The sequence below is a fragment of the Massilia sp. Root133 genome (genome assembly GCF_001426525.1).
Lineage (GTDB): Bacteria > Pseudomonadota > Gammaproteobacteria > Burkholderiales > Burkholderiaceae_D > Telluria > Telluria orientalis.
In genome coordinates this window covers 1-230,686 of the sequence record NZ_LMEW01000005.1, presented here as the reverse complement: position 1 = coordinate 230,686, position 230,686 = coordinate 1, and the positions used below count along the sequence as shown (strand labels likewise).

At 67.6% G+C, this 230,686-nt stretch carries 192 protein-coding genes and 2 pseudogenes (1 of these 194 cut by a window edge); 77 read left to right on the top strand and 117 right to left on the bottom strand.

Annotated elements, in window-relative coordinates; translation table 11 throughout:
* The 4 genes in view from ASD28_RS06495 to ASD28_RS06480 are tightly spaced (each overlapping or abutting the next) and all read left to right on the top strand, a layout consistent with a single transcriptional unit that may run on beyond the window.
* Nucleotides 1-54, top strand: partial view of a sugar ABC transporter ATP-binding protein gene (locus tag ASD28_RS06495; protein ID WP_056125518.1) — the 3' portion only. Its footprint begins 1,458 nt before the window's first position; only the last 54 of its 1,512 coding nucleotides appear in the window; the start codon falls outside the window, past its left edge; the stop codon is at nt 52-54.
* The gene (locus ASD28_RS06490) at nt 51-1,049 is read left to right on the top strand and encodes an ABC transporter permease (protein WP_056125516.1); all 999 of its coding nucleotides are present in this window, start codon (nt 51-53) and stop codon (nt 1,047-1,049) included. The genes ASD28_RS06495 and ASD28_RS06490 overlap by 4 nt, the downstream gene beginning before the upstream one ends.
* Complete coding sequence (locus ASD28_RS06485; protein WP_229412226.1) at nt 1,046-2,071, top strand: ABC transporter permease; 1,026 nt, start codon at nt 1,046-1,048, stop codon at nt 2,069-2,071. The genes ASD28_RS06490 and ASD28_RS06485 overlap by 4 nt, the downstream gene beginning before the upstream one ends.
* Entirely contained in the window at nt 2,068-3,408 is a 1,341-nt protein-coding gene (locus ASD28_RS06480) for an FGGY-family carbohydrate kinase (RefSeq protein WP_229412225.1), read from the top strand. Before ASD28_RS06485 ends, ASD28_RS06480 begins: the two co-directional genes overlap by 4 nt.
* 30 nt (nt 3,409-3,438) lie before the next feature.
* On the opposite strand, the gene ASD28_RS06475 is transcribed toward ASD28_RS06480, so the two are convergent.
* The 3 genes from ASD28_RS06475 to ASD28_RS06465 all read right to left on the bottom strand — a co-directional run bounded on the left by ASD28_RS06475 (nt 3,439) and on the right by ASD28_RS06465 (nt 11,070).
* Nucleotides 3,439-5,724, bottom strand: coding sequence for a bifunctional diguanylate cyclase/phosphodiesterase (locus ASD28_RS06475; protein WP_056125512.1), 2,286 nt, complete (start codon nt 5,722-5,724; stop codon nt 3,439-3,441).
* A gap of 139 nt (nt 5,725-5,863) precedes the next feature.
* On the bottom strand, nt 5,864-9,649 hold the full coding sequence (locus ASD28_RS06470) for a beta-galactosidase (RefSeq protein ID WP_082577506.1): 3,786 nt from the start codon (nt 9,647-9,649) through the stop codon (nt 5,864-5,866).
* On the bottom strand, nt 9,646-11,070 hold the full coding sequence (locus ASD28_RS06465) for a glycoside hydrolase family 28 protein (protein ID WP_229412224.1): 1,425 nt from the start codon (nt 11,068-11,070) through the stop codon (nt 9,646-9,648). The genes ASD28_RS06470 and ASD28_RS06465 overlap by 4 nt, the downstream gene beginning before the upstream one ends.
* Before the next feature lie 289 nt (nt 11,071-11,359).
* Between ASD28_RS06465 and ASD28_RS06460 the strand changes: the two genes are divergently transcribed.
* The 3 genes from ASD28_RS06460 (at nt 11,360) to ASD28_RS06450 (ending at nt 15,000) form a co-directional block, all read left to right on the top strand.
* Nucleotides 11,360-14,302: a TonB-dependent receptor gene (locus tag ASD28_RS06460; protein WP_056125510.1), complete on the top strand. Its 2,943-nt coding sequence runs from the start codon at nt 11,360-11,362 to the stop codon at nt 14,300-14,302.
* An 80-nt stretch (nt 14,303-14,382) separates the two neighbouring features.
* Nucleotides 14,383-14,595, top strand: coding sequence for a hypothetical protein (locus tag ASD28_RS06455; protein WP_056125508.1), 213 nt, complete (start codon nt 14,383-14,385; stop codon nt 14,593-14,595).
* A gap of 18 nt (nt 14,596-14,613) precedes the next feature.
* Nucleotides 14,614-15,000 (top strand): glyoxalase superfamily protein, encoded by a 387-nt coding sequence (locus ASD28_RS06450; RefSeq protein ID WP_056125505.1) that lies wholly within the window; start codon nt 14,614-14,616, stop codon nt 14,998-15,000.
* Nucleotides 15,001-15,065: 65 nt separating this feature from the next.
* On the opposite strand, the gene ASD28_RS06445 is transcribed toward ASD28_RS06450, so the two are convergent.
* The 6 genes from ASD28_RS06445 to ASD28_RS06420 form a co-directional block, all read right to left on the bottom strand.
* The gene (locus ASD28_RS06445; RefSeq protein WP_229412223.1) at nt 15,066-15,653 is read right to left on the bottom strand and encodes a response regulator transcription factor; all 588 of its coding nucleotides are present in this window, start codon (nt 15,651-15,653) and stop codon (nt 15,066-15,068) included.
* A 5-nt stretch (nt 15,654-15,658) separates the two neighbouring features.
* On the bottom strand, nt 15,659-16,378 hold the full coding sequence (locus tag ASD28_RS06440) for a hypothetical protein (RefSeq protein ID WP_056125503.1): 720 nt from the start codon (nt 16,376-16,378) through the stop codon (nt 15,659-15,661).
* Between the two features lie 23 nt (nt 16,379-16,401).
* Nucleotides 16,402-16,926, bottom strand: a complete 525-nt coding sequence (locus ASD28_RS06435; protein WP_056125502.1) for a hypothetical protein — start codon at nt 16,924-16,926, stop codon at nt 16,402-16,404.
* Complete coding sequence (locus ASD28_RS06430) at nt 16,919-17,374, bottom strand: (2Fe-2S)-binding protein (protein WP_056125500.1); 456 nt, start codon at nt 17,372-17,374, stop codon at nt 16,919-16,921. The genes ASD28_RS06435 and ASD28_RS06430 overlap by 8 nt, the downstream gene beginning before the upstream one ends.
* A 14-nt stretch (nt 17,375-17,388) precedes the next feature.
* Nucleotides 17,389-19,542: a xanthine dehydrogenase family protein molybdopterin-binding subunit gene (locus ASD28_RS06425; RefSeq protein ID WP_229412222.1), complete on the bottom strand. Its 2,154-nt coding sequence runs from the start codon at nt 19,540-19,542 to the stop codon at nt 17,389-17,391.
* Nucleotides 19,543-19,650: 108 nt separating this feature from the next.
* Nucleotides 19,651-20,589: a GlxA family transcriptional regulator gene (locus ASD28_RS06420; protein ID WP_056125495.1), complete on the bottom strand. Its 939-nt coding sequence runs from the start codon at nt 20,587-20,589 to the stop codon at nt 19,651-19,653.
* 253 nt (nt 20,590-20,842) lie between these two features.
* Here ASD28_RS06420 and ASD28_RS06415 point away from each other — a divergent pair, with 253 nt between their 5' ends.
* The 3 genes from ASD28_RS06415 to ASD28_RS06405 all read left to right on the top strand — a co-directional run bounded on the left by ASD28_RS06415 (nt 20,843) and on the right by ASD28_RS06405 (nt 22,813).
* Complete coding sequence (locus ASD28_RS06415; RefSeq protein ID WP_056125494.1) at nt 20,843-21,721, top strand: PhzF family phenazine biosynthesis protein; 879 nt, start codon at nt 20,843-20,845, stop codon at nt 21,719-21,721.
* Between the two features lie 64 nt (nt 21,722-21,785).
* Entirely contained in the window at nt 21,786-22,136 is a 351-nt protein-coding gene (locus tag ASD28_RS06410; protein WP_056125489.1) for a TfoX/Sxy family protein, read from the top strand.
* 116 nt (nt 22,137-22,252) lie between these two features.
* Nucleotides 22,253-22,813, top strand: a complete 561-nt coding sequence (locus tag ASD28_RS06405) for a hypothetical protein (RefSeq protein WP_056125487.1) — start codon at nt 22,253-22,255, stop codon at nt 22,811-22,813.
* On the opposite strand, the gene ASD28_RS06400 is transcribed toward ASD28_RS06405, so the two are convergent.
* Nucleotides 22,810-23,094, bottom strand: coding sequence for a hypothetical protein (locus tag ASD28_RS06400; protein WP_056125486.1), 285 nt, complete (start codon nt 23,092-23,094; stop codon nt 22,810-22,812). The two genes, ASD28_RS06405 and ASD28_RS06400, sit on opposite strands and share 4 nt — an antisense overlap.
* A gap of 102 nt (nt 23,095-23,196) precedes the next feature.
* Nucleotides 23,197-23,391 (bottom strand): DUF3079 domain-containing protein, encoded by a 195-nt coding sequence (locus ASD28_RS30885; RefSeq protein WP_082577503.1) that lies wholly within the window; start codon nt 23,389-23,391, stop codon nt 23,197-23,199.
* Between the two features lie 167 nt (nt 23,392-23,558).
* On the opposite strand from ASD28_RS30885, the gene ASD28_RS31675 reads away from it, so the two are divergent.
* Entirely contained in the window at nt 23,559-23,933 is a 375-nt protein-coding gene (locus ASD28_RS31675) for a hypothetical protein (protein WP_156403908.1), read from the top strand.
* Between the two features lie 108 nt (nt 23,934-24,041).
* Nucleotides 24,042-24,734 carry a hypothetical protein gene (locus ASD28_RS06395; RefSeq protein ID WP_156403907.1) on the top strand — a complete coding sequence of 231 codons (693 nt, stop codon included), beginning with the start codon at nt 24,042-24,044 and terminating at the stop codon, nt 24,732-24,734.
* Nucleotides 24,735-24,756: 22 nt separating this feature from the next.
* Here ASD28_RS06395 and ASD28_RS32410 read toward each other — a convergent pair whose 3' ends face one another.
* Nucleotides 24,757-26,367 (bottom strand): hypothetical protein, encoded by a 1,611-nt coding sequence (locus tag ASD28_RS32410; RefSeq protein WP_200948948.1) that lies wholly within the window; start codon nt 26,365-26,367, stop codon nt 24,757-24,759.
* A 109-nt stretch (nt 26,368-26,476) separates the two neighbouring features.
* On the opposite strand from ASD28_RS32410, the gene ASD28_RS06385 reads away from it, so the two are divergent.
* The 4 genes from ASD28_RS06385 to ASD28_RS06370 all read left to right on the top strand — a co-directional run bounded on the left by ASD28_RS06385 (nt 26,477) and on the right by ASD28_RS06370 (nt 29,722).
* Nucleotides 26,477-27,484: a S41 family peptidase gene (locus ASD28_RS06385; RefSeq protein ID WP_056125481.1), complete on the top strand. Its 1,008-nt coding sequence runs from the start codon at nt 26,477-26,479 to the stop codon at nt 27,482-27,484.
* Nucleotides 27,481-28,059 (top strand): hypothetical protein, encoded by a 579-nt coding sequence (locus ASD28_RS06380; protein WP_056125479.1) that lies wholly within the window; start codon nt 27,481-27,483, stop codon nt 28,057-28,059. The genes ASD28_RS06385 and ASD28_RS06380 overlap by 4 nt, the downstream gene beginning before the upstream one ends.
* Before the next feature lie 135 nt (nt 28,060-28,194).
* Nucleotides 28,195-28,680 carry a signal peptidase II gene (gene lspA / locus ASD28_RS06375; protein ID WP_056125478.1) on the top strand — a complete coding sequence of 162 codons (486 nt, stop codon included), beginning with the start codon at nt 28,195-28,197 and terminating at the stop codon, nt 28,678-28,680.
* Between the two features lie 70 nt (nt 28,681-28,750).
* Nucleotides 28,751-29,722: a family 43 glycosylhydrolase gene (locus ASD28_RS06370; RefSeq protein ID WP_056125475.1), complete on the top strand. Its 972-nt coding sequence runs from the start codon at nt 28,751-28,753 to the stop codon at nt 29,720-29,722.
* A 15-nt stretch (nt 29,723-29,737) separates the two neighbouring features.
* On the opposite strand, the gene ASD28_RS06365 is transcribed toward ASD28_RS06370, so the two are convergent.
* Genes ASD28_RS06365 through ASD28_RS06355 form a run of 3 tightly spaced genes read right to left on the bottom strand, consistent with a single transcriptional unit; the run spans nt 29,738 to nt 32,109 of the window.
* Nucleotides 29,738-30,502 (bottom strand): hypothetical protein, encoded by a 765-nt coding sequence (locus tag ASD28_RS06365; RefSeq protein WP_056125473.1) that lies wholly within the window; start codon nt 30,500-30,502, stop codon nt 29,738-29,740.
* A gap of 39 nt (nt 30,503-30,541) precedes the next feature.
* Nucleotides 30,542-31,342 (bottom strand): DUF2491 family protein, encoded by an 801-nt coding sequence (locus tag ASD28_RS06360; RefSeq protein ID WP_056125472.1) that lies wholly within the window; start codon nt 31,340-31,342, stop codon nt 30,542-30,544.
* A gap of 5 nt (nt 31,343-31,347) precedes the next feature.
* Entirely contained in the window at nt 31,348-32,109 is a 762-nt protein-coding gene (locus ASD28_RS06355) for a hypothetical protein (RefSeq protein WP_056125470.1), read from the bottom strand.
* A gap of 76 nt (nt 32,110-32,185) precedes the next feature.
* Here ASD28_RS06355 and ASD28_RS06350 point away from each other — a divergent pair, with 76 nt between their 5' ends.
* A complete protein-coding gene (locus ASD28_RS06350) occupies nt 32,186-32,677 on the top strand; it encodes a phage regulatory CII family protein (protein ID WP_056125469.1) in 492 nt (163 codons plus the stop codon).
* On the opposite strand, the gene ASD28_RS06345 is transcribed toward ASD28_RS06350, so the two are convergent.
* The 5 genes from ASD28_RS06345 to ASD28_RS31670 form a co-directional block, all read right to left on the bottom strand.
* Nucleotides 32,678-33,109, bottom strand: a complete 432-nt coding sequence (locus ASD28_RS06345) for a hypothetical protein (protein ID WP_056125466.1) — start codon at nt 33,107-33,109, stop codon at nt 32,678-32,680. It lies immediately after the preceding gene.
* 96 nt (nt 33,110-33,205) lie between these two features.
* Nucleotides 33,206-34,234 carry a family 43 glycosylhydrolase gene (locus tag ASD28_RS06340; protein WP_056125464.1) on the bottom strand — a complete coding sequence of 343 codons (1,029 nt, stop codon included), beginning with the start codon at nt 34,232-34,234 and terminating at the stop codon, nt 33,206-33,208.
* 98 nt (nt 34,235-34,332) lie between these two features.
* Nucleotides 34,333-37,614 carry a discoidin domain-containing protein gene (locus ASD28_RS06335; protein ID WP_056125462.1) on the bottom strand — a complete coding sequence of 1,094 codons (3,282 nt, stop codon included), beginning with the start codon at nt 37,612-37,614 and terminating at the stop codon, nt 34,333-34,335.
* 3 nt (nt 37,615-37,617) lie between these two features.
* A complete protein-coding gene (locus ASD28_RS06330) occupies nt 37,618-41,331 on the bottom strand; it encodes a TonB-dependent receptor (protein ID WP_056125460.1) in 3,714 nt (1,237 codons plus the stop codon).
* A 151-nt stretch (nt 41,332-41,482) separates the two neighbouring features.
* Nucleotides 41,483-41,665 (bottom strand): hypothetical protein, encoded by a 183-nt coding sequence (locus ASD28_RS31670; protein ID WP_156403906.1) that lies wholly within the window; start codon nt 41,663-41,665, stop codon nt 41,483-41,485.
* Here ASD28_RS31670 and ASD28_RS06325 point away from each other — a divergent pair.
* The gene (locus ASD28_RS06325; RefSeq protein ID WP_056125458.1) at nt 41,649-42,920 is read left to right on the top strand and encodes a tetratricopeptide repeat protein; all 1,272 of its coding nucleotides are present in this window, start codon (nt 41,649-41,651) and stop codon (nt 42,918-42,920) included. The genes ASD28_RS31670 and ASD28_RS06325 overlap by 17 nt on opposite strands.
* Here the strand turns inward: ASD28_RS06325 and ASD28_RS06320 are convergent.
* A complete protein-coding gene (locus ASD28_RS06320) occupies nt 42,905-43,615 on the bottom strand; it encodes a GntR family transcriptional regulator (protein WP_056125456.1) in 711 nt (236 codons plus the stop codon). The genes ASD28_RS06325 and ASD28_RS06320 overlap by 16 nt on opposite strands.
* Before the next feature lie 3 nt (nt 43,616-43,618).
* Nucleotides 43,619-46,543, bottom strand: a complete 2,925-nt coding sequence (locus ASD28_RS06315; RefSeq protein ID WP_056125453.1) for a DUF4982 domain-containing protein — start codon at nt 46,541-46,543, stop codon at nt 43,619-43,621.
* Nucleotides 46,544-46,733: 190 nt separating this feature from the next.
* Here ASD28_RS06315 and ASD28_RS06310 point away from each other — a divergent pair, with 190 nt between their 5' ends.
* Both ASD28_RS06310 and ASD28_RS06305 read left to right on the top strand, forming a co-directional pair.
* Nucleotides 46,734-47,543 carry an NAD(P)-dependent oxidoreductase gene (locus ASD28_RS06310; RefSeq protein ID WP_056125451.1) on the top strand — a complete coding sequence of 270 codons (810 nt, stop codon included), beginning with the start codon at nt 46,734-46,736 and terminating at the stop codon, nt 47,541-47,543.
* Nucleotides 47,544-47,759: 216 nt separating this feature from the next.
* A complete protein-coding gene (locus ASD28_RS06305) occupies nt 47,760-48,509 on the top strand; it encodes a FadR/GntR family transcriptional regulator (RefSeq protein ID WP_056125448.1) in 750 nt (249 codons plus the stop codon).
* Here the strand turns inward: ASD28_RS06305 and ASD28_RS06300 are convergent, their stop codons facing one another.
* Nucleotides 48,510-50,255, bottom strand: coding sequence for a methyl-accepting chemotaxis protein (locus ASD28_RS06300; protein ID WP_056125446.1), 1,746 nt, complete (start codon nt 50,253-50,255; stop codon nt 48,510-48,512). It abuts the gene before it with no gap.
* 203 nt (nt 50,256-50,458) lie between these two features.
* Nucleotides 50,459-53,401, bottom strand: a complete 2,943-nt coding sequence (locus ASD28_RS06295) for a TonB-dependent siderophore receptor (RefSeq protein WP_056125444.1) — start codon at nt 53,399-53,401, stop codon at nt 50,459-50,461.
* A 326-nt stretch (nt 53,402-53,727) separates the two neighbouring features.
* Between ASD28_RS06295 and ASD28_RS32670 the strand changes: the two are divergent.
* The 9 genes and pseudogenes from ASD28_RS32670 to ASD28_RS06255 all read left to right on the top strand — a co-directional run.
* Nucleotides 53,728-54,320 (top strand): annotated as a pseudogene (locus ASD28_RS32670) (5-dehydro-4-deoxyglucarate dehydratase); the annotation flags it as partial.
* A 1-nt stretch (nt 54,321) separates the two neighbouring features.
* Nucleotides 54,322-54,739: dihydrodipicolinate synthase family protein (locus tag ASD28_RS32665; RefSeq protein ID WP_229412381.1), on the top strand; the 418-nt coding region annotated here is incomplete at its 5' end.
* A 157-nt stretch (nt 54,740-54,896) separates the two neighbouring features.
* Complete coding sequence (locus ASD28_RS06285) at nt 54,897-56,477, top strand: aldehyde dehydrogenase (NADP(+)) (RefSeq protein ID WP_056125442.1); 1,581 nt, start codon at nt 54,897-54,899, stop codon at nt 56,475-56,477.
* 117 nt (nt 56,478-56,594) lie between these two features.
* Nucleotides 56,595-58,004, top strand: coding sequence for an MFS transporter (locus ASD28_RS06280; protein WP_056125440.1), 1,410 nt, complete (start codon nt 56,595-56,597; stop codon nt 58,002-58,004).
* Nucleotides 57,997-58,884: an SMP-30/gluconolactonase/LRE family protein gene (locus ASD28_RS06275; protein WP_200948947.1), complete on the top strand. Its 888-nt coding sequence runs from the start codon at nt 57,997-57,999 to the stop codon at nt 58,882-58,884. The genes ASD28_RS06280 and ASD28_RS06275 overlap by 8 nt, the downstream gene beginning before the upstream one ends.
* A gap of 70 nt (nt 58,885-58,954) precedes the next feature.
* Nucleotides 58,955-59,572, top strand: coding sequence for a flavin reductase family protein (locus tag ASD28_RS06270; protein ID WP_056125438.1), 618 nt, complete (start codon nt 58,955-58,957; stop codon nt 59,570-59,572).
* 272 nt (nt 59,573-59,844) lie between these two features.
* Complete coding sequence (locus ASD28_RS06265) at nt 59,845-62,043, top strand: NADP-dependent malic enzyme (protein ID WP_056125437.1); 2,199 nt, start codon at nt 59,845-59,847, stop codon at nt 62,041-62,043.
* A 4-nt stretch (nt 62,044-62,047) separates the two neighbouring features.
* Nucleotides 62,048-62,755 carry an ABC transporter substrate-binding protein gene (locus ASD28_RS06260; RefSeq protein ID WP_056125435.1) on the top strand — a complete coding sequence of 236 codons (708 nt, stop codon included), beginning with the start codon at nt 62,048-62,050 and terminating at the stop codon, nt 62,753-62,755.
* 53 nt (nt 62,756-62,808) lie between these two features.
* A complete protein-coding gene (locus tag ASD28_RS06255; RefSeq protein WP_056125433.1) occupies nt 62,809-63,849 on the top strand; it encodes a DUF4380 domain-containing protein in 1,041 nt (346 codons plus the stop codon).
* A gap of 118 nt (nt 63,850-63,967) precedes the next feature.
* On the opposite strand, the gene ASD28_RS06250 is transcribed toward ASD28_RS06255, so the two are convergent.
* Together ASD28_RS06250 and ASD28_RS31665 are read right to left on the bottom strand one after the other, a co-directional pair.
* Complete coding sequence (locus tag ASD28_RS06250; protein WP_056125431.1) at nt 63,968-66,928, bottom strand: TonB-dependent receptor; 2,961 nt, start codon at nt 66,926-66,928, stop codon at nt 63,968-63,970.
* Nucleotides 66,929-67,255: 327 nt separating this feature from the next.
* On the bottom strand, nt 67,256-67,570 hold the full coding sequence (locus ASD28_RS31665; RefSeq protein WP_156403905.1) for a hypothetical protein: 315 nt from the start codon (nt 67,568-67,570) through the stop codon (nt 67,256-67,258).
* A gap of 303 nt (nt 67,571-67,873) precedes the next feature.
* Here ASD28_RS31665 and ASD28_RS06245 point away from each other — a divergent pair, with 303 nt between their 5' ends.
* The 4 genes from ASD28_RS06245 to ASD28_RS06235 all read left to right on the top strand — a co-directional run bounded on the left by ASD28_RS06245 (nt 67,874) and on the right by ASD28_RS06235 (nt 72,416).
* Nucleotides 67,874-68,917: a LacI family DNA-binding transcriptional regulator gene (locus ASD28_RS06245; RefSeq protein WP_056125430.1), complete on the top strand. Its 1,044-nt coding sequence runs from the start codon at nt 67,874-67,876 to the stop codon at nt 68,915-68,917.
* 424 nt (nt 68,918-69,341) lie between these two features.
* Entirely contained in the window at nt 69,342-69,596 is a 255-nt protein-coding gene (locus ASD28_RS30880; protein WP_156403904.1) for a hypothetical protein, read from the top strand.
* 50 nt (nt 69,597-69,646) lie between these two features.
* The gene (gene zwf / locus ASD28_RS06240; protein WP_056125640.1) at nt 69,647-71,116 is read left to right on the top strand and encodes a glucose-6-phosphate dehydrogenase; all 1,470 of its coding nucleotides are present in this window, start codon (nt 69,647-69,649) and stop codon (nt 71,114-71,116) included.
* Between the two features lie 190 nt (nt 71,117-71,306).
* Nucleotides 71,307-72,416 (top strand): alpha/beta fold hydrolase, encoded by a 1,110-nt coding sequence (locus ASD28_RS06235; protein ID WP_056125428.1) that lies wholly within the window; start codon nt 71,307-71,309, stop codon nt 72,414-72,416.
* Between the two features lie 6 nt (nt 72,417-72,422).
* On the opposite strand, the gene ASD28_RS06230 is transcribed toward ASD28_RS06235, so the two are convergent.
* The 8 genes from ASD28_RS06230 to ASD28_RS06195 form a co-directional block, all read right to left on the bottom strand.
* Nucleotides 72,423-75,104, bottom strand: a complete 2,682-nt coding sequence (locus tag ASD28_RS06230; protein WP_056125426.1) for a TonB-dependent siderophore receptor — start codon at nt 75,102-75,104, stop codon at nt 72,423-72,425.
* Between the two features lie 183 nt (nt 75,105-75,287).
* The gene (locus tag ASD28_RS06225; protein ID WP_156403903.1) at nt 75,288-76,667 is read right to left on the bottom strand and encodes a hypothetical protein; all 1,380 of its coding nucleotides are present in this window, start codon (nt 76,665-76,667) and stop codon (nt 75,288-75,290) included.
* The gene (locus tag ASD28_RS06220; RefSeq protein WP_056125421.1) at nt 76,664-77,911 is read right to left on the bottom strand and encodes a nitrate/nitrite transporter; all 1,248 of its coding nucleotides are present in this window, start codon (nt 77,909-77,911) and stop codon (nt 76,664-76,666) included. Before ASD28_RS06220 ends, ASD28_RS06225 begins: the two co-directional genes overlap by 4 nt.
* Nucleotides 77,912-77,936: 25 nt before the next feature.
* Complete coding sequence (locus tag ASD28_RS06215; RefSeq protein WP_056125418.1) at nt 77,937-79,187, bottom strand: CaiB/BaiF CoA-transferase family protein; 1,251 nt, start codon at nt 79,185-79,187, stop codon at nt 77,937-77,939.
* Entirely contained in the window at nt 79,184-80,494 is a 1,311-nt protein-coding gene (locus ASD28_RS06210) for a 2-hydroxyacyl-CoA dehydratase family protein (RefSeq protein WP_056125416.1), read from the bottom strand. Before ASD28_RS06210 ends, ASD28_RS06215 begins: the two co-directional genes overlap by 4 nt.
* Nucleotides 80,491-81,582, bottom strand: coding sequence for a 2-hydroxyacyl-CoA dehydratase family protein (locus ASD28_RS32260; protein ID WP_056125414.1), 1,092 nt, complete (start codon nt 81,580-81,582; stop codon nt 80,491-80,493). Before ASD28_RS32260 ends, ASD28_RS06210 begins: the two co-directional genes overlap by 4 nt.
* The gene (locus ASD28_RS06200; RefSeq protein WP_056125412.1) at nt 81,579-82,733 is read right to left on the bottom strand and encodes a CapA family protein; all 1,155 of its coding nucleotides are present in this window, start codon (nt 82,731-82,733) and stop codon (nt 81,579-81,581) included. The genes ASD28_RS32260 and ASD28_RS06200 overlap by 4 nt, the downstream gene beginning before the upstream one ends.
* A complete protein-coding gene (locus ASD28_RS06195) occupies nt 82,730-84,445 on the bottom strand; it encodes a CocE/NonD family hydrolase (protein WP_056125410.1) in 1,716 nt (571 codons plus the stop codon). Before ASD28_RS06195 ends, ASD28_RS06200 begins: the two co-directional genes overlap by 4 nt.
* 143 nt (nt 84,446-84,588) lie before the next feature.
* Here ASD28_RS06195 and ASD28_RS06190 point away from each other — a divergent pair, with 143 nt between their 5' ends.
* Complete coding sequence (locus ASD28_RS06190; protein ID WP_056125409.1) at nt 84,589-85,551, top strand: LysR family transcriptional regulator; 963 nt, start codon at nt 84,589-84,591, stop codon at nt 85,549-85,551.
* Here ASD28_RS06190 and ASD28_RS06185 read toward each other — a convergent pair.
* From ASD28_RS06185 to ASD28_RS06170, 4 genes are read right to left on the bottom strand one after another with little or no spacing between them, the layout of a single operon-like run.
* On the bottom strand, nt 85,499-86,263 hold the full coding sequence (locus ASD28_RS06185) for an SDR family NAD(P)-dependent oxidoreductase (protein ID WP_056125402.1): 765 nt from the start codon (nt 86,261-86,263) through the stop codon (nt 85,499-85,501). The genes ASD28_RS06190 and ASD28_RS06185 overlap by 53 nt on opposite strands.
* A gap of 10 nt (nt 86,264-86,273) precedes the next feature.
* Nucleotides 86,274-87,518, bottom strand: coding sequence for a thiolase family protein (locus tag ASD28_RS06180; protein ID WP_056125400.1), 1,245 nt, complete (start codon nt 87,516-87,518; stop codon nt 86,274-86,276).
* A complete protein-coding gene (locus tag ASD28_RS06175; protein WP_056125398.1) occupies nt 87,515-89,371 on the bottom strand; it encodes a feruloyl-CoA synthase in 1,857 nt (618 codons plus the stop codon). Before ASD28_RS06175 ends, ASD28_RS06180 begins: the two co-directional genes overlap by 4 nt.
* Nucleotides 89,372-89,399: 28 nt before the next feature.
* Nucleotides 89,400-90,188, bottom strand: coding sequence for a crotonase/enoyl-CoA hydratase family protein (locus ASD28_RS06170; protein ID WP_056125397.1), 789 nt, complete (start codon nt 90,186-90,188; stop codon nt 89,400-89,402).
* Nucleotides 90,189-90,315: 127 nt separating this feature from the next.
* Between ASD28_RS06170 and ASD28_RS06165 the strand changes: the two genes are divergently transcribed.
* Entirely contained in the window at nt 90,316-91,875 is a 1,560-nt protein-coding gene (locus tag ASD28_RS06165; RefSeq protein WP_056125394.1) for an acyl CoA:acetate/3-ketoacid CoA transferase, read from the top strand.
* A 21-nt stretch (nt 91,876-91,896) separates the two neighbouring features.
* Here the strand turns inward: ASD28_RS06165 and ASD28_RS06160 are convergent, their stop codons facing one another.
* The 3 genes from ASD28_RS06160 to ASD28_RS06150 all read right to left on the bottom strand — a co-directional run bounded on the left by ASD28_RS06160 (nt 91,897) and on the right by ASD28_RS06150 (nt 94,462).
* Nucleotides 91,897-92,400: a MarR family winged helix-turn-helix transcriptional regulator gene (locus ASD28_RS06160; RefSeq protein ID WP_056125393.1), complete on the bottom strand. Its 504-nt coding sequence runs from the start codon at nt 92,398-92,400 to the stop codon at nt 91,897-91,899.
* Nucleotides 92,401-92,474: 74 nt separating this feature from the next.
* On the bottom strand, nt 92,475-93,422 hold the full coding sequence (locus ASD28_RS06155; protein ID WP_056125391.1) for a PDR/VanB family oxidoreductase: 948 nt from the start codon (nt 93,420-93,422) through the stop codon (nt 92,475-92,477).
* Complete coding sequence (locus tag ASD28_RS06150) at nt 93,419-94,462, bottom strand: aromatic ring-hydroxylating dioxygenase subunit alpha (protein WP_056125389.1); 1,044 nt, start codon at nt 94,460-94,462, stop codon at nt 93,419-93,421. Before ASD28_RS06150 ends, ASD28_RS06155 begins: the two co-directional genes overlap by 4 nt.
* A gap of 138 nt (nt 94,463-94,600) precedes the next feature.
* Between ASD28_RS06150 and ASD28_RS06145 the strand changes: the two genes are divergently transcribed.
* The 3 genes from ASD28_RS06145 (at nt 94,601) to ASD28_RS06135 (ending at nt 99,089) form a co-directional block, all read left to right on the top strand.
* Nucleotides 94,601-95,104 (top strand): MarR family winged helix-turn-helix transcriptional regulator, encoded by a 504-nt coding sequence (locus ASD28_RS06145; RefSeq protein WP_056125387.1) that lies wholly within the window; start codon nt 94,601-94,603, stop codon nt 95,102-95,104.
* Between the two features lie 132 nt (nt 95,105-95,236).
* Nucleotides 95,237-97,945: a TonB-dependent siderophore receptor gene (locus ASD28_RS06140; protein ID WP_056125386.1), complete on the top strand. Its 2,709-nt coding sequence runs from the start codon at nt 95,237-95,239 to the stop codon at nt 97,943-97,945.
* Between the two features lie 16 nt (nt 97,946-97,961).
* A complete protein-coding gene (locus ASD28_RS06135; RefSeq protein ID WP_082579113.1) occupies nt 97,962-99,089 on the top strand; it encodes an alpha/beta hydrolase-fold protein in 1,128 nt (375 codons plus the stop codon).
* A 2-nt stretch (nt 99,090-99,091) separates the two neighbouring features.
* Here ASD28_RS06135 and pcaF read toward each other — a convergent pair whose 3' ends face one another.
* From pcaF to ASD28_RS06120, 3 genes are read right to left on the bottom strand one after another with little or no spacing between them, the layout of a single operon-like run.
* Complete coding sequence (gene pcaF, locus ASD28_RS06130) at nt 99,092-100,294, bottom strand: 3-oxoadipyl-CoA thiolase (RefSeq protein ID WP_056125638.1); 1,203 nt, start codon at nt 100,292-100,294, stop codon at nt 99,092-99,094.
* Nucleotides 100,295-100,307: 13 nt separating this feature from the next.
* The gene (locus ASD28_RS06125) at nt 100,308-100,955 is read right to left on the bottom strand and encodes a CoA transferase subunit B (RefSeq protein ID WP_056125381.1); all 648 of its coding nucleotides are present in this window, start codon (nt 100,953-100,955) and stop codon (nt 100,308-100,310) included.
* Entirely contained in the window at nt 100,952-101,617 is a 666-nt protein-coding gene (locus ASD28_RS06120; RefSeq protein ID WP_056125379.1) for a 3-oxoacid CoA-transferase subunit A, read from the bottom strand. Before ASD28_RS06120 ends, ASD28_RS06125 begins: the two co-directional genes overlap by 4 nt.
* Before the next feature lie 131 nt (nt 101,618-101,748).
* On the opposite strand from ASD28_RS06120, the gene ASD28_RS06115 reads away from it, so the two are divergent.
* Nucleotides 101,749-102,564 (top strand): IclR family transcriptional regulator C-terminal domain-containing protein, encoded by an 816-nt coding sequence (locus ASD28_RS06115; protein WP_056125377.1) that lies wholly within the window; start codon nt 101,749-101,751, stop codon nt 102,562-102,564.
* Between the two features lie 6 nt (nt 102,565-102,570).
* Here ASD28_RS06115 and ASD28_RS06110 read toward each other — a convergent pair whose 3' ends face one another.
* From ASD28_RS06110 to ASD28_RS06060, 11 genes are all read right to left on the bottom strand, one after another.
* On the bottom strand, nt 102,571-102,870 hold the full coding sequence (locus tag ASD28_RS06110; RefSeq protein WP_056125375.1) for an antibiotic biosynthesis monooxygenase: 300 nt from the start codon (nt 102,868-102,870) through the stop codon (nt 102,571-102,573).
* A gap of 33 nt (nt 102,871-102,903) precedes the next feature.
* Nucleotides 102,904-103,878, bottom strand: a complete 975-nt coding sequence (locus tag ASD28_RS06105) for a LysR family transcriptional regulator (protein ID WP_082579112.1) — start codon at nt 103,876-103,878, stop codon at nt 102,904-102,906.
* Between the two features lie 51 nt (nt 103,879-103,929).
* Nucleotides 103,930-104,835: an alpha/beta hydrolase gene (locus ASD28_RS06100; protein ID WP_056125373.1), complete on the bottom strand. Its 906-nt coding sequence runs from the start codon at nt 104,833-104,835 to the stop codon at nt 103,930-103,932.
* A gap of 9 nt (nt 104,836-104,844) precedes the next feature.
* Nucleotides 104,845-106,086: an amidohydrolase family protein gene (locus tag ASD28_RS06095; protein ID WP_200948945.1), complete on the bottom strand. Its 1,242-nt coding sequence runs from the start codon at nt 106,084-106,086 to the stop codon at nt 104,845-104,847.
* Nucleotides 106,087-106,180: 94 nt separating this feature from the next.
* Nucleotides 106,181-107,518 (bottom strand): glycoside hydrolase family 1 protein, encoded by a 1,338-nt coding sequence (locus tag ASD28_RS06090; protein ID WP_082579111.1) that lies wholly within the window; start codon nt 107,516-107,518, stop codon nt 106,181-106,183.
* A gap of 20 nt (nt 107,519-107,538) precedes the next feature.
* Entirely contained in the window at nt 107,539-109,089 is a 1,551-nt protein-coding gene (locus ASD28_RS06085; RefSeq protein ID WP_056125371.1) for a bifunctional 3-(3-hydroxy-phenyl)propionate/3-hydroxycinnamic acid hydroxylase, read from the bottom strand.
* Complete coding sequence (locus ASD28_RS06080) at nt 109,086-109,949, bottom strand: fumarylacetoacetate hydrolase family protein (RefSeq protein ID WP_056125370.1); 864 nt, start codon at nt 109,947-109,949, stop codon at nt 109,086-109,088. The genes ASD28_RS06085 and ASD28_RS06080 overlap by 4 nt, the downstream gene beginning before the upstream one ends.
* 9 nt (nt 109,950-109,958) lie before the next feature.
* On the bottom strand, nt 109,959-110,852 hold the full coding sequence (locus tag ASD28_RS06075; protein WP_056125368.1) for a VOC family protein: 894 nt from the start codon (nt 110,850-110,852) through the stop codon (nt 109,959-109,961).
* 9 nt (nt 110,853-110,861) lie between these two features.
* Complete coding sequence (locus ASD28_RS06070; RefSeq protein ID WP_056125367.1) at nt 110,862-111,890, bottom strand: amidohydrolase family protein; 1,029 nt, start codon at nt 111,888-111,890, stop codon at nt 110,862-110,864.
* Complete coding sequence (locus tag ASD28_RS06065) at nt 111,887-112,321, bottom strand: heme-binding protein (protein ID WP_056125365.1); 435 nt, start codon at nt 112,319-112,321, stop codon at nt 111,887-111,889. Before ASD28_RS06065 ends, ASD28_RS06070 begins: the two co-directional genes overlap by 4 nt.
* Nucleotides 112,318-113,463 carry an MFS transporter gene (locus tag ASD28_RS06060; RefSeq protein WP_056125364.1) on the bottom strand — a complete coding sequence of 382 codons (1,146 nt, stop codon included), beginning with the start codon at nt 113,461-113,463 and terminating at the stop codon, nt 112,318-112,320. Before ASD28_RS06060 ends, ASD28_RS06065 begins: the two co-directional genes overlap by 4 nt.
* Before the next feature lie 238 nt (nt 113,464-113,701).
* Here ASD28_RS06060 and ASD28_RS06055 point away from each other — a divergent pair, with 238 nt between their 5' ends.
* From ASD28_RS06055 to ASD28_RS06035, 5 genes are all read left to right on the top strand, one after another.
* On the top strand, nt 113,702-116,011 hold the full coding sequence (locus ASD28_RS06055) for a TonB-dependent receptor (protein WP_056125363.1): 2,310 nt from the start codon (nt 113,702-113,704) through the stop codon (nt 116,009-116,011).
* An 80-nt stretch (nt 116,012-116,091) separates the two neighbouring features.
* Nucleotides 116,092-119,439 (top strand): glycosyl hydrolase, encoded by a 3,348-nt coding sequence (locus ASD28_RS06050; protein WP_056125361.1) that lies wholly within the window; start codon nt 116,092-116,094, stop codon nt 119,437-119,439.
* The gene (locus ASD28_RS06045) at nt 119,436-120,317 is read left to right on the top strand and encodes a nucleoside hydrolase (protein ID WP_056125360.1); all 882 of its coding nucleotides are present in this window, start codon (nt 119,436-119,438) and stop codon (nt 120,315-120,317) included. Before ASD28_RS06050 ends, ASD28_RS06045 begins: the two co-directional genes overlap by 4 nt.
* 21 nt (nt 120,318-120,338) lie before the next feature.
* Complete coding sequence (locus tag ASD28_RS06040) at nt 120,339-121,295, top strand: alpha/beta hydrolase (protein WP_056125358.1); 957 nt, start codon at nt 120,339-120,341, stop codon at nt 121,293-121,295.
* Between the two features lie 8 nt (nt 121,296-121,303).
* Nucleotides 121,304-124,009 carry a glycoside hydrolase family 2 TIM barrel-domain containing protein gene (locus tag ASD28_RS06035; RefSeq protein ID WP_056125631.1) on the top strand — a complete coding sequence of 902 codons (2,706 nt, stop codon included), beginning with the start codon at nt 121,304-121,306 and terminating at the stop codon, nt 124,007-124,009.
* A 13-nt stretch (nt 124,010-124,022) separates the two neighbouring features.
* Here the strand turns inward: ASD28_RS06035 and ASD28_RS06030 are convergent, their stop codons facing one another.
* A complete protein-coding gene (locus tag ASD28_RS06030) occupies nt 124,023-125,189 on the bottom strand; it encodes a 4-hydroxybenzoate 3-monooxygenase (RefSeq protein WP_056125356.1) in 1,167 nt (388 codons plus the stop codon).
* 99 nt (nt 125,190-125,288) lie between these two features.
* Here ASD28_RS06030 and ASD28_RS06025 point away from each other — a divergent pair, with 99 nt between their 5' ends.
* Nucleotides 125,289-126,149: a helix-turn-helix domain-containing protein gene (locus ASD28_RS06025; RefSeq protein WP_056125354.1), complete on the top strand. Its 861-nt coding sequence runs from the start codon at nt 125,289-125,291 to the stop codon at nt 126,147-126,149.
* Here ASD28_RS06025 and ASD28_RS06020 read toward each other — a convergent pair.
* Nucleotides 126,146-126,910: an IclR family transcriptional regulator C-terminal domain-containing protein gene (locus tag ASD28_RS06020; RefSeq protein WP_056125353.1), complete on the bottom strand. Its 765-nt coding sequence runs from the start codon at nt 126,908-126,910 to the stop codon at nt 126,146-126,148. The genes ASD28_RS06025 and ASD28_RS06020 overlap by 4 nt on opposite strands.
* Nucleotides 126,911-127,052: 142 nt before the next feature.
* Here ASD28_RS06020 and pcaH point away from each other — a divergent pair, with 142 nt between their 5' ends.
* From pcaH to ASD28_RS05990, 6 genes are all read left to right on the top strand, one after another.
* Nucleotides 127,053-127,745, top strand: coding sequence for a protocatechuate 3,4-dioxygenase subunit beta (gene pcaH, locus ASD28_RS06015; RefSeq protein WP_056125351.1), 693 nt, complete (start codon nt 127,053-127,055; stop codon nt 127,743-127,745).
* Nucleotides 127,746-127,756: 11 nt separating this feature from the next.
* A complete protein-coding gene (locus ASD28_RS06010; protein ID WP_056125349.1) occupies nt 127,757-128,275 on the top strand; it encodes a hypothetical protein in 519 nt (172 codons plus the stop codon).
* A gap of 323 nt (nt 128,276-128,598) precedes the next feature.
* The gene (gene pcaB, locus ASD28_RS06005) at nt 128,599-129,960 is read left to right on the top strand and encodes a 3-carboxy-cis,cis-muconate cycloisomerase (protein ID WP_056125347.1); all 1,362 of its coding nucleotides are present in this window, start codon (nt 128,599-128,601) and stop codon (nt 129,958-129,960) included.
* A complete protein-coding gene (pcaD, locus tag ASD28_RS06000) occupies nt 129,957-131,219 on the top strand; it encodes a 3-oxoadipate enol-lactonase (RefSeq protein ID WP_056125345.1) in 1,263 nt (420 codons plus the stop codon). The genes pcaB and pcaD overlap by 4 nt, the downstream gene beginning before the upstream one ends.
* Nucleotides 131,220-131,298: 79 nt before the next feature.
* Nucleotides 131,299-133,587: an ATP-binding protein gene (locus ASD28_RS05995; RefSeq protein ID WP_056125343.1), complete on the top strand. Its 2,289-nt coding sequence runs from the start codon at nt 131,299-131,301 to the stop codon at nt 133,585-133,587.
* Nucleotides 133,584-135,860 carry an ATP-binding protein gene (locus ASD28_RS05990; protein ID WP_056125341.1) on the top strand — a complete coding sequence of 759 codons (2,277 nt, stop codon included), beginning with the start codon at nt 133,584-133,586 and terminating at the stop codon, nt 135,858-135,860. Before ASD28_RS05995 ends, ASD28_RS05990 begins: the two co-directional genes overlap by 4 nt.
* Nucleotides 135,861-135,959: 99 nt before the next feature.
* Here the strand turns inward: ASD28_RS05990 and ASD28_RS05985 are convergent, their stop codons facing one another.
* The 25 genes from ASD28_RS05985 to ASD28_RS05865 all read right to left on the bottom strand — a co-directional run bounded on the left by ASD28_RS05985 (nt 135,960) and on the right by ASD28_RS05865 (nt 163,439).
* Nucleotides 135,960-136,901 (bottom strand): TIM barrel protein, encoded by a 942-nt coding sequence (locus ASD28_RS05985; protein ID WP_056125340.1) that lies wholly within the window; start codon nt 136,899-136,901, stop codon nt 135,960-135,962.
* Nucleotides 136,894-137,898, bottom strand: a complete 1,005-nt coding sequence (locus ASD28_RS05980) for a fumarylacetoacetate hydrolase family protein (protein WP_056125339.1) — start codon at nt 137,896-137,898, stop codon at nt 136,894-136,896. Before ASD28_RS05980 ends, ASD28_RS05985 begins: the two co-directional genes overlap by 8 nt.
* 10 nt (nt 137,899-137,908) lie before the next feature.
* The gene (locus tag ASD28_RS05975; RefSeq protein WP_056125338.1) at nt 137,909-138,721 is read right to left on the bottom strand and encodes a cyclase family protein; all 813 of its coding nucleotides are present in this window, start codon (nt 138,719-138,721) and stop codon (nt 137,909-137,911) included.
* A gap of 9 nt (nt 138,722-138,730) precedes the next feature.
* The gene (locus tag ASD28_RS05970; RefSeq protein WP_056125336.1) at nt 138,731-139,861 is read right to left on the bottom strand and encodes an FAD-dependent oxidoreductase; all 1,131 of its coding nucleotides are present in this window, start codon (nt 139,859-139,861) and stop codon (nt 138,731-138,733) included.
* Nucleotide 139,862: 1 nt separating this feature from the next.
* Entirely contained in the window at nt 139,863-140,207 is a 345-nt protein-coding gene (locus ASD28_RS05965) for a Rieske (2Fe-2S) protein (protein ID WP_056125334.1), read from the bottom strand.
* The gene (locus ASD28_RS05960; RefSeq protein ID WP_056125331.1) at nt 140,194-141,171 is read right to left on the bottom strand and encodes a VOC family protein; all 978 of its coding nucleotides are present in this window, start codon (nt 141,169-141,171) and stop codon (nt 140,194-140,196) included. Before ASD28_RS05960 ends, ASD28_RS05965 begins: the two co-directional genes overlap by 14 nt.
* Nucleotides 141,172-141,196: 25 nt before the next feature.
* Nucleotides 141,197-142,357 carry a S9 family peptidase gene (locus ASD28_RS05955; protein ID WP_056125329.1) on the bottom strand — a complete coding sequence of 387 codons (1,161 nt, stop codon included), beginning with the start codon at nt 142,355-142,357 and terminating at the stop codon, nt 141,197-141,199.
* Between the two features lie 17 nt (nt 142,358-142,374).
* Entirely contained in the window at nt 142,375-144,609 is a 2,235-nt protein-coding gene (locus ASD28_RS05950; RefSeq protein WP_056125328.1) for a TonB-dependent receptor, read from the bottom strand.
* A 239-nt stretch (nt 144,610-144,848) separates the two neighbouring features.
* Nucleotides 144,849-145,985: a Gfo/Idh/MocA family protein gene (locus tag ASD28_RS05945; protein WP_056125325.1), complete on the bottom strand. Its 1,137-nt coding sequence runs from the start codon at nt 145,983-145,985 to the stop codon at nt 144,849-144,851.
* On the bottom strand, nt 145,982-147,052 hold the full coding sequence (locus ASD28_RS05940) for a sugar phosphate isomerase/epimerase (RefSeq protein WP_056125323.1): 1,071 nt from the start codon (nt 147,050-147,052) through the stop codon (nt 145,982-145,984). Before ASD28_RS05940 ends, ASD28_RS05945 begins: the two co-directional genes overlap by 4 nt.
* A gap of 9 nt (nt 147,053-147,061) precedes the next feature.
* On the bottom strand, nt 147,062-147,436 hold the full coding sequence (locus ASD28_RS05935; protein ID WP_056125321.1) for a DUF6379 domain-containing protein: 375 nt from the start codon (nt 147,434-147,436) through the stop codon (nt 147,062-147,064).
* A gap of 10 nt (nt 147,437-147,446) precedes the next feature.
* Entirely contained in the window at nt 147,447-148,436 is a 990-nt protein-coding gene (locus ASD28_RS05930) for a sugar phosphate isomerase/epimerase (protein WP_056125319.1), read from the bottom strand.
* Between the two features lie 37 nt (nt 148,437-148,473).
* Nucleotides 148,474-149,682, bottom strand: coding sequence for an MFS transporter (locus ASD28_RS05925; protein WP_056125316.1), 1,209 nt, complete (start codon nt 149,680-149,682; stop codon nt 148,474-148,476).
* 168 nt (nt 149,683-149,850) lie between these two features.
* The gene (locus ASD28_RS05920) at nt 149,851-151,296 is read right to left on the bottom strand and encodes an MFS transporter (RefSeq protein WP_056125315.1); all 1,446 of its coding nucleotides are present in this window, start codon (nt 151,294-151,296) and stop codon (nt 149,851-149,853) included.
* A 19-nt stretch (nt 151,297-151,315) separates the two neighbouring features.
* Nucleotides 151,316-152,227, bottom strand: coding sequence for a LysR family transcriptional regulator (locus ASD28_RS05915; RefSeq protein WP_056125313.1), 912 nt, complete (start codon nt 152,225-152,227; stop codon nt 151,316-151,318).
* Between the two features lie 19 nt (nt 152,228-152,246).
* Complete coding sequence (locus ASD28_RS05910) at nt 152,247-153,017, bottom strand: TIM barrel protein (protein WP_082577492.1); 771 nt, start codon at nt 153,015-153,017, stop codon at nt 152,247-152,249.
* A 19-nt stretch (nt 153,018-153,036) separates the two neighbouring features.
* Nucleotides 153,037-154,257 (bottom strand): MFS transporter, encoded by a 1,221-nt coding sequence (locus ASD28_RS05905; protein ID WP_082577491.1) that lies wholly within the window; start codon nt 154,255-154,257, stop codon nt 153,037-153,039.
* A 21-nt stretch (nt 154,258-154,278) separates the two neighbouring features.
* Nucleotides 154,279-155,247 (bottom strand): sugar phosphate isomerase/epimerase, encoded by a 969-nt coding sequence (locus ASD28_RS05900; RefSeq protein WP_056125307.1) that lies wholly within the window; start codon nt 155,245-155,247, stop codon nt 154,279-154,281.
* A gap of 13 nt (nt 155,248-155,260) precedes the next feature.
* On the bottom strand, nt 155,261-156,205 hold the full coding sequence (locus tag ASD28_RS05895; protein WP_229412219.1) for a sugar phosphate isomerase/epimerase: 945 nt from the start codon (nt 156,203-156,205) through the stop codon (nt 155,261-155,263).
* Nucleotides 156,206-156,269: 64 nt separating this feature from the next.
* Complete coding sequence (locus tag ASD28_RS05890; protein ID WP_056125304.1) at nt 156,270-156,917, bottom strand: TetR/AcrR family transcriptional regulator; 648 nt, start codon at nt 156,915-156,917, stop codon at nt 156,270-156,272.
* Nucleotides 156,918-156,966: 49 nt separating this feature from the next.
* Nucleotides 156,967-158,661 carry a GMC oxidoreductase gene (locus tag ASD28_RS05885; RefSeq protein ID WP_056125302.1) on the bottom strand — a complete coding sequence of 565 codons (1,695 nt, stop codon included), beginning with the start codon at nt 158,659-158,661 and terminating at the stop codon, nt 156,967-156,969.
* Nucleotides 158,662-158,680: 19 nt separating this feature from the next.
* Nucleotides 158,681-159,283 carry a gluconate 2-dehydrogenase subunit 3 family protein gene (locus tag ASD28_RS05880; RefSeq protein WP_160408038.1) on the bottom strand — a complete coding sequence of 201 codons (603 nt, stop codon included), beginning with the start codon at nt 159,281-159,283 and terminating at the stop codon, nt 158,681-158,683.
* 46 nt (nt 159,284-159,329) lie between these two features.
* A complete protein-coding gene (locus ASD28_RS05875; protein ID WP_082577489.1) occupies nt 159,330-159,950 on the bottom strand; it encodes an NAD(P)H-dependent oxidoreductase in 621 nt (206 codons plus the stop codon).
* A gap of 13 nt (nt 159,951-159,963) precedes the next feature.
* A complete protein-coding gene (locus tag ASD28_RS05870; RefSeq protein ID WP_056125299.1) occupies nt 159,964-162,348 on the bottom strand; it encodes a glycoside hydrolase family 3 C-terminal domain-containing protein in 2,385 nt (794 codons plus the stop codon).
* Nucleotides 162,345-163,439: an LLM class flavin-dependent oxidoreductase gene (locus ASD28_RS05865; protein ID WP_056125297.1), complete on the bottom strand. Its 1,095-nt coding sequence runs from the start codon at nt 163,437-163,439 to the stop codon at nt 162,345-162,347. Before ASD28_RS05865 ends, ASD28_RS05870 begins: the two co-directional genes overlap by 4 nt.
* 242 nt (nt 163,440-163,681) lie before the next feature.
* Here ASD28_RS05865 and ASD28_RS05860 point away from each other — a divergent pair, with 242 nt between their 5' ends.
* The 3 genes from ASD28_RS05860 to ASD28_RS05850 all read left to right on the top strand — a co-directional run bounded on the left by ASD28_RS05860 (nt 163,682) and on the right by ASD28_RS05850 (nt 169,007).
* On the top strand, nt 163,682-165,109 hold the full coding sequence (locus tag ASD28_RS05860) for an arylsulfotransferase family protein (protein ID WP_082577488.1): 1,428 nt from the start codon (nt 163,682-163,684) through the stop codon (nt 165,107-165,109).
* Between the two features lie 93 nt (nt 165,110-165,202).
* Nucleotides 165,203-167,584 carry a TonB-dependent receptor gene (locus ASD28_RS05855; RefSeq protein WP_229412218.1) on the top strand — a complete coding sequence of 794 codons (2,382 nt, stop codon included), beginning with the start codon at nt 165,203-165,205 and terminating at the stop codon, nt 167,582-167,584.
* 13 nt (nt 167,585-167,597) lie between these two features.
* The gene (locus ASD28_RS05850) at nt 167,598-169,007 is read left to right on the top strand and encodes a sulfatase-like hydrolase/transferase (protein ID WP_082577487.1); all 1,410 of its coding nucleotides are present in this window, start codon (nt 167,598-167,600) and stop codon (nt 169,005-169,007) included.
* 4 nt (nt 169,008-169,011) lie between these two features.
* Here the strand turns inward: ASD28_RS05850 and ASD28_RS05845 are convergent, their stop codons facing one another.
* The 5 genes from ASD28_RS05845 to ASD28_RS05825 form a co-directional block, all read right to left on the bottom strand.
* A complete protein-coding gene (locus tag ASD28_RS05845; protein WP_056125294.1) occupies nt 169,012-169,191 on the bottom strand; it encodes a hypothetical protein in 180 nt (59 codons plus the stop codon).
* A gap of 87 nt (nt 169,192-169,278) precedes the next feature.
* On the bottom strand, nt 169,279-170,019 hold the full coding sequence (locus ASD28_RS05840) for a sulfite exporter TauE/SafE family protein (RefSeq protein ID WP_056125621.1): 741 nt from the start codon (nt 170,017-170,019) through the stop codon (nt 169,279-169,281).
* A gap of 107 nt (nt 170,020-170,126) precedes the next feature.
* A complete protein-coding gene (locus ASD28_RS05835) occupies nt 170,127-172,385 on the bottom strand; it encodes a DUF6600 domain-containing protein (protein ID WP_056125292.1) in 2,259 nt (752 codons plus the stop codon).
* Between the two features lie 98 nt (nt 172,386-172,483).
* Nucleotides 172,484-173,365 carry a CPBP family intramembrane glutamic endopeptidase gene (locus ASD28_RS05830; RefSeq protein ID WP_082577486.1) on the bottom strand — a complete coding sequence of 294 codons (882 nt, stop codon included), beginning with the start codon at nt 173,363-173,365 and terminating at the stop codon, nt 172,484-172,486.
* Nucleotides 173,366-173,368: 3 nt separating this feature from the next.
* Entirely contained in the window at nt 173,369-174,685 is a 1,317-nt protein-coding gene (locus ASD28_RS05825; protein ID WP_056125287.1) for a DUF3422 family protein, read from the bottom strand.
* Between the two features lie 231 nt (nt 174,686-174,916).
* Here ASD28_RS05825 and ASD28_RS05820 point away from each other — a divergent pair, with 231 nt between their 5' ends.
* Entirely contained in the window at nt 174,917-175,606 is a 690-nt protein-coding gene (locus ASD28_RS05820; RefSeq protein ID WP_229412217.1) for a FadR/GntR family transcriptional regulator, read from the top strand.
* Between the two features lie 2 nt (nt 175,607-175,608).
* Nucleotides 175,609-176,064, top strand: a complete 456-nt coding sequence (locus ASD28_RS05815; RefSeq protein WP_056125283.1) for a YaiI/YqxD family protein — start codon at nt 175,609-175,611, stop codon at nt 176,062-176,064.
* Nucleotides 176,065-176,169: 105 nt separating this feature from the next.
* Here ASD28_RS05815 and ASD28_RS05810 read toward each other — a convergent pair whose 3' ends face one another.
* Both ASD28_RS05810 and ASD28_RS05805 read right to left on the bottom strand, forming a co-directional pair.
* The gene (locus ASD28_RS05810) at nt 176,170-176,901 is read right to left on the bottom strand and encodes a suppressor of fused domain protein (RefSeq protein ID WP_056125282.1); all 732 of its coding nucleotides are present in this window, start codon (nt 176,899-176,901) and stop codon (nt 176,170-176,172) included.
* Between the two features lie 70 nt (nt 176,902-176,971).
* Nucleotides 176,972-178,321, bottom strand: a complete 1,350-nt coding sequence (locus ASD28_RS05805) for a methyl-accepting chemotaxis protein (RefSeq protein ID WP_056125280.1) — start codon at nt 178,319-178,321, stop codon at nt 176,972-176,974.
* A 208-nt stretch (nt 178,322-178,529) separates the two neighbouring features.
* On the opposite strand from ASD28_RS05805, the gene ASD28_RS05800 reads away from it, so the two are divergent.
* A complete protein-coding gene (locus ASD28_RS05800) occupies nt 178,530-179,462 on the top strand; it encodes a 4-hydroxyproline epimerase (RefSeq protein WP_056125278.1) in 933 nt (310 codons plus the stop codon).
* Here the strand turns inward: ASD28_RS05800 and ASD28_RS05795 are convergent.
* A complete protein-coding gene (locus ASD28_RS05795) occupies nt 179,459-180,202 on the bottom strand; it encodes an AraC family transcriptional regulator (protein ID WP_056125619.1) in 744 nt (247 codons plus the stop codon). The genes ASD28_RS05800 and ASD28_RS05795 overlap by 4 nt on opposite strands.
* A gap of 158 nt (nt 180,203-180,360) precedes the next feature.
* On the opposite strand from ASD28_RS05795, the gene ASD28_RS05790 reads away from it, so the two are divergent.
* Genes ASD28_RS05790 through ASD28_RS05770 form a run of 5 tightly spaced genes read left to right on the top strand, consistent with a single transcriptional unit; the run spans nt 180,361 to nt 185,100 of the window.
* The gene (locus ASD28_RS05790) at nt 180,361-181,257 is read left to right on the top strand and encodes a dihydrodipicolinate synthase family protein (protein ID WP_056125276.1); all 897 of its coding nucleotides are present in this window, start codon (nt 180,361-180,363) and stop codon (nt 181,255-181,257) included.
* On the top strand, nt 181,254-182,384 hold the full coding sequence (locus tag ASD28_RS05785) for an FAD-binding oxidoreductase (RefSeq protein ID WP_056125275.1): 1,131 nt from the start codon (nt 181,254-181,256) through the stop codon (nt 182,382-182,384). Before ASD28_RS05790 ends, ASD28_RS05785 begins: the two co-directional genes overlap by 4 nt.
* Entirely contained in the window at nt 182,371-182,634 is a 264-nt protein-coding gene (locus tag ASD28_RS05780; protein ID WP_056125274.1) for a 2Fe-2S iron-sulfur cluster-binding protein, read from the top strand. The genes ASD28_RS05785 and ASD28_RS05780 overlap by 14 nt, the downstream gene beginning before the upstream one ends.
* Entirely contained in the window at nt 182,631-183,878 is a 1,248-nt protein-coding gene (locus ASD28_RS05775; RefSeq protein ID WP_229412380.1) for an FAD-dependent oxidoreductase, read from the top strand. Before ASD28_RS05780 ends, ASD28_RS05775 begins: the two co-directional genes overlap by 4 nt.
* 13 nt (nt 183,879-183,891) lie before the next feature.
* Entirely contained in the window at nt 183,892-185,100 is a 1,209-nt protein-coding gene (locus ASD28_RS05770; RefSeq protein ID WP_056125272.1) for a Xaa-Pro peptidase family protein, read from the top strand.
* Here ASD28_RS05770 and ASD28_RS05765 read toward each other — a convergent pair.
* On the bottom strand, nt 185,054-186,049 hold the full coding sequence (locus ASD28_RS05765; protein ID WP_229412215.1) for an alpha/beta hydrolase: 996 nt from the start codon (nt 186,047-186,049) through the stop codon (nt 185,054-185,056). The genes ASD28_RS05770 and ASD28_RS05765 overlap by 47 nt on opposite strands.
* 177 nt (nt 186,050-186,226) lie before the next feature.
* On the opposite strand from ASD28_RS05765, the gene ASD28_RS05760 reads away from it, so the two are divergent.
* The 10 genes from ASD28_RS05760 to ASD28_RS05715 all read left to right on the top strand — a co-directional run bounded on the left by ASD28_RS05760 (nt 186,227) and on the right by ASD28_RS05715 (nt 201,712).
* Entirely contained in the window at nt 186,227-187,630 is a 1,404-nt protein-coding gene (locus ASD28_RS05760; RefSeq protein WP_229412214.1) for a glycoside hydrolase family 88 protein, read from the top strand.
* A 25-nt stretch (nt 187,631-187,655) separates the two neighbouring features.
* A complete protein-coding gene (locus ASD28_RS05755) occupies nt 187,656-188,873 on the top strand; it encodes a DUF4861 family protein (RefSeq protein ID WP_056125269.1) in 1,218 nt (405 codons plus the stop codon).
* 219 nt (nt 188,874-189,092) lie between these two features.
* Nucleotides 189,093-191,807, top strand: a complete 2,715-nt coding sequence (locus ASD28_RS05750) for a TonB-dependent siderophore receptor (RefSeq protein ID WP_156403901.1) — start codon at nt 189,093-189,095, stop codon at nt 191,805-191,807.
* A gap of 5 nt (nt 191,808-191,812) precedes the next feature.
* Nucleotides 191,813-192,598, top strand: coding sequence for a rhamnogalacturonan acetylesterase (locus ASD28_RS05745; RefSeq protein ID WP_056125614.1), 786 nt, complete (start codon nt 191,813-191,815; stop codon nt 192,596-192,598).
* Entirely contained in the window at nt 192,595-195,195 is a 2,601-nt protein-coding gene (locus ASD28_RS05740) for a pectinesterase family protein (protein ID WP_056125267.1), read from the top strand. Before ASD28_RS05745 ends, ASD28_RS05740 begins: the two co-directional genes overlap by 4 nt.
* 10 nt (nt 195,196-195,205) lie before the next feature.
* Nucleotides 195,206-197,056, top strand: a complete 1,851-nt coding sequence (locus ASD28_RS05735) for a glycoside hydrolase family 28 protein (protein WP_056125265.1) — start codon at nt 195,206-195,208, stop codon at nt 197,054-197,056.
* Nucleotides 197,057-197,244: 188 nt separating this feature from the next.
* Nucleotides 197,245-198,255 carry a transporter gene (locus ASD28_RS05730; RefSeq protein WP_082577484.1) on the top strand — a complete coding sequence of 337 codons (1,011 nt, stop codon included), beginning with the start codon at nt 197,245-197,247 and terminating at the stop codon, nt 198,253-198,255.
* 238 nt (nt 198,256-198,493) lie between these two features.
* Nucleotides 198,494-199,552, top strand: coding sequence for a UDP-glucose--hexose-1-phosphate uridylyltransferase (locus ASD28_RS05725; protein WP_056125612.1), 1,059 nt, complete (start codon nt 198,494-198,496; stop codon nt 199,550-199,552).
* Nucleotide 199,553: 1 nt separating this feature from the next.
* The gene (gene galK / locus ASD28_RS05720; protein WP_056125263.1) at nt 199,554-200,717 is read left to right on the top strand and encodes a galactokinase; all 1,164 of its coding nucleotides are present in this window, start codon (nt 199,554-199,556) and stop codon (nt 200,715-200,717) included.
* Nucleotides 200,714-201,712, top strand: a complete 999-nt coding sequence (locus ASD28_RS05715) for an aldo/keto reductase (protein ID WP_056125260.1) — start codon at nt 200,714-200,716, stop codon at nt 201,710-201,712. Before galK ends, ASD28_RS05715 begins: the two co-directional genes overlap by 4 nt.
* A gap of 95 nt (nt 201,713-201,807) precedes the next feature.
* Here the strand turns inward: ASD28_RS05715 and ASD28_RS05710 are convergent, their stop codons facing one another.
* The 3 genes from ASD28_RS05710 to ASD28_RS05700 form a co-directional block, all read right to left on the bottom strand.
* Nucleotides 201,808-202,590, bottom strand: coding sequence for an SDR family NAD(P)-dependent oxidoreductase (locus ASD28_RS05710; protein WP_056125258.1), 783 nt, complete (start codon nt 202,588-202,590; stop codon nt 201,808-201,810).
* Nucleotides 202,591-202,797: 207 nt separating this feature from the next.
* Entirely contained in the window at nt 202,798-204,045 is a 1,248-nt protein-coding gene (locus ASD28_RS05705) for a b-glycosidase (RefSeq protein WP_229412211.1), read from the bottom strand.
* 78 nt (nt 204,046-204,123) lie between these two features.
* Nucleotides 204,124-205,053, bottom strand: a complete 930-nt coding sequence (locus ASD28_RS05700; protein ID WP_056125257.1) for a bile acid:sodium symporter family protein — start codon at nt 205,051-205,053, stop codon at nt 204,124-204,126.
* 100 nt (nt 205,054-205,153) lie between these two features.
* Here ASD28_RS05700 and ASD28_RS05695 point away from each other — a divergent pair, with 100 nt between their 5' ends.
* Nucleotides 205,154-205,771, top strand: coding sequence for a M17 family peptidase N-terminal domain-containing protein (locus ASD28_RS05695; protein ID WP_056125255.1), 618 nt, complete (start codon nt 205,154-205,156; stop codon nt 205,769-205,771).
* On the opposite strand, the gene ASD28_RS05690 is transcribed toward ASD28_RS05695, so the two are convergent.
* From ASD28_RS05690 to uraH, 20 genes are all read right to left on the bottom strand, one after another.
* Nucleotides 205,768-207,501 (bottom strand): bifunctional protein-serine/threonine kinase/phosphatase, encoded by a 1,734-nt coding sequence (locus ASD28_RS05690; protein WP_056125254.1) that lies wholly within the window; start codon nt 207,499-207,501, stop codon nt 205,768-205,770. The two genes, ASD28_RS05695 and ASD28_RS05690, sit on opposite strands and share 4 nt — an antisense overlap.
* A 33-nt stretch (nt 207,502-207,534) precedes the next feature.
* Nucleotides 207,535-208,353, bottom strand: coding sequence for a formate/nitrite transporter family protein (locus ASD28_RS05685; protein WP_056125252.1), 819 nt, complete (start codon nt 208,351-208,353; stop codon nt 207,535-207,537).
* 206 nt (nt 208,354-208,559) lie between these two features.
* On the bottom strand, nt 208,560-210,005 hold the full coding sequence (locus ASD28_RS05680; RefSeq protein WP_056125250.1) for an FAD-dependent oxidoreductase: 1,446 nt from the start codon (nt 210,003-210,005) through the stop codon (nt 208,560-208,562).
* A 48-nt stretch (nt 210,006-210,053) separates the two neighbouring features.
* Nucleotides 210,054-210,419 (bottom strand): hypothetical protein, encoded by a 366-nt coding sequence (locus tag ASD28_RS31660; protein WP_156403899.1) that lies wholly within the window; start codon nt 210,417-210,419, stop codon nt 210,054-210,056.
* A gap of 24 nt (nt 210,420-210,443) precedes the next feature.
* Nucleotides 210,444-211,268: a hypothetical protein gene (locus tag ASD28_RS05670; RefSeq protein ID WP_056125246.1), complete on the bottom strand. Its 825-nt coding sequence runs from the start codon at nt 211,266-211,268 to the stop codon at nt 210,444-210,446.
* Between the two features lie 102 nt (nt 211,269-211,370).
* Nucleotides 211,371-211,775 (bottom strand): hypothetical protein, encoded by a 405-nt coding sequence (locus ASD28_RS05665; RefSeq protein ID WP_056125244.1) that lies wholly within the window; start codon nt 211,773-211,775, stop codon nt 211,371-211,373.
* 126 nt (nt 211,776-211,901) lie between these two features.
* Nucleotides 211,902-212,591 carry a hypothetical protein gene (locus ASD28_RS05660; protein ID WP_056125241.1) on the bottom strand — a complete coding sequence of 230 codons (690 nt, stop codon included), beginning with the start codon at nt 212,589-212,591 and terminating at the stop codon, nt 211,902-211,904.
* 358 nt (nt 212,592-212,949) lie between these two features.
* The gene (locus tag ASD28_RS05650; protein ID WP_056125238.1) at nt 212,950-213,552 is read right to left on the bottom strand and encodes a YkgJ family cysteine cluster protein; all 603 of its coding nucleotides are present in this window, start codon (nt 213,550-213,552) and stop codon (nt 212,950-212,952) included.
* Between the two features lie 334 nt (nt 213,553-213,886).
* Entirely contained in the window at nt 213,887-214,120 is a 234-nt protein-coding gene (locus ASD28_RS05640; protein WP_056125235.1) for a hypothetical protein, read from the bottom strand.
* Between the two features lie 539 nt (nt 214,121-214,659).
* A complete protein-coding gene (locus ASD28_RS31655) occupies nt 214,660-215,013 on the bottom strand; it encodes a hypothetical protein (protein WP_156403898.1) in 354 nt (117 codons plus the stop codon).
* A 91-nt stretch (nt 215,014-215,104) separates the two neighbouring features.
* Nucleotides 215,105-215,455, bottom strand: a complete 351-nt coding sequence (locus ASD28_RS30875) for a helix-turn-helix transcriptional regulator (protein WP_162252920.1) — start codon at nt 215,453-215,455, stop codon at nt 215,105-215,107.
* Between the two features lie 200 nt (nt 215,456-215,655).
* Complete coding sequence (locus ASD28_RS05635; protein ID WP_056125233.1) at nt 215,656-216,822, bottom strand: helix-turn-helix domain-containing protein; 1,167 nt, start codon at nt 216,820-216,822, stop codon at nt 215,656-215,658.
* A 276-nt stretch (nt 216,823-217,098) separates the two neighbouring features.
* Entirely contained in the window at nt 217,099-217,461 is a 363-nt protein-coding gene (locus ASD28_RS05630) for a hypothetical protein (RefSeq protein WP_056125230.1), read from the bottom strand.
* Between the two features lie 99 nt (nt 217,462-217,560).
* Entirely contained in the window at nt 217,561-218,034 is a 474-nt protein-coding gene (locus tag ASD28_RS05625; protein WP_056125228.1) for a hypothetical protein, read from the bottom strand.
* 350 nt (nt 218,035-218,384) lie between these two features.
* Nucleotides 218,385-218,774, bottom strand: a complete 390-nt coding sequence (locus tag ASD28_RS31650) for a hypothetical protein (RefSeq protein ID WP_156403897.1) — start codon at nt 218,772-218,774, stop codon at nt 218,385-218,387.
* Nucleotides 218,775-218,966: 192 nt separating this feature from the next.
* Nucleotides 218,967-219,638 carry a site-specific integrase gene (locus ASD28_RS05620; protein WP_082577482.1) on the bottom strand — a complete coding sequence of 224 codons (672 nt, stop codon included), beginning with the start codon at nt 219,636-219,638 and terminating at the stop codon, nt 218,967-218,969.
* A gap of 223 nt (nt 219,639-219,861) precedes the next feature.
* Nucleotides 219,862-220,704, bottom strand: a complete 843-nt coding sequence (locus tag ASD28_RS05615) for a hypothetical protein (protein WP_056125225.1) — start codon at nt 220,702-220,704, stop codon at nt 219,862-219,864.
* Complete coding sequence (locus ASD28_RS05610) at nt 220,701-222,230, bottom strand: nucleobase:cation symporter-2 family protein (RefSeq protein ID WP_082577481.1); 1,530 nt, start codon at nt 222,228-222,230, stop codon at nt 220,701-220,703. The genes ASD28_RS05615 and ASD28_RS05610 overlap by 4 nt, the downstream gene beginning before the upstream one ends.
* Nucleotides 222,231-222,445: 215 nt before the next feature.
* Nucleotides 222,446-223,690, bottom strand: a complete 1,245-nt coding sequence (locus ASD28_RS05605; RefSeq protein WP_056125222.1) for a urate hydroxylase PuuD — start codon at nt 223,688-223,690, stop codon at nt 222,446-222,448.
* Nucleotides 223,691-223,894: 204 nt separating this feature from the next.
* On the bottom strand, nt 223,895-224,254 hold the full coding sequence (gene uraH / locus ASD28_RS05600) for a hydroxyisourate hydrolase (protein ID WP_056125219.1): 360 nt from the start codon (nt 224,252-224,254) through the stop codon (nt 223,895-223,897).
* A 116-nt stretch (nt 224,255-224,370) separates the two neighbouring features.
* Here uraH and ASD28_RS05595 point away from each other — a divergent pair, with 116 nt between their 5' ends.
* Genes ASD28_RS05595 through ASD28_RS05580 form a run of 4 tightly spaced genes read left to right on the top strand, consistent with a single transcriptional unit; the run spans nt 224,371 to nt 229,092 of the window.
* The gene (locus tag ASD28_RS05595; protein WP_082577480.1) at nt 224,371-225,102 is read left to right on the top strand and encodes a GntR family transcriptional regulator; all 732 of its coding nucleotides are present in this window, start codon (nt 224,371-224,373) and stop codon (nt 225,100-225,102) included.
* A 15-nt stretch (nt 225,103-225,117) separates the two neighbouring features.
* Nucleotides 225,118-226,062, top strand: a complete 945-nt coding sequence (gene puuE, locus ASD28_RS05590) for an allantoinase PuuE (protein WP_056125215.1) — start codon at nt 225,118-225,120, stop codon at nt 226,060-226,062.
* 5 nt (nt 226,063-226,067) lie between these two features.
* Nucleotides 226,068-227,840: a 2-oxo-4-hydroxy-4-carboxy-5-ureidoimidazoline decarboxylase gene (gene uraD, locus ASD28_RS05585; RefSeq protein WP_056125212.1), complete on the top strand. Its 1,773-nt coding sequence runs from the start codon at nt 226,068-226,070 to the stop codon at nt 227,838-227,840.
* A 1-nt stretch (nt 227,841) separates the two neighbouring features.
* A complete protein-coding gene (locus tag ASD28_RS05580) occupies nt 227,842-229,092 on the top strand; it encodes an ArgE/DapE family deacylase (RefSeq protein ID WP_056125211.1) in 1,251 nt (416 codons plus the stop codon).
* A gap of 71 nt (nt 229,093-229,163) precedes the next feature.
* Here the strand turns inward: ASD28_RS05580 and ASD28_RS30870 are convergent, their stop codons facing one another.
* The 3 genes and pseudogenes from ASD28_RS30870 to ASD28_RS31645 all read right to left on the bottom strand — a co-directional run.
* Nucleotides 229,164-229,427 (bottom strand): PAAR domain-containing protein, encoded by a 264-nt coding sequence (locus tag ASD28_RS30870; RefSeq protein WP_082577479.1) that lies wholly within the window; start codon nt 229,425-229,427, stop codon nt 229,164-229,166.
* 32 nt (nt 229,428-229,459) lie between these two features.
* Nucleotides 229,460-230,440 carry a hypothetical protein gene (locus tag ASD28_RS05575; RefSeq protein WP_056125209.1) on the bottom strand — a complete coding sequence of 327 codons (981 nt, stop codon included), beginning with the start codon at nt 230,438-230,440 and terminating at the stop codon, nt 229,460-229,462.
* 143 nt (nt 230,441-230,583) lie between these two features.
* Nucleotides 230,584-230,686 (bottom strand): annotated as a pseudogene (locus ASD28_RS31645) (IS481 family transposase); the annotation flags it as partial.

The window sequence follows — 230,686 nt, the reverse complement described above, 5'->3', positions numbered from 1 at the left end:
ACGCCTGAATCGGTCGTCGCCGCGGCATCCGGCCTGACCATGGAGGCCGCATGAACATCCTGAAACAACGCGAACCGCTGCTGGCGGCGATGGTCGTGCTGCTCGTCGTGGCCGTCGGCCTGCGCGCGCCGGTCTTCCTGTCGGCCGACTCGCTCGCCAACCTCGTCACGGACAGCACGCTGCTCGTGATGCTGGCGCTCACGCAGATGCTCGTCATCGTCACGCGCGGCGTCGACCTGTCCGTCGCCTCGAACCTGGCGCTGTCCGGCATGGTCGCCGCGATGCTGGGTGCCCATTATCCCGGCTTGCCGCTGGCGCTGATCATGCTGGCGGCCGTCGCCGTCGGCCTGGCGCTCGGTCTCGTCAACGGCTGGCTGATCGGCTTCCTGGAACTGCCGCCCATCGTCGTCACGCTGGGCACGATGAGCGTCTACCGCGGCGCCGTGTTCGTGCTGTCCGGCGGCGCGTGGGTGTCGGCGCACCAGATGCCGCCTCACTTCATCGCGTTCCCGCTCGACCGCCTGCTGGGCCTCCCGAACCTCGTGTGGATCGCGGCCGCCACGCTCGCGCTCATGGCCTGGATCGCACGCAGCACCCGCTTTGGCCGCGACCTGTACGCCATCGGCAACGCGCCGCAATGCGCGGGCTACATCGGCATCCCGAGCCACCAGCGCCTGCTCGGGACGTATGCGCTGTCCGGTGCCGTCGCCGGCCTGTGCGGCTACCTGTGGGTGGCGCGCTATGCCGTCGCCTACACGGAAATCGCCTACGGCTTCGAATTCACCGTGATCGCCGCGTGCGTGATCGGCGGCGTCTCCATCGGCGGCGGCGTCGGCACGGTGCTCGGCGCGACGCTCGGCGCCTTGTTCCTCACCGTGATCAGCAACGCGCTGCCCGTGCTGCAGGTGTCGCCGTTCTGGCAAAGCGCCCTCACCGGCCTCGTGATCCTCGTCGCCGTCCTGATCAACGCCCGCGGCGCCGGCCGCCGCAGCCGCCAGATCCTGCCGCTGCACGGCACGGACGCCCAACCCAAACGGAGTGCCGCGTGAACCCGACCACCACCATGCCCCCCGAACCCAAATCGTCCTCGCGCTACACGATCCTCGACCGCGAAACGCCGCGCCTGAAAACGATCCTCGGACGCTGGGAAAGCCTGCTGGCCATGCTGTTCGTCGTGGTCTTCGTCGCGAACAGCATCGCGCTGCCGCACTTCCTGGACCTGTACAACCTGCTGGACGGCACGCAGAATTTCAGCGAGAAGGCCTTGATCGCACTGCCGATGGCCTTGTTGATCATCTGCCGCGAGATCGACATCTCCGTCGCCGGCACCCTCGCGCTGTCGTCCGTCGCGATGGGCCTGGCGAAAGGCGCCGGCTTTCCGGCCGAAAGCCTGCCGCTCGTCGCGCTGGCCACGGGCACCGCGTGCGGCTTCCTGAACGGCGTGCTCGTGACGCGCTTCGCACTGCCGTCGATCGTCGTCACGATCGGCACCGTGTCGCTGTACCGCGGCCTGGCCAGCGTCGTCCTGGGCGACAAGGCGTTCACCGGCTATCCGCAGCTGATGGCCGACTGGGGCCAGGGCTACTTCTTCGGCATCGTACCGCGCGAGTTCGTCGTGCTGCTCGTGTGCGCCGCGCTGTTCGCCGTGCTGTTGCACACGACGAGCTGGGGCCGCCGCATCTACGCCATCGGCAACAACCCGGAAGCGGCGCGCTTTTCCGGCATCGCCGTGGACCGCTACCGCCTCGCGCTGTTCATGCTGACGGGCGCGATGGCCGGCCTGGCCGCCTTCCTGCTCACGGGCCGCATCGGCAGCACGCGCCCGAACATCGCCACCGGCTGGGAGCTGGAAGTGATCACGATGGTGATCCTGGGCGGCGTCAGCATCGCGGGCGGCGCCGGCACCATTGCCGGCGTGATGCTGGCCGTGCTCACGATGGGCACCGTCACGTACGGGCTGTCGCTCGCCAACATCCCCGGCATCTACATGACGATCGTCGTGGGCGTGTTGCTGCTCGTGACCATCGCGCTGCCGAAGCTCCTGCGCATGCGGCGCGCGCGGAGCGCATGATGACGGACGCCCTGATCGTCCTCGACATCGGCAAGACGAACGCCAAGCTGGCGCTGATCGACGCCGGCGGCAAGGTCATCTCGGAGCAGCGTCGCCCGAACGCGGTGCTTGCGGATGGGCCCTATGCGCACCTCGACACGGACGGCCTGTGGGACTGGCTGCTCGCCACGTGCCGCGGGTTTGCCGCGCGGGCGCGCGTGTCGGCCATCGTGCCCGTCACGCACGGCGCGACCGCCGCGCTGGTCGACGACGCGGGGCTCGTGCTGCCCGTGCTCGACTACGAGGCGGAGCTGCCGGGCGCCGAGTACGACGGTCCGTCCTACGACGAGACGCTGTCCCCGCGCCTGCCGGCGGGCCTGAACCTGGGCCGCCAGCTCGCGTGGCTGCAGGCGCGCTTCCCGCGCGAGTTCGGGCGCACGAAGCACATCCTCACGTATCCGCAGTACTGGGCCTGGCGCCTGTGCGGCGTGGCGGCGTCGGAAGCGACGTCGCTGGGCTGTCACACGGACCTGTGGAACCCGCGCACGCAGGCGTATTCGAGCCTCGTCGGCCGCATGGGCTGGACGGACCTGATGCCGCCGCTCGCGCCTGCGCACGCGGCGCTGGGCACGCTGCGGCCCGGGATCGCGGCCGCCACGTGGCTGCCCGCGGACTGCCAGGTCCTGTGCGGCATCCACGACAGCAATGCGTCGCTGCTGCGCTACCTCGGCCGCAGCGAAGGCACGGTGCTGTCGACGGGCACGTGGATGATCGCCGCGGCCTTCGGCACCGCGCTGGACGGGTTGCGCGAACGGGCCGACATGCTCGCGAACACGAATGCGCTGGGCCAGCCCGTCGCGTGCATGCGCTTCATGGGCGGGCGCGAATTCGGCGAGCTGGCGGGCGCCACGCCCACGCCCTGCGGCGTCGATACGATCGAACGCCTCGTCGCGCAAGGCACGCTGGCGCTGCCCTGCTTCGCCGCGACGGGCGGGCCGTTCGCGGGTCGCAGCGGCCGCATCGAGGGCCCGCCGCCCGCGGACGCGCAGGAACGCTATGCGCTCGCGACGCTGTACTGCGTGCTCATGACGGATTACTGCCTCGACGCGCTGGGCGCCGCGGGCCCGCTCGCCGTCGAAGGCAGTTTTACGTCGAACCCGTGGTTCGGCCCCCTGCTCGGGGCGCTGCGCCCGCAGCAGCCGGTGTCGTATTCGGACGATGCGAGCGGCACCACGTGCGGCGGGTGGATGCTGCGTTATCGCGATGCGGCGCCACCCGGGACCAGCACCGCGATCGCGCCCTGCGCGCCCGCCGGACTGGCGGCCTACCGGGCCCGCTGGCGTGCTGCGCTCGGGTGACGGCCGTCACGGGCGCCGGGTGGGCCGGCGTCATGCGAAGCCGCACTCCAGGCGCGCGACCAGGTCGGGCAGCGGCAACGGCCGGCAATACAGGTAGCCCTGCATGCACGGGCGCCCGTTCTCGCCGAGGAAGCGCGCCTGTGCCTCCGTCTCGATGCCTTCCGCGACGACGCGCAGGCCCAGGTGGTCGGCCATCGCGAGGATGGTCTGCACGATCGCCGTGCCGTTGGCGTCGTGCGGCGTGTCGCGCATGAAGCTCTTGTCGATCTTCAGTTCGTACAGCGGCATCTTCTTCAGGTAGCCCAGGCTCGAATAGCCGGTGCCGAAATCGTCGATCGAGAAGCGGATGCCCAGCGCGGCCAGTTCGCGCATCTTGGCCGTGATGACGTCGAAGTCTTCGACGAGCAGCCCTTCCGTCACCTCGAACACGAATGCGTGCGGCGTCACGCCCGAGTCCTCGAACGCGGCGCGCACCTGGGCGACGAATTCGGGCTGGCGGAACTGGCGCGGGCTGACGTTGATCGACAACTGCAGCGGATGCCCGGCCGCCTCCAGCGCCAGGCGCGCCTCGCAGGCCTGGCGCAGCACCCACAGGCCGAGGGGGACGATCATCCCGGTCGTTTCCGCCACGGGGATGAACACGTCGGGCGGGACGAACTTGCCGTCGGCGCGGCGCCAGCGCATCAGCATCTCGGCGCCCACCGGCTGGCCCGCATGGTCGACCTGCAGCTGCAGGTGCATGGACAGTTCGCCCTTGTCGAGCGCCGCGGAGAGGTCACGGCCCAGCGTCAGCTGGCGTTCGGCCGCGGCCAGCATCGGCGTCTCGAACACGGCCACGCCGTTGCGGCCGGCCGCCTTGGCGTGGTACATGGCGAGGTCCGCATCGCGCAGCAGGTCGGCCACGGACTGGCCGGGGCGCGTCGGCAGCGCGACGCCGATGCTGGCCGTCGAATGGTAATTCTGGTCGTCGATGACGACGTCGTCGGCCAGCGCGACGCGGATCTTGTCAGACACCGACAGCGCCGCGGCCGTGGCGCCGGCGGGATCGGTGCCGAGGCCGTCGAGCAGCACGACGAACTCGTCGCCGCCCAGGCGCGCCACCGTGTCGCCCTTGCGCACGACCTGGCCCAGGCTCTTCGCCGTGTGCTTGAGCAGCGCGTCGCCGGTCGCATGGCCGCGCGCGTCGTTCACGTGCTTGAAGTTGTCCAGGTCGATGTACAGCACGGCGCCGAGCCCGCGGCCCGCGTTGGCCGTTGCCACCATGGCGTCCAGCCGCTCCGTCATCAGGCGTCGGTTGGGCAGGCCCGTGAGGACGTCGTAGTACGCGAGGCGGTGGATCGCGTCGGCCGAATGGCGACGCTCCGTGATGTCGCGGCCGACAACGACCCAGTGGCTGATCCGGCCCGCGTCGTCCGTGAACGGCATGAGTTCCATCTCGACCCAATAGGGGTCGCCGGACTTGGTGTAGTTGACCAGTTCCGCCGTCGCGGGCTGGCCGGTGCGCATGGACTCCACGATGCGTTCGACGACGGCCGGATCCGTGCCCGGCCCGTGCAGCACGCGCATGCTGCGGCCGACGATGTCGGCGTCGCTGTAGCCGGTGCGGCGCTGGAACGCTTCGTTGCTGAAGATGATGGGCTGGTCGCGGTCCGGCGTGTCGACGGCGCGCGCGATCAGCACCATGTCGTTCAGGCGCGCCAGCGCGGCCGACGTCAGGCGCAGTTCGGCGTTCACCGCCTGCAGCGCATCCTTCCCGCTCTCCAGCGATTTGGCGAAGCCGCGCACCTCGTCCAGCGAACGCGATAACCCCTTGAGCAAGGTGCTGCACGTGAGCGTCAGCAGCGCGCCCACGCACGTGAAGTTCAGCGCAACGAGGAGCGACACGACCAATGGGTCATGCCCCATGTCGACGACCGAGGCCTGGAAGTGCCCGATACCGATGACGAGGATGACGGCGCTGGCCGCGAGTGCCGCCAGCGCGGGTGCGGTACCGAGCAGGATCGCCGCCATCACGGGCGGCGCCATCAGGTAGTTCTGGCTGACCGGTCCCACCTTCAGCATCAGGCAGATGGCCACCATGTAGATGATGGCGAGGAAGTTCAGCACCCGGAAAGTGTACGGCAGGCGCTTCAGGCGCCACAGGACGAACAACCAGCCCAGCGCGGCGCCGTCCATCGCGGCCACGGTCCATACGCCCTGGCGCAGCACGACGAACGCGCTGGGGATGGCCGCGATGGTGCCCAGGACGAGCACTATCGACAACAGGCGCGAGAAGATCCGCGCGCGCCATTGTGCGATATCGTCAAACCCTAGCATCAAATTGTATCCTCGCGGCGCGGCCGGAAAGGTCCGGCCCGGTCAATGTTCTCGTGAGGCAACATTGTAAGGCCCGGACCGCTAACTGTCACGCGGGACACTATCAGGTGTTGCTGACTTGTGACTGACAGTTCAGCAACTACGGCCCGGCCTGACCCTTTACCGCGTCGCCGGACACCCCGCCGTGGACGGCACGCAACACCTCGAGCCGCACCGGTTCCAGCGCATTGGCGGAATCGCCGTCGGTCGTGACGGCGAGCGCGATCGTATTGTCGCCCTGCGGGTGGAGGATACCCGGCGGGATCACGAACACCCGTTGCGGCCCGACGTGCGCGATGAACTGCCCGACATTCCAGCCGTTGACGAAGACGAGCGCGCGGTTCTCGCGTCCGGAGCGCGGGTGCCTGGTGTCGCCGAACGCGAGGCCCAGCTGGACGTCGTGCCCGCGCGGCAGGTCCAGCTTCACCTGCGTGCGCAGCCAGTACGTGCCCGGGGCCGGCGGCGCGTCGCCCGGCCGCGCGGGCGTCCACCCCTGCCCCGGCGCGCCCGGCAGGTGCCAGCCCGCCCGTTCGCCGTAAAGGCCACCGTCGTTGTACGGACCGCGCACGCGGTCGGCGATGTCCTCGCCGCCCTGGTTGCCCTGGATGCGCCAGCGGATCGGCACAGCGAACCGGCGTCCGCCTCTGGACGTCAGCGACGCCGCGATCAGGCCGCGCGCCTCGCGATGGGCGTCGTCCGCCATCAGGTCCCAGTTGTGCGAATCGTTGCGGACCATGACCGCGACGACGTGCGGCCCCGGCGCGAGCTTGCCGAGGTCGAAGCGCACGGTGTCCGTCGTCTCCGGGAACGAGCGGCCCGTGTCGAGCTCGTGCTGGCCCAGGAAGCGGCCGTCGACCCACGCCTGCAGCATGCCGGCGCCACCGCCGCCATAGAAGAGTTCCAGCCGGTTCGCGGCGGGATCGCTCGTGTCGAAGCGGCCGCGGTACCACACGTCGCCATGATGGAAACCGTAGTCGCTCATCGCGAGCGTGGGCTGGCCGCGCTCCGGCAACGTCCACGTCTGCGCGGCCGACGGCCGGTTGTCGGCCTGCACCCAGGTGCCATCGTCGAAGCCGGGCTGCGCCTCCGGACTGTCCATGCGCCGGGTCCAGGCCGCGGTGCGGAGGTCCGGGACGGAAACGGGCGCCGGGCCGGCGAGCGGCTCCATGCTGCGCAGGCTGCCGTCCGGCTGGCGTGCCGTCGCGAGGGCGGCGCCGTTGAACGAGACATGGGCGATGTCCGGTCCCCAGATCTCGAGCGGGCTGGCGGCCGCCGTATCGCCCGTCAGGTGCAGCCGGCCGCCCTCGATGCGCGCGGTGCGCACGAGCGCCGGCGTCAGTTCGAGGACGCGACCCGCGGGCGTCTCCTGCATCCAGAAGCGCTGCGACGTGCCCTCGTCCGCGATCAGCAGCAGCAGCGGCGCGCGTCCGCCGCCCGTGATGCGTACCCGCGCCAGGCCGGTGTGCGCATACGCGAGCTTCAGGTCGCCGCGCGCGGCGTCGAACGCCGTGCGCACGTCGCCCGCCAATACTTCGACCTTCGGTGCGGATGCATAACGGAGCACGGTCTCGCCGTTCTCGCCATCGCGGCCGTGCAGCAGCACGACGTCGCGCGCCCCGTCGCGCAACTGCGCCTGCAGTTCCGACGTGGCATACACGAGGTGCTGGCGCTCCAGCGCGTAATCGGCCAGCAGCATCTTCGCGTCCTGGCCGTTCAGGCGCGAGGCGATCGTGTACGTGCCGTCGCTCGTGGCGACGTCGAACGAGAACGCATCGTCCGTCAGCAGGTCGGACGGACCGTGCACGGCGAACAGCACGTGCGTGCCGAGCTCCGTGTTGACGTTGTGGTAGAGCCGCACGCGCGGATTCGTCGTGCGGATTTCCGGTCCCTTGTCCATGCGCGCGAGCACCGGCCCGGCCGCCTGCACGAACATGCCCTGCTGCTTCAGCGCCAGCGCCTTCGGTCGCAGGCCGCGGTCTTCCGCGATCGGGGCGCCGTAATCGTACGACGTGTACACGATGGGCCCCGGCAGCCAGCCCCACGACGTGCCCCCGAACGCCATGTAGATGTTGTGGAGCGTGATGCGGTTCATCAGGTTCGTCCCGTAGAACACGCGCTGGTAGCCCTTGCCCTGGCGTTCGGCCGTGCACGCGTACGTGCCGTTGGAACCCCAGTAGTCGAACCAGCCCGCCCCGATCTCCGCCACGAAGCCGGGCGTGCCGGGGGAGCTCAGCGCGCCCGCCTTCGGTCCCGGCGTCGCGTAGATGCCCCAGTCCGGCGCCTTGTTTGGGCCGGCCGGATTCGCGTGGACGTCGCAGGCGCCGCCCGGATAGCCGTCGAACGCGTACAGGTCCACCGGTCCCGGATTCGCCCACGGCGCGGACGATGCCGTCGGCGTCCAGTCCGGGAGCCGGCCGGCCGCGTTGTGGAACAACGGCACCGTGATCCCGTCCGTGCGCGCCTTCGCGGCGAGGTGCGCCATCTGGCGTACGTGCTTCGGCTCCACCTTGCCCAGTTCATTCTCGAGCTGGTAGGCGATCACCGTGCCGCCGCCCGTCGTCGCCTGGTGGCGCGCGATGATGGCGTCGATCTGCGTCATCCATTCGTCGACGGCCGCCAGGTAGGCCGGATCGTCCGTGCGCGCCTCCGCCCGGTTGCGGAACATCCAGCCGGGGAAACCGCCGCCGGACAGCTCCGCATTGACGTACGGCCCCATGCGCGCGATCACGTACATGCCCTCTTCTTCCGCGATCTCGAGCGCCCGCTCGACGTTGCGCACGCCGGAAAAATCGTAGACGCCCGGCGCCGGCGAGTGATAGCCCCAGTCGAAGTAGAACGACACGCCGTTGAATCCCACCGCCTTCATCTTCTGGATCACGTCGCGCCACTGTGCGGGATCCGGCAGCCGGAACGGGTGGATCTCGCCGGACCACACGACGACCCGCTTGCCGCCCACCGTCAGCGAGTACGGGTCCCAGCCGACCTGCCGCGGCTTGCCGCGCGGGCGGACGGCGGCGGCGACATCCTGCGCCCGGTCGGCCAGCACGTCCGGCGCGGCGACGCCGGCCGCCACGCCCGCCAGCGGACGTTTCGCCGACCACGTCTTCATCCCATCGGCGCTGTCGGCCTGCCACGCATGGCCCGCCGCGTCGGCGAACACCGCGCGCCAACTGCCGTCCGGCCGGCGCGCGAGACCGACGCCGGGTGCCGCCCGGCCCAGCGCATCGAGCGTCCGTTCGATGGTCCACGGTCCCGCCAGGTCGCGGGCCCACGCCAGTTCCAGGATGCCGTCCGCGCGCCGGCGCGCCAGCGCCACGTAACCGTCGCCATCCGCGACGACGGCCGCATCCTCGTACTTGTCCTGCAGGCCCGTCAACGCAAGCGGCGCCGGCGCGGCCTCCGGCGCCAGCAGCGCGGGCCCGCGCGGCAGCGCGACGACGAGTCTCAGGCCGCCGTCGCGCGCGCGCACCCAGCGCGGCGCGCGCGCGGGGCCGGGCATCGGCACGGTGCGTTCGAATGTCCAGTGTTTCAGGTCGCTCGAGCGCGCGAGGCCGATCTCGTTGCCGGCCCCGGCCACGTACGCCACCCGGTACTGGCCGTCGTGACGCACGAGCGCCGGCTCGCGCAGCATGCCGCGCGGCGGCGCATACGCTTCCGACGCCTGCGTGACGAAAGTCGTGCCGTCGTCCGAACGGAAGATGCTCAGGCGGTCCGGCAGGCCAGGCGCCACGGCAGCCATCAGCCATGTCGTGTCGGCCCGGTTCGCCCGGTCCCCGGTGCGGGCCGCCGTATCCGACGCCTGCGGAATGCCCAGCTCCTGCGCGACCGCGGGCGCGCAGGCGAGGACGGCGGCGGCGAGCGCCGCGTACAGACGGCGGCCGCTCATGCCCGCACGTCCGCGCGGTTGTCGAAGCCTTGCACGTGCTCGGTCACGACCGGTGTCCCGCGCACCGTGCGCACGGCCACGTCGCGCAGGCGCACGTCGCGCACCGGCAGTTCCGCCTCGCCCTTCACGAGGCAGACGAAGCCCGCATCCTCGACGCGGAGGCCGGCCACGAACAGCCCTTCGATCGGCGTGAGGCGGCGCTCGAGCGTGGGCACCAGCGTCTTCCACTGGTACAGCACGTCCGTCTCGACCGCGAGCACGCCGCCCTTGATGCGGGTGGCGCTCACGTTCGTCATGTGGATGTTGCGGACAAAGCCGCCGCGCCGTTCGTTCGTCTTCACGTACAGCAGGTTGTTGATCGTGCTGGGCGCCGAGGAATCCGCGTGGTCGACATGGCAGTCGTCGACGAACACGTTCTCCACCCCGCCCGACAGCTCGCTGCCGATCGCCATCAGCTGGTGGCCGTTCTTGATGCGGCAGCGGCGCATGACGATGTTGCGCGACGGGGCGTCGAGGCGCCACGCGTCGCGGTCGCGCCCCGACTTCACGGACACGGCATCGTCGCCCTGGTCGAATGTGCACTGGTCGATCAGCACGTTCCGGCTCATCTCCGGATCGACGCCGTCGTTGTTGTGGCCGTGCGCGGCGATGTCGACCCGGCGGATCACGACGTCGCGGCACAGGTAGGGATGCAGCACCCAGAACGGGCTGTCGACGATGTGGATGTCCTCCACGAGCACGTGGCGGCAGCGGTTGAACTGGATGAAGTGCGGACGCAGGTTGGCCTGGCCCGCCGTCATGTCGCGCAGCTCCACCGGCACGCCGTCGCGGCAGGCCATGTTGTACAACGCGACCAGCGCATCCATGTGCGCCTGCGGCCGCGCATACCATTGCTTCCACACGTCCAGCCGCGCGCGCAAGGTGCCGCGGCCCGTGATGGCCACGTTTTCGCAATCGTAGGCATACACGAGCGGCGAATAGTTCATGCATTCGAGCCCCTCCCAGCTCGTGGACACGGCCGGCAGGTGGTCGCGCGGGTCGGGCGAGAAGAGGAGTGTCGCGCCGTCTTCCACGTGCAGCGCGACATGGCTCTTCAGGTGGATGGGGCCCGTCGGCCACGTCCCCGCCGGCACCACGACGACACCGCCGCCGGCCGCATGCGCCGCCGCGATGGCGCGCGCGAGCGCGGTGCCGGTCGCTGCCTGGTCGCCGTGCGCGGCGCCGTACGTCACGATGTCGAAGCGGGGCGCGCCCGAGAAATCGGGCACGGCGATGGCGAGCATCGCGAACGGCGCGTCCACCCGGACGTCGGACCGCGGCAGCGTGCCGGCGGATCTCGGCAGGAAGGCCTGGCAGCCGGCCAGCACGGGCATGGCAACGCCGGCGCGCAGCAGCGCGCGCCGTGAGAGGGAACTGGGCACTGAACGTCTCCTTTGATTGTGCACCGCGCACGCGGTGAGCGCATATTGTGCCGCCTGCGCGGGCACCGTTGTCGATTCGCCATGCAAGCGCTCAACAACGTGATTATTACCGCGATCGGACCGGATCGACGGTTCGTTCGAGCATGCTTGGCGCTACCATGCCCCCGTCAATATGACCGCACGAGTCATCGATAACGACATGGAGACTACAACGATGCGTTTCACCGCAACCCCTCGGAACATTCATCCTCTTTCACCCCGCAGCCGCATCAGTATCGGCGTCCTGGCGATGCTCGCTTCGCTGCATGCACAAGGCCAGGAGACGGCCGCCGCGGCCGATGCGGCGCCTGTCGCCACGACCGCCGCCGACGGCAAATCGCCCGACAGCGTCGTGGTCGTGACGGGCTTTCGCGCAAGCCTGAACAGCGCGCTGAACACGAAAAAGAACAGCGACGGCATCGTCGACGTGATCAAGGCCGAAGACATCGCCAAGTTCCCCGACGCGAACCTCGCGGAATCGCTGCAGCGCGTGCCCGGCGTGGCACTGGCGCGCGGCGACGGCGGCGAAGGCAAGCAGATCACCGTGCGCGGCCTGAACGCGGGCTTTACGCGCGTGCGCATCAACGGCATCGAGGGCGTGGCGGCGACGGGCGCCTCGGACATCAACGGCAGCACGAACCGCGGCCGCGGCTTCGACTTCTCCGTGTTCGCGTCGGAGCTGTTCAACAGCCTGGAAGTGCGCAAGACGTCGGAAGCGGACATCGAGGAAGGGTCGCTGGGCGCCACCGTCGACCTGCGCACGGCGCGCCCGTTCGACTTCAAGGGCCGCACGTTCAGCATCGGCGGCCAGGAAAGCCACAACTCCCTGAGCGGGAAGACCCAGCCCCGCGTGACGGCGCTGCTGTCGGACCGCTGGGACACGGGCTACGGCAAGGTCGGGGCCCTGCTCTCGGCCGCGTACTCGAAACGGCGCGCGACGGAAGAAGGGTACGAAGCGGTGGAACTGCTCAGCGCCAGCAACGACGGCGGCTTCTGCTCGCCCGTCGGCGTATCGCCGCAGGTCCCGGGCAACGACGCCGTCAAGGGCATCACCGCCACCACCTGCGGCACCGGCATGCCGCGCACGACCGATCCGGCCGCGTACAACAGCGTCATGGGCCGCAAGGACAATTACGGCGGCACGGTCGCGAATCCGGCCGCCGGCTCCGGCGCGTTCGCGCCGCGCATCCCGCGCTACCGCCGCTCGCAGACCGATTACGAGCGCACCGGCATCACCAACTCCTACCAATGGCGCAATGCGGACAGCGAACTGAATCTGGACCTCATGTACGGCAAGTTCGCCAATAAACGCTACGACAACTACATCGAGGCGATCTCGTTCGGCCGCAACCTGGGTTCGAACGGCAAGCCGCAGACGTCGATCCTGGACACGCACTTCGACCAGAACGGCAGCTGGGACTACGGCAAGTTCAACGGCGTGGACGTGCGCACCGAAGGCCTGCTGGACGTGTACACGACCAAGTTCCGCCAGCACGTGCTGTCCGGCAGCCACAGGTTCAGCGACACGGTGAAGGCCGACTTCATGGCCGGTAACTCGAACTCGAACCTGAACGAGCCGATGCGCGCCACCGTGCAGTTCGACGCGCCGAACGTGAACGGCTTCTCGTGGGACTTCCGCGACAACCGCAACGTCCCGACGCTCAACTTCGGCATCGACGTGAGCAACCCGGCCAACTTCCAGTTCGCCCCGCAGGATGCCGCCGGCAACGTGCGCGGCATGTTCGTCGGCCGCTACCTGGACACGACGAACAAGCTGCAGACCCAGGCCGCCAACGTGCACTGGGAGATCAACGACCACCTGACGAGCCACTTCGGCATCTCGGCCCGCAAGAACATCTGGACCAACTACGAGGTCGGCAACAGCGCGAATGCGGTCGCGCTGCCGGCCGGCGTGTCGATGGCCGACATCTCGCGCCAGATCAGCGGCTTCGGCTCCGGCCTGGGCGGCACCGGCGTGCCGGGGTCGTGGGCGGCCGTCGACCTGCAGAAGTTCCTCGGCGTCGTCAACACGGAATGCCACTGCGACGCCGTGCCGGGATCGCAATACAACTACCTCGCGCAGACCAACCGCCGCGTGGAAGAGAAGATCAATGCGCTGTACGGCATGGTCGACTTCAATTACGACCTGTTCGGCGTGACGTGGCGCGGCAACGCGGGCGTGCGCGGCGCCGAGACGACGGCCACCTCGATGGCGATGATCAACGTGCAGGGCCAGCTGCAGCCGAATACGGGCACGAAGAAATACCGCGACTGGCTGCCCGCCTTCAACCTGACCGCGCAGCTGCCGAAGGACGTGTTCCTGCGCTTCTCGGCCGGCAAGACGCTGTCGCGGCCCGAGTACACGGACCTCGCGCCGAACGCGACCGTGTCGCCGATCTCGCAGTCGGTCTCGATCGGCAACCCGAACCTGGACCCGATCCGCGCCAACACGTACGACCTGCAGGCCGAGTGGTATTACGCGAAGAACGCGATGGTCTCGCTCGGGCACTTCCGCAAGGACATCAAGAGCTTCATCCAGAGCGTCAACGAGCGCGTGCCGTACAACACGCTCGGGCTGCCGAACGAACTCCTGATCCTGAACGGCTGCTCGCTGACGGGCGCGCCGATCTGCCAGACCTTGCCCACGACGGAAGTCAACGTGAGCCGCAAGGTCAACACGGCCGGCGGTCCGCTGAAAGGCTGGGAATTCAACCTGCAGGCGCCGTTCAGCTTCCTGCCCGGCTTCTGGAGCAATTTCGGCCTGCTCGCCAACGCGACGCGCGTGAAGTCGCGCATCACGTACATCACCCGCGTGGACAACCCGGCCACGCCGGCGAACGAGCAGCTGACGCAGGTCGCGGACTTCACGGGCCTGTCGCCGCGCACCCACAACCTCACCCTGTACTACGAGGATGCGAAGTTCAGCGCGCGCGTGTCGGCCGCGCACCGCTCCAGCTATATCTATGCCGTGCTGGGCGACGTGGCGGGCCACGACTACACGATGGTCGACGGCTCCACCAACATCGACATGAGCCTCTCGTACAACATCACGCCGCAACTGCGCGTGTCGCTGGAGGGCCAGAACCTGAACGACACCCCGCTGCGCTACGGCCGCGACACGCAGCGCAACGACACGCTGCTGTACGTGCACTCGGGCCGTTCGTTCGTGCTGGGACTGAACTACAAGTACTGACGATGCGCGTGTGAGAAAGTGCGATCCTCGGGGCGCGGCGATCTGGTATGCTTTCCGTTTCACTGCCAGTCTGCCGCGCCATGTCCTTTTTCGCACGTTACGCACGCTTCCTGTCACCGGCCTGCATGCTCTTCCTCGCCGCCGCGCGCAGCGTGGACGCGGTGCGCTCGGGCGCGGCCGCCGACTGGCTCGCGGGCGTCGGCTTCGCCGGCGTGGCCGTCATGCTCCACCTGACCCTCGGCGCGGCGCACCGCAAGCGTCTCGCGGATGCCCGCCAGGACGGCAGCGCCTGAATCGTGCAAGGAGGCTCCATGTACACCCTGTCCCGCGTCACCCCCATCCTGCGCATCTTCGACGAAGCGAAGGCGCGCGAGTTCTATATCGACTTCCTCGGCTTCAAACTCGACTGGGAACACCGCTTCGAGGGCGGCGACTTCCCCGTCTACATGCAGGTGTCGCTGGGCGACTGCGTGCTGCACCTGTCCGAGCACTACGGCGACGGCAGCCCCGGCGCGTCGATCCGCATCGCCGTGCGCGACCTCGACGGCTACCAGGCCACGCTGCTCGCGAAATCGTTCAAGTATTCGCGCCCGCACATCCAGACGATGCCGTGGGGGACCCGCGAGATGACGATCCGCGATCCGTCGCACAACCGGCTGTCGTTCGAGGAGCCGGTTGCGGAAGCCGACGCGTCGTAACGCTGCGCGTCACGCCTGGCCGTCGACGGCGGCCGGCACCTCGCCTTCTTGACGTCCCTTTACAGTCACCCCGGCACCACCCCGTCGATGCCGACGATGCCCCGCTGCGCGGCGACGACGACGGCCTGCAGTCGCGCCGACACGCCCAGCTTGCCCATCAGATTGCGCAAATGCCAACGCACGGTGCCGACGCCGATGCCCAGGTCGCGCGCGATCTGCTTGTCGCAGCGGCCGCCGGCCAACAGGCGCAACACGTCGGTCTCGCGGCTCGTCAGGTGCTCGCGGCACCCGCCGGCCTCCAGGTGCTTGGTCACGCCCGGGCTGTAATGCCGGTCGCCGGTCAGGATGCGCCGCACGGCGTACCGCAAATCCGCCGGATCGGCGTCTTCGAGCAGGTAGCCCGCCACGGCGGCCGCGCAGGCGCGCAGCACGTCCGCCTCCTTGTCGCGGTGCGTGACGATGAGGACCTGCCGGCCGCGCGCGAGGGCGAGGCCCGTGTCGTAGTCGGCGATGACGAGGTCCGCGCCGGCCGCCGCGCCGGGTTCGGCGTCATGCGTCGTCACCCGCCAGTCGGGGTCGTGCAGCGACGCCGCGAGGCCGGCCGTCATCAGCGGCCGCGCGTGCATCACGTGGATCTTGCTGCCATTCTGCATGCGCGTCAGCCGAAACGCACGTCGCTGACGGCGATGGACACGACCAGCGGATCCGGCGCATGGCCGCCGTCCGGATTGCGCACATGGATCAGGTGCCGGGTCGGCAGCGCAATGCCGTCGACCGTCGTGTAGTCCGAAAAATAGTGCACGGCCGGGGTGCCGCCGTTGATGTCGACGTCGTAGTCGTGGCGGCGCAGCTTGTAGTCGGTGCCGACGTAGAACGTCTGCACGCGGCTGTGCGTCGCGATCGTGTCCGGGTAGGTGACGCGCAGGCGGTGCCAGCGCTCGCCGCTTTCTTCCCAGGCCGGCAGCTCCTCGAAGCCGAAGCCGGGTTCCGCGAACGCGAACGGCAAGGTGAGGTAGTTCCACATCGCATAGCCGACGAAATAGGCCAGTTGCAGGTCCGACCATGGCGTCTCCAGGCCGAAGCCGGCGAACGAGGCGCGCGGATCGTCGAGCACCTCGACGACCTGGCCGTCCACCGTCTCGATGACGGCCCGCCGCGGCGTCACGGCCGTGCGGCGGTCCGCGGCGCCGAACGGCGCATGCGATGTCCACTGTTGCTTGAGGTCGATCTGGACGTCGACTTCGTCCAGCTTGCCGCCATGTCCTTTCAGCGGCCACAGGATGCCGCCCTGGCTCAGGTGGGCCGACAGGCGGTCGTGCGATTGCCAGCGCGCCAGGCCGCCGTGGGCTTCGAGAATCTGTTCGATCAGCGTGTTCATTGTTGTTTCCTTATTGGGTTGATTCAGGGCGCGTCCGGACACGGCAGCCCCGCGTCCGCCCACGCGACGAGGGCTTTCACGAAATCGTCGTGCGACAGCGCGGGCGTGGTGCGGCCGCCGCCGGGCTGCCACGCCCACAGCACGAGCGGGTCGGACCGCATGTGTTCCACCACCTCGCGCGGCGTCTTGCGGTTGCCGTTGCGGGCCGGATCGCGCATCTGCAGGCAGACCGCCTTCTTGTCCAGTCCCTGCCACGTCATGCTGCGCGGCGCCAGGTGCCAGTCCTTCACGCCGGGCACGCGCCCGTCCGCGGAATTCGCCGCCTGGTGGCAGGCCTGGCAGCGCAGCGCGGCCGAGCCGTGGCCATCCGCCCCGCGCACCACCTGCTGCGCGTGGATGACGCCCCAGTCTTTCTGGCGGGGCGCATCGGCCTGGTGGCAGTTGATGCAACGGGGGCCCATCACGACGCTCGCCACGGGGTCGAACAGGGCGGCGTCGCCAGCCTGCGCGATCAGGGGCATGAGCAACAGCGCCAACAGCTTACGCATCGCCTGCCGCCTGGTGGATCGCGAGCCGGATGCGCTGGTACGTGCCGCAGCGGCAGATATTGCCCGACATGGCCTGGTCGATGTCCGTGTCGGACGGCTTCGGGATCGCTCTCAGCAGCGCGGTGGCGGCCATGATCTGGCCGGACTGGCAGTAACCGCACTGCGGCACGTCCAGCGCGGCCCAGGCCTTCTGCACGCGCTGGCCGACCGGTGTGGCGCCGATCGCTTCGATGGTCGTGATCTTGTGCCCGGCCGCAGCCGAGATCGGGGTCACGCAGGCGCGCACGGGCTGGCCGTCCAGGTGCACGGTGCAGGCGCCGCACAGCGCCATGCCGCAGCCGAACTTGGTGCCGTTCAGGTGCAGTTCGTCGCGCAGCACCCACAGCAGGGGCGTATCCGGTTCGGCCGTGACGGCCTGCCGTTTGCCGTTGATGGTCAATGTGGTCATGTTCGTTCCTCTATTCAGGCGGTGGGCAGGGTTGCGCCGATCGGCAGCTTGCGGATGCGGCGGCCGGACAGTGCGTACACGGCGTTGGCCAGCGCCGGCATCAGCGCGGCCGTTCCCGGCTCGCCCATGCCGCCGGGCGCGTTGGTGCTGGCGACGATGTGCGTCTCGACCTTCGGCGCCTCGTGCATCCTCAGGACGCGGTAATCGTGAAAATTGCTTTGTTCGACGCGGCCGTCGCGGAAGGTGATGTCGCCGTACAGCGCGCCGCTGATGCCGAACACGATGGCGCTTTCGACCTGCGCGCGCACGGTGTCGGGATTCACCACGGCGCCGCAATCGACGGCGCAGACGACGCGCGGCACGCGGATCTCATTCTCCGGGCCGGCCACCGCGTCCACGACGAGCGCCATGTAGGTGCCGAACGCGAACTGCACGGACAGCCCGCGCCCGGCGTCGCCCGCGCGCGGCCCCTGCCAGCCGGCCTTTTGCGCGGCCAGTTCCAGCACGCGGCGGGCGCGCGGGTCGTTGCCGAGCAGGTCGAGGCGGTAGCGCAGCGGGTCGGCGCCGGCGGCCGCGGCCAGTTCGTCGATGAAGCTCTCCACCACGAACACGTTGTGCGTCGGGCCGACGCCGCGCCAGAACGCGGTCGGGATGTTCCGCGGTTCGTGGCGCACGTACGAGACGCCGATCGCGGGGAAGGCATACGGCGGCGCCTCGGCGCCATCCATCGTCTCGTGGTCGAAGCCGTTCTGGAACGCGGGCGGCATGAAACGGCCCAGCACGGACGATCCCGTGACGTGGTGCGTCCACGCGACGACCTTGCCCTGCGCATCCAGGCCCGCGCGCACGCGGTCGTAGAAATACGGGCGGTACATGTCGTGCTGGATGTCCTGTTCGCGGCTCCACACGACCTTGACCGGGTGCGGCACCTCGCGCGCGATCCGCACCGCGCGCTCGACGCCGTCGATCTCCAGCCGCCGCCCGAAACCGCCGCCCAACAGGTGGTTATGCACCGTCACGCGCTCCTCGGGCAGGCCGGTGACCCTGGCCGCGACGGCGCGCGCACGGGTGATGACCTGCGTGCCGGTCCAGATCTCGCAGCTGTCCGGCTTCACGTGCACGGTGCAGTTCATCGGCTCCATCGCGGCGTGCGCGAGGAATGGCAGTTCATAGGTCGCCTCGATCACGCGGGCGGCCTTGCCCAGCGCGGCCTCCGGGTCGCCTTCCGAGCGCACCTTCGCGCCGGCACCCCGGGCCGCCCTGGCCATGTCGGCCACGATGTCATGCGTCGCCAGGCCTGCGTTCGGGCCGTCGTCCCAGCGCGGCGCCAGCGCGGCGATGCCCTTGTTGGCGGCCCCCATATTGTCGGCGACGACGGCCACGCAATCGTCCAGCTTCACGACCTGGCGCACGCCGGGGATGCGCAGCGCGGCTGCGTCGTCCGCGCCGGCCAGGCGGCCGCCGAACACGGGCGAGATGGCCAGCGCCGCCACCTTCATGCCGGGGACGACGGCGTCGATGCCGTAGCGCGCCGACCCATCCAGCTTGCCGGCCGTGTCGAGGCGTTTCGCCGGCGTGCCGATCAGGCGGAACGCGTCCGCCGGTTTCAGGACGACGTCCGCATCCTTCGGCAGCGGCAGCTTCGCGGCGGCGTCGACCAGCTGGCCGTAGCGCAGCCTGCGCCCGCTGGACACGTGCAGCACGGTGCCCCGCTCGGCGCGGCACGACGCCGGATCGACGTTCCAGCGGCCGGCCGCCGCGCGCACCAGCAGCACGCGGGCCGTGGCGCCGGCGCGGCGCATGGGTTCCCACGCGGCGCGGATCGTCGTGGAGCCGCCCGTCACCTGGAAGCCGAGGGCCGGGTTCGCGAATTTGGCGTCGTCCGGCGGCGCGTGTTCGAGCACGACGTCCTTCAGGTCGATCTCGAGTTCTTCCGCGATCAGCATCGGAATCGACGTGTACGTGCCCTGCCCCATCTCCACGTAGGGCATGGTCAGGACCACCTTGCCGTCGGGGCGGATACGCACGATGGCGTTGGGGGCCAGGCCGGCGCCGGACGCCAGCGCGGCCGCGCCCGCGAGGGGCAGCGCGAACTGGAGCAGCAGGCCGCCGCCGGCGGCGGCACCGGCCGCGAGGAAGCGGCGCCGGGATAGGGTGGGATGGGACAAGGTCTTCTCCTGTGGACGAGTTACCAATCATTGTAGAAAGGCAGGGACCCTGTCGTGGGCCATCATCGGGGCGATCCGGGCCATCGCCCCCCTGTCTTTGGATAGGGGTCAGGCCGCGCGCCGGCGCAGGTCCTGCGGGGTCTGCCGGTACACGCGCGCGAGCGCCGTCCGCATCCGGTCCGCGCTCGTGAACCCGGCTTCGCGGGCGACCGTGTCCAGCGGCAGCGCGGAGCTCTCCAGCAACATGCGCGCGACTTCGGCGCGCATCGTCTCGATGGCGCGCGCCGGCGACTGTCCCGTCTCCGCGCGGAATATGCGCGTGAAGTGGCGCCGGCTCATGTGGACCTGCTCGGCCAGTTCGTCGATCGACAGCGGCAGCCGCAGATTGCGGCGCGCGTAGCCGAGCGCCGTGCGGATGCGGTCCGACTTCGGCCGCATGTCCAGCAGGTTGGACGACTGCGTGTCCGCGCCGCTGCGCCAGTGGTACAGCACGAGCCTGCGCGCGACGGCGAGCGCGACGTCCGCACCGAGATCGTCCTCCACGAGCGCGAGCGCGAGGTCGATCGACGCCGTCATCCCGGCCGAACTCCAGATCTTGCCGTCGCGGATCCACACGCGGTCCGGGTCCACGCGGATGGCCGGATGGCGTGCCTGCAGGCCCGCCGCGTGCATGGCGCGCACGGCGACGAGGCGCCCGTCCAGCAGCCCGGTCGGCGCCAGCAGCGCCGTGCCGTTGCAGACGGTACCGACGCGGCGCGCGCCGGTGGCGGCCCGGCGCAGCAGCGCGACGGTGTCGGCGTCCGGGACGATCGGGTCCGCCGCGCCGAATACGAGGACGGTGTCGAACGCGCCGTCGGCGTCGCGCCACGCCTGCGTCTGGAGTGTCGCGCCGGCCGCGCTGCGGACAGGCGTGCCGTGCGCGGACACGATGCGCAGGTCATAGGGCGTGCCGCCATACTCGTCGTTGGCCAGGTCGAATACCGTCATGGCGCCGAGGTCGACGAGCTGGAAGCCGGGGAACAGGAAGAATGCGATCGGTCGGTTCATGGTTCAGGCAGATGATCGCGCACCCGGCGGCGGGCGTTCGGACGAATTTCCCTCGTTGCCGGACATGCGCGCAGCCCGACGGTCAAAGCATTGCCGACCCAATTGCAGGACTCGTCGTCTCCACGCCCGGCGGCACCTGGACACCGTGCAGGCCCGGGCACCGGTACAGTGCCGGCCGCAATCGCCCGACTGTGCCTGTCGACGCCGCCGCGGCTTGCGTAGACTGGGCTCATCCCAACAACGCGAGACCCGCATGGCACGCCACCCGTTCAAGACCGTCGACGTCTTCACCGCCACCCCGTTCCTGGGCAATCCGCTCGCCGTCGTGTTCGACGCCGACGACCTGTCCGACGCGCAGATGCAACGCATCGCCAACTGGACCAACCTGTCCGAAACGACGTTCGTGCTGCGCCCGACGCAGAGCCGCGCCGACTACCGCGTGCGCATCTTCACGCCCGGCGCCGAACTGCCCTTCGCCGGCCACCCGACGATCGGGACCGCGCACGCGCTGCTGGAAGCCGGCCAGGTCGCGCCGCGCGACGGCGTCCTGGTGCAGGAATGCGCGCGGGGGCCGGTCCGGCTGGACGTCACGCACGCAGGCGATGGCGCGCGCTGGATCGCGTTCGAACTGCCGGCGACGGCGATCACGCCGCTGGATGCGGCGCAGGCGGACGAGGTGGCGCGCATCCTCGGCACGCCGCTGGCCGGCAGCGCCCCGCCCTGCCTCGTGGATGCCGGGACGCGGTGGATCGTCGCGCAGCTGCCGGACGCCCGCGCCGTGCTGGCCGCGACGCCCGACCTGGCCCGCATGAAGGCGCACGATGCCGCGACCGGCAACACGGGCGTGATCGTCTTCGGCCCGCATCCCGACGGCGCCGCGGCGCGCATCGAGGTCCGCGCATTCGCTCCCGCGCACGGCGTGGACGAAGACCCCGTCTGCGGCAGCGGCAACGGGTCCATCGCCGCGTATTTGCGGCACACGGGCCAGGCCGACGCGTTCGGCCGTGATTTCCTGTCCAGCCAGGGCGCGGCCGTGGGCCGGGCCGGGATCCTGCGCCTGGAAATCGCCGACGATGCGATCCGGGTGGGCGGCAACGCCGTCACCTGCGTCGACGGCCACCTGGCGTTCTGAGGCCTTGATCGAACCGCCGCGCAGGGCTACGCTGGCGGTTTCGAACACGGCACGGAGGACGCGCATGGCAACGGACAAGAGCTTCATCGACTACGTCGCGGAAGTGGTGGGCTTGGGGGCGCGGTTGACGCACCGGAAGATGTTCGGCGAGTACGCGCTGTACGTCGACGACAAGGTGGTCGCCTTCGCCTGCGACGGCAGCCTGTTCGTCAAGCCGTCCGACGCCGCCGTGCGGCTTGCGCCCGACCTGCCGCAAGGGCCGCCCTACCCCGGCGCCAAGGACTATCCCATCGCGGACGAATTGCTGGACGACCCGGAGGCGCTGCGCCGCCTGCTGCTCGAGACGGCGGCGGTCATGCCCCCGCCCAAGCCTAAGAAGCCGGCCGCACCGCGGGCAAAACGGGGAGCGGGCTGATCGCGCGATAGCACCGTCTGGCGCCCGGATACCGCCGTTCGTCGCAAACGGCGGGCCGGCCTCGTGCCGCTTGCGCTATCGTCCTCCGCACTCCTCAACCGGCTTTCGGAACAACCATGAACACGATCCGCGTCATCCTGTGCGCCACTGCCGTCCTTGCGACGACCACCCTTGCCCATGCCGGCCCCGCCGGCGAAACCCGTCGGAGCTCGACCATCTCGATCGACGCCCATGAAGGCGATGGCCCCGAGCGTTTCGGTCCGCGCCAGCAGCCCGCGTCGGGGAAGCCTTATGTCCAGTCGACGAGCCAGTGGACCGAATTGATGTTGAAGGACGATGCGGTGGTCATGCAGCTCACCGATTACGGCATGAAGCAGATCGGGGAGCCGCAGGACGCTCGCGACAAGGACGAAGGCTTCCTGGGCAAGATGCTGAAGACGATGGCGCTCAGCGGCGTCAGGCAGTTTCTCGACCACAGCCTGGCGCTGGCGCTGACCGACATGCGCTCCGCACTGGTTCGGCGCGGCGAAGTCGTTCTCGTCACGTGCCAGGGCAAGGAAGTGTTCAACAAGGTCAAGATCAACGACCAGGTACAGACCTATCCGCAGGATAAAGCGGAAGAGTTCGTCAAGGACATCAACCGGCAGCGGGAAAAGTTTCCCGCATGCGGGACCTAGGCCCGGCGCCGCGAGCGTTTATCGTAAGCGCGCGCATAACCGTCGACGACGTGCGCCGGCAGCATGGTCGCGATGCCGTGCAGGATGAGCGGCAGCAGCACGAACTCGTCGATCGTGCCGAGCACCGGCACCGCGACATTCAACGGCTCCGCCGCGAACAAGGCCAGGCCGGCCAGTGCCGGCACCAGCCACCCGGGGCGATGTTCGTGCCGGACGGCGTACCACAGCAGGCGCAGGTCCTGGCCGGCGACGGTGCGCCACAGTGCGATGATGCGTTTCAAGGCGGCCTCCATGGCTTCGCACGTTACGGTAATCCGTACATGGGTCGTGCTGGGCCCGAACGCAATAGGCCACCGAAAAGATCGCTGCGAACCGCCCGCTCCTCAGCTCGCTGAAGTGTCGGCGTCCTTGTTCGAGTCGAGTCCCCAGTCCTGCCAGTCATCGCCGAATAATTCGACCGGGTGCTGCGTGCGCACCGAACCGTTTCCGCATGCGAGTGAATCTGCAGGGCAATATTTGTCGCATCCCCAGCAAACGCGTTCCGGGTGTATCGGATAGATGGGAAATTTTTTTGCCATGCATCGAGTATGGTGATTTGGATCGTGATTTTCCTTAATCTAGGTCAACTCATTCCGAAACCAAACAGTGTCGCTCGATCGATGCCGGTCGTGACCGTTCGTGACTTTTTCGTTTCAGGAAGCTGCTATGCTCGACTGGCCATGATCTTTACAACCCTGGAGCCAAATTGCGAAACGTCATCCGTGCTATCTTCCTCGCCATACTTGTATCCGGCCCGAGCGCATACGCCGCCGATTCAACGAAAGTACTGGACTGGTCCTCGGTTAACCTGGAAGGCGCGCGCCTGCAATTAGTCAGTCCGAAGGACAAGGACCGCTCTCTGGAACTGTATTTTGGAAAAAACGGCAATCTGGTCACGACCAGCTGCATCAAAGACACCTGTACTGGTCCGTTGCTGGTCTGGAAAATCGAAAATAACCGCCTCAAGACGGGATTTGCACCGACGGAAGGCGACGCGCTGATCAAGGTCACCGGCAACCGGCTCACTTTGCGGGAGGCGTCCGGAAAGATCGTCGTGTATGACATCAAGGGCCGGCATTGATCCTGCGCTCGGGCACACGCCAGGGTCACCATGCGAATCTTCTCTACCCCGCTTTCCCGTGGAATGGTACTGCTCCTGATGTTGAATGCCATTCCCACCTACGAAACGATGTTCGACAGCTACCGGCCTTCCTGGACTGCCCTCGGCAGGGACGATCTGGAAGACAGGACCGGCACCTTCGTGCGGCTGAAACAGGACGTCGTGTTTGCCATCAACCTCGACAGCTTTGACGTCCACTTCAAGGAGCGTTGGCACCGCCTGCGGATCGGCTACCCGTTCAGTCCCATCACAATCGACGTCGAGCAAAGAAAGAAGCAGGTCCAGGGACGTATCGAGACGAACTGGCTGTTCATGCGGCTTGGGATCACCGGCATCCTGTGGGCCTTGTTGGAGTCGTGTCTATCGCTCATGAAACGTGAGCGCCGTGTCATCCGCGACGATGCCGCCACGCGTGGCCTGAACAACTCCTTCATGCACGGCGTCGCGGCATATTCTGCGTTCGCGTCGGCGCCGCTCTTCCATGGCCACCTGACCTGGCTGGTGGCCGCGATGATCTGCGGGTACGCGGGCTGGCACCAGCGGGCGTACCTGGCCGCGTTCCTCGGTGGGATTGTCGTGGCCGTCGTCGGCTGGACCACCATCGGCGCCTTGCGTTCGCCCGACGTCGGCGCAAACACCTTCCTGGCAGTCCCGCTCGGGTTGCTGGTCCTCCTGCCGCCAGCACTTGCGGCTTATGCCGTTGGCCGGGTCGCCTTCATGATCGTGCGTCGACGCGGCGACCGCATGCGACGTGAGGCTTGACCCATGCACCGATCCGGCGCCGTCACCGTCCCGCCCGATAGCTGCAGGTCTTCAAGGAACCGTGGGCAGGATCCCCGAACGTGGCGTTCGAGCACGTCACCGGACCGGTCAACACCTTGGTCACGTTTTTGGATTCGGTACCGTAACGCACCCGATTGGTACCGCTGAGCAGGCAGATGGCGCCCTCGCCCGCACACGGCGTCCAGGCGCTCGCCGCGGCGGTTTTCGCCGGGGCGGCCGGCGCCGCCGTGGTGACGTCGGCATAGCTGCAGCCCTTGGCCAGGCCGCGCGCCGGGTCGCCGAACACGGCCGTCGTGCAGGGCGTCGATGCGGTCACGATCTTCGACGTGTACACGCCCTCGCTGCCGAAACGCACTTCACGCGTGCCGCTGAAGCGGCAGACCTTGCTCTCCGCGGCGCATTCCGTCCAAGCGACCGCTTTCGCACGCGCCGGAGCGCCCGGCACCTCGAAGGCGCCGAGGTCCAGTGCGCCGGACACGGGGCGCCCTTCGCCCGATGCGACGTCCTTGTACTGCCCCGTCGGCGCCAACGCCACGCCGCCGGCCGACTGGCCCGGGTCGGTGCCCGCGCCGATCACGAGCGCGCTGGCAAAGCGCCGCAAGCTGCCGGTCGAACGATCGGCGAAGTCTGCCGCGAAAGCGCGGTAATTGTTCTTCAGTATTGCGCTGGACTGCGTACTGAGTGTGCCGTTGCCGACGAAGATGTTGTTCTGGATGAGCGCGGGCGTCGATACCTTGCCGCTGACGAACAGGAACGTCCCGCCGGCGAAGTCGTTCACCACGGTGTTATTGACGAAGTACAGGTCCTGGCCCGGATTGGTCGCACCTTCCTCCCCGTACGCGACGATGGACGGATTCTGGTTGGCCGCCGGTTGCTGGATGACGTTGCCGATGACGTAGGATGTGCCCGCGTTCGGGAGGTCGATCTCGTAGCTCGGCTGGCCCGAGGCCGTGCTGCCCTTGTCGCCCGGATTCGTGCTCGAGAAGCGGTTGTAGACGATCGTGTTCGTCATCGCGCGCGACTTCAGGTTGTGGCCGACGTTCGCATCGTGCGAATAGTTGTAGCGGAAGGTCAGGCTCCTGGCCTTGCCGATGTACAGGTTGTGGGTCTGGCCATCGCCGAAGCCGTTGTGACCGAACTCGGTGTATTCGATGAGGATGTCGCTGTTCTCGTTGTGGCCGCTGAGAATGCCGTTCTCGTTATCGTGCAGGAAGCCGTGACGCAACGTGAAGTTGGTGCCCTCCAGGCGCAGCGCCGCACCGTTCTGGTCGGCGACCTTCGCGCCCGTCATCTCGACGTTGTCGACGACGATGTCGTTGCCGGTCACGACCCACGTACCCTTGCCGCCGTTTTCCTTGCCGGCCGCATCGATCCGGGGACGGCCGTTCACGCCGCGGATGGTCAGGCCGTTGCGGGCGATCTTGCAGGCGTCGCCCTTGTACGTGGTGCCGCCTTCGATCTCGATGGTGTCCCCGTCACGCGCGGCGGCGACGGCGGCGCACGGTGCGGAAAACGCCTTGCCCGGGCCGACGGACAATGTGGCGGCGGAAGCGCTGGCGCTGATTGCCGCGGCCAGCAACATGGCGAAGATCGAGCTGGGAACGATATGCATGAGGCGAGCTTAACACGGCACGGTGTCGAATATGATTACCGAACGCTGTGACAATCCACGCATTTCGCGGCCAGGCTTTCCGATACTCTGCTCAGCCAGGAGGAAAGAATTGAAGAGAAACCTGTTCATCCTGTCGATCTTGCTGTCGCTGGGGCTGGTCGGCACCGTCGTTGCCCTGCCTGACCTCTTCCGGCCCGACCTGTCGGTCGACGGCACGACGCGCGCACAAACGATCGATACGCTGGTCGCCCGGCTCGACCAGCACTACGTGTTCCACGATAAGGCAAAGCAGATCGAAATGTTGCTGCGACAGCGGCAGCATGACGACGCGTACGGCGCCATCACAAGCGGCGAGCAGTTTGCCGCGCAGCTCACGGCCGATATGGCGTCCGTGGCCCACGACCTGCACATGAAGGTGAAGTTCAGCCCGAAGCGGTTGCGTCCCGGCGTCGAGCCGGATGTCATGCCAAGGGCGGCGTCCGGCGCCGCCCGGGGCCGGCATGACGGTGTCGAGAACGCCGACCACCTGAGTCCCGCCATCGGCTATCTGCGGATATCGTCATTCCCGCCCCGTGCCGCGGTGGCGGGAGCGTATGCGTCCGCACTGGACAAGCTGTCCGATACCGATGCGCTCATCGTCGATGTGCGCGACAACAGCGGCGGCGACCCGGCATCGGTGGCGCTGCTGATCAGCTATTTCGTCGACCGCCCCACGCGCCTGAACGACGTCTGGTCGCGCGATTCCGGGCGGACGACGCAGACCTGGACCGAAGGCGCACTCGACGGCAGACGCTATGGCGGCACGAAGCCTGTCGCGATCCTGGCCGGCCCGGGGACGGCGTCCGCCGGCGAAGATTTCACCTATACGATGCAGGCGCTGAAACGCGCCGCCGTGGTCGGGGCACGGACGTGGGGCGGTGCCCATCCGATAGCGTTGTATCGCCTCGGCGACCATTTTTTTGCCGCCATCCCGCATAGCCGCACCATCAGCCCGATTACCCGCACGAACTGGGAAGGCGCGGGCGTCATGCCGGATGTCGCCGCGCCGCCCGCCGCTGCGCTCGCGGTGGCGCAAGACATGCTGCGGAGGCAGCTGGACGCGGCCCCGTCTCCATGAGAAAGCTCATCAAATTCATGCTGTTCGCGTCGGCACTGGCCGTTCCCGTCCGCGCGCTGTGCGCGTCCGCATGGGTGAACCGCGCCTTCGTCGGCGCCGGCGGGTATGTGCAGATCGACGACGGTGTCTATGCCGCGCGCGGTCTGCCGCCCGACGCGCGCCAGCGTGCCTTGGCGGCCCTGCACGCCGCCCGCGGGCGCATCGCCGCGACGTTTGGCGTACCGGTGGCGCGGCCCATGACGATCATTGCGGCCGATGACCATGAAGCAGCGCGCTTCGGCCTGGCGGACGACGTCCCCGGCACGGCATTCATCTCGCCGTTGCGTACCGAGGTGGTGCTGAACCTGGCGCACTTCAGCATCGACGTCACGGCCCACGAGCTGATCCATGCCGAAGTGGCGCAGCGTCTCGGGTTCTGGACGCGGGTCTTCGAACTGCCCGTATGGTTCGACGAGGGTGTCGCCGTGCAGCTCGACCGGCGCGAGCCTTACCTCGTCGACTGCGGCGCCATCGGTGCGCAGCGCATCCGCGAGCTGCCGGGAGTACACGCTCCCTTGTCGCCAGGACAACATTGACCGTACACTGCAGGATGCGCCAAACCCACGTCCAGCCCCTATATCACTCATATCGATTGCACCATGTCCTTCAGACCTCCCCGACTCGCTGGGCTGATCGTGATGTCGATCTCACCATTCAAGACTCGCTGACGAATGATTTCCTTTAGCCCCCTGCTGCGCACCGCTGTCGCAGCGCTCGTGTTCTTCGGCCTCGACCGCCTCTCCAAGATCGTCATCGTCGAGCGGCTCGACCTCGCATCCCTCCACAAGATCCCCGCCTGGCCCCCTTACCTCAATTTCGTGATGGCCTGGAACAAGGGCGTGAACTTCGGCTTGCTGAACGGGTTCGACGCCCGCTGGCTGCTGGCGGCCATCAGTATCGTCGCGTCCATTGCGCTGGCATTCTGGGTACGCAACAAGTCGGGCTGGCCGTTGCTGCTGGCGTCCGGCGCCATCATCGGCGGTGCGCTCGGCAATGCCTACGACCGGATCGTGTACGGCGCGGTGGCCGACTACATCAATGTGAGCTGCTGCGCGGTCGACAACCCGTATTCCTTCAACGTCGCCGACGTGTGGATTTTCGGCGGCGCGATGTTCCTCGTCCTGGCGAGCGGTTCCACCAGGTACGGGAAAGTTTAGTTATCGATATCATTTGCCGCGCAAGCTGTGCTAGGATGCGTGTTCGTTCATTATCCGACCACGAGCCGCCATGCACCTGACACGCCGTTTCTTCGCCGTTCTCGTACCCACTCTATCGCTCGCGCTGGCCGCCCAGGCGGCCGCGCCGGAGACGGGCCGGCCCATCGCTTCCCGCTTCAATGCGGACCCGTCGCCGCACTTCTTCCCCGCCGCGAAGGGCGACAAGTTCTACCTGTACGCGACCGACGACGCGTCGAACACCGGCAAGTACTGGGATTCCGTCACGTGGCGCCTGTACACGTCGCCCGACATGAAGACGTGGCGCGACGCCGGCGTGCCGCTGGCCGTGACCGTGTTCAAATGGGCGCGGCCGGATGCGAAGGCATGGGCGCCGGAAGCGGCCTACCGCAACGGCAAGTACTATTTCTATGCGCCCGTCGGCGGCGACAAGATCGGCGTGGCCGTCTCGGACCGCCCGGACGGCGGCTTCGTCGATGCACGCAAGGATCCGCTCGTCGACCGGGAACGCGACGTGAACGCGGGCGACGAGCCGATCGATCCGGCCGTCTTCATCGACAAGGACGGCCAGGCATACATGTACTTCGGCACGCGCGTGCCGAAGGTCGTCAAGCTGAAGCCGGACATGATCTCGCTGGACGGCCCGATCCGCATCGTGAAGATCGACGGCCTGTCCGCCTCCGACACAAAGAAGAAATATGGCGAGGCACCGTTCATGCACGAGCATAACGGCGTGTACTACTTCACGTTCTCGTCCGGCTGGCCCGGCCAGATCCTGTACGCGACCGCGAGCTCGCCGATGGGTCCTTTCACGTACCGCGGCGTCGTGATCGACTACCTGAAGATCTCGACGAACCACCAGGCCATCCTCGAACACGACGGCAAGAGCTGGGTGTTCTACCACGACGCCCTGCTGCCGGGCGGCGGCGGCTACCGCCGTTCGATCGCCATCGCGCCGCTCGAATACGGCGGGGATGGCTCGATCAGGCAGGTCGCCGTGAAGCCGGGCCAGCCGAACGACTGACCCGGGATCGCGTCCTCAAGCTGCCGTCTTGCCCGACAGGCGCTTGAGGCGTTCCAGCGCGCTCTCGCCGGCCGTTTCCGGCTGGCTGACGGACTTGCGGATCGCATCCAGTTCCGTCTGCTGGTCCAGCGGCTTCTGGCCGATGTCGGCGACGATGCGCAGGCCCGACGCTTCGTTCGTCACGGCCTGGGCGCGGCGGGTCAGCGCCGACAGCGCCGTCGAGTTGCCGCGCATGCTCGTGAGGCCATTCAGCTGTTCCTGGCGCTCGATGCGCAGTTGCTGCAGCTCTTTCTGCGCATTGGCGGCCGCCAGCGCCTGCATCGCCTTCTTGGCCTGGGCGTCGAATTCGGCCAGCTGCTTCGACAGCGCATCGACGATTTTCTGCAGCTCGTCCATGTAGGCCTTCGCATCCGCCTCTTCCTGGATTTCCTGCGGCAGGCGGGCCTTGTTCGCTTCCAGCTCGTCGCAGAACATGGTCACGGTCGCTTCCGAGATCGTGCCGGTAGCCAGGCGCTCGGCCAGCTTCTCGGCGGCCCGTTCGTCGTTGGCGATCAGGTTCTGCAGGTTCACCACGTCGCCATGCTCCTTGTCGAACGACGCGCGCGACGTCGCCAGCAGTTGCGCCGTTTCGCGCAGCGTGGCGACCAGGCGGTCACGGTCGGCCTCGGTCGCGGTTTCGGGGTCGAAGTTGGCGATGGCCTCGGCGATGCGGTTGCCCAGTGCGCCGAAATGCTTCGTGACCAGGCGTGCGGTCAGGCCCCATCCACTAGCGTTGCTCATTGTTGTTCCTTTCTGCGGTGAAGAAAACGGTTACTACAGTTATTGGATGACGATGCGTTCCTGCTCGACGGGGATGCCGATCACGAAGTCGACGTGGATTCCCCGCTTGCCCGCGTCGCCATCGACGCTTTCCACGATCTCCGTCGTGATCAATAGATATTCGCGGCCGCCGTCCGCCAGCTGGCGCACGTACGGCATGAAATACATTTCCTGGCGCAGGCCGTGCTGCCCTTGTGCATCGTCGATGCGCGTCTCGCGGCCCTTGAACGGGTTGACGAATTGCGCATCCCGCGCACCGGCATCGCGGGTGTAGTCGAGACGGTCCGACTCGCCGAACACGGTCGCCAGTTCTTGCGCCCCCACCACGTCGGCCAACTGTTCGCGCCACAGCGTGTAGCCCGCGTCGCCCAGGCCGTAGCCGGCCACGCCCGTGTACGCATCCTGGTCGTCGGCCGTCTCCGGAATCACGCGCGCCAGCTGGGTGCAGTACAGCACTTCGGCCACCTTGCCGTCGTCGCCGCAGAACACCTGCAGGAATTTCTCGTCGGCCGCGTCGTCGCCCTTGTCCAGGTACAGGCGGTACAACTCCACCGGGTTTAGCTCCATACCCGGCTGCAGCCGGATCTGCGACACGGCGAGAATGCGCGTGTCCGCGGCGGCCGGCATCGCGATCAGCGAGCCGTTCGTCTGCGCCCGGATGATCGGCGACATCTGGATCTGCACGACGCTGCCGATGCGCGCGCCCAGCGGCACGTCGTCGTCGGCGCGCGTCGCGCCCTTCGTCACACCCTTGTTGGCGGCCACCGCACGCACATAGCTGAAGACATCCTTCCAGGCCATTCTCGTCAGTTCCTTTCGAACGAATAATTCGGTTTCTTTGCTTCCCGGCCGCGGCGCAGGCGGCGCCACGCGAAGTACACCCCCCAGCCGATCAGCGCCAGCACGCACAAGGTCAGGAACACGCCGAGGAACGACGTGCCGCCGCCGGACGCGGACGACGCCCCGCCCGCGCTTGCGCCCCCATATCCGCCCGGATAGCCGTTGTTGTTCGCATGCGCGCCGCGCGAGGCGTTCGCGATCATGGCACCCGCGATCACGTGACCGAGGCCGCTGTCCTGGCGCACGATCACCGGCGGCTGCTGTTGCTGCACGGGCGGCGGTGCATACGTCGGCGCGCTCCCTCCCTGCTCGTATCCAGGCACCGGCCGGGTGTCCCGCGCCGCATCGGCCTGCGCCTGCCGGCGCGCGTCCAGCGTGCGCAGCGCGTTCGCTTCCGACGTGTTCCTGTCCAGCTTCCGCGACAGCGCCGAATCCGATTTCTGCGGCGTGGCCGACCCGCCCCCGAACAAGCCGAAACCGCCCGACGATCTGCCCGGTTGCGGCGCGGCGTCGGGCGGCGCCGAACGCCGGCTGAACGAGCCGAAGCTGGTGCCGCTCGACTTCGCCGACGAATACGACGGCCGCGGTGGCGACGACGAGCGCTGCGACGAAAAGCCGCTCTTGAAGGAGCTCGACGAGGACGGCTTCGCGTCGACGGCGCCGACATGCGCCAGCGGGAGCAGCAGGGCCAGCACGAGCGCGACGTTATAAGACTTCAACATGGTCATGGAAGCGATCGAAAGTTAGAATCAGCATAACGACCGCGATGGTCGCACGCACCGGTAAAATTAGCAAAGGAATACCATGACCCGCCGTTACCTCGACATGAACCAGCACGATGCCCTGTACACCGTGGCGCGCAAATACCCCGGCGGCATCGACGCGCTGGCACGCGAACTGGACATGTCCGCCAATGTCTTGCGCAACAAGCTGTCGCCCACGATCGCATCGCACTATCCGTCGTTCGAGGAGGTGTCGCAGATCGTCGAGTGCTGCCACAAGGCCGGCGTGCAGGAAGCGCACCTGCCGCTGCACGCGCTGCTGGTGCGCCACGGGATGGCGGCGTTCGTCGTGCCGCAACCGGAGCAGGCGCGCCAGGACGACTTGTCGCAAACGGTCTGCCGCGTGATGAGCGACGTGGGCGCCGTGGCCGAGGCGGTGTCGACCGCCCTGCTCGACGGCACCGTCACCCCGGTCGAGGCCGACCTGATCGAACGTAAATTCCATGCCGCGCTGTCCGCCCTGGGCGCCTGGCGCGCACGTCTGCGCCAGGAGACCGAGGCGGGCATCCGCTGATCAGGAACGCAGGCGGCGTTCGGGCGCCGCCGCTTCTTCGCGCGCTGCGCCGCGCAGCGAGCGCAGGAACAGCCCGAGGCCGCCGAACGCCAGCGCGAGGATGCAGATAAGCTCAAACGCCGACATCGTGCGCAGCGACATGTTCACGGACGCGATCACGCCGAACACGAGCGCGGCGAACGCGCAGATCGCCAGCAGCCAGCCCAGCACGTTGCGCGCGTTGTAGAAGATCATGGCGATGCCGATCACGAGGGGAATGAGGACGATCCCGCCCGTGATGCCGTAGCCGCCCACGCCGAACAGGCGCGTGCCGAGGCCGAAGCTGGAACTCACCACCACGCTGTTGAGGAGCAGGTAGAAGCCCCCGCACATCAGCACCAGCCCCAGGAAGAACTGGCCCGTTCCTCCGCCTGTACCGCCCGCACCGTTCATTGTGTCCTCCGTCTTGTTTTTTGTTGCGACGGCGACAACAATACCAGACTTTCCGGTCACATTGCCAGTGTGCCGGGCGGTAAAGCAACGGTTAAATTACCGGGGAGCGTCGGCGACCGGTTCGCCGAAATCCGGCATCCCGTCCGCGCGCCAGCGGATGGCCTGCGCGCGCGTGTGGCGGTTCGGGTCGTGCAGCGAATCGCCCTGGATCTCGCGGTAGTTGCGCGCGTGGTAGACCAGCACGTCGGTCTTGCCGTCCGGCGTCGTCGTGAACGCGTTGTGGCCGGGGCCCCACTGGCCGTTCTTCTCGCTGCTCCTGAAGACGGGCTCCGGCAGCTTGGTCCACGACTTCGCATCGAGCAGGTCGGCGTCCGCCGGCGCGCTGACCATGCCGAGGCAGTAGTTCGCATCCGTGGCGCTGGCCGAGAACGTGACGAACACGCGGCCGTGGCTCACCAGCACGGCCGGGCCCTCGTCGACGGCGAACTTGACCTTCTCCCAAGCGTACTCCGGCTTCGTCAGCAGCACGGCCGGACCCTTGATCGACAGCGGCGTGTCCATCTTCGCCAGGTAGATGTTGGTGCCCTTGCTGCCGTCCGGCGCGGTCTGCGTCCACACGAGGTAGCGCTGGCCGCGGTGTTCGAACGTGGTGGCGTCCAGCGAGAACGATTCCCAGCCCGTCTTGACCTGGCCGCGCTCGAGCCACTCGCCCGCGAACGGATCGGCGGACGCGTTTTCCAGCGCGTACAGGCGGATTTCCCACGGATGCTCGGCGCTGCCGGCCGTGAAATAGATGTACCACTTGCCGTCGATACGGTGCATTTCCGGCGCCCAGATGTGCGCGCCCATCGCGCCGGCGGCGTGCTTGCGCCACACGGTCTTCGCCGGCGCGGCGCCCAGGTCGTCGAGGGAACGGGCGCGGCGGATCTCGATGCGGTCGTATTCCGGCACGGTCGCCGTGTAGTAGTACCAGCCGTCCGGTTGCAGGCTCACCTGCGGGTCGGCGCGCTGCTGCACGAGCGGATTGTGGAACACGGGTTCGGCGGCGTGGGCCGGCGCGAACGCGGTGGCGAGGCACAGGGCCAGCGCCGGCGCCGGCAAGGCGCGTACGGTCAAGCGATACATCGGAGCTCCAAAAAGAACGCAGGCTGGCGGCGATGATCGGATGATAGTCGGGTGGCGTCCACCCGACCAATGAATTTTTTCGCGCCACCGATACGAATTCACCGGGTCCGGCGGCGCGGCCTGTCGTCCATCCCCGCCTCGTCGACGTCGGCCGACGTCGACCGCGAGCGCCTGTATTCCAGTTCGCCCGCTTCGTCCGGCAGCGCCGGGCCGGCGTACAGCACCGCAACGTCGGCCAGTGCACTGGCCCGGTCCGCACCGAACCCGGACAGGGGCGTCAGCCGCAGCCAGCGCGCCGTGACGGTGTGCCCGAAACGCACGGTCTGCGGATCGAACGTCGACGCGAGCGTCGGCCGGGCCACGTCGCGCCACGTCGTGCCGTCGTCGCTGGCCTGGATGGACCACTCGCGCACGTCGCCCTCGTGGTCGCGGTGATTCTGGCGCGGCATCAGCACCAGCCCGTCGAACGGCACGGCCTGCGCGAACGCGATCGTCAACACCGGCTGCGGCCGCGGCCCATCGCCCTTTACCGCGACGAGACTGACCGTATTGGGGTCGCCGTCAACGACGTTCGCCGCATCGGGCCATCCGCTTGCTGTCGCGCCGAGTTTTTTCATCACGCGCGTGTCGAACAGGCTGGCGCGCAGCGCGGCGGGATCGACGGCCGTCGCGGGCGCGAAGCGTGGGCCGGCCATGTAGTCCAGCAGCGAGCGGCGCAACTGGCGCGCGGCCGGACGCTCGTCCAGGCGGGTCTCGAGGTCGAACGTCGCCACCATCAAGCGGCCGCCGCCCACCTTCGCCTCGAACACGGCGCCGAGGCGGTAGTTGCGGTTCCAGTCGTCGATGGGCTGGACGATGGGCCGCAATCCGGCCGGCAGGCGTTCGAGATTGAACGCGCGGGCGCCGGCCACCAGGCCGCTCCACTGCCAGTCCATGTGGTCGGCCGACGGGAAGCCGGCTAGCGCGGGATGCGCGCGATCGATCCACAGGCCCAGCATGCGCGACCATGCGGGATTCATCAACCGGTTCCAGAACACGGGGACGTCCGCGAGCGGCGGCGAGGTCCAGTCCAGGTCCGCCTTGCGCGGCAGGTACAGCACCTTGCCGCCCTGCGCCAGCCGCGCCTCGGCTTCCGGCCACGCATGCGTCACGAGCACACTGGCGGGAACGGCCGCGTCGACCTGGTCCGGATACAGCCAGACATTCCAGTCGTTGGCGATATCGGTTCCGCCCAGCCCCACGACGAGCCGGTAGTGCGCGGGCGCAGGCAGATGCGCGAGGTCCGCGCTGACGCGGCCCAGCGGGATGTTTTTGCCGATCGGGATATCGAGGTCGGCGAAGCGCCCTTGCAGCACCGCACGCCCGGCATCGTCCTCGATGCGCCACCACGGCCGCGCACCGGCCAGCGGCTGCGCGCCGTAGTGCGCGATCTCCACCGGCACGTCGAACGCGTCGCGCGTCGTGAACACGGAGCGCGTCAGGCGGGCCAGCGGCACCGTCGCGCCGTTGAAGCGGCGGAACGCGTCGGGCGTCGCATAGCCTTTCGACTCCCAGAACGTATCGAGGATGCCGACGAGCGCCGTGCCCTGGCCCAGATAGTCGTGCAGGTCCAGCAGCTGGTAGCCACTGAGGCCGCGCGTGCGCAGCGCCGCCTCGATCTCTTCCTTGTAGCACGCCAGCTGCCAGCGGCCGGACGCCAGCGCGAACTCGCGGTTGCGGTCCAATACGCCGTGACTGCGGGCGGATTCGCGGAAGATCTCGTAGTTCCCCGGCTGCAGATAGCCCGTGAACTTGTCGATGATGGAGAAATCCGGATACGCCACCCATTGGCCCACCTCGTGCGACACGACGGGCACGCGGATGCCGTCCAGCGACGCCGCGTAGTCGCGCCCGAACCACCCGGTCTTGTTGCGCAGCGGTTTCGGGCCGATGCGCTGCACGGCCAGGTAGTCGACGTCCTTGTCGAGATCCGGTACGACCGGCTCCGTGTGGCCCGTGCCGTTCGTGTACAGGCGGCGCGGGTCTTCGGCACGGAAGCGCGCGGTCCACTTCGCGAACACGTCCTTCCAGTGCCCCGACGGTTCGTTGCTGGGACTGAGGAGCAGGAACGACGGATGGTTGCCGTACGCGCGGATCAGGCGCTCGGTCTCGTCGTACAGCGCCCGTTCGATGGGCGTGCCGGGCTCGAACCGGTTCCACATGCCCGGCTCCGGCTGCAGGTAGATACCCACTTCGTCCGCCGCCTGGAAGGCCGCTTCCGGCGGCGTGAACGAGTGGAAGCGCACGTGGTTGATGCCCCACGCCTTGTTGATGGCGAAGATCTTCTTCCAGTACGCGACGTCCGTGGTCGGATAGCCGGTGAGCGGGAAGTCGCCGCCGTGGTGCGTGCCGCGCAGGAACACGGGGCGGCCGTTGACGAGGATGTCCGTGCCGCGCGCCGCCACCTGCACGAAGCCGAACGACACGTCGCGCGCGTCGTCGGCGCCCGGCCCCGCGAGGCGCAGCTTCAGCGCTTGCAGCACCGGATGGAACTCGTCCCATGTCGCCGCCTCCTTCGGATACTGCACGCGGAATTCGGCATGGCCGCCGTCCGCCGTCCAGCGCACGGGAATGCGCCGGCCATTGGCCGTGACCGTCCCCGCCCCGGCCTTGCCGCCGCCATTGCCGACCTCGAGCTTCACGAGCACGCTGCGGCTGGCCACGTCCGGGAACACCTGCGCATCCGCGATGTAGACGGGCGACGTCGCACGCAATTCGGCCTTGCCGACGATGCCGTTCCAGCTCATGCCGAGCGAATCGGAGATGCTGTGCGAGTCCGGCCGGTACGCCATCAGCACGCGCGAATCCACGCGCACCGTGATGCGGTGCCGGCCCGGCGCGAGAAGGCCGATGTCGTACTCGTGCGGCGCCACGAGGGAGACGTCGGTACCCAACGCACGGTCGTCGATCCACGCGCCGGAACCCCAGCGGGGCCGCTCCAGGTGCAGCACAACGCGCTTGCCGCGCCAGGCGGCCGGCACCTCGACGTCGCGCTGGTACCATGCCGCGCCGAGGTAGTGACGCGGCGGCTGGCTCAGGAACGGCACCTTCACCTGGCCCGGCTTCGTGAATGCCGCATAGTCCGCGCGCAGGTTCCAGTTCTTGTCGTACAGGGACAGCACCCACGGCGTCTGCACCGTGATGGCGTCGCCGTAGCCCTGTGCGTTCAGGATGCCGGGGATGCGGATGCGGTCCGCCAGCGTGCGGCTTTCCCAGTGGCCCGCCACGCCGGCGTCGTCGCGGTCGAGCGCGAAACGCCAGTCGCCGGCCAGGTCGATGGTGTCCGCCGCGCCGGCCGAAGCGGCCCAGGCCAGCGCGGCGATACCCAGCAGGTTCCTCATGCGTCAGCCGCCGAAGCGGTAGTTCGCGCCCACCATGATGCGGCGGCCGGCGTAGCTGTAGTCCAGGATGCTCGGGGTGCCGTTCTCGAACGGTACGTACGAACCCTGGCTGTTGCTGGTTGCCGCGTTGTTCAGGTTGCGTCCCTCGATGAACACGTCGAGTTCCGGCGTGATGCGGTACTGGATCTTCGCATCGACGTAGCGCGTCGCGTCCTTGAAGTTCGGCGAACCCGGGTTGTAGGCCGGCGGACGGGCGTTGCCGCTCGCGTTCGGGTAGTTGTTCAGGTAGTTGGAGGACGAACCCGCGATATTGTTGAAGTAGCTGCCCACGCCCTGCACCGCGACGCGCGCCGACAGGCGGCCGTCGTCATACCAGATCGCCCAGTTGTACTGGAACTTCGATTCGCGCAGCGGCGGCAGCGGCGTGCCGGTCAGCAGGTCGACGATGTTCTGGGTCGACGTGACCGAAGCCAGTTTCGTGTAGTTCCCGTCGAAGCCGAGGTAGCGCAGGCGCCACGGCAGGAACGTGAAGGCGGTCTTGGTATTGAATTCCCAGCCCTTGCGGGTGGTCGGGACGCCGTTCTCGTAGGTCGGGAACGAGAACGGCAGTTCCGCCAGCGATCTGCCCGTCGTCGGGTCGACCAGGGCCAGGCCCAGCGTGCCGTTCTCGGTCTGCACGATCGACGGGCCCACGATGCCGCGCTGGTTGAAGTAGGACAGCGAGAACATCGTGTCCTTGCTCGGGTAATATTCCGCACTCCAGTTCTGGTTCAGGTTCTTCTGCGCCTGCAGGGCCGGGTTGCCGACGGTCTTGGTGCAGGTTTGGGTGCCCTGCGCGTCGACGCGCTCGTCGTAGCGGCAGAGGCCCGACGGCAGGAGATTGGTCACCGGCGGACGGGCGACGGTGCGGGCGCGGTTGTAGCGCACGACGAACGTGTCCGGCACGAGCCACATCGCGAGGTTATAGATCGGCAGGAAGTCGTGCGTGGTGGCGTCCACCGCCGTGTTGGTCGACACCGTGACGTCGTTGATGCCGCCGGCCGCGTTGGGGCTGGCCGGATCGAACGCGGGCGTGCGCGTGATCGACTGGAACTGCATGTTGCCGATGCCGTGGATCTTGGTGCGGATGTAGCGGTAGCCCAGGTTGCCTTCGACCTGCCAGTCGAACGGCAGCGCGCGGCTGGTGAACGGGATGCGGTCGATGTTGAAATCGCCCATCACGTACAGAGCCTCGGAACGCTCGCTCATCCTCGTCACGGGTGCTTCGTGCGTCTTGCCGTCCGTGCCCGTGCAGCTGGTGACGCAGTCCAGGTTCGCGTTCGTGATGCCGGCCAGCTGGAACACCTTCTGCACATCGATGTTCGGCCAGTTGGTCACCGCGCCGCCGAACTGGCCGTTGGCGCCGTTGAACAGCTGGGTATTGGTGATGTTCCCGTTGAGCGACTTGGCGATGATGTCCTGGAACTGCTGCGGCGTCACGGTCACGATGCCCGAGCTCTGGCTGTCCCAGCGATTGCTCTTCACATAGCCGTACTGGCACTTGTTCCCGCCCGCGCCCAGCGAACCGGCGGTGTCCTGGCAGCCCACGAGGGTGCTGCGGACGAGGCCCGGGATCGCATAGACGATCGGGTCCGTGCTCACCTGGTAGCCGTTGCCGCCGCGGGTGTCGTAGCGCGTGTCGCGGAAGTTGAAGCCGGTCTTGAAGCGGGTGAAGAACGGAATGGATTCCGGGACCTGGAACGTGAAGTCGGCCTTCGCCGTGCGTTCCTCCGTCGCCGTGATCCCCGGTGTGTAGGTCAGCTGCGGCTGCGAATACGTGAGCAGCGGCTGCTGGTTCGCCGTGTAGGCCGGCACGCTGTTGATGTAGGTGTTCCCGCTGGTGACGGCCGCTGCGGCGGCCGGCTGCACGAGGCGCGCATAGTTCGCGGGGTTGTACAGGTCGAAGGTCGACCCCTGCGGGAAGTTGTACGTCCACAGGCCGTTCGGGGTCACCGACATCTGTGCCGCCCCGTAGTAGGAACTGAACGTCGTGCGGAAGGTCTCCGTCGTGTAGTTGGATTTGGCGTCGCCGACCAGCCACTCCGCCTTCATGCCGCCGTGGTTCCATTCGCCGCCGGTCTGGAAATACTTGGTGATCGTATCGGACTTCTGGAAGATCTGGTCGACACCGGCCGCGCCGTCGCTGATGCCGAAGCTGGTCACGTGGTGGCTCGCGTCCACCGTGACGGTCGACGGGTCGACGTTCGTCACGGCGCCCTGCACGGCCGGTCCGCCGCTCAGGTAGCTCACATTACCCGGGTACAGGTAGTAGCCGGCGCCGCTCGCACCCGGCGCGACCGAACGCACGCCGCTCGCGTCCACGAACGTCTTCGCCGTATTCACGTTCATGCCGCCCAGGTTGAGGAACGACGTCTTGTTGTCGGTATGGCGCTTGGAATAGCTGCCCTTGGCGTACACCACCAGGTCCCGGTTGACCTTGAAGTCGGCGCGCAGGTCGAGGTCCTGGCGGCGGTCGATCTCGGTCTGGATCTTGTTGCGGACCAGCGAAGGCGTATAGTCGTTCCACTGGTTCAGGCAGCTGATCAATTCGTTCTGGCGCTCGTTCACCGCATTCGTCCGGTTCGACGCGCTCAGGTTCTTCAGCGTCCCGTCCGTGGTGGCCAGTTGCGGGAACGCGCTGTAGCAGTCCGCCTTGGTCTGCGCCGCGGCCGACCTGGTCAGGATCTCGTACGGCGAATACGTGTTGTAATTGCCGGTGCCGTTCGTGTACGGATAGATGCCCGTGGAGCCGGCCGCGGGACCTGCAGGCGTCGTCGACGCCGGATCCGCCATGTTCAGCGTGGACGGGTTGTACGTGAATGTCTTCTGCGGCGAGTTGTCGAAGTCGATCAGGCGCGCGTAGCCCGCGGCCGCGCTGGTCGCGACCTGCATCTGGTGCTGCTCGTTGGCCGTCGTCGACTTCGACGCATTCAGGATCACGCCGAGGCGGTCGTCCATGAATTTGCGCGACAGGATGACGTTGGTGTCCGGCTCCCACTTCTTGTTCAGGTTATTGGTGGTGCCCGCCACGCGCACCGACGCGAACGGCTCCTTGAAATCGAGGCCCGTGCGCGTCTTGATGATGATGCCGCCGCCGAGCGAACCCTCGACCATGTCGGCCGTCGAGCCCTTGACCACGTCCACGCTCTTGATCAGGTCAGCCGAAAGCTGGCGGAATTCGCTGCCGCGACCGCTGGCCGCGTTGTTCGCCGACTGCACCGCCATGCCGTCGATCTCGACACGCGTCAGGTCCGGCCCGTTGCCGCGCACGGCCACGGTGACGCCCTCGCCGAAATCGCCGCGGTCGAGCGCGATACCGGCCATGCGCGAGATCGCCTCGCCGATGTTCCGGTCCGGCAGCGAGCCCACGTCTTCCGCGACGATGGAATCGAGCGCGGTGGCCGCGTTCTTCTTGCGGGCGATCGACGATTGCTGCGATTTGCGGGTCGAGACGACGACGGTGGCGATGCCGCTCGCGATCTCCTGGTTGCCCTGAGGCGCGGCCGTTGCGGCGCTGCCCTCGCCCGCGCCGCTGGCCGGCGCCTGCGCGTTGGTGGCGCCCTGCGGCGGCGTGGCGTCCTGCGCGAACGCGGCCTGGCCCGCCATCAGGGATGCGACCGCCAGCGAGACGGCGTAGGCGAGGCGGGTGGGGCGAATGACCTGTCGGATGTCGTGCATTTTTCTGTCTCCTTGTTAGACCACTGCGCGGTCTGTTTTTGTCTGGGTCGGCTTGAAAACAGTGTAGGGTCGTGTGCAGCCGCCGTGATATATCAGCAGGAAATACTCATCCGCTTGAGCGAAGTGCGTGCGCAAACACCACACGAACCGATCAACGCCGCGATTGCGATTCCTTTTTGGCGTCGATTCGCGCATTTGCCGCATCGATGGTTATCGCAACGCGCCGCCCGCGTGCCGCCCCGGCCGAATCGCTCAATCCGGTGAGCGATTCGGCCGCGCGCGCTGCGCTATCCTTGACCTCATAACGAGGAGACACGATGAAGCCAACCATCATCCCTGCCCTGCTCTCGGTCGTGCTGGCGACCTCCGTCCAGGCGCAGACGGACACCGTGACCGTGAACGGTCCCCGCGCGCGGGCCGGCGATCCCCATGCGATCAACGCCGCGAAGGACCGCATCCTGAACGGCCGGTCCGCGTCGTCGTGCGCGTTCATGGACCCGTACAATCCCGCCTACGATCCGGTCACGACCGCGTACATGCGCGACTTCGGCCTGGACGACAGCCTGTCGAACGACGTCCCGCGCGCTTCGGACCTGGCGCCGGACGGCGACGTGTCGAACCTGTCTTCCGCCGTCGCGCGGGTCTCCGGCTGCCGCGGCGCCGACTGGCACTTCGCGGCGGGCCGCAACCGCATCGTCCGCAACGACAGGACGCTCGCGCTGGGCTACGAAGCCTTCGACAACAAGGACTACGCGCGCGCACTGGACATGTTCGGCACCGCATGGACGAAGATCGGCTACGACGACGCGGCGCTGATGCTGGCGCGGATGCACCTGTACGGACTCGGGACGGCGAAGAATGGCGCGCAGGCTGTCGCGTGGCTGGAAAAGGTGGACCACAAGCCGTACGACCCCGCCCGCTCCGACCTGCTGGCGCCCCGCATCGACGCTGCTTTCATGCTGGCACGCATGTACGACCGCGGCATCGGTGTCGCACGCGCTCCGGACAAGGCCCGCGCGTGGTACGAAAAGGCGGCCGGCTATGGCTACGCCCCGGCGCAATACCTGCTGGGGCTCGCGTACTACACGGCCGACGGCGTCCCGCGCGACCTGAAACTGGCGGGCGCGTATTTCGAAGCGGCCGCGCGCGCCGGCATTCCCGCCGCCCTGTTCGCGGCCGGACGGATGCACGACCTGGGCGAAGGCGTGCCGGCCGATCCCGCGAAGGCCATCGTGTACTACAAGGAGGCGGCCCTGAAGGGCGACCCCGATGCCCGGTTCGCGCTCGGCACCTATTTCTACAGCGGCGAGGTCGTCGGCAAGGACCTCGCCACCGCGCGCCGCTGGTTCGCGGCGGCGGCGCGCCAGGGCCAGCCCGACGCCATGTTCAACCTGGGCGCGATGGCCGCGCACGGCGAAGGCGGCGCCAGGGATCCGGCCACTGCCTACGTCATGTTCGACCTGGCCCGCCAGGCCGGCCACGATCGCGCGGCTGCCGCGCTGCAGGCACTGGCGCCCACGCTGACGGCCGACGAACGCAAGCGCGCCGACACCGTGCTGCATCCGCCGCACGGTCAGGCCGGCTCGTAGTCCGCCGGCAGCATCATGCCGGGAAAGCGGGCGCGCAGCACGTCCAGCGCCTGCAGGGTGCCCGCCAGGTGCTGGCGCACGGCCCGCTGGGCGCCGGCCGCGTCGCCCTGCCCGATGCAGCGCGCGATCTGGCCGTGCTGCTGCAGGATCGACCGTGCCTTGCCGTTCAACGGCAGGTGCAGGCGCCGCAGCCGATCCAGGTTGCCGCTGCAGCGGCGCATCATGGACCACAGGTCGGGCAGCTCGGACGCTTCGTACATGCGCAGGTGGAAATCCATGTCGATGCGTGTGAAGCTCTCCAGGTCGCCCGCTTCGAGGCAGCCGCGCTGGCGCGCGACGAGGTCCTGCAGCGCCTTGCCCAGGTCCGGGCGGGGCTGGCGCGCCAGCACCCACGCGATTTCCAGTTCCACCGACAGGCGGAAGAAATGCGCCTGGCGCGCGGCCGCGAGGTCGATGGGCCGCACACGCGTCTGGTGCTGCGGGTAGATGTCGACGAGACGCTCTTCTTCCAGCCGCAGCAGCGCTTCGCGGATGGGGCTTTGCGACAGCTGGAAGTACTCGCACAACGCAGGCCGCGCCAGCACGGCGCCGGGTTGCAGGGCGAGGCTCACGATCTGCGCGCGCAGGTGCTCGAACACCTGCACGGTCGCGTTGCGCGAGCGGTCCAGGCGGAACGGGATGTCGAGGGCGCTCATCGCTCAGGGCCTTTCGTAGAATTCCGCCTCGACGATGGACAACACGGCCGTCGACACGCCTTTCGTTCCCGTCGCCGTATTCGCCTGGTGGGCGACCTCCGTCAGCTTGATGCCGCCGCCCTCTTCCGCCCGGCCGGCCAGCTCGATGCGCACGGTGCGGCCCTGCACGGGTTGCAACGGCAGCGTGACGTAGCCGAGGCTCTTCGGCGTCAGGCCGCTCCATGCTTCCCGGCCATCGACATAGACCTTGAGCGGATAGCTGCGCTCGCGCCAGCCCGTCAATTTCAGCACGACTTGCGCCAGCCGCGCGGGCCGCGCGAGCGTGTACGTGATCGCGGGCGTGGCGCCGGCCTGGCTCGTCCACGCGGTCGTCTCGTCGTCATCGTAGGACTTGATCCCGTCCGGCGCATCGCTGGCGGTCACCGGCACGGCCACGCGCGACACCGTGAACGAGGGCGTGGCGGGCGTCGGTCCGCGGTCCAGGTGAACGGGCGGCATGGGCGGCAAGGCCGCAAGGCCATCCTTCGATGTCACCGGCTTCGACTCCAGCGCCACTTCGGCCGGCGCCAGGCCTTGCGCGCGGGCCCGGACGACGATGCGTCCCGCCTGCGGTGTCGCGCGCAGCAGCACCCGATTGACGCCGCCCTCCACCGGCAGCGCGCGCGCGAGAATGTAGTTGTCCGGCCCCTGGGCGATGCCGCCGCGCCATTCGGCCGGGCCCTGCACGTCGAAGTCGACCATGTCCAGCGCGAGCGGATGGCGGCGCCCGGCGGCGTCGACGACTTCCACCTGCACGAGGGCCATGTCGGCGCCATCGGCACGCAGGCCCTGCGGCGACACGATGGGCGTCAGTTTCAACGCGACGGGCGCGCCGGCGGTGGCCAGCGTCGTCTCGCATACGGGTTTGCCCTGCGCGTCGTAACCGACCGCTTTCAGTTCGCCCGCCGCCCACGCCACCTTATCGAACGTGAACAGGAAGCGCGCGCTCTGCACGGCCGGCCCGACCTCCTTCCCGTTCAGGAACAGTTTTACGTGGTCCGCACTGGAGACGACCGTGACCGGCTTGACGGTGCCCGCCGGGTAGTTCCAGTGCCCGGCGATGTGGGCGCGCGGATGCTCCACGTCGACCCAGCCGTCCCACATGACCTGGTGCGCGTAGAACGCGTCCTTCGCGATGCGCATGGCGTCGACTTCGCCGCTACGGCGGTAGTTCTCGGCGCCGCGGTGGTGCGTGTTCGAATCGGAAAACACGATGTTCACGCCGCCGCTCGACACGCGCGTGCCGGTGCCGGGACGCTCGCGCCAGTAGTCGTACCAGCGCTGGACGTCCTCGATGGCGAAGCTGTCCTGGTTGCGGTTGTAGACGCTCGCGTCCTGGCCCTTGTGCGGCGGCCCGTCGCCGTCCCTGTGGTACGGCGGAGAGAGCTCATCCCAGTACTTGCGCAGCGCCTCGTCGCGCGCATACTCCATCGCCCACATCGGCATGCCCGCGCTCTTGTTTATGTACAGCATCTCGCCGCCGTATTCCGCGACGTGCTGCAACGCCTGGCTCAGCATCTCGCGGCTGCCGGCCGCGCGGCCGCCATACGGGTCGAATTCGTCGCGCAGCGCCTTCATCGCGCGCATGTGGTCCGCACTGACGCCCTTGTTGCCGCTTTCGTAGAACACGATGCTCGGGTTGTTGCGGTTGTAGACGATGGCATCGCGCATGACGTCGAGGCGCTGCTCCCAGCGGCGGTCCTTCACGTCCCCTTCCGAGTCGCCGGCCGGCATCGCCTCCATCATCCCGAGGCGGTCGAGCGATTCCACGTCCTGCTTCCACGGCGTCACGTGCATCCAGCGGATCAGGTTCGCATTGCTGGCCAGCGCCAGGCCATTGCTGTAATCGGACAGCCACGCCGGCACGGCGCTGCCGACCGCCGGCCATTCGTTCGTCGTGCGCTGCGCATAGCCGTGAACCTGGATCACGCGGTCGTTCAATTCGATCATCCCGTTGCGGAACGCGGTCTTGCGAAAGCCCGTGCGGGTCGTGACCGCATCGAGCGGCTTGCCGTCGACCGTCAGGGTCGTCACGACGTCGTACAGGTAGCCGTAGCCCCAGCTCCAGAAATTCAGGCCCGCGACGGGCGCGCCGGCTTTCAACGTGACGGTGGCGCCGGGCGCGATCGTCTGCGCGGGCGCGCCGAAGCGCGCGACGCGCTTGCCGTCCTTGTCGCGCAGCTCGACCTCGTACGCGACCCGGTGCGCCTTCGGGGAATCGTTGCGCACCTGCGATTCGGCCGTGATGGTGGCCTTGCGGTGCGGGATGTCGAAGTCGCGCGCATACACGTACACGCCGGTCGTGCCGAGGCTCCCGTACAGGGGCAAGGTCTGGTACACGGGTTCCGTGACGTGCAGGCGCACGTTCTTCGGCAGGCCGCCGTAGTTCGCGAAGAAGTTCTTATCGTTCCACTGGTAGCGCTGGCCCGTCGCCTGCTCGCGGTAGTCCCAGCTGTTGTCCGTGCGGACGGCCACGACGTTGTCCCCGTCGACGAGCGCCGCCGCGATCTCGACGCCGAACGCATTGATGCCGTTCTCGTGCAGCGCCACGCGCCTGCCGTTGACGAAGATTTCGGCGGCCTGCCGCGCGCCTTCGAATTCGAGGAACACCTTCTGGCCGGGCTTCAGGCCGGGCACCCTGAAATGCTTGCGATACCAGGCGATCCCCGTCGACAGGTCGGCGATGTCCTTGCGGAAGGCATCGTCCTCGTTCCAGGCGTGCGGGAGGCTGACGGCCTTCCAGCCGCTGTCGTCGAAGGCGGGACGCGCGGCGTCCGCCGGGTCCCCGACCGTCAGCTTCCAGCCGGGATTGAAATCGTACAGGGCACGCGCGGCATGCGCGGGGACGGCGGCGGCGAGCGCCAGCAGCAAGGCAAGACGTAGGTTCATGAAGGTCGGTATCGGGGTGGATGTCGCTAAAATACTAGCAGTCCAGTATTCGACTTTTTCGTGCCCTGGCCAATTACTCAACACGATGAGCGTTGGTCCGGACTGGCCAACGGGCCGGGAACGCTGTTAGCATTGCGGCACGCGGGCTTGTCCCCGTGCCGCTTTTCCCTTCCCGTATCAACGACTACAAATGACGAAACCATTCAAACGCATCCTGTTCACCGGCGCCGCCGGCAACCTGGGCCGCCGCCTGCGCGAGCGCCTGCACGAATTCGCCGACATCGTGCGCCTGTCCGACGTGGCCGACTTCGGCCCGGCCGCGCCGCACGAGGAAATCGTCCTGTGCGACCTGGGCGACCGCGACGCCGTCATGCGCATGTGCGAAGGCGTCGACGCCATCCTGCACTTCGGCGGCATCTCCACCGAAGAGGAATGGGCACCGATCATGCAGGCCAACATCCTCGGCATGGTCAACCTGTACGAAGCCGTGCACAAGCTGGGCATCCGCCGCGTCGTCTTCGCCAGCACGAACCACACGATGGGTATGTACAAGACGACGGACCTCGTCGACGCCACGATGCCCCCGCGCGCGGACGGCTATTACGGCGTATCGAAGGTGTTCGGCGAGACGCTGTCGCGCTATTACTGGGACCGTTTCGGCGTGGAGACCGTCTGCATCCGCATCGGCTACTGCTGGCCGGAGGCGACGAACTACCGCCAGCTGGTCACCTGGCTGTCGCTCGACGACCTGGTGCAACTGCTGCACCGCTCGCTGACCACGCCGCGCGTGGGCCACACGATCACGTTCGGCATCTCGGACAACGAGGGCCGCTGGTGGGACGACCGCCACGCTGCCTTCCTGCGCTACAAGCCGAAGGACAGCTCGGAGCAGTTCGCGGACAAGCTCCCGGCGGAAGTCCAGTATCCGCCTGCGGACGACATCGCGACCTTCTACCAGGGCGGCGTGTTCCTGCACAACGGGCCGAAATACCGCCCGTAACAGGCCCGCCAGCGCGCGTCGGCACGCCGGATGTCGTCTGACGTCCGACCACACCGTCGCCCCTGCGCAGGCAGGGGCCCAAGTTCCGGCTGCGCAGAAAACTTGGGTCCCCGCGTGCGCGGGGACGACGGTTGTTTATTTTTTCGCAGACTTGTCAGACAAGTGAGTCCGCACAGCTATAATCGTAGCCTGGACCCCACTGTATACAACGCCCGCATGAACTCGCCGACCGCCCTGCTGCCCGCCCGCAAAAAATACCGCAACCTCGCCCAGGGCGTCGTGGAAGAATTGAGCGCGCGCATCCGCCGCTCCGAGTTCAATCCGGGCGACAAGCTGCCGCCGGAAGCCGCGATCATGGAAGAGTACGGCGTGAGCCGCACGGTGGTGCGCGAGGCGATCTCGCAGCTGCAGGCGGGGGGCCTCGTGCAGACGCGCCACGGCATCGGCACCTTCGTGCTGGAACCGCCCGCGACCACGCTCGGCATCGGCACGGACAGCGTGGTGACGGTGCGCGACGTGCTCGCGATCCTGGAACTGCGCATCAGCATGGAGACGGAAGCCGCGTGGCTGGCCGCGTCGCGCCGCACCGAGGAACAGGTGGCGCAGATGGGCCAGGCGCTGGGCGAGATGCAGCGCGCGCTCGAGAATGGCCGCACCTCGGTCGAGGCCGACGTGCGCTTCCACCAGCTCATCGCGGAGGCGACGGACAACCGCTATTTCGTCGAGCTGCTGGGCCAGCTGGGCAGCGCGATCATTCCGCGCGCCCGCCTCAACACCCCGGGTCTCGGCGAAGACAAGCCGGCCGACTACCTCGAACGCGTGAACCGCGAGCACGAGGACATCTATAAAGCGATCCTGCGGCGCGACCCGGAAGCGGCCCGCGCCGCGATGCGCACCCACCTCTCGAACAGCCGCGAACGGCTGCGGGAAGCGCAGCAGCGGCTGCAGGACCAGCCGCGTACCTGATCAGCGGTACTGCAGCGCCACCACCTGCGCGCTGCGGCGCGGCGCGCCGGCCAGCGCCGGACGGACGGACGCGGCCGCCGGCACCCGTTCCAGCGTGAAGATGCTCACCGCCTCCAGCAGTGCCTGCGCCTGCTCCTTCAGGCTTTGCGCCGCCGCCGCGGCCTCTTCGACGAGCGCCGCATTCTGCTGCGTGATGCCGTCCATCTGGTGCACGGCGCCGCTCACTTCCGCGATGCCGTGACCCTGCTCCGCGCTGGCGCGGGCGATGTCGCCGAGGATGCCGGACACCTGGCGGATGGCATCCATGATCTCGTCCATCGTGCTGCCCGCTTCGTCGACGAGGCGGCTGCCCGTGTCCACGTTGTGCACGGACGCGTTGATCAGGTCCTTGATCTCCTTGGCCGCGCCGGCGCTGCGCTGCGCCAGCGCGCGCACTTCCGCCGCCACCACCGCGAAGCCGCGCCCCTGTTCCCCGGCCCGTGCCGCTTCCACGGCCGCGTTCAGCGCGAGGATGTTGGTCTGGAACGCGATGCTGTCGATGACGCCGATGATGTCGGCGATGCGTGCCGAGCCATCCTTGATGTGACCCATCGTCGACACCACCTGCGCCATCACGTCGCCGCCCTTGACGGCGACCGTGGAGGCGCGCGCCGCCAGGTCGTTGGCGTTCTGCGCATTCGCCGCGTTGCGCTGGACGGTCCCGGTCAGCGTCTCCATCGCGCTGGCGCTCTCCTCCAGCGATCCGGCCTGCGCTTCCGTGCGCGCCGACAGGTCGGCATTGCCGGTCGCGATTTCATCCGTCGCCGTCGCCATGTTTTCCGTGCTCGTGCGGATCCTGGCCAGCATGTCGTGCAGGTTGCCGTTGATGGTGGCGATGGCCCCCAGCAGCCGGCCCACCTCGTCGTCGAACTCCACGACGACCTCGCCCGACAGGTCGCCGGCGGCGATGCGGTCGGCCGCGGCGACGGCCTTGTTCAGGTTGCGCATGATGTAGCGGTAGACCATGTACAGGGCGGCGGTCGTCGACACGAGCGACAGCACCATCAGCGCGATGGCGGCCGTCATCGCGCTGCCGGTGGCCTGGTGCGCGTCGGCGACGGCGGCGCCGGTGCGCTCGTCCAGCAGGCGCAGGAAGTCGTTCAGCGGCACCATGATGCGCGCCTTGTTGCGGTGGTATGCGGCGTCGTGCATGATCGCCCGCGCGAATTCCGCGTTCGGTTCGTCCTTGCGGGTAAAACCGCCGCGGCCGTCGTCGAACAGGCCTTTCACGGCGTTCATCGCGGCGACTTCGGTCTTGACCAGGGCGTCGGACACGTCCTGCGCCTCCTGCAGCTTGGCGAATTCCTGTTCGCTGAAGCCGGCCTTGCGCATCAGTTCCTGCAGCGGGACCGCCTGGCCGCTCGCCGGCGGCACCGCGACGCCGCCCGCGACGAGATCCCAGTAGATGCGCTCGTAATGCGCGGGCCGCGGCGCGGTGCCGTTGCGGATGGCGAGGATGTCCTGGTATTGCTGTTCGTAGCGGCTGTCGCCCGTGACCACGTAGGTGCGGGCGAGGCGCGTGAGGTCGTCGGAGCTCTGGCGCAATTCATCCGCCAGCAGATAGGACCGGTAGCGCGACTCGCTCGCCTCCGTCGCGCGGCTTTGCGCGACGGACACGCGCTGCAGCGCGGCCAGCATGAGGCCGGCCATGAGCAGGGTCAGGGCCAGCAGGGTGATGAATGTTTGTTTGATCGTAAGATGCCGCATGGTTGTCTCCTCCTCGACATTTACAATCTATCCAAAACTCACCTTACAAAATAGTGGGAAAGCATAAAATTCGGAAATATGTTCTTTATGCGCAACATTAATTCCAAATAAGCAATCGCGTCGTTCCCGCGCAGGCGGGAACCCATACCGAGCATCCTGATCACTTCAGCATGGATTCCCGCTTTCGCGGGAACGACGTGCCGTCAGAAGGCCATCCGCACGCCCGCGCGATAGGTGCGGCCGATCACGTCATACAGCGCCGGATTGATACCGATACTGAGGTTCGTCTGCGGCACGAGCACCGGCCCGCGGTCGGCCAGGTTGTCGATCTTGAAGTACAACATCGAGTCCTTCGCGAACGTGTACGTCGCACCGAAGTCGACGTACGTGGCGCCCGGGAGGTGGTTGTCGTAGATCGTCGGATGCGCCGCGGTCGGCACCGGGCAGTTGGTCTGGCACTCGATGAACTCATTGCTGAACACACCGGCGCTGACCCAGCGCTCCGTCAGGCTGAGACCCAGCTTGCCGTTGTCCCACGACTGGGTCACGAGCGCCTTCCACTTCGGCGTGCTGCCCGCCATGTTGCCCGCGCCCTCGCTCGGCGTCGTGCCCGGCACGCCCGGGTCGGACAGCGAGTGGATCGTGCGCGTCGCCATGCCGCGCAACGTGAACATGCCCGGCAGGCCGTAATCACGCAGGTTCGTGCGGTACGCCGTCTCGACGTCGACGCCGCGCGTGTGCAGCGACGCGAAGTTGAAGCTCTGCGCCAGCACGTAGTTGGTGCCGGCCGCACCGTTGATCGACACGGCGCTGCACACGTTCTGGTAGCCCGCGTAGCACAGGTCGACCTCCTGCTGTGGGCCCAGCGAGTTGATCACGTTCTTGACCTTGATGTCGTAGTAGTCGACCGACAGGTTGAAGCCGCGCGCCCAGCTGGGTTGCGAGAGCACGATGCCGAACGAGTTGTTCCGGGCCACTTCCGGCTTCAGGTCCGGGTTGCCCACGTTGCGCTGCTGGATCTGGATGGACGAACCCTGGTTGTTGTTGACGGCCTGGTTCGTCACCGTCATCGCGGCATACAGCTCGGACAGGTTCGGCGCGCGCACGTCCTTCGAACTCACGGCGCGAAGGCGCAGGCCGTCGACGGGCGTCTTCCACGTCGCGCCGATCTTCCACGCGCTCGCATGGCCGGCGGTGCTGTATTTCTCTTCGCGGTCGGCGAGGTTCAGGTTCGCCTCGCCCCACGTGGCCGACTTCAGGAACGGGATGTTGAGCTCGAGGTAGGCTTCCTTCACGTTGAACGCCCCGCGGCCGTTGTGGTAGTTCCCCGCGAACCAGTTGTCGCCGCCGGTCGACAGCGTAGTGTCGAGCGGATAGCTCGGGCCGTAGCGCGACTGCAGGTCCACGCCGGCGCCGTACGGGTCGCCGACCACCGAATAGTCCTCGCGGCGCCATTCGAAACCGGTGGCCATCGAGATCGGCCCGGCCCAGCCCTCGGCCACGTCGCCGTGCACGTTGGCGCTGACGACGTTCTGGCTCGAATCCGTATGCTGCATCGGCCCGTTCTGCGGCGCGATGTACGACCAGCCGGCCATGTTGATCGGCACGTCGCCGAAGATGTTGATCGGCTGGCAGCCGTTGGCGCGCGCGTTGGCATCGCGGCAGACGATGTTGCCGCTGGCGTCGCGCACGGCGTCGATCGCGTAGTTGTAGCGGCGGTTCAGGGTGATGTCCTGCACGTGGATGACGGTTGTGTTCTCGCCATGTTCCGCGTACGCGTCGTACGACCAGTCCTTGCCGAACAGCGTGAAGCGGCCGTCCGCGCCGACCACGAAGCGGCGCTGCGTGCGCGTCGGGAGCACGGAGATATTGGCGGGGAATTCCGCGTTCGCCGTACCGACCTGCATCACGCCGTTCGCATAGCCGGATGCGCAGCCTGCCGCGATCGACGCCGGCAGGTACGCGTTGTCGCACTTGATGCCGAGGTTGGCCTGCTTGGCCGCGCCCGGGTTCGGCGAGAACACGGATTTCACTTGCGCCCAGTTGCCCGTCACGTAGATCTCGTTATCGGCGTCGAGATCCCAGGAGACGCGCGTGTACGCGACCTGGCGCTTGAAATTCATCGCCAGGTTCGTGCCCGCGCCCACGCTGCCCGCCAGGTCGCCGCCCACGCAGAAGTTGCCGACGCAGTTCGACCCGTACTGGAACGGGTACGGCGTGCCGCCCGGACCGAACGCCGTGCCTTTCAGCGGGCCGTCCGTGATCAGGCCGTACTTCGCATACTGGATGTGCTGCGCGTGCTGGATGCTTTTGTAGCGCGGCGCGCCGGCGGCCTGCATCGCCTTCGTCGATTCCTGCAGCGCCGGGTTCTTGTACCAGCTGCGGCCGTTCGCGCCGACTTCGCCGAAGCCCGGCGAATCGATGCCGTTCTCCTTCGTGAACTCGCCGCTCGCCGTCACGTGCAGGCGGTCGTTCATGAAGCCCTTGCCCCACGCGGCCTGCAGGGTGCCGTTCTTGTCGTCGTGGTACTTCGTCATGCCGCCTTCGGCATTGAACTTGAAGCCGCTGAATTTTTTGTCGGTGATGAAGTTCACCACGCCGCCCACGGCATCGGAACCATACGAGGCCGACGCGCCGCCCGTCACGACGTCCACGCGTTTTACCAGCAGTTGCGGGAACTGGCTGACGTCCGTGACGCCGGTGACGTTCGCGCCGACGACGCGCTGGCCATCCAGCAGGGTCAGGGTGCGGATCGTGCCGAGGCCGCGCAGCGACAGCGACGACAGGCCCTGCACGCCGCTCGACGTGCTGTACGTGAACGTGGTGCGGCCCGTGCTGCCCTGCAGCGCCGGCAGTTCGGCCAGCGTGTTGAACAGGTTCGGCTTGGCGGATTTCGCCAGGTCGTCGGCCGTCAACGTCGTCGTCGGCGTCGGCTGGCTGAAGCCGCGCGCGGCGATGCGCGAGCCGGAGACGACGACGGTGTTGACGCCCTCCTGGGGGGTGGCCGCCGCCGGCGCGGGTGCGGGTGCCGATGCGGGATCGGCGGGGGCGGCGGCGGTCTCCTGGGCATGGCCCGGGAGCGCGAGTACGCCGCAGGCACTGGCGACGGCGAGGTGGATCAGGGTCTTGCGGAACTGCTTTGGCATGGTGTCTCCGTTTTTGTTTTATCGGTGTGGTCCGGTTGCGAACCGCGATGCCCGGCAGGGTGCTCTCTTCACCTCATCCCGGTCCGCTGCCTCTGCTCTACGCGGTGGTAACGCTATCTGTTACCGCTATCATTGCGTAAAATGCATTTTGGACCGCATCGTAAATATGCGTCCAATAACTTTTTTTAATCGCTCGATGCCAAAATCGATATCACTCTATATGCAGCCCCGACAATTTTGTGCTTGCCCTTTTGCCGCCTCACTTGTACGATGACTGACAATTGTTGACACATCATCGCGCCCGCGCGTCCTTCCCTGGAGACCCAATGAATCCGCAAGAACTCAAGCAAGTCATGTCGTCCGGCCTGCTGTCCTTCCCCATCACCGACTTCGATGCAGAAGGCAACTTCCGCCCCAGCACCTACATCGAACGCCTGGAATGGCTCGCCCCGTACGGCGCCACCGCGCTGTTCGCGGCCGGCGGCACCGGCGAATTCTTTTCGCTGACGCATGACGAGTACTCGCAGGTGATCAAGACTGCCGTCGACACGTGCGCCGGCAAGGTGCCCATCCTCGCCGGCGCCGGCGGCCCGACCCGCGCCGCGATCGCGTTCGCGCAGGAAGCCGAGCGCCTCGGCGCGAAAGGTGTGCTGCTGCTGCCGCACTACCTGACGGAAGCGAGCCAGGACGGCCTCGTCGCGCACGTGGAAGCCGTCTGCAACTCGGTCAAGATCGGCGTCGTGGTGTACAACCGCGCGCAATGCCGCCTCACGCCGGACTCGCTGGAAAAGCTGGCCGACCGCTGCCCGAACCTGATCGGATTCAAGGACGGCATCGGCGACATCGAACTGATGGTCTCGATCTGGCGCCGCCTGGGCGACCGCTTCAGCTACCTGGGCGGCCTGCCGACCGCGGAAGTNATTCAAGGACGGCATCGGCGACATCGAACTGATGGTCTCGATCTGGCGCCGCCTGGGCGACCGCTTCAGCTACCTGGGCGGCCTGCCGACCGCGGAAGTCTACGCCGCGGCCTACAAGGCGCTGGGCGTGCCGGTGTACTCGTCGGCCGTCTTCAACTTCATGCCGAAGCTCGCGATGGATTTCTACCACGCGATCGCCAAGGACGACCATGCGACGACGAACCGCCTGCTGGACGAATTCTTCCTGCCGTACCTGGCGATCCGCAACCGCAAGGCCGGCTACGCCGTGTCGATCGTCAAGGCCGGCGCCCGCCTCGTCGGCCACGACGGCGGCCCGGTGCGCGCGCCGCTGACCGACCTGACGGCGGAAGAATCCGACATGCTGCACAAGCTGATCGTCGCCCAGGGCGCCCAATAACAACAGGGAACCTCGAAAAACCGTCGCGAGCGGCGGCAATGTTGTTCGAGAAGCGCAGCTGTACGAGAGTACAGCGAGCATCGCAGGACTCGCCGTCCGCAACGACAGTGCAACGCAGCAGGTTTGTCGACGTTCCCGAAACCAGCAAGGAGAAAACATGACGATTCAAGGTGAAATGATCATCGGCCGCCGCGTCGTGCGCGGCAGCGCCGGCACCACGCGCGCCTTCAACCCGGCCACGCGCGCCCAGATGGAACCGGAATTCGGCCTCGCGACGGAAGACGACGTCGCCGCCGCCTGCAATCTCGCCGAACAGGCCTTCGACACCTACCGCAACCTGCCGCTGGAACTGCGCGCGCGCTTCCTCGAAGCCATCGCCGACCGCATCATGGACATCGGCCCCGCGCTGATCGAACGCGCCTCCGCCGAATCGGGCCTGCCGACGGCGCGCCTGGAAGGCGAGCGCGGACGCACGTGCAACCAGCTGCGCCTGTTCGCCAAGGTCGTGCGCGACGGGAACTTCCTCGACGCGACGCTCGATTCCGCCCTGCCCCAGCGCACGCCGCCCCGTTCGGACCTGCGCATGCGCAAGATTCCGCTGGGCCCCGTCGCCGTGTTCGGCGCATCCAACTTCCCGCTCGCGTTCTCCGTCGCCGGCGGCGACACCGCATCCGCGCTGGCGGCCGGCTGCCCCGTCGTCGTGAAGGCGCACAGCGCCCACCTCGGCACGTCGGAACTGGTCGGTAAGGCGGTGCGCCAGGCGGCCGAAGACTGCGGCATGCCGGACGGCGTGTTCTCGATGCTGATCGGCGAAGGCCGCGTGGCCGGCCAGGCGCTGGCCGCGCATCCGGCCATCAAGGCCGTCGGCTTCACCGGTTCGCGCCAGGGCGGCCTCGCCCTCGTGCGCACGGCGAACGCCCGCAAGGAACCGATCCCCGTCTACGCCGAAATGAGCAGCATCAATCCGGTCTTCATGCTGCCGGGCGCCCTCGCCGCGGGCGGCGCGAAACTGGCCGGCGCGTTCGTCGACTCGCTCACCATGGGCGTGGGCCAGTTCTGCACGAACCCGGGCCTCGTCATCGCCCTCGCCGGCGCGGACCTGGACGCCTTCAGCGCGTCGGCCGCCGCAGCGCTGGCTGCCAAGGGCGCCGGCACGATGCTGACGGCCGGCATCCACCAGGCCTATGTCGACGCCGTCGGCCGCCGCTCCGGCATCGAGGGCGTGCAGCTGGTCGGCCAGGGCAGCGCCGAAGGCACCGGCTGCGCCGCGCAGGCGGCGCTGTACGCCTGCGACGCCGCCACGTACATCGCCAGCCCGGCGCTGGACGAAGAAATCTTCGGCCCGGCGTCGCTGGTCATCGCCTGCCGCGACGAAGCGGAGATGCTGGCCGTGGCGCGCCACCTGGAAGGCCAGCTGACGGCCACCGTCCATGCGACGGCCGCCGACCGCGAGCTGGCCGGCAGCCTGCTGCCGACGCTGGAGCGCAAGGCCGGCCGCGTGCTGTTCAACGGCTTCCCGACCGGCGTCGAAGTGTCGCACGCGATGGTGCACGGCGGCCCGTTCCCGGCCACGTCGGACAGCCGCTCGACGTCCGTCGGCGCCACCGCCATCGAGCGCTTCCTGCGCCCGGTGTGCTACCAGGACGTGCCGCCGGAACTGCTGCCGGAATCCCTGCGCGACGACAATCCCCTGGGTCTCGCGCGCATGGTCGACGGCACGTTGCAGCTCGCGAAATGATCATGAAGTAGACCGCATTGCCCCATGGGCGGCTGGTACGATGTGCCGGCCGCCCGCAATGGCCGGAGGAGACGCCGGCCAGCGATCGTCAGCAAAAACCATAGACAAGGCCTGACCATGACCCGCAACCGCACCGGCGACGCCGCAGTCGCCAGCCCCGCCGCCCGGCCCGCCGGCGGCAACTACCGGTGGACCATCTGCGCGCTGCTGTTCTTCGCCACCACCGTCAACTACCTCGACCGCCAGGTGCTGAGCCTTCTCGCGCCGTCGCTGTCGAAGGAATTCGGCTGGTCCAACACGGACTACGCCAACATCGCCGCCGCCTTCCAGTTCATCTACGCGATCGCCCTGCTGTTCGCGGGCCGGGTCGTGGACCGGCTCGGCACCAAGACCGCGTACGTCCTCGCTATCGTCATCTGGTCGGCCGGCGCCATCGCCCATGCGTATTCGATCGAGCTGGGCAACGGCCTGAAATCGCTGCTCGGGCTTGCTGTGCCGGCCTCCGTCCTCGGCTTCATCATCGCCCGCACGATCCTCGCGATCGGCGAAGCGGGCAACTTCCCGGCCGCGATCCGCGCCACGGCGGAATACTTTCCCAAGTCCGAGCGTTCGTTCGCGACCGGCATCTTCAATTCCGGCGCCAACATCGGCGCGATCCTGGCGCCGCTGACGGTGCCGGTGATCGCGGCCATCTGGGGCTGGCAGGCCGCATTCGTCTGGATCGGCGCCGTCGGCTTCCTGTGGGTCGTGTTCTGGGCGGTCCTGTTCGACGAACCCGCACGCCAGCGCCGCCTGTCGCGCGCGGAACTCGAGTACATCCGCAGCGATGACGCGGGGTCGGCCCCGGTGGCGGCGACCGGCCCCGCCCCCAGCTGGCGCACCCTGCTCGGCCTGCGCCAGACGTGGGCCTTCATCGTCGGCAAATTCATGACGGACGGCGTCTGGTGGTTCTTCCTGTTCTGGCTCCCGAAATACCTGACCGACAAATACGGCATGGCCACGTCGGACCTCGTGCTGCCGCTGGCCGTCCTGTACAGCATGACGATGGTGGGCAGCATCGGCGGCGGCGCGCTGCCGTCGCGCTTCATGCGCCAGGGCAGCGCGCCGTACGACAGCCGCATGAAGGCCATGCTCCTGATCGCGTTCTTCCCGCTCGTCGTGCTGCTGGCGCAGCCGCTGGGCCACCTGGGCTACTGGGTGCCCGTGATCCTGATCGGCGTCGGCGCATCCGCCCACCAGGCGTGGTCCGCCAACGTGCTGACGATCACGTCGGACCTGTTCCCGCGTCATTGCGTCGCCTCCGTGGTCGGTATCGGCGGCCTGGCGGGCGGCATCGGCGGCGTGCTCGTGACGAAGATCGGCGGCATGCTGTTCGACTACTACGGCGCGCAAGGCCAGATCCAGACGGGCTACATGATCATGTTCACGTTCTGCGCGCTGGCCTACCTTGCCGCGTGGGGCATCATGAAGGTGCTCGTGCCGACCCAGGACATGGTCCGCCTGCCCGAGGAGCTGGCGCATGCCTGACGCGATCGTGGAAAGCGTGCGCGGCGTCAGCTGCGCCGTGGGCGAAAGCCCCGTCTGGCACGCCGAGGAGCAGGCGTGGTACTGGGTCGACATCCCCGCCCGCCGCATCTGGCGCCTGGACCATGCATCCGGCGCGACGCGCCACTGGACCGCGGCCGAGATGGTCGCCTGCATCGCGCCGCGCGCCGCGGGCGGCCTGATCGCCGGCATGGAGACGGGCATCTTCGCCGTCGACCTGCAGGACGACGGCACGGTACGGGCGGAGCGCCTGGCCGCGCCGCCCGAACTGGCGCCCGGCATGCGCTTCAACGACGGCCGCACGGACCGCCAGGGCCGCTTCTGGAGCGGCACGATGTGGATGGACATGGCGGCCGCGCTGCCGCTCGGGCGTCTATACCGCTACGACGGCGCGGGCCTGTCGGCGCCGCTAGTCTCCGGCCTCGTCACCCAGAACGGCCTCGCGTGGTCGCCGGACGGGCGCACGATGTACCTGTCCGATTCGCACCCGACGCGCCGGCGCGTGTGGACGTTCGACTACGACGTCGACGCGGGCGTACCGCACAACCGCCGGCTGCTCGTGGACATGGCCGCGTACGCGGGCCGGCCGGATGGGGCGGCGATGGACAGCGACGGCTGTTACTGGGTCGCGGGCAATGATGGGGCGAGCCTGCTGCGATTCACGCCGGTCGGGAAGCTGGATCGGGAACTGAAGCTGCCGGTCGCGAAGCCGTCGATGCCCTGCTTTGGCGGGCCGGACCTGGATACCCTGCTGATCACGTCGATCGTGCAGCCGGGGCATGAAGACGACGCATTGGCGGGCGCAGTGCTGCTCGTGCGGCCGGGAGTTGCCGGCGTGCCGGAAATCGCATTTGCTGGTTGAACGCGTGGGCACGGGGCGTCGCGAACGCCCCGCGCCTGCACGGATGACGCCGATGCGGTATCGTGCTTGTATGAACGACATCCATTTCTACGAACCACGCGCCGGCCACGGCCTGCCGCACGATCCTTTCAATGCCATCGTCGGCCCCCGCCCCATCGGCTGGATCTCCACGAAAAGCCGCGCCGGCATCCCGAACCTCGCCCCGTACAGCTTCTTCAACGCATTCAACTACACGCCGCCGATCGTGGGCTTCGCCAGCATCGGCTACAAGGACACCGTCCGCAATGTCGAGGAAACGGGCCAGTTCTGCTGGAACCTGGCCACGCGCGCCCTCGCCGACCGCATGAATGCCAGCTGCGCGATGGTGCCGCCCGAGGTCGACGAATTCGCGCTGGCCGGCCTCACGCCCGCCCCGTCGCGCCTCGTGGGCGTGCCGCGCGTGGCGGAAACCCCGGTCTCGTTCGAATGCAAGCTCACCCAAGTCGTCCGGCTGCAGGACGCCGACGGGCAGCCGGCGCCGAGCTGGCTCGTGCTGGGCGAAGTCGTCGGCGTGCACATAGCCCGCGCGCTGCTGAAGGATGGTGTGTACGACACCGCGCACGCCGGCCACATCCTGCGCGGCGGCGGGCCGGCCGACTATTTCGAGGTCGGTCCCGAGCAACTGTTCCGGATGTTCAGGCCACAGTGATATACGGAATATCTGGCGAAGTAGGCAACATCGCCCGCGATCACGTATGATCGCGTATCGCCGTGGACACGGCGCCCCGTCCGCGCCCGCGCCAGGAGCGCGCGCACTGCCCCGGCCACCACGCCGTGCGGGCAACGGCGGCGCACCACCACCCGCCGCCGGATCGGGCGCGGCGGATGTCCCGGCCTGCCTCCCCGCACGGTCCCTGCCGTGCGCCGGATGGCCGCAACGCATCCATAACATCGTCCGCGCACAGCGGCATAGGAGAAATCATGAGTACCGAAAGCAGCCTGAACGAGGCTAAAGACACCCAGTTGCGCGCCGACGCGCTCGAATACCACCGCAGTCCGGTACGCGGGAAGATCGAGGTCGTCGCCACGAAACCCCTGTCGAACCAGCGCGACCTGTCGCTCGCCTATTCGCCCGGCGTCGCCTACGCCTGCGAGGAAATCGCCGCGGACCCCGCCACCGCCGCCGACTACACCTCGCGCGGCAACCTCGTCGCCGTGATCTCGAACGGCACCGCGGTCCTCGGCCTCGGCAACATCGGCCCGCTGGCCTCGAAGCCCGTCATGGAAGGCAAAGGCTGTCTGTTCAAGAAATTCGCCGGCGTCGACGTGTTCGACCTGGAACTGGCCGAGAACGATCCCGATAAACTGGTCGATGCGATCGCGATGCTGGAGCCGACCGTCGGCGGCATCAACCTGGAAGACATCAAGGCGCCCGAGTGCTTCTACATCGAGAAGAAGCTGCGCGAGCGGATGAACATCCCCGTCTTCCACGACGACCAGCACGGCACCGCCATCATCTCCAGCGCCGCGCTGCTCAACGCGCTGAAGGTCGTCGGCAAGGACATCGGATCGGTGAAACTCGTGGCGTCCGGCGCCGGCGCGGCGGCCATCGCCTGCCTCGACATGATGGTGAGCCTGGGCGTGAAGCAGCAGAACGTCTACGTCGCCGACTCGAAGGGCGTGATCTGGCAGGGCCGCGAAGCGAACATGGAAGCGAACAAGGCTAGGTACGCGCAGGCGACCGACGCGCGCACGCTGGCGGACATCGTCGACGGCGCCGACGTGTTCCTCGGCTGCTCGACCGCGGGTGTGCTGACCGGCGACATGGTCAAGACGATGGCCGCCAGCCCGATCATCCTGGCCCTCGCGAACCCGGAACCGGAGATCCGTCCGGAAGTGGCGAAGGCCGCGCGTCCGGACTGCATCATCGCGACCGGCCGTTCGGACTACCCGAACCAGGTCAACAACGTGCTGTGCTTCCCGTACATCTTCCGCGGCGCGCTCGATTGCGGCGCCACCCGCATCACGGAAGAGATGAAGCTCGCCTGCGTGAGCGCGATCGCCGACCTGGCCGAGGCGGAAGCCAACGACGCCGTCGCCGCCGCCTACGCCGGCCAGGACCTGAACTTCGGTCCCGACTACATCATCCCGAAACCATTCGACCCGCGCCTGATCGCCGCCATCGCGCCGGCCGTCGCCAAGGCCGCGGAAGCGTCGGGCGTCGCCACCCGTCCGATCGCCGACATGGACGCCTACCGCGACAAGCTGGGCGAAATGATCTACCACACTGGCTTCTTCATGAAGCCCGTGTTCGCGAAGGCCAAGGCCGCGCCGAAGCGCGTCGCGTTCGCGGACGGCAGCGAGCCGCGCGTGCTGCGCGCCGTGCAGACCCTCGTCGACGAAGGCATCGCCAAGCCGGTGCTGATCGGCCGCGCGGGCGACGTCGAAAAGGCGATCAAGCAGTCCGGCCTGCGCCTGAAGGCGGGCGTCGACTACACGCTGGTCGAGGCGGAAGGCGACACGACGCTGCAAGGCGCGCGCCTGCTGAACGCCGGCCAGGTCGACTCGCTCATCTGCGGCATGACGGGCAGCTACGACACCCACCTCGCGCACGTGAAGAACGAGATCGGCCTCGCGCCGGGCGCCGACGTGCTGGCCGCGATGAACGCACTCGTGCTGGACAAGATGACCCTGTTCATCACCGACACGTACGTCAACGACAACCCGTCGGCGCAGGAACTCGCCGCGATCACGAAGCTGGCCGCGCAGGAGATGCGCCATTTCGGCCTGGAGCCGAAGGCGGCGCTCGTGTCGCATTCGATCTTCGGCTCGTCGCAGCGCCCGTCCGCGCAGCGCATGCGCGACGCGCGCGCCCTGCTCGCGCAATCGGCGCCGGAACTGCCGGTGCTGGGCGAAGTCCATGGCGACGCCGCGCTGTCGGAAGACATCCGCCGCATCTATCAGTCGAAGGACGATTTCGGCGGCAGCGCCAACCTGCTCGTGATGCCGTCGCTGGATGCCGCCAACATCCTGTTCAACGTGCTGAAGGTCACGTCGGGCAAGGGCGTGACCGTCGGTCCGATCCTGCTGGGCGCGGCGAAGTCCGTGCACATCCTGAGCCCCAGCGCGACCGTGCGCCGCATCGTCAACATGACGGCGCTGGCCGTGGCCGAGGCCTGACAGGATGAACTTCGCGCCGGGCGGCAAGCTGCGTGCCGCGATCAATCTGGGCAACCCGATCCTCGCGCACGCGGCCGGCGACGGCGGCGCGGGCGGCGTCTCCGTCGACCTCGCGCGCGAGTTCGCGCGGCGGCTCGGCGTGGACCTCGAGCTCGTGGTCGTCGACGCGGCCGGCAAGTCGGTCGACGCCGTCGCAACCGAGCGCGCGGACATCGGCTTCTTCGCCATCGATCCCGCGCGCGGCGCCGACATCGCGTTCACGGCGCCGTACGTGCTGATCGAGGGCAGCTACCTCGTGAAGGACGATTCACCGATCCGCGCCAACGAGGACGTCGACCGGGCGGTGCACCGCGTCGTCGTCGGCAAAGGAAGTGCGTATGACCTGTTCCTGACCCGGGAACTCCGGCAGGCGCAGATCGTGCGCGCGCCGTCCTCGCCCGCCGTGGTGCCCACGTTCCTCGAACTGGGCGCGGACGTCGCGGCGGGCGTGCGCCAGCAGCTGGAAGCGGACGCGCGGGCCCGGCCCGGCCTGCGCCTGCTGGATGGCCGCTTCATGGTCATCCGCCAGGCGATGGGCGGGCCGAAATCGCGCGGCGAGCACGCGGCTGCCGCGCTCGCCGCGTTCGTCGAAGAGATGAAGGCGAGCGGCTTCGTGGCCGAGGCGATGACACGCCACGGCATCGAAGGCGCATCGGTCGCCCCGGCGGGGTAATTCTTTGCTAAGCTGTCGAGCTGAAACCGATTTCACACCCAGCCCGACAGCTTATGCCCACACCATCGAAAACCGCAACAGCGCTGGTCCTGTCCTGCGCCCTCACGGCCGCAGCACAAGCGGCCGATATTCCCGTCCACACCCTCGACAGCGGCAGCGTGCGCGCGACCGTCACCGACGCCATCGGCGGCCGGCTGCTGTCGTTCGGGCTGGCGGGCCAACCCAGCTTCATCAAGAGCGACCTGGCCGCCGGCGATCCGCATGCCGCCATCGGCGGAACGACGGACAACGTCGGCTGGCTCGGCCACGAGATCTGGGTCGGTCCGCAAAAGGAATGGTGGTCGCACCAGGACGTGAACCCGGCGCGCGCCGGCCTGCCGTGGCCGCCCGATCCGTGGCTGAGCCTCGCCCGCTACAAGATCGAGGAGAAGCGGCCCGACGCCATCACGCTCGCGAGCCCGGCCAGTCCCGTGAACGGCCTGCAGCTGGTGAAACGCTACAGCCTCGTGGCGGGCAAGCCGCACAGCCTGCGAATGGACGTCGACGCGGCCAACGCGTGCAAGACGCAGGTGGCGTGGGACATCTGGTTCAACACGCGCGCCCATGGCGACACGCGCGTGTACGTGCCCGTCGCGCGCCGCGAGGACGTGCGCCAGCAGGCCATCGAACCGAAGCCGGACATGGTGCCGCTGACGTGGACGCTGGCGGACGGGCTGTTCTCGCTGGACGCCTTCCCCGCGGGCAAGGGCCAGCCGCACCGCAACGGCAAGATGCTGCTGCAGCCGTCGGCCGGCTGGATGGCGGGTTTTCATCGAGGCCAGGTGCTGGTGATCCAGTTCGCGCACCAGCCGCGCGCGGCCATCCATCCGGACCAGGGCCAGATCGAGTTGTACAACGACTGGCAGCCGGAAGCGCCCGAGAAGGGATTGATGGAGATGGAGGTGCACGCGCCGTACGTGACGCTGGCACCGGGCCGGCACATGCTGGCGTCCGAGCAGTGGACCCTGCTGCCCTACGGCGGGCCGGATACGCGTGCGGCGCAGGTGGCGTTCCTGCGGGCGCATGCAAAGGAACTGGGCCTCGACGGACTCTGAATAACGTCGCCCCCGCGGAGGCGGGGGCCCAATCTTGCATGCGCTGACGAGATGCCTGCAGAACTTGGGCCCCTGCCTTCGCAGGGGCGACGGATCTTGCGTTAACGACGCTACGCGGTTAGAAGCTGTAACGCATCTTGGCCGTGTAACGAGGACCCGAGACGAACCATGCACGGCCCATGAAGCCCGTGCTCTGCTGCATGAGCTGGCGTGCCTTGGAGTCGGTCAGGTTCTGCGCTTCCACGCCGACCGACAGCCTGTCCGACACGTTGTAGAAGATCGAGCCGTCCAGCTGGCCATAGCCGTCCGCCCATGTCGGCAGCGCCCAGGCCACGTTGTGCTGGCCGAAGGTCGGGCTGGCCGGGTTGCTGTCGGTGCCGTCGCCGCCGCTGGTGCCGTTGACGTTCACGTTCTGCAGGTTCTTCGAACGCCAGTTCCAGGCCAGGCGCGCCGAGATCTTGCCCTGGTCATACATCAGCGCCAGGTTGTACGACTGGCGCGACAGGCCGATCAGCGGCAGGTCGCCGAACGTGGCGCCGTTCGTATCGCAGCCGTTCAGGTTCAGGTTGAAGTTCGTCGCCAGGTTGCCGCCCGTGCAGTACACGGAGTGGACCGGCTGGTGCAGCGACGTCTTGCTGTCCACGTACGTGTAGTTCGCCTGGACGCCGAAGCCCGACAGCCAGCCCGGCAGGAAGTCGAAGTACTGCTGGAACGCGATCTCCGCGCCGCGCGCATGGCCGTCCGCGCCGTTTACCGGACCGGTCGTCGTGAAGGTGTACGACTTGCCGGTGTTGTCCGCCAGGTCGTAGCCGTACGATTGCTTGATGATGACGTCCTTCAGCTGCTTGTTGAACAGGCCGAAAGTCAGCGAACCGGTCTTGGCGAAATACCATTCGGCCGTCAGGTCCACCTGGTGCGACCGGACCGGACGCAGGTTCGGGTTACCGGTGCCGTTACCCGTGTAAGTGATCAGGCCGCTCGAATTGTCCACGTTCTGCGACAGCGTCGTGTAGCCCTGCAGGTCGCTGAAGTCCGGGCGCGAGATGCCGGTCGACAGGCCGAAGCGGAACTGGAGCGCGTCGCTCGCCTTCATACGCAGGTTCAGGCTGGGCAGCACGTTGTTGTAACTGTTGCTGAAGTCCTGCTTCTGGGAGAACGCCGTGAACTGCGGGATGCCGGCACCCGTCGAATTGCTCGGCGTGAACACGGTGTAGCCGTGCGCTGTCATGTCGGTCTTCACGTAGCGCAGGCCGATGTTGCCGTCGACCGGGTACTTCAGGTCGTCGAAGCCGAAGCGCAGTTGCGAGTACAGCGCGCCGGTCTTCTCCTTCTGGTCGTTGACGCCGGCCGGATCGGTGCCGAACGTGGCCGGGTTCCACGACGTGCAATTGTTGGTGCCGTTGTTGCACAGCATATTCGGATACGTGTGCAGCTGCGCGTACGAGGCCGGGTAGCCGGTGGTCAGCGCGACGGCCGGGAAGACCAGTGCCGGCACCGACGTGTTGTTGTTGAAGAAGTTGTTGAACGAGTGGACCTGCACCTGGTTGTTGAAGCGCGGATCGCCCAGGTACGCGAGGCTCGACAGCGTGTTGGTCGGACCGACCTGCCACGTCTGGGTGATGGCCGCCCAGTTGTAGCTCGGGTTCGAATTCTCGTTGCGCGAATCGCGGTCCGTCAGGCGCACGCCGAAACGGATGTCGCGCAGCACCGGGTGGTCGAAGTCATACTTCGCGTCGGTGCGCCACGCCCATTCGCCGGCCTTGCTGCGGTCCTGGTGTTCCATCGTGAACGCCCAGTAGTAATTGTTGGGGTTCGCGAGATAGGCGCGGTCGGCGTCCGTGAACGACAGGGACGGCACGTCGCCGCGCAGGTCGATCGTCTCGCTCGGCATCTGCACGCCGGTGGCAACGGTCGAGTCGAAGCTGCTGGTCGTGGCGCGGATGCGCTGCAGGTCCGTGCTGATGGTCCAGCGGTCGTTCGGACGCCAGCGCAGGTTCCACGACACGTCCGTCGTCTCCGACGTGCGGTCGGCCGAACGCGTGTCGCCGCCGAAGTTGATGCCGCCGTCGGCCGGATCGGTCAGCGTGCCGGTCAGCAGCGCGCCCTTCGAATTGAACGTCGCATCCTTGCTGACCTGGATGTTGTAGGGGCTCGACTGGGCGAAGATCGCCTGCTCGTCCCAGTGCATCTTGTAGCGCGACTTGAAGAACGTCAGCGAGGAACTCAGCGAGCTGTCCTTCTTCCACTGCAGCGCGCCGTAGGTACCCCTGCGCTTGCGGTCGAATTCCAGCGTGCGCCATTGCGAGCCCTTCGGGATCCACACGGTCTTGCCGGAGACCACGTCGGAGCGCGGATAGTACGGCTCGACCTGGAAGGCGTCGGTACGCGTGCCGCTTTCCGAATACGCGAAGTCGACCAGGGCGCCGATTTCGCCGAAGCCGGTCTTCCAGCGGTCCGAGAACATGAACGAGGCGGACGGTTGGCGCTTGCCGCGCTTCAGTTCCGAATACGTGTCTTCCAGCGACACGGCCAGCTTGCGGCCCTTGAAGTCGAACGGCATCGCCGTGCGCAGGTTGACGAGACCGCCGACCGCGCCTTCGATCTGTTCGGCCGACGGGTTCTTGTAGACGTCGACGCCGGCCATCAGCTCGGGCGGCACGTCTTCAAAGTTGAGCGAGCGGCCGCCGTTCGCGGAGAACGAGTCGCGGCCGTTCAATTCCGAGCGCACGTACGACAGGCCGCGCACGTTCACGCCCGAGCCTTCGACCGAATAGTGTTCCGGGTCGCCCTTGGACATGGTGCGGTCGATGGTCACGCCGACCACGCGCTGCAGCACCTCGGTCACCGAACGGTCCGGCAGCTTGCCGATGTCGTCGGCGACGATCGAATCGACGATCTCGTCCGAATTCTGCTTGAGCTTCTGTGCGGACTGCAGCGCGGCGCGTTGGCCCGTCACGACGACGACGTTGGAACCGGAAGCGTTCTGGCCCGCTTCGGTCTGCGCCAGCGCATAGCCGCTGGCAAGCAGTGCGATCTGGCCGGCTGCGACGGCGATCGCGGTTCTCTTGAATCGAATCATGGTGTCTCCTGTGCTCTCTAATTGATGCTCCGCTTCACGGCGGAGCTGGTTACGACGGCGGATGAAGCGGCCGCCCTGCGGCGGCCGCGAAAACGGTATGGGAATTACGCTGCGCGGTAACGCGGCGCTGCCGGGACGACGGTCGGAACGGATCGGGAATGGCGCCCGGATCGGAAGGAATGAGGACGGCTGGATGAGGTCGGCATTCTTGTCTCCACGCTTTATTGATTGCGTTGGCGATGTAGTCGTTATGGTCTTGTAATCGTTTTCATGAGTGTAGAGATTTACTGTGATTTTTGTCAAACCCCATAACATCACTGTTGCACGCTAACATCGCAGGTATTCTTTATTTACAGAAAAGTATGCTGAAAGTTTATAGCTCAGCAATTCGTCCTGAATTCGCAACAGCCATGCAGGCCGCGCACGATTAAATCGCATTCCATCAAGGGCGCAATCGAGGGGCACACCAGACAAAAGCCGGCGCGGCCCCGTGATGCCGCCATCAGGCCGCACCCGCCCCCGGCCAACGCGATGCTGATGCACGCAGATGAGAACAAGATTCAGGAGGTTCAGCACATGAACTCGGCCGTATGATTCGAGGGTAACCAAGGTAGCGCTATCATGGAAGTCAAACTTGCGCATGAAATGCCCTGTTTGTCCTATATATCGCTTTATTGCAACAGACCCAATCAGCGATACAATCTGGTAGCGCAATCAATTAAATTTTTGAATCGTTGATGAAAACATTTATCCCTCCCCATTTCGCATCGGTCACGGAATGCAGTGGTATCTTGTCGCCATCCAGCCGAGCATTTAGAGTCGCTGCTATTTATTTCGATATGCGATCCAATTCAACGAGAAGATCGCAATTAAAGACATGATCGATTTTCAGAAGTTCCAGAATCGTATTCGCGGCGGCGCCCTGTCGGGCTGCCCGGAGGCCGCATGAACGCGCCGGTCGAACCGCCCAAGCGGACCCGGCGCACGAAAGGCGGCCTCACGCTCGTCGACGTGGCGCGCGTGGCCGGCGTGGCGCCGATCACGGTGTCGCGCGTGCTGAACTCGCCGGAGAAGGTGTCGCCCGACCTCGTGCAGAAAGTGCGCGCCGCGATCGAGCGGACGGGCTATGTGCCGAACCTGCTGGCGGGCAGCCTGGCGTCGACGAAGAGCCGGATGGTCGCCGCGATCCTGCCGACCATCGCGGGCTCGGTGTTCATCGATACGGTCCAGGCGCTGACGGAGAACCTCGCCGCGGCCGGCTACCAGCTGATCCTGGGCCAGTCGGGCTACGAGAATTCGCGCGAGGACGAGCTGCTGGAAGCGATCATCGGGCGCCGCCCGGACGGCATCGTCCTGGCCGGCATCATGCGCTCGGCGCAGGGCCGGCGCCGGCTGCAGGCGAGCGCCATTCCGCTCGTCGAGACATGGGACCTGACGCCCACGCCGGCCGACATGCTGGTCGGTTTTTCGCACGAGGACATCGGCCAGGCGGTGGCCGAATTCCTGTACCAGCGCGGACGGCGCCGCGTCGCCGTAATCAGTGCGTCGGACGAACGCGCGCAGCGCCGCAACCGCGCGTACGTGCAGGCGGCCGTGCGGCTCGACATGCAGGGGCCGGACGGCTCGGTCCCCTTCCACACGATCTCCGCGCCGGGCACGGCGGCAGGGGGCCGCGCGGGCCTGCGCGCGCTGCTGGCGGACCATCCCGACATCGACGCCGTGTTCTGCAGCTCGGACATGGTCGCGCTGGGCGTGCTCACGGAAGCGCACAAGCTCGGCATCGACATCCCCGGCAAGCTGGCCGTCGTCGGCCTCGGCGACCAACCGTTCGCGGCCGAGACGTATCCTGCCCTCACGACGGTCCACCTGGACGGCCGCAAGATGGGCCAGATCGCAGCGCAATTCATCATCGACCGCATCGCGGGCACGCCCATTCCCGAAGTCGTGCGCGACATCGGCTTCACCATCGTCGAGCGCGAGAGCGCCTGAGGCAGACACCGGGGTCAGAGCCCGTTTTTTGGCAATGTCCCGGCAGCATTTCTGCAAATGCGCATCGCGGTAGGCGCTTCCCGTGAGACCTTTCCCGAAACCGGGCTCTGACCCCGGTTTTGGGACATTGACTAAAAAAAAGGGCGCCACGCGGGCGCCCTGAAGTGATATCGAGAGTAAGTAAGTCGAGGCCGTGCTGATGGCCACCACGCCACCGCACGAGCTCTCATCGTAACGCGCCGCGGCATGCCCCGCCCATCATTTATTCGCCATTTGCTATCGGTTTTTGATATAGGCGATGAGGCCCCCGCCGGCCCTCCGGGACCCATTCCCGGCACGGGCGCCGGCCCGGTGTACAATCCTCGGTTCCAGGAACACCTGCATGGCCGCAATCCGCGCCACTGCCGGGTTCCGGATACCGATCGTGCATCGACTACGAGCTGACATGGCCACCACCGGGACACCACAACGCCGCCACGCGGACCGCGACCGCAGCGCCAGACGCGCGCGGACGGCCTTTGGCGCGCCCTCGTCGACGCCATCCCCGACGGCGCCGCCGCCCGGCCACAAGCCGGCGCGCCCGGCGCCCACCCGCCGCACGCAGGCCGCCCCGACCGCGGGAGCTGCGCTGCGCAACCGTACCGCCCTGCCCGGCCCGGCCGCGTCCCCACCGGGATGACGCCGCACGCGCCGCCGGCAACCACCTCAACTTCCAAGATCCAGAACAACATGCAGACCCACTCGACAGAAGCAGACAACGGCCTCCCCCTCGACATGATCATCTTCGGCGGCATGGGCGACCTTGCCATGCGCAAGCTGCTGCCGGCCCTGTACATGGCCTTCCTGCACGGCAATCTGCCGCCGACGACGCGCATCCTGTCCACCGGCCGCCAGGACTTCAACCGCGAAGCCTATCTCGCCCACATCGAGGCGAACTCGCGCTCGTTCATCGCGGCCAGCAACTTCAACGAAAAGACGTGGGACGGCTTCCTCAAACTGCTCGAGTACGTCCGCCTGGACGTGCAGGCCGCAGCGGACTTCTCGGCCCTCGCGCAAGCCTCGCGCGCCGCCGCACAGCGCGTGTTCTACCTGTCGACGGCGCCGTCGCTGTTCACGACCATCTGCGACAAGCTCGCCGCGAGCAACCTCGTCGACGCCAATGCCCGTGTCGTGCTGGAAAAGCCGCTGGGCACGGACCTCGCGTCCGCGATCGCGATCAACGAAGACGTCGGCCGCCATTTCGCCGAGTCGCAGATCTACCGCATCGACCACTACCTGGGCAAGGAAACCGTGCAGAACCTGATGGTGCTGCGCTTCGGTAACTCGATCCTGGAACCGCTGTGGCGCGCGCCGAACATTTCCAGCGTGCAGATCACCGTGGCCGAGGAAGTGGGCGTGGGCAGCCGCGCCGGCTTCTACGACGGCGCCGGCGCGATGCGCGACATGGTGCAGAACCACCTGCTGCAACTGCTGTGCATCGTCGCGATGGAACCGCCGACCTCGCTGTCGCCGGATGCCGTGCGCGACGAAAAACTGAAGGTGCTGCGCTCGCTGCGCCGCCTGTCGCTGGCCGACATCGCGCGCGACACCATCCGCGGCCAGTACATCCGCGGCGTCTCCGGCAACCAGGAAGTGCCCGGCTACCACGAAGAAAAGAACGTCCCGCAGGACAGCAAGACGGAAACCTTCGTCGCCCTGCGCGCCTTCATCGACACGTGGCGCTGGTCCAAGGTGCCGTTCTACCTGCGCACCGGCAAGCGCATGGCGCGCCGCTCGTCGAAGATCGTCGTCGAGTTCGCCAACCCGCCGTTTCCCCTGTTCCCGCAGACTGCCGGCGCCGTCGCCAACCGCCTCGTCATCGAACTGCAGCCGGAAGAAGCGATCAAGCTGCAGCTCATGGCCAAGCAGCCCGGCAGCGGCATGGAGATGCAGCAGGTCGCGCTGAACCTCGACCTGCAATCGGCCTTCCAGCAGCGCCGCGCCGAAGCGTACGAGCGCCTGCTGATCGACGTCGTGCGCGGCCGCCTCACCCACTTCATGCGCCGCGACGAACTGGAAGCGGCGTGGCAATGGGCCGACCCGATCATCGAAGGCTGGCAGACGCTGGACGAGAAGCCGCATCCGTACGCGGCCGGCTCGTGGGGTCCGGCGGAGTCGTTCGCGCTGCTCGCGCGCGACGGCCACAGCTGGGTCGAGTAAGCCGTACCCGGGCGGCGGCGTCCGTGCGCCGCCCCCTGTTTTAATCGTGCACAATAGCCCGATGGCATCGTGCACGTTTCCAGTTTAACGCTCCGCAAACGCGTGTGACTTTCCCGTCGTGCGCGATTGGAGCCTGCGGATTGGAGGCGTAGAGTGCGGTGTCTTCCACTCTGACCTCGGACGAATCGCCATGCAGGCAAGCAACTGGAACACCGCGATGGGCGCGCTCGGTGCGCAGGCCCTCAAGAACATGGACCGCAGCCGCAAGGCGCGCGGCGAGATGCTGGAACGGGTGGGCTACGGCCCGCAGCAGACGCCGTCGACGGTCCTGCACACGGAACCCGGCCTGAACGTGCGCCGCTACGGCGCCCCGGCCGACATCACCCCGAACGGCGGCCCGGCCGTGCTGATCGTGCCGGCCCCCATCAAGCGCCCCTACATCTGGGACCTGGCGCCCGACATCAGCGTCGTGCGGCGCTTCCTGGAGCGCGGCTACCGCGTCTACCTGGCCGAATGGGTCGCGCTGCCCGACACGCACGACCACTTCGGCCTCGACGACTACGGCGACCACCTGCTGGAAGCCTGCCGTGGCGCCATCGCGGCCGACGGCGGACCGGACCAGGTCGTCGTCGCGGGCCACTCGCTGGGCGGCATCCTGGCCGCCATCCACAGCGGCCTGCACCCGGACGCCGTGCGCGCGACGATCCTGCTGGAATCGCCGCTGCACTTCACGCCGGCCTCGAGCTGCTTCGCGCGCCTGATCGACGCGACGCCGCACGCCCGCCCCATCGCGGACACGTTCCGCCAGGTACCCGGCGTGTTCCTCAACATGATGAGCGCGATGGCCGAGCCGCAGGCCTTCCAGTGGGAGCGCTGGACGGACCGCATGCTGTCGATGACGGACCCGCAGGCGCTCGTCACGCACATGCGCGTGGAACGCTGGACGCACGACGAATTCCCGCTGCCGGGCCGGCTGTTTACGGAGATCGTCGAGTCGCTGTACCGGCACGACGCCTTCATGCAGGGCAAGCTCGCGCTCGGCAACCGCACGATCGGCCCGCGCGACCTGACGGCGCCGCTGCTGTCCGTCGTCGACCCGCGCAGCAAGCTGATCCCGCCGGAGGCGCTGGTGCCGTTCCACGAAGCGACAGCCAGCCCGCGCAAGCAACTGCTGCACTACGAGGGCGACGTGGGCGTCAACCTGCAGCACGTGGGCGTGCTCGTGGGGCGCAGCGCGCATGCGCGCCTCTGGCCCCGGATCTTCGACTGGCTGGACGGGAAGGACGTGTCCGCCGCGTAAGCGCGATCACCAGCTCTTGGTCAGCGAAATCGACACGAACCGCCCGATCGCCGACGCGTTCTGCGAGTCCCACGAGCTGGTGCCGTTCAGCACCACCGGCGGTGCGCGGTCGAACAGGTTCTGCGCGCTCAACGCCAGCACGGTGCCGCCGAAGCCGTAGCCCACGCCCTTGTCGACGGCATAGGTCAAGGTGGCGTCGAACGTGGTCATGCTCGGCACCTCGGTGTTCGGTACGAGCGCCGTGTTGGTGTAGCTGCCGATGTAGTTGGCGAACACGTTCGCCGACATGGCCCCGAGCTTCCAGCCTGCCGACGCCCGCATGCGCAGGCTGACCGGATTGCCGAACGTGTCCAGCACGTCCGTGTACGGCAGACCCGGCGCGCTGGAGCGCTCCAGCTTCAGGATCTTGGCGACGTTCAGGCCGACCATCCAGTCTCCCGATCCCGTCTTCATGACGTAGCGGCTGTCGAGGTCGATGCCCTGCTGCCTGAGCGAGCCGAGATTGCTGCGCCGGCCGTCGATGATGACGCCGATATTGGCCGGATTCTCCGGCGGGCTTTGCAGGTTCGGGCTGCCGAAATAGGAATTGACGAGGGCCGCGGACGGATTGCGGATGATGTAGTTCGCGTACAGCGCTTCGTTCGCCAGGGCGCTGTTGGCCTGGATCGTGTCAATGCGGTCCGTGTAGTCGATCTTGTAGTAGCTGGCCGAGATGGTCATGCCGCGCACCGGCTTGATGTCGGCGCCGAACGACCAGGTGCGCGCCTTCTCGGGCTTCAGCGCCGGGTTCCCACCGTTGACGTAGATACCGTGGCGCACGCCGCCCGGCGCGGTCGGATCGCTGATGTCCTGGACGAAGATGTTGGTGAGCGACAGGTTCGTATAGGAGCCGAGGTTGTCGACCAGCGACGGCGCGCGGAACGACGTGCCGTAGGTGGTGTTGAAGCTGACCTTGTCGTTCACCGCCCAGGTCAGGCCGACCTTCGGATTCGTGGTGCTGCCGAAATCGGAATAGCGCTCGTAGCGGCCGGCCACCGACAGTTCGAGCCGCTTCACCCACGGCATGGCGGTAGGACCGCCGACCAGCGGCACGTACAGCTCGGAATACAGCGACTTCACGCTGCGGCTGTTCCGGAGTTCCGAATGGCGCGCCGCGGTCGTCGGCGTCGTCACGTTCTGCCACAGGCCCTGGTCGAAGCTGACGTGGCGCAGTTCGCTGCCCACCGCGATACGGGCGTTGCCGGCATTCAGGCGGGCGATCGGGCCGTCGACCTTGAACATCAGCGTGCTGTCCTTGTTGGTCGCGGTCTGGTCGCGGTGCGCGGCGAAATCGGCGTAGCCCGGGTTGGCGCCCGCCAGGGCGCTGAACGGATTGATGGTGCCGGCGGCGATGGCGCGGCCGACGTTGCCCGTGTTGATCAGGCCATTGCGGTGCACCCAGGCGTCGTTCTTCCCGTACGAGTAGGCACTGTTGATCTCCCAGCCGTTGTCGAAGTCGTAGGTCAGGCCGATCGCGTTCTGGCTGTTGTTCTCGCGCCCGCCGATGTTCAGGTCCTGGTCGTCGAACAGGAAGCGGTAGGCCACCGTTTCGCCCGTGCCGGCCGGCGCCCCGGCCGGGCGCACGTAGTACGGGCTGGTGGCCGGCACGTTCAGGTTGGCGCCCAGCGGCGCGGTGCGCTGGCGGTAGTCGCGCTGCGAGTACAGGCCCTCGTAGAACACTTCCAGCCGGTCGTTGACCTTGTGGTAGGCGTTGGCATACAGCGTGTCGCGCTTCTGGTTCGGCAGGAAATCGCCCACCGTGCCCGCATCGTAGCGGTTGCCGCTGCCCTGGACCAGCTGCGCCGGCGTCAGGCCGATGCCGTTCTGGCCGGCAGGGATCGCATAGATGTTCCGGCCGATCAGCACATTGCCCGGCACGGCCTGGGTGGAGCGCTGGTCGGTGCCGCCGTAGGGACGCAGGTCGTTCGAGAAGAACGGCCGCGCGTTCGCGGCCAGGCTGCCGCGGTCGTTGTGCTCGTAGGCGACGAACACGCTGCCCGCGTCCCACGTCTTGCCCAGCGTCTGGCTGAAGATCTTCTGGTTCATGCCGTCCGCCCTGCCGTAGCGCAGCATGGTCTCGATCGCGTCCACGTTGCTGCGCGTGATGATGTTCACCACGCCGGCCACCGCGTCCGAGCCGTAGATCGCCGACGCGCCGTCCAGCACCACTTCCATGCGCTGGATCGCGGCCGCCGGGATCTGGTTCGGATCCGCCAGCGACTTGATCACGCCGCTCGACGCAACGCGGCGCCCGTTCACAAGCAGCAGCGTCGCCTCGTTGCCGATGCCGCGCAGGTTGATGCCGGACGTGCGCGTCGTGTTGGCCGCCGCGTCCTGCGCGCCGCCCAGGCGGCTCTCGTCCGCGCCCAGGTTGATCACCTGGGGCAGCAGGCGGGCGATCTCGCTGCTGTCCTTGGCGCCGCTGGCAGAGATGGCTTCGCGGTTCATCGACAGCGACGGCGAACCGACGGCGCCGACGCCGCGGATGCTGGTGCCGGTGACGACGATCTGCTGCACTTTTTCCGGCGCAGCGGCGGCCGGCGTCTCTTGCGCGAGCGCGGCCTCCGGGATGCCGGCGGCCAGGCAGAAGGTCGCGAACGCGACGGCGGTCATGCGGAACTGACGGGTCTTGCAGTACGAGCGGGTCATGATGTCTCCGTTTAGTTATGTTCTATATTCGTTATACTATAAAACCATTTTGTCGGGAAAGTAAACACCGGGGCGCAAAATTTCTGCGTCGCGCAGATACGTGCGCCGGACGTCGGGCGGGATCGGGAATGGAATGACGGCGCCGTCAGCGCGAAGCCGACGGCGCCGTCGAGGACGCGGCGCTCAGGGCGCCGGGCAATGCGGCAGGGTCTGGCCCGGCAGCGCGAACGGCTGCAGGCCTGCGGACTTCAGGGTGGCCTGCAGCGTGCAGGCCGTGTAGGGGCGCAGGAAAGTCGGCGGCGCGTACGGGATGAAGCGCGCCTCGCCGAGACCGGTCGCGCGCGCCAGCGCCGTCATGCCCGGCGCCGACGTATCCGGCCAGCGCCCGCTCTTGATCCGCGTGACCAGCGCATGCACGCCCGCCACTGTCTCCGCCGGCGTGAAACCGCAATGGCCGGCGCTGTGCGTGTACGTCTGCCGGAGAAGTTCGCCCTTCCCCGCGCTGTCGACAGCGTCCTGGTAGGCCTGCTGCGCCGCCGTCGGGGAAATGGCGTCGCCGATCCCGGTCATGGTCAGCACCGGCATGGCGATGTCGCCGTCGAACGTCCCCGTCGCGAAATACGCGAGCGCCTTCGGATCGGCCGTCAGCCGCGGCGTCTTCGCGAGCGTGGCCAGGTCGGCGTCCAGGGACAGGCCGGCGTCGCGGTACAGCCCGCGCACGAGGCCATCCGCGTCGGCCGCCGCCAGCAGCGCGCCGTAGTCGACGCCCGCGTTGGCGCTGATGTTCCCCCCTGAAAGCTTCTCGATCTGGTTGCGGCTGCCGAGCGCCTGGCGCACCAGGCCGCGCACGAGGCTGTCCGCGAGGCCGCGCGCACGTGCCTGCGGATCGTCCGGCGCGGGTTCCGCGTTGGCGGGAATCGACCACGCCGGCAGTTGCGCCACGCGCGCCGCCAGCGCGATGCGCGCGCGCCCGGCCGGCGTCTTCTCGGCTTGCGCGAGCATCGCGGTCCACGCCGGCAGCGCGGTCGTCTGCCAGTCGTCGGGAATGCCGGTCACCGGCAGGCTGGAATCCGGCGCCAGCAGCGCCTTGGCGACGAACAGCCCATCCAGCTTGCCCTGCCACTGGCCGATCGCCCCCGACAGGCCGCCGCACTGCACGAGCGCGCCGCGCCAGCGCTGCGGATAGGCCTGCACCGAGACGGCCGCCGTGTGGCCGCCCTGCGACTGGCCGAACTCGATCGGCAGGGCGGCCCGGCCATATCTGGCCTCGACCAGGTCGAGCGTCTCGACCGCGTTGGCGGCGGCGCGGTGGATGGCCCAGCCGCTGATCTGGCGCGTGGTGCCGGCGAGCGCATAGCCCTCCGCCAGCAGCGCGTCGGCGTCCGGTCCGGGCGGGCGGCTCGCGTAATCGAGGCCGATCAGCACCGCGCCGTTCCAGTGTTGCGGCATGTCGATGCGGTACGGGGTGCCGTCCTTCAGCTTGCCCTCGGTGCTCGTGTGCGGCGTAGCGGCATGGGCAGCGCATGCCAGCGCCACGCAGGTTGAAAGGAGAATGCGCTTCATACGGTCACCTCCCGTGCCGCGTGCGCCGCGAGGCGGGCATTGTTGCGGTCCGCGTAGTTTTTCAGGAACAGCATCAGGCAGGTGGAGAAGGCGGCCACGCCGGCCAGCGTCCACCAGCCGGCCGTGAAACCGCCCGACCAGTCGCGCAGCCATCCCAATGCCTGCGGGCCCAGGTAGCCGAAGATGCCGCCGCCGAGCGCCGTGATGCCCATCAGCGGGCCGACGTCGCGGCCCCGCATCAGCTCCGCCACCGTCGGGTACAGCTGGTTGGTCGTGGCGAGGCCGCAGGCGATCAGCGTGGCCGCCGCGACCTCGAACACCAGCACGTCATCCGACATCATCGCGAGCGACGCCGGGATGCTCAACGCCATCATGCCGGCCAGGACGAGCCAGCGGTTCAGACGGTCGGACAGCCAGCCGCACAGCGGGTTCACGACGATCGCGCAGATGTAGGCGATGCTGATCACCTGGGCCGATCCGGCCGCATCCATGCCGAACTGCGCCTTCAGCGCGGCCGGCAGGAAGAACGTGGCGGCGAACCCGCCCATGTTCGACAGCCCGAGCAGCGGAATGGTCCAGACGATGGGGATGCGGAAGGCCGAGAATGCGCCCTGGCGGTCACCCTGGGCGGCGCGCCCCGCCTGCACCACCTCGGGACGCTGGCGGTAGAAGCCCGCGAACACCAGGAGGCCGAGCAGCGCCATGCCGCCGAAGGCCATGATCGCGTGGCGCCAGCCGAGGCTCACGGCGATCTCCGCGCAGAACGGCGCGCCGAGCACCGTCGCGAGCGAGGACATGGCGCCCAGCACGCCCATCGCCCTGCCCTTCAGGTGCGCCGGCGCGGTCAGCGCGATCGCCGTCATCACGCAGACGAACGCGAGACGGTAGCCGAAGATCCACACGGCGCGCGCCGTGATCGCCTCGCCGAAGTTCTCGGCCAGCGACAGGCCGAGCAGACCCAGGGCGAGGATGGCGAGACCGGCGCACATCACGCGTTTTTCGCCGTAGTGCTTGGCCAGCATGCCGGCCGGGATGCTGACGACCAGCGCCACCAGGCCGTACACGCCGGTAAACGTGCCGACCTGGCTGAAACTCATCGCGAAGTCCTTCTGGATCGCGGGCAGCAGGGGCGCGAAGCCCAGGCTGGACATCTGCATCGTCATCATCGCGAAGACGACGGCAAGGTAGAACACGACCCAGCGCGCCTGCGGGGCGAGCCTGGGTACGGTATCGTCGGCCATCATGGTGTGTCTCCTCCGTTTTTATTCATCAGATCACGCCGTCGCGCGCCAGGGCGGCGATGCGTTCGGCGTCCAGGCCCAGCATCTGCCCGTACACGTCGTCGTTGCTGGCGCCGAGCGTCACGGCCGGCTTGTCGAACCCGGTGAACGCGCCCGACATGCGGATCGGCAGGCCGCCGACGACGATGTCCTCGACGGCGCCGTACACCGGATGCTGCAGCTTCGCCGTTTCGCCGCGCGCCAGCAGGGTGGGATCGCGCAGGGCCTCGGCCGGTTCGCGCACGGGGCCGTTCGGCACGTCGAAATCGGTCAGGCGATCGGCCGCCGCGTCGGTCGTCATGGTGCGGGTGAAGGCGCTCACCATGTCGTGCAGCTCGACGTGGTTGCGCACGCGCGCGTCGCGGGTGGCGAAGCGCGCATCCTGCATCAGGTCCGGCCGGTCCATCGCGCGGAATAGCCCGGACACGAAGTCGTCCTTCGGCGCGCAGATCGCGATATAGCCGTCGGACGTGGGGAACACGCCGAACGGGGCGAGGCGCGCCATGAAATTGCCGGCGCGGGTCGGGTGCCCGAGTTTCGCCATGATCTCGAACGGCTCGGCGGCCACCAGTGACGACAGGGCGCCCAGCAGCGACACGTCGACGTGCTGGCCGCGGCCCGTGGCGCGCGCCTGCATCAGGGCGGCCAGGGTGCCGATCGCGGCGAACAGCGGTGCGGACAGGTCGCCGAACGGGATGCCCGTGCGGACCGGCGGATCGCCCGGATTCCCCGACGCCAGCATCATGCCGCTCATCGCCTGCACGATATTGTCCATGGCCTTGTTCTGGCGCGGCTGCACGTTTGCGCCGAAACCGCTGATCGACGTGAACACGATGCGCGGATTGACTTCCGCGCACGCCCGGTAGCCGATGCCGAGCCGGTCGGCCACGCCGGCGCTGTAGTTCTCGACCACCGCGTCGGCATGTTTGACCAGGTCGAGGAACAGCGCGCGGCCCTCGGGGTGCTTCATGTTCAGGGTCACCGCTTCCTTGTTGCGGCCGCGCTCGAGCATCGCCAGCGACAGGTCGTCGTCGTGCTCGCGCGTGACTTTCAGGCCTTCGCGTCCCAGATAGGGCGAATTGGTGCGCGCCGAATCCGGGTTGCGCGGGTTCTCCACCTTGATCACGCGGGCGCCGAGGCCGGCCAGGATCAGGGTCGCGTACGGCCCCGCCAGCGCGGTCGTCAGGTCCAGGATCGTGATGCCCTCGAGCGGGCGGGGGAGCGTCGTGTCTTCGCTCATGCTGTCTCCGTTGTTGTTGAACCGCGCAACAGGCGCTGTTCGATGAATTCTTCAACCTTTTTTCGCATGGCCGCGTCGTCCCACATGCGGGCGTCGACCATGTTGGCGTGCAGCTCCACCACCGGGATGCCGGCCCGTTCGAGCGCGACCTTCGTCATTCGCGAGCCGAGGGACCCCATGCGGTCGTGCTTCGGCACCAGCATCACGGCGCCGTCGGCCCCGTAGGCACGGGCCTGTTCGACGATCCAGTCGCCCATCCACGGCGGCACGTGCAGCTGCTCGTTCATGCTGATGTGGCGCGAGGCCAGCGCGCGCAGCGCGTGTGCGGGGTCGTCGCGGAAGTAGCGGCGGTAGCCGTCCGACAGGAAGTTCGAATACATGGTCCACACGAACACGGCGCCGTACTTTTCTTCGAAGGCGCGGTAGAAACCGGTGTTGAACCACAGCCCGTTGCCGACCCAGAGCAGGCGCAGACGCTCGTTTGGGCACGCCGCGGCGCCCTGCCCGATCAGTGTGCGCAACTCTGCGCGGAACGCCTTCAGGTGGGCGACCGACCATGCGCTGCCGCGGTCCCACGTCGGCGCCATCACGTTGGCCAGCTGTTCGGTCAGCGGCACCGGCAGCGGACGCGCGCGGGCCAGCATGTCGCGGATGTCGGCCACGATCTCGCCGGCCTCGTTAATACGGTGCATCTGGCGCATGAATTCGAGCGGTTCGAAGCTGCGGCCGGACAGCGTCTCGGCAGTCCGGATTAGCCCTTCCAGCTGCTCGACCTGGAAATCCAGGCGGTGCGGCTCGTACAGGGTTTCCCAGTCGCGCAGGCCGCGCTCCCACCAGCGCGGGCCCAGCGCCGTGCTGGAGCTGGCGTCCAGGCCGAACACCGGCACGCCCCCGTACGCGCGCGACCACAGTTCGCTGATGCGCTGGCCATAGTCGTCGCGAAAGCGCGAGAGGATCATCATCGGCTTCGGCAGGCCGCCGTACGGCGCCCGCTCCGGATCGCCGTCCAGGGTACTCATCAGCGGCAGGCTCGTATAGCGCGGCAGGCGGTCGTGGAAACCGCGGGCATCCATCTGCTCGAAGTAATACGGCGACAGCTGCTTGGCCGCGATGATGGCCGAGTACCAGACGACCGGCGTCACGTGGATGTCCATCGCGTGCAGGATCTCGGCCGGCGCCACCGCGTCCGAGATGACGTACGGTTCACCGTCTTCGAGCACGCGGCGGCGGAACGCCTGGAATTCTTCCTTCTGGTGGGCGTTGGCCGCCAGCGTCGACGCGAGGCGGGTGGGGACGGGACGGCTCATGTGGGCAGGCTTTCGATCAGGCCGGCCAGGACGGCGCGCTGCGCGTCCCGGTCCGGCGCGTGGTAGGACTGGCGCGCCAGCAGCGCGTGCGGCAGGCCGGGCGCGGCGAGACGATCGACCTGGGCCGGCACGTCCCAGCCGAAGGTATCGTCGAATTCCTCGTGGTAGAACAGCACGCCCTGCGCCCTGCTCTCCCCCAGCAACGCCAGCCACGCGGCGTCCTCCGCCCCCTGTGGATACGAACGGATGGTGGGCACGCGCGACTGGTAGTGCCCGGCCAGCGCGGCCAGCGGTTCCGCCGTCTCGTCGACGAGCCATTGCACGGTGCGCTCGCCGCCGAGGTGGTCGTCGGCCACGATGTTCGCCCCGAGCGATTCCGCCAGCGCGTACAGGGCCGGCGTATCCTGGCCATAGCCCTTCAGCAGCAGGCGCCGCGCCGGCGCCGCCTCGTCCACCAGCGCGCGCACCGCGTCGAGCCAGGCCTGCGGTTCCATCACGCGCGACGCGCGCAACGCCGTCCACCACGTGCTGCCGCGCAGCCGACCGGCGCGCCGGCGGGCGTTCAGCGCGTGCAGCGCGCGCCGCTGTTCGTTGCCGAGGGCGATCGACGCGCGCACGTCGTCGACAGAACCGCCCAGCCGCGCATGCAGCGTGCGGGTGCGGTCCAGTACGTAACGCGCCGTCGCCCAGTTCGGCGTGTTCAGCACGTCGTACAGCAGCAGCTCGGGAAAGCGCCGCCGCGGCTCCAGCCGGCGCAGCTCGAGCAGGCTGTAATACAGGTACAGCAGGCCGTTCGACGCGCGCGGGATCACGATCAGGTCGGCCACGTCGCACGCGCCGCCGCCGATCCGGTCGAACAGCGAGCGGATCTCGCCATCGTATTCGTCGTCCAGGTAGAGGTCGGACAACGGCGCGGGCAGCGACGGATCGCCGGCCACCTGGAACGCGAACGCGCCGCCGGCGCGGATCAGTTCCACCGGGACCGAGGTGCCGAGGTAGGCGACGACGCGCCGGCCCGCCTCCTTCGCCGCATGCGCCGCGGCGAACGGCTGCGCGCACGCCTTCTGCAAAATCTCGAGCGCGCTCATGCCATCGCTCCCATCGGATCCCTGCCGCCCGGCACGACGACGACGCGTTCTCCCTCCCAGCGGAACACCGTGTCCATGCCGGCCACGCGGCCGATGTCGGCCAGGTAGCCGGCCACTGCCCGCCCTTGCGCGTCGTTGCCGAGCACACGGGGCGCGCCGTCGTCGCCGATCCAGCACGGCCGGAAGCCCGCGCTGACCCGGCCGTCCGGCGCGATGCGGCAATCCGCGATCATGGTGTTGCGCGACTCCGGATGGAACGGATAGCAAGGCATGTCCGGATCGGGCACGAAGCCGAACAGCTTGCGCCGCCGCTCGGCCCACGCGAGGCGCGCCGGGTGGTCGTTGCCCTCCACGTTCAGCGCGCGCGTCACGGTGACGAAGTTGCCCAGCCCGTGGAAAATCGGCCGCCCTTTGTAGAATTCGATGCCGCGCGCGATGTGCGGATGGTGGCCGACCACGATGTCGGCGCCCGCCTCGATCGCGGCGCGTGCCACCGGGCGTTCGTACATCGCCAGCTGCGCGGGCGTGTGCACGAGCCCCTTGTGCAGCGAGACCACCACGATGTCGACCTGCCGGCGCAGCGCCACGATGTCGGCCTGCATGGCATCCAGCGTCGCGGGGACCGGGAACGTGAATGCCTGCGGCGGACCGCCCGGATTGGCGCCTTCCGGGTCGTAGTGCGAGATCACCTGGACGTACGCGCAGCCGCCCTTGTCCGGGCCGGCCCACGACAGGCGCGGTCCGACGCAGTTATAGCCCAGGAAGCCGACACGCAGGCCGCCCCGTTCGAGGATGGCCGGGAGGCGCGCGCCCGCGAGATCCACGCCGGCGCCGAACGGCGCGATGCCGTGCGCGTACAGGCCGGCGATGGTGTCGGCCACGCCCTCCTCGCCCTGGTCGTAGACGTGGTTGCCGGCCAGGCTGGCGGCGTGAAAGCCCGCCCGTGCGAGGCTCGCGAGCTTCGCCGGGTCGGCCGCTTCCGCCGGCACGTCGCCGGATTGTTCTTTGCCGCGCAGCGTGTACGGCGTCTCCACGTGCCCGACCACGAGGTCCGCGCCGAACAGCACGGCGCGGGCGTCGTCGAAGAAGCGGTCCGGATCGGGTTCATCGAGCACGAGGTCGCCGACCATCAGCAGGGAAAGGTCATTCATGACGACGCCCCCACCAGCGGCAGCACCAGCTGCGACGGATGCGCACGGTCGAACCACACGGTCCACGTCGGGGCCGGCGCGTACGTCTTGCGCAGTTTTTCGCGCGGGTCGGCGCCGGTAATGGTCAGGCGGTAGCGGTGCCCGGCCTTGAATACCCACGACACTGGCAGCAGGTCGAATGCGAAGCGCGCGGCCTGTCCCGGCACGAGGTTTTCCACGTCGTCCTTGTCGAAGCTGTGCCAGGGAATGCCCGGCAGCGCGAACGGCGCCGGCGCCAGCCTGCGGTGACGCGCCTGCAGCCGGCCTTCGCTGACCATGGCGATGGCGCCGCCGGGCGCGATGTCCTCGAGGTAGGCGAACACGGGACCGTCCTCCACGCTGGACGACAGCCACAGGTCGGCGACCGGGTGGCCCGTCAGTTCCATGTCGGCGGCCAGCGGCGCGCTCGTGAACGTCAGGCCCTTGTCGTCCTGCGGGCAGGTCGGACCGAGGCCCGTGCCGCGCGCGCAGACGGGCTGGTAGTCGACCTTGAACGACAGCTTGCCGGGTTCCGGCTCGCGCATGTCCAGGCTGCCCGCGCCGAGGAAATCCTTGACGGGATGGCTGGCCGGGACCGGCCATGCATCGGCCGTGCGCCACCCCGCGTTCACCGTCTCGTAATGGACGCGCGGCTCCTGCATGATGCCGTTGTCGGCGCCCTTGAGCCAGTGGTCGAACCAGCGCAGTGCCTCGGCCGCCATCGAGAAATCCTTGCTGTAGCAATGGCCCCAGTCGCCGACGATCAGTTTCGTCGGCTGCGTCAGGTTGGCCAGCGTGATGAACGCCTGGGCCCGGAAGTCGTCCTGCCAGCCGGCCTGGATGTAGACCGGCACGCCGGATTTGCGCACCGTGTCGCCATACGTGGCGATGCTGCCCTCCTCCCAGAACGGCGTACCGGTCAGCGGCGAAACGTCGCCGCGGTTCGGCATGCCCGACCACAGGTCCAGCAGCGGCGTGTTGCGCGCATGGTCCTGGGCCGCCTGGCGCAGCAGGGTGCGCGCGTCGTCACCGTCGACCGGGATCGCGGTGCGCAGGTCCTGCTCGACGCTGGACTGCGGCCCGGTGCCCCAGTTGGCCAGCACGCCGCCGCGCCGCCCGCCGCTGTATTTATCCCAGTTGAAGCAGCCCGCGAACACGGCCTTCAGGGCCGGGTGGGTCGTCGTGGTCAGGAAGTGCATCGCGGCGTCGCCCGTATTCGAGCAGCCGAACACACCGACCGCGCCCTGCGACCACGGTTGGGTGGCGGCCCAGGCGGTCAGGTCGTAGGCGTCGCGCGCCTCGGTGCGGTCGTGGTAGCCGCGCCGCGTGCCGAACGAGGCGCCCAGGCCGCGCCGCTCGACCACCACGAACACGTAGCCGTAGCGGGCCAGGTTGATCATCTGCGTGGAGAACCCGCCGGCGCCCGACCTGTCGTCCGTGTCGGACGGGCGGCTGCGCGCCGCGCTGGCGTGCAGGATGACCGGGTAACGCCCCGGCGCCTTCGGCCGGTAGACGTCGGCGGCCAGCCGGGTGCCGTCCGACATCGGGATGTAGAACGAGCTGCGCTCGATCTCATGGACGGCGGCCGGCAGCGGCGCGCCAAACCCGGTGGGCCCGGTGGCGTTGGCCGTCCCGGCTGTCAGTACCAGCGCGCAGAACATCCCCTGCAGTGCGCGGCGCATCGTCGATGCCATTGTAGTCTCCTACTGCTTTTGAGTTTTAATGCTTATACTTTATAAGTAATATGCCGGAAAGGCAAGCATGTTTTTCCAGGTTCCGCCGACGCGGCTTAAGGTGTACTCTATGCCTTGTTTATCTATCCAATTTATTCATAAATATGATCGATAGTAAAGCGGAAACCGGCTGCAGCACGAACCTGACGATCCGCCAGCTGGAGGTATTCGCGATGGCAAGCCGTTGCGCGAGTTTTTCCGCGGCCGCGAGGCGGCTCGGGATCTCGCAGCCGTCGCTGTCGGCGACCGTGGCCAAGATCGAACAGCAACTGGGCCTGTCCCTGTTCGACCGCAGCAGCCGCTCGCTGCGCCTGACCGTCCAGGGCGAGCGCCTCGCCGTGGTGGCGGAAGACCTGGTGCGCAATTTCGAGCATGCGATGCGCGGCATCGGGGACGCCGCCGATACGCATCGCGGCAGCACGTCGCTGGCCGTCGTGCCATCGGTGGCGGCCGGTCTCGCGGCCCAGGCGCTCACGCTGTTCTACCGCGACTATCCGGACTTCCAGGTGAGCCTGCACGACATCCCCAGCGCGAAGGCGGCGGCCTGGGTGCAGGACCGGGTGGTCGATTTCGGCGTGGCCGCGCGGCCCACCGAGCCAGGGGACCTGGTGACGGAATCGCTGCTCCACGATCCGTTCGTGGTGGTGTGCCGGCCCGACAGCGCGCTGGCGGCGCGCAAATCGGCCGGCTGGGGCGACCTGGCGGACGTGCCGCTGATCCTGGGCGGCACGGGCCGGCTGCAGCGGGACGTGGAACACGCGGCCCTGCAGGCCGGCGTGACCTTGCGCCCGCGTTTCGTCGTCGAGCAGATCCGCACCGCGCTGGCCCTCGTGGGCGCGGGCCTCGGCGTGACGCTGGTGCCGCGGCTGCACCGCGAGGAAGCGCTCCAGGCCGGCCTGGCGGCGCTGCCGGCCCGCATGCCGCTGGCGCGCGAGCTGGTGATCGTGCGGCGCGCCGACCGGGTGCTGTCCGCCCCGGTCGAGCACCTGATCGAATGTTTTCGCCGCGCGGCGCTCAGCGTGGCGGCAGACGCAGCGCCCCGTCGAGGCGGATCACCTCGCCGTTGAGCGACAGGTTCGTGACGACGTGGACGGCGAGGCGCGCATATTCGTCCGCCTTGCCCAGCCGCTTCGGGAAGGGAATGGATGCGGCCAGCGACTGCTGCACCTCTTCCGGCAGCTTGTACAGCAACGGCGTCATGAACAGGCCCGGGGCGATGGTCACCACGCGCACCCCGAACTGCGCGAGGTCGCGCGCCAGCGGCAGGGTCAGCGACGTCAGGCCGCCCTTCGATGCCGCGTAGGCTTCCTGGCCGACCTGGCCGTCGTACGCGGCCACCGACGAGGTCAGGATGATGACCCCGCGCTCGCCGTCTTCCAGCGGTTCCTCCGCGACCATCGCGGCCGCGGCCAGGCGCACCACGTTGAAGGTGCCGATCAGGTTGACCTGGACGATGCGGCTGAAGTCCTCCAGCGGCATCGGGGTGCCGTCGCGCCCGACGAGGCGGCGCGCGCCGCCGATGCCCGCGCAGTTGACCAGGATGCGCGCGCCGCCATGCGCGTCGGCCGCCGCCCGCAGGGCCGCTTCCACGCTGGCGCTGTCGCAGATGTCGCAGTGCAGCGCGAGTCCGCCGACCTCCTGCGCCAGCGCCTGCGCGGCCTCCAGGTTGACGTCGAGGATCGCCACCCGCGCGCCCTGCGCCGCCAGTTCGCGCACGGTCTGGGCGCCGAGGCCCGATGCGCCGCCCGTCACCAGGGCGGCATGTCCTGCCAGTTGCATAGTCTCTCCTTCAGTTGTCCGAATCCGGGTTCTCGAGCAGCAGCGCGATGCCCTGGCCGCCGCCGATGCAGGCCGACGCCACGCCGTAGCGGCGGCCGGTCTCGCGCAGTGCGCGCGCGAGCGTGATGGTCAGGCGCATGCCGGTGGCGGCGAGCGGGTGGCCGAGCGCGATCGCGCCGCCGTTCACGTTCAGGCGCTCCTCGTCGAGCCCGAGCTCGCGCGCGACCGCGAGCACCTGCGCGCCCTGCGCCTCGTTGATCTCGAACAGCCCGACCTGGTCCAGGCGCAGGCCGCTCCGTTCCAGCAGCAGGCGGATCGCCGGCGCGGGGCCGATGCCCATGATCTCAGGCGGCACGCCGGCGACGCCGCAGGCCAGCAGGCGCGCCAGCGGCGGACGGCTGCGGCCGCGCATGACCTCCCCGCTGGCGACGATGGCGGCACCGGCGCCGTCGACCAGCGCCGCGCTGTTGCCCGCGGTCTGCACGCCGCCCGGGTAGAGCGCGCGAAGGCCCGCCAGCACCTCGACCGGCGATGGCCGGACGTGCGTGTCGACGGTCAGTTCCTTCTGCTTGCCGGTCAGGCGGAGCGTGCGCCGCGCATACCCTTCCAGGTCGAAGGTCTCGTTCGCGACCGGGACGATCTCGCCGGCGTGAAAACCGCGCGCCTGGGCGGCGACCGCACGCGCGAAGCTGCGCGAGGCGTAGGCGTCCACTTCCTCGCGCTTGACGCCGTAGCGCACCGCGAGGTTTTCCGCCGTCTGCGGCATCGTGATGCCGGGCGCCGGATCGATCAGCGCCTCCCACATATAATCCTGGAACTCGACGGGCGCGCCCAGCTTGAAGCCGGTGCGGTGGCCGAAGGCCGCGATCGGGTTGCGCGTCATGTTTTCGGTGCCGACCACCAGCGCGGTGTCGGCGTAGCCCAGCTTGACCTGGTCCGCGGCCTGGCGGAACAGCTCGAAGCCGGTGCCGCAGATGCGCTGCACGTTCAGCGCCGTGACCTGCTGGTGCACGCCGGCGTACAGGCCGATGTGGCGCGCGATCATGTATTGGAAGCAGTCGCCGGGCGCCATGTTCCCGGACAGGACGGAGCCGACCTGCGCCGGTTCCACACCGGCGCGTTCCAGCACGGCGCGCGCGACCTTGATGCCGAGATCGGTCGGCGAAACGGCAGAAAAGCCGGTGCAGTAGTCCACGAAGGGCGTGCGCACGCCGTCGAGGATCCAGATGTCGTCGTAGGCGGAGTAAAGGCTCATTTCAAGTTCCCGCTAGCGTTGGGTTGGATGAAGGACGGCGCGGTGCCGGCGTACAGGGCTTCCACCAGCGCGGCGCGGTGGGTCAGCATCGCGCGCTGGTTGATCGATCCCTTGTCCGTGATTTCGCCGCGGTCGATGTCCGGCACGTCGTGCAGCAGGCAGGCGCGCCGCACGCGCGTGGCGCTGCCGCTGCCCCCGTCGTGCAGCGTCTGCACCACGTCGCGGAAGAAGGCCAGCACGGGCGGCGCGGCCAGCACGTCGGCCACCGGCGCCGATGACGGCAACCCGGCGAGTTCGCGGCACAGGGGCTGGCGCGGGATGATCATCAGGCCAAGCTCGCTGCGGTCGTGACCCGTGACGACGGCGTCCTGCAGGTACGGCGCGCCCGAGCGGATGGCGCGCTCCCGGAGGGGCCCCACGCTCACCCAGGTGCCGGTGGCCAGCTTGAAGTCCTCCGCCACGCGGCCGTCGAACAGCAGGCCCAGGTCCGGCCGCGCCGGGTCGCGCCACTTGACCGCGTCGCCCGAGCGCAGGAAACCTTCCTCGTCGAACGCGGCGGCGCTCTCCTCCGGCGCGCGCCAGTAGCCGGGCGTGACGTTCGGGCCGCGGTAGCGCACTTCCAGCTTGTCCCCTTCCCGCACCAGCTTGACCTCCATGCCGGGACAGGGCGTCCCCAACTCGCCCGCATGCGCCTCGTTGTCGAGCACGAACATCGCGCACGGCGCCGTTTCCGTCATGCCGAGGCCCGTCGTCATGACGATCCGCTCGCCGCATTCCTGTTCGGCGCTGGCGTGCAGCTGGTCCCACACGGGCTGCGACAACGCGGCGCCGGCATAGAACTGCAACTTGAGCCGGCTGTAGAAGCGCTGGCGCAGGTCCGCATCGCGCGCCAGCGCGTGCGCAACCTCTTCCCAGCCCTTGGGCACGTTGAAGTACATGGTCGGCGCCACGTCGCGCAGGTTCTCGAGCGTGATGCCGATGTGCTGCGGCGTCGGCTTGCCGTCGTCGATGTACAGCGTGCCGCCATTGAACAGGACCAGGTTGACGTCCTTGCTGCCGCCGAACGTGTGGTTCCAGGGCAGCCAGTCGAGCAGCACGGGCGGTTCCTCGGCGAGAAAGGGCCAGCACTGCAGCAGCATCTGCTGGTTGGCGCACAACATACGCTGCGTGGTGATGACGGCCTTCGGCATCCGCGTCGAGCCGGACGTGAACAGGAATTTCACGATGGTGTCGGGCCCGGTCGCTTCACGGGCCGCGTCCACCGCGGCGGTGGGCGGCGTCGCGCGCAGGCTGGCGAACGCCGTCGCGGCGCGGCCGGGGACGGCGTCGTGCACGAGCACCAGCTCGGTCTCCACCGGCACCGCGGCCAGGATCGCCGCCGCATACGCGCCGCCGTCGCAGGCGAAAACGAGCCCGGGGCGCAGCAGCTCGACCACGTGGCGCAGCTTGCCGAAGTCCTGCGACTGCAGCGAGTAGGCCGGCGACACGGGCGCATAGGGCACGCCGGCGTACTGGCACGCGAGCGCCAGCTGCGCGTGTTCCAGGTCGTTCCCGGACAGGATCAGCACCGGGCGCTCGGCCGACAGCCCCCGCTGCAGCAGGGCCTCGCCGAGTGCGCGGGCGGCATCGCATGCGGCGCGGTAGCTCAGGTGGCGCCACGCGCCGGCCTCCTTGCGCGCCATGTAGCTGCGGTCTGGCGCCGTTTCCGCCCAGTGCAGCAGACGGTCGGTGGTGCGTACCGCATACGGCAGCAGCGGCGCGCGCGCTCGGACATGGACCGCGTCCGGCGTTTCCCGCACTTCCACCGCGGCCCGGGCGAAATGCACCGGGCGGTAGCGAGCCTGGTTCGCCATGATGTCTCCTTGTGGATGTGTTGTCGGATCAGCCGGTCTGGCGGACCTTGTTGGTCTTGGCATCGAGGAAGGCGGCGAGGCGCTGGCGCGTTTCCGGGTCGCTGGCCGCGACCGACGCCATCAGCGCTTCCGTCATGAGGCCGTCCTGGATCGACTGGTCGGCAATGCGCGGCAGCACGTGCATCACGCCGTAATTGGTCATCGGCGAATTGCCGGCGATCTTTTCGGCCAGCGCCATCGCCTTGGCCAGGCCCTCGCCCGGCGCCACGAGGTAATGGCTGATGCCGGCGGCGTGGCCCTCGGCGGCGTCCAGCACGCGTCCCGTCAGCATCAGGTCGGTCATGCGCGCGACGCCGATCAGGCGCGCGATGCGCACCGAGCCGCCGCCACCGACGAACAGCCCGCGCGACCCTTCCGGCAGCGCATAGAACGCCGAGGATTCCGCGACCCGCACGTGGCAGGCGCTCGCCAGTTCCAGGCCGCCGCCCACGACGGCGCCGTGCAGCAGCGCGACCACGGGCACGCGGCCGAAGCCGATGGCCTCGAACGCCGCATGCCACATGCGGGAGTGGAACACGGCCTGCGTCGTGTTGTTTTCGCGGACCTCGGACAGGTCCAGCCCCGCGCAGAACGCCGGGCCGTCGCCCAGCAGCACGGCGGCGCGGACGGTGTCCGGGAGGGATTCGAAGCACAGCCGCAGCTCGCGCACCAGGTCGTCGCTGAGTGCGTTGCGCTTGGCCGAGCGGCACAGCGTGATTTTTGCCACGGCGCCGACCGTTTCGATGCTTAGCAATGGGGTATCCGGTTTCTGGCTCATTGTCCTGGCTTTCCAAATGAATCTGTTGAGTCGTAATGGTTATATCCTATAACGAATTTATTGCGATCCGCAAGCAAATTGTTTATGATCGATAACCATTACACCGAAACTCTATCTGGAGACAACCATGCAAGTCATCAGTGCCGACGGCGCCGCCGCCCTGGTTCGCGACGAATCCACCATCTTCCTGGGCGGCCTGGCCATGATGGGACTGGCCGAAGAAGTCCTGATCGCGCTCGAGCGGCGCTTCCTGGCCGAGGGCCATCCGCGCAATCTCACCACCTGGGCCTGCGGCGCGATCGGCAATGGCGGCACCGGCGGCATGGTGCATTTCGCCCACAAGGGCATGATCCGGCGCACGGTGGCCGGCCACTTCGGCCAGACCGGCAAGGAATTGATGGGGATGATCTTTGCGAACGAAGTGGAGGCCTATAACTTCCCGCAAGGGTCGCTGTCGCACCTGACGCGGCATATGGCGGCGCGCACGCCCGGCCTGCTGACCAAGGTGGGACTCGGCACGTTCGTGGACCCGCGCCAGCAGGGCGGCAAGCTCAATCCCAGCGCGGCCGAGGACCTGGTGCACCTGACCGAATTCGCCGGCGAGGAATGGCTGCACTACCCCTGCCCGCGGATCGACGTGGCGATCATCCGGGGCACCGTCGCGGACGAAAAGGGCAACCTCACGCTGGACAAGGAAGGCGTGCACCTGGAGCAGCTGCAGATCGCCCAGGCGGCGCGCGCCTGCGGCGGCATCGTGATCGCGCAGGTGGAACGGGTGGTGCAGGAAGGCAGCCTGCATCCGAAGCGGGTGAAAGTGCCGGGCTACCTGATCGATTATGTGGTGACGGCCAAGCCGGAATCACACATGCAGTCGATCAGCACGGGGTTCAATCCGGCGTTGTGCGGCGACGTGCGCGTGCCGGTGCGCTCGCTCGCGCCGATGCCGCTCGACGAGCGCAAGGTGATCGCGCGCCGCGCCGCGCTGGAGCTCGTGCCCGGCGCGATCACCAATCTCGGCATCGGCATCCCGGCCGGCATCCCGTCGATCGCGGCGGAGGAAGGCGTGTCGGACCTGCTCACCCTCAGCATCGAGAGCGGCGTCAACGGCGGGATTCCGGCCCAGGGCGGCGATTTCGCCCTCGCCTACAATGCCGAATCCATCATCGACCAATCGGCGCAGTTCGATTTCTACGACGGCGGCGGACTCGATGCCAGCTTCCTCGGCCTCGCCCAGACCGACGTGCACGGCAACGTGAACGTCAGCATGTTCAACGGCCGGCCCGTGGGTTGCGGGGGCTTCATCAACATCACGCGCTCGACGCGCAAGCTGGTCTTCTGCGGAACCTTCACGGCCGGCGGGCTGGACGTGGCGGTGGAAGACGGCCGCCTGCGCATCGCGCAGGAAGGCCGCTCGCGCAAGTTCATCGAACGGGTCGAGCAGATCACCTTCAATGGCCATGATGCCGTGCAGCGCGGCCAGGACGTGCTGTTCGTGACGGAACGCGCCGTGTTCCGCTTGACGGCGGACGGACTGGAACTGACGGAGATCGCGCCCGGCGTCGATCTCGAGCGCGACGTGCTGGCGCACATGGGCTTCGCGCCGATCGTGCGCGACGTGCGCACGATGGACGCGCGCCTGTTCATGCCGGTGTGGGGTGGCCTGGCGCAGGCGCTCGCCGCGCGCTGACAGCGCAAACAACGCGCGGGCTCAGGCCTGCGCGTCGTCCTCGTCGTGCAGGAAGATCTTTTGCAGCAGCTTGACCAGTTCGGCGCGTTCGGCGTCGGTCAGCATGGCCGTCGCTTCCAGCTCCAGCTCCGACACGGTCTTCTCCGCCTTGGCGCACAGCCGCGTGCCTTCGGGCGTCAGCACCAGCGTCTGCGAGCGCTTGTCGAGCGGATTGCGCTGGCGGACCAGCAGGCCGCGCTCTTCCAGCTTGTCCAGCAGGATCGCCAGGTTCGGCGGCGACACGTTCACGGCCTTCGACAGGCGCTTCTGGGTGATGTTCGGATTCGCGTTGAGCAGGCTCAGGACGGAAAAATCGACCGCGCGCAGGTTGAACTTCTTCATCCGTTCCTCGAAATGCGGAACGATGGTCAGATAGGCGCGGCGGCAGTTATAGCCGACCAGGCTCAGAAGGAGGCTCTGGTCGAGCGGCTGCCCAGCGGCTTCCTGGACGGCAGTGACGAGTTTGGCGTTTTGGCGAGTGGCCATCGGCATGAACGTTGCAAAAGAAAATCATTATAAAGTAAAAATGCATCGCACGAAGCGCCATAGCCAGGTCGCCGCTAGAGGTCCAGCACGAGCAGCGGGGTCCGCGCACGCGAACAGCAAGGCGTGAACTGGTCGTTGGCCGCGCGCTCCGCGTCGGTCAGGTACAGGTCGCGGTGGTCCGGCACGCCTTCCAGCACCCGCGTCAGGCAGGTGCCGCACACACCTTCCTCGCATGAATACGGGATGTCCACGCCCTGCTCGGCCAGCACCTTGAGTACCGTCCGGCCCACGGGGATCGTCACGACCCGGCCGCTCGCTGCGAGCCGCACGTCGAAAGGCTGGTCGCCGCCGGTGTCGGCCGCCGCGGCGCCGAAGTACTCGACGTGGAGCTGCCCTGCGGACCAGCCGCGTGCCTTCGCGTTGTCCAGCACGTGGTCGATGAAGCCCTGCGGGCCGCAGACGTAGAGATGCGTGCCGGGTTGCGGCGCCGCCAGCAGGCTGGCCAGGTCGAGCGTCCGGTCGGCGTCGTAGTGAACCTGGACCTGCGTGGCGAATCCGGCGCTGCGAATGCGCTCCAGGAAGGCGGCGCGCTCGGGCGAGCGCACGCAATAGTGGAATTCGAACTTCGCCCTGTCTGCCGCCAGCGTCTCGGCCATCGCCAGGATCGGCGTGATGCCGATGCCGCCCGCCAGCAGCAGCGTGCGCGCCGCGTCGACGAGCGGAAAGTGGTTCTTCGGCGCGCTGATCGTGAGCAGCGTGCCGACGTCGACGTCGTCGTGCATGGCCTGCGAGCCGCCGCGCGAGTCCGCAGCGCGCAGGACGGCAATCAGATAGCGGTGCGTTTCGCCGGGCGCGTTGCACAGCGAGTACTGGCGCACCAGGCCGTTCGGCAGGTGCACGTCGACGTGCGCGCCGGCCGCGAACGGCGGGAGCGCGGCGCCGTCGACCGGCACCAGTTCGTAGCTGCAGATTGCCTCCGCTTCCCGGGTCTTGCGCGCGACGCGCACGTTCAAGGCACTCATGCCGCGGCCTCCCCGGCCCGCTCGCGTGCCAGCCAGGCATCGATGACGCGGCGCGACTGCACGCCGCCCGCGTCGATGTTGAGCATGAGGAGCTTGCGCTCCGGATGGCGCAGGATGTTCTGCTGCTGGAGTTCGAGCATGGCGCGGTCTTCGCTGAAGATCCTGCCCTGTCCTGCGCGGATGGTCTCGGTCAGCGCTGCGTCGTCCGGCTTGAAGTTGCGCGCCATGCCCCAGAAGTACCAGTGCGACGTCTCCGTCTCCGGCGTGATGAAGTCGACCACGATGGACGACGCCTTGTGCGCCGGGTCGGCGTGATAGCCGCCCTTGCCGGCATGGGCGACGCCCACCTCGATCATCACGTGGCTCGGCGCATTGAAGCGGCAGATCTGCCAGCGGTCGACCGGGACGTCGTCGGCGAGACCGTTGCCGCGCAACGCGGCCTGCCAGAACGGCGGCGGCATGATGTTCTCCATGAAGCGGCTCGTCACCACCTGTTCGCCTTCGACCTTCGTCGTGACGGGCGCCTCGTCGATTTCCTTCTGGCCGATGCTGGACGCGTGCACATACGTCTCGTGCGTGAGGTCCATCAGGTTGTCGATCATGAGGCGGTAATCGCAGCCGATGTGATACAGCCCGCCGCCATAGGCCCATTCCGGATTCTCCGCCCACTCGAGATGGTGGATCGTGGCCGGATCGGCCAGTGCCCTGTCGCCCGGCCAGACCCAGATGAAGCCATAGCGCTCCTCGACCGCATAGCTGCGGATGCAGGGAAACCCGCGCACGCGTTGGCCGGGCATGGCCACGGCCTTGCCGTCGCAGCCCATCTGCAAGCCGTGGTAGCCGCATACGAGGTGGCCATCGCGCACGAAGCCCAGCGACAGGGGCGCGCCCCGGTGCGGACAGAAATCCTCGACCGCGGCGACCTTGCCGCCCTCGCCCCGGTAGAACACCATCTTTTCGCCGCAGATCTGGCGACCGAGAGGCTTGCCGTCGATCTCGTCGGGCGTGCAGGCCACGTACCACGCATTCCTGGGGAACATCTTGTCTCCTTGTCGTCGAATATTCAACTAACATTCAGTGCGCTGAATGTTTTAAAAAGTATCGCGCGCATCGATGCCGAAGTAAACTGGTGATCCGGATTATTTCGATGGTGCGCCGCACCAGAAGCAGCCCTCAACATGCCAAGCAAACGCGTGCCCGACGATCAGGGATCGTCGCTCGACCTGTACCAGCACCCCGGCCATTTGCTGCGCCGCGCCCAGCAGATTTCGGTGTCCCTCTTCCATGACGAAATGAGCGGCGAACTGACGCCGGTCCAGTATGCGATCCTGAGCCGCCTGGCCGATCATCCCGGCATCGACCAGGTCTCGCTGGCGGGCCTCGCCGCCATCGACACCTCCACCGGCGCCACCGTCTGCGCCCGGCTCGAAGAAAAGGGCCTTCTGCTACGCGAGGTGATTCCGCATAACCGGCGCCAGCGCGCCCTGACCATCACGCCCGCCGGCGCGGGCCTGCTGGCGGCGCTGGAACCGGGCGCCCAGCGCCTGCGCGACCGGATACTGGCGCCCCTGAGCACGCGCGAGCAGGACGTGTTCATGCACCTGCTGGCCAAACTCGTCAACGGCAACAACGAACAAAGCCGCGCGCCGCTGGCACTTCCCGCCGCCTCCGACGACGTGTAAGGACCCACGCTTCCGTATCGTCGAACATCGGCGCTTCCGTCCGCGGACCGCGCCGTAACCAACTTTACAACCTCCGATTTTTAGTTATAGAATGAAATTAGTATATTTCATAACTTTAATTGGAGACACAGGATGGCCAACGCGGCACGCACGATCAAGTCCACGCACACCTTTCCCCGCCGGTCCGGCGTCGCGTTCGCCGTCTTCTGTGCCTGCGCCGCCATGGCCGCGGGCGCGCAGGCACAGACGGCGCCGGCGGCATCGGACAACGGCGAGCAGCCGGAGCAGGTCGTCGTCACCGGCAGCCGCATCCGCGGCGTGGCGCCGGTCGGCTCGACGGTGGTGTCGCTCACGCGCGGCGACATCGAGGCATCGGGCGCCGTCAGCACCGCCAATCTGCTGCAGGAAGTGCCGCAGGTGTTCAACCTCGGCGTGTCCGAATCGTCGCGCGGCCAGGCGGGCGGCGCCGGCAACATCACTTATGGGTCGTCGGTCAACCTGCGCGGCATCGGTCCCTATGCCACGCTGTCGCTCGTCAACGGCCACCGCGTCGTGCCCCAGGGGACCACCGGTTCCGGCATCGATCCGTCGATCATTCCGATGCTGGCCCTGCAGCGCGTCGAGATCGTCGCCGACGGCGCCTCCGCCATCTACGGCTCGGACGCGGTGGCCGGCGTCGTGAACCTGATCCTGCGCCGCGACGTCGAAGGCGCGGAAGGCTTCGTACGCTACGGCACGGCGGACGGCTACCACGAGCACCAGGTCGGCGCGCTGCTGGGACACCGGTGGCGCGGCGGCCAGGTCGTCGCCACCGTGCAGAACGATGTCCATACGGCGCTGAACGGGCGCGATCGCGATTTCTTCCGGGGCGACCTGCGCGCCCGCGGCGGCGGCGACTTCCGTTCCACGCAATGCGCACCCGGGAATATCCTCATCGGCGGCACGTCGTACGCGATTCCTTCCGGCGGCGTCACGCCGGCGAACGCCGGCAGCCTGGCCTCCGGCACCGTCAACAAGTGCGACAACCTGCAGTACGCCGACATCCTGCCGCGCCAGGAGCGCAACAGCGCCACCTTCACGTTCAACCAGGACCTCGGCAACGGCTACGCACTGTTCGCGGACGGCTTCGCCACGCGCCGCACATACCGCATGCAGCCGGGCTCGCCGTCGTCGACCGTCACCGTCCCGAACAGCAACCCGTTCTACGTGCGGCCCGCGGGCGCGCCGGCCGGCACGGCGGAGGACGTCGCGCTGTCGTTCGCCGGCCAGCTGGCGCCGGACACCGCGACCGGCTATTCGCGCTCGTTCGAAGCCACCGTCGGCATCGACAAGACGCTGGCCGCCGGCTGGAAGGCGGGTGCCCTCTACACGTGGGGCAAGAACAACGACCAGTCCGCGACCGTGCATGGCCTGAACAGCGGCGCCGTCGCGGTCGCGCTGGCGGACACGAATCCGGCGACGGCGCTGAACGTGTTCGGGGGCCCGAACAACCCGGCCACGCTCGCAGGGATCGCGAACGGCCTGTTCATCGCCCCCGGCCAGACGATCTTCCAGAATGCGCAGGTCAAGGCCGACGGTCCCCTGTTCGCCATTCCCGGCGGGAGCGTGCGCGCCGCGGCGGGTTTCGAATACCAGCGCCTGCGCACCGACGTCGGCTCGACGTTCGGCACGACCGACGCGCCCATCGCCAGCAGCATGGGACTGGGACGCAACATCAAGTCCCTGTATGCCGAGCTGGCGGTACCGCTGGTCGGCGCGGCCAACGCCATGCCCGGCATCTACCGGCTCGACCTGGACATCGCCGCCCGCACCGACCGCTACAGCGACGTCGGCAGCACGAACAATCCGAAGGTCGGCTTCAACTGGGCGCCGGTGCAAGGCGTCGTCGTGCACGGCAGCTATGGCACGTCGTTCCGCGCGCCGCTGCTGGCCGAGGTGAACACGCCCGTCAACAACGGCCGCGGCGCGCTGTTCGTGCAAAACTATTCCGACCCGGCCAACGGCGGCGCGTTGCGCGTGGGCGTCGCGCGGTCGGCGTCGAACCCGAACCTGCAGCCGGAAACGGCGACCACGAAGTCGCTCGGCATCGACTGGGAACCGGCGTTCGGCCACCATACGAAGCTCGGGCTGACGTACTTCGACATCAAGTACGAGAACCAGGTGACGAGCTATTTGTCAGACCTGACCTTGCTGAACCGCGAAGCGCAGTTCGCCGGCACCGGCATCATCGTGCGCAACCCGTCCGCCGCCATGGTGGCCCAGATGAAGGCGCAGTACCCGGCCTTCGGCGTGCTGCCCGAGAACTGGACGCTGTACGTCGACGGCAGCGCCAACAACCTGGGCAAGTCGCTCGCGCGCGGCGTCGACTTCACGGCCAGCACGCGCGTGCCCGCCGGCGACCTGGGCGATTTCGGCTTCGGCGCGAGCGGCACGTATTTCACGAAGTACCAAGTGGCGGTGACGTCCGGGGCCCCGCTCGTCGACCAGCTGAACCGGATCTATAATCCGCTGCGCTTCAAGACTCGTTTGTCCTCGACCTGGAACCTGGATGCATGGAACGCCAACGTCTACGTGAACTACCAGAACGCCTACGACAACAACCTGGCGGCGCCGCTGCAGGAAGTCGCGAGCAATACCACCGTCGACGCGCAGGTCGCGTACCGGTTCGATGCCGGCTTCCTGAAGGACACGACGCTGGCGCTGAACGTGAACAACCTGTTCGACCGCCGCCCGCCGTTCGTGAACATCGCGCAGAGCAGCAACGGCGGCGGCGGTTTCGACCCGACCTTGACCAACCCGGTGGGACGCATCGTGTCGCTCTCGCTCAACAAGCACTTCTGAAACCCTGGAGACCCTCATGCTTCGACAACCCATACGCACCCTCCTCGCCGCGGCGTTGCTGCCGGCGACTTTTGCGCACGCGGCCTCGCCGAACGACACGCTCGTCTCGCCACGGGTAGCGGACGGCCGGGCCGTGTTCAGCGTCCATGCACCCGACGCGGACGCCGTGCAGCTGACCGGCGAAATGCTCGAATACGGAAAAGCGATGCCGCTGGCGAAGGGCGCGGACGGCGTCTGGTCGGTGGACGTGCCGGGCATCGCGCCGGGCACGTACCGCTACACGTTCCGCGTGGGCGGCGTCGACGTCGTCGACCCGCGCAACACCGAAGCGACGCGCAGCCAGACGCGCGTGCAAAGCCTGCTGCACGTGCCGGGCATCGCCGTCGAAGACGCGCAGCCGGTGCCGCACGGCGCCGTCGCCGTCGTCAACTACCGCAGCCCGGTGTTCACGGCGCCGCGCCGGATGCATGTGTACACGCCGCCCGGATACGCGCCGGCCAAGGGACCGTATCCGGTGCTGTACCTGCTGCACGGCGGCGGCGACTCGGACGAGAACTGGAGCACGGTCGGGCGCGCCGGCTTCATCCTGGACAACCTGATCGCGGCCGGCAAGGCAAAGCCGATGATCGTCGTGATGCCGGCCGGGCACGTGCCGGCGGCCGACGGCAGCATCGCCGGCGCGATGACCGCGATGAGCGCGGACGCGCGCAACGACCCGTTCACGCGCGACCTGATGGAGACCATCATCCCGTACGTGGAATCGCATTACGCCGCCTCGCCGCGCGCCCGCGACCGCGCCATCGCGGGTCTGTCGATGGGCGGGGTCCAGACCGGCAACATCGCGCTGGCCTACGTCGATAAATTCCCGTGGGTGGGCATCTTCAGCTCCGGATGGTTCCCCGAAATGCGGCCCGACGTCGAACGCCTGCACGGCAAGGACATGGACAAGGCCGCGAAGACGGAGCGCCTGCTGTGGGTCGGCTACGGCAAGACCGACATCGCCCGCGACAATTCGAAGGCGATGCTGAAGATGTTCGCCGCGCACGGCATGCGCTACCAGGAACTGGAGACGGAGGGCGGGCACACGTATGCCAACTGGCGCTTGTACCTGGCCCGCTTCGCGCCGCTGCTGTTCCGCGATTGATATTAAACGCGCTCGATCGCGAGCGCGATCCCCTGCCCCACGCCGATGCACATCGTGCACAGGGCAAAGCGGCCGCCGGTCCGCTCCAGCTGGTAAGTGGCCGCGGTGACGAGCCGCGCGCCGCTCATCCCGAGCGGATGACCGAGCGCGATCGCGCCGCCGTTCGGATTCACGCGCGGGTCGTCGTCGCGCAGGCCAAGCAGGCGCAGCACGGCGAGGCCCTGCGACGCGAACGCTTCGTTCAATTCGATCACGTCGAACTGGTCCAGCGTCATGCCCGTCTGCGCCAGCAGCTTCTGCACGGCGGGTGCCGGGCCGATGCCCATCACGCGCGGCGCCACGCCGGCCGTCGCCATGCCGACGATGCGGGCGCGCGGTCTCAGGCCGTACTGCGCCGCCGCCTCGGCATTCGCCAGCAGCAGCGCGCAGGCGCCGTCGTTCACGCCCGAGGCATTGCCGGCCGTGACCGTGCCGTCCGGCCGCACGACCGGTTTCAGCTTCGCCAGCGCTTCCAGGCTCGTCTCGCGCGGGTGCTCGTCCTTGGCGAAGCGGATGGGATCCCCTTTCTTCTGCGGAATCAGCACGGGCACGATCTCCTGCTCGAACGTGCCGTCCTGCTGCGCACGCGCGGCCTTGGTCTGGCTCGCGAGCGCGAACGCATCCTGGTCCGCGCGCGAGATCTTGTAATCGTCCGCCACGTTTTCCGCCGTCTCCGGCATCGCATCCGTGCCGTACAGCTTGTGCATCAGCGGGTTCGGGAAGCGCCAGCCGATCGTCGTGTCGTAGATGTTCGCGCTGCGGGAGAACGCGGATTCCGCCTTGCCCATCACGAACGGCGCGCGCGTCATCGATTCCACGCCGCCTGCGATCATCAAACGGGCCTCGCCGCTCTTGATGGCGCGCGCGGCGCTGCCGACAGCGTCCAGGCCCGAGCCGCACAGGCGGTTCACGGTGGAACCGGAGACCTCTTGCGGCAGGCCGGCCAGCAGCGCGGCCATGCGCGCGACGTTGCGGTTGTCCTCGCCGGCCTGGTTGGCGCAGCCGTAGATCACGTCGTCGATGGCGGACCAGTCGACGTCCGGATTGCGGCGCATCAGTTCGCGGATGGGGATGGCGCCCAGGTCGTCCGCGCGCACATCCTTCAACGCGCCGCCGTAGCGGCCGACGGGGGTGCGGATGGCGTCGACGATGAATGCGTCGGTCATGTTCATTCTCCTGTTATTCAAGGGGCGCCAGCAGCGGCGCGGCGGTCACGGCCTGCAGGTCGGCCAGCGTGAGGCCGGGCGCCATCTCGCGCACGCGCAGGCCCTCGGGCGTCACGTCCAGCACGGCCAGGTCGGTGTAGATGCGGCTGACGCACCCGATGCCCGTCAGCGGATACGTGCAGCGCTCGACGATCTTGCTTTCTCCCGTCTTCGTCTGGTGTTCCATCATGACGAACACCTGCTTCGCGCCGATCGCGAGATCCATGGCGCCGCCGACGGCGGGAATCGCATCCGGCGCGCCGGTGTGCCAGTTGGCCAGGTCGCCCGTGTGCGACACCTGGAAGGCGCCCAGCACGCAGATGTCCAGGTGGCCGCCGCGCATCATCGCGAACGAGTCCGCGTGGTGGAAATAGGCGCCGCCCGTCAGCAGCGTCACCGGCTGCTTGCCGGCGTTGATCAGGTCTTCGTCTTCCTCGCCGGGAGCGGGCGCCGGGCCCATGCCGAGCAGGCCGTTCTCGCTGTGCAGGAAGATTTCCTTCTCCTGCGGCAGGTAGTTGGCGACCTTCGTGGGCAGGCCGATGCCCAGGTTGACGTAGGCGCCTTCCGGGATGTCCTGCGCCACGCGCGCGGCCATCTGGTCGCGGGTGTATCGGGTGTTCATGCTGCCTCCTTGACGACGCGCTGGACGAAGATGCCGGGGGTGACGATCGCTTCGGGATCGAGTTCACCGAGCGGCACGATCTCGGCGACCTGCGCGATGGTCGTCTTCGCGGCCATGGCCATGATCGGGCCGAAGTTGCGGGCCGTCTTGCGGTACACGAGATTGCCCCAGCGGTCGCCGCGCAGCGCCTTGATCAGCGCGAAATCGGCGTGGATGGGCGTCTCGAACACGTAGTTGCGGCCATTGATGACGCGGGTCTCCTTGCCCTCGGCCAGCAGGGTGCCGTAGCCGGTGGGCGTGAAGAAGCCGCCGATGCCGGCGCCAGCGGCGCGGATGCGCTCCGCCAGGTTGCCCTGCGGCGTCAGCTCCAGCTCGATCCCGCCGGCGCGGTACAGCGCGTCGAAATGCCAGGAATCGGACTGGCGCGGGAACGAGCACACGATCTTCTTCACGCGCTTTTCCTTGATGAGGGCGGCCAGGCCCGTGTCGCCGTTGCCGGCGTTGTTGTTCACGATGGTCAGCTCGCGGGCGCCGTGGGCGATCAGCGCGTCGATGAGCGCGGACGGCATGCCGGCGTTGCCGAAACCGCCGATCATGACGGTGGCGCCGTCGTGGATGTCGGCCACGGCCCGCTCCAGCGAGTCACAGGTTTTGTCGATCATGGGTTGTCACCTTGTCTCTAATGTGCGATTATCGAACACATGCTCGTCTACCGCACAAAAAGTGTACGCCCAGGCCACGCCGGCCGTCAAGCGCTTCCTGACAACCCGTCCCCATCGATTAGAATTCCGCCATGTCATCCACACCCTCGACCCCAGCCGCCCCGCTCACCATCGCGGAAGAAATCGACGCCCTCGCCGATCCCGACTTCATGACGTCGCTCGCGCGCGGCCTCGCCGTGCTGCGCGCATTCGCCGACTCGCGCAAGCCGCAGACCATCGCCCAGATCAGCCAGCAGACCGGCATCCCGCGCGCGGCCGTGCGCCGCTGCCTGCACACGCTGCGGCAGCTCGGCTACGTGGACGCGGAACTGAACAATTTCAGCCTGCGGCCGAAGGTGTTGACGTTGGGGTATTCGTATTTATCGTCGACGCCGCTGACGGCCGCCGCGCAGCCATGCCTGAACGGCGTCAGCAAGGCGCTGGGCGAATCGAGCTCGCTCGCCGTGCTGGAAGAAGATCAGGTGCTGTACGTGGCGCGCGCGGCGACGTCGCGCGTGATGTCGGTGTCGCTGTCCGCCGGCAGCCGCCTGCCGGCGTATTGCAGCTCGCTGGGCCGCGTGCTGCTCGCGCACCTCCCGCCGGACGAGCTGGAGGCCTACCTGGCGCACACCACGCTGACGCCCAAGACGGAGCGCACCGTGACGGATCCGGCCACGCTGCGCGAGATCCTCGCGCAGGTGCGGCGCGACGGTTATGCCGTCAACAACGAGGAACTGGAACTGGGATTGCGCTCGATCGCCGTGCCGGTGCGCGGCGCGTCGGGCAAGGTGCTGGCGGCGCTGAACGTGGGTGCGCACGCGGCGCGCGTGACGCCGGAACGCATGGTGGAAGAGTTCCTGCCCGTGCTGCGCCAGGGCGCGCAGGAACTCGCGATGCTGCTGCCCTGACGGCTGTCAGAAACCGTCGACGGCCGCCGCGTAGTGCGTGACGACGGGCGCGCCGTCGAAGCAGTGGCCCACGAGGCGGCGCCATTCCTGGAAATCGTCGCTCTCGCGGAAGTGGACCATGTGGTCCTCGACCGTGTTCCAGTCCACGAGCAGGCGGTAGGCGCGCGGGTTCTCCACGCCCCGCTGCAGGCGCATGCCGGTACACCCGCGCGCCCGCTGGAACAGCGGCGCTGCGGCGCGCACGCCCGCTTCGAATTGTTCTTCCATGCCGGCCTTGACGAGGATTTCAGCGCTTTCGACGACCATATGCTTCCTTTCGATGGTTGAGGGATGCACCGATTATGCCACCGCGCGCGCCGTCTCGATGGCATTGAAGCTGAACGGCGCCATCGGCAGCTCGGCATTGGTCGGCAGGCCGCGCGCGACTTCCAGCATGACGCCGCGCAGCCAGATGTGGCACGGGTCGTTTTCCTGGAACCGGTGCCATTGCAGGCATTCCGCCAGCGGCGGCAGGTCGTACGGCAGCGGCAGCACGCGGATCGGCAGCCGCCGCGCGCACGCGAGCGCAAGGCGCGTGTGCATCGTCGCGACGAGATCCGTGCCGACGAGCGCCGTCGCCATGCTGTAGAAATCGCTGGTGATCACGCGGATGCGGCGCTTGACGCCCAGCGCCTGGAGCAGAATCTCTTCCATCGTCGGCGAGCGCGGACGGCCCAGCATCGGCGCGATGTGGGACAGGCGCTCGTACGTGCCGGCGTCGAGGACGTCGCCCACCTGCGTATTGCCCTCCCAGATCACGGCGCAGTAATGGTCTTCGAACAGCGTGCGCTGCGGATGCTCGGGGTCGAGGAAGTTGCGCGGGATGATGAGGAAGTCGTTCTCGCCGCGGCGCAGCTTTTCCGCCGCGTCGTCCGCGAGCGGCACCAGTTCCAGCGTCATGTTGGGCGCGTCACGCAGCACGCGCGCCACCACCTGGTTCAGGAAGACCTCGGTCGCATAATCGGACACCATGATCTTCATGCAGCGCGTCTCGCGCGCCGGATCGAAAGACACGCGGATGCCGACCGTCGCGTGCACGTGCAGGATCAGGTCGCGCACCGGCCCGACGAGCTGGCGCCCCAGCACCGTCAGTTCCATGTTGCGGCCGACGGCGGCCAATAAATCGTCTTCGAAGAATTCGCGCAGGCGCGCCAGCATGCCGCTCATCGCGGATTGGCTGACGTTCACGCGGGCCGCCGCGCGGGTGATGTTCTGTTCCTCCAGCAGCGCGTCGAGCGCCAGCAGCAGGTTCAGGTCCAGGCGGTTGAAACGCATCGGTTGTCTCCTTGTTATCGTATGGCTCGTGCGGCCGTTTGATCCTTTACTTTATGGACTTTTCATGCGGCTGTCACGCACAAAGGCCAGCAAGGGCGCGGCCAGCGCGTCGTCGCCGCTGTTGATCGCGTAGACCTGGCTGAGGTGATTGTGGTTCGCGACAACCCCGATGCGCGGCTGGAAACCGTGGCGCGTGACGAGCCGCGCGAACAACTCGCCCGCCTGCGCCTGCATCTGGATCGGGTCCAGTTCCGCATACGTGATCGCGAGCGGGAACGGTGCCGCATCGACCAGCTCCACGGTCGACATCGCGCGGTACGCCGCGAAGTCCGTCCCGAAGTAGGCTTCGTTGCGCGGGTCCGGCGTCGCGATGCCCAGCTGCGCGCGTGCCAGGTATTCCAGTTCCGCGTTGTACACGCCGGACGCGAGAAAGGCGCCCGCGATCTTCAAACCCTCGGGCGGATGGAAACGGGAGATGAGCGTCGCAGCCGCCACGTGTGCCGCCCCGGCCGATTCTCCCGCGAGCACGATGTGATCGAGATCGCCGCCGTACTGCGCGATGTTGGCCCGCGTCCACGCGAGCGCGGATGCCACGTCCTCGGCCCCGGCCGGCCAGCGGTGGCGCGGCCCGAGACGGTAATTCGGCAGTACCGCCACCACGCCATGCCGTGAAAAATAATGGCCGACGGCTTCCCGGTCGGCCTTGTCGCCGCGGATGAAGCCCCCGCCGTGCAGGAACACGACGACGGGCACCGGCCCGCCCGCGCCGACGGCCGGGTATACGTCCAGCCGATGACGCTCGGCCACGCCGTAGACGACGTCGCGCACGGGTTCCGCGCCGCGCGGCATGCCTTCCAGCAGCGGCGCATACAGCGCCTTCGCGGCCGGCGGATCGATCACGGGGCCGGCCGCGCGGACCGCGCGCAGGATCTCCAGATGCTTGTCGCTCAACGTCATTCGACCTCCTTACAGTGCGGCCAGCGCCGGATCCTTGTGGAAGCGCCCATCCTTCATGATGGCGCGCAGGCGCTTGCGGTCCTGCAGGATCGTCACGTCCTGCGTCGGATCGCCGTCGACGAGCAGCAGGTCGGCAAGGAAGCCGGGCTTCACCTGTCCCAGCTCGTCGCCCATGCCCATCAGCAAGCCGCCCAGCAGGGTCGCGGCGGACAGCGCCTCTTCCGGCGTGTACCCCAGCAGGTTCACGAACAGTTCCAGGTCGCGCGCGTTGCGGCCGTTCGGGTTGAACGGGAAGCCGTAGTCGCCGCCCGGCAGCACGCGCAGGCCGCGCCGGCGCAGTTCCGGCACGAGCTTTCTCTGCAGCTCCAGCACCTCGGCCGCGCTTTTCTTCATGTGGCTCATGTCGAAGTGCGGCGGCGGCGCGGCGTCCAGGGTCGCCTGGATGATGCCGATGGCCGGCGCGATGAAGACGTCGTCGCGGCGCGCTTCCAGCATGTCCAGCGCTTCCTCGTCCGCGTACGTGCAGTGGTACAGCACGCGAAAGCCCGCGCGCAGCCCCATCTTGACGGCGTCGGACGCCTGCGCATGGCACGCGAGCCACACGCCCGATTCGCGCGCCTGCTCGCCGGCCGCATCGGCTTCTTCCTGCGTGTACATCAGCTGTTGCGATGCGCCCGGTTTCAGCGCATCCTCGCCGGACAGCAGGAACTTGACGGACTTGGCGCCGATCGAGGCGCAGTCCTTCACGAAGGCGCGCACGGCGTCGGGTCCGCGGCCGTGCTCCGCGACCTTGCCCGGATCGAGTTCCTCGATGGTCGGCGGTTCGCGCTCGATCGACGACGCGACGAGGCGCGGCCCCGGCATGCCGCCGCTCGTGATGAAGGTGTTCAGCACCGTCTCGACCGTCTTGCTCAGCGCACCCGCCGAATAGGCGCTCGTGAAGCCATGGTCGAGCAGGATGCGCGCGTTGCGGGCCGTCGTCAGCACGAGGTCTTCCGGCGGCAGCGCCATGCCGGGCACGAAGCGCTCGACGGAGCTGGGCCACGACAGATGCGCATGCGCCTCGACGAGGCCGGGCATCAATGTGCTGCCCCGCCCGTCGATCACGCGGTCGCCGGCCAGCGCCGTGATGCCGCGCGTGCCGTCGGCCACCTCGGCGATGCGGCTGCCCTCCACGCGCACCGCGCCGGTCCCCGGGCGCATCTGGCTGCCGTCGAAGATCCTTACGTTTTCAAAAATGATACCGCCCACGTTGTGTCTCCCTGTAGTTCATTCGATAGGCCTAGCGTAGCGGCCGGACCCCATCCGGCCAAAGCCCATTTTGGCGATACCTGCTATCGCCCTTTCACGCCGCGATGCCGTTCGCCCGCGCGATCTGCCCGAGCACGCGGGCGCTCGGTTTCACCGTGCGCTTCATCGTCGCGCGGTCCACGGCAATGAGGCCGTAATGCGGGCCATAGCCGAAGATCCACTCGAAGTTGTCCAGCAGCGACCAATGGATGTAGCTCTTCACGGGAATGCCGTCCTTCAGGCAGTTCGCGACGCCGCCCACGGCCGAGCGGATGTACGCGATGCGCTGGCTGTCGTCGTCCGTCGACATGCCGTTTTCCGTCACGTAGATCGGCACCTTCACGTGCTGCGCCGTGTAGCGGATCGTGGCCTCCAGCGCCTGCGGGTAGTACTCCATGTGCGCCGACGTGAACGTCGCATCCTTTGGCGGCGGCCGCACGCCGTCGGGCCCGATCAATTCGCGCGTATAAGTCTGCACGCCGATGAAATCGCCGTGCTCCGCGATCGCGCGGAACCACGGCTCGTACGCGATGGCGCGCTTGCGGTCACGCATGGCCTCGCCGCCGTCGACGGCCTGGTCGTCCGCGATCGCGATCGAGAAGCCGACGGGCAGTTGCGGGCGCACGGCCTTGATGGCCTGGTACGCAGCCGCATGGCCCTTCAGCAGGCCGGCCTCGATCTTCGCGAAATCGCCGAAGATCCACGACGACCATTTACCCGTGCCCGCCAGCTGGCCGGCCTTCGCCAGCATTTCCTTCATGCGCGGGTTGTCGGCCATGCCGGACAGCGGACCCGGAATGCCGAACAACAGGCGCGGCAGGTTCGGTTCGTTGAACGTCGTCGCATAGTCGATCAGGTCGCCCAGGTGGCGCGCGACCTTGTCGCAATAGCGTGCATACAGCTGCGCGGAATCGTCCGCTTCCCAGCCGCCGCGCGCCGCGAACCACGCGGGCGTGACGAAGTGATTGAAGCTCACCATCGCCTTCACCTTGTGCCTGCGGCAGGACAGCAGCACGTCGCGGTAATGCTCCAGCGCCGCCACCGAGAACATGCCCTCCACAGGTTCCACGCGCGCCCACTCGACCGAGAAGCGGAACGTGTTCAGGCCGAGGCTCGCCAGGGTCGCGATGTCCCGGTCGTACAGGCGGTAGTGGTCGACGGCGGCGCCCGACGGCTCCTTGAACTCCGTCGGCTGGATGTTTTCCAGCAGCCAGGCGTCGCTCGCGACGTTATCGCCCTCCGCCTGGTGGCCTGCAATCGCGGCGCCCCACAGGAAGCCTTTGGGGAACGTTCCCCGCGAGGCAGCGGCGTGCGCGGCGGCCGGCAGCAGCGCGGCGCCGGCGAGTGCCGTGCCCAGTCCCAGGATGGTGCGGCGGCGTGCATCGTGATTCATGTTGTCTCCTTTGTTATGTGTTATTGCAACGTGTCGGTCAGCCCGGCCACGAGGTCGTACAGTCCCTGACCGTCGTCGGCCACGCCATAGACGTAGTGATCGGGCCGGACCACGGCCGCATGGCAGCCGTGGCGCGCGAACCAGCGCGCGAGCACGCCATCCAGTTCGTCGGCCTGCATGCGGTGCGGTCCGCTCGAGAAGCCGGCGGCATCGGACGGAATGCTGATCAACATGCCGATCCGCTCCGCAAGCGCCAGCAGGCCGGGCGGCAGCTGCGCCGTGCGCAGGTCCGTCACGATGCGCCAGCCGGTGCCCGCCAGTTCGTCCAGCAGCGCCGGCCCGGCGGGTCCGTTCACGCGCGGCTGGGGGAACAGCGTGCCCGTGCCCGGGCGGCCGCCGGCTGCCAGCAGTCCTTCCATCAGCGGCGGGATGATGTCTTGCCGCGGCACGGTGCGGATCGCGCCGCCGGCCGCGTCGATCAGGGCCATGTCGCGGGCCTGGGCGCGCGCGGGATCGCGTTCGCAGATGACGGCGCCGATCTCCTTGATGCGCGTGGTAAGCCGGCGCACGTGTTCGCGCCGCTCCACCGCGTAGGTGTCGAGCAGGCTGTCCGGCGCTTCACCACCGAGCACCGCGCGCAGCTTCCACGTGAGGTTGACGACATCGCGCACGCCCTGGCACATGCCCTGTCCCAGGAACGGCGGCTGCTGGTGCGCGGCGTCGCCCGCGATGAATACGCGGCCCACACGCCACTCCCGCGCCACGAGCGCGTGGAAGCGGTAGCTGGCCTGGCGCCACAGGGCCGCGTCGTCCGGGCCGATCCACCGCCGCAGCACGCTCCACGCACCCTCCTCGGTCGCCATGTAGGCGGGATCCTCGCCCGGCAGCAGCGAGATTTCCCAGCGCCGGTGGTTGCCCGGCCCGATCACGTACGTGCACGGACGCGCCGGTTCGCAATACTGCACGCTGGTCGCCGGCAGCCTGGCCAGCCCCTTCTCGTTGACCTGCACGTCGACGACGAGCCACGGTTCGTCGAACTCCAGGTCTTCCAGCGTGATGCCGACGGCGTCGCGCACGGCGCTCGACGCGCCGTCGCAGCCGATCAGGTAGCGGGCGCGCACCGCACCCGCGTCGAAGTGGACGGTGGCGCCCTCCGCATCCTGCTCAACGCCGATGAAGCGCCGGCCCAGTACGACGTCGACGGCGGGCAGCGCCTGCACGTGGCGCCGCAGCGCCGCCTCCACGGGCGGCTGGGTGAACACCATCGATGGCGTGTGGCCCAGCGGGTATGGCGGTTCGACGGTGGCGAGCCGCTTGATCAGGCGCCCGTCGGCGCCGTAGTACTCGGACGGCGTGAACGGCTCGCAGTGCGGCGACACGGCATCCGCCAGGCCCAGGTTCTGGAACACGCGCATGATCTCGTGGTCGAGGGCGATGGCGCGCGGTTTCGGGTAGACCTCGTCGGTGCGGTCGACGACGAGCGTCCGCACGCCGGCCTGGCCCAGCAGCGCCGCGGCGACGGCGCCGGATGGGCCGAAACCGACCACGACGACGTCATAGTCGCCGTTCATGGCTGCTCGTCCTCGATCGTGTTGACGAGCAGGCCCACGCCTTCGATCTCGACCTCGATCGTGTCGCCGGCCTTCATCCACACGGGCGGCGTGCGCGACTGGCCGACGCCGGCCGGCGTGCCCATCGCGATCACGTCGCCCGGCTCCAGGGTCAGACATTCCGTCAGCAGCGCGATGGTCTCGGCCACGTCCCAGATCATGTCCTTCGTGTTCGCGTCCTGCATGACCTGGCCGTTCAGGCGCGACTGGATCGACAGGCCCACGCCGCCGGCCGGCAGTTCGTCGGCGGAGACGAGCACGGGGCCCAGCGCGCCCGTGCGGTCGAAGTTCTTCCCGATGGTCCACTGCGGCGTGCGTTTCTGGTAATCGCGCACGGAGATGTCGTTGAAGCACGCATAGCCGAACACGTAGTCCAGCGCATCCTCGCGCCTGACGTGGCGCGCGCGCTTGCCGATCACGACGGCCAGCTCGGCCTCGTAGTCGAACTTCTCCGACACACGCGGGCGCGGCGACGCTTCGCCGTGCGCCAGCAGCGACGTCGTCCCGCGCAGGAAGAACCACGGATACACGGGCTTCTCGCGGCCGCTCTCGGCGGCGTGGTCGTAGTAGTTCAGGCCCAGGCAGACCGTCTTGCCGGGTTCCGGCACGACGGGCGCCAGCGCGGCGCCTGCCAGCGGCCGGCGCCCGGCGGTCGAATCGAGCGCGCGGCGGCCGGCGGCGACGAGGTCCACGCCGTCCGCGAGCGCGGCGCGTACGTCGGCGGGAACCTCCGGCACGGCGCGGTTGATATCGACGATCTGGTCGCCGTCGACGACGGCCAGGCGGTTTTCTTTACCGTTGCGGTAGGTGACGAATTTCACTGCTGCTCCTTACTGTTCGATGAAACGGATGGTTTTCTGCGCCTGCTTGATGCGCTCCGACGGCGGCTGCGACACGCCCCACTGGTCGAAGCGGCCCGGCGGCCACTGCCAGTCGGAAGGCCCGCCAACTTTGTACGCGTCGTCGACTTGCAGCACGTCGGCCGTGTACTCGATGACGAAATCGTCCGGACCGACGAAGTAGGCAAAGACGTTGTTGCCGGGGCCGTGGCGGCCGACGCCCCATTCGATGGGCCAGCCGGCGTCGCGCATGCGGCCGGCGCCGCGCATCACGGCGTCCAGGTCCGGCATGACGAAGGCGATGTGGTTCAGCGTGTCCGCATTGCTGTCCGCAAGTGCGATGCTGTGGTGGTCACTGTTGCAGCGCATGAAGGCCATGATCTTCGTGCGGTCGGACAGGCGGAACCCGAGCGCCTCTTCGTAAAAGCGCTGGGCCGCGGCCACGTCCGCGCTGTTGAACACGACGTGCGTGATGCGGCTCGGCGCATCGGCGTGCGACCGCGCATCGTGACGTTCGTCGCCGTGCACGAAGCGCAGGATGCGGCCCTGCGGATCGGCGATGGTGACGGCAGTGCCGCCGCCCGGCTCGTCGACGGCGGCGGGTTCGGACAGCAAGCGGCCCCCCGCGGCCGGGGTGCGTGCCGCGATGGCATCGAGATCGGCGCGCGTCGCCACGCTGAACGTCACGTGGCGGACGTCCGGCCTGACGCTGCGGTGCAGCGCGAGGATGTGGTGAAACGGTCCGGCGCCGCGCAGGTAGACGGCATCCTCCGTCTTCGCGACGGTCTCCAGACGCCAGGTATCGTTGTAGAAGCGCTCGGCGGCATCGAGGTCGGTGACGCCGATGGCGATGCTGCGCAGCTGGCCGGCGGGTGATGCGGGCATGTTGACTCCTTATTCGAGCCCGAGGAACCGGGCGGCGTTACGGGTGACGAGTTGGGCGCGCACGTCCGCGTCGCCGACTGCCGCGGCGATGCTGTCGACGGGGCGCGCGTCGTGGAAAGCGAACGGGTAGTCGGTGCCTATCATCAGCTGCGATGCACCGAAGCGGTCGACCAGGTGCCGCAAGGCAGGCGCGTCGAACACGAGCGTGTCGTAGAACAGCCGGCGCGCCTGCGTCGACGGACTCTCCGGCATCGCATCGGCCAGCGCCGGAAACACCTGGCGTGCCTGTTCGAGGCGCGGCAGCAGCGACGCGAGCGTGCCGCCGCCGTGGCTGAACGCCATTTTCAAATCCGGAATGCGGCCGATCAGGTTCGAGGTCAGCACGGAGGCGGCGGCCAGGCCCACGTCGGTCGGATACGCCAGCGCGGGCAGCAGCTTGTCCGGGCCGACGAGGCGGTCGGCGCCGGCCGGCTTCAACGCATGCACGAACACCGCGACGCCCTTGTCCGCGCAGGCCGCGAGGAACGGTACAAATTCCGGGCTGCCGATCGCCTTGCCGTTGACATTGCTGCCCACTTCGATGGCCTTGAAGCCCAGCTTGTCCGCGACGTGGTCCAGCTCCGCCAGCGCGAGGTCGAGGTCCTGCAGCGGCACGGCGCCCATGCCGACGAGGCGCCCTCCCGACAGCGCGGCCATGTTCGCGATCTGTTCGTTCATGTAGCGCAGCAGCTGGGCCGCGGCGTTGGGTTCCATCCAGTACGACAGCAGTTCCGGCATCGGCGAGATGGCCTGCACGGCGAGCCCCATCGGGTCCATGTCCTCGATGCGGCGGCTGGCACTCCACGCGCGCTCGGACACGGTCCGGTACACGCTGCCCTGGATGATCACGTGGCGGTGGCACGCATGCGCCGGCGCCATCGACGGCCAGTCGGACGGCAAGCGGTTGCCCACGTAGCGCGGCAGGTCGTGCGGAATCACGTGGGCATGCACGTCGATCCCGCACGCGCAGCCGGCCGTATGGTCGTGCGCCACACTCATGCGGCCACCAGGCCCGCCGCGTTCACGCCCGCCGCGCAGATGGCCTCGTCCTGGGCGCCCGTGCCGCCGCTGGCGCCGACGGCGCCCAGCAGGGTGCCGTCCGCCGCCCGGATCGCGACGGCGCCGGCCTGCGGGATGAATTTCCCCTGGCTGGACGAGGCCAGCGCGTTGAAGAACACGGGATTGTCTTGCGCGCGCTGGTGCAGCACACGGCTGGCGACGCCCATGCCGGCGGCCGCGTAGGCCTTGCCGATGGCGATGTCGACGCGCAGCGGCGTGGCGCCGTCCTCGCGCTGCAGGGCGACGGTGTGGCCGGACGCGTCCAGCACCGCGACGGCCACCGGCGGCAAGCCGTCGGCGCGCGCGGCCGCGACCGCGGCGGCGAGGATCGCGCCCGCCTGCGCCAGGGTGAGTGGATTGGATGGGTTCATATTGCCTCCTTCAGTGATGGGTGGGCGCGGCTCGCCACCAGGGCGAAGCAGAGCGTGGCGGCGGCGCCGACCAGGATGGCCAGCAGCGCCTGGCCGCCGAAGCCGGCGCGCATCGCGACCGAGCCGGCCAGCGCGGGACCGATCGCGGAACCGGTCATCATCATCGCGGGCGTCGAGGCCAGCGCGCGGCCGCTCGGGTCCAGCCGGGCGATCAGCCCGAACAGAAAGGTGTGGGTGAAGATCAGCACGGCCGGGTAGATGGCGCCGGCCAGCGCATACGGCAGGAAGTCGGCGGACAGCGTGACGACGAGCGCCAGCGCGGCCTGCAGCGGCGCGGCGACGATGGCCACCCGCACGGGATTGAGGCGCTTCTGCAGCATGCCGGCGACGGCGGCCGGCAGCAGGTTGACGAGGCCGCACACGACGAGCACGCCGTTCACCTTGTCCTGCCCGAAGCCGCGCAGCACGCCGATGCGGTCCAGCATGCTGAACGTGAGCGCCTGGTTCAGCGCCAGGCAGCCCACGCCGAGGATCGCGCACCAAGCCGCGCGGGGCAGCGGCGCCGCCGACGGCGCACGACCGCCGGTCGCAACATTCGGAAAACCGAAAGCACACGCCAGCGCCGCCGCGCCCATCAGGCCGGCGAACACGAGGAACAGCGCCGGCCCGCCATGCGCGGCGACGGCGGGCGGCACGGCGGCATAGAAGATCACCGCACCGATGCCCAGCGCCGTCCCGGCCATGGCGAACAGCCGGTGCGGATTGGCGCTGCGGCCGATGGTGCCGTGCGTGACCGACAAAGCGGTGCCCGTCGCGATGCCGGCGACGAGGTGCAGCGCGGCGAGCGCGCCGAAACCGGCCACCCGCGACGCGGCGAGAAAGGCCAGCGCCGCGACGGCGTAGCCGCCGAATGCGCAGGCGGCGCGCGGCAACCTTATATAGAGCGGCGCCGCCACGAGGCTCGCGCCGACCGCGCCCAGCAGGAACGCCGTGACGATCATGCCCGCGTGTTCAAGATCGAAACCGTGATGCTGGGCGAGCGTGCCGACCCACACGGGCAGCGCGACCAGGTCGACCATGCCGGCGAAATGGCACAGCATGAGCGCGGCGCGGCCGCGGCCCGCCTCGGGGGAAGTGTGCATGGGATGTCTCCTCGCTTTTTTTGTATGAAAACGATAGCAGCGCGCGCGGGCATCCCGAAGACCAGAGTTTCGATAGGACGTATCAGCGAATCCGATCGATCAGCCATTTGATCATCACCCGCCAACGTCGATAGCAGGTATCACGGAATACGGCTTTGGAATGGCCGAGGACCGTACCTATACTCGATTCGCCTGAATACAACATGGCCGGCATCGACTGGCCACACTAGGAGACAATATGCACGCATCCCGCACCACCTCGGCGATCGGTTCGCTGACCATCCTGTCCATGAGCCTGGCCGCGATCTGGAATCCGGCCCACGCCCAGACCGGCGACAGCGGCGCCAGCCCGGACGCCGCGGCGAAGATCGAGAAAGGCATCGAGACCGTCGTCGTCACCGCGCAAAAGCGCAGCCAGAGCATCAAGGAAGTCCCCGTGGCCATTACGGTCGTCAACGCCGCGCAGCTGGAGCGTGCCGGCGTCAAGGACATCGGCGACCTCGCCAAGACGGCGGCATCGCTGGAGTTCGGCGACCAGCAGACCGGCGGCGCTGGCGGCAGCGCGTCGATCCGCGGCATCGGCACCGCCGTGTTCACCCTGTCGGCCGAAAGCTCGGTCGGCGTCGTCGTCGACGGCGTGCCGCTGGGCGCTACCGCCAGCGGCCTGATGCTGGACATGGCCCGCGTCGAAGTGCTGCGCGGCCCGCAGGGCACGCTGTTCGGCAAGAATGCGTCGGCCGGGGTACTGAACATGGCGACGCAGGCGCCGATCATCGGCGACAGCGGCGGCAACGTGCAGCTGGAATTCAAGGGCGATCTCGGTGCGGCCGTGCGCGCCACGGGCAACGTCCCGCTGAACGACATCTCCGCGCTGCGCATCTCCGGCATCGCCGAGCGCAACAAGGGCGTCTACCACAACGTGCTGACCGGCGAGGACAGCGTCACGAACAACGGCGGCGCGCGCATCCGCTACCTGCTCCAGCCGAACCGCGACGTGGCCGTCAACCTGATCGCGGACGCGTCGAACACGCGCAGCGAGAACGCCGTGTTCTTCGCCCCGTCCGTCGCCTACGCCACCAACACGGCGGGCAACCACCAGCCGGCCGCCGAATTCGCTGCCTGCGGCGTGACCGTCTCGAAGACGAACAACCAGGTCTGTTCGGACGGCGAGGAACTGACGCGCGCCCAGGTGCGCGGCTTCTCGGGTCAGGTCGACTGGACACTGGCCAGCGGCGACACGCTGACGTCGATCACGGCCTACCGCACGCGCAAGCAGGGCCCGGAAAGCGTCAATATCGGCATGTCGACGTCGTACGACAAGGTGTCCAACCACGATCCGTACAAGAATGCGCGCCAGGTCTCGCAGGAGCTGCGCATCGCATCGCCCGGCAAGCAGACGCTCGACTACGTGGCGGGCCTGTTCTACGCCGACTCCACCAACGACAAGAACGCCAACGTGCTGATCGAACCGAATCCCGCGCTGCCGTCGCCGCCGGTACCCCGCTCGATCGCCACCAACAACCTGCAGTATGCGAACCTGACGACGAAGGCGGTGTTCGGCCAGGCCACGTACCGCCTGACCGATTCGACGAACGTCGTCGCCGGCCTGCGCTTTACCCGCGACAGCGTGTCGTCGCGATTCACGCAGAGCAGCGTCGTGAGCTTCCAGGGCTTCGCGCTGCCGGCAACCGTCAAGTCGGCCAGCGGCAGCGCGAGCGAGTCGAACGTGTCGGGCAAGCTGGGGCTGCAGCACACGCTCACGAAGGACGCGAATCTCTACGCCACCGTCAGCCGCGGCTACAAGGGTCCGCAGATCGACAACGACACGCCCGTCAACCAGGCCAGCGCCTCGGGCACGTTCGCCGGTTACATCGTCAAGCCGGAACTGCCGACGAGTGTCGAGATCGGCTCCAAGATGTCGTTCCTGAACCGCCGCCTGGACGTGGACGTCGCCGCGTTCCACACGAAGATCAAGGATTTCCAGGAGCAGAACTGCACCCTGACGGCCGTCGGCGCCCTCTCCTGCATCCCGCTGAACGTGCCGAGCGTGACGAGCAAGGGTATCGAGGCCGACATCCGCGCGCGTCCTCTGCCGGAACTGCAGCTGGGTCTCTCGGTCGCGATGATCCTCGACACCGCGTACCCGGGCGGTTTCACGTTCGACAACACCAACGTCGGCGGCCAGCGCCTGCTGTACTCGCCGCGCAACAAAGCGACGCTGAACGGCGACTACAGCTGGACGCTGCCGGGCGACTATGAACTCAAGCTGGGCGGCGACATCGTCTACAAGAGCCGCGTGCGGCTCTGCAATTCGCTCGACGCCGAATGCGCTTACGGCGGCCATTCCACCGCGTCGCTGCGCGTCGCGCTGCGTTCCCCTGACGACAAATGGGGCATCGAGGTGTACGACCGCAACCTGGGCGACAAGCGCGTACCGAACGCCATCATCTACCCGCTGCCCGGCAAGGGCGCGGGCTCCGGCTTCGCCTACAGCCTCGGCGAGAATTCGTTCCGCCGCGTCGGCGTGACGCTGGACTACCGTTTCTGACCGCATGATGTCCCGCGCGGCCGCGACGCCTGGCGTCCGGCCGCGTTCCCATTGATGGAAGACCCACGACGAACCACGCCATGTCCGCACACATTCAACCCCTGCGCCTGATTGCCGCCGCCGCCGCCCTCGCCTGCCTGTCCGCACCCGCATGGGCGGCCGCCGACCCGGTCGCATCCGGCTTCGACAATCCCCCGCAAAGCGCCCGCCCCCGCGTGTGGTGGCACTGGCTGAACGGGAACATCACCAAGGACGGCATCGCGAAGGACATCGACTGGATGGCAAAGTCGGGCCTCGGCGGCCTGCAGAATTTCGACGCCGAGATGATGACGCCCCAACTGGTGCCGAAGCGCCTGCCGTACATGAGTCCCGAATGGGCGGACGCGTTCCGCTTCGCCGCGCAGGAGGCGGAACGCCACGGCCTGGAATTCGGCATCGCCGCGTCGCCCGGCTGGAGCGAGACGGGCGGCCCGTGGGTACGGCCCGAGGACGGCATGAAGAAGCTGGTGTGGAGCGAGACCACCGTCGACGGCGGCAAGCCGCTGGCGGCGCCCCTGCCCGCCGCGCCGCGCACGACGGGACCGTTCCAGGATCTGTTCGTCCAGCCGGACATCATGGGCCAGCGGCCGAGCCCCGAGGCGCTCGCGCGCACGGGCGGCGACATCGCCGTCTACGCGTATCCGGTCGACGCAGCCGCACTCCCGCCCCCCGCCATCCGCGCCGGCGACCTGGCCCTCGACGCGCGCAAGCTGGCGGCGGCGACCGAAGAGGCTGCGGCCGAACTCGCGGCGCCCACGGCCGACCGCCCGGTCATCGTCACGCTGGACTATCCGGCACCGCAGACCATCCGCTCGGCCACGATCTTCGCGCCGGGCGCGGGGTCGATGTTCGAGGGCTCGGCGTACCAGGCCGTGCTGGAAGCGAGCGCGGACGGGACGCGCTGGCGCAAGGTCGCGGACCTCGCGCTGGCCGGGGTGCCCGCCAGCGCGGGCTTCGCCCCGCTGACGGCGGCCCGTTTCCGCGTCGTGGTCAGCGCGAAGCCGCCCGTGCCGAACCCCCAGTTCATGCCCGTGGCGGGCGCCGACACGGGGCCGTTCGGTGCAATCGGCCAGGCCAAGGGACTGCGCCTCGCGCAACTGGTCCTGTCGGGCGAGCCGAAGGTCAGCCAGTTCGAGGCCAAGGCCGGCTTCGCGACCGCCGACGACTATTTCGCGCTGGATGCGGGTCTCGACCCGCGCGAGGCCGGCGTCGACCCGGCCGCCATCGTCGACCTCACCGGCAAGGTGCGCGCCGACGGCACGCTGGACTGGACGCCGCCGCCCGGCACCTGGAAGATCGTGCGCCTCGCGTGGTCGCTCACGGGAACGGAAAACCACCCGGCCACGAAGGAAGCGACGGGCCTCGAGGTCGACAAGTACGACGGCGACGCGGTGCGACGCTACCTGGACACCTATCTGGCAAAGTACGAACAGGCGGCCGGCAAGGACCTCGTCGGCGCGCATGGCGTGCGCGCCATCGTGACGGACTCGATCGAAGTCGGGTCGTCGAACTGGACGCCGCGCCTGCTGGAACAGTTCCGGCGCCTGCGCGGCTACGACGCGCGCCCGTGGCTGCCGGCGCTGACGGGCGTCGTCATCGGCACCCGTGCCCGCACCGACGCCTTCCTGTACGACTGGCGCCGCACCCTCGCCGACCTGATGGCCGGCGAACACTATGGCACGGTGGCCGCCGTCGCGCGCGAACACGGCCTGAAGGTGTACGGCGAAGCGCTGGAAAGCGCGCGCGTCACGCTGGGCGACGACATGGCGATGCGCAGCCACGCGAACGTCCCGATGGCCGCGATGTGGACGTACCGCCCCGAGTTCGGCCCGAACCCGACCGCGATCGCCGACATGCGCGGCGCCGCCTCGGTGTCGCACATCTATGGCCAGAACCTCGTCGCCGCGGAATCCATGACGAGCGCGATGGCGCCGTGGGCGTTCGCGCCGAGCGACCTGCGCCCGATGATCGACATGGAATTCGCCAGCGGCGTGAACCTCCCGGTCATCCACACGTCGGTGCACCAGCCGCTGGACGACGACCGGAAGCCCGGCCTGTCGCTGGCCATCTTCGGCCAGTATTTCAACCGCAACGAGACGTGGGCCGGCATGGCGCGGCCATGGGTCGACTACATGGCGCGCAGCAGCTGGATGCTGCAGCAGGGCCGTTTCTACGCCGACGTCGCCTATTTCTACGGCGAGGAAGCACCGCTCGTCGCCCTGTACAGGCACGGCCAGCCGGCGGACGCACCGCGCCGCTACGCCTACGACTTCGTCAACGCGGACGCCCTGCTGCAGCGGCTGTCGGTGAAGGACGGCGACCTCGTGTCGGCCAGCGGCGCGCGCTACCGCGTGCTGTACCTGGGCGGGTCGAGCGCGCGCATGACCGTCGCCACCTTGCGCCGGCTGCACGCGCTGGCGGCGCAGGGGGCGACGATCGTGGGCACCGCGCCCGTCGCCACGCCCGGCCTGGCCGACGATCCGGCCGCGTTCGCGTCGCTCGTCAGGCAGATGTGGAGCGGCGCGCCCGTCACCCGCGTCGGCAAGGGCCGCGTGGTGGCCGGCCGCGACGTGGAAGCCGCGCTGGCGCAGGCCGGCCGGAAGCCGGACTTCAGCGTCCAGAGCACCGATACGCCGCTGCTGTTCGTCCACCGCAAGCTGGCCGACGGCGACGTGTACTTCGTCACCAACCGTTCCGGCAAGGCCGTGAACACGGAAGCCCGCTTCAACGTGCGCGGCAAGGCGGCCGAATTCTGGCATGCGGACACGGGCCGTACCGAACCCGCGAGTTATCGTACGGACCAGGGCGCGACCGTCGTGCCGCTGGCGCTGGGCGCGAACGATGCCGTGTTCGTCGTGTTCCGCCGGCCGGCCGCCGCGCCGGCCGTCACCGTCAAGACGCCGTCGTGGTCCGAGGCCGCCACGCTGGCCGGGGACTGGGCGATCCGCTTCGACGGCCTCGCGGCACCGGCCGCGGTCACGCACGGCACGACCGGGTCGCTCGCCGCCAGCGCCGATCCGCAAGTCAGGTACTTCTCGGGGACGTCGGTCTATACGCACACCTTCACGCTGCCGCCAGGCGTGACGCCGGGCACGCCGATGAAGCTCGACCTGGGCCGGGTCGGCGACGTGGCCGAAGTCCTCGTCAACGGCAAGCCCGCGGGCATCGCGTGGAAGCCGCCGTACGAGGTCGACGTGGGTTCGCTCGTCGTCGCCGGCGCCAACACGGTGGAGGTGCGGGTCGCCAACCTGTGGGTGAACCGCCTGATCGGCGACGCCCAGCCGGGCGCCACGAAGGTCACGTTCACGGCCGCGCCCACGTACAAGGCCGACGCGCCGCTGCGGCCGTCCGGCCTGATCGGGCCCGTCACGCTGAAGGTGCGCCAATGAAGCGGCGCCACCTGCTGGGCTGCCTCGCGGCCCTGCCGCTCGCGCAGGCCCTGGGCCGGCCGGGCATCGTCCAGCGTCCTCTGGCCCGCGTCATCGTCGACAACGACTTCGCCGGCGATCCCGACGGCCTCGTCGCCCTGGCGCACCAGTTGCTGGCACCGGCGACGCGCACCGTGCTCGTGACGGCGTCCGCGCTGGACCCCAGGCTGGCGCGCATGGCCGGTCTCGATCCGGAGGGCACGGCACAGGACGGGGCGCGGCGCGCACGCGCGCTGCTGCGGCTGGCCGGGCCCGGCCAGCGTCCGCCGGTCGTGGCGGACGGCGCCGCGCAGGCGATCGTCGACGCGGCCCTGCGCGACGATCCGCTGCCGCTCGTCCTCGCGTGCGGCGGTCCGCTGACGAACGTGGCGGCCGCGCTGCGCCTGCAGCCGGCGATCGCGGCACGCATGCGTCTCGTGTGGATCGGCGGGACGGCTGCCGGGGACGACGGCGCCGAATACAACCTGGCGACCGACGTCGCCGCGGCCCGCTTCGTGCTCGAGGAAACACGGATTCCGCTCCTGCAGATCCCCGCCGAGGAATACCGGCGCTTCCAGGTGTCGGTCGCGACCCTGAATGCCGAGGTCGCGCCGCTGTCGCCGCTCGCGCGCTGGCTCGTCGACCAGTACCGCCACCTGCCGCCGTTCGTGCGCCTCGGCGGCACGCTGACGTTCGGCGACAGTCCCCTCGTTACCGCGACGGCGTTCGATCCCGCCGCGACGCCCTTCATCACGCGCACGGTCGGGGGCCGCGAGATCCGCATGGCGCATTCGCTCGACCCGCAACTCAACTTCGCCGATTTCACCGCCCTGCTGCGCGCGCACGCAAGACGCGCCTGACGACAACGACAAGGAGACGACATGCACCGTTCCATCCCTATCCGCCAGCTCTGCGCGGCCGCCCTCATGCTGCTCGCCGCGGGCGCGCACGCACAGGACACGCCCCGCAAGTCCGGCCTCGACGACTTCGTGCGCATGGCGCAAGCCAATCCGCCGCGGCCGGCCCCCGCCCCGTCCATCCCGCCGATTTCCCTGTCCGCCGCCGGCTCGCGCGCGACCGACATGTGGGAGACCATGTTCGGCCAGACGACCCTGCGCAACGTGACGCAGCCGGCACTGTATCCGGTGCTGCCGCCGCCCGGCCAGGCCAACGGTACGGCGCTGGTGATCGCGCCCGGCGGGGCCTTCCTCAGCCTGTCGTTCGACAACGAAGGCCTGCTCGTGGCGCGCCGGCTTGCGGAACGCGGCGTCACCTGCTTCGTGCTGGCATACCGGCTCGACCCGACGCCGCAGGATCCAGCCGCTTTCATGCAGGTCGTCGCGAAACGCTTCGGCGGCATCGCGCAACATGGCAAGGACAGCGCCATCGATACGCCGGCCGTGGCGCAGGCGCAGGACGACGGGCTCGCCGCGCTGCGCTGGGTGCGCGCGCATGCGGCCGACTACGGGATCGATACGAAGCGTATCGGCATGGTCGGTTTTTCGGCCGGCGGCCGCGTGACAATGGACGTCGCCACCGCCTACGATGCCGCCAGCCGTCCCGATTTCATCGGCGTGATCTACGGCAGTGCTTCGAAGCGCCCGGTACCCGGCGATGCACCGCCCGTATTTCTCGCGGTCGCGGCAGACGACGGCCTGCGCGGCCAGGCCAGCATCCCGATCTTCGAGGACTGGCGCGCGGCCGGCAAATCCGCCGAGCTGCACGTGTACGCGGCCGGGGACCACGGCTTCGGCATGCGCCGCATGGGCACGACGTCGGACCACTGGATCGAGCATTTCGTCCAGTGGATGCAGGCGTCGAAGCTGGTGCCGCAATGAAGACCGCGATGCTTCGCCTTCCTGTTGCGGTCCGCGCTATCGCGCTGGCCGCCCTGCTGGCCTGCGAGGGCGGAGCGAGCGGCGCGGCCGCCGGCGACGCCGCCCGCCGCACGACGCCGTTGACCGAGCGCTGGAAATTCGTGCAGGACGATGCGCTGACCGACGCGGCCGCCGTCGCCGCGGACGGCACCGGCTGGACATCCGTCGTCCTGCCGCACACGTGGAATCGGTCCGACGCCGCGAGTACGGCGCAGACCGGCCCGGACAGCAAGCCCTACAAGCGCGGGCGCGGTTGGTATCGCCTCGCATTCGAACGGCACACCGCACCCGCGAACGCCTGGCTGCAATTCGACGGCGCGAGCATCGTTGCCGACGTGTGGCTGAACGGCAGCTACCTCGGCCGCCACCGGGGCGCGTTCACGGCGTTCCGCTTCGACGTCACCGGCAAGCTCGCCGCCGGACGCAACGTCCTGCTGGTCAAGGTCGACAACAGCACGCCGCTGCACGGCGACGATCCGACTGCCGTCGCGCCGCTGGGCGGCGACTTCAACATGGCGGGGGGCCTGTACCGCGGCGTGTCCCTGATCGAAACGCCTGCGCGCGCGCACCTCGCGCTGGGCGACCACGGCGCCGGCGGCGTGTATGCCGACACGATCACGCTCTCGCCAGCCCGCGCACGGCTGCGCGTGCGCGCCGACGTCGAGGACGACCGAACGCAGCGCACCGGCCTGACACTGCGCGCTGCCCTGGTCGACACGGCCGGCCGGACCGTGGCGGCGGCACGCCGGACGGTGCCCGCCGCAGCGCGCGCCCGCGCCGAGCTGGCCCTGGACGTCGCCCGCCCCCATGTGTGGCAGGGCGTGGACGATCCCTACCTGTACCGCCTGCGCGTAGACCTGGTCGATCGCGCCGGCCGCCTGCTCGACCGGGTCGAACAGCCGTTCGGCATCCGCCAATACCGCTTCGACGCGCAGGCCGGCCTGTTCCTGAACGGCCGCCCGCTGCGCCTGCACGGCGTGAACCTGCACCAGGACTGGCAGGACAAGGCCTGGGCCATCGGACCGCGCGAGATCGACGCGTCCCTGGCCCTTGTGCGCGAGATGGGCGCGAATGCCGTCCGGCTGGCCCACTACCCGCATGCCGCCCACGCCTACGACGAGGCCGACCGGCTCGGTCTCGTCGTGTGGTCGGAGCTGCCCTTCGTCGAACGCAGCCTGACGCCGGCGGACTGCAAGGCGGGCGCACCCATCCCGCCGGCCTTCCTCGACAATCTCGACGAGCAACTGCGCGAGATGGTGCGCCAGCAGTACAACCACCCCGGCATCGCCATGTGGTCGATCGCCAACGAAGTCGCGATGGGCGGCACGTGCCGCGGCGCCGACACCGTGACGCCGGTCCTGCGCCGCCTGCACGCGCTGGCGAAGCAGGAGGACCCGGGCCGCCCGACGACGCTCGCGGACTTCAACGAGGATTATCCGATCGTCGGCCCGATGTTCCCGGTGCTGCCGACCGGCGGCATCACCGACATCTGGGCCGTGAACCGCTACCACCTGTGGTACTACCCCGGCGGCGGCGCTGCGTTCGGCGCGGCGCTCGACCGTTTCCACGCGAAGTATCCGGCGCAGCCCCTCGGCGTGTCCGAATACGGCGCCGGCGCGGCCCTGTCGCACCAGACCGACAACCCGCTCGGCGGCCTGGTGGGCAGCATGGACATGCACGGCCGCACCCGCGTCGTCTGGCAGCCGGAGGGCTACGCGAGCCATGTGCACGAGCAGATCTACGCGGCGCTGGCCAGGCGCGACTACCTGTGGGGCACGTTCGTCTGGTCGATGTTCGATTTCGGCTCCGGCACCCGCCACGAAGGCGACATCGGCGGCACCAACACGAAAGGCCTCGTCACCTTCGACCGCGCGACGCGCAAGGACCCGTTCTGGTTCTACAAGGCCAACTGGAGCTCCGCGCCCGTCACGTACATCACGGGGCGCCGCTATACGGAGCGCGCCTACCGCACGACCGACGTGCGCGTCTATTCGAATGCGGCTACCGTCCATCTGCTGCTGAACGGCCGCGCGATCGGTACGCGCGCCGCGGCCGACTGCCCGCAGCGCACCTGCGTGTTCGCGCACGTCACGCTGGACGAAGGGACCAACCGGCTGGAAGCCCGCGGCATGCACGGCGGCGCCACCGTCGTCGACACGGTGCAGTGGACGCTGGCGCCGGACAATGCGCGCAACGTCTACCTGGCGGCGGGCCAGATCGCCACCGGGCTCGTGTCGGCGTCCGGCCATCGTTACGGATCGGACAACTTTTTCACGGGCGGCCAGGGAACGCCGCTGGAACTCGATTCGCCCTACGGCCCCCGCTTCGGCGTACGGGTCGCGAACGTCGCCGATGCGCGCGATGCCGCGCTGTGGGCGGCGGTACGGCATGGCACGTTCGGCTACCGCATTCCGCTGCCGGATGGCCGCTACCGCGTCCGGCTGGGTTTCCTCGAGCCGGACCGCGAGGCGCAGCCGGGCGCGCGACGATTCCGCGTGGACGCCGGCGGCACGACGCGGATCGCCGACCTGGACATCGTGGCGGCGGCGGGCGCCCCCGCGACGGCGATCGAGCGCGCGTTCGACGTCGAGGTGACGGACGGCAGCCTGCGGCTCGACTTCGTGCCGGCGGCCGGCGAGGCCGTGCTGTCGAACCTCGCGATCGAGCGCCTGTGAACGTACGCGGCCGTCAGAACGCCCCGACGTAGTTCTCCGCCAGCGCCGTCGACAGCGCGCGCGAGCTCACGACGTTTTCGAGCTCCGCGCGCTGCACCTCGCGCTGGAACGGCGACGCATCCGCGAACGTGTGCAGCATGCTCGTCATCCACCACGAGAAGTACTCGGCGCGCCAGATGCGTTTCAGCGCGTCGTCGGTGTAGCGGTCCAGCAGTTCGGCGCTGCCCCGGCGGTAGAACGCGTCCAGGCCGGCCGCCAGCAGGCGCACGTCGGACACCGCGAGGTTCATGCCCTTGGCGCCCGTCGGCGGCACGATGTGGGCGGCGTCGCCGGCCAGGAACAACCGGCCCGACTGCATCGGCGTCGAGACGAAGCTGCGCATCGCGACGATATTCTTCTGGAAGATCTTCCCTTCCGTGACCTGCCAGCCGTCGCGGTTTTCCAGGCGCGCATGCAGCTCGGCCCAGATGCGGTCGTCCGACCAGTTGTCGACGTTGTCCTTCGGGTCGCACTGGAAGTACATGCGCTGGACCGTCGGCGAGCGCGTGCTGACGAGGGCGAAGCCCCGTTCGTGGCGCGCATAGATCAGTTCCGGGGCCGACGGCGGCGCCTCGACGAGGATGCCGAACCAGCCGAACGGGTACACGCGCTGGTAATCGTTGCGGCCCTCCTGCGGCAGCGCGGGACGCGTCACGCCGTGGAAGCCGTCGCAGCCGGCGATGAAGTCGGCGTCGATGCGTTCTTCCGCGCCGTCGCGCGTGAACGTGACGTGCGGGCGGTCCGTGTCGACGCCGTGCAGCGCCACGTCGCGCACGCCGAACAGCATCCGCGCGCCGGCGTCGAGGCGGGCCGCGACGAGGTCCTTGATCACTTCGTGCTGGGCGTAGACGGTGATCGCCTTCCCCGTCAGTTCCGTCAGGTCGATACGGTGGCGACGGCCGTCGAACGCGAGTTCGAAGCCGTGGTGCAGCGCGCCCTCCGCGCGCATGCGGGCGCCGACGCCCGTCTCGTTGAGGATGTCCATCGTGCCCTGCTCCAGCACGCCGGCGCGGATCGTCGATTCGATCTCGTCGCGGGTACGGGTTTCGAGCACGACCGATTCGATGCCCTGCAGGTGCAGCAGATGGGACAGCAACAGTCCGGCCGGGCCGGCGCCGATGATGGCGACCTGGGTACGCATATTCGTCTCCTTGTTAAAAATTCTTGTCGACGTCCATGCTAGTGGCGCGCGGCCGCGTTTAGAATGGATGAAGTTAGCGAATCCTTGTACTTTTTTGACATGGCCACTTTTCCCCGCTTCGCCCTGTACGGCGAGCAGACCCCGGCGGAAGCCGTACACGTCGAACTGATCGAGACGCGCAGCCGCCTGCACGACTGGCACATCGCGCGCCATACGCACCCCGGCCTGTTCCAGGTACTTTTTCTACTGAAGGGAAGCGTGCGCGCCGCGATCGACGAAGCGGTGTGGGAACGCAAAGGGCCGGTTGCGATCACCGTGCACCCGTCCGTCGTGCATGGTTTCGACTTCGCGGAAGGGGCGCAGGGCTATGTGCTGACGGTGGACCAGAACGTGCTGTTCGCCACGCCCGACCACCACGGCGAGTTGTTCGCGCCGCTGTTCGTCGAGCCGCTGTCGCTCGCGCTGGCGCGCCAGCCGCGCGCTCGCATCGAGGCGCTGCTGCGCAACATGGTCGAAGAGGCGGCGTGGCCGCAGCAGGGCAATGCGCTGATGCTGGAATGGCTGGCGCGCAGCGTGCTGTTGCTGCTGGCGCGCAAGCATGCGGAACAGAGCGCCGCGAGCATGTCCGGCCACGGCGAGTTCCGCCTGTTCGCCGCATTCCGCGCGGCCGTCGAGCAGCACTACAAGGACGGCGCGCCCGTCGCGCACTACGCCGACCGGTTGCGCGTGACGACCGTCCGCCTGAACCGCCTGTGCCTGAAGCTGGCGGGGAAATCGGCGTTCGACATCGTGCAGGACCGGCTGATGCTGGAAGCCTGCCGCAAGCTGACCTACGCGCCGTCGAGCGTGGCCAGCATCGCCTATGAACTGGGCTTCCAGGACCCCGCGTACTTCAGCCGCGCCTTCAAGCGCCACGCGGGGATGACGCCGAAGGCATACCGCGCACGGCGCGCCGGCTAGAGCAAGGCGTTGAGCTCGACCTGGTATTGGATGAGGGCCGGCAGGCAGCGCTCGACCATCTGCTCCACGCTCATGCGGGCCGCGTGCACGCTGATGTTCATCGCGGCCACCACGTCGCCGCGGAAGTTCCGGACGGGCACCGCGATCGTGCGCAGGCCCAGTTCCAGTTCCTGGTCGACGACGGCATAGCCCCGCTCGCGGGCCCGCGCGATCTCCTCGCCGAGTCGCGCGCGGTCGACGATCGTGTGCGACGTGATGGGCTCCGGCGTCGCGCGCGCGAGGAAACGGTCGGACGCCTCCGGCGGCAGGCTCGCGAGCAGCATGCGCCCGTTCGCCGTGCAGTACGCCGGCACGCGCGTGCCCGGCTGCAAGGTCGCGGAAATCAGCTGGCCCGCGCTGACGGCGGCCACGCACACGAGGTCGTCGTGGTCCAGGACGCCGACGGACGCCGCCTCGCCCAGCGCGTACGCGAGCCGGTACAGCAGCGGTTGCGCGATGCGCGGCAGCCGCGCCGAATGCAGGTACGACTGGCCGAGGCGCAGGATCTTGGGCGTCAGCGTGAACTGCTTGTTCTCGTGCCGCATATAGCCCAGCGCGGTCAGCGTGAGCAGATAGCGCCGCGCGGCCGCGCGCGTGAGGCCCGTGCGTTCGGCCACCTCGGCGATCGTCAGGCGCGAGCGCTCCTGGTCGAACGCCTCGATGACTTGCAGCCCCTTGTCGAGGCCCGCGACCATGTCGCGTTTGGCGGGTTCCTGGTCCATCGTATAGAAATTCAAGGATTTGTGCGAGTATCGCACAAAGCGTGCGAATAGCGGAAGTCGGGCGACATGGCCGTCTTGTCGGGAAGTGGCCGATTTTCTACGATGGATCGGCTCGCACAACCTTCCGACATCAGGAGACACCGTGAAATTCGACGACGTGCAACCCGGCGTGTGGCCGGAGCTCATCCATCCCGCCTATAAATCGACCGTCAAGCGCGGCCCGCTGCAGCCGGCGCTGCGCATCGATGCGCCGGTCGCCACCAGCCGCAACATCGACCCTGCCCCGCGCATCCTGCTTCCGCACGACACCGACCTGACGCGCCGCGGCCAAGGCGCCCCGCTGGGCGAAAAGATCGTCGTGACGGGCCGCGTCGTCGACGAGGACGGCAAGCCGGTGCGCAATTCGCTGATCGAAGTGTGGCAGGCCAATTCGGCCGGCCGCTACTGGCACCAGCGCGACAACCACGACGCGCCGCTCGACCCGAACTTTTTCGGCTTCGGCAAGATGATGACGGACGACGACGGCCGCTACCGGTTCGTCTCGATCAAACCCGGTCCGTACCCGTGGAAGAACCACGACAAGGCATGGCGCCCTGCGCACATCCACTTCTCGCTGTTCGGGAACGTGTACGCCCAGCGCCTCGTCACGCAGATGTACTTTCCGAACGACCCGCTGTTCCCGTACGACCCGATCTTCAACAGCATCCCTGACGAAGCGGCGCGCCAGCGCCTGGTCTCGCGCTTCTCGCTCGACCACACGGTGGGCGACGAGATGCTGGGCTACGAATTCGACATCGTCCTGCGCGGCCGCGGCGCCACGCCGTTCGGACTCTGAAAGGAATCATAATGAGCAAGATCACGACCTCGCAGACCATCGGCCCGTTCTCGCACGAAGGCTGGCAATGGGCGGTGGACTTCTGCGCCGCCGGGCGCCTGGAGACGAGCGCGCCGACCATCGTGCTGCACGGCGTCCTGTACGACGGCGACGGCAACCCGATCGACGACGCCCAGATCGAAGCGTGGCTGCCGGCGGCGGCGGCCGCGGAAAGCGCCCAGGAAATCCCGGGCTTCCGCCGCACGCCGACGGGCAAGGCGGGCGAATTCAGCCTGCGCCTGTCGGTCCCGCCGCGTCCGGCCGGCGAACCGGTCGCGTACGTGACCGTGTTCGCGCGCGGACTCACGAAGCACCAGTTCACGGCCGTGTTCCTCGAGGACGATGCGACGCTGGCGGCATCGGCTATCCTGGCGCAGGTGCCGGCCGACCGGCGCGACACGCTCATCGCGCGCAAGGACGCCGACGGCACGTACCGGTGGGATATCTGGATGCAGACCGACAAAGAGACGGTGTTCTTCGACTACGCTTGACGAATCCGCTGCCCCATAACCGTCGTTCCCGCGAAAGCGGGAACCCATGCTGACTGCTCGAAGTCGACTCTTTGTAGCCAACGAGGTGGAAATGAAGAACGTAGTTAGCATACCCAGTATGGATTCCCGCTTGCGCGGGAATGACGATGCTATTTCTGACGGTTTTTGAAAACAATATTCCGGACACTAGTGGGCACTGCCGGGAACGACTCCCGGCGGAGGCCGGGACCCAAGTTTGCATACGTTGTCGTGAAGCCTGCAAACTGGGTCCCCGCCTTCGCGGGGACGACGTGCTGTCTTATCTGGCCAAAACGAGGAGACCGATGGCCTTATCACTTTTTGACACCCTGCTGAGCACCCCGGACATGATCGCCGCGTTCGACGACGCCGCCCTCATCCAGGCCATGCTCGACTTCGAAGCGGCGCTGGCCGCCGCGCAGGCCGACGAAGGCCTGCTGCCCCGCCACGCCGCGCAAGCCATCGCGGCTGCGTGCCGCGCGGACCGCTTCGACATCCCTGCCCTCGTCACGGCCGGCCGCCGCTCCGGCACGCTGGCCGTGCCGCTCGTGAAGGAACTCACGCGCCTGGTGGCCGAGACGGACCAGGAGGCGGCAAGCCTTGTCCACTGGGGCAGCACGAGCCAGGACGTGCAGGACACCGCGATGGTGCTCGTCACGCACACCGCGCTGCGCCTGCTCGACGCCGATCTCGCCGCGCTGTGCCGCCGCCTGCTGGCGCTGGGCGAATCGCATCTGGCCACGCCCGTGCTGGCGCGCACGCTGCTGCAGCCCGCGCAGGTGACGGGCTTCGGCTTCAAGGTCGCGGGCTGGCTCGCGCCGCTCGTGCGCGCCCGCGCACGCCTGCGCGCGGCGGCAGGCGACGCCCTGCAGCTGCAGCTGGGCGGCGCCGTCGGCACGCTGGCCGTGATGGGAGAACGCGGCCCCGCCGTCGCGCACCGCATGGCGCAGGCGCTGGACCTGAAGACGCCGGCGGCGACGTGGCACACGCAGCGCGACGAATGGGTACGGCTCGGGCTGGAGGTCGCGCTGCTGACGGGCAGCCTCGGCAAGATCGCGGCCGACCTCGCGCTGATGGCGCAGGGGGAAGTGGGAGAACTCGCGGAACCGTCGGGCGGCGGGCGCGGCGGCTCGTCGGCGATGCCGCACAAGCGCAACCCCGTGTCGTCGATGATCGCGTTGGCCGCCGCTACGCGCACGCCGCAGCATGCCGCGACGCTGCTTGCCGCCATGGGCCAGCAGCACGAGCGCGGCCTCGGCAACTGGCAGGCGGAACTGGCCGAGTGGCCCACGCTGTTCCTGTCCGCCCACGGCGCGCTGCGCGCATTGAACGATGCCTTTGCCGGCCTCACGGTCGACACGGCCCGCATGCGCGCCAACATCGACGCATTGCACGGCCTCGTCGCGGCCGAAGCGCTGTCGATCTGGGTCGCGGGCGCCATCGGCCGTCCCGCCGCGCACGCAGCCGTCGAGAAGATGACGCAGACGGCCGTCGCGGTTGGACGTCACCTGCGCGACGTGGCACGCGACGCCATCGCCGCCGATCCGACGCTCGGCTCACTCGATACCAATGAGCTCGGCGCCCTCTTCGACCCGGTGGCCGCCACCGAACCTGCCCAACGCCTCGCTCGCGCACGCCTGGCCGCACTCAAGAAAGACATAGCATGAGCTTCGATCCCCTCGACCACGACCTGCTGCGCGGCCTGGACCAGCGCCGCGCCGTCCTCGGCGACGCCTGGGTCGAGCGTTCGCTCGCGAACGCCAACACCTTCACCGCCGACTTCCAGAATTTCATCACCCGCTATGCGTGGCACGACATCTGGGACCGTCCCGGCCTGCCGCGCAAGACGCGCCGCACGATCGTCCTCGCCATCACCATCGCGCTCGGCCGCTGGGAAGAATACGAGCTGCACGTGCGCGCGGCGCTGCTGGGCGATGCCGACAGCCGGTTGACGCCCGACGAGTTGAAGGAAGTGCTGATGCAGTCGGCGATCTATGCCGGCGTGCCCGCCGCGAACACGGCGTTCGCCCATGCGGCGGCGATCCTGCGCGACGTCGGTCCGCAGATCGGCTATACGCTGGAGCCCGCGTCGCCGCTCGCCAGCACGCATCCCGGCGTGGGCCGCGAAGGCCGCACGGCGAGTCTCCCCGCCCTGCACTACAGCGTGCGCGCACCGCGCAACGGCAAGCGCCCCCGCCACACGGTCGTGCTGAGCCACGCGCTCGGTTGCGACCTGACGATGTGGGACGCGCTGGCCAACCAGCTGGCCGCCGACTGCCGCGTGATCGCCTACGACCACCGCGGCCACGGCGGTTCCGATGCGCCGGCGGGTCCGTACGCGATGGCCGACCTGGCGGACGATGCGGCGCGCCTGCTGCGTGAACTGGACACCGGCCCGGTCGTGTGGATCGGCCTGTCGATGGGCGGCATGGTGGGCCAGGAGCTGGCGCTGCGCCACCCGGCGCTCGTCGGCGCGCTCGTGCTGGCGCATACGACGTCGGGCTATCCGGACGCGGCGCGCGACGTCTGGCGCCAGCGCATCGCGACCGTGCAGGAACAAGGCATCGAGGCCATCGCAGACGCCGTGATGGGCCGGTATTTCCATGAAGGCTACCGCGCGGCCCATCCCGCAACGGTTGCAAGGTTCCGCGAGCGCCTCGTCACGACGGATGCCCAGGGCTATGCCGGCTGCTGCGCGGCCGTGGGCGGCGTCGACACAACGGCGCGCCTCGGACAAATCGCCGTGCCGACGCTCGTGCTGGCCGGTGAACTGGACCAGGGCACGCCCGTCGACATGGCGCGCACGCTCGCGGACGGCATCCCCGGTGCGCGCCTGCAGGTGCTGGCCGAGGCATCGCACCTGGGTGCCATCGAACAGCCGGACACGTTCATCGCTGCCGTCACGGCGTTCGTCGACAGTTTGTAATGGCGCAACGAACATGTTGCAAAGATATAACGTCGCACTATACTGAGTCATTCCCGTCCGATTCCCAATCGGTACGCACATGACGCAATGGCTCTCCCGTTCGACCAGGATCGGTTACGTCCTGGTCATTCTCCTGGTGGTGGCAACAGCCATCCTGCTGGCCTGGCAGCATTTCGGGATGACGCGCACCCTCGAGATCTCCCCGCAGCATCCGCATGGCGCCAGGGTGACCGACGACCGCGACAACACGCGCGGCAACAGCGCGAACGGCAATTCGGTCGCGTCGCTGACCGTCACGAAGGATGCGTTCATCATGCGCTGCTACCTGGGCGCCGCCGCGACCTACCCGTACTGCAAGCTGCAATTCCAGATGGGCGACCCGGTCAAGGGCATCGACATGTCCGGCTACGACACGATCGCGTTCGACCTGCGCTATACGGGCCGCGGCTGGCACGTCCTCAAGCTCCACCTGATGAATTTCGAACCGGAATTTTCGACGCTGGAGGACTGGAATTCGCAGCGATTCAACGAGTTGCTGATCAACGTACCCGCCCAGGCCGAATTCACCGCGCCGATGCATGCCGTGCGCACCGCCGACTGGTGGCATTTCTCGCGCCGGATCCCGCTGTCGAAAAGCTATGTCCGCCTCGACCACGTGACGACCGTGGAATTGGCGACGGACAACTATAACGACACGGGACAAGTCGTCACGGTCGAGCTGAGGAAGATCGAGTTCCGCGGCAAATGGATCTCGCGGGCCACGCTGATGAGTTGGCTGGTGTTCGTGTGGATCGTGTGCGGCGTCATCGGCCTGTCGCTGGGTCTGCTGCACTACCGGTCCGGCCTGCAGGCCAACAAGACACGCGTGGAGCAACTGGCCGCCATCGACCGCGAGCGCAAGGAAGCCGAAGCGGCCCGTGAGACGGCGCTGGCCGAGGCCGTCGCGCTGGCGCGCCAGCGCAGCCAGTTCCTCGCGCAGATGAGCCACGAATTGCGCACGCCGCTCAATGCCATCATCGGCTATGCCGACCTGCTGGGACGCGACCGCGACCACCTGTCCGAACGGCTGGCCTCGGGCCTGGCCACGATCCACGAGAGCGGCCAGCATCTGCTCACGCTGATCAACGACATCCTCGACCTCGCGCGGGTCGAAGCCGGCAAGATGGTGCTGCACCCGGCCGCCGTCCATCTCGAGACGTTCCTGCAAGTGCTGGCGAACATCATGCGGGTCAAGGCGGAAGAGAAAGGCCTGGGATTCAGCTACGAGCTCGCCCCCGGCCTGCCGGCCGCGGTGACGATCGACGAGACGCGGTTGCGCCAGGTGCTGCTCAACCTGCTGGGCAATGCGGTGAAATTCACCGATACCGGCAAGGTCTCGCTGCGGGTGCTGCCGGCCGCATCGGCCGGCGCGCCGGACAGCGCGCGGCTGCGCTTCGAAGTGGCCGACAGCGGCATCGGCATGGATACGCAACAGCTCGGACGCATCTTCCAGCCGTTCGAACAGGTGGCGGCCGCGCAGCGGCGCGAAGGCGGCACGGGCCTGGGCCTGGCCATCAGCCAGCAACTGGTGCAGCTCATGGGCGGTCATATCGACGTGGTCAGCGCGCCCGGCAAGGGCAGCACGTTCTCGTTCGAGATCGACGTGCCGGTGGCCGCCGCCGCGCCGGCGGTCGTGGCGCCGCACGACACCGTGGTCGGCTACGAGGGCGAGCGCAAGCGGTTGCTGATCGTGGACGACGTGCCGCAGAACCGCGCGATGCTGCAGGACCTGTTGCAGGAGACCGGTTTCAACGTCGCCGCGGCGACGAACGGGCTAGAATGCCTGGTCCTGCTCGACAGCTTCAGGCCCGACCTGATCCTGATGGACGTCATGATGCCGGTGATGGACGGGAACGAGACTACGCGGCAGATCCGTCACATGCCGGGCTGGGGCAACGTCCCGATCATCGCGGTGACGGCCAGCGCCAGTCCGGACGACGAACGCAAGAGCCGCGACGCCGGTGCCGACGCCTTGATCGCCAAGCCGGTCGACCACGACCTCCTGCTGCGCACCATCGGCAGGCTGCTGGCGCTGCAGTGGATCACCGGAGAGCCGACGTCCGAGGGCGGCGACGACGCCGCGCTGGCCGTCCCGCCGGCCGACGAGATCGAGGCGCTGTGGCAGCTGGCGCAGATCGGCAGCATGCGCGAGATCCGCGCGCGGGCCGCCTACCTGCGCGGGCTCGATCCTGCCTATGCGCCGTTCGCGAACCGCCTGGACACGCTGGCGCAGGGCTACCATTCGAAGCAGCTGGCGGCCTTCGTGGCGCGCTTCCGGACCGGGGACGCGGCCCGCCGGCAGGACGATTTCCAATCGATGCGAACATGATCCAATGGCTCTCCCGCGCGACCAGGATCGGTTACGCCCTGGTCATCCTCCTGGTGCTGGCGACCCCGGTCCTGCTGGCCTGGCAGCACTATGGCATGACGCGCACCCTCGAGATCTCCCCGCGGCATCCGTATGACGCCGCAGTGACCGACGACCGCGTCCTGCCGCGCGGGAACCCGGCGCCGGGCAATTCGGTCGCGGCGCTGGCCGTCACGCAGGATGCCTACATCCTGAGTTGCCAGATGGGGAAGGCGGCAAGGTATCCGAATTGCGCCATCCGGTTCCGGCTGGGCGACCCGGGCCAGGGCATCGACATGTCCGGGTTCGACACGGTCACGCTCGACGTGCGCTATACGGGCCCCGGCCGCCATGTCGTCAAGCTTCACCTGCTGAATTTCGAACCGGAGTTCTACGTGCCGGGCCAGTGGGATGCGCAGCGCTTCAATGAAGCGCTGATCGATATTCCGGCCCAGTCCGAAGTCACGATCCCGCTGCATGCCTTGCGCACCGCCGACTGGTGGCACTTCGCGCGCCGGATCCCGTTATCGAAGAGCTATGTCCGCCTCGACCACGTGACGACCGTGGAACTGCAGGCGGACGACGCCAGCGCCGCGGGCCACGCCATCACGGTCGAAGTCCGCAGGATCGAATTTCGCGGAAAATGGATCGCCAGGACGACGCTGCTCGGCTGGCTGATGGCCGCATGGACAGGCTGCGGCATGCTCGGGCTGTCGCTCGGCCTGCTGCACTTCCGGTCCGGCATGCAGGCCAGCAGGACGCGCCTCGAACAGCTGGCCGCCATCGACCGCGAACGCAAGGAAGCCGCGGCCGCGCGCGAGACGGCGCTGGCGGAGGCCGTCGCGCTGGCGCGCCAGCGCAGCCAGTTCCTCGCGCAGATGAGCCACGAATTGCGCACCCCGCTCAACGCCATCATCGGCTACGCCCAGCTGCTGGGACGCGATTGCCACGACCTCACCGAACGCCAGTCGGCCGGCCTGGCGACCATCCGCGAGAGCGGCCAGCATCTCCTCACGCTGATCAACGACATCCTCGACCTCGCGCGGGTCGAAGCCGGCAAGATGGTGCTGCACCCGGGCCCCGTCCATCTCGACACGTTTGTCCAGGTGCTGGCCAACATCATGCGCGTCAAGGCCGAGGAGAAAGGCCTCGCGTTCAGCTGTGAGCTTGCCCCCGGCCTCCCGGCCGCAGTGACGGTCGACGAGACGCGCCTGCGCCAGGTGCTGCTCAATTTGCTGGGCAATGCGGTGAAGTTCACCGACAGCGGCAGGGTCGCGCTGCGGGTGCTGCCGGCTGCGCCGGCTGCCGCGCCGGACAGCGCGCGGCTGCGCTTCGAAGTGGCCGACACCGGCATCGGCATGGGCACCCAACAGCTGGCGCGCATCTTCCAGCCGTTCGAACAGGTGGCGACGGCCCAGCGGCGCGAGGGTGGCACGGGCCTGGGCCTGGCCATCAGCCAGCAACTGGTGCAGCTCATGGGCGGCCATATCGACGTGGTCAGCGAACCCGGCAAGGGGAGCACGTTCTCGTTCGAGATCGACGTGCCGGTCGCCGCCGCCGCGCCGGTGCTCGTGGCACCGCACGAGACCCCGAAAGCCTACGAAGGCGAGCGCAAGCGGTTGCTGGTCGTCGACGACGTGCCCCAGAACCGCGCGATGCTGCTGGACCTGCTGCATGAGACCGGCTTCATCGTCGCCGCCGCCACAAACGGACTCGAATGCCTGGTCCTGCTCGACAGCTTCAAGCCGGACCTGATCCTGATGGACGTCATGATGCCGGTGATGGACGGTAACGAGACGACGCGACAGATACGCCACATGCCGGGCTGGAGCGACGTCCCGATCGTTGCGGTGACCGCGAGCGCCAGCCAGGATGACGAACGCAAGAGCCGCGACGCCGGTGCCAGCGCCTTTCTCGCCAAGCCGGTCGACCACGACCTCCTGCTGCGCACGATCGGCAGGCTGCTGGCCCTGGAGTGGACCACCGGGCAGCCGACACCCGAGGGCGGCGATGAAGCCGCGATGACCGTCCCGCCGGCCGACGAGATCGAAGCGCTGTGGCAGCTGGCGCAGATCGGCAGCATGCGCGAGATCCGCGAGCGGGCCGCCTACCTGCGCGGGCTCGACCCGGCCTATGCGCCGTTCGCGAACCGGCTGGACACGCTGGCGCAGGGCTACCATTCGAAGCAACTGGTCGCCTTCGTGGCGCGCTTCCGGAACAATTCCGAGAAAGTGCTGGACGACCGGTCGGTCTAGGGCTGCAGTGGCCCCATGAACGCGGCACCACTCCCCCTCCTCCGGGGCAGGCTCGTATATCCTCGCGACCGGCCAGCCAGACAGATGCTCCACCTTGCTTCAGACGTCGACGATCTCCAGGCACTTGCGGATGCTGGCGACCTTGTCGCGGCCGGCCGCCGGCGTCCATTCGTGGCTGACGAAGCCGTCGTAGCCCAGCTCCGCGATCGTGCGCGCGAGGAAGCGGTAGTTAATCTCCTGCGTCTCGTCGATCTCGTGCCGGCCCGGCACCCCGCCCGTATGGAAGTGTCCGATCCAGCCGATGTTCTTGCGCAGGAAGTTCGTGATGTTCCCATCCATGAGTTGGGCATGATAGAGGTCCACGAGCAGCTTGACGCGCGGCGAATTGACCCGCGTGACCACGTCCAGCCCCCACTCCAGGTGATCGAACATGCTCCCCGGCGGATCGGGTGGACCGCCGGGATGGCCGCTGTTGATATTCTCGATCACGAGCGTGACACGGCGCGCCTCCGCGTGCGTGCGCACGCGTTCGAGGAAAGCGATGGCGTTGACCTTGCCCTCCTGGTAGCCGAGCTTGTCGCGTTCGCCGCAAGTCAGGATGATGGACGGAAATCCATGCGCGGATGCCGTATCGATACGCTCGTGCACGGCGGCTTCGAAGGCGCCATTCGCATCCGGCGTGCCGATTGCATTCCAGCCCGACGGCCCGGCCGGCGGTCTCCCCGGCTTCGAGGTGCCGCCGCCGTGATCAACCCGCAACAGCGAGACGATCAACCCGTATTTCTTGAGCGTCGGCCAATCGGCCGGGTCGCTCGCGAAATCCAGCCCGTGCGCCCCGACGGCGACCGCGAGACGGCACGTGTCTTCGATCGTCGACTCGAACAAATGCGGGGTCAGTCCCTGGCGCAGGCGCCCCCGCAATGGTGGAAACGCCGGGTAGCCGGTCGGCGCGGCGCGCGCCGGGCGCGGCACGAGCACCGCCGCCGCCCCGAGCGTCGCCAGCGACAGCGTAAAGCCGCGGCGGGACGTCACGTCATTCATCGTATCTCCTCGTATCGAATTCCTGGCGTATCACCGCCTGTTCGATCGCGCCGAATGGCGCGTCGCCGTTTGCATTACGCGCACACATGCGCACGCGGTCGAGGAACCGCATGAAGCCCGTGCGCGGCTCGCCGTGATCGATGATCTCGATGACGCGGCGCTCCGCGATGCAGGCCGAGCCCACGGCGCGGTCCGCATTCGACACGGTGCCCGAGCCGACGATCGTGCCGGCGCCCAGCCTGCGCGTGCGCGCCGCGTGCGCGACCAGTTCGCCGAAGCCGAAATTCATCTCGCGGCCGTTCGGGTGCCCGAACGGTGCGCCGTTCCATTCGACCTGCAAGTCCAGGTGCACGCGGCCATCGCACCAGGCACCACCCAACTCGTCCGGTGTGACGGCCACGGGCGCGAAGCTCGTCGACGGCTTCGCCTGCAGGAAGCCGAAGCCGCTCTTCATTTCGCGCGGCCCCAGCGCGCGCAGGCTCCAGTCGTTCAGCTGCACGACGAGCCGCACGGCCGCCAGCGCCTGCGCGGGCGTCGCGCCCATCGGCACCTTGTCGACGATGACACCGAACTCGCCTTCGAAGTCGATTCCGAGCGCCTCGTCCGGCAGGGGTACCTCCTCGTGCGGACCGAGGAAATCGTCGGACGCGCCCTGGTACATCACGGGCACCGTGTCGAAATCAGGGATGGGCGGCGTGTTGAATGCGCGCTCCATCAACCGGCCGTGGTTCAGGAACGCGGACGCGTCGCACCACTGGAAGGTGCGCGGCAGCGGGGCCATGCAGCGCTGCGGTTCGAAGTCGACGCTGCCGGTGGCCGTGTCCGCGTTCAGCATGTCGGACAGGCGTTGCAGTGTCTGCGCGGCGCTGTCCCAGCGTTCCAGCGCGATGAGGAGATTCGGCGCGATCGTGCCCGCGTCGACGGCCCGGCGCAGGTCGCGCGATACGACCATCAGGCGCCCGTCCGGCGAGCCGTCGCGGTAGGTGGCGAGTTTCATTCCATCCCCCTCAACCGCGCGGCAACGCGAGCAGCGCGTCGTCGACGATCGCCACGGCGCGCGTCCACCCGGCCGAACCAGCACGGACCTTGTGCGGGAAACAGGACACATAGAAACCGTGACCCGGCAGGGCTTCCAGATTGTGCAGCTTCTCAAGGTGGCAGTACCCGATGTCGCGGCCGGCCTTGTGGCCTTCCCAGATCAGCGACACGTCGCCCGTCTCGGCGATCTTCTGCGCCGTGTACGAGAACGGCGCATCCCAGCTCCACGCATCCGTACCGGTGAGTCGCACGCCCCGCTCCAGCAGGTACATCGTCGCTTCGTAGCCCATGCCGCAGCCCGCCGACACATAGTCGTTGTGGCCGTAGCGGCTGCCCGCGCGCGTGTTGACCATGACGATGTCCAGCGGCTGCAGGTCGTGGCCGATGCGCTGCAATTCTGCTTCCACGTCGGCCGCGGTGGCGACATACCCGTCCGGGAAATGGCGGAAATCCAGCTTCACGCCGGGCTGGAAGCACCATGCCAGCGGCACCTCGTCGATGGTGATCGACTTCTTCTTTTCCCCTGTCTTCGCATCCATCGTGGAATGAAAATGGTAAGGGGCGTCCAGGTGGGTGCCGCTGTGCGTCGTCATCGTGACCCATTCGGCGGCGGCCGCCTCGCCGTCCGGGTAGTCCGCCGGCGTCGTGCCGGGGATCATGGCCATGAACTCGTGCAGCGTGTCCTGGTGCTTCTGGTAGGTGATCTTCGGCGCCAGCGGCGGCGGGTCGGACAGGACTTCGTTTTCCAGGTAGATCGACAGGTCGATGAATTGGCGGGTCATGGTGTCTCCTCAGATGGGTGCCGCGAGCGCGCCCAGCGTGGCGCGCATGATGCGGGCATGTTCTTCCTTGTCGCCGCCGGCGATCTCGATCTCGCCCAGGCGGCCCGAGTTCTGCACGACCATGCGGCAGCGCTCCCAGCGCCTTGCCAGATAGCGGTCCAGCGCCTGGTCGATGCTGCCGGCTTTCGACAGCTCGTCGGCCAGCACGAGCGCGTCCTCGATGCCAATGCAGGCGCCGGACGCCATGTGCGGCGTCGTCGCGTGCACGGTGTCGCCGATCAGGACGACGCGGCCCTTGTACCAGGGGCTCGGCATCAGCAGGCTTTCCAGCGGGCGGTAGATGATCTGCGAGTCTTCGTCCAGCTGCTCGCGCACGCGCTGCAGGCGCGGGTCGGGGAAAGGCGCCAGCAGCGCTTTTACGCGCGCCAGGAATCCGGATGGGTCGATGTAGTCGTTCGTCTCGCGGTCTTCCGTCACGAACAAATACATCTCGTCTTTGGACACCGGGTTCAGGCCCGGCTTGATCTTCGGCCCGAGCCACATCATCGTGCCGTTGATGTCGGCGGGACGCGGCAGCACGGCGCGCCAGACGCCCTGCCCGCTGTAGCGCGGCTTCGGCGCATCCGGGAACACGGTCTCGCGCACTTTCGAATACAGGCCGTCGGCGCCGATCACGAGGTCGTAGCGGCCCGTGGTGCCGTCCGTGAACGTGACGTCGACCCCGCCTGCATCCTGCTCGATCCGGGTGAACGTGCAGCCCAGGCGCACGTTCGCGCCGGACTTGCGCGTGGCGTCGGCCAGGATGCGGGCCAGCACCGGGCGCATGATCGCGCCGTTGCCCGGGACGTCCGGGCCCGCGAGGCGCGGCGTCGGCAGTTCGGCAACCTTCTGGCCGGTCGGGATGTGGATCTCGACGCCGTCGGACGCCGCGCCCTCGGCGAGGAATTCGTCGATGACGCCCAGTTGCACGAGCGCGCGCATCGTCGCGCCGCCCAGGCTGATGCCGGCGCCGTACGAGCGCCAGCCGGGGTCGATCTCGGCCAGGTCGACGGCGATGTCCCGCCTGCGCAATTCGATGGCGGCGGCCATGCCGGAAAAGCCGCCGCCGATGATCAGAACCTTGTTGACTGGCGCTGCCATGTCATGTCTCCCGTATGTGGATCTCGTTATCCCGGACGTCGAGGACGACCGGCTGCAGGCGCTGTCCCAGGCACGGCCCCAGCGTGCAGATGCCCGTCGCGATGTCGAACTGGGCGCCGTGGGCCGCACACACGATGCGGTCGCGCGCGGCGTTCAGGTATGCGTCCTTGCGCCAGGCCATCGGCGTGCCGCCGTGGTGCGGGCAGGCGTCGCGCCAGGCGTACAGACGCTCGCCTCGGCGCACCACGACTACCGTGTCCTGGCCGGTGCGCGCCGGATCGAAGCCGCGCGACCCGCCGTCCGGCACGTCCACGAGCCGGCACAGGAACACGTCAGTGCCGCTCACCGGCACCGGCCGCACCGGGCGGCGGACCGCCCGCTCCGGGTGGTGGCCCACCCGGAGCCCATTTGTCGCGCTGCTGGAACAGGAACAGCTGCGACGCATCGGCGCTCATCGGGATCGCACGTGCCGTCCACCGGTCGTCGTGCAGGTCCATGTCCGCGTCGTACTCGACGTGGCAGCCGAGCGGACTGTTGAAGTACCAGAACCAGTTCGAGCCCATCTTGTGGCGGCCCGGGCCCCAGAACGACTGGTAGCCCTTGTTCACAAAGCGCGTGCCGGCCTGCAGGACTTCCGTCGGGCCGCCCATGTGGAACGTGAAGTGTTCGCACCCCTTCATGAACGGCGGCGTCTGGATCAGGAACAGCGTGTGATGATCAATCGTGCCGGCGGGCTTCAGGAACGGTCCCGCGCCCAGCAGGCGGTCGGTGCAGGCAAAGCCCAGGCGCTCGACGTAGAACGCCTCCGCCTTCGCCGCATCCGGCACGAAGTAGACGACGTGCGACAGGGTGCGCGGCCGGGCCGGCGCGTTCTCGTCGACGGCCGTGTGGTTGACGGGCCGGTTCGGCGCGCCGGGCGCGTTCACGGCTTCCGCCGGAAGGTCCAGCGGACGGCGCACGGTCACCTGGAAGCCGAGCACGAAGCCCATGTCGTCGACAGTCTCCAGGCTGCCGTCGGGGAGCGTGCGCACGTCGCGGTCTCGCTGCAGCTCCGCGGTGATGGCGGCGAGCGCCTGCGTATCGGCGACGCCGTAGACCGTCTTGCGCAACATGCTCGCGGTACCGAGGCCTGCGGCCAGCGTGGCATCGTCCTTGTGCCTGATGACGATCGCGGTGCCATCCAGCGCTTCGAAGCGGCCGCCTTTATCGTCGACATCGACCGGTTCCAGGCCGTAATCGATAAGGTATTGCGCGCATGCGGCGACGTCGTCCACGCCGAAGACCAGCGCGTCGGGTCCGATGATGTTCATGTGATTCTCTCTGTCTTGTCGTGGTTCAGAGGGCGGTGCGGCCGCCCAGGGTTTCGGCCACCCAGTCGGCGATGTAGGCGCCGGCATTGGCCGAGTTGTCGAAGCTGGAGTGCTGCACGCCGCCTTCGCGTTCCGTGAACACCTTCAGTTCGCGCTTCGGGCTGTTGACGAGCTGCTCGTACGTGCGCTCGGCCCATTGCAGCGGGATCTGGGAATCCTTCTGGCCGTGCGTGACGAGGAACGGCACCTTGATGCGGTCCAGGATGCCGTCCAGGTGGACGTGTTCCGCAATCCGCATGAATTCGACCATGTCCTTCGCGCCCCACACCCAGCGCACGTGCTCCCAGTAGTGCGGCACAGGGAAGCTGCCCTCTTTCGCGAGGCGCTTCTTTTGCACGTCGCGCCAGTCGTGGCTCGCGCCCCACACGACACCCATGGCGAAACGCGGCTCGAACGCGACGGCGCGCGGGCAGTAGTAGCCGCCCAGCGACACGCCTTCCACGCCGATGCGCTTCGGATCGATATCGGCCCGCGTTTCGAGCCAGTCGACGACCTTGCTCGCCCAGCGCTCACTGTCGTACACCGCATGCATGCCGTGCAGGCGCAGCGCCTCGCCGGTGCCCGGCTGGTCGATGACGAGCGAGGACACGCCGCGCTTCGCCAGCCACGCCGGCAGGCCGACCCGGTACTTCATCTCCTTGGTCGAATCGAGGCCGTTGACCTGGACGAGGATCGGTGCCGGCCCCTCCACGCCCTCGGCCCGCACGTACAGGCCGGCGATGTGCGCGTCGCCGTACGGGATCTCGACCCGCTCGCAGTTCTCGCCCGACAGCTTGACGCCGCGGGCAAAGACGTCGAGGAACCGTCGATACAGTTCGATCCGGCCCGGCGCGCCATGCGCCTGCAGGCGTTCCGCCGTGAGCAGGTAGATCGCGGCGCGGTTGTACTTGTCGCCGGCGGAGATCAGGCGGCCGCGCGCCTCGTCCTCTTCGGCCAGGCCGCACAGCTTGTCGGCCATCTGCGACCAGGTCTCGCGGAAGGCCTTCGTGCCGGCGGCGTCGGGCTGCTTCGCCGCCTCCTGCAGCGGCGCGCACATCGCTTCGATCTCGCCGATCCGGGCACCCATCTCGATCGCGAGATCGACCGAGAGGTTCCAGACGTAGTTGGTGGGGAAATACTTGAACATGCTCGGTACCCGTGAAATCAGAAGTTGTAGCCGACACGCACGCCGTAGGTACGCGGATCGCTGATGAAGAAGCCGCCTGGCACCCGGCTCTCGATCTTGATCGTGTCCTCGATGTTGCGGACATAGCCCTGCACCGTCCAGTGGCCGCCGCCGTCCGTCCAGGTGACCGACGCGTCCGACTTATGCGTGGCCGGCTGGCGGTAGCGCACGTTCGCGTGCAGGTCGCTGATCAGGTAGGCGCCCATGAAGTGCGTCCCGACGGTGGCCGCCACCTCGCCGCCGTTCGCGACCGCGAAGTGGTGCGTGTACGCGAGGTTCGCGGTGGAGATCGGCGCACGGTCAAGATGCTGGCCCGAGTAGTCGACCGTGGCGGACGGCTTGTAGTTCTTGAACTGCGCATCCGTGAGCGACAACGAGCCGCGCAGTTCGCCGTCGTCGCCGACGCGGACCTTGCCTTCCAGTTCGACACCGTCGACCTTCGAGTTCGCCGCGTTCACCGTGTACGAATCGCAGGTGCTCGGGTCGTTGGTGCGGCACGACGTCGTCGTCAGCTGCTGGTCCTTGTAGTCGTAGTGGAAGACGTTGGCGGCGACCTGCAGCGTGTTGTCGAAGAAGCGACCCTTCACGCCCGCCTCGTAGGCGCGCAGCGTCTCCGGCTTGTACGAACCCGCGGCCTTGGCGCTGTTGAAGCCGCCCGCCTTGTAGCCCGTCGACACGTTCGCGTACACCATCACGTTGCGCATCAGGTCATGATCGAGGCCGATCTTCCAGCTCGTATTCCGGAAGCTCACGTCGGCCGTGTAAGCCTGGTCGCTGAACGTGGAGCCCGGGTTCGCCGCGGCGCCCCCCAGCGGATCCTCGCCCGTCTTGCGGTCGCGGGTGCCGCGCAGGCCCAGGGTCAGGCGGGTGTCCGGTCGCAGGTCGTACGTCAGCTGGCCGAACGCCGCTTTCGAGTTGTTCGTGATGACGGAGTCGAACGGTTGCGTGACCGTGAAGCTGCCGAACGGCGCCGTGATGAACGTGTTGAAGCTGGCGTTGCGCTCGATCGTCTCGTCGAAGTAGTACAACCCGGCGACCCAGCGCAGCGGACCGGTGCCCGTCGAGTTGAAGCGCAGTTCGTGCGAGATCGCATGGCTGTTGCCCGACAACGGGTTGGTGAACGGGAAACCGAAGTAGATGCCGTTGTTGACCTGGTCGAGGTACAGGTTCATGCTGGCCAGCTGGTACGTCATGTCGACCGTGCCGACGCGCGTCTTGAATTCGCCGCGGAACGAATCGGCGCGGTTGTCGCGGTGCGCGTTCGCATCCTGCTTGAACAGCGCGGAGGCCGTGCGCTGCGTGTCGGAGCCGCGATCGACGTACACCGGGTGCTCGATGTTGTTGCCGGTGCCCGGGGGCGAGAACGGGAGATTCTCGACCATCGTGCCCGTGAAGAAGTTCGTGTTCGGTACCGGCGCCGGCGGAGCGCCCTGGATCTTGCTCGATTCCGCCGTCAGCAGCAGGCTCGTATCGGCGCTGAATTTGCCGAGCAGGTGGATGCGGGCCGATTTGTCGTCCTGGCTCTCCAGCGGCACCCTGTTCGGGCCCGGGTTCAGGTAGGTGTCGTGCTTTTGCGCGTTGACGGCGGCGCGCAGCGCCCACATGCCGTTGATCGGCACGTTGATCATGCCGTCGAGGCGGCGCGTGTTGTAGTTGCCGATGTCGACGCTGACGCTGCCTTCCAGCTTGTTGGTCGGCTTGTTCGTGATCAGGTTGATGGCGCCGGCCGTCGCGTTGCGGCCGTACAGGGTGCCTTGCGGACCGCGCAGCACTTCGATGCGGTCCAGGTCGAAGAACGCGGCCGTCTGCGCTTCGTAGCGCGGCACGTAGGCGCCGTCGATGTGGAAGGCGGCGGACGGGTCGCCCTTCTCCGTCATGTCCAGGCTCGTGACGCCGCGGATCGCCACCTGCAGCATGCCGCTCTCCTTCGAGATCTCGACGTTCGGCAGCATCTCGGCCATCGAACGGGCATCGGTGACGCCGGCGTCCTTCAGGTCTTCGCCGGACATCACGGACAGCGCGATCGGCGTCTTGCTGGCCGGCTGCGCGACCTTTTGCGCCGTGATGATCACTTCGGTGATCCCTTTCGACTTCACCGTGGGTGCGGCGTCGGTTTTCGGTGCATCCGTCTGCGCCAGGGCGGCGCTTGCGGCGGACAGGTAACCTGCCGCGAACAGGGATTGCGCGAGGACGGACAGCGTGGGGCTTTTCATTATGTGTCTCCAATTAATCCGGCAGTTCTGTGGGCTGCCGTGGGCTGATGTCATGCGAAAAATGGTATGTGTTTCCGGCCGTTTTCCCAATCCGATAATTTGGATTCGAGCTATCGATGGCATGGATATCGGGTCCTTGCTGCATCGACGCCGCGACGGTGCGGGACGAACCGTCGGGACGAGCGAACCCGCCGGGCGCGTCGCGCATGCCCGGTCGGATTCGCTTCACAACATGGATATCAGTGCGCCGGCAGCGGGACCCAGGCCCCGCCTTCGCACGACGACGCCTGCACCGTTTCGATGAACAGGACGCCGCGCAGGCCGTCGGCGATGGTCGGGAACCAGGCTTCGCCCGGATCGCTTCCGTCACGACGGGCCAGCAGGTGCCGCGCCACTTCCGTGTACAGCGCCGCGAACGCGTCGATATAGCCTTCCGTGTGGCCGGCGGGTACGCGGCTCAGGCGGCGCGCGGCGGGATGGGTGCCGGGGCCGTTGCGTTCGAGGATGCGGGTCGGCTCGCCCAGCGGCGTGTACAGGAGTTCATTGGGCTGCTGCTGGCGCCATTCGATGCCGCCGCGGCTGCCGAACACGCGGATCCGCAGATCGTTGGCGTGGCCCGGCGCAACCTGGCTGGCCCACAGCATGCCGCGCGCGCCGCCGGCGTAGCGCAGCATCACCTGCACGTCGTCGTCGATGGCGCGGCCAGGGACGAAGGTGTTCAGTTGCGCACACAGGGATTCCAGCGGCTGGCCGACGATCGTATCGGCCAGGTGCCACGCGTGCGAACCGATGTCGCCGATCGCACCGCCGCCCGCGCGCGCCGGGTCGGTGCGCCACGCGGCCTGCTTCTGGCCCGTCTGTTCCAGCGGTTCCGCCAGCCAGTCCTGGGCGTACTCCACCTGCACGACGCGGATGTCGCCCAGCTGGCCCACCTGCACCATCGCGCGGGCCTGGCGCACCATCGGGTACGCCGAATAGTTGTGCGTGACGGCGAAGATCAGGCCCTTTTCCGCCGCCAGCGCCTGCAATGCACGCGCATCGTCGCTGTTGGTCGTCACCGGCTTGTCGCAGATGACGTGGATGCCCGCTTCCAGGAACGCCCGCGCCACCGGCGCATGCATGTGGTTCGGCGTGACGATGCTGACGACCTCGATGCCGTCGTCGCGCGCCGCTTCCGCCCGCGCCATGTCCGCATAGTCGGCATGGACGCGGTCCGGATCGAGTCCGAGCGCGGCGCCCGAACGGCGCGACGTGTCCGCATTCGACGAGAACGCGCCGGCCACGAGCCGGTACCGATGGTCGAGCGCTGCCGCGTGGCGGTGCACGGCGCCGATGAACGCGCCCTCGCCGCCGCCGACCATGCCCAGGCGGATCATCGCGCACCTCCCGCGATGCCCAGCAGACGCGCATTGCGTTCGGCGTCGCCGGCGCTGCCCGCGAAATCGTCGAACGCCTTGTCCGTCACCCGGATGATGTGGTCGCGGATGAAGCGCGCCCCCTCTTCCGCGCCCTGCTCCGGATGCTTCAGGCAGCATTCCCATTCCAGCACGGCCCAGCCGGGGAAATCGTACTGCGCCAGCTTGCTGAAGATGGCCTTGAAATCGACCTGGCCGTCGCCCAGCGAGCGGAAACGGCCCGCGCGGTCGGCCCACGGCTGGTAGCCGGAGTAGACGCCCTGGCGCGCATCGGGACGGAACTCGGCATCCTTCACGTGCACGACCTTGATGCGGTCGCGGTAGCGGTCGATGAAGCCCAGGTAGTCCAGCTGTTGCAGCAGAAAATGCGACGGATCGTAGGCGATGTTCAGGCGCGGGTGGTAGTCGACGCGTTCGAGCAGCATCTCGAACGTGGCGCCATCGAACAGGTCCTCGCCGGGATGCAGCTCGAACGCGAGGTCGACGCCCGCGTCGTCGTAGCCGTCGAGGATCGGGCGCCAGCGGCGCGCCAGTTCGTCGAACGCCGTCTCGATCAGGCCCGCGGGACGCTGCGGCCAAGGGTACACGAACGGCCACGCGAGCGATCCGGAAAAGCTGATCGACGCCGTCAGGCCCAGGTTCGCGGACGCCTTCGCCGCCAGCAGCATCTGCTCGACGGCCCAGCGCTGGCGCGCCGCCGGGTTGCCGCGCAGCTCGGGCGGCGCGAAGCCGTCGAACGCTTCGTCGTAGGCAGGGTGCACGGCGACCAGCTGGCCCTGCAGATGCGTGCTCAGTTCCGTGATCGCGACGCCGCTTTCCGCCGCGATGCCGGCGATCTCGTCGCAATACGTTTTACTTTCCGCCGCGCGGGCCAGGTCGAACAGGCGGCGGTCGTTCGACGGCACCTGCACGCCCTGGTAACCGAGGCTGCCGGCCCAGCGCGTGATCGCCTTCCAGTCGTTGAACGGCGCTGTGTCGCCCGCGAATTGGGCGAGGAAGATCGCGGGTCCCTTGATCGTCGTGGCCATGACGCCTCCTTAATCGACAGCGAGTTCGGTCGTGCAGGACGTCACGGGGCTCCACGGCAGGTACGAGATGCGCAGCTGCACGGCGGCCGTGACGGTGTGCTTGCCGGGCGCGACGCTGCGCCCGGGCACGGAGACGTCGGCCACTTCGCCGAATTCCCAGCGCTCGTCGTAGGTCGTCTCCAGTTCGTCCAGGGTCCACGTCCTGCCGCGCACCGTGAAGCGCACGTCGTCGCGCGGCACCTTCTCGCCGTCCACGGTCAGCGCGATGTCTTCCACGGCCGACAGGACCTGGCCGCGGTAGTAAGGCAGGCGCACGCCGACGCGCCAGCCGGCGTCCCCGTCGTTGCGCAGCGAATCCGGATAGATGATGTGTTTGTCGTACATGCCATGCTCCTTATTGTTCGCCCAACAGGCGCTTGAACATCTCTTGCTGGCGCCGCACCTGCGCGCACCCATCTACTTGAAATGCGTCCTCGATGTGACGCTGGCCCTCGTATTCGCTGGACAGGTGGCCGTCGTAGCCGCCCTCGATCAGCACGGGAATGATTTCCTCGTATGGGATCGCAGGTTCCTTGCCCGTCTCGTCGATCTCGTAGAACTTGGCGTGGATGTGGAAGATCCATGGCATGAACTCCAGCATGCGGCGCGGGTTGCTCCAGATGTTGTGGCGCAGCGTCTCGGCCATCTGCAGGTCGACGGGATTGCCGCCCAGTTTGCGTACGTCCATGATCACGTAGTCCGGCAGCACGCGCGCTTCGTGCGCCTGCAGGATGAACTCGACGATCTTCGGCGTGGCGCCCATGCGCAGGAAGCGGTCGCGGAAGACGGGCGGGTAGTGTTTGATGTACATGCCCATGTCCGGCACATAGCCCACGTGGTTCGACCCGGTGGCGCGCGTGATCTCGGTGTAGCGCAGGATCCACGGGTGGTCGAAGTGGAACGGCGAGTGGACTTCGATGCCCATGCGGATGTCGAGCTTTTCCGCCAGCGGCACGCACGCGACGACGACTTCCGGCGGCGTGTTCACGATGATGCGCACGGTCGGGCAGCCGATGCGCTTGGCGAAATGCAGGTCGCGCTCCAGCGACGCGACCATCTCGTCGAAGTTCAGGCGGCGGTCCTTGTACAGCTTGATGTCCATGAACATGTCGTGGCACTGGGCGTACGCGTTGTGGCGGTCGAGCGAGGCGAACCAGGCGGCGACCTGCTCGTCCGGGACGTTCGGGAAGCCGGTGAAGGATTGTTCGCTGACGACTTCGATGCCGCGCGCGCCGAGGCCGGCGGCGTGGGCGATGCAGTCGTCGAGGGTCATCGTGCGCAGGAAGGTCTCGTACTGGTAGCTGTACAGCGAGACGCCTCGCTTGATGCGATGCTGGGTGGTCATGGGGGTCCTCGGTTGCTGGCGTAAAAATCGGTGGGTCTTACATGCCCGGTTGCGGGCGGGCGGCGCGGGCCGCACGGTAATGGAGCAGGCAGGCGCCGGCGGCGCACGCCGCCGCGATCAGGCCGAACGCCAGGAAGGCGACCTGCAGGCTGCCGACGGCGGCGCGCATCACGTTGACGACGGCCGGCGACAGGAATTGCGCGACGAAGAACGAGCTCGCCCACCAGCCCATGCCGCGGCCGCGGTGCTCGAACGAGAATTTGCTCTGGGCCCAGGCGATCAGCGCCGGCACGATCAGGCCATTGGCCAGTTGCTGGACGAACGCGAAGGCCAGCGCCACCTTGTAGTCCGGCGCGAGGCCGATGCCCGAAAGTCCGATCGCATAGCCGAGGAATACGAGGAAAATCTGCGTGCCGGCGCCGTAGCGCGTCGTCATCTTGAACAGGATCGCGCCCAGCGGCACGCCGATGCTCGGCAGCGCCATCGACAGGCCGATCGACTTCGGATCGCTGACGCCCAGGTCCTTCAGCAGCACGGAGAAGTTGATGACCTGGACATAGTAGATCGTCGACAGCAGGACGGTGACGCCGCAGACCGTCAGCGCGACGGCGTACGGGAACCGCGTCGTCGCGGCCTGCGCGGTGTGCGCCTGCCTGCGGCGGGGTTCGGGCTCGAACAGGAACGCGAGGCTGGCGAGCAGGATCGGGATCGCGACGCCGTACACGAGGAACGGGTATTGCCAGCCCTGCGCGGCGAGGAAGCCCGAGCTCGCGATGGTGACGGTGCCGAGCACCGAGCCGACGACGCCCTGGATCATCAGCCAGCGGTGGCGCGCCTTCTCCTCGAAATAGTCGGCCAGTAGCGTGTTCACGACCGTCAGTACGCCCGCTTCGCCGAAGCCGATCACGAAGCGGCCCGCGACGACGGCCCAGAAGTTATCGATGAAGAACGGCACCAGGCCGCCGGCGCCGTAGAACGCCATGGACCACAGCAGCAGCGGGCGGCGGCCGAAGCGGTCCGCGATGACGCCGGCGCCGGGCGCGAACAGGGCGATGCAGGCGCTGGGGGCGGTGATCAGCAGCGGGACCATCAGCGCGGCGTTCGGGACGTCCCGGAAGTGGCCCAGCAGCGTGGGAAGCGTGGGTGCGAGGGCGATGATCGCCATCACGGGCAGGAAGCCGGAGATCACGAGGATCCAGCCCTGGCGCCAGTCGGCCTGGCGTGGTTGGGAAAGGGTGTTGCGCATCGCGTGTCTCCTTGTCATTGGCTGCGGCTTTGCCGCCGCATCCTGTCTTGTGCAGGAAATAGAACCAGAATTATGATATCGACTTCTTTTCGTTTCCCCAAGCGAAAAATTGCGGGTGTTGGGTGATTGTTTGGATAGCTGCTATCGACAGCGTGGATACGCGGCCGGCTAGGCCCGCATCGCCTTCACGAGCCGGCCCGCGCCCAGTGCGCCGACGGCCAGGAGACCGAGCAGCAGCGGCAACACGTGCAGATAGGCACGCTGGTAGCCTCCCGTCGCCGTCGTATCCAGCCCGTGGAAAAACACGAGCCCCGCCAGCGCCACGCCGAACGCCGCCGCCACCTGCTGCACGGTCGTCAGCAGCCCGGCCGCCACGCCGGCCGACGCGACGGGCACGTCGCGCAACGTGGCGAACGACAGCTGCGGTCCGCACAGGCCCAGGCCGATGCCCATGCCGTACTGCGCCGCCAGCAGCAGCGGCCAGGACAGCGCGCCGTCCAGCGCGAACGCGCACAGGACGAGGCTTGCCGCCGACACCGCGATCCCCGCGAGCAGCGTACGTACGCCGATGCGCCGGTTCAGCCGCGGCCCCAGCAAGGTGATGCCGGTCATCGCGCCGAACGCGATCGGGGCGCAGGCGTACGCCATCTGCGCGGCTGTCAGCCCCCTGCCCGTCTGCAGCGCGAACGTCATCACGAGCAGGTAGCCCGGCATGATCGGGTTCACGCACAGGGTGCACAGCAGCCCGAGGCTCACCTTGCGGAGCCGGAACAGCGCGGGGTCGACGAGCGCGTCGCCGTGGCGCGCCTGGCGCTTCAGCAGGTGACGCCACGTGATCCAGCCCAGCGGCACGGCAGCCAGCAGCATCAGCACCAGCGCCGCCGGCCAGTCGCGGGATGGCCCCTCGATCAGGGGCGTCAGCAACGCGAACAGCACGACGACGGAGAGAGCGGCGCCGCGCAGGTCGACCGCGACCGGGTGCACGCCGCGGCCCGGCGGCAGCAACAGCGCGCCGGCGACGAGGCTGACGAGGCCCAGCGGCAGGTTGATGAGGAACGTGAGGCGCCAGCCGAGGCCGAGCCAGTCGGCGTCGATCAGCAGGCCGCCGACGATGGGACCCAGCGCGGCCGAGAAGCCGCCCAGGAAGCCGAACACGGTGTAGACCTTGTAGCGCTCCTCGGGCGGATACATCACCTGCACGAGCGCCATCACCTGCGGGACCATCAACGCGGCGCTGGCGCCCTGCAGCAGGCGCGCGACCTGCAGGCTCAGGGTATCCGGCGCGAGGCCGCACGCGACGGACGTCGCCGTGAACGCGGCGATCCCGGCCAGGAACATGCGGCGGTAGCCGTGGCTGTCGCCGAGCCGGCCGCCGACGATCAGCAGCACGGCGAACGCCGTCGCATACCCGGCGACGATCCATTCCAGCGCCGCCTTGGGCGCGTGCAGGGTGGCGCCGATGGACGGGACGGCGACGTTGACGATGGTCGTGTCGAGCAGGTCGATCACGAACGCGAGGGCGACGGCGATCAGCGCCAGCGTGCGGCGGCGGTGGCTATACGAGGCGGCGGCATGGTGCGCGCTGCCCTCCGCACTGGAAACGGCTTCATTCATTTTTCGATAGTCGGTGAGGTCAGACGCCGCGGGCGACGTCGACGAACAGGTCGCGCAGCCAGCGGATGGCCGGGTCGTTGTTGCGGTGGCGGTGCCATTGCAGCGATTGCACGAGGCGGGGAATGCGCGGCGGCGGTTCCCACACCCGGATCGGCAGGGCCTCCTGCGCGCGCAGGGCGATACGGCGGTGCACGGTGGCGATGCGGTCGGTGCCGACGACGAGCGACGGCAGCCCCGTCATCGTCGGCGCCGTCACTTCCACGCGGCGCTTGACGTCGTAGCTCTCGATGAACCAGCCGTCCAGGGTCGGCAACGGATTGGCGCTCGCGAACGTGGGAATCACGTGGCCGCACGACAGGTAATCGTCGAACGTGAGCTTGTCCTGGATGCGGCTGTGGCCCTCCCACGTCACGCACAGGTAGTCTTCCTCGAACAGCACGGCGGACGGGTGCTCCTTCGCGAGGTATTGCGACGGGATGACAAGGAAGTCGGCGTCGCCCTGCTCCAGCACGTCGGCCGGCTGGCGGTCGTACTGGTGGCGCAGGCTCACGCGCACGCCCGGCGCCTGGCGGTACAACGCCTCCAGCAACGGCGGGACCAGCACGGCCATCGTGTAGTCGGACACGAGGATCGTGAACGTGCGCGTTTCCGTGGCCGGATCGAACTGCGGCTGCGTGGCGATGGTGCTGTCGATGCGCATGAGGACTTCGCGTACCGGCTCGACCAGCTCCTTCGCGCGCGGCGTCAGCACGAGCTGGCGCCCGGAACTGACGAGCAGCTCGTCGTTGAAGTAGTCGCGCAGGCGCGCGAGCGCACTGCTCGTCGCCGACTGGCTCAGGTAGATCTTTTCCGCCGCGCGGCTGATGTTGCACTCGGTGAGGAGCGCGTTCAGCACGACCAGCAGGTTCAGGTCCAGTTTATTGAATCGCATCGCGCACCATCCGCCGTCGTTACGCCAGGCCCAGCGCGCGCCGGGTCAGCGCCAGCGATCCGGCATCGTCCACGCTCGGGAAGTATTCCAGGCCGACCAGGCCGTCGTAGCCTTTCGCGCGCAGCACGTCCATCACTGCCGGCCAGGCGATCGTGCCGGTGCCCGGCTCGTGGCGGCCCGGCGTATCGGCCACCTGCACGTGCGCGACGTAGCGCATGCGGTCCCCGATTGCTTCCGCCATGTCCTCGTTCGTCTGCGCCGCGTGATAGACGTCGGCCAGCAGGCGCAGGCCCGGGCTGTCGACGGCCGCGACGATGTCCAGGCCGCGGCCGATGGTGTCCACGAACATGCGCTGGCCGTGCAGCAGCATGTACACGGGTTCCAGCCACACCACGGTACCCGCTGCGTGGGCCATCTCCGCCGCGCGGCGCAAGACGCTCACGGCGGCGTCGAATTGCGCCTGCTCCGGCACATCCGGCCGCGTGAAGCCCGACGCCACGACCATACCGGCGCCGGAGAAGCGCTGCGCGACGGGGATCGCGTCGGCGATGGCGGCCAGCACCTTGTCGTGGTCGGCCGGGCCGACGAGGCTGCAGCGGGGCTCCACGCAAAAGCTCACGAGGCTCACGCCGGTGTCATCGAGGGCGCGTTCGATCGCGTCCAGGTCCTTCTCGCGCCACAGGTGGAATTCCACGCCCGGCACGCCGGCCGCGTGCGCGGCGCGGATGCGCGACGCGAGGTCGTCGTTCCCGTTCGTGAACATCCATTCGATACAGGCTGCAAAGGTCATATCAATCTTTCGTAAAAAGTCAGGAAGCGGCGCGCCGCGCTGCGAGTCCGGTCACCGCCAGGGCGACGGCCGTGCACAGGCAGACGACGCCGATGGCGGCGACGCTGGCCAGGAAGGTGCCGGCCGCGCCCTGGATCAGCGTCAGCAGCGGCGCGCTGAGGAATTGCCCCAGGAAGAACGAACCGCCCCACAGGCCCATGCCGCGGCCGCGGTGTTCGTAGCGGTAGTGCGTGAGCGCCCAGGCGATCAGCGCCGGCAGCAGCAGGCCGCCGCCCACCTGGCCCAGCGCGTCGAGCGGCAGGCCGACCGTCGCATTCGGAGCCCACGCCACACCGACGTAGCACGCGCCGTACAGCGCCATGCTGGCCGCGAGGCGCAAGGTGACGGACACGCCGCCGAGGCGCTTGAACAGGTAGCCGCCCAGGATCGTGCCGAGGCTCGCGATGGTCACGAGCACGCTGATGCGTTCCGGCGACGCGACGCCCATGTCGCCGAAGATGCGCCCGTGCTGCACGGCCTGCACGAAGAACACCATCGAGAACAGCACCGTGACGCCGCACACGAGCAGGGTCGAACGCCACGGGAAGGCCGCCACGGCCTGGGCGCCGTTGGCCGTGCGGTCGCGCTCGGGCTCCCAGCACACGAACCACGCCAGCGCGAACACGGCGAAGCCGATCAGGTACAGCAGGAACGGATAGCGCCAGTGCACGCCCGCCAGCATGCCGCCCGCCAGGATGATCGATGAGCCGATCAGCGGCGACAGCATGTTCTGGTAGCCGAGCCACTTCTCGCGCTGCGCGCCCTCGAAGTAGTCGCCCATCAGCGCATTGCCGACCGTGAGGATCGCGGCTTCCGCCACGCCGACGATCACCCTGCTCGCGACGATCAGCAGCAGGCTGTCGAACAGCAGCGGCGCGAGGCCCAGCAGCGCGAACGCGAACAACGCCGCGAGCAGCAGGTTGCGGCGCCCGAAGCGGTCCGCCAGCATGCCGGTGAAGCCCGAGGTCAGCGCCACGCACAGCGACGGCACCGTGATGATCATCGGGACGAGCAGCTGGAAGTGAGGCACGTTCGAAAACTGCTGGAACAACTGCGGCAGGCCGGGCACCAGCGCGGACAGGGCCAGCGACGGCATGTTCACGATGGCCATCAGCGCGATGCCCTGCGCAAGGCCGCCGTGGCGGCGCGGCGCCGCTGCGAACGGTGTCACGGCCGGTGTCGACATGGAAGTGGGATGCATGGCGATCTATCCTGAAAAAGGTCAGTCGGCGCGGCGGTCCAGTACGTGCTGCCGGTACCAGCTGTTGAGCATCATCCCCGTCGCGATCGGCGCGGGCCCTTTGTCGCTTTCGACGATGATCCAGCCGGCGTAGCCCAGCTCGCGCATGGCGGCGAGCAGCGCCGGGAAATCGACGAGACCCGTCCCCATTTCGCCGAACCAGCGCTGGATGCCCCGCTCGCCGCCGGCCGCGACCAGCGCGCGCTCGGCGTTCTGCAGCTTGTACTCGTCGAGCGTGTCGACCGCCAGCGCATCCTTGAACTGGAAGTGCCACACGCGCTCGTGGAAGCGGCGGTACAGCGCGACGACGTCGTGGCCCGCGATCGCCAGTTCGGCCGTGTCGAAGCACAGGCCCACGTTGTCCGCGTCGCACAGGGACATCAGGCGCTCCATTTCCTCGGCCGTGCGCAGCGCCGACAGGGCGTCCACGTGCAGCACCGTTTTCAGGCCCAGCGCCGCCGTCATCGCACCGACCGCGTTCCAGCAATCGGCCGCCGCCGCGATGCGCTCGGGCGTGAGGCCGCCCTCCTTCCACCAGGACGGAAACGGCCGCACGACGATGCAGTCGCCTTTCAGCCCGGCCAGGAATTCCGCGTGGATGCGGGCCTGCGCGAGGATGCGCGGGTGGTCGGCCGGCTGGGTGCTCATCAGGCCGAAATGCAGCTCCTCGAAGCTCATCACGGTCGGATCGAAGAACGTACTGGCCACGCGCTGGATGCCCCAGTCCTTCAGCTTCAGGCGGAAGTGGTCGGCGGAGCCAAAGTTGATCGCGATGTTTTCCGGGCGCCCGATCGGGTCCCAGCGGCCGCTGCCCGCGTTCAATTCCACGGCATCGAAACCGCAGGCGGCCGTCACCTTGAAGGCGCGTTCGATTTCTTCCAGGCGCGCGAAGCTCGTGAAGCCGGCCTTCCACTGGTTCAGGGCATAGCCCCATTTGATCTGTTTGTGCATGCTGGTCTTCCGGTCAGGCGTAGATTTTTTTCAGGACGTGCTGGATGTACCAGGCGGACAACGCGGTGCTTTCCGGGTAGTTGCCGCCGCCGACGTCGGCCTTGTCGTGCTCCACGCCGACCCAGCCTTCGTAACCGCGGTCCTTCATCGCCGCCATCAGCGCGGGGAAGTCGACGAGGCCGCCCGGCACGCCCATCTCGTGGAACCAGCGCGGCGTCGTCGGCGCCATCACCTCGGCGTCGGGCTTGCGGCGGTAGTCGCCCGTCAGGTCGACGTGCAAGGTGTCCTTCATGTGGAAGCCGCCGCAGCGGTCCGCCAGTTTCAGATACAGGTCGACGGGGTCGACGCCGGCGATCACATGTTGCGCCGTGTCGCAGTAGAAGAACACGTAGCGCGGATCGGTCCATTCGTAGAATTTGCGCAGCTGCTCCGCCGTGCGGATCCCGCAGAAGAACTCGTGGTGGCAGCACGTCTTGACACCGTATTTCTGCGTCATTTCGCCGACGCGGTTCCACAGCTCGGCGCAGGCGCGGATCTTGTCGTCCGTGACCGGTTCCACGTCGTAGTACAGCCCTGCCGGCATCACGATGAAGTTTTCCACGCCCAGGCCCTGGCTGGAACGCATGATGTATTCGGCGTAGTTGACGATGTGGTCGTGCGTGGAGCGCACGTGCGGCGCGCTCTGGCGCTCGTCGTACATCACGGCGTGGAACAGGCTCAGAACCCTGTCGATGCCGCGCGACTGCATGAAGGCGCGCGCGTTTTCCAGGCTGCCGAACAGTTCGCGCAGCGGGCCGAGGTGAAAGTCGAAGGTCTCGATCGCCTCGAAGCCGAGCGCGGCGACCTGCTTCAGGAAATCGTCGAAACGCTGCACGGACGTGTATTGCGACAGCTGGCCCTGCGGCGTATCGATGCGCCAGTGGTCCATGTAGGCCCAGCGGAGTTTATTGGTCGTCATATTTATAATCGTAATTCTGGTTATGTTCGAGTTCAAAAAATCGGCGGCAACAAGCCGCCTATGTTCAGCGCCCCGGCACGAACAGCAGGTACGCCAGCATCATGTCGCTCAGGTCTTCCAGCAGTTCTTCCCAACCGCGCGCCTCCCCCTTGCCGCCGAAGCTGTCCAGGCCGAGGAACCGGGCCTGGGTCGCATAGATCAGCAGCATGCTCGCCTCGATCGCGCGCGCCGGATTCGGATGACGGATCTCGGCCTTGCACGCTTCCACGAGGCGGCTGAACTTGGCGTGGTTCTCGTACGCGGACTTCTTGCCCGCCGCGCCGATGACTTCATCCGCCGCGCCGCGCAGCATGAACGAGCGCAGCACGCTGGCGTTTTCCTTCAGCAGGTTGCCGAGGCCCGCCACGACGGCCGGCACGACCTGCGCGAGGCCGTGCGCCTGCGCCGCGATGCGTTGCGCCTCCTCCGTGAACGCCTGGTCCAGGCGTTCGAAAAAGCGCACCTGCACGGCGCGCAGCAGCTCGTCCTTGCCGGTCACGCGGCCGTACAGCGCGCCGGTGGACACGCCGGCCAGCTGGCAGATCTCGGCCAGCGTGATCTGGTCGTAAGACCGTTCGCGCAGCAGGTCGATGGTCGCCTCGATGATGCGGTCGAACGATTGCCGGCTGCGGCCCTGCTTGGGCGCCCGGGCGTGGGCGGTTGCGCTCTCCATGGATGTCGTCGTCGTGGTCAGTGAAGGTAAAGGCGGATTCTAGCCGAAATCACAGCGCGCCCGCCTTCAGTTGGGCGACGGCGTAATCCGCCGCGCGCGCCGTCAGCGCCATGTACGTCAGCGACGGGTTCACCGTGCCGGACGATGCCATCGCGGCACCATCGGTGACGAACAGGTTCGGTACGCCGTGCACCTGGTTGTGCGCGTTCAGCACGGATTCCGCCGGATCGCGGCCCATGCGCGCGCCGCCCATCTCGTGGATGGAGACGCCTGGAATCGCACGCACGGGAATCGTCACGACGTGCTTCGCGCCCGCGGCGACGAGCATCTGCTCCGCCTGTTTGGCCGCGTCCAGCTTCATGCGGCGTTCGTTCTCGCCGTACGCCACGTCGAAGCTCAGTTGCGGCAGGCCGAAACCGCCCCGCTTGTTCTCGTTCAGTACGACGCGGTTGTCTTTCTGCGGCAGCTGTTCGCAGAACGCGCCGAGGAAGGCGATCCACTTGCCCGGCCGCGCGATCTGGTGCTTCATCTCCGCGCCAAAGCCGTCCGTCTGCGCCGCCGTATTCGTCCAGTCGTCGCGCATGGCGCCGCCCTGGTAGCCGTAGCCGCGCGTGAAATCGGCGTCCGCGTCCTGGCGGCCGACGTTACGGAAACGCGGCACGAGGATGCCCGTCGGACGGCGGCCGCTGTAGTTGCGGTCGTCGAAGCCGGGGATCTCGGCGAACGCGCCCACGCCCGCATGGTCGACGAGGTAGCGCCCCAGCACGTCGCTGTGGTTGCCGATGCCGTTCGGGTGCAGCGCGCTCTTCGATTGCAGCAGGATCTGCAGCGTGCCGTACGTCGACGCATTCAGGAAGATCACCTTCGCGCCAAAGCGCAGGCGCTCGCCGGACTTCGCATCGATGACGCGCACGCCGGTGGCCTTCTTCGTCTGCGGATCGACGTCGATCGCTTCCACGACACTGTCCGTGCGGATCGTGAGGAGACCGGTCTTCTGCGCGGCCGGCAGCGTGGAACTGAGCGAACTGAAATACGCGCCAAACGAGCAGCCGCGGTTGCAGATGGCGCGGCGCTGGCACGGGCCGCGGCCATCCAGCGCTTCCGTCAGGTTGGCCACGCGGCCGATCGTCACGCGCCGGTCCGTCCACTTCGATTCGACGGTGCGCTTGAGGTGTTTTTCCAGCGCCGTCATCTCGAACGGCGGCAGGTAGTGCCCGTCCGGGAAGTTTTCCAGCCCTTCCGGCGCGCCGCTCACGCCGATGAATTTTTCCACGTGCGTGTACCACGGTTCGAGGTCGGCGTAGCGGATCGGCCAGTCGTTGCCATGCCCGTCGCGCTGGTTCTGCAGGAAGTCGTCCGGGCCCCAGCGATAGGACTGGCGGCCCCACGTCAGCGAGCGGCCGCCCAGCACGTCGGTGCGGTGCCAGCGGAACGGCTTCACCTGTTCGTACGGGTTCTGGCGGTCGTTGATCCAGTACTGGCGGTTGGCCCAGCTGAACGCGCCGCGCTCGATCTTGCTCTGGATTTCGTATTCGCGTGCGTCCAGTTCGCGGTCCGGCAAGCCCTGTTCGGGTGCCTGCCACGGCGGCGTGAATTCGTGCACGTAGCCCTTCTGGTGTTCGAGCGGCTTGCCGCGTTCCAGAATGAGTACCTTCAAACCCTTCTCGGTGAGTTCCTTCGCCGCCCAGCCGCCGGTAATGCCGGAGCCGATCACGATCGCGTCGAATTCGGTCGTTTGATTCATGGTTGTCCTTTCGCGCGATTCAGATGACGTTCTGGTACGGCCAGGTCTTGACGTCGACGTCGCCGTCGAAGCGGCCCGGCACCGCGACGTAGCGCAGTTCCTTCGTGCTGCCGATCTCCGATGTGAAGTAGCCGTAGACGACCAGGTCGCGCAGGCGCAGGTAGAACGGCGCCTTCGGGTCTTCGATGCGGGCCGCCAGTTCGAACGTGCGGCCTTCGTACGGGCTCGATGTGCGCAGGTCTTGCAGGATCGCCGTGGCCTGCGCTGGCGTGCAGGCGGCGAAGCCGCGCTGGTAGCGCTGGTGCGCGCGCTTGTCGAGGTCTGCGAGACCGGCGCGGAATTGCGCCAGCTCGTCCGCATTCATCCAGTGCTTCGCCAGCGCGTCGATGAAGTGCGGCACGCCGGCCGCGACGGCGCCCGGGGTGTCGGTCACGGGCACGATGACGTCTGCCGCCACCGTCAGGATCTTCAGTTCGGACCTGGTGAGGCCGGCCGTGCGCGCCGCGCTCGCGCCGGCGCCTTGCAGCGCGGCCGCGGCCGAGACGCTGGTCCAGGCGCCCGCCGTGGCGACGCCGGCCAGCAGCGCGCCCAGCGCGGCCCGGCGGGTCATGTGAATGTTCATGCTTGTCTCCGCGTGTATCGTTTTTTTAGCCAGCATAGCACAGGTTTTATAACAATAATTCTGATTTTTTATTACCTCGGGCAAACGCACTGGCCGGGTTCACGACCTGCTCCGCCAGCACCTTCAGGCTCGCCGCGACCTGGGCATCCAGGCACTGCCCCTGCGCGTCGAACAGCTTGACGCCGGCCGTGTTCAGTGTCACACCCAGCGGCGTCGGCCAGCCGCGCAGCGCGTGCACGATCGAGCGCATCGCACCGAGCGTCGTGTTGCAACCCTGCCAGCCGGCCGCCGTGACGATGCAGCCGACCGGCATGCCGTCCAGGTACACGCGCTCGTCGGCGCGCAGGTCTTCCAGCAGGTCGATGGCGTTCTTGACGAGGCCGGACACGCCGCCGTGGTAGCCCGGCGAGGCGAAGATGACGGCGTCCGCGCGGCGCACGGCGTCGACGATGGCGCGCTGCGCCGGGCTGCGCTCGCGTACTTCGGGCGAAAACACGTCGAGCGTGCTGAGGGCCTCGCCGCCGAACAGCTGCGTGTCCGCGCCCAGGTCTTCGGCATACTGCAGCGCCGTGCGCAGCGCGCTCTCGGTGCTGGAGCCCGGGCGGGTCGTGCCGCCGATGCCGACGATGAACGGACGGTCGGCGAAATGGGTATCGATGGCATTCATGGTGATCTCCTGGTTAATTCGTGTTGACTTGTACGGCAAGGGACAGGTCGGCGCTGGACCGGCCCACGAAGAGTTCGACGGAACCCGGCAAGTCCGTCCAGCCGTCCTGCCACGTTTGCAGCCGGCGGCGTTCGATGGCGATGCGCACCGTGCGGGTCTCGCCGGCCGCCAGCTGGACTTTCTCGAAACCGACGAGCGTCAGTTCGGGCACTGCGCGGTACACCTGCACGACTTCCGCGCCGGCGCGCGTGCCGGTATTGCGGACGTCGACGGTCACGGTCCAGCCGTCCTGGCCGTTTGCTGCGACCGCAACGCCGTCGAGCGCGAACGTCGTGTAGCCGAAGCCGGCGCCGAATGCCTGGCGCGGGGCGATGCCGCGCGCGGCCAGGCCGCGGTAGCCGACCCGCGTGCCTTCGCTGTAAGGCAGGTCGCCGTTCGCATCCGGCTGCAGCGACAGCGCCGGGTAGTCGGCATCGTCGCAGGCGATGGTGACGGGCATGCGGCCGCCCGGCTCGCGGTCGCCCGCCAGCACCTGCGCCAGCGCGCGGCCGAATTCCTCGCCCGGGTACCAGCAATGCAGCACGGCCTTCGCCTGGCACTCCCAGCGCGTATCGAACGCGTGGCCCACATTGGTGACGACGACCGTGTCCGGGTTCGCGGCGCATACCCGTTCGATCAGTTCGACCTGTTCGGCCGGCAGGCGCGTGTCGACGCGGTCCTTGCTTTCGACGCTGGCATCCGACGTCTCGCCGACAACCAGCACGACGGCATCCGCCGCACGGGCCGCCGCGACGGCGCGCGCCATCATCGCCTCGTTGCTGTCCGGGCCGCGCACGCCGTACCACAGGCCCTGGCAGCGCGCTGGCGAGTAGCGCAGCTCGCCGACGACCGTCACGACCTGACCGGCGCGCAGGTCGACCGTGACGCAATCCGCGTCGCCGCTCTTCAGCCGGCCCATCACGTCGCCGGGCGCCAGCTGGTCGTCGCGCCGGAACACTTCCACGCCGTCGACGACGAGGCGCAGCGCGCCCGTGCCGCCGATGTAAAACCGGTGCGGGCCGTCGGCGGTGGCCGTGACGACGCCGCTCGCCCGCGTCGCCGCAGCCTGCTGCAGCGCGCCGGCCGCATGCACGCCGTGGAACCACGTCAGCGAGTTCGTGTCGCGCGTTTCGGAGAGGAGCGGGCTGCCTGCGCAGTCGGGATTGTCGAAGTAGTCGAGCGTCATGCCACGCGTGCAGCCGTCGACGTCACGCGCGGGCCGGGCAGGCATGCGCGGCAGCTTCGGCTGCGGATCGACGCCCGGCTCGTACACGACGATCGCATCGCCGAAGCGGGCACGCAGCGCGTCCAGCGGCAGCAGCGCGTCCGGCCGCACGGCGATCTTGGCGAACGTGCCGCCCTGGAAGCAAGGCGCGCTCGCGTTCGGGCCGAGCACCGCGATGCGCGGGTAGCGCGCAGGGTCCAGCGGCAGGATGGCGTCGTCGTTGCGCACGAGCGTGAAGCCGGCGGCGGCCGCTTCCACGAGCAGCCCGCTGGCCTCCGCGGCGGGCAGCGGCGCGCCCTTGTCCCGCCCGAATCGGCGCGCCGTCCGCGCCACGCGTTCGGCCGCGTCGCGCACACGTTCCAGGTCGACCTGCCCTTCCACCACCGCGCCCGCGCTCTTCGCACCGAGGAAGCGTGCGGGCCCGGGCATCTCGAGGTCCAGGCCGCCGTTCAGCGACGGCACCGTCGAATGCGTGCCGAACCAGTCGCTCATGAACACGCCGTCGAATATCCACTCGCCTTTCGCGACGTCGCGCACGATTTTCCCGGCTTCCGCGCACCAGGCGCCATTCACCTTGTTGTACGCCGTGAGCATCCCCGCGCAGCCGGCCTGCGCGGCCATCTCGAATGGCGCCAGGTACACTTCGCGCAGGGTGCGCTCGTCGACGACGGCGTTCATGGAATCGCGCGCCGTCTCGCTGTCGTTGCACACAAGGTGTTTTGCGACCGCGCCCGTGCCGACGGACTGGCAGCCCTGGATCCACGCGCCGCCGAGGCGGCCGCACAGCAGCGGGTCTTCGGAAAAATATTCGAACGCGCGCCCAGCCAGCGGGCTGCGCGCGAGGTTCAGGTTCGGCGCGAGCATCAGGTCCACCTTGCGGCGGATCGCCTCGCCGCCGACGAGGCGCCCGACCCGCTGCACGAGTTCCCTGTCCCAGCTGGCGCCCAGTGCGACGGGCGCGGGCGTCAGCAGCGACACATCGCGCTCGTCCACGCGCGGGCCGGCCACGCCCATCGGGCCGTCCGCCATCGCGAGCGACGGGATGCCGGCGTGCGGGATGGCGGCCGTGGACCACATGGAGGCGCCGGCCGTGAGGCTCGCCATCTCGTCCAGGGTCAAGGTCGTTTCGCTCATTGGAATGCCGGGATCACGTGTTGGGCCAGCAGGCGCAGGGTCTGGTCCGCGTACGCGAGGCGCTGCTCGGTGAGCGGGCCGGTGACGGTGCCGCACAGGATGTTGCCGATGCCGACTTGCTGGTACGCGCGCAGCTTGTCGATGACGGTGGCCGGGCTGCCGTACAGGCACCACGTGGCCATCCATTCTTCCGTCAGCGCGCTGCCGGTGCGGTCGGTCTTCTTGTTCGCGTCGTCGCTTTCCGCCTTGGCATTGAACGCGGCTTCGCGGTCGACCGCTTCCTGGTACGACGTCAGGATTTCCAGCACTTCCTTTCGCGCCTGTTCGTCGGTCTCGGCCAGGTGGACGCACTGGTAGCTGTGCGTCGTCCACGACAGCGCATCCTTGACGGTCTCACTGGAGTGTCCGGCGGCCAGCAACTGCTCGTGGTATTTGCCGAAGTACTTCTTCACGTGCTTCAGGGGTTCCAGGCCGCCGATCTGCGGCGGCGTGAACGCGGGGATGAACGCGGGCCAGCCGTTGACGGCGGCGCGCGTGATGCTCGCGTCCTTCATCGCCACCGGCATCAGGCGCGCATGCTTTTCACCGTACGGGCTCGGGGCGATACGCTGCAGCACGCGGCCCTTGTGGAAGCCGTCCAGCTCGATCGCGTCGTCTTCCATGCGCTTGTTCCACAGCGCTTCCGCGGCGGCCAGGTTTTCCTCGGCGATGCGGCCGGCGTCCTTGTAGTTCACGCCGAAGCCGATCATCTCTTCCGGCGTCGTACCGGAACCCACGCCCACCAGCAGCTTGCCCTTCGTGAGGTGGTCGAGAATGTTGATGCGCTCGACGAAACGGACCGGGTGATGCAGCGGCACCGTCGTGACGGAGAAGCCGAAGTGCATGGCGGGCAGCTTCGCGGCCAGGTACGAGGCGAACATGTAGCTGTCGCTGGCAATCGCCATGTAGCCGTTGAAGTGGTGGTCCGGCAGGAAGATCGCATCGAAACCGAGCTCGCCCGCCAGCAGGGCGTGCCGCTCCAGGTCGACGATCAGTTGGCGGTCGGCGTCCGGCGTCATGGTGCGGGCGTTGAGGAAGATGGAAAAACGCATACAAGTCCCTTCTGGGTGGTGTTGGGTTAAATCATAACCGTAATTATGATTATGGTAGTTGCAGATATTCGGGTCGTCAATCTCTTTTATTCATCAAGTTATTGGCTCCGCAGCAGCAAGGTGTTGCAAAAACCGCATATCGTTATAAGTCTCGCTGGGATATGGATATGTCAACATATTCGTTCTGCATCGGCCCTTCCCTTCGTAAGATGTTTCGACTCATCCATAACGAAAGGGACGTCATGACCGCCAACACCAAGCGCCGCCTGGCCCGCCTCCGACAACGACAGCAACAGGCACGTCGCCTGCAAACGTGCGCCCTGCTGGCCCTGTGCATGCTGCCGGTGGCAGCCGCCTTCGCCGCGCCCAGCGTGTTCCCGACGGGCGTCACCCGCTACGAACCGCAGAAGGCGTGGAACGGCTACGTGCTGTTTTCGGGCCAGGACAAGAAGACGCACCTGATCGACATGAACGGCAACGAAGTGCACCAGTGGGCGCAGGAAGGCTTCCCGCCCGTGCTGGTGGAACCGGCCAAAGCCGGCGGCGCGCGCGGCCGCGTGCTGCTGCAGCTGGCGCAGCTGCCGGGCGTGCAGGCCGCGGGCAATGGACTCGGCAATACCGCGATCGGCGAGCTGGATTGGGACGGCAAGGTCGTGTGGCGCTGGGGTGCGGCCGCGCAGACCGCGTACGGCGGCGCCGACACGACGACAAACGCTGCGCCGGGCGGCGCGGCGAAGCAGCACCACGACTGGGAGCGTCTGTCCAACGGCAGCACGCTCGTGCTGGCGAACCTCGTGCATGACGTGAAGGGCTTCAAGGCGCCGCGGGTGCTGGACGACGTGCTGTACGAAGTCGACCCGCAAGGGAAGATCGTGTGGCGCTGGACAGCGTCCGACCACCTCGACGAATTCGGCTTTTCGAAAGCCGCGCTGGACCAGCTGCGCAACGCCGCGCCGCGCGACGGCGCCAAAGCGGTCGACTACCTGCACACGAACAGCGCCCGTGTCCTCGGCCCGAACAAATGGTTCGACGGCGGCGACGCGCGCTTCGCGCCGGACAACGTGATCATCAGTTCGCGCCAGGCGAACATCGTCGCCATCATCGACAAGAAGACGGGCAAGGTCGTATGGCGCCTCGGCCCCGATTTCGCGCCGGCCGGCGGCAAGCTGCCGCGTCCCGTCGACCAGCTGATCGGCCAGCATGACCCGCACCTGATCGCGCCCGGCCTGCCCGGCGCCGGCAACCTGATCGTGTTCGCCAACCAGGGCGAAGCCGGCTACCCGATCGTCAGCCCCGGCATCTTCCCGCACTCGCGCGTGCTGGAAATCGACCCGGTCAAGAAAGAGATCGTGTGGGAGTACACCGCGGTGGACTCGAAGCAGACGCAGTGGAGCTTCTACAGCGCCTTCATCAGCAGCGCGCGCCGCCTGCCGAACGGGAACACCCTCATCGACGAAGGCATGAACGGCCGGATATTCCAGGTCACGCCGCAGGGCGAGATCGTGTGGGAATACGTCAGCCCGTTCTACGGCGATTCCGCCGTCGGCGGCAGCGGACGCACGGTGCGCACGAACTGGGTCTATCGCGCCCAGCCCGTGCCGTACGACTGGGTGCCGGCCGGTACGCCGCGCAGCGAGCGTCCGCTCGACACCGTCGCCAGCACGCGCTAACCCCTTTCACTTTTTTGTAACGCCTGCGGCGCGTCCCCCCGCGCCGCAGCGGCTTCGCTCATCCCGATTTTCATGACGTTCAAGGAGAACCACGTGTTTTACGCATCCGCAGCTCTACACAAGACCAGGCGCCACGGCGCGCCGGCCGTTTCACGCACCACCATCGCGGCGGCGGCCATGATGATGTGCGCCGGATGCGTGTGGGCGCAGGAATCGGGACCAAACGCGGGGCCGAATGCCGCCGTCGCGCCGGTGCTCGCCGCCGCCGCCGATGCGGGCCCCGATCCCGCCGCCACGCAACCGCTGTCCGACACGATCCAGACGGTGCTCGTCTCCACCCGCCGCCGCGTCGAAAGCGCGCAGAGCGTGCCGACGCCGATGACGGTGCTGAACGGCGACGAGCTGGAAGCGAACCGCGTCTACCGCGCCCAGGACCTGCAGCAACTGCTGCCCAGCACGACGATCAACTACGTCCACGCCCGCCAGATGAGCTTTGCGGTGCGTGGTCTCGGCAACAACCCCGCCAGCGACGGCCTGGAAGGCAGCGTGGGCCTGTACCTCGACAACGTCTACCTCGCCCGCCCCGGCATGGCGGCGTTCGACGCGCTCGACATCGAACAGCTGGAACTGCTGCGCGGTCCGCAGGGCACGCTGTTCGGCAAGAACACGACGGCGGGCGTCGTGAACATCTCGTCGCGCAAGCCGGCGCACGACGTGGAGTCGCAGGCGGAGCTCTCGGCCGGCAGCTACGGCTACGTGCAGGGCAAGCTGGTATTGAACCGTCCCGTGACGGACGACCTGGCGGCGCGCCTGTCCGTGTACCGCACGCAGGACGACGGCTATATCCGCAACCGCTACAACGGCACCCGCGTGCAGGGTGGCCTGCGTCAGGGCCTGCGCGCACAGGCCCTGTATGAGCCAGGCAAGGACTTCAGCCTGCGCGTCATCGCCGACTACAACGAGGAAGACTCGAACAACGGCACGCTGATTTTCTATAACGCCGGCGCGACCGGCAAGTATCTCGCGCAGGCGGCCCTCGTCGGCGGGCATCCTGTCACGGATCCGGAAAACCGCGCCGTCGCCCTCGACAACGGCTCGCACGTGAACGTGCACCAGGGCGGCATATCGGCGGAAGCCAACTGGAACCTCGCCAACGCCAGCCGCCTCACCTCGATCAGCGCGTGGCGCACCTGGAACTTCGTGCCGCACAACGACGACGGTCTCGACGTGCCGGTGACCCTGAACGTGGGCCAGTCCGCGAAACACCGCCAGTTCACGCAAGAGCTGCGCTGGGGAAGCAGCCCGGGCGCGGTCGACACCGTCGCCGGCGCCTACTATTACTACCAGGAGCTGGAGAACAACGCGTTCACCGTCAATGGTCCCCTCGCCGACCGCTTCAACGGCAATCCGGTCGGCGCGTGGAACGACGTCACCAGCAACTCGCCGGGCACGCTGCGCGTCAACAGCTACGCGCTGTTCGGCCAGGCCACGTGGCATGCGACCGACCGCTGGGACCTGACGGCCGGCCTGCGCGGCACGTACGAGGACAAGCGCGTGCGCGTGATCCGGTACGGCCCCGTCGGCCCGACGGTCAGCGGCCCCGCCCTCACCGTGCGCAACGCGCGCTACGGCGCCTACGATTCCGGTCCGCTGGCGCTGCACCAGTCCAGTCCCAGCGCGCTTCTCTCGGCCGGCTTCAAAGCGTGGGACGACGTCCTGTTGTACGCCAGCCTGTCGCACGGCGAGAAGTCCGGCGGCATCAACCTGCAGGTGCCCGGCGCGGCCGGCGCCGCGTCGCTGCTGGTGGGCGCCGAACGCGCCAACGCGGCCGAACTGGGCGTGAAAAGCACGCTGCTGAACCGTCGCCTGCAGCTGAACGCGAACCTGTTCGCGACCGTCGTCCACGGCTACCAGAGCAATGCCTACGACCCGACGACGCGGACGTCGTACCTGACGAACGCCGGCGACGTGCGCACCCGCGGCATCGAGCTCGAGGCCCTCGCGATCCCCGTGCGCACCCTGCACATCCAGGCGAACGTGTCGTTCAACGACCCGCGCTACCTGACGTACAAGAATGCGCCGTGCGCGCCGGAAGTGAATGCCGTGTCGTGCGATTTGTCCGGCCGCGACGCCCTCGTCAACGCGCCGCGCCGCACCGCGAACGTGGGCGCGCGCTGGGAACTTCCGCTGGATGACACGTGGCGCGCCTATGTGAACGGCAACGTGTCGTACCGCTCGTCGACCTACGGCACGCTGGACGCGTCGAAGTATTCGCGCATCCCGGCGTACGGCCTCGCCAACCTGTCCGCCGGCGTGCGCTCGAACGGCGAGCACGCGTGGGACGTGCAGCTGTGGGCCCGCAACCTGTTCGACCGCCAGTACTACACGAGCATGTGGAACGGCACGTTCGGCTCGTACAACGCCGTCATCGGCACGCCGCGCACGATCGGCGCGACCGCCCGTCTCGATTTCTAAGCAAGGAACCATCATGAGCAAAACCGACCAGAAACGCCGCGCCGTCATCAAGGGCCTCCCCGCCCTCGCTCTCGCCCCGCAGGCGCTGTTCGCGGCCGACCGCAAGGACCGGCAGCCGAACATCGTCTTCATCCTCGCGGACGACCTGGGTTACGCCGACCTGGGCGTCTACGGCAACACGGATTTCACCACGCCGAACCTCGACCGCCTGGCCGCGCAGGGCGTGCGCTTCACGCAGGCCTACGCCAATTCCGCCGTGTGCTCCGCCACGCGTTTCGGCCTGATCACGGGCCGCTACCAGTACCGCCTGCGCGGCGGGCTGGAAGAGCCGATCGCCGGGGCGTCGAAGACCATCGGCCTGCCGCCGCAGCATCCGACCCTGCCGTCGCTGCTGAAGAAGGCGGGCTACCGCACCGCGCTGTTCGGCAAGTGGCACCTGGGCTACCTGCCTGTGTTCGGTCCCCTCAAGAGCGGCTACGACGTCTTCTTCGGCAACTACGGCGGCGCCATCGACTACTTCACGCACAAGCCGGGCGTCGGCCCCGAGGTCCCGGAAGACCTGTACGAAGGCGAAGTCCCCGTGCACAAGGTCGGCTATTACACCGACCTGCTCGCGGAGCGCGCCACGGAATACATCGGCCAACAGGATGGGAAGCAGCCGTTCTTCCTGTCGCTGCACTTCACGGCGCCGCACTGGCCGTGGGAAGGTCCGGGCGACGAAGCCGTGTCGCGCGACATCGGCAACATCTTCCACTATGACGGCGGCGACCTGGTCACCTACGGCAAGATGGTGACGGGGCTCGACACCGCCATCGGCCGCGTGCTCGACGCGCTGCGGCGCAAGGGCCTCGCCGACGACACGATCGTCATCTTCACGAGCGACAACGGCGGCGAGCGCTTCTCGAAGACGTGGCCGTTCAGCGGCCAGAAGACGGAACTGCTGGAAGGCGGCATCCGCGTGCCCGCGATCGTGCGCTGGCCGCGCCGCCTTGGTGCCGGCACGACGACGGACCAGGTCGCGATCAGCATGGACTGGCTGCCGACCCTCCTCGCCGCGGCCGGCGGCGCGCCCGATCCGGCCTACCCGCCCGACGGCCAGGACCTGCTGCCCGTGCTGACGGGCCAGCGCGCGCCCGGCGAGCGGACGCTGTTCTGGCGCTACAAGGCGAACGCCCAGCGCGCCGTCCGCTCGGGCAACTGGAAATACCTGCGCCTCAACGGCAACGACTTCCTGTTCGACGTAAGCGTGGACCAGCGCGAACGCGCCAACCTCGCGCAGCGTCATCCGGACGTATTCGACAAGCTGAAAGGGGAATGGGAAAGCTGGAACGCGAGCATGCTGCCGATCACGCCCGACGTGCGCGCGCACGGCGTGAACGGGAAGGTGCAGGCCGACCACTACCACGCGGACGGCACCGACTGACCGGTTAGTCGTGGGCTGCGTCGTCCTTCTCGTCGCGGCCCAGCAACTCGCTGGACCACTCCTGCCAGGTACAGTTGGGGCAACGCCGCCACAACAGGATCAGGAGAAACGTCGCGCAACCGAATGCCAGCACGACCGCGTGCAACGCAAGATCCGGTTCGAGCCCATAGAGTAAATCCAGCATGGCGCACCTACCTTCCTGGCGGAATCATTCATGGCGATACCGCATGATTCCACTGTAGACCAAGCCGGTGGCCGTGTCCAGCGCGCTTCAAATGGGTTTCAGGAACAACCCGACCGTGAGCGCGATGCCGATGCAGACGATGGCGACGCGCAGCGCCTTCTCGTTCACGCGGTACAGCGCCCACGCGCCCAGCAAGCCGCCGATGACGGCGCCCGCCGCCAGCACGCCGCACTGCAGCCAGTGCAGGTCGGGCGACGTCAGGAACAGGACGACGGCCGACGCATTCATCACGCCGGCCAGCACGTTTTTCGTGGCGCCCGCATTGCGCGCGGCGAGGCCCGCCATCGTCAGCGCGGCCAGCATCAGGATGCCGATGCCGCCGCCGAAATAGCCGCCGTAGACGGCGATCAGGAATTGCGCGACCGCCGTCGCCACGGGTCCGAGGTGCACGGCGCCCGCGGCGCCGGGCTTGCGGAAGAAGCTCCCCCACGTGAACAGGGCCGTCGCGAACAGCACGAGCCACGGCACGAGCCGCGCGAACACCGCCGGCGACGTGTGCAGCAACAGCAGTCCACCCGCCGCGCCGCCGGCGATGCTCAACACGAACAACGCCCAGAACGGCAGGCCGCCCGCGCCGCTGACCAGCTTGCGGCCGGCGTACCCGGACGTGATCTGCGCGGGGAACAGCGCGACGGTCGACGTGATGTTCGCGGCGAGCGGCGACATGCCGGACACGATCAGCGCGGGCAAGGTGACGAACGAGCCGCCGCCCGCCAGCGCGTTCTGCGCGCCGGCCCACAGCCCGGCCAGGAAGACGAGCAGCAGCATCATGGTGCCGCTCCGGTGTGACGGTCGTTGGCTGGGCGGTGTGGTGTCGGCATGGCGCGGCGGTGAGTTGGACGGAATCCCATCTTACACCGCGCCCCGTGCCGTCGTCAGTGACCGCCCTTCTCGCCGTTCTTGTGACCGTGGTCGCCGCCCTTGTCCGGGCCGTGGGCGGGGGCCGCATGCGGCTGCGGCGCCGGTTGCGGATGCGGCGCGGGCTTCGGTGCGGCCGGCGCCGGCGGCTGCGGTCGCGGTGCCGGCTGCGGATGCGGTGCAGCCTGCGGATGCTGCGCCGGCGGCTGCGGTCGCGGTGCCGGCAGCGGATGGGATGCAGGCTGCGGACGCGGTGCCGGCTGCGGATGCGGTGCAGGCTGCGGATGCTGCGCCGGCGGCTGCGGGCGCGTGGCTGGCTGGGGATGCGGCGCCTGCAGCGCCACCCGCTGCGGCGCGGGCGCGCGCGGCGCTTCGTGCGCCATCGGTTGCGGTGCCGGACCGTGCGCCGGCGGAGCATGCCGGACTGCCTGCTGCGGTTCGCCGCCATGCATCGGGCGCGGCGCCTGCGGTTGCGCCATCACGCCATGGGCGGCGCCGCGCGGCTCGTCCGCGGGCCCGCCCCGGCCCGCGTGTGGCGGCTGCGGACGGCCCGCCTCCGCGGCCGTCGCGCCTGCGCCGCTACCGCCACGCGCGGCCAGTTGCGCGGTGTTCCGCGGGCCGTGCACATCCGGCAGCGCGACTGGCGGGCGTCCGACGGACGGCGGTGCTTCGTGGACGGGTCGGCCGGCCGGCCCAGGCAGCGGGACGGCGGCCGTCTGCGGCTCATGGCCAGCCGGCCGTCCACCCTGCGCCATCAGGTGCCCGGCCGGCGCGGCGCCGGGCACGGGACCACGCGCCGGCTGCGGCGTCACCGGCTTGCCGAGCGCGGGGCGCAGCACGCGCAGCGGCACCGGCGCGTGCACGGCCACGCGCGCATCCGGACGCGCCGCGGCGGGACCAGGCCCGTGCCCAAAGGCGTGCGCCGGCAACGCCCGCGTCACCGCGACGCGCTGCAGCACGGGTCCCGGCGGCAGGCGGCCGGGGGCCGTGCCGATCCGGCTTTGCGGCAGCGGCCGCGCTTGCGGCGCCGCCAGCACCGGCGCGGCGCGCGCCACGCCGGGCGGCAGCAGCAGGCCTGCGCGCGCGGTCGGCGCGGCCTGCGCGAACTGCTGCGCGGGCATCGCCACGATCGCGCCGGGCACGTTGCGGTTGCGGTAGGTGATGTTGTTGACGATGGTCGTCTGCCGGATCACGGTATTGGTCACGTTGACGTTCGTGATGTACGTCGGGCTCGCGTGGTACGGCGGCCGGTATGGCTCGTGCGGCGCGAGCGGGAACCAGCCGACGCCCGGATCGGAGCGGCCGCCGAACGCCAGCACGGTTCCGACGAACGCCACCAGCGCAGGAGCGTACACGGGCTGCGCGCGCGCCGGCGCCGGCACCCAGGCCCAGGCATCCGGCGTGCGGATCCAGCGGCCGTAGTGCGAGACGGCGTAACCGTAAGGCTGGTCGTCGATCCACGTCCAGCCCCACGGATCGATCCACGCCCAGTGTCCCGCGTGATACGGCGCCCAGTTGCGCGGCGCGCGGTCCGGCACCCACACGGTGCCGTAGTCGGGCACGGTGCGCCAGCTGCCGTAGTCGTCGAGGTCTTCGAAGCCGACGACGCCCTGCGGCACATAGCGGCGCGCGATGGCGCGCTCGTAGCGCTGGTCGCGCGCCAGCGCCCAGCGGTCGAATTCATCCGGCGGGGCGGGCGGGAGCAGCCCGTAGTTGTCCAGGTCCTGGCCGCCGAAACGATAGCCCTGCCCCGGCGCGAGCGACAGCGACGTGCCGTCGCCGTACACGTCGGCGGCGCCGTTCAGCACCGTGACATCCGTCGTGCTGCCGTCCGGCGCGACGGCGAGCCGGTAGTCGCCGGGCCCGCGCGCGACGAAGGCGAGGTTCGGCGTATCCACCTCGACGGTCTCGCCCGGCGCCAGGCGGCGCACGTGCAGGTCGACGCGGCCCTGCGACACCTGCAGTTGCGTCATGCGTTCATCGGCCGCGAGCACGGTCAGCAAGGTGCCCGCATCCATGCGCGCGACGGCGGCGCCGAACTGGGCCTCGTCGCGCCCGCCGGCGTCCGTCCACAGGCGGTCGCCCGCGACGAGGGGCCGGTTAAGCGGCGCCTGCGCCCAGTCGCTGGCGCCGGCAGGAGAAAAGCTGACGGGGCCGGCCAGGTAGGCGATGCGGCCCACGCGCGCGGGCGGGTCCTGCGTCTGCGCGGCGGCGATCGTCGCGGTGAATAGCAGGCCGAGGGCGACGGCCGGCCGGAGGAAGTTCGAAGCGCTCATGATCGTCGGTACAACGTGGGAATGATGCCCGATCATAGTCCCGGCGCCCCGCGCGCACGGTACGCTGTCACACCGTGTTACAGAAGTTGCAATGCTGTTCAGCGCATGAGTGCTGGATAGGTGAACGCGATGAAGTGGACGGCGTTGAGCGCGAAGTGCGTGAGGATCGCGCCCTCGATGCGTCCGGAACGCAGGTACGCGGCGGCATAGCCGAAGCCCGCCAGCGTTCCGAACAGCACGAGCAGCGGACCGCCGGCGGCATGCGCGAGCCCGAACAGCAAAGTCGATACGGCCACCGCGACGGCCACGCCGTAGCGTCGTCCCGCCATGCCGTGCGCCAGGCCGCCGAGCAGGTAGCCGCGGAAGAAGGCCTCCTCCGTCACGCAGGTGATCAAGAGATTATTGACGAGGAACCAGGATGTCCACGGCAGCCATTTGACGTCCGGCCGCACCACGCCGAGCAGCAGGCCCGCACCGAGGACGGCGACGAGCGTCGCCGCCAGCACGGGCAGCGTACGGCGCAGCATCGGCAACCAGTCGGCACGCGCGCGGATCGGCGAGCAGAACACGCCCATCAGCACGATGCCGGCGATGGCCTTGTCGAAGTTCGCGTACAGCGTGAACGGCGGCGCACCCGCCGACAGGTGCGCATGGTCGACCAGCAGCGGATTGTGAAAGCCCGGCAGCCGGTGCAGCGCCAGCAGCAGCGCACACACGCCCGTCAGCACGAGCAGCGGGATGCGGACCCAGGCCCGTCCGGCCGCGCGCGCGCCGAACGCCAGCGCGAGGTAGAAGACGATGACGGCCAGGCCGATCCCGTCGAGCACCCCGACGGCCTGCGCGACCGCGCAGGCCAGCAGCACGCCCGCGCCCCACGCCCAGTCGCGATTCCCCCGCACGGCGGGCGCCGGCACCCACAACGCCAGTACGGCCAGCGCCAGCGCAGCGCACGCCGCCATGAGACCGGGAGCGCTCAGCATGGATCAGCCGTGCGAACGCTTGTGCATCTGCTTGTGCATGCGGCGCAGGCTGAGCCACACGAGCCCCGCCACGACGGGCACCAGCGCGCCCGTGAGTAAGTCCGGATTGACCGGCATGCCGAGACTCTTGAGGCCCTTGCCCGCATAGCCGAGCAGCCCCACGACGTAGTACGAGATCGCCGCCACCGACAAGCCCTCGACGGCCTGCTGCAGGCGCAGCTGCTGGGCGGCGCGGCGGTCCATCGATTGCAGGATTTGCCGGTTCTGGTTTTCCTGGACGATGGAGACGCGCGTGCGCAGCAAGTCGTTGACGTTGGCGATGCGGCGCGCCAGCGCTTCCTGGCGCGCGGCCGTCGATTCGCACGTGTTCATCGCCGGCGTCAGGCGGCGGTCCATGAATTCCTCCACGGTCGGCACGCCTTCGATGCGGGCCTCGCGCAATTCCTCGATGCGCGCCTTGACGAGGCGGTAATACGCTTTCGATGCCGAGAAGCGGTAGCCGTTGTCGAGCGAGAGCTTTTCCAGGCGCGCCGCCAGCTTCGTGATCTGTGCCAACAGGTCCTGGTCGCCGGCGACCGCCTCGCCCGCGACCATGCGCTCGGCCAGCGTGGCCAGTTCGGCCTCGATGTCGTCCAGCGCGTTGGACACGGTGCGCGCGGCCGGCAGGCCGAGGAGCGCCATCATGCGGTAGGTGTCGATTTCCAGCACGCGCTGCGCGAGGCGGCCGGCCTGCTGCGCGCGCATTTCGACGTCGCGCAGCACGAAGCGCGAAAAACCGTCGGACTGGATCGCGAAATCCGTCCACACTTCCCCGCCCTGCATGACGCGCGAGCCGACCAGGTTGTTGCTGGCGAAGCCGTCCTGCAGCGTGGCCGGATCGGCGGCGCCGCGCTCCAGCAGCACGTGCGCGGCGGACATCAGGCGGCCGTGCAGGCCGAGGATCCACGACTGCGGCAGGTGCGCGAGCGGCATGCGCGCGAACGCCTCCGCAATCGGCAGCCCGGGCGCGATCTTTTCCGTGAACGTGTAAGTCGCGAACTCCGTGTGCCGTTCCCACTTGAGGCGGAAGCGGCCGAAGTCGTGATAGAAGTGATTGGCCGTCACGTTCGGCGCCGCGACGCCGAAATGCCCGCACAGCGCGGCGAGCAGCGCGTGCTGGTTCGGACCGTGCTCGCTGCGCGATCCGGCCTCGTTGGCGCGGTACACGGCAAGATGGGTGATGGCTTCGGGCGCTTCCAGCCGGAGGAAGGGACGCGAATGGATTTCGGCGGCAAGCGGAATGCGCTGGGCGTGGCTCAGGCTTGGATAAGCGGTCGTCATGGTTCGATTCGTCGGCTCGGCAATATTTCCCATTGTACATGCGTACGCACAGCGCCGGAACGGCGTCGATCCCACCATCGGCCGAATAAAGTTCAGGACACGACAAAATCGTCAACGCAGTCAGCCCAAATGACCGTTTTGGTCCGACCACTTGCAACATTATCCCGACCAAACTAAGATGCGATCTTGGCAATCGCCTCCACTTTTTCCTGGACTGACACAATGAGAAAAATGCCCGCGCCACCCGATGCGATTGCGACCGAGCCGCGACTGTATCGCGTGGTGTCGAGCCGGATCGAAGCGCTGATCCGGGAAGAGAACATCAAGCCGGGCGAGCGCCTGCCCGCCGAGCGCGACCTGGCCACGAAGCTGGGCGTCTCGCGCACCTCGCTGCGCGAAGCGCTGATCGCACTGGAGCTGGGGGGCGTCGTCGAAGTGCGCGGTGGGTCCGGCGTGTACGTCAGCGAACAGGCGGCGTTGACGACCGCGCGCCCGGCGGCCGGTCCCGGTCCGTTCGAGGTGCTCGCCGCGCGCCGCATGATCGAGGTCGAGGTCGCGGCGCTGGCCGCGAAGAATGCGACGCCGGCGGCCGTCGATGCGATCCTCGTCGCCGTCGAAGAGATGGAGCAGAACCAGGACAACCTGGGCGAGAACGAATCGGCCGACCGCAACTTCCACCTCGCGATCGCGCGCGCGGCCGGCAACAGCGCCCTCGTCGGCGTGATCGAATACCTGTGGGCCCAGCGCGGCAGCCTGTGGCACAAGCTGACGGAGCATTTCCAGACCGAGGAACTGCGCCAGCTGACGCTCCTCGACCACCGCGCGATCCTGGCCGCCATCGCCTCGCACGACGTGGCCGGCGCCCGGTCGGCCATGCGCGCCCACCTCGACCGGGTGACGCGCACGTTCTCGCGCGGCTGAGCATGGAGATCTGGGTCGACGCCGATGCCTGCCCGGCGGTCATCAAGGACATCCTGTTCCGCGTGGCCGACCGCGTGCAGCTGAACGTCACGCTGGTGGCCAACCAGTTGATCCGCGTACCCGGCTCGCGCTTCATCCGCGCGCTGCAGGTGCCTTCGGGCGCCGATGCGGCCGATGCGGAAATCGTCGCGCGCGTACAACCCGGCGACATCGTCGTGACGGGCGACATTCCCCTCGCCGCCCTCGTACTGGACAAGGGCGGCATGCCGTTGAATCCACGCGGCGAGTGGTACACGAAAGACACCATCGCGCAGCAGCTCACGATGCGCGCGTTCATGGACGAATTGCGTTCCAGCGGCGTCGATACGGGCGGACCAGGCGCGTTCAGCCAGGCGGACCGGCAGCGGTTCGCGAATGCGCTCGACCGCGAACTGGCGAAGCGCGCGCCTAAACCGTGAGCTGCGCCGTGCTCGCCGCCGCGCAGTGCGTTCCGTGACGAACAGGGCCTGCCGGATGTACGGCAGATAAGGTATGGGTGGCCTTCAGTCCAGCGCCGCGGCCTGTCACAAAAAGCCGAACAGCTTCTTGCCCGCGTTCGGCCGGCGCGCATCGATCATGTCGTCGACGTGCTTCTTGTCGAAGCGCTCCAGCAGTTTCTCGGCGCCGGCCCGCAGCTTCAGCGCCAGTTCCTCCTTGTACAGCGGGACGATCGCGAAGAACGCGATCTCCTTGTCGGCGTCGATGCGCAGCCGGTGGAATTCGTCCGGCACGCTGATGGACGGCAGCAGGATGCAGCCGTCGAACCGCACGTCCGCCGCGTACGGCTCCGCCGGGTCGCCGTTCGGCACCGTGTGGCCCCAGCCCAGCCACGTCCCGTACTTGTGCGGCAGCCGGGCCATCGTCTTGATCAGGCGGACGGGCCAGTACCAGCGCTCGTCCTCGAACGATTCCTTGTCGAGCTTCCAGTCCGGGGGGAGCGTGATCATCAGCTCGGCGTGGCGCGGGACGTCGGCGTCCGGCGGCGTCGACATCGGCAGGTCGCTCATCCCGGACGTGACCAGCCGGATGAACGGGTACGCCTCCGTCGGCTTCACGATATGGACGTCGATGTGCACCGTGTCCGACACCAGTTCGTGGAACACGCAGTCGACGGGCCCGAGGTGCCGGTCGATGTGGTCCGAAATCTGCTGCAGGCAGATCTCGCCCTGCGGCGGCGTCCACGGCGTGCTTTCCGTGTGATGGTAGATCGGATCGCCGTGCAAGGACACGACGTTGCTGGCTCGGTATGCGCTCATCGCGGCCCCCTCGAATGCTGACCCGACGAGTCTAGCAGCGCGGATGCCGCGAAAATGCGCGCATTTCCACTTACGCGGCCGCTTCCGCTTGGCGCAGCGTGCCCACCGCACGCGCCACCGACGACGCGTGCGCGCACATCGTCTCGGCCGCATCCGCGCTCTGTCCGACCAGCTCGGCCGTCTGCCGCGTCGTCACCTCGATCTCGCGGATCGAATCGCGCACCTGCTCGATGCCGTCGCGCTGTTCCTGGCTCGCGCCCGAGATCGCGGTCATGATGCCGGCCACGCGCTGCACCGAGCCGACGATCTGGTGCATCGCCTGCCCCGCTTCGTCCACGAGCCGGCCACCCGCGTCCACCCGCACGGCGGAGTCGCCGATCAGCTGCCTCACTTCCTTGGCCGCCTGCGCGCTGCGCTGGGCGAGGCTCCTTACTTCGCCCGCCACGACGGCGAAGCCGCGCCCCTGCTCGCCCGCCCGCGCCGCCTCGACGGCCGCGTTCAGCGCGAGGATGTTGGTCTGGAAGGCGATGCCGTCGATGACGTTGACGATGTCCTGCACTTCGCGCGAACTGGAACGGATAGCTTCCATCGTCTGCACGACGTCGGCGACGACGTCGCCGCCCTTCACGGCCAGCGCGGAGGCCGACGCCACCAGCTCGTCGGCCAGCGCCGCGTGGTCGACGTTGCGCTTGACGGTGGCCGTCAGGTGGTCGACCGCGGCCGCGGCCTGTTCCAGCCGCGCGGCCTGCGCCGCGGCGCGCGCGGACAGGTCGGCGCTGCCCGCCGCCACCGCGCTGGACGTCTGCGTGATCAGGTCCATGTCGCGCGCCACCTGGTCCGCGCTGCTGCGCATCGCCCGCAAGGTGTCGTGCAGGGTGCCGGCGCTCGCCGCGACGGCCGTCGTCTCGCGCTGCAGGCGGACGGCCAGGTAGGACAGCACGGCCGCCTCGACGACGACGTACACCGCGTGCAGCAGCACGATGCCGATGCCCGGATGCGTGAAGCACAGCGTCGGATAGCCCCATTCCTGCAAATAGTTGAAGGTGAGGTGGTGGACGGCGGCCGTGCCCGCGGCGGCGACGATGACGCGCCAGTCCTGGTAGCAGACGAGGAAGGCGAGCAGGACGAAGATCCCGAAATGCAGCTCCGTCAAGCCGTGCGCCTGGTGGATGTTCAGCGCGCAGAACAGCATCAGCGCGACGGCGACGGACAGCCGCGCGGCGAGACTGCCCGGGGCGGCCGCGATCAGCGCGCTCGGCACGAGGGCGAGCGGCAGCCCGGCGGCGACCGCCAGCATCAGCGAGTCGTATACGAGGCCCAGCGCCAGCGACGTGGCGAATAGCGCCCACAGGACGGCGAGGAACAGTTTGCCGGCGTTGTTGGCATGGTCGGCCCTGGCGCAGGATGAGGTCGGATGCATTTTGTGACGTCCCTTTTATTTATCCGTAACACATTGATTTTGCGGGTCTATTGACGCAGCAACGTTCAATGATATTGGGAAATTTTTATTGGATTCTTGCAGATTGTCACAACGCCATGACTGGCCCCCAAACGGTGTGCCGCTTTCCCTCATCAAGACGCAGAAAAACAACAAGACCCGCCGCCGGCCCGGGTTTAGCCTTCCAGGCATGAAAAAAATCTCGATCATCGACTCGCACACCGGTGGCGAACCCACTCGGCTCATCGTCGACGGCGGCCCGGACCTGGGCAACGGCCCGCTGTCCGAACGGCTCGCGCGGATGCGCGCCGAACACGACCACATCCGCACGGGCACCGTGTGCGAACCGCGCGGTTCGGACGTCCTCGTGGGCGCGCTGCTGTGCGAACCCCATGCGCCGGAGTGCGCGGCGGGCGTCATCTTTTTCAATAACGTCGGGTACCTGGGCATGTGCGGACATGGCACGATCGGCCTCGTCGTGTCGCTGGTCCACCTCGGCCGCATCACGGCCGGACGCCACCGCATCGACACGCCCGTCGGGGTCGTGACGGCCGAGCTGCACGCGGACGGTTCCGTGAGCATCGAGAACGTCCCGTCGTACCGGACGCGCAAGGACGTCCACGTCGACGTCGCCGGCCACGGCACCGTGCGCGGCGACGTGGCGTGGGGCGGCAACTGGTTCTTCCTCATCAAGCACCATGCGTTCGACATCGTGCCGGCCAACGTCCCGGCGCTGACGGCGTTCGCGCAAGCCGTGATGGCGGCGCTGGCCGCACAAGGCATCACCGGGGACGGCGGCGCGCCCATCGACCACGTGGAACTGTTCGCCCCATCACGCATCGCGGACAGCCGCAACTTCGTGCTGTGCCCCGGCAAGGCCTACGACCGCTCCCCCTGCGGCACGGGCACCAGCGCGAAACTGGCATGCCTGGCGGCGGATGGCGACCTGGAACAGGGCGCCGTGTGGCGCCAGGAGAGCATCATCGGCAGCGTGTTCGAAGGCAGCTACCGCCGCGCGGGCGATACCGTCGCGCCGACGATCCGCGGCACGGCCTGGGTCAGCGCCGAGTCGACGCTGCTGTTCGACGACACCGATCCGTTCGCGTGGGGCCTCCCCGCCTAGTCCTGTTTCATCTGTCGCCCGTACTCGGTCGGGCTCATGCCCACGTACGACTTGAACTGGCGGCTGAACGCGCTGTGGTCCGTATAGCCGCATTCGTACGCGATGGCGGCGATCTTCGCGCCCGGATCCTGTTCGATCAGGGTGCGCGCGGCCGCCAGCCGGCATTGCACGAGCAGCTGCCGCGGCGAGTGCTGGAACACTTTCTGGAACAGCCGTTCCACGCGCGACAGCGACAGTCCCGCTTCCTCCGCCAGCGCCTTCAGCGAGATATTCTCCCGATAGTGGTCGCTGATGTGCTGCGCGATCCGCGCGATCTGCCGGTACGCCGGGTGCAGGTCGTCCAGCAGGCCGAGATCCTGCGACGTGCCGATCAGGCCGACGACGTCGCCATCCTTGCCGAACAGCGGAATCTTCTTCGTGATGCACCACCCGCGGCCGCGGCCGGGGTAGATGTGCAGTTCGAGCTGCTTGTCGATCGCCGTGCCGCTGGCGATGACCTGCCGGTCCTGCGCGAGATACGTCTCGGCCAACGCGCGCGGGAACAGTTCCAGCGCCGTTTTGCCGAGCACATCCTTCTTGTGCCGAACTCCGCAGCGCCGCACCATCGTGCGGTTGATGCTCAGGTAACGGCCGTCCCGGTCCTTGACGAAGAATGCGACGTCGCCGAGGGCGTCGAAGATCGCTTCGACGGCCTGCATGCCGATGGTGTCGATGGCCCGGATGGTAGTGTCGTCGATCATGTTGTCCTCCCGCACGCCAATATAGGCGGGTTGCGCCGGCATGGCAAACGGCGGCCGGGCGTTATGCCGATTTCGGCCTCCCCGGCGAACGCTTCACGCAAGACCCCGGCGCCAAACAGGCCTAGCATGTGACCTTTCAAGCAAAGGAGACAGACCCCATGTGGAAAGGTGTTCTTCCCGCCGTCACCACCAAGTTCGACGAGGACGGCTCGCTCGATCATGACGAAATGCTGCGCTGCTTCCGCATCCAGATGGACGCCGGCGTGGATGGCCTCATCGCCTGCGGTTCGCTGGGCGAGGGCCCGATGCTGTCGCACGAGGAGCGCATCGACGTCCTGAAACTCTGCAAGGAAGCCGCCGGCGCAAAGCCCGCGCTGCTGACGGTCGCGGAAGCGTCCACGCGCGATGCGTGCGCGCTGGCGCAGAAGGCGGCCAGGGCGGGCGCGGACGGCCTGATGGTCGTCCCGAGCACGATCTACCACACGGACCCGCGCGAGACGGTGGCGACCTTGCGCGCCATCGCGCAGGCGGGCGACCTGCCGATCATGATCTATTCGAACCGCCTCGCCTACCGCGTCGACGTGACGGTCGAGATCATGGAAGAACTGGCGGACGATCCCCGCTTCGTCGCCGTCAAGGAATCGTCGGACGACATCCGCCGCAGCACCGACATCATCAACCGCTTCGGCGACCGCTTCGACCTGCTGACGGGTGTCGACAACCTCGCGTTCGAAGCGCTCATGGTCGGCGCGCAGGGCTGGGTGGCCGGCGTGGGCCTCGCGTTCCCCGAGGAGACCGTGGCGATCTGGCGGCTGGTCCAGGCCAGGCGTTACGACGAGGCGCTGCGCATCTACCGCTGGTTCCGTCCCCTGCTGGACCTGGACGTGTCGACTTACCTCGTCCAGAACATCAAGCTCGCGGAAGCGATCGCGATCGGTTCGAACGAGCGCGTGCGCGCGCCGCGCCTGCCGCTCGCCGGCGCGCGCCGCGACGCGGTGGAGCGGACGATCCGCGCCGCCATCGCCAACCGCCCCACCCTGCCCGCGCTGGCGTGAAGCATCCGGACGCGATCGTCGTCGGCGCCGGCATCGTCGGCGCGGCCTGCGCGGCGGAGCTGCAGGCGCTCGGGCGCGACGTGCTGCTCGTCGACGCGGATTACCCCGGCGGCGGCGTGACGGCGGCCGGCATGGGCCACCTCGTCGCCCTCGACGAGACGGACGATGAACTCGACCTGTGCCTGCTGTCGCTGGCGCGCTGGGACGCGTACCTGTCCACCCGCGCCGGCCTCGCGGAACACGTTCGCTGCGGCACCTTGTGGGTCGCCGAGGACGATGCGCAGATGGCCCAGGCGCGCGTCCGCGCCGGGCGCCTGGCGCGGCGCGGCTGGGATGCGGCCGAACTGTCCGGCGCCCAGCTCGCGCGCGTGGAACCCGCCCTGCGTGCCGGTCTTGCGGGCGGCGTGCGCGTCGCGCGCGACGGCGTCGTGTACCCGCCCGCCGTCGCGCGCAACCTGGCCGGGACGCTCGTCGCGCTGGGCGGACGGACACGCTTCGGCACGGCCGTCGCCCGCGTCGACGACGGCGGCGTCACGCTGGCCGACGGCGAACGCATCGATGCGGGCGACGTCGTCGTCGCGACGGGGACCGCCGTGACGCGCCTGCTGCCGGACATGCCGATCTTCCCGCGCAAGGGCCATCTCGCCATCACGGCCCGCTACCCGCGGCGGCTGTCGCACCAGGTCGTGAGCATGGATTATGGGCAAACCGAGGGCCAAACGGAAGCCGGCAGCGACGCCGTCGCCGTCGCGGCGAATGTCCAGCCCCGCATCACGGGCCAATGGCTGATCGGGTCGTGCCGCCAGGACGGCATCCGGCATACCGACGTCGATCCGCGCGTGCTGGCGCACGTGCTGCGCTCGGCCATCGCGCTGCTGCCCTGTCTGGCCGACATGAAAATCATCCGCAGCTGGACCGGCATGCGCCCCGCGACTTACGACGGGCGGCCCGTCATCGGACGCCATCCGACGCTCGAACGCGTGTGGGTCGCAGCGGGCCATGAGGGGCTCGGCGTGACGACCGCGTTCGGCACCGCGCAACTGCTGGCCGACCTGATGCTGGACCGCCCCGCTTCCATCGCGGCCGCCCCCTATTCACCGTCGAGGTTCGCCCATGTCCCTGCCTGATTCCCTGAGCCGCGTGCTGGTCGACGGTGTCGCGGTCGACGTACCGCGCGGCGTCACCGTCGTCGCGGCGCTCGTCGGCGCCCGCTCGCCGTGCACGCGACGTTCGGTCACGGGCCAGCCCCGGTTCGCGTTCTGCGGCATCGGCCAGTGCCAGGAATGCCGCGTGACCGTCGACGGCCGCGCCAACCAGCTGGCGTGCAGGACGATCTGCGCGGAAGGCATGATCATCACCACGGGAGGCGACTGGTGAAGAACGTAGTGCACATCGTCGGCAGCGGCCCGGCGGGACTGTCCGCGGCGCGGACCGCCCTCGACGCCGGCGCAAGGATCTGCCTGATCGACGATAATCATGCGCCGGGCGGCCAGATCTGGCGCGGCGGCCCCGCGCGCTGGACCGACGCACGCGCACGCAGCGCGTGGAACACCCTGCGCGGCCACCCCGGCTGCACCGTGATGCAGGATGCCCAGGTCATCGGCTGCATGGACTCCCGCACGCTGCTCGTGGAAACGGGCGGACGCGGCGCCGCCGTCCCGTTCGAGCGCCTCGTGCTCTGCTCGGGCAGCCGCGAGCTGTCGCTGCCGTTCCCCGGCTGGACGCTGCCCGGCGTCACCGGCGCGGGCGGGCTGCAGGCGCTGATCAAGGGCGGCATGCCGGTGTCGGGACGCCGCGTCGTGGTCGCCGGCACGGGCCCGCTGCTGCTGGCGGCGGCGTCGACGGCGCTGCGCGCGGGCGCGCACGTGACCGCGATCGTCGAACACCAGCCGTGGTCGCGCCTGTCGGCTTTCGGCCTCGGGCTGCTGTCGCGGCACGGGAAGAAATTCCTGCAGGCGGCGTCGCTGTTCGCCGAGCTGCGCGGGATCCCGTACGTGACGGGCGCCACGCTCGTCGCAGCGACGGGAGAGGATACGGTGCGCGGCGTCGTCGTCCGGACCGGTGGCAAGGACGTCGAGTATGCCTGCGACTTCCTCGCGGCGGGCTTCGGCCTCGTCCCGAACACGGACCTCGCGCGCGCACTGCGATGCGACGTCGTCGACGGCGCGATCCAGGTCGACGATGCGCAGCGGACGAGCCGCACCGACGTCTGGGCCGCGGGCGAATGCACGGGCATCGGCGGCGTCGACAAGGCCGTCGCCGAGGGACGCATCGCGGCGCTGGCCGCGCTGGGCCGGCCCCCGTCCGGGCGCGACCTGCCGCTGCGGCGCGCGTCGCACGCGTTCGCGGCGCTGCTGGCGCGCACGTTCGCGCCGGACGAGTCGCTGCGCACGATGTGCGGCCCGGAGACGATCGTGTGCCGCTGCGAGGACGTGACCCGGGCCCGCCTGCTGCCGCACCGCGACTGGCGCGAAGCGAAACTGGCGACGCGCGTCGGCATGGGGCCCTGCCAGGGCAAGACCTGCGGCGCGGCGTGCGCCTTCCTGTTCGGGTGGTCCCACGAGGATGCCCGGACACCCATCATGCCCGCGACCGCGCGGGCGCTGTCGGACTTTGAATGAGGTAATGAGAAACATGAATATTGGTGGCACCGACAAACAGGCGGCGCTCGACGCCTTGCGCGACATGACCGCGGGCGCCGTGCCCATCGCGCTGGCCGAGCACCGGTCGCGCATCGAACGTGCGCAGGCGTTCATGGCGGCGCAAGGCATCGACGCCGTCTATCTCAACGCCGGCAGCAACCTGACTTATTTCACGGGCACGAAGTGGAGTCCCAGCGAACGCATGGTGGGCGCCATCCTGCCGGCGCAGGGTGACCTCGTCTACATCGCCCCCGCGTTCGAGGAAAGCACGATCCGCGGTTTCATGGTCGTCGAAGGCGACATCGCCGTCTGGGACGAACACGAGCGCCCCGCCGCGCGCCTGCGCGCCGTGCTGGAGCAGCGCGGCATCGGGGCCGGCAGCGTGCTCGCCATCGACGACAGCACGCCGCTGTTCCTGCTCGACGCGATCCGCGCCGCGACCGATGGCTACACCTTGCGGAATGCGCACCCGGTCACGTCCCACTGCCGCAGCCGCAAGTCGGACGCGGAGATCGCGCTGATCCAGCGCGCGATGGACATGACGATGGCCGTGCACGTGGCGGCGGCGGCCATCCTGCACGAAGGGATCACGACGCAGGAAGTCGAGGAATTCATCCACCTCGCGCACCGCAAGGTCGGCGCGAGCGGCTCCTATTTCTGCATCGTGCTGTTCGGCGAGGCGACGGCGTACCCGCACGGGGTGAGCTATGTGCAGACCCTGCAACGGGGCGACACGGTGCTGGTCGACACGGGCTGCAAGGTCCACAACTACATCTCCGACATCACGCGCACGTACGTGTTCGGCGAGCCGACCGGGCGCCAGCGCTTCGTGTGGAATGCGGAACAGGCGGCGCAGCGGGCGGCGTTCGACGCGGCCCAGCCGGGCGTGCCGTGCGAAGAGGTCGACAAGGCCGCGCGCCGCTCGCTCGAGGCGAACGGCTTCGGTCCCGGTTACAAGCTGCCCGGCCTGCCGCACCGCACGGGCCACGGCATCGGCCTCGACATCCACGAAGGCCCCTACCTCGTCGGCGGCGAAACCCGCGCGCTGGAGCCGGGCATGTGCTTCTCGAACGAGCCGATGATCTGCGTGCCGGGCGAATTTGGCGTGCGCCTGGAAGATCACTTCTACATGACGGCGAACGGACCGAAGTGGTTCACGCAGCCGGCGGCAAGCCTGGAGAATCCGTTCGGGGCGGGATGACCTCCTTCAGGAACGCATCCGCCGCCTCCACTGTCGGCGCCAGCCACGGATCGAACAGCCAAAAGCTGTGGGGCGTGTCGGGCACGGGCACGACCCGGTTCGGCACGCCCAATGCCCGCAGTCGTTCGGTCATCTCGTCCCGCCCCAGGCTGAAACGCCGCTGCGCGCTGACGATGAACAGCATGGGCGGCGTGCCCGCCTTCACGTGATACAGCGGCGACGCGTCGCGCCACAGCGCCGCCTTCTCCGCATAGCGGCCGCCGAACCACGCGCCGGCGGATGACGGCTGCTTCGCCGGGTCGTCTTCATATTTGCGGGCTTCTTCCGACGTGAAATCCGACAGGCCGTCGATGTTGACGATCGCCTGCACGTCGCTCGCCACGTTGCCTCGGTCCGGATCGAAGCGCGATTCTCCGTTCGTCACGCCCGTCAGCGCCGCGATCTGGCCGCCGGCCGAGCCGCCCGCAATGGCGATCCGGCCCGGATCGATGCCGTAGTCCGGCGCGTGCGCGCGCACCCAGCGCACGGCTGCCTTCGCGTCGTGGATCGCGGCCGGGTATGGCGCTTCCGGCGACAGGCGATAGCTGATGGTGGCCGCCACATAGCCCCGCTCCGCCATGCGGATCGCCATCGGCGCGAAGTTCGCACGCACGCCCGCGCGCCAGCCGCCGCCGTGCACGAAGACGATGGCAGCGCGCGGCGCCGTGCCCGCCGCCGCGGGCAGGTACAGGTCCAGTTTCAGGTCGTGCCTCAGGTCGCCATGTCTACGGCGCACATAGGTGACGTCCGTGACCGCCCGCACGGTCGGCGGCACGGTGCGGCTCGCGATGCGGATGAACGGATAGCGAGCCGCCAGCTTCGCGTACGTCGTCTCGGCCGTATAGCTCTCCGGTGCGGGCGGCTTCACGGGCTGCGCCGCGCATGCGGCCAGCAGCAACGCCGTACCCATCCAACATATCGTCCTGCGCATCCTGGCCTCCGCCTCGTCGTGGGAAGGCCAGTATGCCACCCAACAACACACCCCGGCTAGTCCACCTTGCAAAAGTGGCCAGACCAACCTAGAATGGTCTGGCCAAATAAAGGACGGAAAACGTCCGCCATATAAAAAACGACCGGAGACTACACGGTGCCGCCAATCAGATTGCTCGCCTTCCTGGCCGCTTTCGCGTGCCTTGCCGCCCCTGCGCATGCCGAGGGGCCTTATCGCAACCCAGACAACAAGAACCCGAACGACACGGCCGAAGGCACGTATCCGGTGCCGTACAAGAAGCCGGTCGTCGCCGAGATCGCGGCGTCGCTGCAGCGCATCCGCGGCTATGTCGACAGCCAGACGCCTACGCGTATCGTGCACAAGGGCAGCGGTGCGCCCGTCACGGATTTCCGCACGCCTGTCGCCGACGCCGTCGTCGACAAGGGTGACGCCGACTTCGGCCTGCAGGCCTACGAGATGGGCGTCGTACATGCCGGCCTGCTGAAGGCCACGGCCGCGACGGGCGACAAGCGCTATGCCGCCCTCACGCAGCGCCACCTGCAATTCTTCGCCGACCGCCTCCCCTACTTCCGTGCGCAGGAACAGCGCTTCCACCTCGAGCGCGCCAACAGCTTCGCGCACTTCCTCGATCCGCGCGCGCTCGACGACGCCGGCTCCATGTGCGCCGCGATGATGCGTGCGCGCCAGGCCGGCATCGGCCCCGATCTCGCCGCGCAGATCAAGGTGTGCGGCGACTGGGTGGCGAAGCGCCAGTTCCGCCTGCCGGACGGCACCCTCGCGCGCCAGCGCCCGCAGGCCGTGTCGCTGTGGGCCGACGACATGTACATGGGGATCCCCGCGCTGGCGGAACTGGGCCGCATGACGGGCGACCGCGCGTACTTCGACGACGCCGTGAAGAACGTCCTGCAGATGACGGACTATCTGTTCGATCCGCAGCGCAACCTGTACACGCACGGCTGGAACGCCAACAATCCCGACGCCCCGCGCTTCTACTGGGCGCGCGCGAACGGCTGGGCCGTGCTCGCGATGTCGGACGTCCTCGACGTGCTGCCGAAGGACCACCCGGGCTATCCGAAGGTGATGGCACAGCTGAAGAAGACGCTGCGCGGCATCGCCGAGCGCCAGTCCGGCGCGGGCCTGTGGCACCAGATGGTCGACCGCGACGATTCGTACCTGGAGACGTCGGCCAGCGCCATGTTCGTGTACGTGCTCGCGCACGCCGTCAACGAAGGCTGGATCAGCCCGACGACGTACGGCTCGATCGCGCAGGCCGGCTGGAACGCGCTGTCCGCGCGCATCGACGCCCAGGGCCGCGTGGAAGGCACATGCGTGGGCACGACGTTCGCGAGCGACCAGGTCTATTATTACAACCGCCCCACCAGCACGACGGCGATGCACGGCTACGGTCCGATGCTGCTGGCCGGCGCGGAGATGATCCGGCTGCTGAACAACCCGGCGATCGACATCCAGTTCCGCGTCCGCACGTATCACTATGTGCCGAAGGACGGCGGGCAGACCAGCTACCGCGAACATCCCTGACACCCCTGCGATGAAAGCCCCGACCATGCAAGCGAAAACGATGTTTTGCGCCGCAGGCCTCGTGCTGTCCGCGAGCGCCTGCGCAGCCGACCGACTCACGGTCACCGTGACCCACGACCTCGACGCCGCGCGTCCATCCGAAACGATCGTCGTCCCGTGGCAGGACGTGAACGCGGCGCTGCCCGGCGCGCTGATCCAGCGCCTCGTCGTGAAGGATGCGGCCGGCCACGTGCTGCCCTACCAGGTGACGAACGTGGCGCCGCTGGCCAAGGACCCGCACGGCGTCGGCGCGGCGTACGGCGAACTGCTGTTCCAGCACGACTTCAAACCCGGCGAAAAGACGGCGACGTTCGTCGTCGAAAAGAGCGACGCGCTCACGCCGCCGTTCGCACCGAAGGCGTTCGCGCGCTACGTGCCCGAACGCCTCGACGATTTCGCGTGGGAGAACGACGTCATCGGCCACCGCACCTACGGCCCCGCCCTCGCCGCACCGGCCGCGCCGGGCAGCGGCAAGGAAGTGCTGGAGACGAGCGGCCTCGATATCTGGTTCAAGCGCGTCGACTACCCCATCGTCGACCGCTGGTACAACAAGGGCCACGACCATTACCACAAGGACGAAGGCGAAGGCATGGACATGTACAACGTCGGCCGCTCGCGCGGGGCCGGCGGTACGGGCGTGTGGGACGGCAAACAGCTTTACACGAGCAGCAACTGGGCCGGCTGGAAGGTGCTGGCCAATGGCCCGATCCGCGCCGTGTTCGAGTTGTCGTACGCCGCGTGGAATGCGGCCGGTACCCAGGTGACGGAAACCAAGCGCTTCACCGTCGATGCCGGCCGCCAGCTCGACCAGATCGACAGTACGTTCACGTTCAGTGGACCGTCCGCGCTGACGGTGGCCGTCGGCTTGAACAGGACGCCTTCGGACAAAAAGCAGGAACCGCGCGTCGCGCTCGTGAAAGACGATGCGAACCACGCGCTGCTGCAATGGGTCGAGCAGGCGGCGAACGGCGCGTTCGGCACGGCCGTCGTGCTGCCCGCGGCGACCGGCTTCGCGCAGGACGCCCTGAACGACCTCGTGCTGGCCCGCGTGGAATCGGGCAAGCCGCTGCGCTACTGGGTCGGCGCCGCGTGGGACCGCGCCGGCCGCATCACGTCCAGGGCGGCGTGGCAGGCCTACGTGGCGGCAGAGGCCAAGCGTGCGGCGCACCCCGTCCGCATCGCCCTGAAAGCCGCCGCAAACTGAGATCAGTCATCGTATGTGTTGCTTTTCCAGCACACACTCGCCATAATCTGGTCTGGCCACATTGATCTTGTGGCCAGACCAATCTAGAATGAATTCAAACACAGAGCCGCACGCATGCGGTTCGACCTCGCCAGGCTGGTTTTGTAAGAAGCAACCATCGACGCCGCTCCCCCCTGCGGACGCCGACACGTCATCGACATAAAAACAGGAGACAGCTTCATGAAATACCCCCGCAGCACCCCGCCCCGCCATTTCGTCATGTCCTCGATCGCGCTCGCGGTCCTCTCGCTCGCCCAGCAGGCGCAGGCACAGCAAAGCGACGCGCCGATCCAGCGCGTCGAGGTCACCGGTTCCAGCATCAAGCGCATCGCCACCGAGGAAGCCCTGCCCGTCACGACGATCAAGGCCGAGGAACTGGTCAAGCAGGGCATGACCACGCTGGCCGACGTGATGATGGCGCTGCCGCAGTCGGCATCGCTGCAGCCGTCCAACGCCGGCTCGGGCACCAACATCAACCTGCGCGGCCTGGGCGTGAACCGCACCCTCGTGCTGCTGAACGGCCGCCGCCTCGCCAACGAGGCCATCGCCGACGGCTACGCGAACCTCGACGTCATCCCGATCAGCGCGCTGCAACGCGTGGAAATCCTGCGCGACGGCGCGTCGTCGATCTACGGTTCGGACGCGATCGGCGGCGTCGTCAACTTCATCACCAAGCGCGAAGTCGAGGGCGGCAACGTCACCGTGCAGCTCGTGCAGCCGCAGCGCCGCGGCGGCGGCGACGAGCAGCGCATCCAGGCCACGTTCGGCAAGGGCAACCTCGCGCGCGACGGCTGGAACATCTACGGCACCGTCGACTTCCACCAGCGCAGCCGCCTGAAGCTGTCGGACCGCACCGGCTTCATTCCGGACGACGCGGCGATGGCGGCGATCGGCCTGCCGCGCAGCGCCGCCTCCGGCGGGTACGCGACACCCGCCAACTTCACGAGTTCGGCCAACAAGAACGCCGCCAACCCCTATTACGCGAGCGGCTGCCTGAGTCCCTACTCGATCCAGGGCGCGAAGAGCACGTGCGTACTGGACGACGACACCTATGGCTCGGCCCTGCATCCGAACAAACAGCTGACGATGTACGCGCGAGCGACCAAGCGCATCGACGCCGACAACACCGTTACCGTCGAATACACCCGCGGCGACGAATCGATCTTCGGCTACAAGAACCCGACGCAGGCGGTCGCCGTCGGGAGCGCGAAGGCGATCCTGCCATCGAGCAGCAAATGGTATCCGGGCGGCAGCGGCGGTGTGCCGGCCGTCGCCGGCATCACCAACCAGCCGCTGACCGTGTCCTGGGCGGTGGCCGACGGCGGACCGGCCGTGACCCGCGACAACCAGATCAACCAGCGGCTGCTGGTGTCCGCCGACGGCCACGTCGGCACCTGGGACTACCGGGCCGGCATGAGCTACGGGCTGTCCCAGCGTAAGGGCTATTTCCAGTCGGGCTACTACTCGGGCATCGGCCTGATCAACGGCCTGGCGAACGGCACGCTGAACCCGTTCGGCCTGCAGGACCAGGCGGGCCGCGACTATCTCGACTCGATCGCCGCGGACGGCATGCAGAACCGCAGCTCGAAGAGCTCTTACTATGGCATCGACGGCAACATCAGCAAATCGCTGATGGCCCTCGCCGGCGGCGACCTCGCGATCGCGATCGGCACCGACATCCACCGCGATACCAACGAAGACACCAAGCTGGCGCCGGCCGCCGACATCACCTATGCCAAGGTCGTCCCGGCGCACGGGGAAAGCGCACGCAACATCATCGGCGTGTACAGCGAGGTCGACGCCCCCGTCACCAAGACCCTGACGCTGAACGGCGCCGTGCGGGTCGACAAATACAGCGACGTCGGCTCGACCGTCACGCCCAAGATCAGCTTCCGCTGGCAGCCGACCAGGACGCTCATGTTCAGGGGCTCGGCCAACACGGGCTTCCGCGCGCCGACACTGTTCGACCGCTACGGCTACCGCACCACCGTCGCCAATACGACGACGGCGGGACGCTGGGACGATCCGGTCCTGTGCCCGGGCCCGTCCATCACCATGCCGGGTACCGGCACGGCGGTGCCCGGCGTGGATGCCGCCGATGTCTGCAACGCCAAGTTGAACAAGCTGACCGGGTCGAACTCGCAGCTGAAACCGGAACGCTCCAAGGGCGGCACGCTGGGCGTCGTGTTCGAACCGTCGCGCTCGTTCACCGCGTCGCTCGACTACTGGCAGGTCAACATGAAGGACATGCTGGCCAACCTGCCGGAGAACGTCTACTTCACGAACTACGCCGACTACAAGAACCTGTTCGTGCGTAACGCCGACGGCTCGCTCGCGTACATCAACAACACGACGATGAACCTGGGCGGCCAGATCGCGGGCGGCGTCGACGTGTCGGCCAACTGGGAGATCGCGCGCAACCGATTCGGCACGTTCGGCGCCGCCATCGACGGCACCTACCTGACCCGCTTCGACAACCAGCTCGTGCCGAACGGCCCGTGGATGTCCAACGTCGGCCAGTTCGGCTGGGCCAGCAACGGCACCACGTCGAGCTACCCGATCATCACGTTCCGCTGGAAGCACAACCTGCGCCTGTCGTGGCAGAGCGGCGATTACTCGGCGCAGCTGACGAACAACTTCAACAGCCACTACCGCGACGCCAACACGGCCGTCACGTCGCAGTACTACCGCGACATCCCGTCGTTCTCGACGTGGAACCTGACCGGCTCGATCCGCGTGCAGAAGCAGGTGCGCATCACGGCTGGCGTCACGAACCTGTTCGACAAGGCCCCGCCGATCACCAACAACACGATCTACAGCAGCGGCTACCTGAGCAGCGTCGCGAATCCGATCGGCCGCTCGTGGAACCTGCGCGTCAGCTACGATTTCGAGTGATCGACATGCGTACGATGCTGTTGAAATCGTTCGTCCTGGCCGCGCTGCTTGCGGCCGGCCAGGCCCGCGCCGCCGACGCGACCATCCGCGTGATCCTCGTCGGCGACTCCACGATGGCCACGAAGAGCGGCTACGGCGACGCCTTCTGCGCCCGCTTCACGGCGGACGTCACGTGCGTGAACCTCGCACGGGGCGGCCGCAGTACCGGCAGCTTCCGCGCCGAGGGCCGCTGGGACGACGTCCAGCGCATGCTGAAGGACGGCGCGTCGTTCAAGGCCACCTACGTGCTCGTGCAGTTCGGCCACAACGACCAGCCGGGCAAGCCGGGGCGCTCGACCGACCTCGTCACCCAGTTCCCGGTCAACATGGCGCGCTATGCGCGGGAGACGCGGGACCTGGGCGGCGTGCCGGTGCTCGTCACGCCGCTTGCCCGGCGCACGTTCAAGGGCGCGTATCTCGCCAATGACCTGGCGCCGTGGGCCGAGGCGACTCGGCGCGCGGCCGCGCAGGAACACGCCGTGCTGCTGGACCTGAACCGGGACAGCGTCGCCGCCGTCCAGGCCATGGGCCAGGATGACGCGGATACGCTGGCGGTCGTTCCGCGTCCGCCGGGCTACGGGATGCCCGCGGATCCGAACAAGGTCGAACCGGCCGGCGCCGCGAAGACGGCGTTCGACCGCACGCACCTCGGCGCCAAGGGCGCGGATTTCTTCGCGCGGATGGTCGAGCGCGAACTGGTGGCGGCGCGGCCGGAGACGGCTGCCTACTTCAAGGACGGGGGCAAGCGTTGAGGCGCTTCGCCCTGCTCGCCTGCGCGCTCGCCGGCGCGCAGGCGCACGCGCAGGACACACGCGACGCGCGCGAGCCGGTCGTACCGCCAGCCTGCGCGGTGCTGGCCGGCGAGACCGCGGAGACGGGCCGCGACGATGCCGCGCGCATCCAGGCGGCCATCGACAACTGCGCGCCCGGCCACGCCGTGGTGCTCGCGGCCAGTAACGACAGGCGCAGCTTCGTGGCCGGACCACTGCGACTGCGCGACGGCGTCACGCTGCTCGTCGACAAAGGCGCCACGCTGTACGCCAGCACGGACCCGCGCCTGTTCGACCGCGGCGCCGGCACGTGTGGCACGAACGATGCGTCGGGGCGCGGCTGCCGCCCATTCATCACGCTCGACGGCGTGCGCGGCGCCGGCATCATGGGCGGCGGCACCATCGACGGCCAGGGCGGACAGCGCATCGCCGGCAAGGACGAGACGTGGTGGCAGATCGCCCGCCGCGCGCAAAAGGAAAAGACCCGGCAAAACGTGCCGCGCCTGATCCAGGCCGACAAGGCGCGCGACGTCACCCTGTACCGCATCACGCTGAAAAATTCCCCGAACTTCCACGTCACGCTGAACGAGGTGGACGGCTTCACCGCGTGGGGTGTCACCATCGACACGCCGCACGATGCGCGCAACACGGACGGCATCGACCCGATCTCGTCGCGCAACGTCACGATCGCGCACAGCATCATCCGCACCGGCGACGACAACGTGGCCATCAAGGCCGGCGCCAACGGGCCGACGGAGAATGTCTCGATCCTGCACAACCGCTTCTACAGCGGCCACGGCATGTCCATCGGCAGCGAGACGAACGGCGGCGTGCATCGGGTCCTCGTCGACGACCTGACGATGGACGGGACCACGTCCGGCCTGCGTATCAAGAGCAACGACATGCGCGGCGGGAGACTCGACGGCATCGTCTATCGCGACGTCTGCCTGCGCGGCATCCGGTCTCCCATCGAGATCACGACGCATTACGAGCAACCGGCGCAGCCGGGTGCGCTCATCCCCGACTACGCCGACATCCGCATGGAACGGGTGCGCAGCACGACGCCGGGACGCATCCTGCTGCAAGGGTATGACGACGCGCATCCGCTCGTGCTGGACCTGAAGGACGTGGCGATCGCCGCCGGGTCGGACATCAAACGGGAACATGCGCGCGTGCAGGGCGCGTTCGGCGCCCCGGCCGATTGCGCCGGGCGGTTCCTGCCGTTTCCCGAACCGCCAGTCCGTTCCGTGCGCCCGCAGCTGACGCCCGGGCAGGCCCGCGCCTACGACTACCGCGAGGTGCTGAAGTACGTGGGCCCGGTCGGCAACGAACGCATCGAGCCGTGGGATCCGCTGGCCGACCCGCTCGCGGCCGCCGCGCCACTGCGTGCCGACTACACGGTCGATGCCCGCGCGCCGGCGGACGGCACGACCCGTTTCGCGACAGTGCAAGCCGCCGTCAGCCGCGCCGTGGCGGCCGGCGGCACGCGCCGCATCGTCATCCGCATCGCGCCGGGCACGTACCAGGAACTCGTCTACGTGCCGCCGGGCGCGCCGCCGATCACGCTGGACGGCGCCGGCGCCGACCCGCAGGCCGTGCGCATCAGCGCCGCACTGGACGCCTCGACGACGGGCGCCGCCTACCGCGACCGCCATGCCGCCGAATTCGAGCACGCCGCCCCGGGCGTGCGCGCGATGTACGACGCGCTGAAGGATTTGCCCGCCCTGCAGACGACCGGCTCCGCGACCGTGTGGGTGCGCGCGGATGGCTTCCAGGCCCGCAACCTGACGATCGAGAACGCGTACAACCGCGACGGTGCGGTCACGCATCCGGAGTGCAAAGGCGACAACTGCCCCGACACGACGGGCGGCAGCCGCGTGCACCACCAGGCCGTGGCGCTGCGCGTCGACGGCGCGGACAAGGCGCAGTTCGAGCGCGTGCGCCTGCTCGGCCTGCAGGACACGCTGTTCCTCGGTTCGCAGGACGGCACGGCCACGGTGCGCAGCTTCTTCCACGACACGCACATCGAAGGCGACGTCGACTTCATCTTCGGCGACACCACCGCGGTCTTCAAGGACTGCGCCATCCACGCCATCGGCGGCCGCTCGGCGTCCTACGTGGCCGCGCCGGACACGAACCGCCGCGCCAGGTATGGCTTCGTGTTCGACGGCTGCCGCTTCACGAGCGATGCGCCGGGCCCGGCCCGTACGCAGTTCTACTTTGCCCGCCAATGGTTCCATAACGAGCGCTGCACGCCGTACGGCTTCATCCCCGTCGAGGGCTATACGTGCCGGCTGGGCGACGTGGACGTGTACCAGGCGCCGAACGGCACGATCCGCCGGCGCACGCTGGAGACGGTCGGCAAGGCCGTGATCCTGCGCTCGCACATCGGCCCGCATTTCGAGAAGACGACGCCGTGGTCGGAATGGAACCGCAACGGCACGCTGGCGCACCGTCCCGCGCAATTCAGCTCGGACGATTACTGGGACAACCTGGCCGGCACGCCGTTCGCACCGCCAGGCCAACGGCCCGTCCCCGCCGACGTCTACCTCGGCGAATATGACAACATCCTTGAATGACGGAGACACCATGAAGCAATCATTCGACGCCCGCCGCGGCTTTTTGAAAACCGCGACCGTCGCCGGACTCGCGCTGTCGGGGCCCGCACGGGCGCTGGCGGCGGCCGTTCCCGATCCGTGGAAGGCTGCCGCCGGCATCGCGCAACGCCTCGCCAACCCCGTCAAGTTCCGCAAGGCGGAGTATCTCGTCACCGACTTCGGCGCCGCGCCGTGCAAGCTCGTGCCCGTGAAGGCGTGGGTGTCGTTCGAGGACCAGGCGGACCTGCCGACGCCCGTGCCGGGTGCGCAGGACTGCTACGCCGCGATCCGCGCCGCCATCGAGAAATGCCACGCCGAGGGCGGCGGCCGCGTCGTGATCCCGAAGGGCGACTGGTTCTGCGCGGGCCCGATCGTGCTGCTGTCGAACGTGAACGTGCACCTCGCGAGCGGCGCGCACGTCTATTTCAGCAACGATCCGGCCGACTACGCGAAGTACGGCGACGTCGACTGCGGCCCGAACGGCAAGCTGGTCGTCTCGCGCTGGCAGAGCAACGACTGCCTGAACTATTCGCCCATGGTCTATGCGCACAACCAGGACAACATCGCCCTCACCGGCGACGACTGGACGGCCATCCTCGACGGCCAGGGCGGCGTGCCGTTCCCGGGCCGCGCCGACTGCTGGTGGACGTGGAAAGGCAAGAACGCGACGATCAACGCCGTCGCCCAGGACAAATCGCCGAACTACGTGCCCGGCAAGCTGGCGCAGAACCAGGTCAACGAACTGAATCCGAAGTCGCTGGCCGACGTGGCGCCGAATCTGCCGGAAGAAAAACGCCGGCTGATCCAGGGCGAAGGCGACAAGTGGCGCGCGGACGACGCGTACCTGCCCGCGCTGTCCGAAGCGGGCGTGCCTCTGGCGAAGCGCGTGTTCGGCGTGGGCCACTACCTGCGCCCGCCGATGATCCAGCTGATCGGGTGCACGAACGTGCTGCTGGAAGGCTACCAGGTGATCCACACGCCGTTCTGGCAGCACCACCCGGTCGCGTGCCGCAACCTCGCGATCCGCAAGGTCCATGCGAACAGCCTGGGGCCGAACAGCGACGGCTTCGATCCGGAAGCGTGCGACACGGTGCTCGTGGAAGGCTGCCAGTTCAACACGGGCGACGACTGCATCGCCATCAAGGCGGGCAAGAACCTCGACACGCAATACGGCCCGTCGCAGAACATCGTCATCCAGAAGTGCACGATGCAGAGCGGCCACGGCGCCGTCACGCTGGGCAGCGAGATGGCGGGCGGCATCCAGAACGTGTACGCGCAGGACCTCGTGTTCGAGAACATGAACTGGGCGACGAACCCGCTGAACACCGCGATCCGACTGAAGACCAACATGAACCGCGGCGGCTTCCTGCGCAATTTTTATGTCCGCAACGTGAGCATCCCGAACGGCGTGCAGACGTCGCCGTCGTTCTATGCGTCGCTGCCGGGGTCGCCGATCGCATCGAAGACGGTCGCCACGGCCGCCGGCGCCGTCGTCACGTTCGATTGCGACTACACGCCGCGCGCGGACAACGTGCGCGTGCGCCCGCCCGAAGTGCGCAACGTGCACATCTCGAAGATCAAGGTCGGCAACGTCCAGACGAAGGACGGGGCGCGGGCGTCGTGCTTCCAGGCGTTCGTCATCCTGGGGCCGGTGGCGTCCGACTACAACGGGCCGTCGCCGGCGCCGGCCGTACTGCCCGTGCGCGACGTGACGATCACGGACTGCGACTTCGGCACGCCCGTCAACGCGGCGCATCCGTGGTACACGTATAACGTGCGGGGGCTGAAGCTCGCGAACGTCATGATCGGCGGGAAGCGGTACGACACGACCTTGTCCGCTTGACCGTCGCAGATGAACCGTCATTCCCGCGCACGCGGGAATCCATACTGACCATCAGATTTCTATAACAGTGCTTCTGGCGCACAGCATCCGAATTCGGTGAATCAGCATGGGTTCCCGCCTTCGCGGGAACGACGGTGTCATACGCTTGCTCTACAATGCCGTCACCTCTGGCTTGCATGGGATGGATGATGGCGACACCGGCGTTCAACTACGGCTCCGACGTGACGGGGCTGGTCTGGGGCTTCCTGTTGCAGGACGCGGCGCAAGCGGTGTCCGTCGACGCGAAGGAAGCCGAGACCTGGTTGCACGCCCCCGTCCCCGGGCAGTTCGTCTGGCTGCACTTCAACCTGTCGAACGCGGCCAGCGAGCGCTGGCTGCGCGCCCACGCCGGCCTGCCCGAGGAATTCTACGAGACGCTGCACCAGGGCTCGCGCTCCACCCGCATCGAAATGGCGGACGGTGCCCTGATCGCCGTCGTCAACGACGTCCTGCATAATTTTTCGGTCGACACGGCCGAGATTTCCACGCTGTGGGTCCACGTGACGCCGCACGGCGTGATCACCGCCCGGCGCAAGCCGCTGGAATCCATCGAGCGCCTGCGCCAGGACGTGCTGAACGGCGCGCCGCTGCGCTCCTCGGTCGAACTGCTGGTGCACCTGCTGCGCGACCAGGCCGACGTCCTCGTCAACATCGTGCGCGATGCCGTGGCGCGGGTCGACACCGCCGAGGACCAGCTGCTGGCCGGCCGCCTCACGCGCCGGCGCGAAGACCTGGGCGCGCTGCGGCGGGTGCTCGTCCGGCTGCAGCGGCTGCTGGCGCCGGAGCCGGCCGCGCTCTTCCGCCTGCTGCAGCGTCCTCCGTCCTGGGTGGCGCCGGAAGACCGCCAGGAGCTGCGCCAGTCGACCGAGGAATTCACGGTCGTGCTGTCCGACCTGGCCGCGCTGCATGAACGGATCAAACTGCTGCAGGAAGAGATCGCGGCCCGGGTCAACGAGGACAATAACCGCAGCCTGTTCCTGCTGACCATCGTGACGGTGATGGCCCTCCCGATCAACCTGATCGCGGGCCTGCTGGGCATGAACGTGGGCGGCGTGCCTCTGTCCCAGCATCCGCACGGTTTCTGGCTCGTGCTGGGATTCACCGCCCTCGTGACGGGCGCCATCGCCTGGCTGTTGCTTCGATTGCAACGACCGCATTGAGCCTTTGCCATATAAAAACAGGATATTTGCCCTTGCATTGGGTATAACTCCTTTCCCGGCATCACGTTAAGCTTCTTGCCTCAGGAAAAGCCCGCACGCCTGTGCAGACGTGCGCGGCGCGACCGACGGTAGAATGGCCCCAGACACCGGCGCCAGCCTCTGCTTCCACCGGTATGCGCGCCGCGCCGCCCGGCCGCGGCTTTTCGAGCATCCTATTTCCGAATCGCAGAAGAAGACCATGTTCAATCCATCCGACCATCCGCACCGCCGTTACAACCCGCTGCAAGGCGACTGGGTCCTCGTGTCGCCGCACCGCGCCAAGCGTCCGTGGCAGGGGCAGCAGGAAGCCGTCGACCGCTCGGCCAGGCCGTCGCACGACCCGACCTGCTACCTGTGCCCGGGCAATACCCGCGTCAACGGCGAAAAGAACCCCGACTACACGGGCACCTATGTGTTCGAGAACGACTTCGCCGCGCTGATGCCGGACACCCCGGAAGCCGCCGAGGGCGCCGACCCGCTGTTCCAGACGATGAGCGCGCGCGGCACGAGCCGCGTGATCTGCTTCTCGCCGGACCATGCGAAATCGCTGCCGCAACTGTCGCTGCCCGCGCTGGAAGGCGTCGTCGACACGTGGTGCGCGCAGGCCGCCGAGCTGGGCGCCAAGTACCGCTGGGTCCAGGTGTTCGAGAACAAGGGCGCCGTGATGGGCTGCTCGAACCCGCACCCGCACGGCCAGATCTGGGCGACGAGCTATGTCCCGAACCTGCCGGCCGCCGAAGACCGCCAGCAGAAGGCCTACCACGCCGAACAGGGCCGCCGCCTGCTGCTGGACGTGGCCGAGCGCGAGATCGCCGCCGCCGAGCGCGTGGTCGTCCAGACCGAACACTGGGTCGCCATCGTCCCGTACTGGGCCGCGTGGCCGTTCGAGACGCTGGTCCTGCCCCGCTTCGCCGTGCGCCGCCTGGAAGAGCTGCAGCCGGCCCAGCGCGCCGACCTGGCCGTGCTGCTGAAGCGCCTGACCACCCGCTACGACAACCTGTTCCAGACCTCATTCCCGTATTCGATGGGCTGGCACGGCGCACCGTACGGCATCCCCGACTCGGAAGCGGAAGGCTGGCAGCTGCACGCCCACTTCTACCCGCCGCTGCTCCGCTCCGCGTCGGTGCGCAAGTTCATGGTCGGCTTCGAGATGCTGGCCGAAGCCCAGCGCGACCTGACCCCGGAACAGGCGGCCGAACGCCTGCGCGCGCAATCCGAAGTGCACTACCTCGACACCGAATCCAACCAAACGACCTGACATGCAAGATACCCGTCTCTCCCGCACCGCCGCCGCCTTCGAAACCGCATTCGGCGCCGCCCCCACGCTGTTCGTCCAGGCCCCGGGCCGCGTCAACCTGATCGGCGAGCACACCGATTACAACGACGGCCTCGTGCTCCCCTGCGCCATCGACTACCGCACCGCCATCGCCGCCAAACCGCGCAGCGACCGCAAGGTGCGCGTCGTGGCTGCCGACTACGGCGACGCGCTCGACGAATACGATCTCGACGCCCCCATCGGCCGCGTGGACCAGCCGATGTGGGCCAACTACGTGCGCGGCGTCGTCGAGCAGTTCGTCAAGCGCGGCCTGCCCATGCAGGGCATGGACATGGCCATCGCGGGCGACGTGCCGCAGGGTGCGGGCCTGTCGTCGTCGGCCTCGCTGTCGGTCGCCGTGGGCCGCCTGTTCGCGACCCTGCCCGGCTTCGAGGCGCTGTCGCCGATCGACATCGCGCTGATCGCGCAGGCGTCGGAAAACGACTTCGTCGGCACCAAGTGCGGCAACATGGACCAGATCAGTTCCGCCTGCGGCGTCGAAGGCCACGCGCTGATGATCGACTGCCGCTCGCTGGAGGTGAAGCCGGTGCCGGTGCCGGACAACGCCGCCATCATGATCTTCAATTCGAACGTGACGCGCGGCCTCGTGGACAGCGCCTACAACGTGCGCCGCGAGCAGTGCGAAGCGGCCGCCCGCCACTTCGGCATCCCGGCCCTGCGCGACCTCGACCTGGCCCTGCTTACAGCCCGCGCGGGCGAACTGGACCCCGTCGTGCTGCGCCGCGCGCGCCACGTGGTGACGGAAGACGACCGCGTGCTGGCCGCCGCCGCCGCTCTCGAATCCGGCGACCTGGAACGCCTGGGCGAGCTGATGGCCGCATCGCACGCGTCGATGCGCGACGATTTCGAGATCACCGTCCCGGCCATCGACAACCTCGTCGACATCGTCAAGAACGTGATCGGCACCCAGGGCGGCGTGCGCATGACCGGCGGCGGTTTCGGCGGCTGCGTGGTGGCCGTCGTGCCGCACGCGCTGGTGGACGCGTCCCGTGCCGCCGTCGAGCGCGAATACCGCTCGCCGGACGGCAAGCCGGCCACGATCTACGTCTGCAAGCCGGCCGCCGGCGCGGGCAAAGTCAATCCATGATGTACGAGGCGGCGGCCGGACGCTATGGTTCGATGCCCTACCCGCATTGCGGCCGCAGCGGCCTGCGGCTGTCCGCCGTGTCGCTGGGGTTGTGGCACAACTTCGGCGGCAATGACGATTTCGATCGCCAGCGCTGGATCGTGCGCGCGGCGTTCGACAACGGCGTCACGTGCTTCGACCTCGCCAACAACTATGGCCCGCCGCCCGGGTCGGCCGAGGAAAACTTCGGCCGCCTGCTCGCGCGGGACCTGAAGCCGTACCGCGACGAAATGGTCGTGTGCACGAAGGCCGGCTACACGATGTGGCCCGGACCGTACGGCGACTGGGGCAGCCGCAAATACCTCGTCGCGAGCCTGGACCAGAGCCTCAGGCGCATGGGCCTGGACTACGTCGACATCTTCTATCACCACCGTCCCGATCCCGCCACGCCGCTCGAGGAGACGATGGCGGCACTGGATTACATCGTGCGCAGCGGCCGCGCGCTGTACGCTGGCATCTCGAACTATAACGGCGAACGCACGGCGGCCGCCGCGGCGGAACTGCGCCGCCTGGGCACGCCGTTCGTGATCCACCAGATGCGCTACAACATGCTGGTGCGCCAGCCGGAGGCGGACCTGCTCCCCGTGCTGGAGCGCGAAGGCATCGGCGGCATCGCCTTTTCCCCGCTGGCGCAAGGCCTTCTCACCGACCGCTATCTCGGCGGCGCGCTGCCGGCCGATTCGCGCGCGGCCGGCAAGGTCGGCTTCCTCAAGCCGGAGCACATCACGCCGGAGCGCCTGCGCATGATCGAGGCGCTGAACCAGGTCGCGCAGGCGGGCGGGCGCACGCTCGCGCAGCTCGCGCTGGGCTGGGTAAGGCGCCAGCCCTCGATTGCGTCCGTGCTGATCGGCGCGAGCAGGCCGCAGCAGGTGCTGGATGCCGTGCGCGCGGTGGAGATGGCGCCGCTCGCGGGCGACGAGATCGCGGCGGTCGAAGCGATCCTGGCATCGCAATAAAAAAAACGGCGCGCCGCCGCAGGACGGCGCGCCGGGGGTAACGACAGGACGGCACCGCCGTACCGTCCCGGCTTCCTGAAAGCGGTGCGCGGCGGCTAGTGGAAGGTGAAGCCGCCATCCACGTTGACCGACTGGCCGGTCACATTGTCCATCGTGGCGAGAAAGAGCGCCATCCGGCCCATGTCCTCGGGTGTCTGGGCGCGGCCCTGCGGGATGAGCGTGAGCTGGTGGCGCGCCCAGGAATCCTCGACCGACTCTCCCTCCTGCTTCCATTCGTCGGCGAGACGATCCCACATATAGGTGCGCACCACGCCCGGACAGATGGCGTTCACCGTGATGCCCTCCTGCGCCACTTCCTTGGCCAGCGCGTTCGTGAACCCCACCACTGCGAACTTCGACGCGCTGTAGTGCGCGAGATTGGGAAAGCCTTCCTTGCCCGCGATCGAGGCGACGTTGATGATGCGGCCCCACCCCTGCCCCCGCATCGGCGCCAGCGCGGCCCGGCATCCCAGGAACGTACCCTTGGCGTTGACGTCCATGACGACGTCCCAGTCCTTCTCCGACAGGTCCGCCACCGGGCGGATGCTGATGACCCCTGCGCAGTTGACGAGGATGCCCAGCGCGCCGAACGCCGCGACGGCCTCGTCGACCATTGCCTGCACCTGCGTGGCGTCGGTGACGTCCACGCGCCGGGTGAGCGCGCGCCGGCCCAGCGCCCTGACTTCGTCGGCCGTCGCCTGCATGGCGTCCTCCAGCAGGTCGGCAATCAGCACGTCGGCCCCGGCGCGCGCGAGTTCCAGCACGATGCCCTTGCCGATACCGCGCGCACCGCCCGTCACGATGGCCGAGCGGCCGGCCAGCGGCAGTAAATTCGACATATCCGTCTCCTCATTGTTGGTTGGTCCCGAACGATGTTGCCGCCGGGCTGAACGCAACTAGCGTGCCAGTGCCGGCACGGACGGGCTATCAGGGGGAAAACGGAGAACGGCAGGCGGCGCGTGCGACAGGTGTCGCAGCACCATCCGTATCGCGGCCGACAGGTGTCGCGGCCGACGCATCAGCACCAGTTTCTCAGCACCAGTACCTCAGCACCAGTTCTTATCGGGCTTCATGTCGAGGCGCAGCGCCGCGTCGACCACGTCCTGCAGTTCCACCGGGTCGCTGAACGGGTCTTCGTCCAGCGCGGTGACGCGGTTCAGCTCCTTCTGCCAGCGCCGCAACTCGTCGACATACGCCTGGTCGGGCACCCGTTCCAGGTCGCCGTCTTGCGGGACGAGATCGTGGATCCCGTTGTGCACCCACTCGCCGGTATGCCAGTCCGGCATGTCGATGCCGGGGAACAGGCAGATCCCCTGCAGGTCGATCCCGCGGCGCACCGCGGCCAGCGATTCGCACATCACGTCGTGCAGCCAGCTCGCGCGGCCGCGACCGAGGCCGCTCGTCTCGCCGATGATCATCGGCCGGCGATAGCGTTGCCAGACCGTCTCCAGCATGTCGCACAGCGGCGCGATGCGGTCGTCGTCCGGGGCCAGCGGCGCGTGCGGGCCGTGCTCGCGGTACTCCATCTGCCCGAACGAATACGAGTTCGCGCCGACGATGTCCAGCACCTCGGGCGCACCGCCGAATTCGGGATGCTCGCGGCCATACAGGATGTCCCACGCGAGGAAGGTATCGACTTCCGTTTCACGGCGTGCCGCCTCGGCCTGGTCGGGTCGGTCGCGCGGCGCCACGACGCGCACCAGCGGATCCACGTGCACCATGCGCGCGTCCGGATCGACTTCGCGGATCGCCTTCACGCCCGCGATCGCGGCGCGGCACAGCGCCAGCCGCAGCCGCATCCGGTCGTCGCGCGTGCAGCGGTACGGCGCCGCCCAGCCCCATTCGCCGGCGCAGAACGAGAAAAACGTGATCTCGTTGATGGGCGTGAAAAAGTGCGGGCCGCGCACCTTCGGCACCACATACTCGGCCGCGGCGCGGCAGTACGCGGCGAAGCGGTCGACGAACGCTTCGGCGTACGGATCGAGATCGTCCGGGTAGCCGTAGTGGCACAGGTCCCAGACCGGAATCACCTTGGCCGCGTTCAGCGCGGCGATGTACGGATCGAGGCCGGAAAAATCGTAGCGGCCGCCCTTGTCCACCATCGGCCACGGGATGCCCTCGCGGGCGACGGCGATACCGAGGCCGGCCAGCCGCGCATAGTCTTCGCCGGCATGGCGGTCATGACCCGTTTCCGCCACCAGGTTGCGGCGCACGCGCTCCTTCCCCCACAGGAAGGTGGAGCATTCGAAACCGGACAGGAAAAAAGTGGGAAAGATTCCGGGACGCTGTGCCACGCGGCTCTCCTTTCGATACTCGGGCGGAGCCGAGTATAGCCCGGACTCGCAAACCGGCCGTGCACGCTTGCCGCAGGACTACTTGTCGTCCTTGCGGGCAAACCACGTCGCCAGCGCGGACCCCGACAGGTTGTGCCACACGCTGAACAACGCGCTCGGCACGGCCGCCAGCGGGCTGAAATGGGCCGCAGCCAGCGCCGCGCCGAGGCCGGAATTCTGCATGCCCGTCTCGAACATCACGGCCTTGCGTTTGGCCAGGTCCATGCCGAACAGCCGCGCGAACAGATAGCCGAGCGCGAAGCCCAGCAGGTTGTGCAGGATGACGGCGGCGAACATCAGCAGGCCGTTCGTCAGCAGCTTGCTCTGGTTCAGCGCGACGATGATGGCGATGATCAGCACGATCGCCACCGTGGACACGAGCGGCAGCGCCTTCACGCTGGCTTGCGCCTGGCGGCGGAACAGCGTCTTCGCGACGATGCCCAGCGCGATCGGCACGATCACCACCTGCACGATGTCCATGAACAGCGACGCCGTATTAATCTGCATCCAGGCGCCCGCCAGCAGAGACACGAGCGCCGGCGTGGCGAACGGCGCGATCAGCGTGGACACCGCGCCGATCGACACGCCGAGCGCGACGTCGCCGCGCGACAGGAACGTCATCACGTTGGACGCGGTGCCGCTCGGGCAGCAGCCGACGAGGATCACGCCGACCGCGATCTCCGGCGGCAGGCGCAGCGCGACGGCGAGCACGTACGCGATGCCGGGCATGATGAGGTAATGCCCGACGACGCCGATGGCCACGTCCTTCGGCCGGCGGAACACGTCGCGGAAGTCTTCCGTGGACAACGTGAGCCCCATGCCGAACATGACGATGCCCAGCAGCGGCGCGATCCCGGCTTTATAGCCCACGAACAGGTGCGGCGCGAAGAAGCCGAGGGCCGCGAACAGGAGCACCCACAACGAGAAGGTCTTGCCGACGAAGGCGCTGGCTTTTTCAATGGCGTTCACGCGGATGGGCTCCTGGTCTGATGAGACCGACATTATATGTCCGCACCCCTGACCTTCGGCCGGTGCATGCCGGCGCGATCGGCGGTACGATGCTCCCATCATGACAGATACCACTCCCATCCGCCTGCCCATCGGCACCGCCGACGGCGTCCAGTTCGACGTCGTCGCGTGGGGCCCGTCCCACGCCGACGTCGATGTCAGCGTGGCCTGCATGTTCGAGCACGAAATGAACGGCGGCATGGCCGGCGGGCTGCTGGCGCTGGACCAGGCGCTCGGCGGCCAGCTGGCGCGCCTGCGGTCCGCTGGCGCATTCCGCGCGCAGCCGCTCGAGACCCTGCTCATCACGTCGCCTCCGCCCGCCGTGGTGCCGCGCGCCGTGCTCGTGATCGGCATGGGCGATCCGGCGCTGCTGGACGGCGAGATGCTGCGCCGCGCCTGCCGCGTGGCGCTGCGCGAGGCGGTCCGCCACGGCGCCGTGTCGATGGCGTTCGCGCCCAGCGTGCTCGATGCGGGCCACACGGACAATGCGCCGCTCGACATGCAGAACGTGATGCTGGACGGGATGCTGGGCGCGCTGCGCGCGGAGCACATGCTGGCGGACGCCGGCCTGGCGGCGCCGCCGTCGCTGCGTCATTGCACGTTCGACGTCGGCGCGCCGCGGGCGCAGGCCGCGGGACGCGCGTTCGCGCAGGCGTTCGCGCGGCTGGCCCGCACCTAGCGCCGCAACGCCAGGTCCGCCACCAGCGCCGCCCCCAGCCCGAACGACACCGCCTTCCAGAACAGCAGCGGACTCCGCTCGATCAGCGGCGTCCGCGTGCGCTGCGCAAACGCGCTGTTCGGATGGTGCAGGTCGTACACGAATTCGGCGACGTCCTCGTAGCGCCGGCGCGGATCGATCTGCAGCGCCTTGTGCAGCGCCGCGTCCACCCAGGCGGGGATCGACGGATCGTGTGCGCGCGCGGGCGTGTACGCGAGCCGGCGCTGCGCCGCGCGCCCGGCCGCGCGCGGGATCCCGACGCCGTACGGCAGTTCCCCCGTCAGCATGAAGTATGTGAGGACGCCCAGCGCGAACACGTCCGACCGCACCGTGCCGCGTTCGCCGAGGAAGTACTCCGGTGCGGCGTACAGCGCGGCGCCCTGCAGCGTCCAGTCCTCGTCATGGGAGGCCATCTCGACGACGCCGGCCACGCTCACCGAGCCGAAATCGATGATGCGCGCGTTGCCGGCCGCATCGATCATGACGTTCTCCGGGCGGACGTCCTGGTGCAGCATCTCGAGCCGGTGGAACGCGCGCAGCCCTTTCGCCACCTGGTCGACGATGCGGCGCACGGCGTCCAGCCCGGGACGCGGCTGGCTGCGCAACCACTGCGCCAGCGTGACGCCCTCGATGTATTCGGCCGCCACATAGACATGGCCGCGGCGCCGCGCCGGCGCCGGCTTGACGACGTGCGGACTGCGCACGCGCCCCATGATCCATTCCTCCATCACGAACCGCTCCATGTAGGCGCGGTCGCCGGCCAGGTCGATGGAAGGCGTTTTCAGGATGACTTGAGCGCCGCTGTCCGGATCCTCGGCCAGGTAGACGTGGCTGCGGCTGCTGCCGTGCACCTCGCGCACGATGCGGTAGCCGTCGAGCTCCGCGCGCGGGGCCAGCAGCGGCGGCAGCGGCAGGCCCGCCATCTGGCGCAGCAGTTCGGACGCCTCGCGCGCCTGCAGCGATTCGATGCGGACCAGCTGCACGGTCAGGTTGTCCGCGCTGCCGTTGGCGAGCGCGCGCTGCACGAGGCGGCACGCGGCCGCGTCCAGGTCCGGCGCGTCCTTCAGCGCGGCGTGCACGTCGGCGCCCGACACGTGCTCGTACACGCCATCCGTGGCCAGCATGAACAGGTCGCCGGCTTCCAGCGCCACGGCGCGGTAGTCGATCTCGATACGGTCCTGCACGCCCAGCGCGCGGCTCAGGTAGCTGCGCTCGGGCGATACCCACACGCGGTGGTCGGTCGTGAGCTGTTCGAGGCTGGCGCCCTGTGCGCCCGCGTGGACGCGGTAGATGCGCGCGTCGCCCACGTGGAACAGGTGGGCGGTGTTCGACTTGATGACCAGCGCCGAGAACGTGCAGACGTGGCCGCAGTCCTGGTCGGCGCGGTCCTGGCCCTGCCGCGTCTGGGCATACAGCCACGCATTGACGGCAGCGAGCACCTTCTCGGCCGACGTCCGGACCGACCAGGCGTCCGCCGTCGCGTAGTAATCGTCGAGGAAGGCTGCGACGGCGGTGGCGCTGGCGACGTGGCTCACGGCGCTGCTGCTGATGCCGTCCGCCAGCGCGAGCGCGGCGCCCTTTGTCGCGGCGAGCGGCGCGCGCGGGATCACCACGCCGTGGCAATCCTGGTTGACGGCCTTGCGGCCGCGGTCCGTGTGCTGGCCGACGGACAGCGTCAAAGGCTGCATCATGGGCTGCAAAGCGCGACGCCGGCGCGCGCGTCGTCAGACTTTGGTGAACGAGCGCTTCGGCGCCGTCTTCACGTGCGTCGAGTACAGCGTCAGCCCGGTGAACGCGAGGCCGCCGACGAGGTTGCCCAGCACGGTCGGGATCTCGTTCCAGACCAGGTAGTCGAGGAAGGTGAAGTGCGCGCCGGTCAGGATCCCGAACGGGAACAGGAACATGTTCACGACCGAGTGCTCGAACGCCATCGCGAAGAACAGCATCACGGGCATCCACATGGCGATGACCTTGCCGCCGACCGTCGTCGAGATCATGGCGCCCACGACGCCCGTCGACACCATCCAGTTGCACAGCATGCCGCGGATGAACAGGGTGACCATGCCGGCGAAGCCGTATTCCGCATAGCCCAGCGTGCGCTTTTCGCCGATGGTGCCGATGGTCTTGGCCAGCACGCCGCCGTCCGTGTGGAAGCCGAACGTGAAGATGTACGCCATCAGGAAGGCCACGGTGAACGCGCCGAGGAAGTTACCGGCGAAGACGATGCCCCAGTGCTTGATCACGCGCGGCAGCGTGACGCCGGGCCGCCGGTCGATCAGCGCCAGCGGCGTCAGCACGAACACGCCGGTCAGCAGGTCGAAGCCGAGCAGGTACAGCATGCAGAAGCCCACCGGGAACAGCAGCGCGCCGATCAGCGGCACGCCGGTCGCCACCGAGCAGCTGACGGCGAACACCGCCGACAGGGCAAGGATAGCGCCGGCCATGTAGGCGCGGATCAGCGCATCGCGCGTGGACATATAGATCTTGGATTCGCCCGCGTCGACCATCTTGGTCACGAATTCTGAAGGCACCAGGTACGCCATGAAATACTCCCTAGGAACCGCGCTGACGCGGCAATGTTGATCGGTGATCCGGCGTCGATTGCGCCGTCATGGGGAGTTATGCAAGAAGCGGGCCCGCATCAGACCGGGGCGATTCTCACGGACCTGCGCACCGCGAACGTGCCCGCGCTGCCTGCTGGTGCAGTGGCGCACCATTGTTGGAGAGCACGCGCAAGGGCGTGCACCGGTCAGGCGCCGAACCAGGCCGCGCACGCAGCGCGCAGGCCGTCCGCGCCACCATCGCCGGCCCACGCCACATGGCCATCGGGCCGGATCAGCACCGCGGCCGGCAGCGTCACGGCGCCGACGACAGGCAGGTCGCACACCCCGTCGAATGTCGCCTCGACCCGTTTCACACGGCCGCCGTCGATCGTGGCGCCCAGCCCGAGATCGAGCAGCACCGGCCGCGCGTCATGCAGCAGCGCGTGGACGCGGGTCGGCCCCGCCGCCGTGACGATGTCCAGGTCGGGCATGCGCCGCCCGAGCAGCGGGTGGCCCTCGCCCAGGTCGTAGCGGATGTCCAGGCCGGCGATCATCGCGCCGAAACGCTTGCGGGGTTCGTCCATCGCGAGCATCTCCGCGACGAATTCGCCCAGCACGGACGTGCGGTCGTCCGGGCGCCGCAGCACGCCCTGCGCGATCGTGTTGCGCAGCACGCGCGCGGCGGCGGGATGGCGCTCGGCCTGGTAGGTATCGAGCAGCGCCGCCGGCGAGATACCTTGCACGACCTGCGCCAGCTTCCACCCGAGGTTGACGGCATCCTGCACGCCGAGATTGAGGCCCTGCCCGCCCAGCGGCGGATGGATGTGCGCGGCGTCGCCCGCCAGCAGGATGCACCCCCTGCGATAGCTGTCCGCCTGGCGCACGGCGTCGCTGAAGCGGGACAGCCACGTGGGGGAATGGACGCCGAAATCGGTCCCGTAGATGGCGTTCAGGCCCGCGGCGAGTTCGTCGAGCGTGGGCTCGCCGGCCGCCCGCGGATCGCGACCCGCCAGCACGACGCCGACCGTCTCGCCATCCGCCAGCATGGACATCGCGTGGCGGCCGGTCGCGTCCTCGTGGAAGCCCAGCACCGGCTTTTCGCGCATTTTCACTTCGGCGATGATCCAGCTCGTCGACGCGTCCCAGCCGGGGAAGCCGATGCCGGCCAGCTTGCGGATGCGGCTGCGGCCGCCGTCGCAGCCGACCAGCCAGCGCGCGCGCATGCGCGTGCCCTGCGTCGTCGTGACGTCGACGCCGTCGTCGTCGCATGCGATACCGTCCACGTCCCGGTCGCGGTAGATCCGCACGTTCAATTCGTCGGCCCACGCGGCGAGCAGCCGTTCGGTCTGTTCCTGCGCCAGCGCGAGCAGGTAGTTGTGGCGGGTCGGGAAATCGCTGATGTCGAGGGCCGCGTGAAAACTGACGCGCGGGTGCGTCTTGCCCGCGGCGAGGAAGCGGTCGACGATGCCGCGCTGGTCGAGGAGTTCGAGCGTGCGCGCGTGCAGCCCGCCGGCGCGGCCGCCCACGCGGGCCTGCGCCGGCTTGCGTTCGACGATGGCGGCGTCCACGCCGGCGAGGGCCAGTTCGGCGGCCAGCATCAGGCCCGTGGGGCCGGCGCCGACGATGATGATGTCGTGGTCGCTTGCTTGCATTGGTTCACGTGTATTTCGACGGAGAGCGTTAATGCGCTCTTTTCCTCTTCAATGCGCTGCCTGCTTTGCTATCTGATCCACACAGTGTTCGATCCGGCGCATGTGGGCCAACTCGCTTTCATTGTTCTCTTCGGGATAGCGAAAGCTCGCGGCGTTTGCACAGGTCTGCTCGTGCTTGGGGTCGGCTCTCTGCAGCCTGTCCTTGATCGCCTCGATTTCGGCGACGCGACCACGTTCCAGTTCATTGTCCAGTTCATTGTTTGCTTGACGCTGTGCTGCTTCTTGATGAACTTCATCTAGGGATCTGGACGCGTACCAAGTGCCAAGGCCGACGAGTAAAGCGATGAGAACGATGTGATGAAGACGGGGGAATCGATGCAGGGGGCGCCGTCTCGAATTCGATTCATTTTCCATTGTTTTCCTAGCGTTTTCCGTTCTCTATGCGAGTTCGATCTCGTTCGTGCTCACTACGCGAATTTTCGCCGTTTCGTCCAGCTGCTTGTATAGTCGGAACCAATTGGCGAGTGATGCTCTGCCATAGATGCGCGGCGTCTGGTTCGACTGGTTCGCTCTTCGATCAACAGTGGCGCGAATGAGCGTGCGCGAATCACCGCAGTAAATTGAGATTTGCGTGCCGTGCTCCGGAAACAGACCAGAAAACTTGATGGGAACGTTGAAAAAACCTTGGTGGTAATAGGTCTTTCCCAAGGTAACGTCGAACGTCGGCGCCGCTCGAATCACGCCCGCGTCCTCCAATGCCTGAACTTCAAAGGTCGATACCGATTCGCCCTCGCTCGATGCCGGCGCCGGCAATTCATTAAGCTCAGGCTCGGCCCGTATGGGTTGCTCGATAGAGACGACGGTTGGCGGTGCAGAGCGTGCGCCGTTCCAGGGCGGTGCAAGGACGCGGATGATGCTGTCTTCCAGCCCGGCCGCGTAGTTCAAGTGGAAGTCGCCGATTCGGTGCATGCCCGGGTCAGCCCAGGCATAGATGTCGATAGCGCGGTCATGTCGCAAGAGCTGCCTCAGCGCCAGGTTATTACGCACGTTGGTGCGCTGGGATGCGTGAGGACGTAGGTAGCCGCCCATGCGGTTTTCGAGCGTCCCGGTGGTCTTTCCAACATACAGAACACCGGCATTGTCCACGAACGCATAGAGAACATTGCGATGCCCGTTCATCCTGGTCAGCTCAAGGGCGAGCTCCTGTTCATGCAGGCGCCAGCTGCCCACCTGCTCGAACCCAATCTGCAGTAGGCGCCTCATGAGACGTTCATTTCAATGTTGCGCCCGAGGTTTCCCTGGCAATGCCGGAGGATGGCCCGAAGACGCGAAGGGTACGTAGCCATGTCGGTGTTTTCCGCTGGATCAAGCCGGTACGCTGGCGGCTATTCCGGCGGCGAAACGCCGCCGTTGAGCGAATACTTCGACGTCGCAGTCATCAATGCCAATTGGCCACCGGGTGCCTAAGAAGGCATTCGCGACCACATCGAGCACCGCTTCTCTGACCTCGGTGTCACCCCATCCGTAGTCCGCTATCTTGGCTTCGGCATAAGGGTACAGATCAAAGATACGAGAGAACTGCGACGGCGATAACAAAACGTCTGAAACGTCACTGATGAACTGCACCGCCTCAGCAATCGTTCCCTCGTCCGGCACCTTGTTCGCGTTTTCGAGCGCGTGCTTGAGGATTGCCAAGCGGTTCTGCAGATAACCTTCAGTCCGGGGTTGTTCCGACCAGCCAGCGATCTTTGGTGGGACCGTGATATACACCTTATTCCTTCAAGAATGCAACAAGTTCATTGCCTGCGACGAGTGCGGCCGGCCACTCGCTGATGTTTCTGTGCAGACAAACCACCGAAAAAAGCTGTCCTGCCCCGGCGCGGTCCCTTAGTGTAGTCACGATGCTTTTTCAAGAAAACAGTGCGCGTGGGCTTGCACGTTTTGCACATACATTGCAACCAACTCATCCATCCCAACGATGAAGTTACTCAGCTGTTCCCAAGAAACCTCATACGCTTCGCCTGCGTTATTGAAACCATTGTTATGCGTGAAATCGTTGCGCATGTTGATAAGGTGTTTCAGTACATCCTCATCCGCCTCCGGCACGCTGAACTCGAACAAGGAATTCAAGATCCGGGCAACAATATTGGGATGATTCAAGGTTGCCTTGCCCAGGGCCAGGGCCAGCTCGTCCCACCCCAAGCCTTGCTTGATCCGCAGCCGGTTCAAATCATTGGCCTCTATATTTTTAATCCGCTCGATGCTGCGGTAGTTGTCACAATTCATCAATAAATCGACAAAATCGTGCACCATGCCTTCATAGGCAGACACGACGCCGCCAAATAACGTTCCGATCAGAAAACGGTGCCGGACGTCGTCCTTATTCGGTAGATGGTGAACCACATCGTCTATGCTTTTCAGGTGGTCAATGAACCTGCGCAGAATCGGCAGTATGTCCTGAAGCAGAGATAACCATACAAACCCGGTGTCGAGATTCTGCCCTAGCTTCTCCAACTTGCGTCCGTCCAGCTCAATCTCTTTCATTAGCTGGCCCCACCCATCATCATCCAAATCTGTTACTTCCAAGGCAACTCCTGTTCAAGTTCGTACTCTGCAACGGACCACTGTGACGCGCAAGGTCTTGCGACTACACATAATGCCTATACATCTCATGCCTGCGCGGCACATGCCGCCAAAGCTATTTTCCTTGGGCTTAACGCGAAATCTTCTTCGCTGAAATTTTTGCGACGTCAACGAGTGCCCACCAACCAAATAATCCCCAGATAAATAGAGTGATCGCTGCGCCGGCCAAGACTTCAACCATGGACTGGTGGAGAATGCCTACGTACGCACATAGCGGCCCCTCCCATCCCAACATGATTACGAACGCGACCAGGTACGAGACCGGCGACATAGGAGGGTGGCGGGATCGCATACTTTCCCTTTACCGGTGATTCGGTCCGAAGTATCGACGGATGTCGGCGCCGCCCCCGTCGTGCGCAACGATAACGTCAGTCAGTGCTTTCATCACGCCAGGTATTGTCTTGTCTCGATCAACGAAAGGAATCGATCGGTCCGCATTTTCGAATTGGCACAGTTCATTTGTCGGTTCAAAATTGAGATGCGTGCGGCAGACGAAAGGTCGACTACTATAAATCGTGCAGGACTGATCTTTGCCCAAGAACGTGCATGGGAGGCTGGCGTCACGAATGGGAAAGGTCTTCTGGTCTTCGACAGTGGCAATCTTTGGCGCGACACGGCCCGTCCTGCCGGCGATGAAATCGGCTTCCAGTTGGGAGATCCAAACCCTTCCATGACAACAGTTTGCACATCCCTGCTTGCACGCGACCAACCCGTTTGCCGCACCGAAGTATCGGTCTACATACTCGTAAATGGCGTCAAGCGCTTTGAGAGTGCCGACACGTCCAACCAGCTTTCGGACCTTCTTTGGAAGATCGTGCTGTTCGCGTTCCAACTTGACACTGATTTTGCGCTGCATCCGCTGCATGTTTTCCCACGTACGAGGGAATTCGCCTTTAACGCTCATCGCTGTGTTTTCATGGTTGCAGGGCCGACACCGTGCCGACCCTCTCAATGCCTCAGCCCGCTCGTGGCGGGCTTCGGGTGCTGCTGGACCTTTTCCGTTCTCTCAGGGTTACTGGATGGGCACGTACCGCTGCCTGTTTCGTAATACTTCACACTCGTGATCCGTCATCCATCCGTCACCGGAGCATTGGACCTCTGATCGTCCGGTCCACCGATCATTGCGCATGGTGCCGCTATGGACGAACTCATAGCGGAACAGAACGGCCAGAGCCAACGTAGCGAAAATGATTGCCGCCGCCAGGTACTTGAGCGCTATATCCATTCTTTTTCGTGGCTTAGTCTGCGCCGCCAACAGGGCCATAGACTTCGCCGCCGTCATCCGATTCCTCGTCGTCCGGTGCGCCAGGCCTGCGCCGCTCTGGATGCCAAGTCGGATTCATCTGCTTGCCGCGATTCCCTTGCGCCTTGTCGTAGGTGACATTAGTTCCAAGCGAACCGATATTCGCATTCCCCATATCGGACTCGTTCTTGTTGCCATGGATCTCGTCGAGCAGTTTCGTCAGGTCCATACGCTCTTTCTGCTTCGGCTACCGGCCGGGTTCGGGGCGCCGACAGGCGCCGGGTTGTATTCCGCTCTACTCGAGGCCGCTCATCGGCGGCGGATAGTGCAGCATTCTGCCGAACCCATTCTTACCTTCGGAAGGTTGCGTTCCGATGCCCCTCACAGACGCTTCGAAATATGTGTTTCGCATCGCGAGTCGTCGGCGGCAGCAACGCATTCAGTTCGTCCAAAGTAAGACCGCCCAGTACGGCAGCAAAAATAATCGCCCGCTCCGCGGGAGTCCTGTTCGGGCCTCGCTTTTGTGCCAGGATTTTCCGATTTTTTGTTCATGGTCTTTCCTTTCTCAGCGCAGTACTTCGATAAGCCACGCTGGGCCAGCCGTCACGATGAAGCCTACAAAAGCTGCGAAGGCGAAATTTGCCCCAGCGCTTGAAAGCCCATGAGGCCTTCTATGCCGTGTCTTCATATGAACTAGGCCACCAACCATAGACACGAAAACCGATAAGATCAGGAAGGTGGGAGCCATTGTGTTCACGAGTTCTCCCGTTACTTTTGTTTGCTCGTACTGGCCGCTTTGTATTTAGCCGTATCAAGGTACCCAAGGCCTCCCGACATGCACTTAGCGTAGACAATCGCTCGCGCATCTTGCGGGCTTGGACGGACGGTGTAAACCCAATTGACAACAGCAACGTCGCGCTCATCGAGCATCTTCTGCCGTGCTTTCGGACGTTTCGAGGTAGACGAACTCGCTTCGAGCACGTCCGCTAAGACTCGCTCTTCCGGCTGGCCGATGCGCAACAAATCTGCTGCAGCCTCGGCAAATTTTCCAACACCGAGACACTGTTCTTCTGATTGAGCACAGGCTTCTGGGGGAACCAGTGCAATGAGCAGCGGGAACATACTTCTCAGGAGCCGCAAGCACATTATTTCTATTCTCTTAGATCGGCTTCCGGCCGTGTCGGGGCACCTTACGGCACCAAGTTTTTTCCGCTTAAAGTTTGATCCCAAGAAGGACCGATAAGGCGCGCAACTTTTCATCGGTTAGAACAGCCAAGCTCTTGGCCACTTTCTGAACTCGCTGTGCTTCGGCAGACGATGTCTCGCTGTCGAACATTAGACCGTCGCCGGTCGCCAGCCATCGAGGTTCTACTGCCAGCAGGTCAGCAAGAGGGAACAAGACTTCGACAGAGAGACCGCCATCAGGTCGATTTTCATAGTTCCATACGGCCTGCGTACTAACACCGATGTGCTCGGCAATCTTCACTAAAGTGAGGCCCGACCGTTGGCGAGCATGCCTGAATCTATCGGCAAACGTATCCAATTCTTTACCGCTTTCAGTCACCTCGCAGCGCCGCCGCGATCTTCGATCCGTCGCACAGCATTTCACAACGCCCAAGAAAGTTCAAATTTTGGCGCCGGACACTACCGCACTCCGGGCAACGAAACTGGCAAGACCAGTTACGGTTGCTGTAATACGCGGTGTACGGCATCTTTTCGCAAGCCTGCGGATCGTGCTGAGCCATGTCGTTTTCCGCGTTAGATTTAACGTACGTGCCAGTTACCGTCGCTGTCGTAATTTGGGCTTCCGTCGTATTCAAACGCATTCCACATGACATCGAAGATTGGTCGCATGATAGTCCAGCTTTGGAATGCCTCTGGCGTTTCCAGCAACACGTCAGGGAGCGTCATCATTGTCTCCGGGTAGCGGTATTTTTCGCGATGGCTGAAAGAGGTGTTCGTTTGCATTTCGCAGCCAGCGACATCCACAAACGAAAGGGAGACCACGTACGGCCCCGGCACCCCGCGCCCATGCAATTGCCGGACAAGATTCGGCAACAACTGATTCACGAGGTATTCAATACGGCCGCCAGCGAGAGCATGTTCCCCGGTGGTGAATTGGCCGAATACCGCGACGGTCTCGGCGGCACCGGATCGGAACACCTGCGTATAGCACTGGCAATCGCCACGGCGCGTATCGCATACGACAAAGCCCTCTAAATTGGCCTTGCTCGAGCGAGAGCCGTCGCCGAATATTGGAAAACTTGTTCGCTCAAGTTTGGGCACCTCTAACTGGTGCTGGGCGCGCGGCGAAAGGCTTGCAATCGGCAGCACATGGAGCACCATCTTCGCCCCCGGCTCCAAGGTTACCGGCGCTCGTCCCTGCTCGATGCGCAGCAGCCGATCAACAACGAACCCCCGGACGCGATCCGCATGCTGATCCGATACCAAGAATGCTTCACGCAGTTGGGTAACATCCATAGGATACGTCGAGGCCGAATTCCTACCATAGAACTGGACATGGTTACCGACTGAGATTCGATGCGGCGCCAGCCAGCTGCGACGTGTGCGCACGACCAGTACGCAGCTCTCGGCGTCCATCGGTACCGTGTGCAGAACCACGGAAGGGACACGCGGCTCTACAGATGTCTGTAATATCCCTTCCATGCGCAACTTGACCTGATCAGCTTGGGACATCGAGAACCCAGGCGCCGCCAGAGGAATGCCGTCCTTGGCGTCGATGCCATAAATGAGGTCGCCGCCATCGGTGTTGGCCATGCCAGAGACGGCCTTGAGGAACTTGACTTTATCGCCATCGCTCGCGCCTGGCACTTCGCGCTTATACTCGATAGTCCTGCCTTCCGATACGCCGTTATCGATGAGACGAATGATGTCGTCTCTGGTAACTTGTTCTATCGGTTTCGGGATCACTCTGTTTTCCTTTACTTGCCGAGCACGCTCCCTGCGTGCCGTCGATTGCGACTAGCGGCGCGTGCCGGCGTGTCGCCTACGTCCTTCCAGACATGATGCCACCAAGCGATCAGCGCGGCCGCCGCCGCCGTGTTCGGCGCCGCGATCACCGCCTCCAACTCGCCACGCACTTCCTCCCACTAGGTCGAGCCTTCGCCGGCGTCGCCCCTGCTGTCGATCGCGCGCTGGTAGATCAGCATGGCTTGGCCCAAGGCCAGCTGCATGGCGTTTTCCGATCTATACCCGAACGCCTTCCAGCTCACGGTTATCAAGATACGCGAACTGCGCTTTAAGACTCTCAAGCAGCTGAACACCAGGTGCTCTGTCCCCCTGGCCCGCTGCCTCCAGAGCGATCGCGATCCTCGCCACAAGTTCATGCTTTTGTGCTGACGTAAAAACGGCAAATCCGTTGACGTTTCGAGAGTGCATGTCCTTCGGAGGGTGCGCATTATCATCCCGAATGATTTCGAAACCGCTCTTCACCGCTTTCTTGATCCCAAGCTCCGATATGTCGTCGGCGATGATGCTCAGCGCCTCAGCAGTGTCCCGAGCCTCGATCTCGACGCGCATCAATACATCGTACACAACAGGGAATTTCATTGGACCGCTCCATTTGATATGCGGACAACAACTCGTTGTCCTCTCGACGTCTCAGCCCGCTCGTGGCGGGCTTCGGTGCTGCTTGGTTTTTTTCCGAGATCAATTAGCGCTGGATAAATCTGAGTGCATGACAGCCGCAAACGCGTCTTGCACGCTACTGCCGGCTATGAGCAATTCGACAATGTCGTTCCGGTGCGAACGGATATCGGCAGGCAGGCTAGCCTTGTGGGCTTGATAGTAGTCCCACATCAGTTGACGCGATTCATGCTCGTTTGGCTTGCGGGCAATCGTGGCTGCGTCAGTGTCCAGCAGGGAATATGAGCCTATCAAAGTACTGCGCCGGCTTTGCACTTGCACTTCTCCGATTTTGCCGAGCGCATGAGCAACCCACTGACCGCACCAGTTGTTCACTACATTTTTTCCCAGGTCATGGCACAGAATGTGGTATAGAGAAAGGAACTTGGGGTTCGTTTCTATCGCGTGGAATACGTCATCGATCACATGCTCTGTGTAGGGCGCCTGAAGGGTCGCGAGCACTTCCCGAACCATGGCTTTCACGCCCGAAGTCTTCATTGTCTTATCCTTCTCATGTAGTCAAGGCCGACTTGATCGCGTCGTACCCATCAAATGGATAGCAGGGCCATCCGGACGGCATACAGAATCCGTCTCGAGGATCTAGATCACCGAACTCTGCATGCCATCCAGCTCCGCGCGAAAAAACCCATCCAGCCAGTCCAGTGCCATCAAACTGATCGTTTCAGTCGTTTCCTCAGCCTAGAAAGCGTGCTGGCTTTGCGATTGCGGACCGTTAGTTTGGGCTTCATATGCGTATGCACTACTCACTTCAAGGCACTCAACGACGAGGCCGATATCTAGCGCCTTTCCTATATGCCAGGCCAGCTACGAGCTTGCGCCGTCGTCGTTCAACATCCTACGTTCAGTCCTTCCGACCGGCTCGACCCCATACCGCCCTTGAAGCTCCGCTCAGCGCCCAAAATATCTTCCATCGTAAGATCAACGTTCCTGATCAGCTCAACGCAGATTTTATGCCCCACGTGATGCGCAGCTTTAAGGTCGTGGTGGACTGGACGAAAGCTTTTGCCATTCAGTGGTCGCTTCCCGTCGAGCATATTTCGGACATTGGCGTCATATCGCTCAAACGGGCGCTTTGACCCGTTCTTGGTCTGTCCGACGTAGATCGTGACCGGGTCAGCACCTGCTGTCGGGGCGACGGTGATTCTGTACAGAAGCGGTAGCGCTTCATCGACACCGTTTGCGATCAAGCTAAACCCAAGTTTGCTGCTTCTTTCCATAAAATTTCCTGCCTCATTGACCCACGTCGCTATTCGGATTCGCCCAAGCTATGCGCAACAAAGATTTCGTTTTTGCAATTTTATATCCCATCAATACCGTAGTCTACAAAACTTAGCAAAATTCACTCTAAAATTTGTAGCGAAACGAGGCGATGCTCGCTGCATTCTTGTGTTGCGTAGTCGCCGATCACGTCAAGGCAATGCGGCGAACATCTCCTCGAGCTTCTTCGACGATACTTCAAGGTACGGTCGCACATGAGCTAGCTCGGCATGCCCTAATAGAAGCTGGACAGTTTCTACGTCCGCTCCTTGCTGAATCAGTCGCGATGCCATCGGACGGCGACCGCTGTGCGACGATCCGCTCCGAATGCCGGCATCGCGGTACAGCTTCGTGACATGAGATTGCAAGCTATCGCAGGCTAGGTAATCGACCTGTTCGCCGGCACAGTCCATGCGCTTCTTGGTGTTGAGGTGGAACTTATATCCCTTGTGCATTAGGATTAGCTTGCTCTCGGGCTCCAGGCCTCGATAGCGGGCAGGGTCAACAGTCGTACGCAGGCGCCGCGCTATCCGAAAGTTCAGGTATCGTTCAAGCATCTCAATTGTCTTCGCGTAGCTCAGGTAGATGCAGCGCTGCCGGCATCCTTTCGTAATCGCCGCACGAAGGCTGACTTCGTCACGGCGGGCGCCCGACGGGAAAAGCACGTCTTGAACTTCGATCTGCGCGATCTCGGTCACACGCATACCGGCCGTTAGCCCCAGCCACAAGACCAAGCAGACTCGCTCTGGATGCCTGCTCGTGGCCGCTGTAACGCGGAGAAGGTGACGAATTTGCCCCGGCTGGAGGGTGGTGGCTTGGACCATGCGAACCTCTGAATAAGATGAGTTAGAAATGAATTCTGAGGAGAACTGTTAAAGCTCTTTTTCGAGCATACCAAGGCATGTTTCCGGTGATCCTCGGAAAAGTCCATCTGGCCGTTCCCCTACAAACGGCATCCGCAATAAAAAACGGCGCGCCGCCCGAAGGCAAGCGCGCCGGTGGCAACGACGGGCCGGCACCGCCGTGCCGTCCCGTCCTACTCGGAAATCAGAAGTGGTACTCCGCCTTGACCATTGGCGTGCTCGCCGAGGCGCCCGGCACGCGCTTGCTGTCGTTGCCGAACTTGTTGTGCCAGTATTGATAGGCGAAGCCGGCGCGGAAGGTCTTCGGCTTGGCGCCCAGCAGCGGGCCCAGGTCGTACAGCAGCTGCATGTCGATGTTCGTTTCCGGCGCCGTCTGGTTGCCGAATTCGTCCTTGCCCTTAGCCGCGATCCAGTTCGCGAAGCCTTCCCACGACCAGCCCGACGCCCCGATCGGGAACGCCCACACGGCACCCAGCATCGGGTGCGTGTCGTAGCGGTAGCGCGAGACGCTGGTCTGCGTGAATTCATTGTTCGGCGCGTTGCTCTCCCACAGGCCGTAGATACCCACGTTCAGCAGGCCCGGAACCTTGAAGGCCAGAGTCGGGCCGACGACCAGCATGCGCTTCTTCGAGTTGTAGCCGGCATCGTCCTTCGTGTTGGCGTCGAAGCCCAAGGTCAGGCCGACGTCGCTCACGGGGCCGTAGGCGAATTCCTTGCCGCTCACCTTGCCCAGCGAGATCGTGTTGCGGTACACGAGGTAGAACTCCTGCGCGCCCGACTTCGCGCCCGGCGCCGACGGATCGGTCTTGTTCGACAACAGGACATCCAGGTTGAAGAAGTTCGTGCCGTAGGCATAACCGCTCACGTGGTTGATGTCGATGATGTCCTTGTGGATTTCACTGGCGTTGAACGGCTCGCGGAAGCGGCCGCCGGTGCGGTAGCCGATCGACGTGTCGCTCCATTCCGCGGCCTGGACGGACGTTGCCGCGCATGCGCACAGCGCCATGGTCAGGACGGTTTTTTTCATGCTTTGCTCCCTTGGGCGATAGGTGGGTGGTTGTTGGTGGCGCCAGCGTCTCCGTGGTTCTCGGCCGGGATGTCGCGGGTACCGTTGAAGAAGAGGTTCAGCGCGACCGCGGCGACGGCGGTCAGCAGGATGCCCGACTCCAGCAACGGATGCAGGCTGTGGGCCATCTGTTGGGCCCAGCGCGGTGCCACCAATGGGATCAGGCCGAAGCCGATCGACAGGGCGACAATATACAGGTTGTAGCGGTTGCTCCGGAAGTCCACGCGCGTCAGGATGCGGATGCCCGCCGCGGCCACCATGCCGAACATGACGAGACCCGCGCCGCCCAGCACGAACTGGGGAATCGCTTCGACCAGGGCCGCCATTTTCGGCAGCATGCCCAGCACGATCATGATGATGCCGCCCGCCACGCACACCCAGCGGCTCTTGACGCCCGTGACGGCGACGAGTCCCACGTTCTGCGAAAAACTCGTGTGCGGGAAGGTGTTCAGCAGGCCGCCGATCAGCGTGCCCAGGCCGTCCGTGCGCAGGCCGGCGGCGAGCTGTTTCCGGTCGAGATCCTTGCCTGTCAGTTCGGACAGCGCGAGGAACATGCCGGCCGACTCGATCATCACGACGATCATGACGACGGCGAACGTGACGATCATGACCAGGTCGAACGTGGGCGTGCCGAACGCCAGCGGCGTCACGAGCTGGAACCAGGCGGCCTTGCCCACCTTGTCGAAGTTCATCTCGCCCAGCGCGAACGTGACGACGCAGCCGGCCACGATGCCCAGCAGGACGGAGATATTGGCCAGGAAGCCGCGGCAGAACCGCACGAGGCACAGCACGACGGCCAGCACGAAGGCCGCGATGCCCAGGTGGTCCAGCGCGCCGTAGTTCGGGTTCGACGTCATCGGCACGGGGCCGGCGAGCTTCAGCGCCGGCGCTTCCGCACCCGGCGGCAGCGCGGCCGCGGCCTGCGCGGCGCTGGCGCGCGCCGCATCGACCATCGCCGCCAGTTTCACGGTATCGACGCTCTGCGCCGTGCTTTCCGGACCGCCCATCGCCCAGCCCACGCCGACGCGCATCAGGGTCACGCCGATGATCAGGATGATGGTGCCCGTGACGACCGGCGGGAAGAACCTCAGCAAGCGGCTCATCAGGGGCGCGAGCAGCAGCGCCACGGCACCGGCACCGATGCCGGCACCGAAGATCGCACGCGCCCCGTCGACGCCGGGGACCGCATTCGCGATGGCGACCATCGGACCGACGGCCGCGAAGGTCACGCCCATCATCACGGGCAGGCGGATGCCGAACCAGGATGTCAGGCCAAGGGATTGAATGAGTGTCACGATCCCGCAGCAGAACAGGTCGGCCGAGATCAGCATGCTGACCTGTTCGGGCGGAAGTTTGAGTGCGCGTCCCACGATGAGGGGGACGGCGATGGCGCCGGCGTACATGACGAGGACGTGCTGCAACCCGAGCGCACCGAGGCGCGCGAGCGGCAGCCGTTCGTCCACCGGATGGCGGGACGGCTGGGTCATGCTTTGTCTCCTGTAGTGGGACCTCGGATAACCTGCTGCGCGTTGCCCTGCCGTCCTGCGACGGTTCTCCGAGGCCCTTTAGTTTTTTATGAACTGCTGGACTGCGTTCGAAACCAAAAGAAGCATGCCGCCCGCCACGCGCCGGCCATCTGGGCCGGGCGCGCGAGCGTGTCCGCCGGCCCGCTGTGGAGGGCCGCCGGACAGGGTACAACGGGTTAGTTGGTCGGGGCGCCCTCTTCGTACCAGCGCTTGATGAGATTGCGCTCATCCGGCGTGATCTGGGTGGCGTTATTCAGCGGCATCTGCTTGGTCACGACGGCCTGCTGGTACATCTGCTGGGCGTGGCGCTTGATCGAATCGGGCGAATCGAACGAGATGCCCTTGCTGGCCATGGCGGCCGAGTGGCACATCGCGCAGCGCTGGGCGACGACGCCTTTCACCTGGTCGAAGCTGACGTTCTGCGCGGTGGCGCCGGCGGCTGCGGCACTGTTCACGGGCGCGGCGGACGCGATCACCGGCAGGTCCGCCTCGGGCTTCGGGGTCAGGAAGACGACGAGACCCAGCATGGCGGCCACGCCGAAGCCGGCGAATTCCCACGGCACGCGCTTGCCGTGCACCAGCGCCTTGTGGCGGGCGACGAAGCTCTGGCGGATCAGGGCGCCGGTCAGCATCATGAGGACCAGCACGACCCAGTTGTTCTCACCCGAGTACAGCCAGCCGTAGTGGTTGGACAGCATCGCGAACAGCACCGGCAGCGTGAAATACGTGTTGTGGACGCTGCGCTGCTTGGCGCGCCAGCCGTAGATCGGGTCCACCGGCTGGCCGGCCTTCAGCTGCGCGACGACCTTGCGCTGGCCGGGGATGATCCAGAAGAACACGTTGGCGCTCATCGACGTGGCCAGCATGGCGCCGACCAGCAGGAAGGCGGCACGGCCGGCGTACAGCTGGCACGCGAGCCAGGCGGCGAACACGACGAACGCGAAGATGATCGCGCCGACGATGGCGTCGCCGTTCTTCCTGCGGCCGAACGTGCGGCAGATCGTGTCGTACACGAGCCAGAACGCGACGAGGAAGCCCAGCGCGGTGCCGACGGCGGCGCCGGCCGTCCAGTCGTGCACCTGCTTGTCGACCATGAAGGTGCCGGCGTTGAACAGATACAGGACGGTGAACAGGCCGAAACCGGACAGCCACGTGGCGTAGCTCTCCCAATAGAACCAGTGCAGGCCCTCGGGCATGGATTTGGGGGCGACGAGGTATTTCTGCGGATGGTAGAAACCGCCGCCGTGCACGGCCCACAGTTCGCCGTCGACGCCTTTTTGGACGAGGTCGGGCGACGTCGGCTTGGTCAGGGAGTTATCGAGAAAGACGAAGTAGAACGATGCGCCGATCCAGGCGATCGCGGTAATGACGTGGGTCCAGCGCAACAGCAGATTCACCCAGTCGAGCAGATAGGTTTCCATGAGAGCCTCAAAAACAAAGGAAGCATGGCGCAAGCAACACACCAGGCTGTCCCATCACCACAGCGGGCTCTGTGAGGGGCAAATCATCGCAACCACCGGCGAGGGGCTGGGCCCTGCTGCCGATGCGCTCCGCGGCGACACAACAACTGTATACGATCTTTTTGAAAAAGGGTATGACTTTATGAGAAAAACAACGCGCCGTGCTTACGAGCCACGATACGTGGAATACGACCATGGGCTGACCAGCAGCGGCACGTGGTAGTGGCCGGCCGCGTCGGCGATGCCGAATTCGAGCGGCACCACGTCGAGGAAGGCCGGTTCGGGCAGGTTCACGCCCTTCTCGCGGAAGTACGCCGCCACACTGAACGTGAGGCGGTAGCGGCCGACCGCCATCGTCTCCGCATTCAGCAGCGGACCGCCGTCGTTGCGGCCGTCGTCATTGAGGGTGAGCGTCTTGATCGTGCGCGCGCTGCCGTCATGGTCGAGCGCTTCGAGGGTGACGCGCATGCCGACCGCCGGGCAGCCGTTCATCGTATCGAGCACGTGGGTGCTGAGGTGTCCCATCTGATTTCCTTTCTTGTTGATTGACGTAAAAAATTGCATACACTTTCTGTTTTCTTTTTTTTGAAAAGTGTATACACTTCAAACACGATGTCAATCACTTATTGTTCCGAGCGACCATGAACCGAGCCCGCCAACCCCTGAAGATCGTCCCCTTGACTGCGGACCATGATACGCCCGCGAGCGCGCCGTCCGGCAGCGCCACCCAGCGCATCGTGGATTCCATCACCACCGCGATCGCCGAACGCCGCCTGATGCCGGGCACCAAACTGTCCGAACAGAAGATCGGCGACATCTTCAAGGTGTCGCGCACCGTCGTGCGCCAGGCGTTCAACCAGTTGTCGCGCGACCGCCTCGTCGTGCTGGAGCCGGCCCGCGGCGCGTTCGTCGCCACCCCGACGGCCGAGGAAGCGAACGACGTGTTCGAAGTGCGCGCGATCCTCGAGACGGCCGTCACGAAGCAGCTGTGCGCGACGATCACCGACGCGCAGGTCAAACAGCTGCGCGAACACCTGGAACTGGAACGCGCCGCCGTCAACAATGCGGAAGTCCCGGGCCGCACGCGCCTGCTGGGCGATTTCCACCTCGTGCTGGCGCAGATGCTCGGCAACCAGGTGCTCGTGCAGATGCTCTCAGAACTCCTGACGCGCTCCTCGCTGATCGCGCTGATGCGCCAGTCGTCGCAGTCGGCGGAAGAATCCCTCGACGAGCACGTGGCCATCGTCGACGCCTTCGAAAAGCGCGACGTCAAGGCGGCCGTGCGCCTCGTCTCCAAGCACCTGGCCAACGTCCAGCACAACCTGCACCTCGATCCGCAGCGCGTGGACCTGGCCGACATCCTCCACCATTGAATCAGAGACACCATCATGACCCAGCACTATCCACGTGACCTCGCCGGCTATGGCCGCGAGCAACCGTACGCCGACTGGCCGGGCCGCGCCCGTGTCGCCGTGCAGTTCGTCCTGAACTATGAGGAAGGCGGCGAGAACAGCGTGCTGCACGGCGACGCCGGCAGCGAGCAATTCCTGTCCGAGATGTTCAACCCGGCCTCGTTCCCGGCCCGCCACCTGTCGATGGAAAGCATCTACGAATACGGCTCGCGGGTGGGCGTCTGGCGCATCCTGCGCGAATTCGAGAAGCGCGGGCTGCCGCTGACAATCTTCGGCGTCGGCATGGCGCTGGAACGCTCGCCGGACGTGACGGCCGCGTTCAAGGAACTGGGCCACGAGATCGCGTGCCACGGCCACCGCTGGATCAGCTACCAGAACGTCGACGAAGCGACGGAACGCGCGGACATGGCGCGCGGCATGGAAGCCATCGAACGCCTGACGGGCGAACGGGCACTGGGCTGGTACACGGGCCGCGACAGCCCCAACACGCGCCGCCTCGTCGCCGACTACGGCGGCTTCGAATACGACAGCGACTATTACGGCGACGACCTGCCGTTCTGGCTGAAGGTCCGCAAGACCGACGGCACGCAGGCCCCGCAACTGGTCGTGCCGTACACGCTGGACACGAACGACATGCGCTTCGCCCTGCCGCAAGGTTTTTCGCACGGCGACCCGTTCCTCGCCTACCTGCGCGACGCGTTCGACGTGCACTACCAGGAAGGCGGCGAGCGCCCCTCGATTCTCAGCATCGGCATGCACTGCCGCCTGCTGGGCCGTCCGGGACGCTTCCGCGCGCTGCAGCGCTTCCTCGACTATATCGAACAGCACGACCGCGTGTGGGTCACGCGCCGCATCGACATCGCGCGCCACTGGAAGAGCGTGCATCCCTACAACCCCGACACCGCATTCGCGTGGGAGTAAGAACAATGTTAACCCTGGAGACACTCAACGCCGCCGATGAAGCGGGCTTCACCGCCCTGCTGGACGGCGTCTACGAACACTCGCCGTGGATCGCCGCGCGCGCCTGGGCCAAGCGCCCGTTCGCCACGCTGGCGCAGCTGAAGCGCGGCCTCGTCGAAGCCGTGCGCGACGCGTCGCGTGAAGAGCAACTGGGCCTGATCCGCGCCCACCCGGAGCTCGCCGGCAAGGCGATGGTCAGCAAGACGCTGACGGCCGAATCGACGAATGAACAGAACAAGGCCGGCCTGACGAATTGCACGCCGGAGGAATTCGCGACGATCCAGAAGCTCAACGCCGACTACAACGCCAAATTCGGCTTCCCGTTCATCCTGGCGGTGCGCGGCCCGCGCGGCCTGGGCCTGCCAAAGGCGGAGATCATCGCCACGTTCGCGCGCCGCCTGGCCAATGGCCCGGACTTCGAATTCGCGGAAGCGCTGCGCAACATCCACCGCATCGCAGAGATCCGCCTGGACGACAAGTTCGACCAGCATCCGGTCCTGGGCAACCTCGTGTGGGACTGGCATGAACAGCTGGCCGCCCACAGCGAACCCGGTTACGCCGAGCGCGGAGAGCTGTGCGTGACCTATCTGACCGACGCCCACCGCGCGGCCGCCGCGCAGCTCGCGGCATGGATGCGCGAAGACTGCGGCTTCGACGACGTCACGATCGACGCCGTCGGCAACGTGGTCGGCATCTATCATAGCGCCGATCCGGCCGCGCAACGCCTGCTGACCGGCTCGCACTACGACACCGTGCGCAACGGCGGCAAGTACGACGGCCGCCTGGGCATCCTCGTGCCGATGGCCTGCGTGCGCGAACTGCACCGCCAGGGCAAGCGCCTGTCGTACAGCATTGAAGTGGTCGGCTTCGCGGAAGAGGAAGGCCAGCGTTACAAGGCCGTGTTCCTCGGGTCGGGTGCGCTGTGCGGCGGTTTCGACACCAACTGGCTCGACCAGAAGGATGCGGACGGCGTCACGATGCGCGACGCGATTGCGCACGCTGGGCTGAACGTGGACGACATCGCGGCGTTGAAGCGCGATCCGTCCAGGTATCTCGGCTTCGTCGAGACGCACATCGAGCAGGGTCCGGTGCTGAATGACCTCGACCTGCCGCTGGGCGTCGTCACCTCGATCAACGGCAGCGTGCGATTCGTCGGCGAGATCGTCGGCGTCGCCAGCCACGCGGGCACCACGCCGATGACGATGCGCCGCGACGCGGCAGCCGCCGCGGCCGAGCTGGTGCTGTTCGCCGAGAAGCGCGGCGGCGCCGTGCCGGATCTCGTCGCCACCGTCGGCATGCTGGAGGTGCCGAACGGCTCGATCAACGTCGTGCCGGGACGCTGCCGCTTCTCGCTGGACGTGCGCGCCACGACCAATGAAGTGCGCGATGCCGCGGCCGCCGACATCCAGGCCGAACTGGCCGCGATCTGCGCCCGCCGCGGCCTGCAGTTCTCGCTGGAAGAAACGATGCGCGCCGCCGCCGCGCCATGCGCGACCGAATGGCGCCAGCGCTGGGAACGCGCCGTCGGGACGCTCGGCCTGCCGGTGTTCCGCATGCCCAGCGGCGCCGGCCACGACGCGATGAAGATCCACGACATCCTGCCGCAGGCCATGCTGTTCCTGCGCGGGCTGAACGCCGGCATCAGCCACAACCCGCTCGAATCCATCACCAACGACGACGCCGACCTGTGCGTCAAGGCCTTCCAGGCCCTTCTCGACCAACTCTCCACGGAATTCTGACATGACCACGACCGCCAACAACAACACCGCCGCGCCCTACGAAGCGCTGGATGCCTGGATCGACGCCCACTTCGACGAGGAAGTGCGCTTCCTGCAGGAACTCGTGCGCGTGCCGACCGACACCCCGCCGGGCAACAATGCGCCGCACGCCGAGCGCGCCGCCGACCTGCTGAAGGCATTCGGCTTCGAGGCCGAGAAGCATTCGGTCCCGGCGCCGACCGTCAAGGCGGCCGGCCTGGAGACGATCACGAACCTGATCGTGCGCCGCAAGTACGGCGCCGGCCGCACCGTCGCGATGAACGCCCACGGCGATGTGGTGCCGCCGGGCGAAGGCTGGACGCATGATCCGTACGGCGGCGAAGTCGTCGACGGCCAGCTGTTCGGCCGCGCGTCCGCCGTCAGCAAATGCGATTTCGCCACCTTCACGTTCGCGACCCGCGCCCTGGAAGCACTGGGCGCCCCGCTGAAGGGCGGTGTCGAACTGTACTTCACGTACGACGAGGAATTCGGTGGCGAACTGGGCCCGGGCTGGCTGTTGCAGCAAGGCCTCGTCAAGCCCGACCTCCTGATCGCCGCGGGCTTCAGCTACCAGGTCGTCACCGCGCACAACGGCTGCCTGCAGATGGAAGTGACGGTCAACGGCAAGATGGGCCACGCGGCCGTCCCGGAAACGGGCGTCGACGCGCTGCAGGCCGCGACCCGCATCCTCGTCGCGCTGTACGACCAGAACACGCAATATAAAAAGGTGAAGAGCCAGGTCAAGGGCATCAACCACCCTTACCTGAACGTGGGCCTGATCGAAGGCGGCACCAACACGAACGTCGTGCCGGGCAAGGTCGTGCTGAAGCTCGACCGCCGCATGATCCCGGAAGAGAACCCGCTTGACGTCGAAGCGACGATCCGCAAGGTGATCCAGGACGCCGTCGCCGACTGCCAGGGCATCACCGTCGAGATCAAGCGCATGCTGCTGGCGAACGCGCTGCAGCCGCTGGAAGGCAACCGGCCGCTGGTCGACGCGCTGTCGCGCCATGCCACCAGCGTGTTCGGCGAAGAGATCGGCGCGGCCGGCACGCCGCTGTACACGGACGCGCGCCTGTTCGGCGAAGCGGGCGTCCCGGCCGTGCTGTACGGCTGCGGTCCGCGCACGGTCGGCGAGAGCAACGCCAAGCGCGCCGACGAGCACATCGACCTGGAAGACCTGCGCCGCGCGACCAAGGTCGTTGCGCGTACGCTGTTCGACCTGCTCGATTAAGGACTTCCTCCGCCCTCGTGGTTGCGGGCGCTTCGGCGCCCGTTTTCGTTGGTATCGGCCTTGCGGGCCGATCAGGATCTGCCCGAGGTTGGCACCGACGAGACCAGCGCGGCGCCACAGGACGTTTTATGTCCGCCGAAAGCGACCGGGACGCCATCGATCGTAACCAACGGGTCGCCTTCCGCGATCACGCACCCGGTGTGGCCGGGGATCGGACATACGCACGCATCGCCCTGTCGTGCCACGGCGATGCCATGCACAGTGGAGGTGCCGGTGGCGGCGATCACTTTGCCGCCATGGCTTGTCGCGTCGCCCAGTCGAATGACGCCCTTCATGTCTCCCCCTTCCGCAGATCAGGTCGGGCCAGTTATCGCTCCGACTTCCAGCGCCAGACCGTGTAGCCATAGGGTGTGCCAAGGCTTCCCATCATCTCACCGGCCTCATATCGCCGATCGGACGCACCGGGCTCCATCGGCTGCCAGATGCCGGCTTTTGGACACGGGTCCCCTGCTTTGGCGCGCAGTTCCGCCTCCGGGTCAAGCGTACGCCCGGACGGAAGGACAGGGTGCCATGTCGTGGCGACGGCAACGGTTATCGGGCTACCAAAAACACCTCCGTCATTTTCGCGTTCGAGTTCTTCGATCGTCTTTACAACCCGGAATGCGGGCTGCATGGGCATGCCTTTGATCGCAAACGTGAGGCTGTGCCCCTCCAGCCCGGTATCGGGATACCAGACGCCTGTCCAAGGCACTTCGTCGCCCGTCCGGCACGCGACAGACTTGTCGATGATGTATTCCGGTAGAGGGGTTGGCAAGTTCCAAAATAGCGGCTCCTTATATTGGTTTATTTTTTCGGTGTATATTTCGACGATACTGCCACCAGGAAAACCCTCATCGTCGTCATTAGATTCCGGACAATCCGGATCAGGATCAACAAAATCTTCCGCGGCTATAAAGGCGTTATTGAGCGCATTTGTAATCTGGTCGGCGTACGCGAACATTCGGCTCAATCTTACATCGCCGAACTCGCGATACTCGGCTGGCGTCATCCAGCTATGCAACGGTTGCTCCATGAACCCGCGTGCATCGCCGCTGACACTCTGCGAGACCTGCCAGATCAGCTGATAATCGCCGAGCCTGGCCAATTCAGCACCACGCCTGAATTCACTCGCCTTTTCTTTGAGCCTGTCGTGAATCTGGTTATTTCTGCCAAAATTGGAAACATGTCGCGTGAGGGCGAGAGCGCCAAACCAATCCATTGTTCGTTCGCATTCGCGTGCGGCTTCCTCAAAAAAGTCGACCGAGATAAACAAATTCCATATGGCAGCTTCCAGGTGAAGGTTCCGCATATATCCTTCCTTTCTTGATTGTAGTGTTCATTGTGTTGCCGGTACGGTCAGCAAGATCTTTTGCGCTTCCTGCTCTGTGTAGTCTGTTGCGCCCCATCCAGTACTTATCGGCCCCTTGATGTGCGGATCAACAACTCTGGCTCTTAGCTGTCGAGTCCCGTTTGATCGTAGACGCGTTTGATGAATAGTTCCGGCCGCTTCTTCTGCCATTCCTTGAGTGCCAGGACGGGCGTTTTGGCGTCAAGT

Bases quoted from the DNA above. Each gene is read 5' to 3' on its own strand.
- ASD28_RS06490 (WP_056125516.1), top strand. From the start codon at position 51: ATGAACATCCTGAAACAACGCGAACCGCTGCTGGCGGCGATGGTCGTG.
- ASD28_RS06480 (WP_229412225.1), top strand. From the start codon at position 2,068: ATGATGACGGACGCCCTGATCGTCCTCGACATCGGCAAGACGAACGCC.
- ASD28_RS06475 (WP_056125512.1), bottom strand. From the start codon at position 5,724: ATGCTAGGGTTTGACGATATCGCACAATGGCGCGCGCGGATCTTCTCG.
- ASD28_RS06470 (WP_082577506.1), bottom strand. From the start codon at position 9,649: ATGAGCGGCCGCCGTCTGTACGCGGCGCTCGCCGCCGCCGTCCTCGCC.
- ASD28_RS06460 (WP_056125510.1), top strand. From the start codon at position 11,360: ATGCTCGCTTCGCTGCATGCACAAGGCCAGGAGACGGCCGCCGCGGCC.
- ASD28_RS06455 (WP_056125508.1), top strand. From the start codon at position 14,383: ATGTCCTTTTTCGCACGTTACGCACGCTTCCTGTCACCGGCCTGCATG.
- ASD28_RS06450 (WP_056125505.1), top strand. From the start codon at position 14,614: ATGTACACCCTGTCCCGCGTCACCCCCATCCTGCGCATCTTCGACGAA.
- ASD28_RS06445 (WP_229412223.1), bottom strand. From the start codon at position 15,653: ATGCAGAATGGCAGCAAGATCCACGTGATGCACGCGCGGCCGCTGATG.
- ASD28_RS06440 (WP_056125503.1), bottom strand. From the start codon at position 16,378: ATGAACACGCTGATCGAACAGATTCTCGAAGCCCACGGCGGCCTGGCG.
- ASD28_RS06435 (WP_056125502.1), bottom strand. From the start codon at position 16,926: ATGCGTAAGCTGTTGGCGCTGTTGCTCATGCCCCTGATCGCGCAGGCT.
- ASD28_RS06430 (WP_056125500.1), bottom strand. From the start codon at position 17,374: ATGACCACATTGACCATCAACGGCAAACGGCAGGCCGTCACGGCCGAA.
- ASD28_RS06420 (WP_056125495.1), bottom strand. From the start codon at position 20,589: ATGAACCGACCGATCGCATTCTTCCTGTTCCCCGGCTTCCAGCTCGTC.
- ASD28_RS06415 (WP_056125494.1), top strand. From the start codon at position 20,843: ATGGCACGCCACCCGTTCAAGACCGTCGACGTCTTCACCGCCACCCCG.
- ASD28_RS06410 (WP_056125489.1), top strand. From the start codon at position 21,786: ATGGCAACGGACAAGAGCTTCATCGACTACGTCGCGGAAGTGGTGGGC.
- ASD28_RS06405 (WP_056125487.1), top strand. From the start codon at position 22,253: ATGAACACGATCCGCGTCATCCTGTGCGCCACTGCCGTCCTTGCGACG.
- ASD28_RS30885 (WP_082577503.1), bottom strand. From the start codon at position 23,391: ATGGCAAAAAAATTTCCCATCTATCCGATACACCCGGAACGCGTTTGC.
- ASD28_RS06395 (WP_156403907.1), top strand. From the start codon at position 24,042: ATGTTCGACAGCTACCGGCCTTCCTGGACTGCCCTCGGCAGGGACGAT.
- ASD28_RS32410 (WP_200948948.1), bottom strand. From the start codon at position 26,367: ATGCATATCGTTCCCAGCTCGATCTTCGCCATGTTGCTGGCCGCGGCA.
- ASD28_RS06380 (WP_056125479.1), top strand. From the start codon at position 27,481: ATGAGAAAGCTCATCAAATTCATGCTGTTCGCGTCGGCACTGGCCGTT.
- lspA (WP_056125478.1), top strand. From the start codon at position 28,195: ATGATTTCCTTTAGCCCCCTGCTGCGCACCGCTGTCGCAGCGCTCGTG.
- ASD28_RS06370 (WP_056125475.1), top strand. From the start codon at position 28,751: ATGCACCTGACACGCCGTTTCTTCGCCGTTCTCGTACCCACTCTATCG.
- ASD28_RS06365 (WP_056125473.1), bottom strand. From the start codon at position 30,502: ATGAGCAACGCTAGTGGATGGGGCCTGACCGCACGCCTGGTCACGAAG.
- ASD28_RS06360 (WP_056125472.1), bottom strand. From the start codon at position 31,342: ATGGCCTGGAAGGATGTCTTCAGCTATGTGCGTGCGGTGGCCGCCAAC.
- ASD28_RS06355 (WP_056125470.1), bottom strand. From the start codon at position 32,109: ATGACCATGTTGAAGTCTTATAACGTCGCGCTCGTGCTGGCCCTGCTG.
- ASD28_RS06350 (WP_056125469.1), top strand. From the start codon at position 32,186: ATGACCCGCCGTTACCTCGACATGAACCAGCACGATGCCCTGTACACC.
- ASD28_RS06345 (WP_056125466.1), bottom strand. From the start codon at position 33,109: ATGAACGGTGCGGGCGGTACAGGCGGAGGAACGGGCCAGTTCTTCCTG.
- ASD28_RS06340 (WP_056125464.1), bottom strand. From the start codon at position 34,234: ATGTATCGCTTGACCGTACGCGCCTTGCCGGCGCCGGCGCTGGCCCTG.
- ASD28_RS06335 (WP_056125462.1), bottom strand. From the start codon at position 37,614: ATGAGGAACCTGCTGGGTATCGCCGCGCTGGCCTGGGCCGCTTCGGCC.
- ASD28_RS06330 (WP_056125460.1), bottom strand. From the start codon at position 41,331: ATGCACGACATCCGACAGGTCATTCGCCCCACCCGCCTCGCCTACGCC.
- ASD28_RS06325 (WP_056125458.1), top strand. From the start codon at position 41,649: ATGAAGCCAACCATCATCCCTGCCCTGCTCTCGGTCGTGCTGGCGACC.
- ASD28_RS31670 (WP_156403906.1), bottom strand. From the start codon at position 41,665: ATGATGGTTGGCTTCATCGTGTCTCCTCGTTATGAGGTCAAGGATAGC.
- ASD28_RS06320 (WP_056125456.1), bottom strand. From the start codon at position 43,615: ATGAGCGCCCTCGACATCCCGTTCCGCCTGGACCGCTCGCGCAACGCG.
- ASD28_RS06315 (WP_056125453.1), bottom strand. From the start codon at position 46,543: ATGAACCTACGTCTTGCCTTGCTGCTGGCGCTCGCCGCCGCCGTCCCC.
- ASD28_RS06310 (WP_056125451.1), top strand. From the start codon at position 46,734: ATGACGAAACCATTCAAACGCATCCTGTTCACCGGCGCCGCCGGCAAC.
- ASD28_RS06305 (WP_056125448.1), top strand. From the start codon at position 47,760: ATGAACTCGCCGACCGCCCTGCTGCCCGCCCGCAAAAAATACCGCAAC.
- ASD28_RS06300 (WP_056125446.1), bottom strand. From the start codon at position 50,255: ATGCGGCATCTTACGATCAAACAAACATTCATCACCCTGCTGGCCCTG.
- ASD28_RS06295 (WP_056125444.1), bottom strand. From the start codon at position 53,401: ATGCCAAAGCAGTTCCGCAAGACCCTGATCCACCTCGCCGTCGCCAGT.
- ASD28_RS06285 (WP_056125442.1), top strand. From the start codon at position 54,897: ATGACGATTCAAGGTGAAATGATCATCGGCCGCCGCGTCGTGCGCGGC.
- ASD28_RS06280 (WP_056125440.1), top strand. From the start codon at position 56,595: ATGACCCGCAACCGCACCGGCGACGCCGCAGTCGCCAGCCCCGCCGCC.
- ASD28_RS06275 (WP_200948947.1), top strand. From the start codon at position 57,997: ATGCCTGACGCGATCGTGGAAAGCGTGCGCGGCGTCAGCTGCGCCGTG.
- ASD28_RS06270 (WP_056125438.1), top strand. From the start codon at position 58,955: ATGAACGACATCCATTTCTACGAACCACGCGCCGGCCACGGCCTGCCG.
- ASD28_RS06265 (WP_056125437.1), top strand. From the start codon at position 59,845: ATGAGTACCGAAAGCAGCCTGAACGAGGCTAAAGACACCCAGTTGCGC.
- ASD28_RS06260 (WP_056125435.1), top strand. From the start codon at position 62,048: ATGAACTTCGCGCCGGGCGGCAAGCTGCGTGCCGCGATCAATCTGGGC.
- ASD28_RS06255 (WP_056125433.1), top strand. From the start codon at position 62,809: ATGCCCACACCATCGAAAACCGCAACAGCGCTGGTCCTGTCCTGCGCC.
- ASD28_RS06250 (WP_056125431.1), bottom strand. From the start codon at position 66,928: ATGATTCGATTCAAGAGAACCGCGATCGCCGTCGCAGCCGGCCAGATC.
- ASD28_RS31665 (WP_156403905.1), bottom strand. From the start codon at position 67,570: ATGCGCAAGTTTGACTTCCATGATAGCGCTACCTTGGTTACCCTCGAA.
- ASD28_RS06245 (WP_056125430.1), top strand. From the start codon at position 67,874: ATGAACGCGCCGGTCGAACCGCCCAAGCGGACCCGGCGCACGAAAGGC.
- zwf (WP_056125640.1), top strand. From the start codon at position 69,647: ATGCAGACCCACTCGACAGAAGCAGACAACGGCCTCCCCCTCGACATG.
- ASD28_RS06235 (WP_056125428.1), top strand. From the start codon at position 71,307: ATGCAGGCAAGCAACTGGAACACCGCGATGGGCGCGCTCGGTGCGCAG.
- ASD28_RS06230 (WP_056125426.1), bottom strand. From the start codon at position 75,104: ATGACCCGCTCGTACTGCAAGACCCGTCAGTTCCGCATGACCGCCGTC.
- ASD28_RS06225 (WP_156403903.1), bottom strand. From the start codon at position 76,667: ATGAAGCGCATTCTCCTTTCAACCTGCGTGGCGCTGGCATGCGCTGCC.
- ASD28_RS06220 (WP_056125421.1), bottom strand. From the start codon at position 77,911: ATGATGGCCGACGATACCGTACCCAGGCTCGCCCCGCAGGCGCGCTGG.
- ASD28_RS06215 (WP_056125418.1), bottom strand. From the start codon at position 79,187: ATGAGCGAAGACACGACGCTCCCCCGCCCGCTCGAGGGCATCACGATC.
- ASD28_RS06210 (WP_056125416.1), bottom strand. From the start codon at position 80,494: ATGAGCCGTCCCGTCCCCACCCGCCTCGCGTCGACGCTGGCGGCCAAC.
- ASD28_RS32260 (WP_056125414.1), bottom strand. From the start codon at position 81,582: ATGAGCGCGCTCGAGATTTTGCAGAAGGCGTGCGCGCAGCCGTTCGCC.
- ASD28_RS06200 (WP_056125412.1), bottom strand. From the start codon at position 82,733: ATGAATGACCTTTCCCTGCTGATGGTCGGCGACCTCGTGCTCGATGAA.
- ASD28_RS06195 (WP_056125410.1), bottom strand. From the start codon at position 84,445: ATGGCATCGACGATGCGCCGCGCACTGCAGGGGATGTTCTGCGCGCTG.
- ASD28_RS06190 (WP_056125409.1), top strand. From the start codon at position 84,589: ATGATCGATAGTAAAGCGGAAACCGGCTGCAGCACGAACCTGACGATC.
- ASD28_RS06185 (WP_056125402.1), bottom strand. From the start codon at position 86,263: ATGCAACTGGCAGGACATGCCGCCCTGGTGACGGGCGGCGCATCGGGC.
- ASD28_RS06180 (WP_056125400.1), bottom strand. From the start codon at position 87,518: ATGAGCCTTTACTCCGCCTACGACGACATCTGGATCCTCGACGGCGTG.
- ASD28_RS06175 (WP_056125398.1), bottom strand. From the start codon at position 89,371: ATGGCGAACCAGGCTCGCTACCGCCCGGTGCATTTCGCCCGGGCCGCG.
- ASD28_RS06170 (WP_056125397.1), bottom strand. From the start codon at position 90,188: ATGAGCCAGAAACCGGATACCCCATTGCTAAGCATCGAAACGGTCGGC.
- ASD28_RS06165 (WP_056125394.1), top strand. From the start codon at position 90,316: ATGCAAGTCATCAGTGCCGACGGCGCCGCCGCCCTGGTTCGCGACGAA.
- ASD28_RS06160 (WP_056125393.1), bottom strand. From the start codon at position 92,400: ATGGCCACTCGCCAAAACGCCAAACTCGTCACTGCCGTCCAGGAAGCC.
- ASD28_RS06155 (WP_056125391.1), bottom strand. From the start codon at position 93,422: ATGAGTGCCTTGAACGTGCGCGTCGCGCGCAAGACCCGGGAAGCGGAG.
- ASD28_RS06150 (WP_056125389.1), bottom strand. From the start codon at position 94,462: ATGTTCCCCAGGAATGCGTGGTACGTGGCCTGCACGCCCGACGAGATC.
- ASD28_RS06145 (WP_056125387.1), top strand. From the start codon at position 94,601: ATGCCAAGCAAACGCGTGCCCGACGATCAGGGATCGTCGCTCGACCTG.
- ASD28_RS06140 (WP_056125386.1), top strand. From the start codon at position 95,237: ATGGCCAACGCGGCACGCACGATCAAGTCCACGCACACCTTTCCCCGC.
- ASD28_RS06135 (WP_082579113.1), top strand. From the start codon at position 97,962: ATGCTTCGACAACCCATACGCACCCTCCTCGCCGCGGCGTTGCTGCCG.
- pcaF (WP_056125638.1), bottom strand. From the start codon at position 100,294: ATGACCGACGCATTCATCGTCGACGCCATCCGCACCCCCGTCGGCCGC.
- ASD28_RS06125 (WP_056125381.1), bottom strand. From the start codon at position 100,955: ATGAACACCCGATACACCCGCGACCAGATGGCCGCGCGCGTGGCGCAG.
- ASD28_RS06120 (WP_056125379.1), bottom strand. From the start codon at position 101,617: ATGATCGACAAAACCTGTGACTCGCTGGAGCGGGCCGTGGCCGACATC.
- ASD28_RS06115 (WP_056125377.1), top strand. From the start codon at position 101,749: ATGTCATCCACACCCTCGACCCCAGCCGCCCCGCTCACCATCGCGGAA.
- ASD28_RS06110 (WP_056125375.1), bottom strand. From the start codon at position 102,870: ATGGTCGTCGAAAGCGCTGAAATCCTCGTCAAGGCCGGCATGGAAGAA.
- ASD28_RS06105 (WP_082579112.1), bottom strand. From the start codon at position 103,878: ATGCGTTTCAACCGCCTGGACCTGAACCTGCTGCTGGCGCTCGACGCG.
- ASD28_RS06100 (WP_056125373.1), bottom strand. From the start codon at position 104,835: ATGACGTTGAGCGACAAGCATCTGGAGATCCTGCGCGCGGTCCGCGCG.
- ASD28_RS06090 (WP_082579111.1), bottom strand. From the start codon at position 107,518: ATGAATCACGATGCACGCCGCCGCACCATCCTGGGACTGGGCACGGCA.
- ASD28_RS06085 (WP_056125371.1), bottom strand. From the start codon at position 109,089: ATGAACGGCGACTATGACGTCGTCGTGGTCGGTTTCGGCCCATCCGGC.
- ASD28_RS06075 (WP_056125368.1), bottom strand. From the start codon at position 110,852: ATGCCCGCATCACCCGCCGGCCAGCTGCGCAGCATCGCCATCGGCGTC.
- ASD28_RS06070 (WP_056125367.1), bottom strand. From the start codon at position 111,890: ATGAGTGTGGCGCACGACCATACGGCCGGCTGCGCGTGCGGGATCGAC.
- ASD28_RS06065 (WP_056125365.1), bottom strand. From the start codon at position 112,321: ATGAACCCATCCAATCCACTCACCCTGGCGCAGGCGGGCGCGATCCTC.
- ASD28_RS06060 (WP_056125364.1), bottom strand. From the start codon at position 113,463: ATGCACACTTCCCCCGAGGCGGGCCGCGGCCGCGCCGCGCTCATGCTG.
- ASD28_RS06055 (WP_056125363.1), top strand. From the start codon at position 113,702: ATGCACGCATCCCGCACCACCTCGGCGATCGGTTCGCTGACCATCCTG.
- ASD28_RS06050 (WP_056125361.1), top strand. From the start codon at position 116,092: ATGTCCGCACACATTCAACCCCTGCGCCTGATTGCCGCCGCCGCCGCC.
- ASD28_RS06045 (WP_056125360.1), top strand. From the start codon at position 119,436: ATGAAGCGGCGCCACCTGCTGGGCTGCCTCGCGGCCCTGCCGCTCGCG.
- ASD28_RS06040 (WP_056125358.1), top strand. From the start codon at position 120,339: ATGCACCGTTCCATCCCTATCCGCCAGCTCTGCGCGGCCGCCCTCATG.
- ASD28_RS06035 (WP_056125631.1), top strand. From the start codon at position 121,304: ATGCTTCGCCTTCCTGTTGCGGTCCGCGCTATCGCGCTGGCCGCCCTG.
- ASD28_RS06030 (WP_056125356.1), bottom strand. From the start codon at position 125,189: ATGCGTACCCAGGTCGCCATCATCGGCGCCGGCCCGGCCGGACTGTTG.
- ASD28_RS06025 (WP_056125354.1), top strand. From the start codon at position 125,289: ATGGCCACTTTTCCCCGCTTCGCCCTGTACGGCGAGCAGACCCCGGCG.
- ASD28_RS06020 (WP_056125353.1), bottom strand. From the start codon at position 126,910: ATGGACCAGGAACCCGCCAAACGCGACATGGTCGCGGGCCTCGACAAG.
- ASD28_RS06010 (WP_056125349.1), top strand. From the start codon at position 127,757: ATGAGCAAGATCACGACCTCGCAGACCATCGGCCCGTTCTCGCACGAA.
- pcaB (WP_056125347.1), top strand. From the start codon at position 128,599: ATGGCCTTATCACTTTTTGACACCCTGCTGAGCACCCCGGACATGATC.
- pcaD (WP_056125345.1), top strand. From the start codon at position 129,957: ATGAGCTTCGATCCCCTCGACCACGACCTGCTGCGCGGCCTGGACCAG.
- ASD28_RS05995 (WP_056125343.1), top strand. From the start codon at position 131,299: ATGACGCAATGGCTCTCCCGTTCGACCAGGATCGGTTACGTCCTGGTC.
- ASD28_RS05990 (WP_056125341.1), top strand. From the start codon at position 133,584: ATGATCCAATGGCTCTCCCGCGCGACCAGGATCGGTTACGCCCTGGTC.
- ASD28_RS05985 (WP_056125340.1), bottom strand. From the start codon at position 136,901: ATGAATGACGTGACGTCCCGCCGCGGCTTTACGCTGTCGCTGGCGACG.
- ASD28_RS05980 (WP_056125339.1), bottom strand. From the start codon at position 137,898: ATGAAACTCGCCACCTACCGCGACGGCTCGCCGGACGGGCGCCTGATG.
- ASD28_RS05975 (WP_056125338.1), bottom strand. From the start codon at position 138,721: ATGACCCGCCAATTCATCGACCTGTCGATCTACCTGGAAAACGAAGTC.
- ASD28_RS05970 (WP_056125336.1), bottom strand. From the start codon at position 139,861: ATGGCAGCGCCAGTCAACAAGGTTCTGATCATCGGCGGCGGCTTTTCC.
- ASD28_RS05960 (WP_056125331.1), bottom strand. From the start codon at position 141,171: ATGAACATCATCGGACCCGACGCGCTGGTCTTCGGCGTGGACGACGTC.
- ASD28_RS05955 (WP_056125329.1), bottom strand. From the start codon at position 142,357: ATGTTCAAGTATTTCCCCACCAACTACGTCTGGAACCTCTCGGTCGAT.
- ASD28_RS05950 (WP_056125328.1), bottom strand. From the start codon at position 144,609: ATGAAAAGCCCCACGCTGTCCGTCCTCGCGCAATCCCTGTTCGCGGCA.
- ASD28_RS05945 (WP_056125325.1), bottom strand. From the start codon at position 145,985: ATGATCCGCCTGGGCATGGTCGGCGGCGGCGAGGGCGCGTTCATCGGC.
- ASD28_RS05940 (WP_056125323.1), bottom strand. From the start codon at position 147,052: ATGGCCACGACGATCAAGGGACCCGCGATCTTCCTCGCCCAATTCGCG.
- ASD28_RS05935 (WP_056125321.1), bottom strand. From the start codon at position 147,436: ATGTACGACAAACACATCATCTATCCGGATTCGCTGCGCAACGACGGG.
- ASD28_RS05930 (WP_056125319.1), bottom strand. From the start codon at position 148,436: ATGACCACCCAGCATCGCATCAAGCGAGGCGTCTCGCTGTACAGCTAC.
- ASD28_RS05925 (WP_056125316.1), bottom strand. From the start codon at position 149,682: ATGCGCAACACCCTTTCCCAACCACGCCAGGCCGACTGGCGCCAGGGC.
- ASD28_RS05920 (WP_056125315.1), bottom strand. From the start codon at position 151,296: ATGAATGAAGCCGTTTCCAGTGCGGAGGGCAGCGCGCACCATGCCGCC.
- ASD28_RS05915 (WP_056125313.1), bottom strand. From the start codon at position 152,227: ATGCGATTCAATAAACTGGACCTGAACCTGCTGGTCGTGCTGAACGCG.
- ASD28_RS05910 (WP_082577492.1), bottom strand. From the start codon at position 153,017: ATGACCTTTGCAGCCTGTATCGAATGGATGTTCACGAACGGGAACGAC.
- ASD28_RS05905 (WP_082577491.1), bottom strand. From the start codon at position 154,257: ATGCATCCCACTTCCATGTCGACACCGGCCGTGACACCGTTCGCAGCG.
- ASD28_RS05900 (WP_056125307.1), bottom strand. From the start codon at position 155,247: ATGCACAAACAGATCAAATGGGGCTATGCCCTGAACCAGTGGAAGGCC.
- ASD28_RS05895 (WP_229412219.1), bottom strand. From the start codon at position 156,205: ATGACGACCAATAAACTCCGCTGGGCCTACATGGACCACTGGCGCATC.
- ASD28_RS05890 (WP_056125304.1), bottom strand. From the start codon at position 156,917: ATGGAGAGCGCAACCGCCCACGCCCGGGCGCCCAAGCAGGGCCGCAGC.
- ASD28_RS05885 (WP_056125302.1), bottom strand. From the start codon at position 158,661: ATGAATCAAACGACCGAATTCGACGCGATCGTGATCGGCTCCGGCATT.
- ASD28_RS05880 (WP_160408038.1), bottom strand. From the start codon at position 159,283: ATGAACATTCACATGACCCGCCGGGCCGCGCTGGGCGCGCTGCTGGCC.
- ASD28_RS05875 (WP_082577489.1), bottom strand. From the start codon at position 159,950: ATGAATGCCATCGATACCCATTTCGCCGACCGTCCGTTCATCGTCGGC.
- ASD28_RS05870 (WP_056125299.1), bottom strand. From the start codon at position 162,348: ATGAGCGAAACGACCTTGACCCTGGACGAGATGGCGAGCCTCACGGCC.
- ASD28_RS05865 (WP_056125297.1), bottom strand. From the start codon at position 163,439: ATGCGTTTTTCCATCTTCCTCAACGCCCGCACCATGACGCCGGACGCC.
- ASD28_RS05860 (WP_082577488.1), top strand. From the start codon at position 163,682: ATGACCGCCAACACCAAGCGCCGCCTGGCCCGCCTCCGACAACGACAG.
- ASD28_RS05850 (WP_082577487.1), top strand. From the start codon at position 167,598: ATGAGCAAAACCGACCAGAAACGCCGCGCCGTCATCAAGGGCCTCCCC.
- ASD28_RS05845 (WP_056125294.1), bottom strand. From the start codon at position 169,191: ATGCTGGATTTACTCTATGGGCTCGAACCGGATCTTGCGTTGCACGCG.
- ASD28_RS05840 (WP_056125621.1), bottom strand. From the start codon at position 170,019: ATGCTGCTGCTCGTCTTCCTGGCCGGGCTGTGGGCCGGCGCGCAGAAC.
- ASD28_RS05835 (WP_056125292.1), bottom strand. From the start codon at position 172,385: ATGAGCGCTTCGAACTTCCTCCGGCCGGCCGTCGCCCTCGGCCTGCTA.
- ASD28_RS05830 (WP_082577486.1), bottom strand. From the start codon at position 173,365: ATGCTGAGCGCTCCCGGTCTCATGGCGGCGTGCGCTGCGCTGGCGCTG.
- ASD28_RS05825 (WP_056125287.1), bottom strand. From the start codon at position 174,685: ATGACGACCGCTTATCCAAGCCTGAGCCACGCCCAGCGCATTCCGCTT.
- ASD28_RS05820 (WP_229412217.1), top strand. From the start codon at position 174,917: ATGCCCGCGCCACCCGATGCGATTGCGACCGAGCCGCGACTGTATCGC.
- ASD28_RS05815 (WP_056125283.1), top strand. From the start codon at position 175,609: ATGGAGATCTGGGTCGACGCCGATGCCTGCCCGGCGGTCATCAAGGAC.
- ASD28_RS05810 (WP_056125282.1), bottom strand. From the start codon at position 176,901: ATGAGCGCATACCGAGCCAGCAACGTCGTGTCCTTGCACGGCGATCCG.
- ASD28_RS05805 (WP_056125280.1), bottom strand. From the start codon at position 178,321: ATGCATCCGACCTCATCCTGCGCCAGGGCCGACCATGCCAACAACGCC.
- ASD28_RS05800 (WP_056125278.1), top strand. From the start codon at position 178,530: ATGAAAAAAATCTCGATCATCGACTCGCACACCGGTGGCGAACCCACT.
- ASD28_RS05795 (WP_056125619.1), bottom strand. From the start codon at position 180,202: ATGATCGACGACACTACCATCCGGGCCATCGACACCATCGGCATGCAG.
- ASD28_RS05790 (WP_056125276.1), top strand. From the start codon at position 180,361: ATGTGGAAAGGTGTTCTTCCCGCCGTCACCACCAAGTTCGACGAGGAC.
- ASD28_RS05780 (WP_056125274.1), top strand. From the start codon at position 182,371: ATGTCCCTGCCTGATTCCCTGAGCCGCGTGCTGGTCGACGGTGTCGCG.
- ASD28_RS05770 (WP_056125272.1), top strand. From the start codon at position 183,892: ATGAATATTGGTGGCACCGACAAACAGGCGGCGCTCGACGCCTTGCGC.
- ASD28_RS05765 (WP_229412215.1), bottom strand. From the start codon at position 186,049: ATGGGTACGGCGTTGCTGCTGGCCGCATGCGCGGCGCAGCCCGTGAAG.
- ASD28_RS05755 (WP_056125269.1), top strand. From the start codon at position 187,656: ATGCAAGCGAAAACGATGTTTTGCGCCGCAGGCCTCGTGCTGTCCGCG.
- ASD28_RS05750 (WP_156403901.1), top strand. From the start codon at position 189,093: ATGAAATACCCCCGCAGCACCCCGCCCCGCCATTTCGTCATGTCCTCG.
- ASD28_RS05745 (WP_056125614.1), top strand. From the start codon at position 191,813: ATGCGTACGATGCTGTTGAAATCGTTCGTCCTGGCCGCGCTGCTTGCG.
- ASD28_RS05735 (WP_056125265.1), top strand. From the start codon at position 195,206: ATGAAGCAATCATTCGACGCCCGCCGCGGCTTTTTGAAAACCGCGACC.
- ASD28_RS05730 (WP_082577484.1), top strand. From the start codon at position 197,245: ATGGCGACACCGGCGTTCAACTACGGCTCCGACGTGACGGGGCTGGTC.
- ASD28_RS05725 (WP_056125612.1), top strand. From the start codon at position 198,494: ATGTTCAATCCATCCGACCATCCGCACCGCCGTTACAACCCGCTGCAA.
- galK (WP_056125263.1), top strand. From the start codon at position 199,554: ATGCAAGATACCCGTCTCTCCCGCACCGCCGCCGCCTTCGAAACCGCA.
- ASD28_RS05715 (WP_056125260.1), top strand. From the start codon at position 200,714: ATGATGTACGAGGCGGCGGCCGGACGCTATGGTTCGATGCCCTACCCG.
- ASD28_RS05710 (WP_056125258.1), bottom strand. From the start codon at position 202,590: ATGTCGAATTTACTGCCGCTGGCCGGCCGCTCGGCCATCGTGACGGGC.
- ASD28_RS05695 (WP_056125255.1), top strand. From the start codon at position 205,154: ATGACAGATACCACTCCCATCCGCCTGCCCATCGGCACCGCCGACGGC.
- ASD28_RS05690 (WP_056125254.1), bottom strand. From the start codon at position 207,501: ATGATGCAGCCTTTGACGCTGTCCGTCGGCCAGCACACGGACCGCGGC.
- ASD28_RS05685 (WP_056125252.1), bottom strand. From the start codon at position 208,353: ATGGCGTACCTGGTGCCTTCAGAATTCGTGACCAAGATGGTCGACGCG.
- ASD28_RS05680 (WP_056125250.1), bottom strand. From the start codon at position 210,005: ATGCAAGCAAGCGACCACGACATCATCATCGTCGGCGCCGGCCCCACG.
- ASD28_RS31660 (WP_156403899.1), bottom strand. From the start codon at position 210,419: ATGGAAAATGAATCGAATTCGAGACGGCGCCCCCTGCATCGATTCCCC.
- ASD28_RS05670 (WP_056125246.1), bottom strand. From the start codon at position 211,268: ATGAGGCGCCTACTGCAGATTGGGTTCGAGCAGGTGGGCAGCTGGCGC.
- ASD28_RS05650 (WP_056125238.1), bottom strand. From the start codon at position 213,552: ATGAGCGTTAAAGGCGAATTCCCTCGTACGTGGGAAAACATGCAGCGG.
- ASD28_RS05640 (WP_056125235.1), bottom strand. From the start codon at position 214,120: ATGGACCTGACGAAACTGCTCGACGAGATCCATGGCAACAAGAACGAG.
- ASD28_RS31655 (WP_156403898.1), bottom strand. From the start codon at position 215,013: ATGTTCCCGCTGCTCATTGCACTGGTTCCCCCAGAAGCCTGTGCTCAA.
- ASD28_RS05630 (WP_056125230.1), bottom strand. From the start codon at position 217,461: ATGAAATTCCCTGTTGTGTACGATGTATTGATGCGCGTCGAGATCGAG.
- ASD28_RS05625 (WP_056125228.1), bottom strand. From the start codon at position 218,034: ATGAAGACTTCGGGCGTGAAAGCCATGGTTCGGGAAGTGCTCGCGACC.
- ASD28_RS31650 (WP_156403897.1), bottom strand. From the start codon at position 218,774: ATGGAAAGAAGCAGCAAACTTGGGTTTAGCTTGATCGCAAACGGTGTC.
- ASD28_RS05620 (WP_082577482.1), bottom strand. From the start codon at position 219,638: ATGGTCCAAGCCACCACCCTCCAGCCGGGGCAAATTCGTCACCTTCTC.
- ASD28_RS05615 (WP_056125225.1), bottom strand. From the start codon at position 220,704: ATGAAAAAAACCGTCCTGACCATGGCGCTGTGCGCATGCGCGGCAACG.
- ASD28_RS05610 (WP_082577481.1), bottom strand. From the start codon at position 222,230: ATGACCCAGCCGTCCCGCCATCCGGTGGACGAACGGCTGCCGCTCGCG.
- ASD28_RS05605 (WP_056125222.1), bottom strand. From the start codon at position 223,690: ATGGAAACCTATCTGCTCGACTGGGTGAATCTGCTGTTGCGCTGGACC.
- uraH (WP_056125219.1), bottom strand. From the start codon at position 224,254: ATGGGACACCTCAGCACCCACGTGCTCGATACGATGAACGGCTGCCCG.
- ASD28_RS05595 (WP_082577480.1), top strand. From the start codon at position 224,371: ATGAACCGAGCCCGCCAACCCCTGAAGATCGTCCCCTTGACTGCGGAC.
- puuE (WP_056125215.1), top strand. From the start codon at position 225,118: ATGACCCAGCACTATCCACGTGACCTCGCCGGCTATGGCCGCGAGCAA.
- uraD (WP_056125212.1), top strand. From the start codon at position 226,068: ATGTTAACCCTGGAGACACTCAACGCCGCCGATGAAGCGGGCTTCACC.
- ASD28_RS05580 (WP_056125211.1), top strand. From the start codon at position 227,842: ATGACCACGACCGCCAACAACAACACCGCCGCGCCCTACGAAGCGCTG.
- ASD28_RS30870 (WP_082577479.1), bottom strand. From the start codon at position 229,427: ATGAAGGGCGTCATTCGACTGGGCGACGCGACAAGCCATGGCGGCAAA.
- ASD28_RS05575 (WP_056125209.1), bottom strand. From the start codon at position 230,440: ATGCGGAACCTTCACCTGGAAGCTGCCATATGGAATTTGTTTATCTCG.